At 37.8% G+C, this 207021-nt stretch carries 180 protein-coding genes, 4 tRNA genes and 4 pseudogenes (1 of these 188 cut by a window edge); 90 read left to right on the forward strand and 98 right to left on the reverse strand.

The features are described 5' to 3' along the window. Positions 1-615: the 3' portion of an ATP-binding protein gene (locus tag WBW42_RS06245; protein ID WP_032052273.1), read on the forward strand. Its footprint begins 267 nt before the window's first position; 615 of the gene's 882 nt are visible here — the last part of the coding sequence; its start codon lies off the left edge, out of view; the stop codon is at positions 613-615. Positions 616-718: 103 nt separating this feature from the next. Continuing rightward, entirely contained in the window at positions 719-1822 is a 1104-nt protein-coding gene (locus WBW42_RS06250) for a DUF6670 family protein (RefSeq protein WP_032055528.1), read from the forward strand. Positions 1823-1824: 2 nt separating this feature from the next. On the opposite strand, the gene tsaD is transcribed toward WBW42_RS06250, so the two are convergent. Next, positions 1825-2835: a tRNA (adenosine(37)-N6)-threonylcarbamoyltransferase complex transferase subunit TsaD gene (tsaD, locus tag WBW42_RS06255; RefSeq protein WP_032055527.1), complete on the reverse strand. Its 1011-nt coding sequence runs from the start codon at positions 2833-2835 to the stop codon at positions 1825-1827. A gap of 145 nt (positions 2836-2980) precedes the next feature. On the opposite strand from tsaD, the gene rpsU reads away from it, so the two are divergent. Together rpsU and WBW42_RS06265 are read left to right on the forward strand one after the other, a co-directional pair. Beyond that, positions 2981-3196, forward strand: a complete 216-nt coding sequence (gene rpsU, locus WBW42_RS06260) for a 30S ribosomal protein S21 (RefSeq protein WP_001136722.1) — start codon at positions 2981-2983, stop codon at positions 3194-3196. Between the two features lie 25 nt (positions 3197-3221). Beyond that, entirely contained in the window at positions 3222-3668 is a 447-nt protein-coding gene (locus WBW42_RS06265) for a GatB/YqeY domain-containing protein (RefSeq protein WP_002115302.1), read from the forward strand. A gap of 89 nt (positions 3669-3757) precedes the next feature. On the opposite strand, the gene WBW42_RS06270 is transcribed toward WBW42_RS06265, so the two are convergent. From WBW42_RS06270 to WBW42_RS06325, 12 genes are all read right to left on the reverse strand, one after another. Beyond that, a complete protein-coding gene (locus WBW42_RS06270; RefSeq protein ID WP_080632642.1) occupies positions 3758-5185 on the reverse strand; it encodes a M48 family metalloprotease in 1428 nt (475 codons plus the stop codon). Between the two features lie 143 nt (positions 5186-5328). Next, complete coding sequence (locus WBW42_RS06275; RefSeq protein ID WP_002115253.1) at positions 5329-6294, reverse strand: 2-hydroxyacid dehydrogenase; 966 nt, start codon at positions 6292-6294, stop codon at positions 5329-5331. 11 nt (positions 6295-6305) lie between these two features. Further along, entirely contained in the window at positions 6306-6953 is a 648-nt protein-coding gene (locus tag WBW42_RS06280) for a hypothetical protein (RefSeq protein ID WP_032055520.1), read from the reverse strand. Positions 6954-7053: 100 nt separating this feature from the next. Then, positions 7054-8943, reverse strand: a complete 1890-nt coding sequence (locus WBW42_RS06285) for a M48 family metalloprotease (protein WP_032055518.1) — start codon at positions 8941-8943, stop codon at positions 7054-7056. Positions 8944-9021: 78 nt separating this feature from the next. After that, positions 9022-10563 carry an amidophosphoribosyltransferase gene (purF, locus tag WBW42_RS06290; protein ID WP_005068333.1) on the reverse strand — a complete coding sequence of 514 codons (1542 nt, stop codon included), beginning with the start codon at positions 10561-10563 and terminating at the stop codon, positions 9022-9024. A 25-nt stretch (positions 10564-10588) separates the two neighbouring features. Next, positions 10589-11176, reverse strand: a complete 588-nt coding sequence (locus WBW42_RS06295) for a CvpA family protein (protein WP_002115251.1) — start codon at positions 11174-11176, stop codon at positions 10589-10591. Positions 11177-11182: 6 nt separating this feature from the next. After that, positions 11183-12187 (reverse strand): quinone-dependent dihydroorotate dehydrogenase, encoded by a 1005-nt coding sequence (locus tag WBW42_RS06300; RefSeq protein ID WP_032055514.1) that lies wholly within the window; start codon positions 12185-12187, stop codon positions 11183-11185. Positions 12188-12276: 89 nt separating this feature from the next. After that, positions 12277-12756, reverse strand: coding sequence for a type II secretion system protein M (locus WBW42_RS06305; protein WP_032053427.1), 480 nt, complete (start codon positions 12754-12756; stop codon positions 12277-12279). After that, on the reverse strand, positions 12756-13895 hold the full coding sequence (gene gspL, locus WBW42_RS06310) for a type II secretion system protein GspL (RefSeq protein WP_032070459.1): 1140 nt from the start codon (positions 13893-13895) through the stop codon (positions 12756-12758). Before gspL ends, WBW42_RS06305 begins: the two co-directional genes overlap by 1 nt. 23 nt (positions 13896-13918) lie before the next feature. Then, positions 13919-14374, reverse strand: coding sequence for a SixA phosphatase family protein (locus WBW42_RS06315; RefSeq protein ID WP_005068324.1), 456 nt, complete (start codon positions 14372-14374; stop codon positions 13919-13921). 56 nt (positions 14375-14430) lie between these two features. Next, a complete protein-coding gene (locus WBW42_RS06320) occupies positions 14431-15504 on the reverse strand; it encodes an NAD(P)H-dependent glycerol-3-phosphate dehydrogenase (protein ID WP_002115297.1) in 1074 nt (357 codons plus the stop codon). A 34-nt stretch (positions 15505-15538) separates the two neighbouring features. Next, positions 15539-16114: a nitroreductase family protein gene (locus tag WBW42_RS06325; protein WP_032055511.1), complete on the reverse strand. Its 576-nt coding sequence runs from the start codon at positions 16112-16114 to the stop codon at positions 15539-15541. Between the two features lie 204 nt (positions 16115-16318). Between WBW42_RS06325 and WBW42_RS06330 the strand changes: the two genes are divergently transcribed. After that, positions 16319-16699, forward strand: a complete 381-nt coding sequence (locus WBW42_RS06330) for a putative periplasmic lipoprotein (protein ID WP_005068317.1) — start codon at positions 16319-16321, stop codon at positions 16697-16699. A gap of 37 nt (positions 16700-16736) precedes the next feature. Here the strand turns inward: WBW42_RS06330 and rhlB are convergent, their stop codons facing one another. After that, positions 16737-17888: an ATP-dependent RNA helicase RhlB gene (gene rhlB / locus WBW42_RS06335; protein WP_002115257.1), complete on the reverse strand. Its 1152-nt coding sequence runs from the start codon at positions 17886-17888 to the stop codon at positions 16737-16739. A gap of 109 nt (positions 17889-17997) precedes the next feature. Beyond that, positions 17998-18210: a cold-shock protein gene (locus WBW42_RS06340; RefSeq protein ID WP_000126912.1), complete on the reverse strand. Its 213-nt coding sequence runs from the start codon at positions 18208-18210 to the stop codon at positions 17998-18000. 372 nt (positions 18211-18582) lie between these two features. Between WBW42_RS06340 and WBW42_RS06345 the strand changes: the two genes are divergently transcribed. The 5 genes from WBW42_RS06345 (at position 18583) to WBW42_RS06365 (ending at position 21315) form a co-directional block, all read left to right on the forward strand. Continuing rightward, entirely contained in the window at positions 18583-18828 is a 246-nt protein-coding gene (locus WBW42_RS06345; protein ID WP_005068314.1) for a sulfurtransferase TusA family protein, read from the forward strand. A gap of 133 nt (positions 18829-18961) precedes the next feature. Next, positions 18962-19828 (forward strand): RNA polymerase sigma factor RpoH, encoded by an 867-nt coding sequence (rpoH, locus tag WBW42_RS06350; RefSeq protein ID WP_002115267.1) that lies wholly within the window; start codon positions 18962-18964, stop codon positions 19826-19828. A gap of 111 nt (positions 19829-19939) precedes the next feature. After that, positions 19940-20305 (forward strand): DUF423 domain-containing protein, encoded by a 366-nt coding sequence (locus tag WBW42_RS06355; RefSeq protein WP_002115263.1) that lies wholly within the window; start codon positions 19940-19942, stop codon positions 20303-20305. 13 nt (positions 20306-20318) lie between these two features. Beyond that, the gene (thiS, locus tag WBW42_RS06360; RefSeq protein ID WP_002115323.1) at positions 20319-20516 is read left to right on the forward strand and encodes a sulfur carrier protein ThiS; all 198 of its coding nucleotides are present in this window, start codon (positions 20319-20321) and stop codon (positions 20514-20516) included. A gap of 13 nt (positions 20517-20529) precedes the next feature. After that, positions 20530-21315 (forward strand): thiazole synthase, encoded by a 786-nt coding sequence (locus tag WBW42_RS06365; RefSeq protein WP_163114314.1) that lies wholly within the window; start codon positions 20530-20532, stop codon positions 21313-21315. Between the two features lie 101 nt (positions 21316-21416). Here the strand turns inward: WBW42_RS06365 and WBW42_RS06370 are convergent, their stop codons facing one another. Further along, positions 21417-22040: an HD domain-containing protein gene (locus WBW42_RS06370; RefSeq protein WP_032055494.1), complete on the reverse strand. Its 624-nt coding sequence runs from the start codon at positions 22038-22040 to the stop codon at positions 21417-21419. Positions 22041-22056: 16 nt separating this feature from the next. Further along, entirely contained in the window at positions 22057-22830 is a 774-nt protein-coding gene (gene yaaA, locus WBW42_RS06375; RefSeq protein WP_032055491.1) for a peroxide stress protein YaaA, read from the reverse strand. Between the two features lie 125 nt (positions 22831-22955). On the opposite strand from yaaA, the gene WBW42_RS06380 reads away from it, so the two are divergent. Beyond that, the gene (locus tag WBW42_RS06380; RefSeq protein WP_032055488.1) at positions 22956-23588 is read left to right on the forward strand and encodes an alpha/beta hydrolase; all 633 of its coding nucleotides are present in this window, start codon (positions 22956-22958) and stop codon (positions 23586-23588) included. Between the two features lie 56 nt (positions 23589-23644). Here WBW42_RS06380 and rtcR read toward each other — a convergent pair whose 3' ends face one another. Further along, entirely contained in the window at positions 23645-25246 is a 1602-nt protein-coding gene (gene rtcR, locus WBW42_RS06385; RefSeq protein ID WP_032055485.1) for an RNA repair transcriptional activator RtcR, read from the reverse strand. A 67-nt stretch (positions 25247-25313) separates the two neighbouring features. Between rtcR and WBW42_RS06390 the strand changes: the two genes are divergently transcribed. From WBW42_RS06390 to rtcA, 5 genes are all read left to right on the forward strand, one after another. Then, positions 25314-26288 carry a ribonuclease Z gene (locus WBW42_RS06390; RefSeq protein ID WP_005073498.1) on the forward strand — a complete coding sequence of 325 codons (975 nt, stop codon included), beginning with the start codon at positions 25314-25316 and terminating at the stop codon, positions 26286-26288. Positions 26289-26543: 255 nt separating this feature from the next. Further along, a complete protein-coding gene (locus tag WBW42_RS06395; protein ID WP_032055480.1) occupies positions 26544-27812 on the forward strand; it encodes an RtcB family protein in 1269 nt (422 codons plus the stop codon). A gap of 7 nt (positions 27813-27819) precedes the next feature. Continuing rightward, positions 27820-28476, forward strand: coding sequence for a metal-sensitive transcriptional regulator (locus tag WBW42_RS06400; protein ID WP_032055478.1), 657 nt, complete (start codon positions 27820-27822; stop codon positions 28474-28476). 10 nt (positions 28477-28486) lie between these two features. Next, complete coding sequence (locus WBW42_RS06405) at positions 28487-28945, forward strand: DIP1984 family protein (RefSeq protein WP_032055476.1); 459 nt, start codon at positions 28487-28489, stop codon at positions 28943-28945. Between the two features lie 259 nt (positions 28946-29204). Further along, on the forward strand, positions 29205-30251 hold the full coding sequence (gene rtcA / locus WBW42_RS06410; RefSeq protein ID WP_032055473.1) for an RNA 3'-terminal phosphate cyclase: 1047 nt from the start codon (positions 29205-29207) through the stop codon (positions 30249-30251). A gap of 33 nt (positions 30252-30284) precedes the next feature. Here rtcA and WBW42_RS06415 read toward each other — a convergent pair whose 3' ends face one another. From WBW42_RS06415 to pheA, 4 genes are all read right to left on the reverse strand, one after another. Beyond that, entirely contained in the window at positions 30285-31745 is a 1461-nt protein-coding gene (locus WBW42_RS06415; RefSeq protein WP_032055471.1) for an aminoacyl-histidine dipeptidase, read from the reverse strand. 169 nt (positions 31746-31914) lie between these two features. Next, the gene (locus WBW42_RS06420) at positions 31915-32298 is read right to left on the reverse strand and encodes a hypothetical protein (RefSeq protein WP_005068294.1); all 384 of its coding nucleotides are present in this window, start codon (positions 32296-32298) and stop codon (positions 31915-31917) included. Between the two features lie 127 nt (positions 32299-32425). After that, a complete protein-coding gene (locus tag WBW42_RS06425) occupies positions 32426-34672 on the reverse strand; it encodes a bifunctional prephenate dehydrogenase/3-phosphoshikimate 1-carboxyvinyltransferase (RefSeq protein ID WP_032062831.1) in 2247 nt (748 codons plus the stop codon). A 107-nt stretch (positions 34673-34779) separates the two neighbouring features. After that, positions 34780-35889 carry a prephenate dehydratase gene (gene pheA / locus WBW42_RS06430; protein ID WP_002049199.1) on the reverse strand — a complete coding sequence of 370 codons (1110 nt, stop codon included), beginning with the start codon at positions 35887-35889 and terminating at the stop codon, positions 34780-34782. A 183-nt stretch (positions 35890-36072) separates the two neighbouring features. Between pheA and WBW42_RS06435 the strand changes: the two genes are divergently transcribed. Beyond that, positions 36073-37017 carry an alpha/beta hydrolase gene (locus tag WBW42_RS06435; RefSeq protein WP_032055465.1) on the forward strand — a complete coding sequence of 315 codons (945 nt, stop codon included), beginning with the start codon at positions 36073-36075 and terminating at the stop codon, positions 37015-37017. 41 nt (positions 37018-37058) lie between these two features. Here the strand turns inward: WBW42_RS06435 and WBW42_RS06440 are convergent, their stop codons facing one another. Then, positions 37059-38204, reverse strand: a complete 1146-nt coding sequence (locus WBW42_RS06440) for an acyl-CoA dehydrogenase family protein (protein ID WP_032055463.1) — start codon at positions 38202-38204, stop codon at positions 37059-37061. A 163-nt stretch (positions 38205-38367) separates the two neighbouring features. Then, positions 38368-39726: a dicarboxylate/amino acid:cation symporter gene (locus WBW42_RS06445; RefSeq protein WP_002118145.1), complete on the reverse strand. Its 1359-nt coding sequence runs from the start codon at positions 39724-39726 to the stop codon at positions 38368-38370. 503 nt (positions 39727-40229) lie between these two features. On the opposite strand from WBW42_RS06445, the gene WBW42_RS06450 reads away from it, so the two are divergent. Further along, positions 40230-41243 carry a glycosyl transferase family protein gene (locus WBW42_RS06450; protein WP_017398584.1) on the forward strand — a complete coding sequence of 338 codons (1014 nt, stop codon included), beginning with the start codon at positions 40230-40232 and terminating at the stop codon, positions 41241-41243. A 200-nt stretch (positions 41244-41443) separates the two neighbouring features. On the opposite strand, the gene WBW42_RS06455 is transcribed toward WBW42_RS06450, so the two are convergent. Then, positions 41444-41716, reverse strand: coding sequence for a YeaC family protein (locus WBW42_RS06455; RefSeq protein ID WP_002118245.1), 273 nt, complete (start codon positions 41714-41716; stop codon positions 41444-41446). Beyond that, positions 41713-42621, reverse strand: coding sequence for an NAD(+) kinase (locus WBW42_RS06460; RefSeq protein WP_016145893.1), 909 nt, complete (start codon positions 42619-42621; stop codon positions 41713-41715). The genes WBW42_RS06455 and WBW42_RS06460 overlap by 4 nt, the downstream gene beginning before the upstream one ends. A 185-nt stretch (positions 42622-42806) precedes the next feature. Here WBW42_RS06460 and mrcB point away from each other — a divergent pair, with 185 nt between their 5' ends. Together mrcB and WBW42_RS06470 are read left to right on the forward strand one after the other, a co-directional pair. After that, the gene (gene mrcB, locus WBW42_RS06465) at positions 42807-45203 is read left to right on the forward strand and encodes a penicillin-binding protein 1B (RefSeq protein ID WP_017398585.1); all 2397 of its coding nucleotides are present in this window, start codon (positions 42807-42809) and stop codon (positions 45201-45203) included. Positions 45204-45224: 21 nt separating this feature from the next. Beyond that, positions 45225-45773: a tetratricopeptide repeat protein gene (locus WBW42_RS06470; protein WP_002118198.1), complete on the forward strand. Its 549-nt coding sequence runs from the start codon at positions 45225-45227 to the stop codon at positions 45771-45773. Between the two features lie 25 nt (positions 45774-45798). Here the strand turns inward: WBW42_RS06470 and WBW42_RS06475 are convergent, their stop codons facing one another. Beyond that, on the reverse strand, positions 45799-46695 hold the full coding sequence (locus WBW42_RS06475) for an NUDIX domain-containing protein (protein WP_032055461.1): 897 nt from the start codon (positions 46693-46695) through the stop codon (positions 45799-45801). Between the two features lie 136 nt (positions 46696-46831). Here WBW42_RS06475 and hemP point away from each other — a divergent pair, with 136 nt between their 5' ends. Next, positions 46832-47002, forward strand: coding sequence for a hemin uptake protein HemP (hemP, locus tag WBW42_RS06480; protein WP_002118129.1), 171 nt, complete (start codon positions 46832-46834; stop codon positions 47000-47002). A gap of 72 nt (positions 47003-47074) precedes the next feature. Here hemP and WBW42_RS06485 read toward each other — a convergent pair whose 3' ends face one another. The 4 genes from WBW42_RS06485 to tfpB all read right to left on the reverse strand — a co-directional run bounded on the left by WBW42_RS06485 (position 47075) and on the right by tfpB (position 51380). Continuing rightward, positions 47075-48415, reverse strand: coding sequence for a sensor histidine kinase (locus WBW42_RS06485; protein WP_032055460.1), 1341 nt, complete (start codon positions 48413-48415; stop codon positions 47075-47077). Continuing rightward, entirely contained in the window at positions 48412-49074 is a 663-nt protein-coding gene (locus WBW42_RS06490; RefSeq protein WP_284105546.1) for a response regulator transcription factor, read from the reverse strand. Before WBW42_RS06490 ends, WBW42_RS06485 begins: the two co-directional genes overlap by 4 nt. Positions 49075-49181: 107 nt before the next feature. Beyond that, positions 49182-49541, reverse strand: a complete 360-nt coding sequence (locus WBW42_RS06495; protein ID WP_000783090.1) for a NirD/YgiW/YdeI family stress tolerance protein — start codon at positions 49539-49541, stop codon at positions 49182-49184. An 81-nt stretch (positions 49542-49622) separates the two neighbouring features. Beyond that, positions 49623-51380 (reverse strand): type IV pilus assembly ATPase TfpB, encoded by a 1758-nt coding sequence (gene tfpB / locus WBW42_RS06500; protein ID WP_032055452.1) that lies wholly within the window; start codon positions 51378-51380, stop codon positions 49623-49625. 255 nt (positions 51381-51635) lie between these two features. Here tfpB and WBW42_RS06505 point away from each other — a divergent pair, with 255 nt between their 5' ends. After that, positions 51636-52907 (forward strand): MgtC/SapB family protein, encoded by a 1272-nt coding sequence (locus WBW42_RS06505; RefSeq protein ID WP_032055451.1) that lies wholly within the window; start codon positions 51636-51638, stop codon positions 52905-52907. A gap of 5 nt (positions 52908-52912) precedes the next feature. Here WBW42_RS06505 and tsaA read toward each other — a convergent pair whose 3' ends face one another. After that, entirely contained in the window at positions 52913-53647 is a 735-nt protein-coding gene (gene tsaA / locus WBW42_RS06510) for a tRNA (N6-threonylcarbamoyladenosine(37)-N6)-methyltransferase TrmO (RefSeq protein WP_068791278.1), read from the reverse strand. 101 nt (positions 53648-53748) lie between these two features. Between tsaA and WBW42_RS06515 the strand changes: the two genes are divergently transcribed. Beyond that, positions 53749-54528 carry a ferredoxin--NADP reductase gene (locus WBW42_RS06515; protein WP_002118187.1) on the forward strand — a complete coding sequence of 260 codons (780 nt, stop codon included), beginning with the start codon at positions 53749-53751 and terminating at the stop codon, positions 54526-54528. A 56-nt stretch (positions 54529-54584) separates the two neighbouring features. Here the strand turns inward: WBW42_RS06515 and WBW42_RS06520 are convergent, their stop codons facing one another. After that, the gene (locus WBW42_RS06520; protein WP_005068260.1) at positions 54585-55454 is read right to left on the reverse strand and encodes a PhzF family phenazine biosynthesis protein; all 870 of its coding nucleotides are present in this window, start codon (positions 55452-55454) and stop codon (positions 54585-54587) included. 229 nt (positions 55455-55683) lie between these two features. Here WBW42_RS06520 and WBW42_RS06525 point away from each other — a divergent pair, with 229 nt between their 5' ends. The 4 genes from WBW42_RS06525 to abeS all read left to right on the forward strand — a co-directional run bounded on the left by WBW42_RS06525 (position 55684) and on the right by abeS (position 59409). After that, a complete protein-coding gene (locus tag WBW42_RS06525) occupies positions 55684-57150 on the forward strand; it encodes an aminotransferase-like domain-containing protein (protein ID WP_080776755.1) in 1467 nt (488 codons plus the stop codon). Between the two features lie 56 nt (positions 57151-57206). Beyond that, positions 57207-58577: a prephenate-dependent tRNA uridine(34) hydroxylase TrhP gene (gene trhP / locus WBW42_RS06530; RefSeq protein ID WP_032055448.1), complete on the forward strand. Its 1371-nt coding sequence runs from the start codon at positions 57207-57209 to the stop codon at positions 58575-58577. Positions 58578-58579: 2 nt separating this feature from the next. Next, positions 58580-58843: a YfhL family 4Fe-4S dicluster ferredoxin gene (locus WBW42_RS06535; protein ID WP_002118193.1), complete on the forward strand. Its 264-nt coding sequence runs from the start codon at positions 58580-58582 to the stop codon at positions 58841-58843. A 236-nt stretch (positions 58844-59079) separates the two neighbouring features. Continuing rightward, a complete protein-coding gene (abeS, locus tag WBW42_RS06540) occupies positions 59080-59409 on the forward strand; it encodes a multidrug efflux SMR transporter AbeS (RefSeq protein ID WP_004700493.1) in 330 nt (109 codons plus the stop codon). A gap of 72 nt (positions 59410-59481) precedes the next feature. On the opposite strand, the gene WBW42_RS06545 is transcribed toward abeS, so the two are convergent. The 5 genes from WBW42_RS06545 to WBW42_RS06565 form a co-directional block, all read right to left on the reverse strand. After that, on the reverse strand, positions 59482-60258 hold the full coding sequence (locus WBW42_RS06545) for an ABC transporter ATP-binding protein (RefSeq protein ID WP_032055447.1): 777 nt from the start codon (positions 60256-60258) through the stop codon (positions 59482-59484). Positions 60259-60267: 9 nt separating this feature from the next. After that, positions 60268-60981: an ABC transporter permease gene (locus WBW42_RS06550; RefSeq protein WP_032055446.1), complete on the reverse strand. Its 714-nt coding sequence runs from the start codon at positions 60979-60981 to the stop codon at positions 60268-60270. Beyond that, a complete protein-coding gene (locus WBW42_RS06555; RefSeq protein ID WP_032055444.1) occupies positions 60978-61667 on the reverse strand; it encodes an ABC transporter permease in 690 nt (229 codons plus the stop codon). The genes WBW42_RS06550 and WBW42_RS06555 overlap by 4 nt, the downstream gene beginning before the upstream one ends. A 91-nt stretch (positions 61668-61758) precedes the next feature. Continuing rightward, entirely contained in the window at positions 61759-62544 is a 786-nt protein-coding gene (locus WBW42_RS06560) for an ABC transporter substrate-binding protein (protein ID WP_014207231.1), read from the reverse strand. Positions 62545-62719: 175 nt separating this feature from the next. Next, positions 62720-63748 (reverse strand): LysR family transcriptional regulator, encoded by a 1029-nt coding sequence (locus tag WBW42_RS06565; RefSeq protein WP_032055442.1) that lies wholly within the window; start codon positions 63746-63748, stop codon positions 62720-62722. 200 nt (positions 63749-63948) lie between these two features. On the opposite strand from WBW42_RS06565, the gene adeF reads away from it, so the two are divergent. The 3 genes from adeF to WBW42_RS06580 are packed head-to-tail and all read left to right on the forward strand — an operon-like array spanning position 63949 to position 69840. After that, entirely contained in the window at positions 63949-65169 is a 1221-nt protein-coding gene (gene adeF / locus WBW42_RS06570) for a multidrug efflux RND transporter periplasmic adaptor subunit AdeF (RefSeq protein WP_032055441.1), read from the forward strand. A gap of 6 nt (positions 65170-65175) precedes the next feature. Continuing rightward, the gene (gene adeG, locus WBW42_RS06575) at positions 65176-68355 is read left to right on the forward strand and encodes a multidrug efflux RND transporter permease subunit AdeG (RefSeq protein WP_032055439.1); all 3180 of its coding nucleotides are present in this window, start codon (positions 65176-65178) and stop codon (positions 68353-68355) included. Between the two features lie 12 nt (positions 68356-68367). Then, positions 68368-69840, forward strand: a complete 1473-nt coding sequence (locus WBW42_RS06580) for an efflux transporter outer membrane subunit (protein ID WP_032055438.1) — start codon at positions 68368-68370, stop codon at positions 69838-69840. Between the two features lie 60 nt (positions 69841-69900). Here WBW42_RS06580 and glyA read toward each other — a convergent pair whose 3' ends face one another. After that, entirely contained in the window at positions 69901-71154 is a 1254-nt protein-coding gene (gene glyA, locus WBW42_RS06585) for a serine hydroxymethyltransferase (RefSeq protein ID WP_002118126.1), read from the reverse strand. A gap of 60 nt (positions 71155-71214) precedes the next feature. On the opposite strand from glyA, the gene WBW42_RS06590 reads away from it, so the two are divergent. Next, positions 71215-71370, forward strand: a complete 156-nt coding sequence (locus tag WBW42_RS06590; protein WP_078225145.1) for a hypothetical protein — start codon at positions 71215-71217, stop codon at positions 71368-71370. 29 nt (positions 71371-71399) lie between these two features. On the opposite strand, the gene WBW42_RS06595 is transcribed toward WBW42_RS06590, so the two are convergent. After that, on the reverse strand, positions 71400-72629 hold the full coding sequence (locus WBW42_RS06595) for an alpha/beta hydrolase (RefSeq protein WP_032055435.1): 1230 nt from the start codon (positions 72627-72629) through the stop codon (positions 71400-71402). 249 nt (positions 72630-72878) lie between these two features. Here WBW42_RS06595 and WBW42_RS06600 point away from each other — a divergent pair, with 249 nt between their 5' ends. The 11 genes from WBW42_RS06600 (at position 72879) to WBW42_RS06650 (ending at position 82039) form a co-directional block, all read left to right on the forward strand. Further along, entirely contained in the window at positions 72879-73565 is a 687-nt protein-coding gene (locus WBW42_RS06600) for a putative quorum-sensing-regulated virulence factor (RefSeq protein ID WP_032055433.1), read from the forward strand. 144 nt (positions 73566-73709) lie between these two features. Continuing rightward, positions 73710-74339, forward strand: coding sequence for a hypothetical protein (locus WBW42_RS06605; protein WP_078225148.1), 630 nt, complete (start codon positions 73710-73712; stop codon positions 74337-74339). A gap of 103 nt (positions 74340-74442) precedes the next feature. Beyond that, positions 74443-74519: transfer RNA gene (locus WBW42_RS06610), tRNA-Arg, on the forward strand. A gap of 117 nt (positions 74520-74636) precedes the next feature. After that, positions 74637-75572: an ABC transporter ATP-binding protein gene (locus tag WBW42_RS06615; RefSeq protein ID WP_002118101.1), complete on the forward strand. Its 936-nt coding sequence runs from the start codon at positions 74637-74639 to the stop codon at positions 75570-75572. Next, complete coding sequence (locus tag WBW42_RS06620) at positions 75569-76342, forward strand: ABC transporter permease (protein ID WP_002118099.1); 774 nt, start codon at positions 75569-75571, stop codon at positions 76340-76342. The genes WBW42_RS06615 and WBW42_RS06620 overlap by 4 nt, the downstream gene beginning before the upstream one ends. Further along, positions 76339-77151, forward strand: coding sequence for an NADPH-dependent 7-cyano-7-deazaguanine reductase QueF (gene queF / locus WBW42_RS06625; RefSeq protein ID WP_014207239.1), 813 nt, complete (start codon positions 76339-76341; stop codon positions 77149-77151). The genes WBW42_RS06620 and queF overlap by 4 nt, the downstream gene beginning before the upstream one ends. A gap of 23 nt (positions 77152-77174) precedes the next feature. Beyond that, entirely contained in the window at positions 77175-77825 is a 651-nt protein-coding gene (locus WBW42_RS06630; protein ID WP_002118229.1) for a hypothetical protein, read from the forward strand. A gap of 126 nt (positions 77826-77951) precedes the next feature. Beyond that, positions 77952-79094 carry a rod shape-determining protein RodA gene (gene rodA, locus WBW42_RS06635; protein ID WP_032055424.1) on the forward strand — a complete coding sequence of 381 codons (1143 nt, stop codon included), beginning with the start codon at positions 77952-77954 and terminating at the stop codon, positions 79092-79094. 19 nt (positions 79095-79113) lie between these two features. After that, the gene (gene mltB / locus WBW42_RS06640) at positions 79114-80115 is read left to right on the forward strand and encodes a lytic murein transglycosylase B (protein ID WP_005068218.1); all 1002 of its coding nucleotides are present in this window, start codon (positions 79114-79116) and stop codon (positions 80113-80115) included. Between the two features lie 289 nt (positions 80116-80404). Then, positions 80405-81016, forward strand: coding sequence for a septal ring lytic transglycosylase RlpA family protein (locus tag WBW42_RS06645; protein ID WP_002118141.1), 612 nt, complete (start codon positions 80405-80407; stop codon positions 81014-81016). Between the two features lie 573 nt (positions 81017-81589). Further along, positions 81590-82039: an Mpo1 family 2-hydroxy fatty acid dioxygenase gene (locus WBW42_RS06650; protein ID WP_002118194.1), complete on the forward strand. Its 450-nt coding sequence runs from the start codon at positions 81590-81592 to the stop codon at positions 82037-82039. Between the two features lie 43 nt (positions 82040-82082). Here the strand turns inward: WBW42_RS06650 and WBW42_RS06655 are convergent, their stop codons facing one another. The 6 genes from WBW42_RS06655 to rpsB form a co-directional block, all read right to left on the reverse strand. Then, positions 82083-82400, reverse strand: coding sequence for an AzlD domain-containing protein (locus WBW42_RS06655; protein ID WP_017386543.1), 318 nt, complete (start codon positions 82398-82400; stop codon positions 82083-82085). A 1-nt stretch (position 82401) separates the two neighbouring features. Beyond that, positions 82402-83118 carry an AzlC family ABC transporter permease gene (locus WBW42_RS06660; protein ID WP_032055420.1) on the reverse strand — a complete coding sequence of 239 codons (717 nt, stop codon included), beginning with the start codon at positions 83116-83118 and terminating at the stop codon, positions 82402-82404. 88 nt (positions 83119-83206) lie between these two features. After that, positions 83207-84031, reverse strand: coding sequence for an AraC family transcriptional regulator (locus WBW42_RS06665; RefSeq protein WP_032055419.1), 825 nt, complete (start codon positions 84029-84031; stop codon positions 83207-83209). Between the two features lie 105 nt (positions 84032-84136). Then, positions 84137-84622, reverse strand: coding sequence for a DUF3465 domain-containing protein (locus tag WBW42_RS06670; RefSeq protein WP_032055414.1), 486 nt, complete (start codon positions 84620-84622; stop codon positions 84137-84139). A 65-nt stretch (positions 84623-84687) separates the two neighbouring features. Beyond that, positions 84688-85563: a translation elongation factor Ts gene (gene tsf / locus WBW42_RS06675; RefSeq protein WP_002118238.1), complete on the reverse strand. Its 876-nt coding sequence runs from the start codon at positions 85561-85563 to the stop codon at positions 84688-84690. 137 nt (positions 85564-85700) lie between these two features. Continuing rightward, a complete protein-coding gene (rpsB, locus tag WBW42_RS06680) occupies positions 85701-86453 on the reverse strand; it encodes a 30S ribosomal protein S2 (RefSeq protein ID WP_002118204.1) in 753 nt (250 codons plus the stop codon). A 210-nt stretch (positions 86454-86663) separates the two neighbouring features. On the opposite strand from rpsB, the gene map reads away from it, so the two are divergent. The 4 genes from map to WBW42_RS06700 all read left to right on the forward strand — a co-directional run bounded on the left by map (position 86664) and on the right by WBW42_RS06700 (position 91949). Next, on the forward strand, positions 86664-87491 hold the full coding sequence (gene map / locus WBW42_RS06685) for a type I methionyl aminopeptidase (RefSeq protein ID WP_002118165.1): 828 nt from the start codon (positions 86664-86666) through the stop codon (positions 87489-87491). Positions 87492-87694: 203 nt separating this feature from the next. Then, a complete protein-coding gene (locus WBW42_RS06690) occupies positions 87695-88813 on the forward strand; it encodes an OmpW/AlkL family protein (protein WP_032055410.1) in 1119 nt (372 codons plus the stop codon). Between the two features lie 404 nt (positions 88814-89217). Then, a complete protein-coding gene (locus tag WBW42_RS06695) occupies positions 89218-90564 on the forward strand; it encodes an MFS transporter (protein ID WP_284105561.1) in 1347 nt (448 codons plus the stop codon). A gap of 170 nt (positions 90565-90734) precedes the next feature. Then, positions 90735-91949, forward strand: coding sequence for an MFS transporter (locus WBW42_RS06700; protein ID WP_032055406.1), 1215 nt, complete (start codon positions 90735-90737; stop codon positions 91947-91949). Positions 91950-92192: 243 nt separating this feature from the next. Here the strand turns inward: WBW42_RS06700 and sthA are convergent, their stop codons facing one another. Further along, positions 92193-93605 carry a Si-specific NAD(P)(+) transhydrogenase gene (gene sthA / locus WBW42_RS06705; RefSeq protein WP_002118117.1) on the reverse strand — a complete coding sequence of 471 codons (1413 nt, stop codon included), beginning with the start codon at positions 93603-93605 and terminating at the stop codon, positions 92193-92195. Positions 93606-93801: 196 nt separating this feature from the next. Between sthA and lipA the strand changes: the two genes are divergently transcribed. The 3 genes from lipA (at position 93802) to WBW42_RS06720 (ending at position 98047) form a co-directional block, all read left to right on the forward strand. After that, complete coding sequence (lipA, locus tag WBW42_RS06710; protein WP_002118167.1) at positions 93802-94815, forward strand: lipoyl synthase; 1014 nt, start codon at positions 93802-93804, stop codon at positions 94813-94815. Positions 94816-95094: 279 nt separating this feature from the next. Then, on the forward strand, positions 95095-97557 hold the full coding sequence (locus WBW42_RS06715) for an acyl-CoA dehydrogenase (RefSeq protein ID WP_032055399.1): 2463 nt from the start codon (positions 95095-95097) through the stop codon (positions 97555-97557). A 106-nt stretch (positions 97558-97663) separates the two neighbouring features. Next, a complete protein-coding gene (locus WBW42_RS06720; RefSeq protein ID WP_032055395.1) occupies positions 97664-98047 on the forward strand; it encodes a carboxymuconolactone decarboxylase family protein in 384 nt (127 codons plus the stop codon). A 36-nt stretch (positions 98048-98083) separates the two neighbouring features. Here the strand turns inward: WBW42_RS06720 and WBW42_RS06725 are convergent, their stop codons facing one another. Next, entirely contained in the window at positions 98084-98620 is a 537-nt protein-coding gene (locus WBW42_RS06725; protein ID WP_032055393.1) for a cysteine peptidase family C39 domain-containing protein, read from the reverse strand. A gap of 221 nt (positions 98621-98841) precedes the next feature. Here WBW42_RS06725 and ahcY point away from each other — a divergent pair, with 221 nt between their 5' ends. The 6 genes from ahcY (at position 98842) to WBW42_RS06755 (ending at position 108697) form a co-directional block, all read left to right on the forward strand. After that, a complete protein-coding gene (ahcY, locus tag WBW42_RS06730) occupies positions 98842-100224 on the forward strand; it encodes an adenosylhomocysteinase (RefSeq protein ID WP_032055391.1) in 1383 nt (460 codons plus the stop codon). Between the two features lie 71 nt (positions 100225-100295). Further along, positions 100296-101132 carry a methylenetetrahydrofolate reductase [NAD(P)H] gene (gene metF / locus WBW42_RS06735; protein ID WP_000167014.1) on the forward strand — a complete coding sequence of 279 codons (837 nt, stop codon included), beginning with the start codon at positions 100296-100298 and terminating at the stop codon, positions 101130-101132. A gap of 18 nt (positions 101133-101150) precedes the next feature. After that, a complete protein-coding gene (locus tag WBW42_RS06740; RefSeq protein ID WP_014207254.1) occupies positions 101151-101873 on the forward strand; it encodes a 16S rRNA (uracil(1498)-N(3))-methyltransferase in 723 nt (240 codons plus the stop codon). Positions 101874-102007: 134 nt separating this feature from the next. Beyond that, a complete protein-coding gene (locus WBW42_RS06745) occupies positions 102008-104860 on the forward strand; it encodes a putative bifunctional diguanylate cyclase/phosphodiesterase (RefSeq protein ID WP_032055386.1) in 2853 nt (950 codons plus the stop codon). Positions 104861-105096: 236 nt separating this feature from the next. Further along, positions 105097-107367: an NADP-dependent malic enzyme gene (locus tag WBW42_RS06750; protein WP_002118176.1), complete on the forward strand. Its 2271-nt coding sequence runs from the start codon at positions 105097-105099 to the stop codon at positions 107365-107367. 91 nt (positions 107368-107458) lie between these two features. Then, positions 107459-108697, forward strand: coding sequence for a multifunctional CCA addition/repair protein (locus WBW42_RS06755; RefSeq protein WP_017398614.1), 1239 nt, complete (start codon positions 107459-107461; stop codon positions 108695-108697). Positions 108698-108739: 42 nt separating this feature from the next. On the opposite strand, the gene WBW42_RS06760 is transcribed toward WBW42_RS06755, so the two are convergent. Next, a complete protein-coding gene (locus WBW42_RS06760) occupies positions 108740-109915 on the reverse strand; it encodes a S1C family serine protease (RefSeq protein WP_032055385.1) in 1176 nt (391 codons plus the stop codon). A gap of 194 nt (positions 109916-110109) precedes the next feature. On the opposite strand from WBW42_RS06760, the gene WBW42_RS06765 reads away from it, so the two are divergent. The 10 genes and pseudogenes from WBW42_RS06765 (at position 110110) to WBW42_RS06810 (ending at position 119120) form a co-directional block, all read left to right on the forward strand. Continuing rightward, positions 110110-110868, forward strand: coding sequence for a Nif3-like dinuclear metal center hexameric protein (locus WBW42_RS06765; RefSeq protein WP_498478582.1), 759 nt, complete (start codon positions 110110-110112; stop codon positions 110866-110868). A gap of 145 nt (positions 110869-111013) precedes the next feature. Next, entirely contained in the window at positions 111014-111640 is a 627-nt protein-coding gene (gene sodB, locus WBW42_RS06770; protein ID WP_000208083.1) for a superoxide dismutase SodB, read from the forward strand. A gap of 146 nt (positions 111641-111786) precedes the next feature. Then, a tRNA-Asn gene (locus WBW42_RS06775) sits at positions 111787-111862 on the forward strand. Between the two features lie 8 nt (positions 111863-111870). Next, positions 111871-111946, forward strand: a tRNA-Asn gene (locus WBW42_RS06780). Between the two features lie 181 nt (positions 111947-112127). Next, a tRNA-Asn gene (locus WBW42_RS06785) sits at positions 112128-112203 on the forward strand. A gap of 56 nt (positions 112204-112259) precedes the next feature. Next, positions 112260-112577: pseudogene (locus tag WBW42_RS06790) on the forward strand (DUF2726 domain-containing protein); the annotation flags it as partial. Positions 112578-112693: 116 nt separating this feature from the next. After that, positions 112694-115063, forward strand: coding sequence for a hypothetical protein (locus WBW42_RS06795; RefSeq protein ID WP_031959471.1), 2370 nt, complete (start codon positions 112694-112696; stop codon positions 115061-115063). Beyond that, positions 115050-117275: a hypothetical protein gene (locus tag WBW42_RS06800; RefSeq protein ID WP_498478584.1), complete on the forward strand. Its 2226-nt coding sequence runs from the start codon at positions 115050-115052 to the stop codon at positions 117273-117275. The genes WBW42_RS06795 and WBW42_RS06800 overlap by 14 nt, the downstream gene beginning before the upstream one ends. After that, the gene (locus WBW42_RS06805) at positions 117272-117775 is read left to right on the forward strand and encodes a hypothetical protein (protein ID WP_002120105.1); all 504 of its coding nucleotides are present in this window, start codon (positions 117272-117274) and stop codon (positions 117773-117775) included. The genes WBW42_RS06800 and WBW42_RS06805 overlap by 4 nt, the downstream gene beginning before the upstream one ends. After that, positions 117765-119120, forward strand: coding sequence for a tyrosine-type recombinase/integrase (locus WBW42_RS06810; RefSeq protein WP_348961735.1), 1356 nt, complete (start codon positions 117765-117767; stop codon positions 119118-119120). Before WBW42_RS06805 ends, WBW42_RS06810 begins: the two co-directional genes overlap by 11 nt. A 54-nt stretch (positions 119121-119174) precedes the next feature. Here the strand turns inward: WBW42_RS06810 and WBW42_RS06815 are convergent, their stop codons facing one another. From WBW42_RS06815 to WBW42_RS06855, 9 genes are all read right to left on the reverse strand, one after another. Next, positions 119175-119915: a M48 family metallopeptidase gene (locus tag WBW42_RS06815; RefSeq protein ID WP_348961736.1), complete on the reverse strand. Its 741-nt coding sequence runs from the start codon at positions 119913-119915 to the stop codon at positions 119175-119177. Between the two features lies 1 nt (position 119916). Next, on the reverse strand, positions 119917-123201 hold the full coding sequence (locus tag WBW42_RS06820) for a type I restriction endonuclease subunit R (protein ID WP_498478587.1): 3285 nt from the start codon (positions 123199-123201) through the stop codon (positions 119917-119919). Between the two features lie 65 nt (positions 123202-123266). Next, on the reverse strand, positions 123267-124616 hold the full coding sequence (locus tag WBW42_RS06825; protein WP_009391543.1) for an anti-phage deoxyguanosine triphosphatase: 1350 nt from the start codon (positions 124614-124616) through the stop codon (positions 123267-123269). An 88-nt stretch (positions 124617-124704) separates the two neighbouring features. After that, on the reverse strand, positions 124705-125061 hold the full coding sequence (locus WBW42_RS06830; protein WP_498478589.1) for a hypothetical protein: 357 nt from the start codon (positions 125059-125061) through the stop codon (positions 124705-124707). Beyond that, on the reverse strand, positions 125061-126281 hold the full coding sequence (locus tag WBW42_RS06835) for a restriction endonuclease subunit S (protein WP_498478591.1): 1221 nt from the start codon (positions 126279-126281) through the stop codon (positions 125061-125063). The genes WBW42_RS06830 and WBW42_RS06835 overlap by 1 nt, the downstream gene beginning before the upstream one ends. Beyond that, entirely contained in the window at positions 126271-127794 is a 1524-nt protein-coding gene (locus tag WBW42_RS06840; protein WP_498478593.1) for a type I restriction-modification system subunit M, read from the reverse strand. The genes WBW42_RS06835 and WBW42_RS06840 overlap by 11 nt, the downstream gene beginning before the upstream one ends. Then, the gene (locus WBW42_RS06845; RefSeq protein ID WP_498478595.1) at positions 127794-128414 is read right to left on the reverse strand and encodes a restriction endonuclease subunit S; all 621 of its coding nucleotides are present in this window, start codon (positions 128412-128414) and stop codon (positions 127794-127796) included. The genes WBW42_RS06840 and WBW42_RS06845 overlap by 1 nt, the downstream gene beginning before the upstream one ends. 46 nt (positions 128415-128460) lie before the next feature. Further along, entirely contained in the window at positions 128461-128751 is a 291-nt protein-coding gene (locus tag WBW42_RS06850) for a hypothetical protein (protein WP_498478597.1), read from the reverse strand. Positions 128752-129016: 265 nt separating this feature from the next. Continuing rightward, the gene (locus WBW42_RS06855) at positions 129017-129223 is read right to left on the reverse strand and encodes a helix-turn-helix domain-containing protein (RefSeq protein ID WP_002119846.1); all 207 of its coding nucleotides are present in this window, start codon (positions 129221-129223) and stop codon (positions 129017-129019) included. 96 nt (positions 129224-129319) lie between these two features. Between WBW42_RS06855 and WBW42_RS06860 the strand changes: the two genes are divergently transcribed. The 4 genes and pseudogenes from WBW42_RS06860 to WBW42_RS06875 form a co-directional block, all read left to right on the forward strand. Further along, positions 129320-129799, forward strand: coding sequence for a hypothetical protein (locus WBW42_RS06860; RefSeq protein ID WP_335950402.1), 480 nt, complete (start codon positions 129320-129322; stop codon positions 129797-129799). 141 nt (positions 129800-129940) lie between these two features. Further along, a pseudogene (locus WBW42_RS06865) lies at positions 129941-130471 on the forward strand (transposase); the annotation flags it as partial. A gap of 117 nt (positions 130472-130588) precedes the next feature. Then, the gene (locus WBW42_RS06870; protein ID WP_420198348.1) at positions 130589-130837 is read left to right on the forward strand and encodes a hypothetical protein; all 249 of its coding nucleotides are present in this window, start codon (positions 130589-130591) and stop codon (positions 130835-130837) included. Between the two features lie 279 nt (positions 130838-131116). Further along, positions 131117-131239: pseudogene (locus WBW42_RS06875) on the forward strand (DUF2726 domain-containing protein); the annotation flags it as partial. 4 nt (positions 131240-131243) lie between these two features. Here the strand turns inward: WBW42_RS06875 and WBW42_RS06880 are convergent. The 5 genes from WBW42_RS06880 to glnA all read right to left on the reverse strand — a co-directional run bounded on the left by WBW42_RS06880 (position 131244) and on the right by glnA (position 135890). Beyond that, positions 131244-131444, reverse strand: coding sequence for a hypothetical protein (locus tag WBW42_RS06880; protein ID WP_000082753.1), 201 nt, complete (start codon positions 131442-131444; stop codon positions 131244-131246). Between the two features lie 103 nt (positions 131445-131547). Then, entirely contained in the window at positions 131548-132855 is a 1308-nt protein-coding gene (locus WBW42_RS06885) for an alpha/beta hydrolase family protein (RefSeq protein ID WP_002119060.1), read from the reverse strand. A gap of 109 nt (positions 132856-132964) precedes the next feature. Beyond that, positions 132965-133843 (reverse strand): 4-hydroxybenzoate octaprenyltransferase, encoded by an 879-nt coding sequence (ubiA, locus tag WBW42_RS06890; protein WP_002119072.1) that lies wholly within the window; start codon positions 133841-133843, stop codon positions 132965-132967. Continuing rightward, complete coding sequence (locus tag WBW42_RS06895; RefSeq protein ID WP_001231788.1) at positions 133840-134349, reverse strand: chorismate--pyruvate lyase family protein; 510 nt, start codon at positions 134347-134349, stop codon at positions 133840-133842. The genes ubiA and WBW42_RS06895 overlap by 4 nt, the downstream gene beginning before the upstream one ends. Before the next feature lie 125 nt (positions 134350-134474). Then, on the reverse strand, positions 134475-135890 hold the full coding sequence (gene glnA, locus WBW42_RS06900) for a type I glutamate--ammonia ligase (protein WP_002052696.1): 1416 nt from the start codon (positions 135888-135890) through the stop codon (positions 134475-134477). 762 nt (positions 135891-136652) lie between these two features. Between glnA and WBW42_RS06905 the strand changes: the two genes are divergently transcribed. From WBW42_RS06905 to WBW42_RS06915, 3 genes are all read left to right on the forward strand, one after another. Further along, the gene (locus tag WBW42_RS06905) at positions 136653-138212 is read left to right on the forward strand and encodes a peptide MFS transporter (RefSeq protein WP_498478602.1); all 1560 of its coding nucleotides are present in this window, start codon (positions 136653-136655) and stop codon (positions 138210-138212) included. After that, positions 138209-140011 carry an aminopeptidase P family protein gene (locus tag WBW42_RS06910; RefSeq protein ID WP_032055374.1) on the forward strand — a complete coding sequence of 601 codons (1803 nt, stop codon included), beginning with the start codon at positions 138209-138211 and terminating at the stop codon, positions 140009-140011. The genes WBW42_RS06905 and WBW42_RS06910 overlap by 4 nt, the downstream gene beginning before the upstream one ends. A 294-nt stretch (positions 140012-140305) precedes the next feature. Beyond that, a complete protein-coding gene (locus WBW42_RS06915) occupies positions 140306-140890 on the forward strand; it encodes an anthranilate synthase component II (protein ID WP_000925676.1) in 585 nt (194 codons plus the stop codon). 101 nt (positions 140891-140991) lie between these two features. Here WBW42_RS06915 and WBW42_RS06920 read toward each other — a convergent pair whose 3' ends face one another. Beyond that, on the reverse strand, positions 140992-143763 hold the full coding sequence (locus WBW42_RS06920; protein WP_163114433.1) for a M1 family metallopeptidase: 2772 nt from the start codon (positions 143761-143763) through the stop codon (positions 140992-140994). A 7-nt stretch (positions 143764-143770) separates the two neighbouring features. Continuing rightward, positions 143771-146502, reverse strand: a pseudogene (locus tag WBW42_RS06925) (TonB-dependent receptor plug domain-containing protein). Positions 146503-146859: 357 nt separating this feature from the next. Here WBW42_RS06925 and trpD point away from each other — a divergent pair. From trpD to WBW42_RS06940, 3 genes are read left to right on the forward strand one after another with little or no spacing between them, the layout of a single operon-like run. Continuing rightward, positions 146860-147909 (forward strand): anthranilate phosphoribosyltransferase, encoded by a 1050-nt coding sequence (gene trpD, locus WBW42_RS06930; protein ID WP_080776779.1) that lies wholly within the window; start codon positions 146860-146862, stop codon positions 147907-147909. A gap of 9 nt (positions 147910-147918) precedes the next feature. Further along, positions 147919-148725 carry an indole-3-glycerol phosphate synthase TrpC gene (gene trpC / locus WBW42_RS06935; RefSeq protein ID WP_032035720.1) on the forward strand — a complete coding sequence of 269 codons (807 nt, stop codon included), beginning with the start codon at positions 147919-147921 and terminating at the stop codon, positions 148723-148725. Between the two features lie 9 nt (positions 148726-148734). After that, the gene (locus WBW42_RS06940) at positions 148735-149430 is read left to right on the forward strand and encodes a Smr/MutS family protein (protein WP_017398622.1); all 696 of its coding nucleotides are present in this window, start codon (positions 148735-148737) and stop codon (positions 149428-149430) included. Between the two features lie 10 nt (positions 149431-149440). On the opposite strand, the gene xdhC is transcribed toward WBW42_RS06940, so the two are convergent. Genes xdhC through xdhA form a run of 3 tightly spaced genes read right to left on the reverse strand, consistent with a single transcriptional unit; the run spans position 149441 to position 154307 of the window. After that, positions 149441-150424 carry a xanthine dehydrogenase accessory protein XdhC gene (xdhC, locus tag WBW42_RS06945; RefSeq protein ID WP_032055363.1) on the reverse strand — a complete coding sequence of 328 codons (984 nt, stop codon included), beginning with the start codon at positions 150422-150424 and terminating at the stop codon, positions 149441-149443. Positions 150425-150430: 6 nt separating this feature from the next. Next, positions 150431-152806 carry a xanthine dehydrogenase molybdopterin binding subunit gene (gene xdhB / locus WBW42_RS06950; protein WP_032055362.1) on the reverse strand — a complete coding sequence of 792 codons (2376 nt, stop codon included), beginning with the start codon at positions 152804-152806 and terminating at the stop codon, positions 150431-150433. Position 152807: 1 nt separating this feature from the next. Continuing rightward, positions 152808-154307 (reverse strand): xanthine dehydrogenase small subunit, encoded by a 1500-nt coding sequence (gene xdhA / locus WBW42_RS06955; RefSeq protein WP_032055359.1) that lies wholly within the window; start codon positions 154305-154307, stop codon positions 152808-152810. A gap of 261 nt (positions 154308-154568) precedes the next feature. Between xdhA and folE the strand changes: the two genes are divergently transcribed. Beyond that, complete coding sequence (gene folE / locus WBW42_RS06960; RefSeq protein ID WP_002118643.1) at positions 154569-155117, forward strand: GTP cyclohydrolase I FolE; 549 nt, start codon at positions 154569-154571, stop codon at positions 155115-155117. 149 nt (positions 155118-155266) lie between these two features. Beyond that, positions 155267-156418 carry an extended-spectrum class C beta-lactamase ADC-43 gene (locus WBW42_RS06965; RefSeq protein WP_032055358.1) on the forward strand — a complete coding sequence of 384 codons (1152 nt, stop codon included), beginning with the start codon at positions 155267-155269 and terminating at the stop codon, positions 156416-156418. Positions 156419-156486: 68 nt separating this feature from the next. On the opposite strand, the gene WBW42_RS06970 is transcribed toward WBW42_RS06965, so the two are convergent. The 4 genes from WBW42_RS06970 to hemE all read right to left on the reverse strand — a co-directional run bounded on the left by WBW42_RS06970 (position 156487) and on the right by hemE (position 160930). Next, on the reverse strand, positions 156487-158370 hold the full coding sequence (locus tag WBW42_RS06970) for an Lnb N-terminal periplasmic domain-containing protein (RefSeq protein WP_068791390.1): 1884 nt from the start codon (positions 158368-158370) through the stop codon (positions 156487-156489). A gap of 70 nt (positions 158371-158440) precedes the next feature. Next, positions 158441-158911, reverse strand: coding sequence for a DUF3015 family protein (locus tag WBW42_RS06975; RefSeq protein ID WP_002118800.1), 471 nt, complete (start codon positions 158909-158911; stop codon positions 158441-158443). A 145-nt stretch (positions 158912-159056) separates the two neighbouring features. Then, a complete protein-coding gene (locus tag WBW42_RS06980; protein ID WP_017398629.1) occupies positions 159057-159851 on the reverse strand; it encodes a DUF817 domain-containing protein in 795 nt (264 codons plus the stop codon). A gap of 5 nt (positions 159852-159856) precedes the next feature. Next, entirely contained in the window at positions 159857-160930 is a 1074-nt protein-coding gene (gene hemE / locus WBW42_RS06985) for a uroporphyrinogen decarboxylase (protein ID WP_017398630.1), read from the reverse strand. A 301-nt stretch (positions 160931-161231) separates the two neighbouring features. On the opposite strand from hemE, the gene WBW42_RS06990 reads away from it, so the two are divergent. After that, positions 161232-162473 (forward strand): L,D-transpeptidase family protein, encoded by a 1242-nt coding sequence (locus WBW42_RS06990; protein ID WP_284105562.1) that lies wholly within the window; start codon positions 161232-161234, stop codon positions 162471-162473. Positions 162474-162591: 118 nt separating this feature from the next. On the opposite strand, the gene basJ is transcribed toward WBW42_RS06990, so the two are convergent. The 8 genes from basJ to basE all read right to left on the reverse strand — a co-directional run bounded on the left by basJ (position 162592) and on the right by basE (position 172688). Then, positions 162592-163761, reverse strand: a complete 1170-nt coding sequence (basJ, locus tag WBW42_RS06995; RefSeq protein WP_032055351.1) for an acinetobactin biosynthesis isochorismate synthase BasJ — start codon at positions 163759-163761, stop codon at positions 162592-162594. 124 nt (positions 163762-163885) lie between these two features. Next, entirely contained in the window at positions 163886-164641 is a 756-nt protein-coding gene (locus tag WBW42_RS07000; protein ID WP_032055350.1) for a 4'-phosphopantetheinyl transferase family protein, read from the reverse strand. 10 nt (positions 164642-164651) lie between these two features. Next, complete coding sequence (gene basH / locus WBW42_RS07005) at positions 164652-165386, reverse strand: acinetobactin biosynthesis thioesterase BasH (RefSeq protein ID WP_032055348.1); 735 nt, start codon at positions 165384-165386, stop codon at positions 164652-164654. 71 nt (positions 165387-165457) lie between these two features. Next, the gene (gene barB / locus WBW42_RS07010) at positions 165458-167053 is read right to left on the reverse strand and encodes an acinetobactin export ABC transporter permease/ATP-binding subunit BarB (RefSeq protein WP_032055347.1); all 1596 of its coding nucleotides are present in this window, start codon (positions 167051-167053) and stop codon (positions 165458-165460) included. Then, positions 167050-168660 (reverse strand): acinetobactin export ABC transporter permease/ATP-binding subunit BarA, encoded by a 1611-nt coding sequence (gene barA, locus WBW42_RS07015; protein WP_032055345.1) that lies wholly within the window; start codon positions 168658-168660, stop codon positions 167050-167052. The genes barB and barA overlap by 4 nt, the downstream gene beginning before the upstream one ends. A 245-nt stretch (positions 168661-168905) precedes the next feature. Continuing rightward, positions 168906-170057 carry an acinetobactin biosynthesis histidine decarboxylase BasG gene (gene basG / locus WBW42_RS07020; RefSeq protein WP_032055342.1) on the reverse strand — a complete coding sequence of 384 codons (1152 nt, stop codon included), beginning with the start codon at positions 170055-170057 and terminating at the stop codon, positions 168906-168908. Positions 170058-170172: 115 nt separating this feature from the next. After that, a complete protein-coding gene (basF, locus tag WBW42_RS07025; protein WP_001018273.1) occupies positions 170173-171042 on the reverse strand; it encodes an acinetobactin biosynthesis bifunctional isochorismatase/aryl carrier protein BasF in 870 nt (289 codons plus the stop codon). A 17-nt stretch (positions 171043-171059) separates the two neighbouring features. Then, positions 171060-172688 (reverse strand): (2,3-dihydroxybenzoyl)adenylate synthase BasE, encoded by a 1629-nt coding sequence (basE, locus tag WBW42_RS07030; protein ID WP_032055338.1) that lies wholly within the window; start codon positions 172686-172688, stop codon positions 171060-171062. Positions 172689-172849: 161 nt separating this feature from the next. Between basE and basD the strand changes: the two genes are divergently transcribed. After that, positions 172850-175792: an acinetobactin non-ribosomal peptide synthetase subunit BasD gene (basD, locus tag WBW42_RS07035; protein WP_284105563.1), complete on the forward strand. Its 2943-nt coding sequence runs from the start codon at positions 172850-172852 to the stop codon at positions 175790-175792. A gap of 47 nt (positions 175793-175839) precedes the next feature. Next, a complete protein-coding gene (basC, locus tag WBW42_RS07040) occupies positions 175840-177150 on the forward strand; it encodes a putative histamine N-monooxygenase (RefSeq protein WP_045126470.1) in 1311 nt (436 codons plus the stop codon). 67 nt (positions 177151-177217) lie between these two features. Here basC and WBW42_RS07045 read toward each other — a convergent pair whose 3' ends face one another. The 5 genes from WBW42_RS07045 to bauD form a co-directional block, all read right to left on the reverse strand. Next, positions 177218-179542, reverse strand: coding sequence for a TonB-dependent receptor (locus WBW42_RS07045; RefSeq protein ID WP_032055330.1), 2325 nt, complete (start codon positions 179540-179542; stop codon positions 177218-177220). An 85-nt stretch (positions 179543-179627) separates the two neighbouring features. Next, positions 179628-180596, reverse strand: coding sequence for a siderophore-binding periplasmic lipoprotein BauB (gene bauB, locus WBW42_RS07050; protein WP_032055327.1), 969 nt, complete (start codon positions 180594-180596; stop codon positions 179628-179630). Positions 180597-180602: 6 nt separating this feature from the next. Beyond that, positions 180603-181373 carry a ferric acinetobactin ABC transporter ATP-binding protein BauE gene (gene bauE, locus WBW42_RS07055; protein WP_032004524.1) on the reverse strand — a complete coding sequence of 257 codons (771 nt, stop codon included), beginning with the start codon at positions 181371-181373 and terminating at the stop codon, positions 180603-180605. Continuing rightward, positions 181370-182317, reverse strand: coding sequence for a ferric acinetobactin ABC transporter permease subunit BauC (bauC, locus tag WBW42_RS07060; RefSeq protein WP_002118596.1), 948 nt, complete (start codon positions 182315-182317; stop codon positions 181370-181372). Before bauC ends, bauE begins: the two co-directional genes overlap by 4 nt. Then, positions 182317-183258, reverse strand: a complete 942-nt coding sequence (gene bauD / locus WBW42_RS07065; protein ID WP_005068019.1) for a ferric acinetobactin ABC transporter permease subunit BauD — start codon at positions 183256-183258, stop codon at positions 182317-182319. The genes bauC and bauD overlap by 1 nt, the downstream gene beginning before the upstream one ends. Positions 183259-183888: 630 nt before the next feature. On the opposite strand from bauD, the gene basB reads away from it, so the two are divergent. Continuing rightward, entirely contained in the window at positions 183889-185919 is a 2031-nt protein-coding gene (gene basB / locus WBW42_RS07070) for an acinetobactin non-ribosomal peptide synthetase subunit BasB (RefSeq protein ID WP_080776949.1), read from the forward strand. Positions 185920-185989: 70 nt separating this feature from the next. On the opposite strand, the gene WBW42_RS07075 is transcribed toward basB, so the two are convergent. Then, positions 185990-187837 (reverse strand): AMP-binding protein, encoded by a 1848-nt coding sequence (locus WBW42_RS07075; RefSeq protein ID WP_032055324.1) that lies wholly within the window; start codon positions 187835-187837, stop codon positions 185990-185992. Positions 187838-188230: 393 nt separating this feature from the next. Here WBW42_RS07075 and WBW42_RS07080 point away from each other — a divergent pair, with 393 nt between their 5' ends. After that, entirely contained in the window at positions 188231-189091 is an 861-nt protein-coding gene (locus tag WBW42_RS07080) for a siderophore-interacting protein (RefSeq protein WP_032055323.1), read from the forward strand. 188 nt (positions 189092-189279) lie between these two features. Beyond that, positions 189280-189966 carry a pirin family protein gene (locus WBW42_RS07085; protein WP_005068005.1) on the forward strand — a complete coding sequence of 229 codons (687 nt, stop codon included), beginning with the start codon at positions 189280-189282 and terminating at the stop codon, positions 189964-189966. Between the two features lie 35 nt (positions 189967-190001). On the opposite strand, the gene WBW42_RS07090 is transcribed toward WBW42_RS07085, so the two are convergent. The 5 genes from WBW42_RS07090 to WBW42_RS07110 all read right to left on the reverse strand — a co-directional run bounded on the left by WBW42_RS07090 (position 190002) and on the right by WBW42_RS07110 (position 193925). Further along, the gene (locus WBW42_RS07090; RefSeq protein ID WP_080776951.1) at positions 190002-190247 is read right to left on the reverse strand and encodes a hypothetical protein; all 246 of its coding nucleotides are present in this window, start codon (positions 190245-190247) and stop codon (positions 190002-190004) included. Between the two features lie 101 nt (positions 190248-190348). Then, a complete protein-coding gene (locus WBW42_RS07095; RefSeq protein WP_032055318.1) occupies positions 190349-190960 on the reverse strand; it encodes a M17 family peptidase N-terminal domain-containing protein in 612 nt (203 codons plus the stop codon). Positions 190961-190978: 18 nt separating this feature from the next. After that, positions 190979-192439 carry an alginate export family protein gene (locus WBW42_RS07100; protein ID WP_032055317.1) on the reverse strand — a complete coding sequence of 487 codons (1461 nt, stop codon included), beginning with the start codon at positions 192437-192439 and terminating at the stop codon, positions 190979-190981. Positions 192440-192546: 107 nt separating this feature from the next. Then, on the reverse strand, positions 192547-193461 hold the full coding sequence (locus WBW42_RS07105; RefSeq protein ID WP_032055314.1) for a hypothetical protein: 915 nt from the start codon (positions 193459-193461) through the stop codon (positions 192547-192549). 32 nt (positions 193462-193493) lie between these two features. Then, entirely contained in the window at positions 193494-193925 is a 432-nt protein-coding gene (locus WBW42_RS07110) for a DoxX family protein (protein WP_032055313.1), read from the reverse strand. A gap of 328 nt (positions 193926-194253) precedes the next feature. On the opposite strand from WBW42_RS07110, the gene WBW42_RS07115 reads away from it, so the two are divergent. Further along, positions 194254-195120 carry a LysR family transcriptional regulator gene (locus tag WBW42_RS07115; RefSeq protein ID WP_032055310.1) on the forward strand — a complete coding sequence of 289 codons (867 nt, stop codon included), beginning with the start codon at positions 194254-194256 and terminating at the stop codon, positions 195118-195120. Positions 195121-195158: 38 nt separating this feature from the next. On the opposite strand, the gene WBW42_RS07120 is transcribed toward WBW42_RS07115, so the two are convergent. Further along, positions 195159-195719, reverse strand: a complete 561-nt coding sequence (locus tag WBW42_RS07120) for a TetR/AcrR family transcriptional regulator (protein WP_032055309.1) — start codon at positions 195717-195719, stop codon at positions 195159-195161. Positions 195720-195765: 46 nt separating this feature from the next. Between WBW42_RS07120 and WBW42_RS07125 the strand changes: the two genes are divergently transcribed. Next, positions 195766-195906, forward strand: coding sequence for a hypothetical protein (locus WBW42_RS07125; protein ID WP_165381684.1), 141 nt, complete (start codon positions 195766-195768; stop codon positions 195904-195906). A gap of 524 nt (positions 195907-196430) precedes the next feature. On the opposite strand, the gene WBW42_RS07130 is transcribed toward WBW42_RS07125, so the two are convergent. The 3 genes from WBW42_RS07130 to WBW42_RS07140 all read right to left on the reverse strand — a co-directional run bounded on the left by WBW42_RS07130 (position 196431) and on the right by WBW42_RS07140 (position 199790). Further along, positions 196431-197837, reverse strand: coding sequence for a molybdopterin-binding domain-containing protein (locus tag WBW42_RS07130; protein WP_032055305.1), 1407 nt, complete (start codon positions 197835-197837; stop codon positions 196431-196433). A gap of 54 nt (positions 197838-197891) precedes the next feature. Further along, positions 197892-198953 carry a NucA/NucB deoxyribonuclease domain-containing protein gene (locus tag WBW42_RS07135; RefSeq protein ID WP_032055303.1) on the reverse strand — a complete coding sequence of 354 codons (1062 nt, stop codon included), beginning with the start codon at positions 198951-198953 and terminating at the stop codon, positions 197892-197894. Between the two features lie 588 nt (positions 198954-199541). After that, a complete protein-coding gene (locus WBW42_RS07140; protein WP_119030518.1) occupies positions 199542-199790 on the reverse strand; it encodes a helix-turn-helix domain-containing protein in 249 nt (82 codons plus the stop codon). Between the two features lie 178 nt (positions 199791-199968). Between WBW42_RS07140 and WBW42_RS07145 the strand changes: the two genes are divergently transcribed. Beyond that, entirely contained in the window at positions 199969-200601 is a 633-nt protein-coding gene (locus tag WBW42_RS07145; RefSeq protein WP_119030520.1) for a zinc ribbon domain-containing protein, read from the forward strand. Between the two features lie 72 nt (positions 200602-200673). Here the strand turns inward: WBW42_RS07145 and WBW42_RS07150 are convergent, their stop codons facing one another. Together WBW42_RS07150 and WBW42_RS07155 are read right to left on the reverse strand one after the other, a co-directional pair. Next, positions 200674-201327, reverse strand: coding sequence for a Cap15 family cyclic dinucleotide receptor domain-containing protein (locus WBW42_RS07150; RefSeq protein WP_119030523.1), 654 nt, complete (start codon positions 201325-201327; stop codon positions 200674-200676). Beyond that, positions 201324-201785, reverse strand: a complete 462-nt coding sequence (locus WBW42_RS07155; RefSeq protein ID WP_119030525.1) for a hypothetical protein — start codon at positions 201783-201785, stop codon at positions 201324-201326. Before WBW42_RS07155 ends, WBW42_RS07150 begins: the two co-directional genes overlap by 4 nt. A 287-nt stretch (positions 201786-202072) precedes the next feature. On the opposite strand from WBW42_RS07155, the gene WBW42_RS07160 reads away from it, so the two are divergent. From WBW42_RS07160 to WBW42_RS07175, 4 genes are read left to right on the forward strand one after another with little or no spacing between them, the layout of a single operon-like run. Continuing rightward, the gene (locus WBW42_RS07160) at positions 202073-203083 is read left to right on the forward strand and encodes a CBASS cGAMP-activated phospholipase (protein ID WP_119030528.1); all 1011 of its coding nucleotides are present in this window, start codon (positions 202073-202075) and stop codon (positions 203081-203083) included. Position 203084: 1 nt separating this feature from the next. Next, on the forward strand, positions 203085-204269 hold the full coding sequence (locus tag WBW42_RS07165) for a CBASS cGAMP synthase (RefSeq protein ID WP_119030530.1): 1185 nt from the start codon (positions 203085-203087) through the stop codon (positions 204267-204269). A 2-nt stretch (positions 204270-204271) separates the two neighbouring features. Further along, a complete protein-coding gene (locus tag WBW42_RS07170; RefSeq protein ID WP_162899352.1) occupies positions 204272-204751 on the forward strand; it encodes a Mov34/MPN/PAD-1 family protein in 480 nt (159 codons plus the stop codon). Between the two features lie 10 nt (positions 204752-204761). Continuing rightward, positions 204762-206519 (forward strand): ThiF family adenylyltransferase, encoded by a 1758-nt coding sequence (locus WBW42_RS07175; protein WP_119030534.1) that lies wholly within the window; start codon positions 204762-204764, stop codon positions 206517-206519. An 86-nt stretch (positions 206520-206605) separates the two neighbouring features. Here the strand turns inward: WBW42_RS07175 and WBW42_RS07180 are convergent, their stop codons facing one another. Beyond that, positions 206606-206854 (reverse strand): helix-turn-helix transcriptional regulator, encoded by a 249-nt coding sequence (locus tag WBW42_RS07180; protein WP_119030536.1) that lies wholly within the window; start codon positions 206852-206854, stop codon positions 206606-206608. Positions 206855-207021 lie beyond the last annotated feature (167 nt).

Consider the following 207021-nt stretch of genomic DNA (forward strand, 5'->3'; position numbering starts at 1 on the left):
GGCTCACGTGGTACAGGAAAATCATCTATTGTTCGTGCTTTACTCACTGAGTATGCCCCTCAGGGATTACGTTTAATTGAAATTGAACGTGATGATTTATCAGACTTACCTAAAATTCAAAAACTCATTCAAAATCGTCCTGAAAAATATATCGTCTATTGTGATGACTTGGCTTTTAATGCCGAAGATGAAAATTACCGTAGTCTAAAAAGTGTATTAGATGGTTCATTACAGTCAGGTTCAAGTAATTTTATTATTTATGCAACCAGTAACCGTCGCCACCTGTTACCAGAATTCATGCATGAAAATACCCCTGTAACTAAGGTGGATGTCCCCCAATATACTGAATTACATCCACAAGAAGCGATTGAAGAAAAGATCTCTTTGTCGGATCGTTTTGGTCTATGGTTATCTTTTTATCCAATGGATCAAAACCTATATTTAGAAATCGTTGAGCATTATCTTGATAAAGCAAACATGCCTTTCAATGATGAAGTTCGTGCTGAAAGTTTACGTTGGTGTCAGATGCGGGGTCAGCGCTCTGGTCGAGCTGCTTATCAGTTTTCTAAGCATTGGATTGGTTTAAACGCATTAAAAGATTTGTCTAACAATTAAATAAAATGTCCCGCAAAGCCTTAGCTTTGGCCTATAAACCGCTTAGCTTTGGCAGTTGTTTTTCATAACCTAAAACAAAGATAGCCCTTCTTTAGGTTTATATATGAAAAAACAATTGCCAAAAATTTCTACAACAAGTAAAGCGCTTGGTAAAAGTTTATTACTTGCACAAGGCGTTTTAGACCAAGCAAAAAAATATTCAACTCTTCCTTTTACTCAAGCTCATATCATCCGTCCACGAGTTGACGAAAAATATTATAGCTGGACACATTACGGTATCTTTTTCCCGCTTTTACCAGAGCCGCATCGTTACTTAAATATTATGATTTTAATCGGTACGCCCGGTGCACTTGCTTTTGACCATGATGATATCATCACTGAAAATCCTAGAAAAACAGCTACATTCTTTTCAAGCACAGCTGCTCTGGAACAAGCTTTATTGAAGGCCTATGTCATTCCCGAAGATACAAAAATTAATAAAGATGGGAGCTTAATAGAACTAGGTCAGGAAATTTCAATTCAAGGAAAATTTCCACACATCCATATTAATGGACATTATGATGGGTTTGATTTCGTCTTTGATATCGGTATCACTTCACATGTTTCATGGTTTATAAAAACACCAATCTATGATCACTTTAGTTTATTGGCAAAGTTTAAAGGTTTTTTAAACTATCAAGCAGAACGCATTGAAACCCAAGGACTTTGCACTTACGAATATGCTCGAGCAGTTGGTCCTCACTCCATCACAAATAAACTTATTCCTGATGTATATAAACTACCACTTGATTTTTTCACTTATCAAATCATCAATTTAAACGAAACCACCCAACTTCTTCTTACCAAAGCCGATATTGCAGGACAAACAGCTGCATACACCCTGCATATTCGACATCTAGACCAGCCAGCTGAAATCTACACAGATGTAAGCTTTGATATTATTTCGCATCAAGTTGATGACTTCATTTCACCTACTGGGCAAAAAATGCGACTTCCAAAATATTTTTCTTGGATCGCTCGAAATGATGCAAAGCAAATTATCTTAAACATTCAGGCAGAAATTGACTGCCCATTCCGTTATGGTCATGGGCGAGGTTATGCGAGTAGCTATATATTTACAGGTCATTATTTTGGTAATGAAGTTCAAGGCCGTGGTTATATCGAATACATTGATATCGAAAACCAAAAAGCCTTTGAAGAGGAATAATCTTACTCAGGAATAGTAAGTTCAGTCATCGGCCAGCGCGGCGTGGTTGTTACAGCTAAACCATCATGCTGACCTGCTTTTAAACGCTGATAACCAGCAAAAGCAATCATTGCCCCATTATCCGTACATAAAGCAGGCTCGGCATAATAAACTTGCGCTTTAATTTTCGCCAAAGAAGTTTCTAATTGCTCGCGTAGTCTTAAATTTGCGCTAACTCCACCTGCAATCACTAAACGTTTAAGTCCAGTTTGCTTTAAAGCTTTTACTGATTTTTTTACTAAGGTATCTACAATTGCTTCTTGGAATGAAGCAGCAATATCAGCGTCACGATTTTCACCATTCAATTTTTTCAATTGAACAGAAACAGCTGTTTTTAAACCACTAAAAGAAAAATCTAAGCCTTGATGAAGCATAGGTCTTGGAAACTCAAAAGCTAATGGATTTCCAGACAATGCAAGTTTTGCGATATTTGGCCCACCTGGATATGGCAAGCTCATCATTTTTGCAACTTTATCAAAAGCTTCGCCCGCAGCATCATCAATAGACTCGCCCAATAGTTCATATTGACCAATAGCATGGGCTGCCATCAATTGTGTATGCCCACCTGAAACCAACAATGCTACAAACGGAAATTCAGGTGGTTGACTTGAAAGTAATGGGGCCAACATGTGACCTTCCATATGATGAACACCTATAGCAGGCTTATTTAAAGAAAAAGCTAAAGTTCGTCCAAATAAGGCGCCTGTCATTAATGCTCCCATTAAGCCAGGACCACGCGTATAAGCAACCGCATCAATCTCTTGTTTTTTTACACCACTTTGTTCAAGCAATTGATTCATTAAAGGAATTAATTTACGAACATGGTCACGAGAAGCAAGTTCAGGTACTACGCCACCATATTCGGCATGAAGTTTAATCTGGCTATAAAGAACCTGTCCCCGTAAGCCGAGTTCGCTATCATAAAGTGCCAACCCTGTTTCATCACAAGAAGTTTCCAAGCCTAAAACAATCATCAAAACTGCCTTTTATATGAGTCAAAATATTGCAATCGCTATTATAGACTTGTGATATGAGTTGTAAATGAGTAAAATACTGACCTTCACTTGTGATCCGGCGCAATGGTGTGCCTGATCTTATCCATAATCTAGAGGATTTTACATGCCACAAGTTAAGTTGAAAGAAGGCGAACCAGTTGACGTAGCTATCCGTCGTTTCAAACGTTCATGCGAAAAAGCTGGTGTTTTAGCTGACGTTCGTAAACGCGAATTCTACGAAAAACCAACTCAAGAACGTAAGCGCAAAAAAGCTGCAGCAGTTAAACGCTACCAAAAGAAATTGGCTCGCGAATCTGTACGTACTACTCGCCTTTACTAATTAATTTGTGATTGACTGCTGAATTATGACTACTTTAAAAAACCAAATTACTGATGCATTAAAAACTTCTATGCGTGCCAAAGATATGGCAACAGTGACGGTTTTGCGTAGTCTACAAGCGGCAATTAAGCAAATCGAAGTCGATGAGCGCAAAGAGCTTGACGACGCTCAGGTTCTTGCGGTCATTGAAAAGCAAATTAAACAACGTAAAGAATCGATCAAAGCCTTTGAAGGTGCTGGTCGTAATGATTTAGCTAGTAAAGAACAAGCCGAAGCTGAGATTATCTCTCAGTTTCTACCAGAAGCTATGACTGAGGAAGAGCTTGATTCTATCATTGAGCAAACGATTGCTGCTCAAGAAGCAACTAGCATGAAAGATATGGGTAAGGTGATGAATTCTCTACGTCCGATCATAGCCGGGCGTGCCGATCCTGCTCAAGTTTCAGCAAAAATTAAAGCTAAGTTAGCTTAATTCCCCTTTTAAAATTTTATATTTCTTCCAATCAAGCTTCTTTAGTTTGTATATATTTTCACATCTGCAAATTAAGTAAGATATAACTCTTAAATCTTCATTCTTCGCTCATCTTGCATTTGTTTCAAACGACTGTCTATTCTTGCCGACATTGCTTGATTGTCTTTTGCTAATCGCTGAGCATGCAACATTGATTTAATTGCATTTTCTTCACTACCTGACCAATATTCTGCTTCAGCCCGATAGCGTAGAACATTAACCGCTCTTAAAGGTCCATTCTTATCCAAATTCGCAGCTTGCTGTAAAAATTGCCAACCTTGTATATCTCTTGGATTCTTATTAATAAATCTTTGAACCAAAGTTTGAACTTGCGCAAACTTACCTTGGCGTAGCAGCACCTCAGCCAACTTATAACTAAAAGCTTTATTTTCAGGCATCGTCATTTGTGTAGAAGCAATTGTTGTATAAGCTTGATCTAGCTTGTTTTGGCCAAGATAAATATCTGTCTGCAATAATGTGACAAGAGGCTTTCCACTAGATTTCGCTTGATCTAAAGTAGACTGCGCTTGCACATAATCACCTTGTCTTGTGTAAAATGCTGCTAAAGCAATCAGACCAGCAATATTTTTTTGGGACGCCAAACTTTGTAGTTGGTTTTCAGTTGCCTGATTGGCAATCACCATGGTGTACCATTTTAAAATCTCAAAATCTGCATCATATATACGGTTTTTAACTCGAGGCATCTGGTTTGCACGCAGCCGCGCTTCACTCATACGCTCAGTCGTCAATGGATGAGTCAACCAGAAATCCGGTAAAAAACTTACTCGACTTGTAGCTCTATGCATTGTTTCAAAGTAATCAGCCATACTTTGAGGGTTATAACCCGCCGCATACATATATTGCATACCAATACGGTCTGCTTCACGCTCTTGATTTCGACTATATGTTAATTGCTTATCCATGAGTGCAGCTTGGGTTCCAAGCATCACTGCTGCACCCGCATCGCCACCACCCTGCGCAGCTATAGCCACCCCCGCTAAAAGTCCTGCTAGACTTAGCAATGTTTGACCTTTAAAAGCTTCTTCAGAGCGACTAAAATGTCTTTGCGATACATGCGCAATTTCGTGAGCCATAACCCCAGCAATTTCATCAATATTTCGTGCTGAGGCAATAAGCCCTGTATTGAGCGCAAATAAGCCACCTGGAACAGCAAAAGCATTAATTTGTGGATCTTTAATCACGACTAGACCAATCGGCTGCCCAAGCTGAGTTTCACTTAAAATACTCGAAAATACCTGAAAAAATTGATCTTCTAGCCAGACGTCTTGAATAACGGGCATTTGTTTGTGAACTTCACGAAAAACTTTTTCGCCAATAAATTTTTCTTTTTGTTGATCAAGCAAACCAATCCCACTTCCAATATTTGGAATTTCTACTTGATTTGCAGAAGGCTGAGGGTCGAAAGGCTGCGCGTACGAAGCATTTGTTATAAAAGCCGTACTTAAAATAATTGGCAAAAATCTCAAATGTTTTTCTCTAGTAAAATTAAACCATCAAAAAAAGTCTACTGATATAAAACATAAAAAATTATGTTCAATCAATAGACTTTTAATATATCACTCGAGATCGCTTAGTTTTGCAATGAAGTGTTATTAATCATTTATGCAAAGTTTGGGTTTACCAAATATCTAGGAGTTTTATCCTCTAAAGCTTCAACTAGATTTTTATAAGCAAGATTTGCCATTTTTTTACGGGTCTCTGCAGTCGCAGATCCTACGTGAGGCAAAGTAACAACATTTGACAGCTTAAAAAGCTCCGAATCTTGTAAAGGTTCTTTTTCATATACATCCAAACCAGCTCCAAAGATTTCCCCGCTTTGTAAGGCTTCAATCAGAGCTTGCTCATCAACTACTGAACCACGCGCAATATTTATAAAAATAGCGTGCTTTTGCATAAGCTCAAATTGAGTTTTCCCCATCAAAGCTTTCGATTCATTATTTAAATCAACTGCGGTTACTACAAAATCAGACTGTTGCAATAACTCATCTAAACCAAGATATTGTGCTTTTAAAGGCTCTGCCAATTCAGGCTTTTCACGTCGGTTATGGTAAACAATATTCATGTTAAATCCATAAAAACCACGGCGTGCAATTGCGGCACCAATATTACCAAGCCCAATAATTCCTAGCGTCTTTCCAAAAACATCTAAACCAAATTGCTGAGGCCCAACAGTTCTTTTCCATTCACCTTGTTTAGTCCAATGATCAAGAAAAGGAACTTTTCTAGCAGCACTAAGCAATAACGTAAAAGCAAGATCAGCCGTTGTTTCAGTTAAAACATGAGGTGTATTTGATAACCAGATTTTTCTTTGGTTTAGATAAGCCACATCATAATTGTCATAGCCAACTGTTACAGATGAAATAATTTTGAGTTTTTGAGCAGGCGCAAGATTACTTTCATTAAGAAGTCGACCAGCACCGATCATCCCATCAGCATCTACAACTTGTTGGCGAATTTGCTCATTAATATCACCCAGTTTTGGATTGAGAACCACAACATGATAATCCTGTTGTAATCGAGACAAAATTTCTTCATCAATTTGGCTAAAAACTACAACTTTTTTCATGTAAATCCCTACTACTCGTTGTTATCTTGCATTAATTGCCATAACCTTTTTTTAAGGAGTGGTTTCTCCAACATCTCTTTTAAACTCGCCAAATGAATAATATTGGCATGCTGAATATAAGAACATTCACCAAGGCACAAGATCTTCTTGCCTGCTGCGACAGCATCTAAAAATCCTTGAATATATGAACCTGCACCACGTTGGTCTTGATAGTTAGCTAAAGGAAACGGCCATTTTAGTTCAGCATATTGCCCTATTTTTGCTTTTTGGATGTTATTCCAAAGCTGCTTTTCTTCTTCACTTAAATTAGTAACATCTAAAAAAATAACGCATTTTTCAAGCGCAAAAGCTTGCAAATCAAATGAAGCAATCGTAACCACTGGAGCTTGTACTTCATTACGAGGTACTACAACAGGCGGAACTTCTACTGGAAGTGGTACCGCAATTTCAGGTTCAACTTTTGGAACTTCGTTGACTTGTGGTTTTGTCGGTTGCTCAACAACTGGATTGTTCTTAGAAGGCAATATAATTGGTTCACCTTCTGGTGCAGCTTGATCTCGCCAGAGACTTTGAGCATTATTTTTTTGGCACACCTGTGTCTTAGGAATCCATACATCAATCCCCAAAGTTGCCAATATATTTCTTTGCTGCCCAATCATCTGTAAATCAATACCTCTACTCTATCTACATTCTAACGGGCTTGAGTTTTTTTTTCAGTGTTTTATTTCATTCAGATGTTTTTATAATCGTAGATGTCTTTTAAATAATCATCACACTATTTCTCTTTTGCATTTGATCCACAATTTCTTCTGTCTCAAAGCCAAAACGCCAATAAAGCAATTCAAGCACATCGAGTTCATCTTGCGTGATAATACGGTCGCTCCACAAACACATTTCTGAAATAGCTAGAATACTTAGACGGTCACGTAATAATAAACCAGCAATATCATTTAAAATTTCAGCTAGATCTAATGGCTCATCTGAAATTTCATCATAGGTATACATTTCATCGGGATTGAGCAGCGAACGTAAAATACGCTCACGTACTTCTAATTGATTTGGGCTATTAATTTGCTGAACATGAAGCAAAGCATCAATCAAACGAACAATTTGAGGTTTCACTTCTTCAAATGCAGTCGGTAAATGTAATGGCATCAAGTTCAACTCATGTTTAACCCGCTCCAGTAAAAGTGCATCTAACAACCCAATCTCACCATCTTCTTGGATAATAAGCGCTAGCTTAGTAAGAAATTGCCGAGCAATACTTGCGGGTATATGCCCAATATTTTTACAAGCATCATGAAATATTTGAATATGGATACGCCCATCCAGATTCAATAATGCATCGATAATGGCATGACTCACAGGTGCATCTTTTGGAATGAATTCCCGATATTGGCGAATCATCAAAATAGCGACCATCACTTCACGTGAACCTGTAGCAGTTTGTAATGCTCGCTGAATTAATTCAGGACGCTTTTTATTTCGACGTACATCACTACTCAGGGGCTTAATGGCATCATTTAATGCAAAACTAATTGGTGACAACCTTAATAAAGGTAAAGGCTGTGGAGATGACCACGGAATATAAATTTCTTTCTCAGATTCTTCTAAGAAATGAAATAAGCTAAACAACGGACGGTTGCGAAGTTTCTTTAAATTTTCTAATTGTAAATCTTGTAGCAAAGTAGGATTTAACTCATAAATACGTTCACGAATACTCGGATGAATATTCATCCAACTTTGTGGACTCAGTGAGTTAGCAAAACACATATGTGCGATTGATTCGGAATAAGCACTATGAATTTGCGAACCAGAATGGTGAACATAAATACGCAACAAGGTTTGGGTATTCGCATTATTTTTTAATAGTCGCACTGTTTTTTGGTCATTACGAAAGGTACGTCCACTCAAAGTCAAATATTTGATAAAACGAGTAATCAGTACACCGAGGCTTCCAGCCAACCAAATGACTCCACCTACCGCAACAAAAACTGTTTCAAATTTATGTTTATAGCCCGGGCTATAGCGCTTAAAACCTTGCTTGGCTAATTTACTGCCCCACTGACTAAAAGTTGTTAAACCACTATATAAAATCTTTAATTTAGTATTCTCAACAGCTTCACCCGATAAAATCTGATTAAACTCATGGCCCAATAAACCATATAACTCAAGCTTATCCAGATTCTGTAAAGCACCCCATGTCAGAATAATTACAATATCTTTGGGATGAAAACCTGCCGTAAGTGCATTTACACCAACTTCATCAGGTAATACATATACTGTTGGAACTTTTAGTGAAAAATTTTGGGCTAAGTGTTCTGTAATTTTTAATGCCGCGAGTTCTTCGGGAGTACTCTCCTCTTTCACCAAACGACGTGCTTTAAGTTGTTTTGCTAAAGAGTGCCCACCTTTACGCAGAATATAAAGTTCGGTAACTACCGACCAAACCATAATAAAAAGTAATAGCGCAACGAAGTAAGGACTTAAGGTGTGCCACCAAATTGGCTGGCTATAATCAAAAAAATGAACGAGTAAACCTAAAATTAAATTTAAGATAAAAATAGTAAGCAGCACAGCAACCAAACACATAGTGATGGACCATGCCATATTTTTATTTTCGATGAGATAGTGGCTTACTTCTTTCAATGTAAATATTCCCAATTACATTGTTAGGTTTCATCATAAAAGAAAAAAGCGGGAAATACCCGCTTTTTTCGGCTATTTCTATTCTTCTTTGATGCCTGTTAAATCTACAGAAGCAGCATCGACATTAACGTCAATATAACCATCTTTTTTCTTCTTAGCAGAGTCATTACGCTTCTGCTCCAAATTATTTAGATAGTTACCATCAATATCACCTGTTACGTAGATTCCATCAAATACTGAGCAATCGAACTCAGTTAAGTCAGGCACTTTGCTGGTACGTACAGCATTTTTCAAGTCTTCCAATTCTTGGAAAATCAAACGATCAGCACCAATAATTTCTTGGATCTCTTCCACGCTGCGTTCTGAAGCAATAAGCTCAGCTTTAGCAGGCATATCAATACCGTAAACGTTTGGATACATTACTTTCGGTGCTGCTGACGCAAAGTATACTTTTTTTGCACCAGAATCACGTGCCATCTGAATAATCTCATTACACGTTGTACCACGTACAATAGAGTCATCCACCAATAGAACGTTCTTACCTTTGAATTCTAACTCAACAGGGTTTAATTTCTGACGTACAGATTTTTTACGTTGCTGTTGACCCGGCATAATAAAGGTACGGCCGATATAACGGTTTTTCATAAAACCTTCACGGAACTTCACACCTAGAATATTTGCAAGTTCTAAAGCTGAAGTACGGCTCGTATCTGGAATTGGAATCACCACATCAATATCATGGTCTTCGCCCCAGTCACGTAAAATTTTATGAGCAAGCTTTTCACCCATTTTTAAACGTGCTTTATAAACCGAGATTCCATCAATAATCGCATCAGGACGAGCAAAATAAACGTATTCAAAAATACATGGACGGTATTTAGGATTAGCAGCACATTGTTTAGAGAACAACTCGCCATTTGCATTGATGAAAATTGCTTCACCTGGTTCAATATCACGCTCAATTTTGAAACCAAGAGCAGTAATAGCAACCGATTCAGAAGCAATGATGTATTCCATCTCACCTTGTTCAGTTACACGCGAACCGTAAATAAGTGGGCGAATACCATTCGGATCACGGAAACCTACTAAACCATGACCAGTAATCATCGCCACTACACCATACGCACCTTGGCAACGCTCATGCACACGAGAAACCGTGTGAAAAATATCGTCAGGAGTAGGATTTAAAGTGCCTTTTTTCTGTAATTCATGCGCAAACACGTTTAAAAGAACTTCTGAGTCAGAATCTGTATTCATATGACGTAAATCTGTTTTAAACAGGTCATCATGAATTTCTTCTGCATTGGTCAAGTTACCATTATGTGCAAGCGTAATACCGTAAGGTGAGTTTACATAAAATGGTTGTGCTTCAGCACTGCTCGCAGAACCAGCAGTTGGGTAACGTACATGGCCAATACCATAATTACCAAGTAATGCTCTCATATGACGAGTATGAAAGACATCACGTACCATACCGTTATCCTTACGAAGGAAAAGACGGCCTTCATGGCAGGTTACTATTCCAGCTGCATCTTGCCCACGATGTTGCAACATCGTTAAAGCATCAAACAACATTTGGTTCACTGGCGATTTACCGGCTATACCAACAACTCCACACATAGCAACCTCGCAGACAAGCTAGGAATTAATAAAAAGGATTCTTTGTCGAATGGTCGGATCGGTTTTCTAAGTCTTCCGATTCGTCCATTGGTTTTGAAGGAGTGCCTGATGCACTACCTCCAGATGTTATTTGATGAAATGCCTCACTTGCAGCATCTTTAGACAACTCGGTAGCCAAAGGCGCATAAGGCAATAAAAACTGTATAAATTTGGACTGTTTCCAGTGCGGTGAACTTTCAACCCAAGGTCCTACACCCTGCATTGTAATTAGTACAACCAACAAGCCCTTTAAAGAACCAAAAGCACCACCTGCTAAACGATTTAATGGCCCCAATTTCAGACTTTTCAAGAGGCCATTTAAAAATGCAGAGACGATCCATGTTAAAACAATGATTAAAAGCGCTATAAATGCAAAAGCTGCAATTTTCTGGACAACTGGATCATGACTTAAACCCGACATAGACGGAGCAAGAAGGACAGCATATTTTGCACCCATAATTAATGCAATGACCCATCCTACCAAGTTCGCAAAGGCTTTAATAAATCCTTGTCGCAAACCGTTTAGCCCCCCAATGAGCAAAAGTATCAGAATAATGATATCAATTGTGTTCATATTCACTTAAGACATAGCTGCAACACATTGTTTCACTAAAATAGGACCTGTATAAATTAGCCCACTATAGATCTGTACTAATGTTGCTCCAGCTTGCTGTTTGACTGCTGCTTGGTCACCCGACAAAATTCCACCCACGCCAATTAACGGGATTTGTCCTTTTAATGTTTGGGCAAACAAACGTAAGCATTCTGTACTTTTTTCAAAAACAGGTGCGCCTGATAAACCGCCCGACTCATTACCATAAGGAAGATTTTCTACACCTTCTCTTGATAAGGTCGTATTAGTAACGATCAAGCCATCAATTTTAAACTGCACTAACTGCGCTGCAATAAATTCAACATCTTCAGCTGTTAAATCAGGTGCAACTTTCAGAACCAAAGGAACATAGTGATTATTTTGTTCAGCTAGCTCAAGTTGTCTTTCTTTTAAGGTTTGCAATAGTTCAGTTAATGCATCGCCACTTTGTAAACTTCTTAAGTTCTTAGTATTTGGAGATGAAATATTAACGGTAATATAAGAAGCGTAGTTATACACTTTCTCAAGGCAAATCAGGTAGTCATCAACAGCTTTTTCTACAGGCGTATCAGCATTCTTACCAATATTAATGCCTAAAATTCCTTTAAACTTTGAAGCTTTGACATTTTCAATCAGCTTATCAACACCATCATTATTAAACCCCATACGGTTAATAATGGCTTGAGCTTCTGGAATACGGAATAAGCGCGGCTGCGGATTACCCGATTGAGGACGAGGTGTAATGGTTCCAATTTCAATAAAACCGAACCCTAACCCAGCTAAAGCATCAATGTGTGCACCATTTTTATCAAGACCGGCTGCTAAACCTACTGGGTTTGGAAATTCAATTCCCATACAAGTCGTCGGTTTCGCCTCTACGCTCTGACGGAGTAGGCCGAACTTATGTGCTTTATCAAGCATAGATAATGTTAATTCATGGGCACGCTCTGGTGCTAAACTAAACAACATCGGGCGAGCAAGTGAATATAACATACCAATCACAATCTACTGATTTTAGGTAGGCATATTATAGGCACAGGGAGCACAAAACACCATGCTTAAGACCAGCATATTTTAATATGTTATTGAACCGTCGCTGTTAATTTAATCTGACCTTCACTTGAAACCATTTCCATTTTTTCAATACTTAAGCCCATTTGCGCCAGTTGGGTTAAAAAGTTCGCTAAAATTGCGTAATTCTGATGAGTAACAATAATTTGTAACTGCTCACCATTTTGTTGAGAAGTGACAGTTAACCCTTGTTGTTGAGCTACACGTTGTATTTTTTCTGCCTGCCCCAGCTCAAGCTCACTCGCAGGTTTCATAGTGACTGCATTACTTTGCATCCACACCATTAAATCTTTTAAATCATTTAGGCGCTGTTGCTGCTGTTCAGCTAAGGAATGCATTTTCCAAAGTGAAGCTCCAATAATAGCCACTACAACAAAAATTGTAGTAAAGATCACCATGATACGTTCACGGACAGTTAAACGATCTAAATATTGATTGATTTGTTCAATCCACTGATCAAAGCGGTTTTGCAATTGAGCTAACATTTTCATTATTGTATTTTCACCACCCCAATTGCCCCACCACCATCGGCTTGAACATTACCTAACTCTGCCTTGAAGCCTTGCTGATTAAGCTGCTGTGTTAAAGCTTGCAAATCATCTCCCGATTTTGCTTTTAAGGCCATAGTTAGTGTAGAAGCATCATAATTTAACTGCTGAGCTAAAATTTGTCTTTGCATTAAAATAGGTCCAACACGGCTCAATAAAGAAAGTGCTTGTGTATCGCCTTGTTTACTCATTCTTAAATGACTTTCAAATTGGCTTTTTATATTTTGTTCGTTTACACGACTAGAAGGACCAAACCAATATTTATATTGTTCAATCGTCTGCTCAGCTGTTTGATTCGCTACATTTCTTAATTTTACCCAACGCAACAAATCATAGCTAAACTGAACCACAATTATTGCTAAAACAATAACAGCACATGCTTTCCAGTAACCTGAGACAGTTTGCTCTTGTCCTTTGGCTTTCGGTAAAACATTAAAAGGATGCTGTTTAGGTTTATCTAAACTCTGAAATTGATAAAAAAATTCTGAACGTTGCTCAACACTAGAAGCTGCTTCTAAGCTTTCTAACTGTTCTACCGTTAACCCACTATATTGATAGTTTGTTTCAACTGGCTGGAATTCCAAAAACAATCCCAAATCATCTAGTGAATTACCGACCCATTTACTTTCACGCGCCAATAATTTTTGGTCAATATTACACAGGATAACTTGGTGCTCTTGCGGTTCCGGCAAAATCAAAAAGTCTGGCAATAAAGCAACCAACTTGATTGGCAACAAATTCATCGCATGTTGCCATGTTTCCACAGTAGTTTTTGCAACGCCCAATATTGTTAATTGATCAGCATGAAAATGATGAACTACTTTCATGTAATCAATAGGCAAAGTTACAAACTCTTCAAGCAAATATTTAACACCATCTGCTCCGAGTTGCTTGTAATGAGACTTTGCTATTTGTTGCTGGAATACCTGAGCATGACGACTAGGAAAAAAGACAACAGCCTCTTTTCCTTGGTGCAATTGTAGGTCTTGTATTAATTGATCAAGGCTTTCAGCCTGCAACCAGTTTTCTCCGTTAGACCAATGCCATATTCCATTGGTTTCAGGCATCCATAAATACAGCATAATGGGCTAAATAACCTTTTTATTTATATTGTGGGTATAAAACTATTTTTTTGTGTTGATAAACCAGTTGCAATCACAGCCTGATCATAAATTCGAGCTTCAGCCAACGCAAATGGATTAAAGTTTTCATGGGTCAGCAGTTCAGCAATATGCCCTACTACATTCATATGACACACGACCACAATTGACTCATAAGGAATCTGAGACAACCACTCAACTGCCTCTTTGGCGTTATCATCCGGTTTAATTTTATCGCATAACAACACAGGCACATCTTTAAAGTACGCTTGAATATGTGCCAATGTCTCTTGAGCACGTAACAAAGGACTAACTACAAAAATATCAGGCTTAACAATATCTTTTAAAAATGTTGCTGTCTGTTCTGCTTGAGCATGTCCACGAGCAGTAAGAGGGCGTTTAGTGTCGTTACCATTTACAGGTGGAGCGGCTTCCCCATGGCGAACCAATGTCAGTTGCATAAATTTTCCTTGTTAATAATTCCTGCATTATAACCACAATTTATGACATTTCTTCTTCAGACTTCGTGATGAGGTAAAACAAATTCAACATCACTACGGTGTCCGTTTTTCATAAGAGATAATGCAATATTTAAAGGAGGCGCCCCTTCAAAAATAACTTCATATAAAGCATTAGTAATAGGCATATAAACATCTAATTCTTCTGCTTTACCACGCACCTGAACAATTGTATTGATGCCTTCTGCTGTCTGCCCCAACTCTTTACTTGCCTGATCCAGCGTTTTACCCGAACCTAAAGCATAACCAATCTGATAATTACGGCTTAAAGGACTATTACAAGTCGCGAATAAATCACCAACACCTGACAACCCCAAGAATGTAAGCGGATTTGCACCTTGTTTTACTGCAAAACGGCTCATCTCAGCCAAAGCACGCGTTAAAATCATACTCTTGGTGTTTTCACCAATTTTGTAAGCGGCACCAATTCCCATTGCAACCGCATAAATATTTTTAAGCGCACCACCTAACTCCACTCCATGTACATCATCACTACCAAAAACACGGAATAAAGCACTATGCAGAGCATGTTGCACAGCATAACGAACTAACTCAGAATCACTGGCAATAACAGTACCAGATGGCATACCTGCCATAATTTCTTTTGCAAGGTTTGGACCTGATAGCACACCATAGGGAACTTCAGGTAATTCTTCACGAATAATATCGCTCATGAAGCTGAAAGTTTTAGCTTCAACGCCTTTAGTTAAAGACACAACCGCTTGTGCAGTAATATAAGGAGCGATTTGTTTTAAAACATCACGGAATGAGTGACTTGGAATTGCGACTAAAATAATATCTCGGTCACATACAGCTTGCTCAAGATCAGATACAGCGCGTAATGATGACTCTAAAATAAAATCTGGCAAATAACGTTTATTAATGTGTGTTTTATTAATTTCCTCAGCTGTTTCGGCGTCACGAATCCAGATCATGGTATCGCAACCGTTACGTGCAGCTAAATTTGCCATAGCCGTTCCAAAGCTTCCTCCCCCTAGAACGGTAATACGTAAAGCAGTTTTTTTATCAACCGCAACAGGTTCCACCAAATCTGTAAACTTAAATTCAGCCATCTTTTATTATCCTATTTCTTACTTCTACAGACGTTTAAGCCTGCCAAACTTTTACGAATTCTTTACTTTCAATATCTGCACGCGGTGCAATTACTTTAGCTGCTGTGCCGACGTAAATAATACCTGAAATTAAATCACGAGGTTGCAGACCTAAATGCTGTTTTAACCAATTTGATTCGACAACTGCACCACTACGCCACATGGACGAAAAACCTTGAGCTTGTAGAGATAATAAAAGATTTTGTACTGCGGCACCCGTACTTAAGATTTGTTCGAAATGCGGTACTTTCGGATGATCTTGTAGTTGTGTAAGCGCCAAAATGAGTAATGGTGCGCGAAAAGGATGTTGTTTAACACGTTCGAGTTGAGCGGGATCAGTTTCACCTAAATCTGCTAGAGCCTTTGCTAAAACTTCACCAAAAGCACCACGTTGTTCGCCTGAAACAACCACAAAACGCGTTGGCTTAAGTCTATGATGATCTGGAGCAGTCAAAGCTGCTTGGAAAGCTAACTCTAATTGCTCTGTACTTGGAGCTGGCTCAACTAATTGGCCAATAGACTGACGCTGATGAATATTTTGGTGAATTATTTGTATTGCTGATTCCGTCATTAATATTGATCTAACTCAAAAATTCAAAATAGATTAGCATAATCTACCGTTAATCCACCATTGAATCTAGCTTATAAAATTAGCGAACTCTCACTTTGACATTTTTTAATACAAAACATCAAAACTCATACAACGTCTTCAAAATCAACTAGAAAACTTATGTTCAAATAGCTATGTCTTTTAGCGATTAACTTTAGGTGCATTATGAAAAAAATAATTTTAGCGAGCGCAATGAGCGGTGTTGTTTTATTACTTGGTGCTTGCGCAACTACTCCTAAAAATACTTTAGCAGTTCAAAAAGAAAATAATCAGTTTGAAGTTACAGGTATTGGCAAAACCAATTTAATTGCGAAAAATAATGCGATTACTGCAGCTCAAAAAACTTGCTCAAAAAGCACTACACCAGTCGTTGTAGATGAAAAAACAACATATAACGGTGTATTAAAAGATGTTGTAAGTGAAAAAACCGGTCAAATGGTTGAAGCAGCAGCAGGTGTTATTGGTACATTAACTGGTAAAAATGCATCTTTAGCAAAAGATGATGACTACCAAACAACGCTTACCTTCTATTGTAAAATTAACTAATCAAAAAAATCCCAATCATTTGATTGGGATTTTTTTATTAGCAGTAACCATCTAATCTGGTCAGTGGTAATTTTTTACCAATTGCTTTTTCAATTTCGGGTAAATAAAAGGCATCATCTTCAGATAAGAAACTAATACTTACCCCTTGTGAGCCAGCACGACCTGTACGACCAATACGGTGTACATAATCATCAGACTGCTCAGGCAATGTAAAGTTGATGACATGCGACACGCCATCAACATGAATACCACGACCAGCAACATCCGTCGCGATCATAATATTATGTTTACCTTGCTTAAATTGCTCTAACATTTTTAAACGTTTATCTTGAGCAATCTCACCAGAAAGCATACCGACTCTATATCCATCTTTCTTTAAATGATCATAAAGACGGCGGACTTGGTCACGTCGATTAGCAAAAATCATGACCTTATCGATTGGCTCTTCACGCAAGATATCTTGCAGTAAACGATATTTGTCTTGTTTAGCAACAACATAAACACGTTGCTCTACATCGTTATTGGTCTTTTGTTCAGGCTCAATTTCAACAGTTACAGGTTCAAACAACCATTGTCTTGCCAAATTCAAAACGTCATAACTAAACGTCGCTGAGAACATGAGGGTCTGACGTTGTTCCTTGCGTGGTGAATAACGAACAATACGTTTTACCGAAGGAATAAAGCCCATGTCTAATAAACGGTCAGCTTCATCAATCACTAAAAATTCAATTTGATCGAGCCAGACTTCTTTTTGTTCTACAAAATCGATTAAACGCCCAGGTGTAGCTACCATGATATCGACAAAATTAGCATCAAGTTGCTTCTTCTGCTTATCGAAATCAACACCACCTAATAGGGTCACTAAATGTAAATTAGAGAATTTTGTGAGAAATTTCGCATCACTTTCAATTTGCAATGCCAACTCACGAGTAGGCGCCAAGATTAAAGCACGAGGCTCGCCACGGAAGCGTTGCTCTTGAATCGGATTATTGAGTAAATCATTAATTACACTAATCAGAAAGGCAGCTGTCTTACCTGTTCCTGTTTGTGCTCGCCCAATTGCATCATGCCCGGCTAATGTATATTTTAAAACCTTTTGCTGAATTGGGGTCATTTGCGTAAACCCTAAAGCATCAATCGCCTTTTTAAGTTGCGGATGTAAATTCAAGGTTTCAAAACCAGATGTCATAAATACGCGCTCTAACAAACAATCTCTCGAATGAGAAGATCATTATAAACAAAAACGCCCCAATTCAAAAATTGGAGCGTCCATCATTCATCAAAAAGATGAATTAGTCTTAGTCTAAAGGCTGAACATTTTCAGCTTGAAAACCTTTTTGACCTTGTACAACGCTAAACTCTACGCGTTGACCATCACGTAGAGAACGGTGACCGTCACCTACGATTGCACGGAAGTGAACGAATACATCATCGCCGCCGTTACGTTGAATAAAACCAAAGCCTTTAGTGTCATTAAACCACTTTACTACGCCTTGTTCACGAGCTGTCATAAGTCAATCCTCAGATGTTGAAAAAAGGACCTTCCGGTGTTGCAAACAGCAGAGCAAACAAGGTTTTAAAATATTTATAATCTTAAAGCTTGTAATCATTCTGTAAAACTATCAACAATTTCCGGTTACATCCATTTGTTATAGGGTTATTAAATCAATTTGATTGTGTGGTAAATCCTAAAACGGTTCGAGCTTAACACGGGTTTATGACAATTAATAGAATTTTTTTCAAATATTTCCCCTATTTTTAGTTCTTTTTTTAAACAGCTTATTACAATATTTTTTATAGAAATTCCTGCATCTTCTTTCATAAAATATGCTGTATTTATTAAAAATTTGTTAGAATATTTTTTTTAGTTGTTTTGATGATGAATGAGCAATACTTCTTCTAATACAGCACCCATTGAAATTAATGCCCTTGGGCAACCCTGCCCAATGCCATTGTTAATGCTAAAACGTGAACTTAAAAAAGCGTCAGGCAAACAACAATTTTTATTAAAATCTTCAGATCCTCATAGTGAAATTGATGTAACTCGTTACTGTGGTTTACATCATTTTACGTGTCAAACTACACACATATCAGAAAGAGAATTTCACTATTTAATTGAAACTCAATAATTCTTTGCTAAACTAAAAGTTTAGAAATTGCATAAAATTTTACATTTCTCTACCCAATTTTCCTTAATTATGAAGCTGATTCAAATTAAGATGAATTTATTGGTTATCCCATTCGATCCTATAAGGAGAACTCATGAGTGACAGCAGCAATCAATTGATGCCCCTGTCATTGTCTGCGCCCGGTGTAAACCTTGGTGCATATATCAGTACTGTCAATCAGATTCCTATTTTAACGGCCGAGCAAGAAAAAGAACTTGCTGAACGTTATTATTATGACCAAGATCTTGATGCCGCAAAAATGCTGGTAATGTCGCATTTACGTTTTGTCGTTCATATTGCGCGCAGCTATGCAGGTTATGGCCTACCACAAGGCGACCTTATTCAAGAAGGTAATTTAGGCTTAATGAAAGCCGTGAAACGTTTCGACCCAAATATGGGCGTGCGTCTAGTATCTTTTGCCGTCCACTGGATTAAGGCAGAAATTCATGAATATGTTATTCGCAACTGGCGCATCGTCAAAATTGCAACGACAAAAGCTCAGCGTAAATTATTTTTCAATTTACGTAGTTTAAAAAAATCGAGTAAAAAGTTAACGCTCGAAGAAGCTCAATCGATTGCGAATGACTTAAATGTAACTCCAGAACAAGTTCTGGAAATGGAAGGTCGTTTAACTGCTTATGATGCTGCTTTTGAAGCACAAGGCGATGACGACGACGATACTCCACACACAGCACCTGCGTTGTATCTTGAAGATAACCGCTACGACCCTGCCCGTTTAGTCGAGAACGAAGACTGGGAAGAGCAAAGCACTTCAGCCTTGCATGATGCAATGGACCAGTTAGATGACCGTTCGCGTAATATTTTACAACGCCGCTGGTTAGATGATGACAAATCTACTCTTCACGAGTTAGCAGCTGAATATAATGTTTCGGCAGAACGTATTCGTCAGCTTGAAAAAAATGCGATGGAAAAGATTAAAACTGCCATGTCAGCAAGCTAAAATAAATGAAAAAAATAAAAGGGCGAATCGCCCTTTTGTTTTATCTGGCTATGTTTAGCCAACCCAATCTATGTTAACGTTGCCTTTCATTATTCAGTTGCGTTTTTTGTTATGTGGATCGCCATTTCAGCCCTTAATCTTGCTTTTGCAGTCATGTTGGGTGCTTTTGGAGCACATGGTCTTAAAGCTCACGCGGGTCCTGAGCAACTTGCTTGGTGGCAGACTGCAACCGACTACTTTTTTTATCATGCGCTTGGCCTATTAGCTCTTGGTATTTTAAGTAAGGTTCTTCCTCATTTCCCAATCAAGTTATCTTTCTTGCTTATCCAAATTGGTATTCTATTTTTTTGTGGTTCGCTTTACATCATGGCGCTAGGTTTACCACGAATATTAGGCGCAATTACGCCAATCGGTGGAGCCTTAATGATTGCGGGATGGCTAGTCTTGGCTTGGAATGCTTTCAAATACGCAAAATAATCGGAATGTGATCATGCAAATTTATTTAAATGGCGAATTAACGGACACGCCTAGCCAAAACCTGTTGCAACTCATTCAGGAGTTGGCACTTGAAGGAAAACGTTTTGCTGTTGAGCACAATCAGCAAATCGTTTCTAAAAGCAAATTAGAGCAAATTTCTATTGCTCAACATGACCGTATCGAAATTATTCACGCTGTTGGCGGCGGCTAAGTCGGAGTTATCCATGCAAGACACCCCTCTCATTATTGGTTCACGTTCTTTTCAATCTCGCTTATTGGTCGGAACTGGCAAATATAAAGACTTAAATGAAACGGATTTAGCTATTCAAGCCAGTGGTGCAGAAATCGTAACTGTCGCAATCCGCCGTGTGAATATTGGACAAAATCCAGATCAACCGAATTTACTGTCTGTCATTCCACCAGAAAAATATACAATTTTGCCAAATACCGCAGGTTGTTTTGATGCTGATAGCGCAGTACGTACCTGCATGTTAGCGCGTGAGTTACTTGATGGTCATAACCTAGTAAAACTTGAAATATTGGGTGATGAAAAAACCTTATATCCAAATGTAACCGAGACTTTAAAAGCCGCGCGCACTTTGATTGATGACGGTTTTGAGATTATGGTCTATACCTCTGATGATCCGATCATTGCACAAGAACTTGAAAGTATGGGCTGTGTTGCGATTATGCCTTTAGGTAGTCTAATTGGTTCAGGTTTAGGTATTTTAAATCCACATACCATTTCAATTATTAAAGAAAATGCGAAAGTTCCAGTTTTAGTCGATGCAGGCGTTGGTACAGCAAGTGATGCTGCTATTGCGATGGAACTTGGTTGTGATGGTGTATTGATGAATACAGCGATTGCAGCTGCTCAAAACCCTATTTTGATGGCTTCCGCAATGAAAAAAGCTGTTGAAGCAGGACGTGAAGCATTTTTAGCAGGTCGTATGCCACGTAAACGCATGGCAAATGCAAGCTCACCAGAAACAGGTTATTTCTTTAAATAATTTATTTCCAAGGAATCACTGCTTTTTCCAGTGATTCCTTTCTCCTATCGTATAACCATTTTACCTTTTAAAAAATATCGCTTTATTCCAATATACTTAGGCTATTCCAATATTTGTCTTAAATTATCCTTGCCGTTTAACTCAAAATTCTTTTGGAAATATCCAGTTTGATAAAGTGGTTCAGACTGATAAAAATGTATTAAAACTTGTTTTCTCTTAACTGAATATACTTCTGGATCAACCCAAGAATACTCCCGCTGAATTTGCTGTTCATACTGGATAAAACGTTCAGGTGTTGCTGCCAAAATAGCTAAATCAATATCCAACAAAAATTGCATATCTATTTCATCGGTTAATGCATGCTTTTGAGTCGCAAGTATCCAACGCTTTATTTTCTCTAGGGTATCGAACGATAAATCTTGCGCCATCAATTGTTCAAATAACTCAGCACTCTTAAGTTCATTGTCTTTAGCTTCTGGATCATAGACCGCATCATGAAACCAGAGAGCCAATGCAACAGCATACGGATCATTTAATTCGTATTGAACCGCCTCCATTAAACTCAAACATTCATATAAATGTTGGATGGTATGGTAGGCTCGCTGCTTTTCACTATAAGCCGCAATAAGTTCATCATAGATTTTCTGCGGTTCAGAAAAATCATAATGCTGATGCAGCTCAAACCAAACATGCTTTAGTTTTGATAAATAAAGCTGCATCATCAATTAACCACGCTTAAGATTATTGCTCATCACGTTTAAACACCAACTCTTTTGCCGATGAGTTATCAGCATCAAAGTAATAACCCTCGGTATTAAACGCTTTGATGTCTTCAGCTTTATTTAATTGGTTTTCAACAATAAAACGAGCCATTAAACCGCGTGCTTTTTTCGCATAGAAACTAATGACTTTATATTTGCCATTTTTCTGGTCAAGAAAAACAGGCTTCACTATTTCAGCCTTAATTTTCTTTTCATTGACAGACTTGTAATATTCATCTGAAGCTAGATTTACCAGCAATTCAGATTTAATTGCTGCCAAGTCTTCATTAATTTGGTTAGTGATGATATCACCCCAGAATTCATACAAATTATGACCGCGAGTATTTTTTAATTTAGTACCCATCTCTAAACGATAAGGCATCATTAAATCCAAAGGACGCAATAAACCATATAGACCAGAGAGCATACGCAAATGCTGCTGTGCAAAATTAATATCTTTGTCTTTTAAACGATAAGCATCTAAACCGGTGTAAACATCCCCTTTAAATGCATAGATTGCTTGGCGAGCATTTGAGAAATTAAATTCGGGATTCCAATCTCTAAATCGATCTGCATTTAGTGTGGCAATTTTTTCACTGACACTCATTAAACTCGCAATTTCCGAAGCAGAAAGTTTGCGACAAACATCAATTAATTGTGCTGAGTTTTCTAACAAGCGAGGCTGAGTAAACTCATCTGTAGGTAACGCTGATTCATAATCTAAAGTTTTTGCAGGAGAAATTAAAGCAAGCATAGACAACCTGAAAAAATTATTCTTAATACCAACTATAACAGTAGATATTTTTTAATGCTAACTCGTGTTTTCAATGACGACTATCGGTAAAATAGCATCACGTATTGTTATTTAGCGGTTCTTATATGTCTGAGCAAACTTTCATCCAGGGTCCAGTAGGTAAAATTGAACTTTTCGTTGACCGCCCTGAAGGTGAAATCAAAGGCTTTGCGGTTGTTTGCCATCCGCACCCATTGCAAGGTGGAACCCCTCAACATAAAGTCCCTGCCCTTTTAACCCAAATTTTTAATGAATATGGTTGCATTGTTTACCGTCCTAGTTTCCGTGGTTTAGGTGGTAGTGAAGGCATTCATGATGAAGGCCATGGTGAAACTGAAGATATCTTAGCTGTAATTGAGCACGTTCGTAAGCTTCATGAAGGCCTACCATTTTATGCAGGCGGTTTTAGCTTTGGCTCACATGTTTTAGCAAAATGCTTTGCACAGCTTGCACCTGAATTACGACCTATACAGTTAATTTTATGTGGTTTACCAACAGCTACTGTAGTAGGTTTACGTCACTATAAAACTCCTGAAATTCAAGGTGATATTCTACTCATTCATGGTGAGCAAGATGATATTACTTTACTTTCAGATGCAATTGCATGGGCAAAACCGCAGAAGCATCCAATTACGATTTTACCGGGCGCTAACCACTTCTTTACAGGCTATTTAAAGCAGCTTCGCCAAATCATTACACGTTTTATTATCATGAAATAAACGGTAACTTGATGGGCATAACTTAAGAGTATGTCCATCATTTTTAAGCCATGTCCTTATTGAAAATTATTCCAACTTAACCCAAAACGGGCTAAATATTTTTTCACTCGGTCACTATCGTTCGTTGTATTACGTTGTTGACGAGATACTGAAAAGAGTTGTCTTCCCGCCTCTGCCATGGATTTTGAATTTTCGCAGATCTTGAGCACACCTCGTAATTGAATCTGATCAAATTCATCTATTTGTTCTAGCTGCTCAGGACTTAAATAGTTCAACAAAATATCTGTATTTTTATCATTGTAAGATTCATCCTGAATAAGCCAAAGCTGCTTTAGACGTTGAATTTCTTTTTCTACAGCTTCACGGCGAATTAACTCACCTTGCGATAAAGTTGCCAAACGAGTTACGCTCGCTGCTAAATCTCTAAAATTTCCTTGCCATGATGCATCTACTGATTTAGCAAACTTTAAATATGTTTCTAAAGCATCACGTTGAAAGCGTAATTGTCTTTGATGAATTGCAGCAAAACGCTGTAGCTCAAAATCAATATTGGGTGCAATATCTTCTACACGGTCTTTTAAATTTGGTAAGAAGAACGTCCACGTATTCAAACGAGCCCATAAATCTTCACGAAAACGACCAGCTTGAACCTCATTGCGCAAATCACGGTTAGTACCTGCAATCAACTGAAAATCGACTTGAATTTCTTTATCACTTCCAACGGGAAAAAAGCTTTTGTCTTCTAGCGCTTTTAGCAGCATAGCTTGTTCATCAAGTCCCAATTCACCAATTTCATCTAAAAATAAAATACCTTGGTCAGCACTTTTTAATAAACCAGCACGAGAAGCTGCTGCTCCTGTAAATGCACCTTTTATATGACCAAATAAAGTTGACATGGCACTATCACCACGCAAGGTTGCACAGTTAACATCAATAAAACGACCGCTTAATTGAAATTTATCTTTCTTTAACTGAAAAATTTGTTTTGCTAAATGAGACTTACCAACCCCTGTTGCCCCCATAATCAAAATAGGTGCACTAGAGCGGGTTGCAACTAATTCAACTTCCTCAATAAGCTGATTAAACGCTTTATTATGAGTAGAAATATTTGCTTTAAGTTGTTGCCAATTTTGTTTTTGTTCATCATCGAAGCGCTGTTTTAAAACATCGTATCGAGACAGGTCCAGATCAATAATTCTATATTCACCTTTTGGGGTCTTTGGTTGATTAGGTGAGCTTTGGATAAGCTGAGCAGGTAAATAATGTGCATCTACCAATAAATACCAACAAATTTGGGCAACATGTGTTCCCGTTGTGATATGCAATAAATAGTTATTTTTTTCGACATCAAACGGATAGGTTTTTACAAAATCATAAAGTGCCCCATAAACTTCAGCAAAATCCCAAGGATCTTTTATACTGACCTTATGTCCAGAAACCTGTGTTTGTGGAGAAATCTCTTTAGCATCTGCTGCTATAGATTTAACTAAATTATGATGTTGTCGATCATGTAAAAGTACCAATTCATCTACAAGCAAATCTTCATGCATTAACAGGCTAATCGTAGGACGCCAACGTTGCCATCGATCCGGCCTTCTCCCCTGATCAAGCGTAGAACCGACAAAGCCAATAACGACTGTTTTCTTTGCATCCGCCATAATTTCTATAAAATTTTATAAGTGTCTATAATATACAATACGCATTTGACCAAAAAATTCCAAGAATATGCTTCATTTTACTTTTTTAGGCACATCTTCAGGTGTACCAACCCTAACACGTAATGTTTCAGGATTAGCAGTTCGCAACAGCAAAAATAAGGACTGGATTTTAATTGATGCTGGCGAAGGTACACAGCACCGCATTCAACAAGCTAAACTTTCACTACAAAATCTAGTTGCCATTTGTATTACACATGTTCACGGCGATCATTGTTATGGTCTAGTTGGTTTATTGGCAAGTGCAGGCATGAATGCCCGTAGCAAGCCCTTAATCGTGATTGCACCGAAAGAAATTCAGCAATGGTTTGAAATCACTGCCCAGCTTACAGACTTACATTTGCCCTATTCCCTTCAATTTATTGATGTAAATGAAGCAACACAGCCACAACAGATCACTGACGAATTCATTGTTCAAGCACACCCTCTAAGCCATCGTGTTCCAAGTTTTGCTTTTAGCATTTATATCAAATCTATTCAGAAGAAGTTAGATACCCAAGCTCTAACTCAGCTTGGCGTACCTCAAGGCGATATGTGGGGCCATTTAAAACGAGGCTACAATGTTGAATTTGAGGGGCAAACTTTAAAAGCTCAAGACTTTATCAAAGTTCAAAATCAACAAGTTCATGCAATTATAGGTGGTGATAATGACCAACCTGAACTATTAGCTGATGCTTGCAAAGATGCTCAACTCCTTATTCACGAATCGACTTACTTGCAAACGGTTTTAGATAAAGTCGGCAAAGGTCCAATGCATAGCTCAGCAAAAATGGTGGCTGAATTTGCAGAACAGCAATCTTTAAGTAATTTAATTCTGACGCATTTTAGCCCTAGACATCAGGATAAAGCTGGGCAGCAAGCTATTACTGAAGAAGTTCGCCAGTTTTATAAAGGTCATTTTTATTTAGCAAATGATTTTGATGAATTTACTTTAAATGAAGCTGGACAGCTTTTAAAAGTCGATAAAAACGGGAAGCCCAATTAAACACATATATCCAAAAAGATATTTAAATATATTTTTAGATATATTTTTAATATTAAAAACCGCCAATAAAATTTATCCGACAGAAGATAAAATTATTTTTATTTATTATTTTCAATAATTTATACTTAAATTAAATGCTTTTTTAAAAAGTTGGCACACTCAGTGCAATAGTACAAAGCACACAACATCATTGGGATCTTGTGAATAACACCTGCCTGCAAACGCTTGGCAGGCAGGCTTTGAAAGGAAAAGAAAATGTCTGTCATTGAAGAAATTAACCAACAAGCTCAGTTTGAACAAAAGCAGCAACAACGTTCTTATGAAGTTCTGCAAAATGAAAAAAGTATGCCAGTCAAAATGTGGACTAAAGGCGTGCTTGTTGATGACAACTCAAAACAACAATTATTACAAACAGCTCAAATGCCTTTTATTTATAAATGGATGGCTGTTATGCCAGATGTACACTTCGGTTTAGGAGCAACTATTGGTAGCGTGATTCCAACTAAAGGGGCAATTATTCCTGCTGCTGTGGGTGTAGATATTGGTTGTGGAATGATGGCAACTCGTACAAGCTTAACTGCTTCGGATTTACCAGATAACTTACATGCACTACGTACTGAACTTGAACGTTTAATCCCACATGGAATGACTAAGCGCGGACGTGATCGTGGCTCATGGGAAACTCCACCAGAAATGGTAGATCAAGCTTGGTCCGATCTAGTGGCAGATTTTGAATACATTTGTACAAAACATCCACGTTTAAAAAACACCAACAACCGCAAACATTTGGGAACTTTAGGTACGGGAAACCACTTTGTCGAAATCTGTTTAGATGAGCATGATCATGTTTGGATTATGTTGCACTCAGGTTCTCGTGGTGTAGGAAATGCTATCGGTAATCATTTTATCGAACTTGCCCGTAAAGACATGGAGAAGCATTTCATTAATTTGCCAAATAAAGATTTAGCATACCTAGTAGAAGGAACTGAACACTTTGATGATTACTGGTTTGCTGTAGGTTGGGCTCAACGCTTTGCAATGAAGAACCGAGAAATCATGATGCAATCTGCGATTAAAGCCTTGGCGACTATTGTACCAAAGCCTTTTCAGGCACGTTTGGAAGCAGTGAACTGTCACCATAACTATGTGGAAAAGGAAGAACACTACGGTGAAGAAGTGATGGTCACTCGTAAAGGTGCAGTTCGTGCGCGTTTAGGTGAATATGGAATTATTCCAGGCTCAATGGGAGCGAAGTCGTTTATTGTCCGTGGGCTTGGAAATCAGGAATCTTTCTGTTCATGTTCGCATGGTGCAGGTCGTGTTATGAGCCGTACTGAAGCAAAAAGACGTTTTACTGTTGAAGATCAGATTGCACAAACTGAAGGTGTGGAATGCCGTAAAGATGCTGCTGTTATTGATGAAATTCCATCGGCATATAAACCAATTGAAGATGTTATGAAAGCACAAAGTGATTTGGTTGAAGTGGTTTATACATTAAGACAAGTAGTGTGTGTTAAAGGGTAAGAAAAAAATGTTTCACAAAATACTTAAACCTGAATATTTAAAATATTATGAAGGAGTTACTACTTGTACGACTCATAAACTTGAAGATACTCCGCATTGCGCAACTTTTATAGAGTTTGCAAGAAATGACTTAAGCACCTCACAGAACTTACATGCTATTTATAATGCTGTATCAAATGCTAAACGTGCCCTTCATAGAAGGGTAGATATTTTATGTTCATTAGCAGGATATGAAACTTATATTGCTAAAAGAAATAATTTTCCTAGTAAGTTAGATTTCTTAGAGAAATGTGGATTCTTCACCCCTCAAATAATTAGGCGTTTAAATTACATCAGAAATAAACTAGAACATGATTATGAAGCACCCAACTATACTGAAGCAGAAAATTATGTAGATATAATTGAACTTTTTCTAGTTGCGACTAGTGTTTTTATCAAAAACTATCCGACCATTTATGAGTTTTTTATAGTTGAAAGTGAAAGTGTTGATAATACTGAACTTTATAAAACTCTTCCAAGATGGATTTCTATAGAGGTAGAACTTGAAAAGGGGAACTTGGATATGCGTTTTCCCGGCCAAGATGAACATTTAATTAAATCAATAAAAGATACAGATTACTTTGATTGGCTTAAACCTATTATGCATGGGTATTTCTGGTACTAAAGGAATAAAAATGAAACTCGCAGAAGCACTTTTACTTCGAAGCGATCAACAAAAAAAGCTTGCTTCGTTAAAACAACGAATTAATGCCAATGTATTGGTACAAGAAGGTGATGAACTTAGTGAAGATCCAAATGAACTCATCAAACAAGTATTTGCTTTAACTCAGGAAAGCAATCAATTGATTTGTCGTATTCATTTGACCAATGCACAAGCAAAACTGGAAGATGGCAAAGTATTGTTGTCCCTATTAAGCTTGCGCGATAGTTATGCTGAACAGCATAAGATTTTAATCGATGCGATTGCCAATACGCATCGAGAACCTGATCGTTATAGCTCACGTGAAATTAAGTGGAAGAAAGTCATTCCGGTTTCTAGCTTACAAAAACAGGCGGATGATATCAGTGCGGAACTCCGTGACTTAAACATAAAAATTCAGGCTGCTAATTGGCAAATTGATCTAATCAATTAAACAATAGATTTTGTGAAATCATTTTCACAATCAAAGTTTGGGCATACTGGGCGAGTACAAGATCCTGCATTACTCCGATCTGAGGGATTGAAAATAATTCAGGCGGCTATGGCAGCATGTGAGCCGTGCATCGATATTCACTTATCAGGCTCAGCACTATGCACCTAGTAAACCTTTATCAAAAGCAAAGTCACGCGTTACTTCGCATTACCATGTACTGACAGTATGTTCATTAAATTAGAAAATAAGGAAAATATAAGTGAAGACAGTTTTGGCAAATATGCCAAAAGCCATTCAAATTGATGGCTCACAAGGTGAAGGTGGTGGACAGATTTTAAGAACCGCCCTTGCCCTTTCAATGATTACAGGCCAGCCGTTTGAATTAATTAATATACGTGCTGGGCGTAAAAAACCAGGTTTAATGCGTCAACATTTGGTTTGTGTACAAGCATCTCAACAAATTAGCCAAGCTTATGTAGAGGGTGCTGAATTACATAGCCAACGTTTATATTTCACACCTCAGCATGTTCAAAGTGGTAAATATCAATTTCAAATCGGTTCAGCGGGTAGTACAACACTGGTTTTACAAACGCTTCTACCTGTTTTGTTATTACAAAATGAAGCTACCGAACTCACCATTTCAGGGGGTACACATAACCCACTTGCACCAACAGCAGATTTTATTGAACACTGCTTTTTACCTGCTCTAACAAAGATTGGAATTAACGTCGATTTTAGATTAAATAAAGCTGGCTTTTTTCCAATTGGTGCGGGTGAAATTCAAGTTACCATTCAGCCATGGCAACATCGAAACAGCTTAAAGTTATTAGATCGTGGTGCTTTGCAATGCAATGAAGCTTTTGCAGCAGTATTAAATCTTTCAGAAGAAGCACAGATAGCACAACGTGAATTAACTACATTAAGTAAAGAACTAAACTTAAGCTCTCAGCAACAATTTCATTTAAATGGAATTAGTCAAGGCAATACAGTCTATGTGAAAGTTACTCATCAATATCACACTCAACTGTTTACAGCTTTAGGTGAGATGCGCAAAAGTGCAGAGCAAATAGCTGATCATTTAGCAAAAGATGTAAATCTATATTTATCTTCGCAGGCTGTTGTAGATGAGTATTTGGCAGATCAATTGCTTCTACCTTTAGCTCTAGGTCAAGGTGGTGAATTCACCGCACAATATATTAGCGAACACACTCGTACTCAAGCAGCCATGATTGAAAAATTTATTGATTGTGAAATCGAATTTGTCGAGTTAAATCCACATCATTTTCATGTAAAAGTTAAAGTTTAAGAAGCTCACAATTGAGCTTCTTATTTGTACAAACTACTCTACAGATGCTAAAGCTGTTACCAACAGCTTCCAGCATTTCTCTACAGTATCAACTTTCACTCGCTCACCCGGTGCATGTGCTCCCTGAATATCAGGTCCAAAAGAAACCATTTGTAAATGTGGGTAATGTTCAGCAATAATCCCACACTCTAAACCCGCATGAATCACTTTTAGATTTGGCTCAATGTTAAATGCATTTTGATAGGCTTGTTGTAAACACTTTAAAGCCGCCGAGTCAGGGTTTGGTGTCCAACCCGATACTAAGGGTGTGAGTGAAGAAGTAATATTAAATTGACTAAAATGCGTTTGAATTTTTTCTGCAAAGTCTTGAGCTTCTTGGTTCACCATTGAACGAACCATTAAGACAGCTTTTCCACCTTCTCGATTTAGCTTTACCACCCCAATATTGTTTGAGGTTTCAACTACATCTGGTAGAACTTGACTCATACTTGCAACACCATAAGGACTTGTTGCTAAAGCTTGCAACCATTCATTTTGCTGTTGTTGAGCAATCACTTCGGTCACTTCAGCACTATTAGGCTGAATAGTTAATTGCAGATTGTCATCAATACCTTGTAGCTGTTTTTTCCATGCTGTTTGATATTCAGCGAGTAATTGTTCTAATTCAGGCAATTGGCTAGATGAAATGGCAATGGTTGCTACAGCTTCGCGAGGTAAGGCATTACGAGCTGTACCACCTATAAACTCAACAAGCCGTCCACCAAGTTTCGCTAAATGCTGATTTAAAAAACGGGCCAGAATAACGTTGGCATTACCACGTCCTAAATGGATATCTACGCCAGAGTGGCCACCTTTAAGACCAGCCACCTGAATATTAACAATATTCAAATTTTTAGGAATTGGTTCATAATTAAGCGGTTGCTCAACTTCAACATCAATACTACCAGCACATCCGAGATACAACTCGCCCCACTCTTCTGTATCAATATTAAATAGCCACTTCCCTTTCAGTACACCTGCCTGTAAAAGCCGTGCACCACTCATACCTGCTTCTTCATCAACTGTTAAAAGAACTTCAATTGGCCCATGAACAATATCATTTGAATCTAAAACAGCTAAAGCCAAAGCCACCCCAATGCCATTATCAGCACCTAAAGTAGTGTCTTTGGCAATTAACCAGCCATCCTCAAGAACTGGGCGGATCGGGTCTTTAAAGAAGTCATGTACTGTGCCTGTGTTAGCCTGCGTGACCATATCTAGATGACCTTGCAGAATAACGCCAGACACATGTTCTTTACCTGCAGTCGCAATCTTACGGATAATTAAATTACCAACTTCATCTACGTAAGTTTCTAAATTTCGACTTTCGGCCCAGTTTCTTAAAAACTCACGAAGTTGCTGTTCATGCTTCGATGGGCGAGGAATAGTGCAAAGTGTTTGAAAATGCTGCCAAACCACTTGAGGAGATAACGCTGCAATATCAACTTGTGTCATGAAAACCACACTCTAATTATGTAAATATCTTAATAATTTCAATATACACAATGCATTAAAGATAGGTAGGGATTTCGGGAAAGATTTTGTATTTTTATATTTAATCTAAAGAGATTGTACGACTTTTCTAAAAGCCGTACTTCATGAATAACTCTTAACAGCCGTGCGCTTAGTTTTTCCATTCAAATGCTGAAAAGCTATGATCAGCTTTCAAACTATTTTCAACGGCCTGCGCAAGCTGACGAATAATGCTTTGTGTTTCGATTTTCTCAAACCAATCTTGTTCTTCATCAGGATTGGCAGAGATTTCACACATCAAATGCCCTTCATGGTCTGTTTTCTGGCAAGTAATAGACAAAGGTAAAAGATGATTATCAATACTCACTTCTACCTTTTCATGCTCATGCACAATATGCTGTGCATCAAAGCCATAATGCCCCAATTGTTTAAACAGTAAAGCCGCTACATATTCTTGAGTGATATGGCATTCATTTGGCGGATGATCAAGCACCCCATGCTGTGGGCAACTGGCAATAAATTGTAATTTTTTCATCCTTTGTCCTAACACTTTTATCATTATCTGCGCTTAGCATAAGCAATAAACAAACAGCAGCCAAGCCTTTAGCCCGCTGCTGCCGTTGCTATTGTGTTAGCAATTATAAAATGTGTCAGGTCAAAAGTTATTGGCTAACTTCGATTGTTAAGCCTGCACGATTCGCCAACTCAGTGAAAGTCGGGAAGCTTGTCGCCACAGTTTCAGTACCATGAATTGTAATCGGACCAGAATTACGAAGACCTGCCATACTAAAACTCATAGCAATACGGTGGTCATGATGTGACTCGATTTCACCGCCAGCAAAGATTGGTGACCAATCGCCAGACTTGCCTTTACCTTCGATAATGATGCCATCATCAGTTGGCGTACAGTCAATACCCATGATTTTTAAGCCATCAGCCATAACCTGAATACGGTCAGACTCTTTCACACGAAGTTCTGCCGCACCAGTTAATACTGTTTGGCCTTCGGCACAAGCTGCTGCAATAAATAAAGCTGGGAATTCATCAATTGCTAAAGGAACTTGGTCTTCCGGCATATGAATGCCTTTAAGTGTGCGTGAACCTTTAATATGAATATCAGCAATAGGCTCGCCACCGGCAATACGTTCATTTTCAACAGTCAGGTCAGCACCCATCTGTTTTAAAATTTCAATTACGCCAGTACGTGTTGGATTAATACCTACAGCTTCCAGAACAACATCGGAACCTTCAGTAATTGCAGCACCCACCATAAAGAAAGCAGCAGATGAAATATCAGATGGAACCTGAATATCAGTACCTACTAATTTTCCGCCACCAACAAGAGAGATCTTATTGCCTTCAGTTTTAACATCATAACCAAATGCACGAAGCATGCGCTCTGTGTGGTCACGAGTTGGTTCTGGCTCAGTTACCGAAGTTTCACCTTCAGCCCATAGACCCGCAAGTAAAATACCCGACTTCACCTGAGCAGATGCCATTGGCAAGTCGTATTGAATGCCTTTTAATTGCTGGCTACCCGTAATGCTTACAGGTGGTGTACCTTTCTCACCTGTTGTCTGGATTTGCGCACCCATTAAACGTAATGGCTTAGCAATACGCTCCATTGGACGTTTAGAAAGTGATGCATCACCTGTCATCACTGAATCAAATTTTTGTGCTGATAACATGCCTGAAAGCAAACGCATGCTGGTTCCAGAGTTACCCATATACAAGGCACTCGCTGGTGCTTTTAAACCATGCATGCCCACGCCATGAATGGTCACTTCCCCATTCTTAGGGCCTTCAATGCTTACACCCATATCACGGAAAGCTTGCAAAGTTGCCAAAGCATCTTCACCTTCAAGGAAACCAGTGACATGAGTCGTGCCTTCGGCAATAGCACCAAACATAATAGAGCGATGTGACACAGATTTGTCACCCGGTACGGTAAATTTACCTTTAAATGCCTTATTTCCCGGTAAGATACTGAATTGCTGTGTCACCTTATTTTTCTCCATTAAAGGTTTTTTGGCTAACATATGATTGAAATGCTGACGGGCTGCCTGAGCATGGCCGAGTAAACCCATTAATGCATGAGAGTCTTCGTTTTCAATCAATTTTCTAAGTACGGTAAGTTGCTTTTCGAAGCCATCTACAGCATTTAATATGGCTGTTTTATTGGCAAAGAAAATGTCATGCCACATTTGGGGATCACTAGCCGCAATCCGTGAGAAATCACGGAAACCACCTGCTGCATAACGGAAAATATCAAGATTATCTTCACGGTTTGCAAGTTGCTCAACCAAATTAAATGCCATCAAGTGCGGTAAATGACTGGTATGCGCCAAAACTTCATCATGCTTGGCAACAGCCATACATATCACTTCAGCTTTAGCAGCTGACCAAAGTTGAATCAGTTTCTCAACTGCCCATTCTGCACTTGTTGGTAATGGAGTCAAAATCACTTTGTGATTTGCAAAGAGATCGACCTTACCTGCGTGAACACCCGTGTGTTCACTTCCCGCAATAGGATGCCCGGGAACAAAACCTGCTGGTAAATCTTCACCAAATACAGCTTTTGCTGCATCTACGACATTACCCTTTGTACTTCCCACATCAGTTACAATTGTGGTTTCTGACAAATAAGGTTTAATTTGCTCAAGCACTTTTTGTGTTGCACGTACTGGCAAGGCTAAAACAACTAAATCTGCCCCTTTCACGGCTTCAACAGGATCAGAAAATCCTTCTTGTATTAAGCCAAGTGATTTTGCATCTTCTAAAGTTTTTTGTGAGCGTGTAGATGCCACAATAGTTGTCGCCAACTTTTCGGCAACAATAACCCGTGCCAAACTCGACCCGATGAGTCCTAAACCAATAAATGCAACTTTTTTAAATAGGGGTTGTGACATAACTTCAACTTTGCTTTTGCTCAAAGTGATTTAAACCTTTGAGCAATTTGTTTTTAAGCATAATGACATGACCATCTTGATGCATGTCATTATTCCAACATGAGTAATTAGAGAACGGCAGCAGGATATGAACCTAAAATACGAAGCTCTTTCACCATTGGACGAATATCATTGATTGCAGCAGCAACATTTTCTTGATCGATATGGCCTTCTAAATCGATAAAGAATACATATGCCCATTTTTCAGGTAATGCTGGACGGGTCTCAATACTCGTTAAGCTAATATTATGTTTTGCAAACGGCGCTAAAATTTCTAATAAAGCACCAGCACGGTCATGTGCTGAAATTAATAACGATGTTTTGTCATTGCCACTTTGTGGAATTTTTTCACGGCCAATGACTAAGAAACGAGTGGTATTTTCCGGATTATCTTCAATATTGCTATGTAAAATTTCAAGGTTATACATACCTGCTGCAATATCAGATGCAATTGCTGCTGAGTGCCATTCGTTGCGAATACGGCGTGCAGCTTCCGCATTTGAGTTTAAAGCAACACGTTCAACACCCGGATAATGTGCGTCTAACCACTGACGGCATTGAGCCAAAGTTTGCTGATGAGCATAAATCTGTTTAATACTGTCTTTACGTGTATTTTCAGATACTAGGAATTGATGATGAATACGCAATTCAACTTCACCAATTACATTTAAATTCGATGTTTTAAAGCAGTCTAAAGTATGGTTCACAATACCTTCAGATGAATTTTCAACCGGAACTACACCGTAATGTGCGCTACCCGCTTCCACTTCACGGAACACTTCATCAATTGTTGGTAGTGGACGAACAACTGCATCTTTACCAAAATGCTTAAGCACAGCAGATTGAGTAAAAGTACCTTCTGGTCCTAAAAATGCAATACTTTGTGGCGCTTCTAAAGCAAGGCAAGCAGACATAATTTCACGGAACAAACGCGCCATGGTGACATCAGACAAAGGACCTTGGTTACGCTCCATAACTTTACGTAAGACCTGCGCTTCACGTTCAGGACGATAAAACAAAGGATTCTCTTCGGAAGCAAATTTAGCTTTAGCAACAGCTTCAGCAAGGCTTGCGCGGCGATTTAATAATTCTTGAATCTGTTGATCTACACTATCAATATCTTCACGAATTTGTTCTAAACTAAGAGAAGTCGTTTTGTTTTGATCATCGTTGATCATTAGAATGCAGCCTCAGTAAAATCATCTTTTAAACGAGAGTATAACAATAGTCTGCTTTGATTTGTTAGGCAATATAGCTGTAAGGGCTTTTTTCATTAACCTTTTTACTTCCATTTCTTGATTACTTTATTTGATAATGATTTTCATTTATTATTTGTATAATAAATTTTATTATCGCCCATTATGCAAAGATCATTTTTCCTTTTATCTACTAGTTTTTTATTAAATACTTTAATAAGCTGTTCTGCCCTCGCCCAAACGCCTATACAAAATCAACCAAAAATCTTTTTTCAAAATAATCAGGCACAATTTCAAATTAAATCTAAAAATACAGGCCATGATTATCTTATTCAAATTTATAAACCACCTGTCGCCCCGCCCCAACATGGGTATCCAGTACTTTATATATTAGATGGAAATGCTACATTTCCAAGTGCTGCCAATATTGCTCAGTCGATTGGCGCTGGTTCTACCAAATTAGGACTAGATCCACTCATGATAGTAGCGGTTGGTTACCCTCAGCAAAAAACCTTTGATGTGCAAAAGCGTGCTTATGATTACACTCCAAAACCTTCTGCCCAATTTCAAGCACAAGGTAAATATAAATATGGGGGTGCTGATCAGTTTATTGCTTTTTTAAATAGCGAACTCAAGCCTACAATTGCAAAACAATTTCCGATTAATAGCCAACAGCAAAGTCTTTATGGACATTCTTTTGGAGGTTTATTTGTGCTTTATCATTTTTTTCAAAAGCCAAATGCATTTCAGCGTTACTTTGCTGCAAGCCCTTCTCTCTGGTTTGACCAAGGCATGTTATTTCAGCAGTTAAATCATTGGCAAAGTCAGAAACCAAATCATTCCCCTTTACTCATGACCACAGTCGGTACACATGAGCAAGGTGGCCCTCGCACTCAACTTAACAATAAATTAAATGAAGCAAATTTCTTTAAAGCTTTAGAAAATAAACGTTCAAACCAATTTAGTTATTGGCATTTTTATAACCCTGCTGAACAACACATTACAAATTTGTATGCGAGCTTGCCTAAAGCACTTATGTTTGCTTCATGTCAAAATTTAGAAAGCTGTAAATCTTTATTCGATGAACCATCGCAGAAAACAGCTAAATAATAAAAAAGCCTACTCAAAGGTAGGCTTTTTTGAAGCTATTATTAAGCTTTACCGATTAATCCACGCGCCACGATTTCTTTCATAATTTCATTTGTACCACCGTAAATACGTTGAATACGAGCATCTACAAAGAAACGTGAAATTGGATATTCACTCATATAGCCATACCCACCAAAGAGTTGCAGCAAGTTATCTGCGACTTTCATTTGCATGTCAGTGCTGAAACTTTTAAGCGCTGCTGCTGTTTCAACATCAAGTTTACCTTCTTGATATAGAGCAACGTTTCTCTCGTAAAAAGCAGCTGTAGCAAGCTCATCAATTTTTGCTTGTGCTAAAACAAAACGCGTATTTTGGAACTGTGAAATAGGTTGACCAAATGCATGACGCTCTTTTACATAAGCAGTTGCCAAATCAATTGCACCACGAATAGCGCCAATTGCGGTAGATGCAATAGCGGTACGTTCACGTGGTAACTCTTGCATTAAATAAGCAAAGCCTTGTCCAGCTTGACCGAGTAACTGGTTTTTAGGAACTTTAACATTGTCAAAAAATAGCTCAGATGTGTCTTGAGAATGTAGACCGATTTTGTCGAGGTTGGTACCTTTCTTAAAGCCTTCCAGATGAGTATCTGCCAATAATAACGACACCCCTTTCGCACGCGCTTGAGGATCAGTTTTTACTGCAAGCACCACAAGGTCAGCATGTTGTCCATTTGAAATAAATGTTTTTGAGCCATTTAATAAATAATGGTCATCTTGCAAAATGGCACTGGTACGCATTGATTGTAAATCCGAGCCTGCTCCAGGTTCAGTCATACCAATTGCACCAACCACTTCACCTGTCACCATTTTCGGCAACCAATATTGTTTTTGCTCTTCTGTCCCGATGTGTAAAATATATGGTGCAGCAATTTCAGAGTGGCAAGAAATCGCTGTTGATAATGCACAGAATCCAGCACGTGCCGATTCTTCAACCAACATTAATGAATAATAGGTTGGTACGCCGTAACCACCGTATTCTTCTGGAACATCCACACACAAAAAGCCATTTTCGCCCAGTTGATTCCAGACAGCACGTGGCATGATTCCTTCGCGTTCCCATTGATCGTATTGCGGTGCAATATGCTCATTCATAAAACGTTTAAAATTATCACGGAATAATTCTAAATCTGCATCGTATGCCAACATAATATTTTCCTTCGGCTTTATTGTTTTATCTAATCTGATTGTTGTGCATGCTAATCATTTTTTAAGCTACTGTCATGACATAGCTGCTCATTAAAACTGTACTTTTCAGTCAGCCAATAAAAAAGGAAGCCAAAGCTTCCTTTTTTATATAGGTTTATTTGAATTAATCTAAACCTTCAGCGACTTGAGGAGTTTTTTGCTCCATCATTTTTCTGTCGACTTCATCTGGATTGTTTAAAGCATCATTTAGCTTATCTTTATCTAAAGCACCGACCCATTTTGCAACAACAATCGTTGCTAATGAGTTACCAACGAGGTTAGTTAAAGCACGTGCTTCTGACATGAAACGGTCAATACCTAAAATCAATGCCAAACCTGCTACTGGAATATGTCCAACAGCAGACAAAGTTGCAGCCATAACAATAAAGCCAGAGCCTGTTACACCCGCCGCACCCTTAGATGAGATTAAGAGTACTAATAGCAAAGTAATCTGATGTTGAATATCAAGCTGTGTATTTGTTGCCTGAGCAATAAAGATTGCAGCCATAGTCAAATAAATTGACGTACCATCAAGGTTAAATGAATAACCTGTTGGGATAACCAAACCAACTACAGATTTTTCACAACCTGCAATTTCAAGTTTACGTAACATGCGAGGCAAAACAGATTCAGAAGAAGATGTACCAAGTACAATTAATAACTCTTCACGAATCAGGCGAATCATCTTAAGAATACTGAATCCACTAATACGGCTGATTGTACCCAAAATTAAGAAGATAAAGAGTAAGCACGTAATATAGAAGCAGATAATGAGCTGCCCTAATTGTACGAGTGAACCAACGCCATATTTACCGATAGTGAATGCCATTGCACCGAATGCACCAATCGGAGCCAATTTCATGACCATATTCACAATGTTAAAGAACACATGTGCAACTTGATCAATAAATTTTAAAACTGGACGTCCTGCATCACCTAACTTATGTAAAGCAAAACCAAAGAGGATTGCAAAAAGAAGGACTTGTAAGATTTCACCATTTGCAAATGCACCAACCACCGTATCAGGGATGATGTGCATTAAGAAATCAATGGTAGATTGTGACTCACCAGAACTGACGTATTTTTGAATGCCCGAAGTATCGAGAGTGGTAGGGTCAACATTCATCCCTACACCCGGTTTAGCAATGTTAATTACAACAAGGCCAATTAGAAGTGCAATTGTTGAAACGATTTCAAAGTATAACAACGCAACGCCGCCAGTTTTTCCGACTGACTTCATGCTTTCCATGCCAGCAATACCGCTTACCACGGTACAGAAAATAACTGGAGCAATGATCATCTTGATCAAACGAATAAAGGCATCACCTAATGGCTTGAGTTTTTCACCTAACCCCGGAATATGCTGTTCGACACCATTGACAATTTGCGTTGAGCTTGGGGAAAAATGCCCTACCAAGATACCCGCAATAATCGCAATAATCACCTGAAAATAAAGTGATTTATAAATCGGTTTTTTAGCCATAACTTTACTTCAATCTATATTTCCAAGTCCGTTGGAAATACCAAAATGAAACGTCTATTCTTTACGAATACACAGCCCTAACCTTTCACATTAACACCGCAAAAGGGAAATGGTTTTTTGTGAACAAAAAACCTTCCTACTACCTCAATGAAAACAAAATCAATGTTTTCTAAAACAGGAGAATACCTGAAGTTTCTAACCACTTTGAGTAGCTCGAAATAACCTCTTACTTTTTCAATAAAAAGCTGAAGATATAGGAGAATCACATAAAATTATGATATGAGTGCTCAAAAAAGCACGGGAAAGTGTACTCGAATTAAATAACGATTCGATTAATTTTTTAGCTAATACGCATAAAAAACACTCAGGTAGCCTTAAGACTTTAGTATAAGAAACACTTTTGATATTTTTTCAGCAGCTTTTTATGTCATATTGATTAAATACCTGTGGACATTTCATTTTGAGCTGCCTACATCCCATCATTTTTATTGTTTTGAACTACGATGAATACTAAACGCAATATCTATAAAGATGCTGAACATCCCTTTGCTCAATATGTCCGTATTTTAGGTAAGGGGAAAACCGGATCTCGCTCTTTAAGCTATGAAGAAGCCTATCAAGCATTTACCATGATTTTAAAAGGTGAAGTGTTAGATGTGCAGCTAGGTGCATTTTTAATGCTACTTCGGGTTAAAGAAGAATCGATTGATGAACTTGCAGGGTTTGTGCAAGCGACCAAAGATCAGCTTCATTTTGAACATTTAGATGTTGATTTAGATTGGTCATCTTATGCAGGTAAGCGAAAACACTATCCATGGTTTTTGTTAGCCGCTCTTACACTTGCCCAGCATGGCCATAAAATTGTTATGCATGGTGCGTCAGGTCACACGCTTAATCGTGTTTATACTGAGCAAGTCTTAGAATATCTTGGTTATCAAATTTGTCATTCTGAACAAGAAGTTCGTACACAATTAGCAGAGCAAAATTTTGCTTACTTACCGTTAGATGTGATTTCACCAGTTTTAAGCGAATTGATATCTCTAAGAAATGTCATGGGATTGCGTTCACCCATTCATACTTTGGCCCGTTTAATTAATCCTTTTAACGCTAAGGCTACCTTACAAGCAATATTCCACCCTGCTTACAGAACTTCTCACCAACATAGCGCATTACGCTTAGGCTATCAAAATAGTGCCGTTATTAAAGGCGAAGGTGGTGAATTTGAACGAAACCCAGATGCTAAAACGCTCATTTGCGGTATTAAAAATGGTGAGCTCTATGAACATGAGTTGCCAAAGCTCACACCTGAACGAAGCCCAATTGAAGAGGAATTAGATTTAGCAACGTTTAAAGCAGTATGGCTTGGTCAACAGCACCATGAATATGGAGAAATAGCCATAACAGAAACCATCGGAATCGCGCTATATACGATGGGCGTTGTTGCTAGTTTTGAAGAAGCGATGCAAAAAGCAAAAGTGTTATGGGATACACGAAATTTAAGCAATCTTAATTCGTAGTTAACAAATGCTATCGTGAAGGTCGACATGGATGTCGACCGTATCACTGCGATACAGGAAGTATCGTCAGTGATACAAAGGATTTTTGGTTACTTTTGATCCTTCAAAAGTAATAAAAGCCTATATGCTATAACTTATGAAAAACATGCTATATAAGGCTGTATGGAATAACCAGAAATAATTTTCTGTCTTATTAAGTTTTAAACAAAACGAATAGGTTTAAACTCTGGCTCATGCTTGTGATGATCATCATCACACTCTTCGCCTTCTTCTTTTGTACCACGGTCAATATAACCGCTACGCTGATCTTCTGGTAAGTTCTTTAACTCCCAAGCGATTACAGCTTGCATACAAGTTTCACGCTGCTCTTTAGTTAAAACAACGCCGTTTGGCCATTTACCAATTTCTACTGCTGTTTTTAAACGCTCTACAATTTCAGGGTTTAAAACAGATAGCATTTGTTCAATATTCATGATTCATCTCTTTGAAAAGATTCAAAATCTTGGTTCCAACCAAGTTTGGTACGGCAGGCCATATAGAAATCATAACCTGGTGGATGCAATAAACTTAGTTTAAATGGGTGTTTACGGATGTGTAAACTGTCTCCAACATTGAGCGAGACACTATGTTGTCCATCTGCACTCACCATTGGTAACACCCGATTTTCGCGAATAACGATTTTAATTTCGCTTTGACCACCGACTACGATGGGACGTGATGACAATGTATGGGGATGCATTGGAACTAATGCAATAGCATCCATACTTGGATGTAAAATTGGGCCACCACCTGACAATGCATAAGCCGTTGATCCGGTTGGCGTCGAAACAATTAAACCATCACTATGTTGGCGGTAAACATATTGACCATCAATATTAAGTTCGAAGTCAATCATGTGTACCGATTTACCCGAGTGCAAAACCACATCATTTAAAGCAATGGCGTCATAAATGACTTCACCATTTGTTCGTACTTCCATTTCAAGTAAGAAACGACGGTCAAGCTGGAAATGACCTTGAAGTACTTGGTCAAGTTTGAAAATGGCTTCTGAAGGTTTGATATCAGTTAAAAAACCTAAACGCCCGCGGTTGATACCAATAACAGGCGTATTGTAGCGTACTAAAGCTCTAGCAGCATGGAGTAAAGAACCATCACCTCCAACGACTATGACTAAATCAGCAACTTCACCCAATAAATGACGACTCACTACCTGTGCATGGTCATAAGGCACTAATTCAGCAGTTTCCTGATCAAAAATGGGGTTTAAGCCTAGGTTCAACAAATGATCATGAATTAAACATAGTGTTTCTACTACTGATGATTTATCTGGTCGACCGATTAACCCGACGTTTCTGAAGGACTTATGTGAAATTTGCACGAATGAGTAAGCTCCGCTGCGATACTTGCCTATAATAACATTAACCTGATTAATTTAAAAAAACATAACAACAAGATGCTGTAAAATTCAATCTAAGTTTTCCAATTATTCACAGTTTTATCATTGCAAATTGATGACAAGCTATCGCATCATTACAGGCATTGTTAGGGTTTTATCTCATTTTTATGAAGTTTGAACGTGGTATCGGTTTCTTTGCACTAATCTTTTCCATTTTGGTCATTGGTGCTTTTATTGCTCTTAGTATCTATCTGATTCGTTTAGATAATATTATCCGTGAAAAATTTGAAGGACAACGGTGGGATATTCCCGCCAAAGTGTTCGCACGACCTTTGGAAATTTATAATAACGCACCTATTACCCAAGCAAATTTCACTCAAGAATTAAAACTCTTGGGTTACAAAACTTCAAGTAATTATGACAAGTCTGGAACCTATGTTGCTCAGGGTAGCAATATGTATATCCATACACGTGGTTTTGATTACGGCGACAGTGTTGAACCCGAACAAGTATTAGAGTTAAGTTTTGCAAATGATCAAGTTGCTGAAGTTCGAAGTACAAAACCTTCTTCAACGGGTGTTGCGCGACTAGAGCCACTTCTGATTGGAGGGATTTACCCTCAACATAATGAAGACCGTGTTCTCATTAAACTGAATAATGTCCCTAAACCTCTTATTGAAGCTTTAATTTCAACAGAAGACCGTAATTTCTATCATCATCACGGGGTTTCAATTCGTGGTACTGCTCGTGCATTGGTGAGTAATATTACAGGCGGAAAGCGTCAAGGTGGTTCAACCCTAACTCAACAATTAGTTAAAAACTTCTACCTTACACCTGAACGCACCTTAAAACGTAAAGTTAATGAAGCATTAATGGCTTTACTCATTGAGCTGCATTACAGCAAAGATGAAATTTTAGAAGCTTACTTAAATGAAGTAAATCTAGGCCAAAATGGTAGCTACTCAATTAATGGCTATGGTTTGGCTTCTCAATTTTATTTTGGTTTACCGTTACGTGAGCTAAGTGTCGCACAGCAAGCTTATTTAGTTGGTTTAGTGCAAGGCCCTTCTTTGTATAACCCTTGGAAAAATCCTGAAGGTGCAAAAAAACGCCGCGATACGGTGTTAAATAACATGCGTGTAATGGGTTATTTAACTCAAGCAGAATATGAAGATGAAATTGCACGTCCTTTAAATGTGTTAAATAAACCAAGTTTAGGCCCTGCAAAATTCCCGGACTTTTTAGATATTGTGCGTCGTCAATTACGCACAGAATATCAAGAAAGTGATTTAACTAATCAGGGCTTACGTATTTTTACGACTTTAGACCCAATTACTCAAACTCAAGTTCAAAATGCGTTTAAAGCTTCAGTAGAACGCTTAGCAAACAGCAATCCATCACGTTTGAAAAACTTACAGGGTGCTGTACTGATTGCACATCCAGAAAACGGCGAGCTTGTTGCTGCTGTTGGTTCTACACAAGACTTTACTGGTTTTAACCGTGCTGTAGATGCAAAACGTCAAGTCGGTTCTTTATTAAAACCTGTGATTTATTTAAGTGCTATTGAATCTGGGCGTTACAACTGGGCAACCCAAATTGAAGATGCGCCGATTAGTGTCCCTGTAGATGGTGGCAAAAGTTGGACACCTAAAAACTACAGTGGTGGCGGACATGGTGTAGTCAGCTTGAGTGAAGCTTTGGCAAATTCATATAACCTATCTGCTGTGCGCTTGGGTCAAGAGTTTGGTTTATCTACATTTACAAACAACTTAAGAAAGTTTGGTGTTGAGTCGACCATTCCTGCCTACCCATCTATTTTCCTTGGGGCAGTCAATATGTCACCAATGGAGGTTCTGGGAATTTATGAGAACTTTGCTACAGGTGGCTTTAAATATCCGACTCGTGCGATTCGATCTGTCGTAGATGCAAATGGTCGCCTGCTTGACCGTTATGGCCTGAATGTTCAACAAACCATTGATCCATCTGTTGGTTATATCATGAATTATGGTCTACAACAGGTCATGTCTTCGGGTACTGGTCGCGCAGCTTATAATAGCTTGTCTCCTGCTTTAAAATTGGCAGGTAAATCAGGTACGACTAACGATACACGTGACTCATGGTTTGCGGGCTACTCAGGTAACCACGTTGCTGTAGTTTGGTTAGGTTTAGATGACAACAAAGTAACAGGATTAACAGGTTCATCGGGTGCATTGCCAGTATGGATTAATGTGATGAAACAATTACGTCAAACGCCTGTAAATCTACGTCAACCAGACACAGTACAGTGGCAGTGGATTGACCGTGCAACGGGTGATTTATCTGCTCAGGCATGTGATGGCGCAATGTATATTCCGATGCTAACGCATACGGTTCCGCACCGTGCTACGCCATGTGGAGCACCTTATTATCAAGTTGATCCAACATATACGCCACAAAGTGATAACACAATTCCTGACTCTCAGGATGATAATACCGACAGTTATATTCGTGAAAGTGAAAACCAGATGGAACAAGATCTGTCAAACAACTCACGTGTAATTTCAAGTGGTAGTTATAACAACTAAGCGTTAACAGGAAATTAGGATATGTTAAAGAAAGGTGTTTTTTATATTGGTGCTGTTCTTATGGTCGGCTGTACAACTCTGCCCGATCATTCTGACTCCAAAGAGAAAACACCTACTCCTCCAGTCAAAAAGACGGAAACTCCATCAGGTGTAAAAATTACACCTTATGATCACCCAGAAATTCAACGTAAAAATTTACAGGTGATTGTTCCTCAGCAAAAAAAGCCTCAACATTTTAGTGATGATGGTAGCCAGTTACCTGCATTTAAAGTTTTAATGCAAAAAACACAGCAGGCTTATAAAAATCAGCAGTGGTCAGAGGCTGAGCGCTATGCGCTTCAAGCACAGCGTTTAGCGCCACAAGCGGCTGAGACTTATTTATTTCTTGCGCTTACGGCAAATCATAAACAGCAATATTCTAATGCTGAGTCTTTAGCAAGACGTGGTTTGAGTTTTGCCCAAAGTCAGCCAATGAAAAAGCAGCTATGGTTAGTCATCTTAAAAGCTGGGCAACAACGCAACAATCAAAAAACTGTTCAAGAAGCACAACAAGCATTAAAAGCCCTCTAGCTTTTAATGCTTTTTTATTTTCTTATTAGAAATTACGAATACCCGCTAAGCCATATGCACCATGCTGCTGTGCAGTGGCTAAATCATCCGGATGTACTCCTCCTAATGCAAAAACTGGAATCTGGCTATTTTGAGCGAGATCACTAAAACGTTCCCAACCTAATGCCACAGCTTCTGGATGAGTCATTGTTGGTTTTACAGGACTAATAAAAATGGCATCGCAACCAATCTGCTGAGCTTGCTTTAAAGAAACAGCATCATGACAAGCAGCAATATAACGTACGCCCACTCTTAAATCGCCTTTATGCAAATTCATGAGTTGAGATTGTTTTAAATGAACGGTCTTTATTTGTTTTTGTAATTCAGGGCTTAATTGCCGCCAAATATCGACATTTATAATTAAACTTGATCGTTGCCCTTCATCTAAAGCAGTTAATTGCTCTATATACTGCGGCTCAAATTCTTCGATACGCCAGTACAATAAAGCATCACTACTTTCTACCGTTGAAAGCGTATTGCTAATTTTGATGAGATGAGGCCAATAGAGTCGTTTTATGATGTTTTTATTGGCTTTTGGAAAGTTTAAATGAAGTAGCTGATCACGTGTGTACCATGCCCATGGCTGGTGAATAAGATTTAATAACTCATCAGGTACATAACTATGGAACAAATGAAGGTTGACGATAATGTCATCATATTCATGGTGAATATAATCAAACTGATGCCAATCTTTTAAACCAATACCCACTTCTTCATAGATTTCACGGCGGCAGGCTTCTTCTGGTGTTTCACCCTGCTCAACCTTCCCTCCAGGGAACTCATGCTTTCCACCTTGATGTTGCTGCTCTTCGCGCCATCCAACTAATATTTTTCCACGATGGATCAAGATTGCTATAGCGACATCGACTATTGGTTTGGGCATCTTTTTACTCTCTAAAACTTTTCTCAAGTGTAAGCAAATTTTATCATTTTATAAAATCTTAAAAATCTCATTGACAGATCTATTCGATAATGATTATCATTTAAATCGTTCAAGAACATACCACGGAGCACAACAAATGAACGCACCTTTTAGCTTATTTACCCGTAACAATGACACAGCTCACGCCTTACCAATGTTACATTCTAATAACCTCTTTGCATTAGGCCGTGAAATTCGCATTATGCATGCTGGCGAGGAATATCGTTTACGCCTCACTCGCAACAATCGCCTAATTTTAACTAAATAAAAAACATACTCGCGTTTCAATAATATTCGTGGGAAAACAAAAAATGGATAGCATGGGTAACCATGCTATTTTTTATGAAGGAAGAATAATCTCTGCTCTCAGCCCACCTTGTTCAGCATGCATAAAACGTAACTTGCCATTATGCAATTCAATAATTTTTCGAGTAATTGAAATTCCTAAGCCAGAACCTTGCTGCTGAGTACCAAGTACCCGAAAAAAACGCTGCCCTAACCGTAATAGCACTTCATCATCTACTCCATTTCCCGTGTCTTCAATAGACACCTTAATTTGCTGTTCATATTGACTAATCTCAACATGAATAGAGCCTAGTGTCGGGCTATAACGAATAGCGTTATCAAATAAATTTCTAAAAGCAATAAACAGTAATTCTTCATTCGCATATGTTTTAGTTTCTGTCGATAAAGTATTGGTCTCTATCAACATCTGTTTAGCTTTCGCGTCTAAATCTACAGTTTCAATCACTCTAGCCAGTAAGTAATTTAAATCGATAACTGTCTTAGGAAGTTCAGGCTGTTCAGCTTCATTAGGTTCTAAGCGGGCCAGAAGAAGTAAATTCTCAAGTATTTTTGTACTTCTAGAAACGTCTTCTTGTATGCGTTCAAAATCTTGATGAAGTTCTGGAAGATGTTGGTATTTACGCTGTAAAACTTGAAGACGCATTTGTATGGCAGATAAAGGTGAACGTAATTCATGTGAAGCATCTGCAGTAAAACGCTGTTCAGCAACCAGTGCCCTTTGTAGCCTTGCAAGTAGCTGATTTAAAGCATCAATCACAGGCTGAATCTCTGTAATAATATCTGGTTCTTGAATTGGCTCTAAGTTTGAGGCAGTTTTTTGGGCAATACGTTTAGAAAGTAAATTCAGTGCAGCCAATTGTTGCTCGGTACGCCAACTTACAATAACCCACTGTAGTAACCAGAACAGCACCATAAGGCCACTATATCCAGCAAGTGCTTTTAATACTTCTTCAATACGTGTACTAATGGGCTGAAAAACTTCAACTTGTAGCTGAGAATCTTCTTGTTGTGCTGCCAGACTACGCCATAACTGACCATCAAACCAAAAATATGAAAAACCTTCTGATAAGTTACCTTTTTCAAAAAGTTCATGCTGATAGGTATGAGAATGGGTAAGCACCTGACCTGTATCTAATAACTCATATTGAATATCAAATTCATCACTCAGCTCGTCAAACTGCTTCATCGAGTGTTTAGAAAGGTCAGAAACCAGTAAGGTATCTGAAATTTCATCCATGATTTCATCTTGTACTGACATGTTGTGATAAATCGAAAATATGGTGAGTAAACTTAATGCCAGTAGCCCCACCACAATACTGCTCCACATGGTGGTTTTAACCAGTTGTGACTGCAAGGATGATCGATTCGATTTCATTTTAAATCTCCCATACGGTAGCCGAGCCCCCGTATGGTTTTAATACTGCTGCTTCCGATTTTCTTTCGAAGCTGATAAATAAAAACTTCGATTGCGTTACTCTCGATTTCCTCGCCCCATGCATAAAGTGCTTCTTCTAATTGATCACGGGTAATAATATGCTCAGGATGAACCATAAGTTTACGTAATATTTGAAATTCTTTTGCTGTTAAATCGATAGTCTTACCAGCAGATAATACAACTTTCGCTTGTGTATCAAGTTGCAAATCACCCCACGTTAAAATCGATTGCTGACTCAGAGTTTGTTTACGTAATTGGGCACGAATTCGGGCAGATAATTCTTCTAGGCTAAATGGTTTAACCAAATAATCATTTGCACCTAAATCAAGCCCTTCTACGCGGTTATGAATACTGTCACGTGCAGTAATAAAAATCACGGGAACGTTTTTTTGTTTGTGGCGGATGGTTGTTAAAACTTTTTCACCAGCCAGTTGGGGCAAGCCCCGATCAAGCAAAATGCAGTCATAATCATGCTGCTCAATTGCTGTAAGGGCATAATCACCACGTTCTACCCAGTCTACTTGATAACCGTCTAATTCTAACCATGATTGAATACTTTCAGCTTGAGAGCGATCATCTTCTGCAAGCAAAATTCTCATCTGTTTTTCCTGTTATATCCTGATTGGATGTTGCCAAGTCTTTATAAAAAAAGCAAAGCCGCATGATTTAAATGCGGCTAAAAGGAATAAATGTAGAAATTAATTTATTAGAACTGGACCTGATCTACATCAATTTCTACACGTTTTAAAGGCTTATAATCTATGTCTACTTCACCAATTAAAGTCACATTTGTATTGGCTGAAACAGGACGTCCTTGCCAAAGCTCATCATCTACATCAATTGTAATGCTACCGCTCTTATCGCGGAATTGATATTTTTCATCGCCTAAAGATTTCACGACCTGACCATGTAATTTTACAGGTGTATTATCTTTTGATGCTAAAGCTTGTTTCACTGTAGTAACTGTCGCTGGAGCAATAGCTGCCTGATTCACAGGTGTATTTGCTACAACCACACCCGCAGTTGCCATACCCGCAGTCATCAAAATTACTTTAAGCATTTTCATAAAATTACCCTCTGTTATTTGGTTTACCCTTGGAATAAAACAATTACACCATCGATAGATGAGGTGAATCTTAAGAAAAATTTAATTTAATGGAACAACCCGCAGCACCTCTTCCAAGGTGGTCAAACCTTCAATAACTTTGCGAGCTCCTGCAATTCTTAAAGGCTCTACACTTTCTTTTTTAGTTTGGCTTCTTAATTCATTTAATGTCGCATGACTGCTAATAAGATGCTTAAGCTCAAGACTAACTGGCATAAACTCATAAATGCCGATTCGACCTTTATAACCCGTATGCCGGCACTCTTCACAACCTACTGCCCGATAAACTTTTTCTGGCATTTCCATAATGTAGTCAAATGTTAGGTGCTGCCATTCATCTTCATTAATATGAGTTTGTTGTTTGCAGTTTGGGCAAAGCTTACGCACTAAGCGCTGTGCCAATACACCTAAAATAGTCGCGGCTGTTAAAAATGGTTGTACACCTAAATCATGTAAACGAGTCAAACTAGACGGTGCATCATTGGTATGTAAAGTTGATAAAACCAAATGACCTGTTAATGCTGCCTGAATAGCCATATTCGCTGTATCTTGATCACGAATTTCCCCAATCATAATAATGTCAGGGTCTTGACGCATCAGTGCACGTACACCGTCTGCAAAGCCTAATTCAATTGCATTATTGACCTGCATTTGATTAAAACTAGGCTCTAGCATTTCAATCGGATCTTCAATGGTACAGACATTGACCTGCTCGGTTGCAAGCTGCTTTAAAGATGAATATAGCGTAGTTGTTTTACCGGAGCCTGTAGGACCCGTGACTAAAATAATACCGTGGCTATTTTTTGTTAATTGTTGCCACTGTTGTAATAAACGCTCTTCAAAACCCAATTGCTGAAAAGAACGCACCAGCACATCAGGATCAAAAATTCGCATGACCAGTTTCTCACCAAATGCTGTTGGTAAGGTTGATAAACGTAATTCGGTTTCTTGCCCTTTAGGTGTCCGTGTTTTTAACCGGCCATCTTGTGGTTTACGTTTTTCCGCTACATTCAAACGTCCTAAAATTTTAATCCGAGAAATCACGGCGGTCAGTGTATTTGAAGGCATGTTATAAATAGTGTGTAAAACGCCATCAATCCTAAACCTGACTTTACCATTATCTTTACGCGGTTCCATGTGAATGTCACTGGCACTCTGCTCAAATGCAAACTGTAAAATCCAGTCGACTAATTTCACAATATGCTGATCATTAGCATCTGGGTTTTGACTATCGCCAAGCTGCAAAAGTGCTTCAACATTTTTACTGTCACGGTCATGAGCTGCATCTTTTTGAGCAGAGTTTACCGCGCGACTCACCTGATAATATTCGCGCAAATAGCGTTGTAACTGTTCGGGATTAAGCAGTACCCGTTCAATTTTTTTAGGCGCTAGACTACGTTCAAGGTTATTAAGCCAATCTGTTTGAAATGGTTGATCTGTTCCAATCACGATTCGGTCAGCATGAATTTCAACAGCTAAAATATGGTTACGAATGGCAAACTCTTGTGACATGACCTGCGTTAAAGCGCTGACATCTGCCTTTAAAGGATCGATCACAAATAGAGGTAGCTGAACCCGATCTGCAAACCATAAACATAAGCGGTTTAAACTCAAATGCGCATGTGTGTGTTGCTGATCTTTTAAATTAAAATGTGCTATCCACTGTAATGGATGCCACTTTAACTGGTCTTTTTGGCGGTGACTTGTCTGTACCAGTAATTTATCTCGTTCTGTTATACGGCCTTCTTGTAATAGTTGTTCTAGACACCAATACGTATCTATTTCTACATGTGCATTCATGCGTTATCCCCAATATATTTTTATAATATAGCAGAGATGTTTTATATTTAAATATCCTTTAACATCAGTTAATTAAACCAATTCTCATCTTAATATTTTTTTGTGTCACAGGTCATATTTATAGAAATATTTTCTACATAGTTTTGTCTAAAAAAGACACTATGCTCACTATAATAAAAAGAATAAACTGAACATGAATACATGATTTTAAAATGATTCAAATCTACATATAACAATAAGCAAAGAGGAAGTAATATGGAACTTCCAATGACAATGTCATTACAAACAGCATCATTTGAAGAATTCATTACAGTCATTGCTGCGGCGCTTGGTTGTGGCTTATTAATTGGCTTAGAACGAGAACGAAGTAAGCTTAAACATGAATATAAAACCTTTGCGGGATTTCGATCTTTTGCCATTAGTGCATTATTAGGAGCAATCTGTTTTTTATTTGGCATTGAAATTGGAATTGTGGGTGCCTTACTCATTGGTGCTATTAGTATTGTTTCGCTCAAAAATCAACCCAATGACCCGGGCGTGACCACCGAACTCGCCTTTATTATGACTTACTTCATCGGGGCACTTTGCATTTGGAATATTTCGCTCGCTGCCGGCCTAGCTGTGATCATGACAACTATCTTAATAGCTAAGCAGTCTATGCATGGTATTGCCAGTCAGTGGATTACTGAATCGGAATTACGTGATGGTATTTTTCTACTTGCCTTACTGTTAATTGCTCTGCCTTTAGTCCCCAATAAACCTTTTTGGGGACCAGTTTTAAATCCACATGTGATTTTAAAATTACTGACTTTAATTTTATTTGTACAAGCCCTTGCCCATATAGCAAAGCGACTTTTGTCATCTAAAAATGCTTTATTGCTTTCTTCTTTAGCTTCCGGATTTGTTTCTAGTACAGCAACTATTGCCAGTTTAGGTTTAGAAGTACGCTCTGGCAAAGCCAACGCAACAACAAATGCAGGTTCTGCATTGATGTCTTGCGTTTCAACACTGATTCAAACCTTAATTATTGTGATCGGTATTAGCTTTGCTTGGTTCAAGCTGATTATATTTCCTACACTTATTGCCTTACTAGTTTTAGCAGTATGGGCTTTTATTTTATTACGTAAATCCGAACCTAGTACGGCTTCGCCCGAGCTTGACTCAAGAATGTTCAGCTTAAAAGAAGCCATTATTATTGCGGGTACACTTACCCTTATTCAGGCAGGTGTTTATGGTTTAAGTCTATCTTTAGGCGATGCGGGATTAATCGCGGGGACCTTACTTGCTTCTTTATTTGAAATACATGCAGCTATAGCGGCGGTCATTGTGCAAGGTGAACCTGATAGCGCACATATGACACCTTTATTAATTGCCTTTTTAGGAGGTTTTGCAGTTCACGCTCTTGCTAAAAGTGTGAACTCTGCAATTTCGGGCGGACTACGCTATGCCCTTGCTTTCGTTCCCGCCCAGCTCATTCATATGGCTATTTTTATTACTTTACTTTGGCTCAACATCCACTGGTTTTAAAATATCTATTGTGCAAGCGCAGAAGTCTTCACCACATCAATGACGGTAACTACAAATTGATCGACCTTAAAATGAATATCAAAGTCTGAAAATTTCATTTTATAGATTCTTTCAGGGTCTTCTTGGTAGGCAGGCCGAGGATCTAAAGCTAACACTTGCTCAAGCTCATCAATGTACTGCGAATCTATTTCTTTATTTTGAAGAAAATATTTTTGAGCTGTTAACGCAGTTTCATTCCAAATAACTGCCTTTCGTTCTGGTTCTGCATGCGCATAACCACTTTGAGCCTCCGCAATTGCATCAGAATATTGAATATAAGGTTTGATATCTAAAATTGGGGTGCCATTTAATAAATCACTTCCAGTGACATAGACACGCACAGACTTCCCCACTTTTTCGACTTTATTAAGTTTTACGACTGAAAGCCCGATTGGAGAAGGTCTATACATACTTCGTGTAGCAAATACTCCAATTTTTTCATTACCACCTAAACGTGGCGGACGAACCTGTGGACGGAACTTAGCTGCATTGCCTTGATTTTTATTGTCATGAAACTGCCAAACTAACCAGAGATGACTAAATTGCTCAATTCCCTCAAATGCTAACAAGTCGTTATATGGTTCTACCATATCAATATAAGACTCGATATTGACCAAATTAGGCTGGCGTGGAATACCGAATTTTTCACGATAGGGAGAGCACATGTGGCCAATGATGGGGAAGGTGACAGAATTGATCATCACTTTTTCTTATAAACACAATTAAATATATTCAGTTTATCGGGAATGAAATTAGATTAGAATAGCAATCTGTTTTCTTTTAATCGTGATCGAGACCTTTAATGGCTGCTTTTAACGTTGAACGCATTACTCATGTTCACCACTGGAATGACACTCTTTTCAGTTTTAAAACTACACGCGATACCAGCTTACGTTTTAAAAATGGTCAGTTCGTAATGATCGGACTTGAAGTGAATGGCAAACCGTTAATGCGTGCGTATTCGATTGCAAGTGCAAACTACGAAGAAGAGTTAGAATTCTTCTCAATTAAAGTACAAGACGGTCCTTTAACTTCGATTTTGCAAAAAGTACAAGTTGGTGATGAAATCTTAGTTTCTAAAAAACCAACAGGTACTTTGGTTCATGATGACCTTTTACCAGGTAAAAACTTATACCTTTTATCTTCTGGTACTGGTCTTGCACCATTCTTATCAATTATTCGTGATCCAGAAACTTACGAACGCTTTGAAAAAGTCATCGTTGTTCACGGTACACGCTATATTTCTGAATTAGCTTATCAAGACCTTATCTTGAACGAATTACCAAACCATGAATTCTTTGAAGAATTAGGTATTAAAGACAAACTTGTTTACTACCCTACTGTTACTCGTGAACCTTTCCACACTCAAGGCCGTGTAACAACTGCAATTGAAACTGGCGCTTTATTTGAAAAAATCGGTTTACCACGCTTCAACCGTGAAACTGACCGTGCAATGCTTTGCGGTAGCCCTGCATTCTTAAAAGATGTGGCTGCATTACTTGACCAACACGGTTTAGTTGAATCACCTCGTATGGGTGAAATGGGCGACTACGTCATTGAACGTGCGTTTGTAGAAAAATAATTTTTTCTAGAAATAAAAAAACCGAGGCAAAGTCCTCGGTTTTTTTATTTCTGTTTTTATAACTTAATGGTGCCATCGATACAGGTGACAGCGGTTCCACCCACTAAAATTTTATCTTGATACAATTCAAGTTGAAGTTGTCCATCTCGACCTACCGCCCCACCTTGTGAAGAAAGTACGACATCATTTTGTGCAGGAAGAATCCCATAATAACGAATAAATGAAGCTACGCTACCATTACCACTACCACAAACGGGATCTTCATTTATTCCACATGAAGGGGCAAATGAACGAACTTCTATGTGTTTTTGTTCATCATTATTTTCATGAAAACCAAAAACTGTCGCACCCGTAACTTTCATTTCTAAATCATGTTCTTTTAAAGCGGCAAAGTCTGGTTGGCTATCTAGAACAGCCTCAGCATTAACAGCTTGCAATACAATCCAGCGCGCCCCTACATCTACCAATGCAGCGTTCCATTGAGTATTAATTTCACATTTTAAAATTTCTGCTAATTTCTCAGTATGCATAGCATCTAGTGGAGTAATTTTAGGCTTAGGTAGTTCAAATGAAATATGACTTGACTCACTCACGGTCAGAGTCACTAAACCAGCACCGCACTGCTGTACCAGCTTACCTTCTTTCGATTTAATTAGACCCGCCTCAAGCAAAGCATAGGCAGTACCAATTGTAGGATGGCCTGCAAATGGCAACTCACTTTGCGGAGTAAAAATTCGAACCTGATAATCAGCTTGAGAATCGGTCGCAGGGAGCACAAATGTCGTTTCAGAAAGATTGGTCCAGTTCGCAATGGCTTGCATCTGCTCAGACGTTAAAGTGCTGGCGTCCATAATGACCGCAACAGGATTTCCTTTAAATGCTTGTGAAGTAAAAACATCAACTTGTTTAAATGCAACAACAGACATAGACCTCTCCTACTGATTTTGTAATTTAAAATATGGTTTTTAAGTCCTCACCATTTCTTGATCTTACTGATTTATTTTTAATGGTCACAGTATCAGTTAATATGAAAAATAATAGACACAGTTATTAAAACTATATCCCTATTAAATGGATTAATCTAAATGCATAACAATATTTGAGATAAATCAGGGATCGCTATAAAGTGTATCCATTGCTTTGGCTTTTTAATGAATGGATATGTACAAATATAAAAAAGTGAGTGATGACCTCACCCTGCAAATTCAAAATGGCAGGCAGCCTATTGGTTCTCGGTTGCCATCAATTCGAGATTGTGCCCAGCATTATCAGGTCAGTATTAATACCGTAAAAGAAGCTTATCGCCAGCTTGAAGATCAAGGTTTAATTTCAGTTCGCCCACAGTCTGGCTACTATGTTTGTCATGCGCCTTCAAACTTATTAGAACTCGAAGAGCGTTATGTCAGTGAAGAAAAAGTATCTCTTTCAGGAATTAGCTGTTTTCTAGCACAAATTGTTAAAAAGCAGATGGACCCTGACTATGTCAATTTGGCCCTAGCTTGCCCTTCTGGGGAAAATTTCTATCCAATTGAACGCTTAAAACGCTTAACTGCTCAGGTGTTGCGCTCTCAATCAGATATTTTTAAAAGCTATACCTTGCCGCCCGGTTCTATACGTTTACGTACTCAAATTGCTAGACGAAGCTTACAGTTAGGTATGTTTCTTTCAGCAGATGATATTGTGCTGACTCATGGCACGATGGAGGCTTTAAGTCTCGCGATTATGGCAACAACTCAAGCGGGTGACAGCATAGCTCTTGAGATTCCTACATTTCACAACCTGTACCCACTCCTTCATAATTTAGGTCGAAAAATTGTAGAAGTGCCGACCTCACCACATACAGGTATGTGTCTGGATGCACTTGAAGAACTCTTAAAATCTCAAAGTGTACAAGTCATTTTAACCATTCCGACAGGACACAATCCTCTCGGTTTTAGCATGCCTGAGAGCAGCCGCCGTCGCTTGGCAGAGTTAGCTAATCAGTTTCAGATTCCTGTTATTGAAGATGCGATGTATGCCGAATTGCAACTCACCGAGCCTCTCTTGCCCAACATCAAAGCGTTTGACCAAAACGGATGGGTTTTGGTATGTGGGAGCTATACCAAGACTGTAGCACCTGATTATCGGATTGGTTGGTTAGAAGCTGGGCGCTTTCGTAATATTGTGCAGCAGCTTAAATTTACAACCACTGTTGCCGAGCCAGCTTTACTCACAGAAACGTTAGGCCTTTTCTTAGAAAATGGTGGTTATGACCTGCATTTACGTCAACTCAAAAAACGCTATCAACAACAAATTGACACTATCAAATCTTATATTTGCCGCTATTTCCCACTCGGTACCCGAGTCAGTCGTCCGCAAGCGGGATTTATTTTATGGTTAGAGCTCCCCGAATCAATTGACACACTAGAACTGTTCCATCAGGCCATGGATGAAAAAATCTTATGTATGCCGGGAATTTTGTGTTCAGCTGATAAACGTTTTAGTCATTGTTTACGTATTGCAGCTTGTTTTGAGTTAAATCCCAAAATGTTAAATGCTTTGATGCGCTTAGGAGAGCTAGCAAAAAATATGATGCCCGTACAAAAAGATATTGGTCAAATCCCTACTAATTCAGTAGGTTGAATCCCAAATGCGGAGTTAATAAAATAAAACCATATATTTTTTATGCCTTTTATTTTATGAAAACTGAGCTTCTCTCTCCCGCAGGTTCACTTAAAAACATGCGCTATGCATTTGCCTATGGTGCAGATGCAGTATATGCAGGCCAACCACGTTATAGCTTACGTGTTCGTAATAATGCTTTTGATCATGACAACCTAAAAATCGGAATTGATGAAGCCCACGCTTTGGGCAAAAAGTTTTATGTTGTGGTGAACATTCAACCGCATAACAGCAAATTAAAAAACTTTATTCGTGATCTTGAACCAATTATAGCCATGCAGCCGGACGCACTCATTATGTCTGACCCGGGCTTAATCATGATGGTGAGAGAGCATTTTCCTGATGTGCAAATTCACCTATCAGTTCAAGCCAACGCTATTAATTGGGCCACTGTTAAGTTTTGGAAAGATTACGGTCTAAGCCGTGTGATTTTATCGCGTGAGTTATCTTTAGAAGAAATAGAAGAAATCCAGCAATACGTACCCGATATTGAACTTGAAGTTTTTGTACATGGTGCTCTATGCATGGCCTACTCAGGCCGCTGCTTACTTTCTGGATATATGAATAAACGTGATGCCAACCAAGGTGCTTGTACCAATGCTTGCCGTTGGGACTATAAGTTGTATGAAGCCCAAGAAGATGCAAATGGAGATGTGATTCCAGTTACTCAGCTCAATGAGTCAGAAAAGTCTTGCTGCTCATCAGCACAATCAGAGACAACTTCATCTCAAACTTTGCTTGTACAACGTAATGATGAAGAAATGTTTGCTGCCGAAGAAGATGAACACGGCACCTATTTTATGAACTCTAAAGATTTACGTGCGGTACAACATGTAGATCGTTTAACCAAAATGGGGATTGCCTCACTAAAAATTGAAGGCCGTACTAAATCCTATTTTTACTGTGCCCGTACCGCCCAAATTTATCGAAAAGCTATTGATGATGCTTTAGCAGGCAAACCATTTGACCCAAGCTTAATGAACCAACTCGAAGGTTTGGCAAACCGTGGTTATACCGAAGGCTTTTTGAGACGTCATGTACATAGCGAATATCAAAACTATGCTGATGGTTCATCGCATTTCGACTACCAACAATTTTGTGGAGAGGTTTTAGAACGTCACGGCGATTATATTCGCATTGAAGTTAAAAACCGTTTTGTGGTGGGCGACTCACTTGAGCTGATGACGCCTCAAGGCAATATCACCTTTACCTTAACCGAAATGCGCGATTTAAAAGGTAACCTAATTACAGATGCTAAAGGTTCGGGGTATTTTGTTGAGATTCCACTTTCACAAGCTGTTGATATTAGATATGCCCTACTCATACGAAATTTGCCGCATGCTAAGGAAAACATTACTGCCTCAACATTAGCTTATTCAGCGAGTTAAACATGGCACTTTTGATTACGAATGACTGTATCAATTGTGATATGTGCTTACCGGAATGCCCCAATACAGCTATTTTTGAAGGCAACAAAGTTTATGAAATTGATCCACTTCGTTGTACAGAATGTGTAGGCTTTTATGATGCACCCACATGTAAGGCGGTTTGCCCTATCGATTGCATAAAACCAGACCCTGCACATATTGAAAATAAAGAGCAACTGCTAGAGAAATTTAAGGATTTAAATATACTCGGCGAATCTATCTCTTAAAAAGTCTATCGAGGATCAGGCTAAGGTTTCTGATCCTCTTAAATGACTATACAGATCAATGATTAAATAAATGAATAAATAGCTTAAGCCACTTTGCTAATGATAAAATCAAATGATCAGTTCAGTTTGTTTTACTGGTATTTTTGTACCCCAAAAATTGCACAATCGTTAAAACTGGTCTAACCATTTCAACATTTCATATAGATTGATTAAAACTCTTTCTGGCGTAGCTCCCCATGTCTTATCTTTATTTAGCAATTGCGATTGCTTGTGAAGTCATTGCAACTTCAGCCTTAAAAGCATCTCAAGGTTTTACTGTTCCCATTCCGTCCATCGTTACGGTGGTGGGCTATGCAATTGCTTTTTATTTATTATCCCTGACGCTAAAAACAATTCCGATCGGGATTGCATATGCCATTTGGTCGGGTGCGGGTATTATTTTAATTTCTGCAATTGGCTGGATATTTTACAAACAGCATTTAGACTTGGCGGCCTGTATTGGTCTTACTTTAATGATTGCAGGTATTATCATTATTAATGTGTTTTCTAAAAATACTCATCTATAAAATATAATTTAAAAGCAACCGAGTAAGATGCGAATTCTTTTATAAAATTTCACCTTACTCGGTAGGAACAACTTATTTCAAACTGCCCGTCAAAAATTGCTTTAAACGCTCACTTTTCGGGTTATTGAGTACTTCATTAGGATGGCCCTGCTCCTCAATTTTTCCTTGATGCAAAAAAATCACTTGATTAGATACATGACGCGCGAAGCCCATTTCATGTGTCACCACAATCATAGTACGTCCTTCTTCAGCCAAGCCCTGCATTACTTTTAGTACTTCACCCACCAGCTCTGGATCAAGCGCGCTGGTTGGTTCGTCAAACAACATAACTTCTGGTTCCATAGCCAAAGCACGAGCAATCGCTACACGTTGCTGCTGACCACCAGATAAAAATGCCGGATGTTTACTTTCAACACTTTCAGGTAGCCCAACTTTACGCAGATATTTCCTTGCACGCTCTTCAGCTTCAGCACGTTTTACCCCAAGTACGTGAATCGGCCCTTCAATGACATTTTCCAGCACTGTCATGTGAGACCACAAATTAAAATGCTGAAATACCATCATGAGCTGCGTACGCATTTTTTGTAGTTGCTTTGGTTCAACTACTTTTAAATTGCCTTTTTTATCAAAGACTGTGCGTAGTTTTTCACCATTGAGCTTAATCGTGCCATTGCTCGGTTGTTCCAAAAAGTTAATGCAGCGGAGTAAAGTACTTTTACCTGAACCCGATGAACCAATAATACTAATCACATCACCGGCATTTGCATCAAGTGATATTCCTTTAAGCACTTCATGATCGCCGAATTTCTTATGTAAATCGCGAATCACTAGTTTTGCAACTTGTTCCATTTATGTCTCCTAATGATTCGATGGCTTTAAAAATGCCAACCAACGTTTTTCAAGCTTACGAAATAGCCCAATCAAAATAAAAGCCAGCATTGCATACAACACCGCGGCAATTCCAAAAGCATTGAAAGTGTCATAGGTTGCCGCATTCACATCACGCGCAATTTTTAAAATGTCAGGAACAGTTGCTGTAAATGCAATGGTTGTCGCGTGCAACATTAAAATGACTTCATTGCCGTAAAACGGTAAAGCACGGCGTAACATCGATGGAATGATAATGCGAGTGTAGAGTTTCCATTTTGACATACCGAAAGCTTGTGCAGCTTCAATCTCGCCATGGGGAATAGAATGAATCGCCCCAGCGAAGATTTCAGTTGTATATGCACCAGTATTGAGCGCGAATGCCAAAATGGTGCAATTTATGCCCTCTCGAAAAAAAGCATCAAGAGTCTGGTGTTCATGGATATAATCAAAGCTGTAAATACCTGAGTAAATAATCAGCAATTGAATGTAAAGTGGAGTGCCACGAAAAACATAGGTATATAACCAAACTGGGCCACGCAACCAAAGATTTTCTGATACTCGTGCAAGTGATAAAGGCACAGCAAGCACAAATCCAATACCAATAGAAAGCACCAATAACCAAGCAGTCATCGCTACGCCAGTCATTTGCAAACCATCGGTCCAAAGGTATGCCTGCCAATATTGTTGAAGGATTTCAATCATAATTGCCCCTTCCTCACACCAGCAGAATAACGACGTTCAAGCCACATTAAGATCAGGTTCGACACGGTGGTAATCGCTAAATAAATGGCAGCAGCCACGATGCTGAAAAAGAACAACTGCATGGTACTTCTACCCGCATCTTGTGTAATTTTTACAATGTCAGTCAGGCCAATAATAGAAACTAGTGCGGTCGCCTTAATCAAAACTTGCCAGTTATTACCAATACCAGGCAAAGCGAAACGCATCATTTGAGGGAATAATACACGGTGAAAAACCTGCCACGGAGTCATTCCATAGGCCATTGCTGCTTCAATTTGGCCTTTAGGAACCGATTGAAATGCACCACGAAAGGTCTCGGTAAAATATGCACCATAAATGAACGCTAAAGTAATCACACCCGCCACAAATGGGTTGATATCAATTTGGTCCATTTGCAGTGCTTCAGTAATTTGGTTGAGACCCAACTGCAAGCTATAAAATAACAGCAGCATAATGACCAAATCAGGCACACTTCGAATGAGCGTGGTGTAAGCTGTCGCTATATAACGTAAAATTTTAATGCCAGAGAGTTTTGAGCTCGCACCAATTAAGCCAATAATCACAGAAAGTAAAAGTGATAACAACGCAAGCTGTATGGTCATCCATGTCCCGCTGAGCAGGAGTGGCCCAAAGCCAGAAAAAAACATGACTCATCTTCTCCTTAAAAACAATATCTAATATTGATGAGATGAGAATAGATCTAAAAATGTCGGCTTTAAGCCGACATTTTTCACATCATTAGTAAATGCTAAAGGAGAAATATTTTTTCTCGAGTTTTTTGTATGTACCATCTGCAATGATTGCAGCGAGTGCTTTATTAATATTGGCTTTTAAATCCGCATCTTCTTTGCGTAAACCAATAGCTGCGCCTACACCTAGTGTTTTTGCATCAACCACATTACCACCAGCAAAACTGAAGTTTTTACCTTTTGGTTGTTTTAAGAAAGCTCCGTCAACCATAATTGCATCTTGTAAAGTTGCATCCAAGCGACCTGACATCATGTCTTGATAAATCAAATCTTGGACTGGATAAGGTACAACCGTTACACCTTTTGGCGCCCAATAGGTTTTAGCATAAGTTTCTTGAATTGTGCCCTGCTGTACACCGACACGTTTACCTTTCAAAGAGGCAGCGGTAGGCAATAACGGCGAGCCTTTTTTTGCAACCATACGGGTTGGTGTATTGTAGATTTTGCTACTAAATGCAATTTGTTTTGCACGCTCATCAGTGACTGTCATTGATGAAAGAATGCCATCAAATTTTTTCGCTTTAAGTGCTGGAATCATCCCATCAAAAGAGTTTTCAACCCAAACACATTTGGCTTTGAGTTTTGCACAAATCGCATTACCCAAATCAACATCAAAACCAGTTAACTTGCCATCTGGTGTTTTATATTCAAACGGCGCATAAGACGACTCAGTACCAAAACGAATCACCTTCCAATCCTTTGCTTGAACATTCGTTGCAACAGCAGCCAAAACTAAGGTTGTTGAAACGAACATTTTTTTCATAAAGCTTGCCATCTTGAAGCTTCTCCTTAAAATCCTAATAAGGTGATAAAAACTTGAGCAATTTCTAAATTACTCTTCTGCCGAAATAATTGCAATTTCTATACCAGTAAATTAAGGATTTATGAAGGTGTTCTAACAATGGATTGTATTAACTGTTTAAATGTTGAAAAATCACTCAAATTTTAAATTAGTTTTTAAGTGTATAAGCTTCCGCCATATTTTCATTTTCAACCAATGTCCGAATGGTGTATTCATGGTTATGTTCTTTAGCACTGGCAAATTCACATTTTTGATCCAATGACATTGAACAACCACTCAATAGAGGACAACCTGCAAATAATTCAGCCACCCAATCTACGAAGACTCGAACTTTAGGTGATAAATGACGATTTTGTAGGTAAACGACTGATATTGGCATAGGTGCAGGCAACCATTCAGTCAGTACTTCCCTAAGCGCTCCAGATTCCAAATGTTTGGCTACCATGTAATATGGGCATTGAATTAAGCCAAAACCTTGCACTGCCAAATCAATATATGAATCGCTATCATTGACAGAAACACGCCCTTTCACACCAACGCTATGAATCTCACCGTTCACCATGAAATCCCAGTCGATATTGCGTCCTGTACGGCTATTAAAGTAATGCACGACCTGATGTTTTTGTAAATCCTCAATGGTTTTAGGTTCCCCATGCTTCATCAAATAACGTGGTGCAGCTACAGTCACACACTGAATTGTTCCGATACGACGTGCAACCAAACTTGAATCTTTCAATTGACCAATACGAATGACACAGTCCACCGCATCTTGAACTAAATCGACCGGACGATCACTCATTCCTATGACCAAATCAATGTCAGGATATTTGGCATGAAAATCACAAAGCATCGGAATCAGAATCAGCCGCCCGATTGAAGCTTTAACATCAATGCGCAGTCTTCCTCGTGGTCCACGCTCCGAATCATGAAAAGTTGATTCTACATCTTCGACATCAGCTAAAATTCGCGAAGTACGCTCATAATAAACCGCTCCATCCGGTGTCAAACTAAGTTTACGGGTTGTTCGGTTAAGCAATCGAACCTGTAAATGTTTCTCTAAACCCTGAATGGTTGTCGTCACTGAAGCACGCGGTAGGCCTAAGCTGTCAGCCGCTAAACTGAAACTATTTGTTTCGACAACTTTGTTAAATACTTTCATGGCATGAAATAGATCCACACGCACACTCCTATCAATCAATGCATTTTTTAATCAAACACATCAATTGTTATAAAAATACGAATAGTGTTATCGAATTTAATATATTTATTCGTGATTGACAAACTTTTATGCTCCGTCCATCCCATAAACCCTGTTTCTCCCATACGGACCAAAACTAAAAGTCTGAAAACAGGTATCCAAATAACTAGGAGCACCTCATGTCATTTTCCCGCAAACAGTTCGCACTGTCTGCCATCTTTGTTGCCCTCTTAGCAACAGGAGGCAGTTTTATGTTTTTACATGAAAATGCCGATGCAAAAGCTGCACCGACCTCTGCCCAACAAGCTGCAACTGTTGATATTTCTAATGTCATCAGCAAAACCATTACTGACTGGCAAGAATACTCCGGTCGTTTAGAAGCCATTGATCAAGTCGATATTCGACCCCAAGTTTCCGGCAAACTCATTGCCGTTCACTTCAAAGATGGCAGTCTCGTAAAAAAAGGCGACTTACTTTTTACCATTGATCCACGGCCTTTCGAGGCAGAACTGAATCGTGCCCAAGCTCAACTCGCTTCAGCTGAAGCACAAGTCACTTATACGGGTTCTAATCTTTCTCGTATTCAACGTTTAATTCAAAGTAATGCTGTCTCACGTCAAGAGCTAGATTTAGCTCAAAATGATGCACGCTCAGCCAGTGCCAACCTACAAGCAGCTAGAGCAGCAGTTCAATCTGCCCGCTTAAATCTAGAGTACACCCGTATTACTGCGCCTGTCAGCGGTCGAATTTCCCGTGCCGAGGTGACCGTCGGCAATGTAGTTTCTGCAGGTAACGGAGCACAGGTTTTAACAAGTTTAGTATCTGTATCTCGCCTTTATGCATCTTTCGATGTTGATGAACAAACCTACCTGAAATACATCAGTAACCAGCGTAATTCTGCACAAGTTCCTGTTTATATGGGACTTGCCAACGAAACTGGTTTCTCTCGTGAAGGTACCATCAACTCAATTGACAATAACCTAGATGCAACCTCAGGCACGATTCGTGTTCGTGCGACTTTTGATAATCCAAACGGAGTTTTATTACCGGGCCTATATGCACGAATCCGTTTAGGCGGTGGTCAACCTCGTTCAGCAATTCTGATTAGCCCAACCGCAGTTGGGGTCGATCAAGATAAACGCTTTGTCGTAGTAGTTGATGCTAAAAATCAGACAGCCTACCGTGAAGTAAAACTCGGTGCGCAACAAGATGGTTTGCAAATCGTGAATAGCGGATTACAAGCGGGTGATCGTATTGTAGTGAACGGTTTACAACGGATTCGTCCGGGTGACCCTGTGACCCCACACCTCGTTCCTATGCCAAATGCACAAATCACTGCTAGCAGTACTACCTCTCAACCTCAGCCAACAGATAAAACATCAACTCCGGCAAAAGGTTAATCAAATATGAATATTTCTAAATTTTTTATTGATCGGCCGATCTTTGCTGGTGTGTTATCAGTACTGATTTTACTCGCCGGTCTGCTTTCGGTATTCCAGTTACCGATTTCTGAATACCCAGAAGTTGTTCCGCCATCTGTGGTGGTACGTGCTCAATATCCGGGTGCAAACCCAAAAGTGATTGCTGAAACCGTTGCCTCTCCGCTTGAAGAATCAATCAACGGCGTTGAAGACATGCTGTACATGCAATCTCAAGCAAACAGCGACGGTAACCTAACCATTACGGTGAACTTTAAACTAGGTATTGACCCAGACAAAGCGCAACAACTGGTTCAAAACCGTGTGTCTCAGGCCATGCCTCGTTTACCTGAAGACGTACAGCGTTTAGGTGTTACTACCTTAAAAAGCTCACCGACTTTAACCATGGTAGTGCATCTGACCTCACCAGATAGTCGCTATGACATGACCTACTTACGTAACTATGCGGTACTCAACGTGAAAGACCGTTTAGCGCGTTTACAAGGAGTTGGTGAAGTCGGATTATTTGGTTCTGGTGACTACGCGATGCGCGTATGGCTCGACCCGCAAAAAGTAGCACAGCGTAACCTCACCGCGACCGAAATTGTGAATGCAATCCGTGAACAAAATATTCAGGTTGCAGCGGGTACAATCGGTGCATCACCAAGTAATTCACCTTTACAGCTTTCAGTCAATGCTCAAGGCCGCTTAACGACTGAACAAGAATTCGCAGATATCATTTTAAAAACTGCACCAGATGGTGCGGTTACCCGATTGGGTGATGTTGCTCGTGTTGAACTCGCAGCTTCACAATACGGCTTACGTTCATTACTCGACAACAAACAAGCAGTCGCGATTCCAATTTTCCAAGCACCGGGTGCTAATGCTTTACAAGTTTCCGATCAAGTGCGTAGCACGATGAAGGAGCTTTCAAAAGATTTCCCATCTTCAATTAAATACGACATTGTGTACGACCCGACTCAGTTCGTACGTGCCAGTATTAAAGCGGTTGTTCATACTTTACTTGAAGCGATTGCACTGGTTGTTGTGGTTGTTATTTTATTCTTACAAACATGGCGTGCCTCAATCATTCCATTGCTTGCTGTACCAGTTTCAATTATTGGTACATTCGCGCTCATGCTCGCTTTTGGTTACTCAATCAATGCGCTATCACTGTTCGGGATGGTACTTGCCATCGGCATTGTGGTCGATGACGCGATTGTCGTCGTCGAAAACGTCGAGAGGAATATTGAAGCAGGCTTAAGCCCAAGAGATGCAACTTATCGCGCGATGCGAGAAGTGAGCGGACCGATTATTGCCATTGCCTTAACGCTCGTTGCCGTGTTCGTACCTCTTGCCTTTATGACAGGCTTAACGGGACAATTTTATAAACAATTTGCCATGACCATTGCCATTTCAACGGTCATTTCGGCATTTAACTCCCTTACCCTATCTCCTGCTTTGGCAGCCATGTTACTAAAAGGACATGATGCTAAACCTGATGCATTAACACGCATTATGAACCGTCTATTTGGACGTTTCTTTGCGCTGTTTAACCGTGTATTTACACGTGCGTCAGACAACTATGGTAAAGGTGTAAGTCGTGTCATTTCCCATAAAGCATCAGCAATGGGTGTCTATGCAGCACTGTTAGGCTTAACCGTTGGGATTTCTTATATTGTTCCGGGTGGCTTCGTGCCCGCTCAAGACAAGCAATACTTGATTAGCTTTGCTCAACTACCAAATGGCGCTTCATTAGATCGTACTGAAGCGGTGATTCGTAAAATGAGTGACACTGCACTTAAACAGCCTGGTGTAGAAAGTGCCGTTGCCTTCCCTGGCCTCTCAATTAATGGTTTCACTAATAGCTCTAGCGCAGGTATTGTCTTTGTGACTTTAAAGCCATTCGACGAACGTAAGGCTAAAGACTTATCTGCCAATGCAATTGCTGGTGCTCTTAACCAGAAATATTCAGCTATTCAAGATGCATATATTGCAGTTTTCCCACCACCACCAGTGATGGGTTTAGGGACCATGGGCGGCTTTAAACTACAACTTGAAGACCGAGGTGCCTTAGGCTATTCAGCCTTGAATGATGCTGCACAAAACTTTATGAAAGCAGCACAATCAGCCCCTGAACTTGGTCCAATGTTCTCAAGTTATCAAATTAACGTACCTCAACTAAATGTAGATCTGGACCGTGTGAAAGCCAAGCAACAAGGTGTTGCCGTGACAGATGTTTTCAACACCATGCAGATTTATTTAGGCTCTCAGTACGTTAACGACTTTAACCGCTTTGGACGTGTTTATCAGGTTAGAGCACAAGCAGATGCTCCTTTCCGTGCTAACCCTGAAGATATTTTGCAGCTTAAAACCCGAAACAGTGCGGGACAAATGGTGCCGTTATCTTCATTGGTAAATGTAACTCAAACCTATGGTCCTGAAATGGTCGTTCGTTATAACGGCTATACCTCAGCAGATATTAACGGTGGCCCTGCCCCAGGTTATTCATCTAGCCAAGCTGAAGCTGCGGTTGAACGTATTGCTGCTCAAACTCTACCACGTGGTATCAAGTTTGAATGGACAGATTTAACTTACCAAAAAATCTTGGCTGGTAATGCAGGACTCTGGGTATTCCCAATTAGCGTATTACTTGTGTTCTTGGTTTTAGCTGCTCAATATGAAAGTCTAACTTTGCCTTTAGCAGTCATTTTAATTGTACCGATGGGAATCTTGGCGGCTCTAACAGGTGTTTGGCTAACAGGCGGAGATAACAACATCTTTACCCAAATTGGTCTGATGGTGCTTGTCGGGCTGGCTTGTAAAAATGCCATCTTAATTGTTGAGTTTGCACGGGAACTCGAAATGCAAGGTGCGACTGCATTCAAAGCGGCAGTTGAAGCAAGTCGTCTACGTTTACGCCCAATTTTAATGACTTCTATTGCATTCATTATGGGTGTCGTACCACTGGTTACTTCAACTGGTGCAGGTTCTGAAATGCGTCATGCGATGGGTATTGCAGTGTTCTTCGGCATGATCGGTGTAACGCTGTTTGGTTTGTTCCTAACCCCTGCCTTTTATGTCCTGATTCGCACATTGAACAGCAAACATAAATTGCATTCGGCAGCAATTCATGAAGCACCTTTATCTACCCCACATGATCATTAAGGAGGACATTTAATGGCTACAGCAAAACAAAGCTTATTATTGTCCTCACTCATGGGAAGCCTGCTTGCAGGCTGCTCTTTGGCACCGGAATATCAACCTGCAAAGGTCATAGTTCCCGTCAAATTTAAAGAGTCTGACCCTAAACTTGAAGACAATAACTGGAAGATTGCCCAACCTGCCGATCAGCAGGTTCGAGGTGAATGGTGGCGTGTTTTTAATGATGCTCAATTGAATGAGCTCGAACAACAAGCCATTTCTGGAAACCAGAGCCTTAAAGCGGCAGCGGCTAATATTCAAGCTTCACGTGCGTTACGTTCAGCAGCACAAGCTGAACGCTTGCCAAGTATTGGTGCTGGCTTTGGACCGACTCGTCAAAAACCTTCTCCCGCTTCATTGGGTCTAGATGACAATGCTCATACGTCTGCACAGACCTTATGGCGTGCTCAAGCCAATGTTTCATATGAGCTCGATTTATTTGGCCGTATTGCCAGTAGTGTCAATGCAGCAACAGCTGATGTACAGCAACAAGAAGCTCTATATCAATCGGCGCTTTTAGCCTTACAAGCAGATGTTGCCCAAGGCTACTTTCTCATTCGTCAGCTTGATGCTGAACAAGCAATTTATAATCGCACTATTAAACTGCTTGGCGAGACACGCGACTTAGCTCAAACACGTTTTAGAAATGGTTTAGTCAGTGAATTAGATGTTTCTCGCGCACAGACCGAACTTGCTACAGCACAAACCAATGCATTAAATATTGCTCGTAACAGAGCCAATGCAGAGCATGCTCTTGCAGTATTATTAGGCAAAACACCTGCTGAGTTTAGCTTGGCAGTTCAACCTTTAACTGCAAACAGCATTCGTCTGCCAGCAGGTTTACCTTCGGCTTTACTTGAAAGACGACCTGACATTGCGGCTGCCGAGCATGCTATGGCAGCAGATAATGCGCGTATTGGAATTGCACGTGCTGCTTTCTTCCCAAAACTGGACCTAACAGGTGCACTCGGTTATGAATCATCAAGTTTAGGTGAGTTGGGTAAATGGTCGAGCCGTACATTCTTACTTGGTCCAGTGGCAGGTACTATTTTATCTTTGCCATTATTTGACGGTGGACAACGTAAGGCTGGAGTTGCTCAAGCACGAGCTGCCTATGAAGAAAGCGTGGCAAACTATCGCCAAACTGTGTTGAATGCATTTCGCGAAGTTGAAAATGGTTTATCAGATCAAAGAATACTTGATCAGCAAATTCAAGCTCAAAATCAAGCACTCTCCTCTTCTCGTCATGCAAATCAACTGTCTCATTTACGTTATCGAGAAGGTGCTATTAGCTATCTTGATGTGATTGATTCGGATCGGACTATTTTGCAACAAGAACAACTTTCTGCACAGCTTAACGGCACTAGAATGATGGCTAGTGTAAATTTAATCCGTGCATTAGGTGGTGGCTGGCATAATGCCGAGTCATCGGTAAAATCTAAAAGTTAATTCTTATCTAATTAACTTGATAAAAAAAGCGCCATACGGCGCTTTTTTTATATTTACAACTTATTGTGCGTATACAGGGAATTTTGCACAAACAGTTTCAACTTTCGCTTTTACGTCAGCAATAACTTTTTCGTCACCTTTGCTGTCAATCACGTCAGCGATCCAACCAGCAAGTTCACGAACTTCAGCTTCACCGAAACCACGAGTTGTTACTGCTGGAGTACCGATACGGATACCAGAAGTCACGAATGGAGAACGTGGGTCATTTGGAACTGAGTTTTTGTTCACAGTAATGTGAGCAGCACCTAACCAAGCATCTGCATCTTTACCAGTTACATCTTGCTTGATTAAAGATAACAAGAACAAGTGGTTGTCTGTACCGCCAGAAACAACATCATAACCACGAGCGATGAATACTTCAGCCATAGCTTGAGCATTTTTCACAACTTGTTGTTGGTAAGCTTTGAAGTCATCAGACATAGCTTCTTTGAAGCAGATTGCTTTAGCAGCAATCGCATGCATTAATGGACCACCTTGGTTACCAGGGAATACAGCTGATTGAAGTTTTTTCTCAATTTCTTCATTCGCTTTCGCAAGGATTAAACCAGAACGTGGACCACGAAGTGTTTTGTGAGTCGTCGTTGTTGTTACGTCAGCAATTTGAACTGGGTTTGGATATACACCAGCAGCAACAAGACCTGCAACGTGAGCCATATCGACGAAAAGGTAAGCGCCAACTTTGTCCGCGATGTCACGGAAACGTTGCCAATCTACAACACGGCTATAAGCAGAGAAACCAGCAACGATCATACGTGGCTTGTGCTCTAACGCTAAACGTTCAACTTCTTCGTAATCGATCTCGCCAGTTTCAGCGTTTAGCCCGTATTGAACTGCATTATAAGTTTTACCAGAGAAGCTTACTTTTGCACCGTGAGTCAAGTGACCACCGTGAGCTAAGCTCATACCTAAAACTGTATCGCCCGGGTTAAGAAGCGCTAAATAAACAGCAGAGTTAGCTTGTGAACCAGCGTGTGGTTGAACGTTTGCGTAATCTGCACCAAAAAGTTCTTTAGCACGATCAATCGCCATTTGCTCAATGATATCCACATACTCGCAACCGCCATAATAGCGTTTGCCTGGATAACCTTCTGCATATTTGTTCGTAAGTTTTGATCCTTGCGCTTCCATCACAGCAGGAGAGCAATAGTTTTCAGATGCAATTAACTCGATATGTGCTTCTTGACGCTCACCTTCAGAAGCAATTGCTTGAGCTAATTCTGGATCAAATTCAGAAATGGAAATATTGGCAAACATTAGCGGGGGTCCTATAAATTAGGGCTTTTAAGCCGTGCTAAGATTGCGGCATATTGTAGCATGAACTTTATAATTAAACAGAATGAAGTTAGCTCAGTTTTAAATAAAAATGGCTCAAGTTTTATAAAAAATGAGCCATTGTTTATAAATCAATTAAAAAGCTCGTTTAAAGCTTATATTTTAAATTTCTCTATCATTAATTTTAGCTCTCGCTAATACTAAAAAAGTATTAAATATCAATGACTCTATTGAGCTGCCAGTAAAGACTGAACATTTCCAACAATATTATCTACATTATTACTCATCACCGTGCCATGGTCCCAGTTACCCGTCACATAACTATTAATTTTAGTGCCTAAGGTAGTGGCATTAAATATCAATAGATCAGTTGCTAATTTAGGTACTGTAGGATCAGCTATCCCTTGATAAATGATGATTGGAGTAGTGACTTTTACTTGTAACGGCTGCGAATCTTTTTCCAAAAACGTTTTAACTAACGGCACAGCCATAAAATTAGGTTGTGTACGTGTAAAGCCATCTAGTGTGCCATTATGGTCTTTAGCATAATTACTCATACCCTCATAAAAGGCTCCATACAATGGTCCTGAACAAAGGTTTTCTGCTTGTGCGGCAATACTTGAAATTTGTGAAGTAAAGACTTGTGAATAATTAAAGGCAGGTTGTGTGTTGCGAATGCCAGCTGTAACCAAAGCTGTATATGTATCAAGCTGTGCATAGGTTGCAATTTTAATATCTATCGGTGCATTCGCAACTTGCGCCTCTCCATCTACTAAAATACCCCCTAGATTAGAAGCAGGTGCTACCGCTACTGTACCTTTATAGTCTAGTTGTGCACGGCTCGCATATTGTGCAGCACCTAATGCAGCATGCCCACCCTGAGAATGTCCTACTGTTAACCATTTTTTTGAGGTTAATAAATTACGTTGTGATAAATAATTACGTGCCGCAACCACGGCATCTGTAATTGAAAAAGCCTCACTTTTAATATTTAAAAATGGATGTATGCCTGGGGTACCCAAACCTTCGTAGTCAGGTGCGACCACAACATAACCTGCAGCTAGTAATTTACTAATTAAATCTTTTGTACTATCTGCTAAAGCTGCCTTACTTGGTGCGCAAGTATCTGCCACACCCGTAGTGCCATGTGCCCAAACCACAATTGGCCAACCGCCTACTGGTGGTGGAGTGTTTGGTGTAAATACCAAACTGGTTGCCTGCACTTCTTGACCACTTTGACCCAACATTTTATAAGTCAAAATACTACTTTCTGCGGCAACTGATCCTAAGTTGGTGCTTGTGTAAGCCTCGACTTTAACGACTGGATTTTGAATATTATTGGTTGGAGTCCCAGATGGATTAGTAGGAGCTGGGCCATCATCACTACTCCCTCCTCCACAAGCGACTAAAAATAAACTCGTGCTAAGAACGCTCGTTATTAATAGGTTCATTTTCATTGGTATATCTTCCCTTAAATTCCATTTTTGTTTTGCTTTAGTTTTTTAATCAACATTTCCTAATGTCTTAAAAATATTTACGCCTAATCTTTATTTTCCGCAAGTTCTATTGGATGAAATTAATCTCTGAAAACTTTATTTTTAATATAAATTAACGTTCTCGCTACTCTCAGACCTCACTTCATGTTTTAAAGTGGGTAGCCAACTGTTAACATTCTTGATTACTCGTGATTGATTAAAGGGCCAGTTATGCAAACCATTATTTTAGATACAGAAACACATACACTAAATGGTTTGCCTATTGAAATTGCGTATGCCCCAATTGAAATTAATGAAGGCAAGCTCACCTTAGATAAGAGCAAATTGTTTGATCAACTTTATCAGGTTAGTGCACCTATCTCTTACGCGGCTATGGCAGTACACCATATATTAGAGTCAGATTTAGAAAACCAGCCCCACTATAAAACTTTTAAATTGCCAGAGACTACAACTTATATTATTGGTCACAATATTGATTACGATATTGCCGCGATTGCTCGTTGTGGCGTGGATGTCTCTCATATCAAACCGATTTGTACTCTAGCTTTAGCGCGTAAAACTTGGCCTGATGCAGAAGCGCATAATATTTCTGCACTCATCTATATGATTTCTCAAGGCAGCGTTAAAGCGCGAGAATTGCTCAAAGGCGCGCACCGAGCCGATGCAGATATTATTTTGACTGCTAATATTTTGATGCATATTGTCTATCATTTAAATATTCAAGACATTGAAGAGCTTTACCGAGTTTCTGAAGAAGCACGTATCCCTACGACTATTAATTTTGGTAAGCATAAAGGCACAGCAATTGCTGAACTTCCTAAAGACTATATTCAATGGTTATTACGTCAAGATGAACTTGACGTCTATTTACGTAAAGCGTTAGAAGGCGCATTTTAAAGACTTAAATAGATGATATTCATCAATTCTTCATCATATTGTCATTTTTGAGTTTTATCGTTAACCCCATTTATATTTTATTAAAAACAGTACTGTTCAACCAAGAAAATTGGACAGTCTGATTTATTTTTTATTTGGGGAAGAATGATGGCTGGTTTTTATCGAACCAATTTAGGAAGAGTCGCGCTTCAACAACGCAACATTACTTTAAATGCAAAACAAAGACGTTTACTACTATTAATAGATCACGAAGATTTTCAAAATTTAAATAGCGAATTTAAAAAACGTATTGCATCTCCAGAGCTTATTCAACAGCTTATCGACTTAAAACTCATTGCTCCTTCTGGCGAAAATTATTCAGAATTAAATGAACAAATATATTTCCCACCATCATCCGTAACTACAATAGAAGCTCATCAAAAAAATATTATAGATGAGAATAAAAGTGACAATATAGTTAGTGAAATTCAGGTTACTCAATTACCATCTTTGCAATCTACAAATACTGAAAATACCCAGCCACCAATTCCAGTTCAACAGCTCTCTTTTGAAGAAATACAACAGTTGATGAAGCAAAGCTTGAGTCAATATTGTGGGCTTATGGCAAAACCACTTATTCAGAAAATAGAACAAATAAAAACGCTTCAAGAGCTTAAAATGTGCCAAATGCAATGGATTACCAGCTTACAGGAGTCGCGTATTCCGCCTAATGAGCTAGCACATACGCTCCATTCTATTAATTATTCAATTCAACTTATTCAACAACGCATCTAAAAAAAACAACAAGTTGCTGTTTAATTAAGCATTAAACCCACTTGTTACCTATTTCGTGCTTTACCTATTGGTGTTTTTTTCCTATGATGTGGCCCACACATGTGCGCTCGTAGCTCAGTTGGATAGAGTACAGGTTTCCGAAGCCTGGGGTCGTGGGTTCGATTCCCGCCGGGCGCACCAGTTTATATATAATAACTTCATAAATTTATCTCAATTTTATAAAATTCCGACTATTTTACTTGGTTTATTAATCATTATCGCTCAAAATATACCCCTCTTTCATAATGTGAGAATTTCATGACTGATGCTTTGGTTTTAAGAGATTTGTCCAAAACATATCGTAATGGTTTTCAGGCGTTAAAAGGTATTAACCTCACTGTGCCTGAAGGTGAATTTTATGCGTTGTTAGGCCCAAATGGTGCCGGCAAATCAACAACCATTGGTATTATCAGTTCCCTCACGAAAAAAACCGAAGGAACAGTTGAGATTTTTGGACACAATCTCGACACTCACCCATCCTTGGCAAAACAACAACTTGGCGTTGTCCCTCAAGAATTTAACTTTGGACAGTTTGAAAAAGCGTTCGATATTTTAGTCACCCAAGCTGGCTATTACGGCATTCATAAAAAGATTGCAGAAAAACGTGCCGAGCATTATTTAGAAAAGCTAGGCCTCTGGGAAAAACGCAATATACAAGCACGTATGCTATCAGGTGGTATGAAGCGCCGACTCATGATTGCACGTGCCATGATGCATGAACCTAAACTTCTTATTTTAGATGAGCCTACTGCGGGTGTTGATATTGAATTACGCCGCTCTATGTGGGATTTTCTAACCGAAATGAACGAAAGCGGTACTTCTATTATTTTGACTACACATTATCTCGAAGAAGCAGAAATGTTGTGTCGTCAAATTGCTATCATTGACCGCGGTGTCATTAAAGAAGACACCAGCATGAAAAGTTTCTTAAACCAGCTGAGTGAAGAGTCTTTTATTTTTGATTTGGCAGAACCCATTGCCCCACTCCAGTTAAATATTATTGGTGTGAAGTTCAACTTAATTGATAGCAGCACTTTAGAAGTGACAATGGATAAAGCACATACATTAAATGACTTATTCCAACTTTTAGAATCACAAGGTATTCGTGTTCGTAGTATGCGTAACAAATCGAACCGTCTAGAAGAGCTATTCGTCAAAATGGTCGAGAAAAATCTTGAAGGAGAGGCAAAATGAATTTTAGCCAACTGCAAATTGCCCTCTGGACTCTAGTTCGTAAAGAAGTACGCCGATTTCTACGTATTTGGCCGCAAACCTTGTTACCACCTGCGATCACGATGAGTTTGTACTTTGTCATTTTTGGTAATTTGGTTGGTTCGCGCATTGGACAAATGGGCGGCGTGAGCTACATGCAGTTTATCGTACCCGGCCTCATCATGATGGCGGTTATTACCAACAGTTATGCTAACGTATCTTCAAGTTTCTTTAGTGTGAAATTCCAAAAGAGCATTGAAGAACTGATTATGAGTCCCGTACCACTACATATTATTTTGTGGGGCTATGTCATTGGTGGTATTTGCCGTGGTGTATTGGTCGGAGCAATTGTGACGACAATGAGCATGTTCTTTACAGACCTCTTTATACATAACTGGTTCGTAACTATATATACAGTCTTAATTACCTCGGTTCTTTTCTCATTAGGTGGTTTTATTAATGCAGTTTATGCAAAATCATTTGATGATATTTCTATTATTCCAACATTTGTCCTTACACCTTTAACCTATTTAGGTGGTGTATTCTATGCTATTAGTGCACTTGGCCCTTTTTGGCAAAAACTTTCTTTAATTAATCCTATTGTGTATATGGTTAACGCTTTCCGTTTCGGCATTTTAGGTCATAGTGACGTGAACGTTACGTTCTCTTTAATCATTGTGACATTATGCTGTGCTGTACTTTACGGAATTGCCTACTATTTACTTGCTCGTGGTTCAGGAATGCGTGAATGAGTGTCGAACAGTCTTTATTGGGTAAAGAAACTCAATATCCAACTAACTATCAACCTGATGTTTTATTTCCAATTGCTCGTGCTCAGTCTCGTGAAGCCTATTCGCATATTGAAGGTATTACACAAGGTAAAGATTGGTGGCATGTTTTTGAAATTTCATGGTTAAACGCTCATGCTATCCCGCAAGTTGCTATTGGCAGAATTACACTGCCAGCTTCTTCACCAAATTTGATTGAATCAAAGTCATTAAAGCTTTACTTCAATAGCCTTAACTTCACACAGTTTGACTCTAAACAATCATTTATTGAAACAGTTGAAAAAGACTTATCGGCTGCGGCCGGTGCAAAAGTTGAGTTAACCTTATTTCAAGTAGATGATTTAGAGATTTCTAAACCTCAAGGCATTTGTATTGATGACTTAGATCCAGAGCGTTTAGAGCAACATCCAGATGCGACTCTTTTAAAACGAGATGCGTCTGATGAAGAAGTCGAAATTGAACTATATTCTCATCTTTTAAGAAGTAACTGCCCAGTCACGGGACAACCAGATTGGGGTACAGTTTTTATCCGTTTTAAGGGCAAAAAACCTTGTTATCGTAGTGTTTTAGCTTATATTATCTCGTACCGTCAGCATAACGGCTTTCACGAACAATGTGTCGAGCAGATTTTTGCGGATATTTGGCAAAATTTGCAGCCTGAAAAGCTGATGGTTTATGCAACTTATACTCGTCGCGGCGGACTTGATATTAACCCTTGCCGAGTATCGGATCTTTCATGGATGCCAAAACCGATTCGATTGGCACGACAATAAAACGAATAATTTGAGGATACACCATGCCGTTTTTTGGTTTTACCCCTTCTGAAGGCTTATTGAACGATATACAAACTGGAATTGCGAACAAAAATTCTAGTGAGCCTTTATACCCACTTCGCGATAAGATTGCTTTACAACTTAATGAAGAGATTATTGATAATGTCTTAATTCAGTTAGTTCAGCACTTCCCTGCAAGTGAAAAGCGCGATACTGCCGAAAAACTAGCAGGCTATGTCAAATCAACAGTCGCTGTTCTTTTAAAACAATTGTTAAGCAAAGCGCCAAACGATGTTGTTAAACAGTCAGTAGAGTTCTCTGAAAAAAGCTTATTTAAAGATCCACAAGGTCAATATAAAGTAGGTGTAACTCTAGATCCTAGCTTAGTCACTAATCTTCAGCATAACTTCACTGAGCTTAAGGCGGGTAACGATATCAATAAAGCTGCATTGGCTGAACTGTATAAACAGTTTGGAGATGCTATGGTTAAACATTTTATGTCTGATTTTAATAAGACATTAGACCTTGGCATGATCAAGCGTAAAGCAGCTGATATTGGTGCGGCAGCTGTAACAAAAGCAGTTCATATTGCGATCGACAAACTCATCCCTAGCTTAAATCGCACTGAACTAAAAGCGATGGCTGAATATCACGAAAGTCTATTCTTTAACTAATAAGAAATAGCCTATCGGAAACCTAGCGAGAGCTAGGTTTTTTTATTGCAAAATATTGATATACATTGCCATTAATCAGGTTTATGTTAGCATGCGCCAAGCACTGATTGACCTAGTTAACGCCGCATGTCTCCTAGCCCACAATATAAGTTTTTACGCCAAGCTCCTCGAGATGGTCTTAGCACCGCTATGCAACCATCAAGGTGGCAACAACTCCACATTGACCCGTGGTTATGTCTATTTTTGCTGTTAAATGCGCTATTAGGCTTAACGGTACTATATAGTGCTTCGGCGCAGGATGTAGGGCTGGTCAGTAAACAAGCCATGAGTTTTGGTATTGGCTTTTTAGTGATGTTTGGTCTAGCCCAAATTCCGCCTAAGGTCTATCAAGCGTTTTCCCCCTACTTTTATTTGTTTGGCCTATTTTCGCTTGTGGCAGTTATGGTATTCGGTGAAGTCCGAATGGGTGCTCAGCGTTGGATTGATATTCCCGGTTTCGGAAGTGTCCAACCCAGTGAGTTCATGAAAATCGGCATGCCGATGATGATTGCATGGTTTTTAGCACGAAAACCTCTTCCCCCTAGTTTTTCACAAGTTATTTTATCTTTAATGTTAATTGGTATTCCCTTTTTACTGATTGCAGAACAACCTGATTTAGGGACATCACTTTTAGTATTAGCAAGCGGTATATTTGTCTTATTTTTAAGTGGACTATCGTGGCGAATGATTGGTGCAGCTGCCGCATGTGCAGCAATTGTAATTCCAATTGCGTGGGAATTTCTTTTACACGACTATCAACGCCAAAGGGTTTTAACTTTACTTGACCCCGAGGCAGACGCACTCGGTACGGGTTGGAATATTATTCAATCTAAAACTGCAATTGGTTCTGGTGGTTTTTCAGGTAAAGGCTTCCTTGAAGGTACCCAATCACATTTACACTTTTTACCCGAAGGACATACTGACTTTATTATTGCTGCATATTCCGAAGAATTTGGACTCATCGGTGTACTTATTTTAGTAGTCCTTTATTTTGCCATTATTTTTAGAACATTCCAGATCGGTTTACAAAGCTTCCATAACTATGGACGTTTAGTTGCTGGCGCCTTTGGTTTGTCTTTTTTTGTTTATGTATTTGTAAATGCGGGAATGGTCAGTGGTATTTTACCTGTAGTAGGTGTTCCTTTACCTTTTATGAGTTATGGCGGAACAGCTATTATTACTTTAATGGCCACCTTTGGTTTAGTCATGTCCATTCATACACATCGATAATCTGGAATTTTAAAACGATATGTTGTCTCAACACTTAAATAAAACTTTAAAAATGCTCGCTTTGTGTACTGGCTTAATCAGTACAAGTCATTTCGCTCAGGCCAACGATTTTGCAACACATCCTGATTATTTGAATTTTAAACAAAAAACGATGAATGCTTATGGCTTAAGTAGCGATCAAGTCGATGCAGCCATGAGTGGCGCAAAAAATTTACCAAACATTCTAAATATTATGACTCGTCCGGGTGAAAGTAAGCCTTGGTATGATTATCGCTCTATGTTCTTGGTTGAAGGCACAATTCAACGTGGTGTCCGTTTTAAAAATCAATATGCAGATGCGTTAAATCGCGCAGAACAACAATATGGCGTATCTCAAGCTGTCATTTTAGGTATTTTGGGCGTTGAAACAGGTTATGGCGCAAATAAAGGTTCTTTTATTACACGTGATGCTTTAGCTACCCTTGCTTTTGGCTACCCTCGCCGTGCTGAATATTTTGGTGATGAGCTAGCTGCTCTTATTGCTTGGACTTATAAAGAAGGCTACCCAACAAATAGTATTGTTGGTTCCTATGCAGGTGCGATTGGCTATCCACAATTTATGCCAAGCAATATTAGTAAATATGGGGTGGATTATGACGGTAATGGACATATCGACTTAAGAAACTCAGCAGAAGATGCTATTGGATCAATTGCAAACTACTTAGCAAAACAAGGTTGGCAACGCGACCAACCGATCGGGTTTATGGCTCGTTACACTGGGTCAAATCCAGAAAGTATTATTGCTAAAGATTTAACGCAACCTTTCCCATATGGTGCATTAAAGACACTCGGTATTTCTCCATTGAATCCTTTAGTTAAAATTGATGATCTCGATATGGTGAATGTTATTCAATTACAAGACTATAATGGACCAATTTACTATTTAACTTACCCGAATTTTCAAGTGATTACGACTTATAACAAGAGCCGCATGTACGCTACTGCTGTATGGTTATTAGGCACCGAAGTAGCTAGCCGATAGGCTAGCTTTTTTATACTTTATGTAAAAGTCAATAAATATTTTTGTTAAATAGATCACAATACATACATTTTTAATAACTTGTTACATTATTGATTATTTTTCAACCTAAAACTGTAAGTTTTTGCCCTTTTTGTAAAGATTTCTCGTTAAAGACTAGACACTCTCCGTAACCGATGAATATTATCCACCCCAATATAGCAATTGCAAAAGTGAATAATAAGGCATGTTCACTTTAAATTTCAGTCAATGGCTGAAAGAAAAAAGTACATGTTCTCAGGAGTTTATACAAATGCAGTTATCGCTGAAATACGTTCTTGCACTGACGGCTAGTTTAAGTATGGCCCCACTGCACGCTGAAATGGTGCAGTCATCATCATTAAACAGTGATGTAGATGGTCCTAATCTAGCAGCACGTGTATTGAGTAAAGATACTCAAAACTTTAATTCTCGTTTTTCTAACATTAACAGTCTTTCAATCACTGAACGTTCTGGCGATCAAATCCGTCGTCAAGCTATCGCAGCAAAAATTGAAATCCCTGAAGATGAGCCTTCAGTGATTGAAAAACTTAACACAGTAGCTTCAAACACTGTTCGTAAGTTTAGCCAAACTGGTATGGCGTCTTGGTATGGCCGCCAATTCCATGGTCGTAAAACTGCAAGTGGTGAAACATTCGACATGAATGCTTTAACTGCTGCTCACCGTAGCCTACCGTTGAACTGTTACATTCGAGTAACGAATAAAGACAATGGTAAAAGTGTGGTTGTAAAAGTAAATGACCGTGGTCCTTTCCATGGCAACCGTGTACTTGACCTATCATACGGTGCAGCTAAACGTCTTGGTATTACCAATGCTGGTACAGCTAAAGTAAATATTGAGCGTGTTGATGGCCCAACTTCATAAGTTATAGCCTCTCGAGTTCATGTAAAAAGCCGCAATTTTTTCTGCGGCTTTTTTATATTTTAAGTTATCAAAATAATTCCTAACGTAAAGTTAAAAAATCCTCTTTTTTTGACCCTTATCCAGCTCTGAATTTGAATATTTTTTAAACAAAAAACTATGTTTATTTAATACCAGTTAATTTTACGTCTAATTTACGTTTAGAGCGTCTTTTTTAAATTTGCGCTACCCTAGTACCATTTTTCCAAAATAAAGGCTATTTATGGCGTTTTTAGAGTAGATGAGTAGAGCTTTTTCATACAATTTTCCCATCAATCTCAAAATTACGCTTTTTTAGATGATTTCATCATCTAGCAACACAGAAAAAATATTATGAAAAATCGCCCCATTCTTGTGGTCGAATTGTCCACCTTGTCAATTACACTCGCATTATTTTTTCATTTGCCCTTTCTTAGTTTTTTTAATACAACGCTCCCTATAGTTGAATAGTGTTAGTTTCTTGTCGAGATCCTCAAGAACAGGCTAAAATATACTCACAAAAAATAAATCAAAGTTAAAACAAGGAGTGTGCTACTAATGAAATCCATTACTGAATGGTTTGATGAATATAGCGAAAGTCATCAAAATCCAACCAATAAACAAATTCACTGGCTTTGCGTTCCCGCCATTTTATTTTCTATTATTGGAATCATTGCACATTTCAGCACATTGCTTACTGCTTTATTACTTGTGTTGACCTTAGTATTTTATGCACGTTTAGATCTTGTACTTGCTGTGGCAATGGCTGCTTTACTTGTTGTTATGGCATGGCTCATTTATACCCTACCTGTAGGAGTCGGGTTTTATATCGCTATTTTTGTGATTGCTTGGGTTGGACAATTTTATGGACATAAAGTGGAAGGCAAAAAGCCCTCGTTCTTTAAAGATTTACAATTTTTACTCATTGGACCAGTTTGGTGTATGGATGCTTATCTCTCAAAAATCTTACCAAAATGGAAAAGCAGACAAAAACAAGCTCTTGCTTAAAGATGAATTTAAAGCTGAATCCTTCCGATTCAGCTTTTGCATGTTAGTAATTTATTAGAAAATTTATAAAATAAAAAAATCCTAAACTTGCTATCACACTTAAAAGAACTTTTTTTAGGTACATAGCAATCACAATACAAAAAATTGCTGCATAAATATAAGGATTATTTATCACGCCTCTTAAATGATTACCATCGAAAAAAATAACTGGAATACAAATTGCAGTTAACAAACAAGGTGCAGAATAGTTAAGCATCTTATTCAGAATAAGCGGCAATTTAATTTTTACGTGAGGTTCTAAAAAATAATAGCGATTAAAAAAGACGATTGCTGCCAAGCCTAAAATCATAAACCAAGACATATTATTGCTCCTTACCTATTTCTTCAGTTAAAACAGCAATCAACATTCCCATCAATCCTGAAAGTAAAATCGCACCCTCAATTTGATAAAATTTAAATAAAAACCCACTTAAACAAGTTGTTAGCACCCCAGCTATGACCGAAAATCCTTTACATAACGGCACAATCATAGCAATAAAAATAGCAACGATCGAAAAATCCAAATGGTAATTTAAAAGATCAGGTATCACTGTCGCCAGCAGTATTCCCACCAAACTAAAAGCAACCCAAAATAAATAAAAACACAGTCCAGCTCCGAGCAGATATTCCGAACTTCTTTTTTCAAATGGAGCACTCACCGCAAACAATTCATCTGTTAATAAAAAACCTAAACTCAATCGTTTAGGTAGAGATAAGATAGAAATGTCATTTCTTAAAGTTAATGCATAAATAAAATGTTGAGCCGTTAAAAAGAAAATAGTCAAATAAATTGTAAAAACAGATGCACCTTCCATAGCCATGCTTAAGCTAACCAACTGAGCAGCTCCAGCAAAGACGAGCCCAGACATTGCTAGTGCTTTATAGAAAGATAATCCTGCATGAATTGCCATAGATCCCGCTAAGATTGCCCACGGAATAACAGAAATTGATAAGGGCAAAATATCCATTGCGCCACGTAAAAATAAATAGGATGGCTTATTTTTTGAAAACCCAACTGGCTGATTAAGCTGAATATTCATATATAAAATCCAATATAAGAAACATCTCTATACCATGCTTGATGAGTGCCGACTTATATTGGATAAAATTGCTTTAAAACTAATTTATTTATATGTTCAAACTTACTACATATTGAGTGGGTGTGACGCCCATTGCTTTTTTAAAGTGACGGTTAAAATGGCTTTGGTCAGAAAAACCACATTGTTGTGCCACTATGGCAATTTGGTCCCCCTGTTTTAATAACTGTCTTGCTTTTTGTAAACGTGCTTGTACAAGCCAAGCATGAGGTGGCAAACCAACATATTTTTTAAATTGCCTTAAGAAATGCCAAGCGCTCAAGCCGACCATGTCAGCCAAATCTTGTAAAGAAAAGTTTGTTTCAGGCATTTCTACAAGTAATTCTTTAACTCTTAATATTTTTGAATATGCTTCTGGTAACTCACAAAAAGTATGATTTGATTTACCATGTCTCTTCATAAGACAAGCTAAAGTTGTTAAATACATCGTTTCTTTGAGCAGGAAATTATCTTTTTGTTCTAATAAATCAAAAAGTAAGCAAAGCTGTTGAGCCAAACCTAGGTCGCGAATCACGGCTTGAGGAAACCATGGTGCTCCATGTGAATTTTCAAAAAAATCCTGGCTAACTTCTGCTAACATTTCAGGTGTTGGATAGATCGCTCGATAACGCCACCCTGACTCAACAGCCGATGAACCAGTATGAATCTCGTCAGCATTGACTAGAATAATATCGCCTTTAGGAGCTACATGTAGCTGTCCCGTCCTAAAAAAAGACTGTGCTCCCTCTTCAATCACACCAATACAGTACCCTTCATGAGTATGCTTTGAAAACTGTGTTTGGTGATAATGTGCTTTTAATAACTCTAAACCGCCCAACTCTCGCACATGCAGATAATCGGCTTGCTCCCGCTGCATAAATACGTCTCATCTATTCAATAAAAAAACCATAGCATGTTTTAATAAACTGAATAGAACAAAATTGCTCTATGAAAATAATCTGATTAAACGTTCACGTGAGCTTTATTGATAGATCTGTCCGTCATGTTTAAGCCAACCACTTTCATGACGACCTTGTGAATCGTGATGAGTCCAATGTAGTACACCACCTTTCGGGTTGTATTCATATTCGCCATAAAACTCAACGATGTCACCTTTATTTAGATTAGAAATTTTAGGTGCCAAATCGATATTATGTGCAACCAAAATTGAAAGACCATTTTTTAATACTAGAATGAATTTCTGGTGTCTTGACCCATCATTATCATCTCTTAAAATTGCTTTGACTCGACCACTTCCCTGCACTTGAACATTACTTTGTCTCTGCTCATAAGCAGCTTTTACAGTGTCCACCCCATTATTTGAAAGTGTAGTTTCATTACGCTGAGCTGCGGGTATAGTTGATGATGGTGATTGATTTTGCTTATGCCCAGATAAATCTAGACCAAAATACGCAGCAATCAATAAAATAATCACACCAGCAATACTGAGATTTTTTTTATTTGTCATTGTATACCCTTATTTTAACTGAGATAAAAAAAGCCCCAATGGGGCTTTTTTTATTGTGATACGAATTACTTCGCAGCAGCTTGAGCAGCAGCAACTTCTTCAGCGAAGCTAAGTTCTGCTTTCTTCTCAATACCTTCACCAACTTCGAAACGTACGAATTCAGCAACAGTAGTACCAGTTGCTTTTAATACATCAGCAACTTTCTTGTCGTTGTCGATTACATACATTTGACGATCAAGAGCAACTTCGTTCAAGTATTTATCAACTGAACCAGTTACCATTTTCTCAACGATGTTAGCTGGCTTACCAGATTCTAACGCTTTCGCTTCAGCAATTTCTTTTTCTTTAGCGATAAGGTCAGCAGGAACAGCTTCAGCATTTACAGCTACTGGGTTGAATGCAGCAACGTGCATTGCAATACCTTTACCAGTATCAGCATCACCAGTATAAGAAACTACAACACCGATTTTTAAACCGTGTTTGTAGATAGCCAAGTTTTCGCCTTCAACGATTTTCGCGCGACGAACTTGGATGTTTTCACCGATTTTTTGAACAAGTGCAATACGAGCTTCTTCAACTGATTGACCGTCTGCTAATTTTAATTCAGCGATTTTAGCAGCATCAGTTTCACCAGCAGCTAAAGCAGCAGTAGCAACAGCTTTAGAGAAGTTAGAGAAGTTTTCGTCTTTAGCAACGAAGTCAGTTTGACAGTTAACTTCAACTAAAATTGCTTTGTTGCCTTCTTGAACGATTGTGATTGCACCGTCAGCAGCAATGTTACCAGCTTTTTTAGCAGCTTTAGCTTGACCAGATTTACGAAGGTTATCAATAGCAAGCTCGATGTCACCGTTCGCTTCTGTTAATGCTTTTTTGCATTCCATCATTGCAAGACCAGTACGGTCACGTAATTCTTTTACCATGCTTGCAGTAATTGCAGTCATGTTGATCTCCTAAAATCGGTAGAAAATAAATCTTTTCAACAAAAACGGCCCAAAGAAACTCTGGGCCGTTTGCACTCTCGACGCTTAATTTGCCACCATTACATGTCGCAAAAATGACAAGCCTGCGTCAAAACGCATTAAGCCTCAGAAGCGTCTTTCGCAGCGTCATCGCCTTTTGCTTGAGCGTTCGCTTGAGATTGAGCGTATTCTTTACCAGCAAGAATTGCGTCAGCCATAGCTGAAGCATATAGAGTTACTGCACGGATCGCATCATCGTTACCAGGAATAACGTAATCAACGTTGTCTGGGTTAGAGTTTGTATCAACGATACCGATAACAGGAATACCTAAGTTCTTAGCTTCTTTGATTGCAATCGCTTCGTGATCAACGTCGATTACAAATAATGCGTCAGGTAAACCACCCATGTTTTTAACGCCGCCTAAAGAGCGCTCAAGTTTTTCCATCTCACGAGCACGTTCTAAAGCTTCACGTTTAGTAAGCTTAGCAAAAGTACCATCTTGAGATTGAGTTTGAAGATCTTTTAAACGGTTGATAGATTGGCGAAGTGTTTTCCAGTTCGTCAACATACCACCTAACCAACGGTGATCTACATATGGTTGACCAGCGCGTTGAGCTTGTTCACGGATGATGTTAGAAGCAGCACGTTTTGTACCAACGAACAAAACTTTGTTCTTTTTGCTTGCTAATTGGTTAGCGAAGTTCAAAGCATCATTTAACGCAGGAACAGTGTGCTCAAGGTTGATGATGTGAATTTTGTTGCGCGCGCCAAAAATGTATTGACGCATTTTTGGGTTCCAGAAACGAGTTTGGTGACCAAAGTGCGCACCTGCTTGAAGAAGGTCGCGCATGCTTACGTTGTAATCTGCCATTTTCTTTACCTTAAAAGTTGGGTTAGGCCTCCATATATCCGCATTCTCCACCTTTTTACAGGCACCCAGAGTAATGTGACGATATATGTGCGGATTTTTTACTCCATCTATCAAAATTGTTCGTAAAAGATATTCACGAAAAGCATTTGATAAAATGGGCGGCTATTTATACCATAGACACTTGTAAATTACCAAAAGTTTTTAGAGATCATGAACAGTACTTATACAGCTCCACGTCGATTAATCAAAACTCCAGATGAAATTGAAAAAATGCGCATTGCAGGACGACTGGCGGCTGAAGTTCTAGAGATGATCAAGCCCCATATTAAGGCAGGTGTGAGTACACTTGAACTTGATACCATTTGTCGCAATCACATTGAAAATGTGCAGCATGCTATTCCTGCATGTGTAGGCTATGGTGGAGCTCCTGGGCGCCCTGCTTTTCAACACTCTATTTGTACTTCGGTTAACCATGTTGTCTGTCATGGTATTCCCTCTGAAAATAAAATTTTAAAAAATGGTGACATCCTTAATATTGACGTTACTGTCATTAAAGATGGTTATCACGGCGATACCAACATGATGTATGTCGTTGGTGGTGAAACTTCTATTTTAGCCAACCGTCTATGCAAAGTTGCTCAAGAAGCGATGTATCGTGGGATGGCAACTGTTAGAGACGGTTCATATTTAGGTGATATCGGCCATGCAATCCAAAAGTATGTCGAATCAGAACGTTTTAGTGTAGTACGCGAATATTGTGGTCACGGTATTGGAACTGTTTTCCATGATGAACCTCAAGTACTCCATTATGGTCAAGCTGGTACAGGTATGCGTCTGGAAGCAGGTATGACTTTTACAATTGAACCTATGGTAAATGCTGGCGTATGGCAAACTAAATTGCTAGGTGACAAATGGACTGTCGTAACGAAAGACCATAAACTTTCAGCTCAATATGAACATACTATTTTAGTTACCCAAACAGGCATTGAAGTCTTAACTGCTCGTCCTGAAGAAGACCTATCTCGCTTCAACCAATAATTTAAAAATCTTAAATAAAAGGCTACTTTATGTAGCCTTTTATTATTTATTATGTATTTTTTATTAATAAATCTTTCTAAATATAAACAAATATTTCAAAAAAATTACAATTATTAATTTTTAATACACAATCTATTCAATAAAACAAGGTATGGTGGGCTCAATAAAAATCAGTAAACAAATGTCGGACATGGAGTCCTTTTATGATGAAAAAGTCATTATTTTGTATGACAGCTGCCTTTTTTGCTCTGCCAACATTCACTTATGCCGCTTCACCATATTTTAGTTTTAAAGATGGCGATGGCTTCAAACGTTTTTCTGTCTCTGCTGGTTGGCTCCATGCGATGCCTCAAGGCTCAGGAAACCCTGTCAATATCAATACTAGCGTTGCAGAAGGTACAACATCTAAAGTTGGAGATGTATCTACAAAAGCCGTTTTAGATGCAATCGACCAAAGTAAAACTTCAGGAAAATTCTGGTATAGCACTATTAGCCTTCTTGATAAGTTTACAGACACTCTTCCCTCATCACTTGCAGGTACAGCAGAAGTTAATGGTCTCTCTCAATGGCAACAACAAGGTTCTGGCTTAGAAGCTGCTGATGTTGATACTGTTGGTCTTATGTTTAATTACAACTTTACGGACAATTTATCTTTAGAAATTAAAGGTGGTATTCCTCCTAAAGTAGATATTAATGGAAAAGGTAATATTTACGCTCCCCTTTCTGGAAAAGCGACTCCACTAAAAGATGGATCTTTAATAGGAGGAATCATAGGAGATGGAATTTCCGAGGCGGGTGGAGATATTCCTTTAAAACAAGACCTGCATATTACTGATCTTTCTCAGGGAGGTAAGGCTGCGACTGCTCGTGCATGGTTACCAGCCGTTGAACTACATTATCAATTTGGTAAATCAGGGGTAAATAAGTTCCGTCCTTATATCGGAGCTGGCGTGATGTATGCATACTTTAATGATTTAAAAATGAATCCCGGTATTGAGGCCGATTTAATTCAAGCGGGTCACATGATCCAGAATATCCATGATGGTAAAGCTGGTGCAGCATTAGATCGCAAAACATCATCAGCAAATCCTATCGTTAAACTAGAAGCAACCGATACTTTTGCCCCTATTGTGACTTTAGGTGCATCTTATGACTTCAACCCGAACTGGTTTGCTGTTGGTTCAGTTTCATATTCCAAAATGAATAGTGAAGCAAAAATCTATGTGACTGACCAAAATACAGGTAAAGAGCTAATTAAAGCGAATACCAAAATTGATATTGATCCACTCATTACATATGTTGGTGTCGGTTACCGCTTCTAATTTTTGTGTCACCCAAAGCTATAAAAACTTATGCACGTTTTTATAGCTTTCTTTTTTCCAAATTTTGCTTCTTTTTAAATCAAAATGCTAAAAAAATGAGCACTTTTATAAAGCCGATTGAAAAAATCTACCGCCTTCCTCTCTTATGAGCATTTACTGATTTATTTCAATTTTTTAATTAATTTTATTTTTAATAAACTAACTCAATAGAATTAGAAAGTAATTTTTCCTTTTTAGTAAAATTAATTTTTTGGCACAAGCTTTGCTTTATTCATAGCAAGATGAGTCAACGATGATTCAATGAATAAACCAAGACGGCCAACGATGTCCGCTCTGATCGGTCTGCAGATAGGCAATAAATTGCCATGCAAATTAAAATTTCGTTCAGTTCAGAGGGACGGCGTATGTCTTCAAATATCAATCTAGATGCAAAAAAAGCAACTGAAATAAAATTATTTAGCTTTTCTACTCCTGCAATGCGCGCTTTCCACATGACATGGCTCGCATTCTTTGTGTGCTTCTTCGCATGGTTTGCTTGTGCACCATTAATGCCTGTTATTAAAGGTGAGTTCGGCTTAACCAAAGACCAAATTGCCAATATCAATATTGCCGCCGTTGCAATTACGATTTTAGTACGACTTGCTGTCGGTCCACTTTGTGATAAATATGGCCCGAGGATTACCTATACAGCCCTTCTTTTACTTGGCAGTATTCCTGTATTTGGAGTTGCTGCTGCTAACAGTTATGAGTCTTTTTTATTCTTCCGCTTACTGATCGGTGCAATTGGCGCAAGCTTTGTTATTACGCAATATCATACAAGCGTTATGTTTGCACCTAATGTTGTAGGTACAGCAAATGCGGCAGCAGCTGGTTGGGGTAATGCTGGTGGCGGTGCAACCCAAGCTCTAATGCCTTTATTACTTGGTGCAATTGTCATGTTCGGGGTCGAACAAACTATGGGCTGGCGTGTTGCACTAATTGTACCAGGCGTAATGATGGTCATTGTTGGTATTCTTTACTGGAAACTCACCCAAGACTGTCCTCAAGGAAACTTCAAAGAAGTCCGCGCACAAGGTATTGAAGTTGGCAGTGGTAAAAAAGGTGGCATGGCAATTTTGATGCAAGCTGCTCGTAACTACCGTGTCTGGATTTTATTTGTGGCTTACGGTGCATGTTTCGGTATTGAAATTTTTATCCATAACGTTGCAGCAATGTACTATGTTGATCACTTCAAAATGGATTTAAAAACTGCTGGTTTAACCGCGGGGATATTTGGTCTTCTTGCACTCTTTGCTCGTGCACTTGGCGGTATTATTTCCGATAAAGTCGCACTCAAAAAAGGTTTAGATGGTCGTACTAAAGTACTAGTACTCATGATTTTAGGTGAAGGTTTATTCTTAATTCTTTTCTCTCAAATGAATGTGATAGCTCTTGCAATTATTTCTATGACGATTTTTGCCCTGTTTACTCACATGGCTTGTGGCGCGACATATGCTCTTGTACCATTTATTGATCGTAATGCATTAGGTGGTGTTGCAGGCATTATTGGTGCAGGTGGTAATGTTGGTGCAGTTGCAGCTGGTTTCTTATTAAAAGGTGTACTCGATATTCAAACTTGTCTATTTATTTTAGGTGGGTTGGTTATAGTCGCTGGCAGTAGCGTAATTCTAATTCGCTTCACGACTGAACATAAAGAAAAAGAACAAGTACTTTTTGAACAAGCATTACTTGAACGTAATTCCGCAGCATAATTTCTACAAGAAGCAGAGATCAAAATGGTGTCTGCTTCTTTAATTTCCTTCTCATAAAATACGATCCTTAAGAACTTTTTAATTCTTCTTAAATATTCCCTCCAACTATATCGATATTTTTCGATATATCTTCTACAATAAATCATCATTATTATAATTTTCCATTAATCATGACTAAAACTGGCAACCAATTTTCTCAGTCCCTCATCTATATGCTGATTGGCAGTGCAATTATTCTAGCCCTTTCATTAGGTGTCCGTCATGGTTTCGGTCTCTACCTTGTACCCATGAGCCATGAATTTGGCTGGGGACAGCATGTTTTTAGTCTTGCGATAGCCATGCAGAATCTGATCTGGGGAGCTGTTCAGCCTTTTACCGGTGCAATTGCAGATAAATATGGCAGTAAAGTTGTAGTTGCTGTTGGTGGCTTACTTTATACCCTAGGCCTACTTTTAATGGCTTTTAGTTCAAGTGTACTCATTTTGAATTTAAGCTTAGGTCTTATTATTGGTTTAGCTTTATCAGCAACCTCTTTTACGGTTTTACTGAGTGCAGTAGGCAGAGCTGCCCCTCCAGAAAAAAGAAGTATGGCAATGGGTATTGCCAGTGCAGCAGGCTCTTTTGGTCAGTTTATTATGCTACCTTCCACCCTTCTCTTGCTTAAAACGGTAGGATGGTCGTCAGCTTTAATGGTGAGTGCGCTGTTAATTGCGCTTATCATTCCCCTAGCGTGGATGCTAAAAGGATCAAGCAATCAAACACCAAAAGCAATTGCTCAACCTCAGCTCACATTTAAACAAGTACTGAATATTGCTAAAAAACATAAGCCATTCTGGTGGTTAGCTTTAGGCTTTTTAGTCTGTGGGTTTCAGGTGGTCTTTTTAGGCGTTCATCTGCCGGGCTATTTAATCGATCACGGCTTTGATGCAGCTACAGGCACTGTGTTTCTGGCACTAGTTGGACTATTTAATATTGTGGGAACTTATGGGGCGGGTTGGCTGGGAGATCGATTCTCAAAACCTAAATTATTAATGGCACTTTACGGTAGCCGTGGCATCGCAATCATCGCTTTTTTATTATTACCTCTAAGCACTTATACGGTATATGCTTTTGGCGTCATTATGGGACTTTTATGGCTCTCTACAGTTCCACTTACCAACGGCATTGTAGCGAATATGTTCGGTGTTAAATACCTTTCAATGTTAAGTGGTATTGTGTTTTTCACCCATCAAGTCGGTTCTTTCTTTGGCGGCTGGCTTGGCGGTGTTAACCATGACTTAACAGGTAATTACAATGCAATTTGGCTATGTTCAATAGCTTTGAGTATATTAGGGGTAATCGTACATTTTTTTGTAAATGAGGAGGCTGTTATCCATGACGCATAATGCCTTACTTTTGAAAACAATTATGACTTTGCTCGTGATTACTCTGCTGGCCTCTTCAATCATTTTATGGAAACAAACTCCTGATTTATTTGTATATTTTAATCAAGCATTTTGTGCCCACTAGAGATATAGACAGCCAGACGCATACTGCAAATTGTCATAAAAATATAAAAAACCTATGGTCTAATGAAAATAAAAAAGCCCGCAAGTTTGCGGGCTTTTTTATGAAAAACTTATTTAAAATCAAAATAAACGATTCATACCATTAAGCGCAGCTACACGATATGCTTCTGCCATTGTTGGATAGTTAAACGTTGTTTCAACAAAATATTTCAAGGTATTGTTTGGGCTGTGCATAACTGCTTGCCCAATGTGGATAATTTCGGCAGCGTTATTACCAAAACAATGAATACCTAAAATTTCCATAGTGTCGCGATGGAAAAGAATTTTTAACTCACCCACTGTATCACCGGTAATTTGCGCACGAGCCAAATGACGGAAAGAAGCTTGACCTACTTCATACGGAATTTTCTCTTCCGTTAGTTCCTGTTCATTTTTACCAATTGATGAGATTTCTGGAATAGTATAAATACCTGTTGGGATATCACGTACTGGCTTCGCATCTTCACCACTCATGTTTGCGCCAGCACAACGCCCTTGGTCATAAGCAGCAGAAGCAAGTGATGGCCAACCAATCACGTCACCAGCAGCATAAATATTTTCAACTTCAGTTTGATATTGATCATTTACTGAAAGTTGACCACGGTTATTTGGTACTAAGCCAACATTTTCAAGACCTAAGCCTTCAGTGTTTCCTGAACGACCGTTACACCAAAGAATCGCATCGGCTTTAATCTTTTTACCACTTTGTAAATGTAGTACAACATGGTCATCAAACGTTTCTAGGTGATCCATTTGCTCATTATGACGAATCAATACACCTTGTTCACGCAAGTGATAAGACAATGCATCAGCAATTTCATCATCTAGATAACTTAATAATTTTTGCTGAGTATTAATCAAGTCAACTTTATGATCTAGACCAATAAAGATTGAGGCATATTCACAGCCAATAACACCTGCGCCGTAAATAATGATTTTTTGAATTGAATAATCAAGATCAAGGATTTTGTCCGAATCGAATACGCGAGGATGATCAAAGTCTAAACCTTGCGGATGATAAGGACGACTACCTGTAGCAATCACGATTTGCTTACAGATAATTGTTTCTTTAATGCCTTCATGGCTAAAAACTAAAACTGTATTTTTATCTTGAATATATGCACGGCCGTGGAATACACCGATTTTATTGCGATCGTAAAAACGTGTATGCGTATCAACCTGTTGTTGAATTACTTTGTGTGCATTACGCAAAACCTGTTTCATGGTGAACTGTTTCCATTCACCTACTTTTTGAAACATTGGATCGCGCTGATAGCGAATAATACTAGAAACTGTTTGACGTAATGCTTTACTTGGAATGGTACCTACGTGTGCACAGTTACCACCCAGTTGATCACGCACATCTACAATTGCAACACGCTTACCCGCTTTTGCAAGCTTCATTGCCGCGCCTTCACCTGCAGGTCCAGAACCGAGAACTACCGCATCGTATTTAACGAAATTCCCACTAACGACCTCTTTTTTACGTGGCATTGAAAGCTCCTTCCTCACTTGAATGACTATATTTTATAATAAATTATGGCTAATATGCGGTGAATTTATGTATTTCTCAACCCTATATTTCTGAATAACCACATTTATTATATGAATAGTTATTTTCCGCTATTAACTGCAGAAGTTCGCTATAATACAATGTCAATGTCTCTATAAACGAGTGGAAAAGTTAAATATGTCAGAACACCGTAAACCTGAACAGGGTGTAAAACTTCGTGGCGCAGAAAAAGTCGCAAGAATTCCTGTAAAAGTTGTACCTACGGTTGAAGTGCCGCGTAAACCTGACTGGATTCGTGTCAAGATGACGGCACCAGAAGAAGTTCAGCGTATTAAAACCACTTTACGTGCTCAAAAACTCCATACCGTTTGTGAAGAAGCTGCTTGTCCAAACCTACCAGAATGTTTTGGTGGTGGTACAGCAACATTCATGATCATGGGTGATATTTGTACACGTCGTTGCCCTTTCTGTGATGTAGCACATGGTCGTCCAAATGCACTCGATGCAGATGAACCTCGTCACATGGCAGAGACAATTGCTAATCTTAAGCTCAAATATGCAGTAATTACTTCGGTTGACCGTGATGACTTACTTGACGGCGGTGCACAACACTTTGTGGACTGTATCAAAGAAGCTCGTGCACTAAGCCCAAATACATTGCTTGAGATTTTAGTACCAGATTTCCGCGGACGTATGGATATTGCTTTACGCATTATGACTGAATGTCCGCCAGACGTATTTAACCACAACATCGAAACTGTGCCACGTCTATATAAAGCAATGCGCCCAGGTTCAGACTATCAACATTCTTTAAACTTATTAAAAATGTTTAAAGAATATTGCCCTGATATCCCAACAAAATGTGGTTTGATGGTGGGTATCGGTGAAACTGAAGAAGAAGTTATTGCTTTGCTTGATGACTTGCGTGCTCATGATGTTGACTATGTGACTATTGGTCAATACTTACAACCTTCTAAACAACACGCGCCAATTGACCGCTTTGTAACGCCAGAAGAGTTCGAACGTTATGCAGAGCATGGCCGTAAACTTGGTTTTAGAAATATTTGGTCTGCACCAATGGTTCGTTCAAGTTACTTTGCTGATCGTCAATACCACGGTGAACCAGTGCCGGAAGTTCGTCGCAAAGTAGATCCAGCTAAAAAAATCGCTGTTCAAGTTGTCGAAGCTTAAAAATTAAATATCTATAAAAGCCCTCTACGTTAGAGGGCTTTTTATTTGTATAAGAAAATCAATAACATTTCTTGACAAATCGATAAAACAACCCATTACACTTTCACTTAAAAATATCTTATATCTAAAAGTACGATATATCCCTGCTCTAGCATATACATCAATTGCGACATAAAAAATTAAATTTAAACAGCATTAAAAATTAGCTAGTTAAGCCTTAAATCTCTCCTCGCTTTTTTGTAACTTCTAACTTGAGGGCTTATCTAGCAAGGAGCAAGTATGATTTTCCTACTCTTTGTTTTAAGCGTTGTCATTCAGCTTTTTGCAATATGGGCAATTTTCTTTTTTAATCTAAACAGAACCATTGGTAGTGTTATTACGATTGCTGTAGCCATACTTACTGCACTCATACTAACGCCATGGGCTCTCCTTTTAGGTATTCCCCTTATTGTCCTTAGTATCATTATTTTATTTGCACCATTACGCTTTAATCTGATTACTCAACCTGCATATAAAACTTTAGCAAACTCAATGCCGAGCATCAGTACGACTGAACAAGAAGCTTTAGAGGCAGGTACCAGTTGGTGGGAAAAAGAATTATTTATGGGGGCACCCGATTGGTCACAATTTGAAAATTACCCCTACCCAACTTTGTCAGCAGAAGAACAAAGTTTTATCGACAATGAAGTTGAGCTCCTTTGTAGCATGCTAGATGAATGGGAGATCCATCATCACTTAAAAGATCTACCACCAGAAGTTTGGCAATTTATTAAAGATAAAGGTTTTTTAGGCCTCATTATTCCAAAGTCCTTTGGTGGCAAAGAATTTAGCTCATTTGCCCAAAGCCGTATTATGAGCAAAATTGCTTCCCGCTCACTCACCACAGCTGTGAGTTGTATGGTTCCAAACTCGTTAGGACCAGGTGAGCTACTCATGCACTACGGTACCGATGCACAAAAACAGCAATATTTACCGGGCCTTGCTAAAGGTGAAGAGATCCCATGCTTTGGTTTAACCAGCCCAGAAGCAGGTTCAGATGCAGGCGCCATTCCAGATTCAGGTGTTGTTTGCTACGGTGAATATGAAGGTGCTCAAGTCCTTGGACTTCGCATGAATTTCTCTAAACGCTGGATTACGCTTGCGCCAATTGCCACCGTTGTTGGTCTAGCCTTTAAACTTTATGACCCAGAAGGCCTACTGGGAGATAAAAACAAAACAGAATACGGTATTACTTGTGCCTTAATTCCTGCAAGTCATACGGGTGTAAAAATAGGAGCACGCCATTATCCTGGTTCACCATTTATGAATGGAACAGTAGAAGGAGAAGATATTTTTATTCCTATTGACTGGATTATTGGTGGTCAAGAAAATGCCGGAAAAGGCTGGCGAATGCTCATGGAATGTTTAGGTGTAGGCCGTGGTATTTCCCTTCCAGCTCTAGCAACAGCCGCAGGTGAAATGAGTTATTTAACCGTTGGTGCTTTTGCGAAAATTCGCCAGCAATTTAATATTTCTGTCGGTAAATTTGAAGGCGTACAAGAAGCAACCAGTGAAATTGCCAGCGATGCCTATATGCTTGAAGCATTTCGTTATTTAGTGACATGTGGCCTAAACCAAGGTGGAACACCTGCCGTGATGACTGCTATGGCAAAATATTATGCAACTGAAACGATGCGTAAAGTCGTAAATCACGGAATGGATATTGCTGGAGGACGTGCTATTCAACTTGGACCACGTAATTTCCTTGCCCTTACCTATCAAGCAATTCCAATTGCTATTACGGTAGAAGGTGCAAATATTTTGACCCGTTCATTGATGATTTTTGGTCAGGGCTCAATGCGTTGTCATCCTTATCTATTTGAAGAGTTACAACTCCTTCAATCTGAAGATAAAAATAACTCAGTCAAAAAATTCGATGATTTGTTATTTAAACATTTAGCCTATACCTTTAACCGCGGTGCTAGATCATTTGCCTACGGTTGGACAGGTGGCTCAAGCGATGCGCCTCAGTCAGCAGATCAATTCACTGCAAGTTACTATAAAACGATTAATCGTTTTAGTGCCAACTTCGCACTTGTTTCAGATATGTCACTTGGCCTACTTGCAGGCGACTTAAAACGCAAAGAAATGTTATCAGGTCGCTTGGCAGATATTCACGCGCACCTCTTTATTTCTACTGCGATATTAAAATTTTATGAAGCTGGACAAAAAACTGAAGCTGAACAACTTCACGCTAAATTAGCGCTACAAAAAGCGCTCTTGAATATTCAGGAAGCATTTTGGGGATTATTTGAAAACTTCCCAGCTAAACTTCCAGCAGCATTTGTAAAATGGATCTGTTTCCCTCTTGGACGTGTCATTTCAAAACCTGACGATGAGTTAAAACAGCAAGTCGCTGAACTTATGATGCAGGAGCATCCTTTTAGAGAGCAGCTTAAACATCATGTATTTTATTCAACCAAAGCCGATGATGTAACTGGTCGTTTAGAGCATACTTTCCAAATCCTGCGAACGCTTGAACCACTTTGGGATAAGTTTAAAAAAGCTGAATCTAAAGGCAAATTTACGGGACTTACTTTCGAAGAGAATATTGCACAAGCGATAAAAGAAGGCTTTATTTCTGAAAGCGAAGCTCAACAATTATTGCAATACAACGCAATTCGATTCGATAGCATGCTTACAGATGTGTTTGATGAAGATTTAAATAAAGATCTTCCTTTGTCGAACCCTCATCAAATTTAGTGACTGATGCCTCCACTAATTCACTATTGCAATCACACTTGATTCGCATTAATTAATAAACAGCCATAAAAGCGTCAATCGACGCTTTTATTTTTAGGAGAAATTAATGTCTAAGCAAGATTACGAAAATGGATTAAAAGTTCGCACAGAAGTGATGGGAGAAGCTTTTGTAAAGCGTGCACAAGAAAATACCGTACCCTTTACCCAGCCTGTGCAAGACTGGATTAACGAGCATGCATGGGGATCGACTTGGCAACGTGAAGGTGTGCTACCTCGTAAATATCGCTCATTAATTACTTTGGCAATGCTCACGGCACTAAAATCACCAACTGAACTCAAAGGCCATGTTCGTGGTGCACTCAACAATGGTTGTACAGTTGAAGAGATTCAAGAAACTTTATTACACAGCCTGCCATATTGCGGCGCCCCTGCTACACAAGAAGCTTTTCGCGCTGCTTTAGAAGTGATTCAAGAATATCAACAAAAATAACTTCAATTGAGCCAGCACTCTACTGGCTCTTTTTATCTAATTCAATTTGGATGAATGCATCTGAAACTTACAATCATCAATCACAATAGCCTGACGGCAAATCCCCTCTACTTGACGCTGCTTTTCAAAAACTGCCGCTGACATAGGTTCAAAACTATCAAAAAAGCAGATTTCATTTTGATCTATAGAATAAATGAGCGACTGATTTCCAACACCTGCTAAAGTATCGTAATAGACAATCACCATTTTTCCATTTTCAATTGCAGCTTGAATATCTTGATAGCTTAGTGCTGGTCCAGTTGGAATTTTTAATACCTTTGCTTCTTTATAGCTCATTCGTTCGCTTTGGCTAATGCTAGGATCCTCATCTGAATGAAATGACACTTCAAATCCTAGTTTCTTTAAAGCAACAGCTAAGGCAATAGTATAGGTGCCTCCTTCATCGTGTCGGCAAACATTAATCAGCTCAACCACATCAATTTGTACTCCATGATGCTGAAGCACCATCCAAACTGCAAAAACGCCACAGTTTGACTCTAGGCTTGCCAACGACTCGGGAATATTTAATGCCATAATTAGAATCTAAAGTGATAATTACGCAGATAATAAACAAAACTGGATTGGCACTAAAAGCTTTTCCAAGTACAATGTTTCGCTAGTCGAGGGATGCTGCGACAATTGATCGGCACTAAAGATCAATTTGCCAGGCTCGACGATCGGTTAAACGCTCGTTTTAACCAACAACGGCATCCGCGAACAGAATGATCAATACTATTTTTTCCTAGGAGATCCTGATGAACGCGGTTAATGCTTCATTTACAGATTACAAAGTTGCTGACATCTCTCTTGCTGATTACGGCCGTAAAGAAATTAAACTTGCTGAAGCAGAAATGCCAGCTTTGATCGGCTTACGTAAACGCTATGCAGCTTCAAAACCACTTGCTGGTGCAAAAATTCTTGGTTGTATTCACATGACTATTCAAACAGCGGTTCTTATTGAAACGCTTGTTGAATTAGGTGCTGAAGTACGCTGGACATCATGTAACATTTTCTCAACTCAAGACCATGCTGCTGCAGCAATTGCTGCTCGCGGTATTCCAGTTTTTGCTTGGAAAGGTGAAACTGAAGAAGAATATGTATGGTGTTTAGAGCAACAGATTAATGTAAATGGCCAACCTTGGGATGCCAACATGATCTTGGACGATGGCGGTGATTTAACTGCTCTTGTTCATGAAAAATACCCTGCGCTTTTAGAACGTATTCACGGTATTACCGAAGAAACCACAACAGGTGTTCAACGTCTTATCGAAATGTGGAAAGACGGTTCTTTGAAAGTTCCTGCGATCAACGTAAACGACTCAGTTACCAAGTCTAAAAACGACAACAAATATGGTTGCCGTCATTCATTAAATGACGCAATCAAACGTGCAACTGACATGCTTTTATCTGGCCGTCGCGCACTTGTGATCGGTTATGGCGACGTAGGTAAAGGTTCTGCTCAATCTTTACGCCAAGAAGGCATGATCGTTCGTGTAACCGAAGTTGACCCGATTTGTGCAATGCAAGCATGTATGGACGGCTATGAAGTTGTATCTCCATACAAAAACGGCGTACAAACAGGCAAAAAAGAAGATATTAACCACGACTTACTTGGAAATACTGACCTTGTTGTAACCACTACTGGTAACTACCACGTGTGCGATGCAGCAATGTTAGACAGCTTAAAAGCTGGTGCAGTTGTATGTAACATCGGTCACTTCGATACAGAAATTGACACGGCTTATTTACGTGGTTACAAGTGGGTTGAAGTTAAGCCACAAGTTCACCAAGTTTATCGTTCAGAAGACGAAAACGATTACCTTATCCTTCTTTCTGAAGGCCGCCTTGTAAACTTAGGTAATGCAACTGGTCACCCATCACGTGTAATGGACGGTTCTTTTGCTAACCAAGTTTTAGGTCAAATTCACTTATTCCAAGAGAAATTTGCCGACCTACCTGCAAGTGAAAAAGCTGCAAAAATTCGCGTAGAAGTTCTTCCTAAGAAACTTGACGAAGAAGTTGCTGCTGCAATGGTTGCAGGTTTCGGTGGTGTACTTACTCAGTTAACTCAAGAGCAAGCTGATTATTTAGGCGTTGCTGTTGAGGGGCCATTCAAATCTGACGCTTACAAATACTAAGAACATAAGGGCAGACGGTGAACCGACTGCCCTTTTTTCTAAAAATGTTTCGCTGTTTACAAGGATTTGACATGACTAAACGTACACCTATTTCTTTTGAGTTTTTTCCGCCAAAAACTGATGCCGGTGCTGAAAAACTTCGTATTGTTCACCAAGAATTACAGCAATTAAATCCAGAGTTTTTCTCGATTACTTATGGTGCTGGTGGTTCTACTCGTGAACGCACACTTGCTGCTATTGAAGATTTCAATGGTAAAGGCACTCCTGTTGCCCCTCACCTTTCTTGTATTGGTGATGATAAGACGCGTATTGCTGAACTACTCGATTTATACAAAGCTCAAGGCATTGACCGTATTGTCGCTTTACGTGGTGACTTACCATCTGGACAGGTTGGTCTTGGCGAACTTCCTTATGCTCAAGATTTAGTACGTTTTATTCGTGAGCACTCAGGCGACCATTTTCATATTGAGGTTGCGGCTTATCCAGAAATGCATCCTCAAGCCGAAAGCCTTGACTCAGATATCCAACGTTTTATTGAAAAAGTACAAGCTGGTGCCAATGCAGGAATTACTCAATTCTTCTTTAATCCAGACTCATACTTTTATTTTATAGAGCGTTTGGAAAAAGCTGGAATTAACATTCCAGTCGCTCCTGGTATCATGCCTATTACCAATGCAAGTAATTTAATTCGCTTTGCAGATGGTACTGGTGCTGAAATTCCTCGCTGGATTCGTAAGCAATTACAAGCCTATGGCGATGACAGTGAAAGTATTAAAGCTTTTGGTCATGAAGTTGTTGTTAAGCTATGCGAACGCCTCATTGCAGGTGGTGCACCAAGCTTACACTTCTACTCAATGAACCAAGTCGAACCAACTCGTCAGCTTGTTGTTGACCTTGGTTTAAATTAATTTTGTAAGGCGTACCCAATGAATCGTTTTTTTATCGAAACTGAACTTACAGTTGGCTCAACAATTCAACTGACAGAATCAGTATTCCATCATTGGGTGCGTGTTTTACGTGCACAACTACAAGAACAAGCGACTCTATTTAATGGACAAGGTGGTGAATATCTCGCGACTTTGTCCGAAATTAATAAAAAAAATGCGTTTGTCACCATTGAGAATTTTAACCCTGCAAACCGTGATGCCCCTTTTAAAGCTGTTTTAGGTCAAGTCATGAGTAAAGGCGATCGAATGGATTATGCCATTCAGAAAGCCACTGAATTGGGTGTAAGTCAGATTCAATTGCTAACAAGTGAGCGTTGTGAAATGCGCTTAAAATACGACCGCGATCAAAAAAAATTAGATCATTGGCAAGCTGTTGCAATTGCAGCATGTGAACAATGTGGCTTGAACTTAGTTCCAGAAGTATTAGCGCCTATTTCTCTTCATGAATGGTTAAGTTCTTCTGAGCTTCCTCAATCTAAATTTGTTTTAGCACCAGAAAAAGAACAAAAAGATGTATTGGCGGGAATACAGCCTGAACTTGCCTTATTGATTGGCCCAGAAGGTGGCCTAAGTGAAAATGAAATTACCCAAGCCAATCAAGCTGGATTTATGAACTGGTGCATTGGTGACCGAGTTTTGCGTACAGAAACTGCCCCTGTTGTTGCCTTGTCTATTTTAAATTATCGATTTTTATCCACCTAAGTTCTCTGCACATTGATTAAATCATTATTTAAAGTTAACTTACTTTTATTGTATGAATAAAATTTCAAATTCTTTTTCACTGATAAATCAGATTCTTTCTGTATATATGTAAAAAAATAGGATAGAAAAATCTTATGTCTGGGCTTCAGGAAGAATATCTACAGCATCAAACAAAAATTGAACAGCTGAAACTTTCAACTCAATATATCCGCTGGTATTTAATTAGCCTGATATTACTGTGCCTCATTTCATATGGTATTTTTTCTTACTATTTTTCATCTACAATAACAATATTTAGCTGGTCTATTGGCCTTACCGTCGTCGCTCTTGTCTGCTTATTATTTATTCCAAATATTTTAACCCACTATCGCACGATTGATTTTACAAAAAAAGCTGATCGTGTCTTACAAAGTATTTGTTTATTATCAGGAATTTTAATTGGAATAAATGTCACAATTATTCATTTTTATCTACCTCCTGACTTAATTGCACTACCAGATGCTCATATTTTAATTGCTTTATTTATTACTTCGGCTCATATCATTGGCCTTACTTTTTTAACACAGCAACCCCGATATTTTTATCTCTTATTTATTCCTAGTACCCTCCCTCTATTAATTGCTCAATTCACACATAATCCCATAACTCAGCTACCTTTTTATTTCGCCTATAACCTCACCTTTGTAGCAACTGTGCTTTGTGCATATGCAACTCAACGCAATTACCAAAAGATCTCTCAATTATTATTAAAAAATAAACAGCTTGTTCAAATTTCAGACCAGCATACCCAATGGGCTGAAGAATTATGTGTACAACTCCAACAAGAAGTGAATAAGTCCAAAGATATTGAAGCCCAGCTTCAATTTAATAATCATTTACTTGAGCAAAAAGTACGTGAACGTACCTATGACCTCACCAAAATGAATGAGCAACTCGAAAGCCATCACTATAATTTAGCTTTTGCACATGAAACTGCGGGTATTCGACCTTGGGATTGGGATATTGAAAGTCAAAGATTGGAAATTACATTTTTCGATCAACAAAAACAAACTCAAACCGCCGTTATTCATCTCAATACCATATTAGATCGTATACACCCAAGCGATAAAAAACTTTTTGACGAACGTTTAAAACAACATTTGGAAGGCGTTACAGATCATTTTAATATCACCTTTCGAATTTTACGTCGAGATGGTTCTTGGAGATGGATTCATGATGTAGGCCGTGTCATCACTAGAGATCCAAAGACACAAAAAGCGCTTCGTATGGTAGGAATGACCCGCGATATACATCAAGAGAAAAAGGACCAAGAACATCTAAGACTATCTGCAATTGTGCTCGAGCAAGCTGCGGAAGGAATATTTATTTTAGATGAGCACCTAAACTATATTGATAGTAATCCCTACTACGAAAAATTAACCGGATTTTCTAAGTCAGAACTTCTGAATAAAGAACTATTTAGCATTACAATTAATCAAAAAGAACTACAACAACAGTTTCATACATCAATAACGCAACAACTTCTGGAGACAGGAGAATATATGGGCCAGTTTGATGAAAAGTTTAGTTCTGGTAAAAGCGTATATTTATGGTTGCATATCAATGTGGTCAAAGATGAATTCAATCAAATTACCAATTATATTGGATTTGCACGCGACCTCACTGAGCAAAAGCGCCAAGAGCAGCACCTATCTTACTTAAAAAACTACGATAGCCTCACCCATCTGCCTAATCGTCTTTACTACTACAATCAATTACATCAATATCTTGTAAACCCTTCATATAACATTAAAAATCTAGCATTAATACGGGTAAATATTGACCGCTTCCGAGCTTTCAATGAATTTTTAAATAATGATAGTGGTGATGAGTTACTTAAACAGTTCGCACAAAGATTACGCTTAATCAATATCAATGCGATTTTAGTCGCCTATTTAAATAGTGATGATTTTGCAATCATTTATGAAATTTCGCCAATTCATCCAAATGTTGAGCAATATTGCCAAAACATTTTACAAGCACTCAATGCACCTTTTTACATTGATAATCACGAATATTTTATTACCGCATCTATCGGTGTTGCATGTTTTCCTGAACATGGCAGACAAATTGATCATCTCAACAATCATGCAGAGCAAGCTCTTTCCGAGGCAAAACGTTTAGGTGGTAATACAATTTGCTATTACTGCAATAAAACAAATCACTCATATAAAACTGCCGATTTAGAGCAAGAGCTACGTAAAGCCATCCAAAATGATGAATTTGTCATTTATTACCAGCCCAAAATTAATCTACACGATCAATCAATTATTGGTTTTGAAGCACTCATTCGTTGGCAGCATCCTGAAAAAGGATTAATCCTGCCAAATATGTTTATACCTTTTGCTGAGCGTAGTAGCCTGATCTCAGATATTGGGAAAGTTGTTTTAGATAAAGTTGGAAAGCAACTCCAAGAGTGGAAAAATGCTGGTTATATCAATATTCAAGTCTCTGTAAATATTGTCGCTCAACAAATACATCGAGGCTTATTACTCAACGACTTAGATGAGGTTTTGCAAAAATATAATATTCAAGGTTCAGATCTCGAACTTGAAATTACAGAGTCAGCCCTTCTAGACAATACTGCCAATGTAAAAACGCTATTACATGCGATAAAACAACGAGATATCTCCATTGCCTTAGATGACTTTGGTACGGGTTATTCATCTTTAGCCTATCTGACAGAGTACCCAATTGACGTATTAAAAATTGATCGTGCTTTTATTTCTAAAATTGGTGATCACAAACAAGAAGCAATAGTAAATGCAATGATCGCGATGGGTAAAAGTATGGGACTTAAACTGGTTGCTGAAGGTGTAGAAACAAAAGAACAAGTCACCTATCTACAAAAACAGCAATGTGATTTTTTACAAGGCTATTTCTTTAGTCGCCCTATTCCTGCCGAGCAGATTATTCCTTATCTACAAACAAATCCGCATATTTCTTAATTGTTCTAATCATCTATTTTACCTATGCTGCTTTTTCCAAAAATGAGCGTTTTTGACTGTGAGAAATAAAGAAGTAGTGTTATATTCTTTAGCATTTAGCTCACCACGGGGCTATTGGCAATTCGTCTACTATTCTCTTAATTGGTAAAAATTAAAGCATAGTTAAAGAAGCGAGTTGCCTCTCCCTAAATGAGCAATTTGACTAGTTTGCTTTTTTGTATCAAATAGAGACTCAGATGGACGATCAATCTTTAAAACAGGCCGCTTTAAATTACCATGAATATCCAAACCCAGGGAAAATCAGCGTCACCCCAAGTAAGCAACTTGTCAACCAACGAGATTTGGCTCTAGCCTACTCACCAGGAGTTGCTGCGCCATGTTTAGAGATTGAACGTGATCCATCTGCTGCTGCTAAATATACAGCTCGCGGAAACTTGGTTGCCGTAGTCAGTAACGGTACAGCTGTTCTTGGTTTAGGTAATATTGGACCATTAGCGTCTAAACCTGTAATGGAAGGTAAAGGCGTACTTTTCAAGAAGTTTGCTGGTGTTGACGTATTTGACATCGAAATTGCAGAAAACGATCCAGATAAAATTGTAGATATTGTTGCCTCTCTTGAGCCAACTTTCGGTGGTATCAACCTCGAAGATATTAAAGCGCCAGAATGTTTCTATATCGAAAAGAAACTTCGCGAACGCATGAAAATTCCTGTATTCCATGACGATCAACACGGTACAAGTATCATTGTAGGTTCAGCTTTGCTTAATGCATTGCAACTTGTAAATAAGAAAATTGATGAAATCAAAATTGTAGCTTCAGGTGCAGGCGCTGCTGCCCTTTCTTGTTTAGATTTACTTTGTGCTTTAGGCGTAAATAAAGAAAATATCATTGTTGCCGATTCTCGCGGTCTACTCACTACTTCACGTGAAGGCTTGGATGAATCGAAAAAACGTTATGTTCAAGACATTAAAGCGACTCAGTTACATGAAGTAATGGCTGGTGCTGATATGTTCTTGGGTCTTTCTGCTGCTGGTATTCTCACCAAAGAAATGGTGAAACAGATGGCTGAGAACCCTATTATTTTTGCTTTGGCAAACCCAGATCCAGAAATTTTACCTGAACATGCACATGAAGTACGTCCTGATGTAATCATGGCAACTGGTCGTTCTGACTATCCAAACCAAGTAAACAACGCATTATGTTTCCCTTACATTTTCCGTGGTGCGCTTGACGTTGGTGCAACAACGATTAATGAAGACATGAAAATTGCATGTGTACATGCAATTGCACGTATGGCACACGTAGAAGCAGATGCAGCAACTTATGGCGAAAAATCTGCTTCATTTGGCCGTGACTACTTAATTCCACGTCCACTTGATCAACGTTTAATTTTAGAAATTGCCCCTGCTGTTGCTAAAGCTGCAATGGATTCAGGTGTTGCAACTCGTCCGATCGAAGATTTCTCTGCATACCGTCAAAAATTATCTGAGTTTGTTTATAACTCTGCATTCTTGATGAAACCGATTTTTGCTCAAGCAAAAACTGATCCTAAACGCATCGCATATGCTGAAGGTGAAGATGAGCGCGTATTACGTGCAGTGCAAATCGCAGTTGATGAAGATTTAGCTAAACCAATTTTAGTAGGTCGTACTGCTGTAATTGAAGCTAATATCAAAAAATTAGGCTTACGTTTACAACATGGCGTAAACATTGAGATTGTAGATCAAGAACAAAACCCGATGTATGAAGAGTTTTGGAAAGACTACTATCAAACTATGCAACGCAAAGGTATTACTGTTGAATATGCTCAACGTGAAGCACGTCGCCGTTCAACATTAATTGCATCTCTACTGGTTAAATTCGGTAAAGCAGACGGTATGTTATGTGGTACTTACAGTAGCTATAACATTCACCTTGACTTTGTACGCAATGTCATCGGTCTAAAAGAAGGTATGAATAACTTCTTCACCTTAAATGCATTAATGCTTGAAGATCGTAACTTGTTTATTGCTGATACATACGTAAATACAAACCCGACTGCTGAACAACTTGCTGAAATGACTATTTTAGCAGCTGAAGAAGTACGTCGTTTTGGTATTACTCCGCGTGTAGCCCTGCTTTCTCATTCAAGTTTTGGTAGTGACCAGACTGACTCAAGTGCTCAAAAAATGCGTGAAGTTTATCGTATTTTATCTGAGCAAGCTCCTGAGCTTGAAGTTGAAGGTGAAATGCACGGTGATGCAGCATTAGACGAAAACATTCGTCAATTTGCATTCCCTGGCTCACGTTTCAAAGGTTCGGCAAACTTGCTCATTATGCCAAACCTAGATGCAGCAAATATTTCATTTAACTTGTTGAAAGCAACTTCTGGTAACAACGTTACTATTGGTCCAATTTTACTTGGTGCAGCAAAACCTGTTCATATTTTGACACCTACAGCAACAACTCGTCGTCTTATCAATATGACTGCTTTAACTGTTGCTGAAATCCAACAACAAGAAAAGTAATTTAGAAACTGCTTTTTACGAAAAGCATCTCTAATGACTTGAGAAAACCTCTATTCTGTAGCATGATTGCTTGAAGAATAGAGGTTTTTTCATGCAAGTGTATTTAGTAGGCGGTGCCGTCCGTGATTTTTTACTTGGGCATCCCTATCAAGAAAAAGATTATGTTGTTGTCGGTGCAACGCCGGAACACATGCTCGCCCAAGGTTTTCAACCTGTAGGCAAAGATTTTCCTGTGTTTCTTCATCCCGAAACGAAAGAAGAATATGCACTTGCACGTACTGAAAGAAAATCTGGTAAAGGCTACCACGGCTTTCAATTTTTTACCGATACCACAGTAAGTTTAGAAGAAGATTTAATTCGCCGTGATTTAACCATCAATGCCATAGCAATGGATCAAGATGGCAAATTATACGATCCATATGGTGGTCAAACCGATTTAGAAAATAAAACTTTGCGTCATGTTTCAGAAGCTTTTGCTGAAGACCCTTTACGTGTTTTACGTGTTGCACGCTTTGCGGCTCGCTATTCTTCATATGGTTTTCAGATTGCGCCAGAGACAATGCAGCTTATGCAAACCATGGCCGAATCAGGTGAGCTTGATGCCTTAACACCAGAACGTGTATGGAAAGAGACTTCTCGCGCACTTTTAGAAGATCATGCGGATGTTTATTTTCAGACATTACGTGACTGTGGGGCGTTGAAACATCTTTTCCCTGAAATTGACGCATTATTTGGTGTACCACAGCGCCCTGAATATCATCCAGAAGTGGACTGCGGCATACATACCTTAATGTCATTACAGCAAGCTTGTAAATCAAACTATTCACTTGATGTTCGATTTGCTGTTTTAGTACATGATTTGGGTAAAGCATTGACTCCAGCTAACGAACTTCCTCGCCATATCATGCATGAAGAACGTGGAGTAAAACCTGTTACCGAGTTATGTGAACGTTTAAAAGTTCCAACTCAAACTAGACAGTTGGCATTATCAGTGTGTAAAGAACACCTAAAATGTCATCAAATTATGTCGTTAAAACCGGGAACAGTATGGCGTCTATTACAGCGTCTAGATGTATTACGTCGTCCTGAGAGAGTTGAAGCTTTTGTACAAGCATGTGAATGTGATGCTAAAGGAAGATTAGGTTTAGAAGACCGACCTTATCCACAAGCTCAGTACATGTTGGATGCGATGCAAATCGTTCGCTCTATTAAAGTTCAGGATTTACCTGAAAACATTAAAGGTGCTGAGATTGGTGAAATGCTCATTCAGTACCGTATTGATGCTTTAACTGAGTTCAAACATCAGCATCAAGCACTATCTCATACTTAATTAACACCAAGAAAAAAGCCTCATTACGAGGCTTTTTTATCTTTACTGTTTAGGCAGCGGTATAAATTGCGATTGAGTATTTTGGTTTTTTCTTTCCCCTACTGTCACCACAAAGTTTTGTTGCTTCCCATCTCGCTCGACCATTACATTAATTTCGCTGTTAGGCGCTTGTAATGCAACATAATTAATCAAATGAGATGCTGAAGTGATTTGTTGGTTATTCACCTGAATAATTTTATCACCAATCTTAATACCTGCTGATGCAGCTGGACCATTTTTCAAGACATCTGCAACCACAACACCAATTTGCTGTTTAGGTGTTAATACGTCTTCTTGTGTAGGCGGTACTAAACTAATACCTAACCATCCACGGACTACACGGCCATCTTTCAAAATCGAGTTTAAAACTTGTTGGCAAACTTTAGCAGGAATTGCAAAACCAATTCCTAAAGAACCACCTGACTGAGAGAAAATAGCAGTATTTACCCCGATTAAATTCCCAGCCACATCAATTAATGCTCCACCAGAGTTACCTGGGTTAATTGCGGCATCTGTTTGAATAAAGTCTTCATAGGTATTAATGCCTAAATCAGAGCGTTCAGTCGCAGAAATAATACCTTGAGTTACCGTTTGGCCTACGCCAAATGGGTTACCAATTGCTAAGACCACATCACCTACTTCATTACCACTCAACTTAAATGGCAATACAGGTAATTTATCTAAATCGATTTTAATTACAGCTAAATCAGTATCAGGGTCTGTTCCAACAATCGTTGCTTCTGCACGACGGCCGTCATGTAATGCAACTACAATCTGATCAGCTTGAGCAATCACATGATTATTCGTCAGAATATAACCATCAGCTCGTACAATAACCCCAGAGCCTAAGCTATTTTCATTTTGCTGTTGTTGTTCAGGAACCTGATTTCCAAAAAACTCACGGAAGACCGGATCACTTAATAATGGATGATTTTGTTTAACTTTCTGGGTCGTAAAAATATTAACAACTGCTGGCGCTGCAACTTTTACTGCAGCGCTATAAGATACCACCCCGCCCGCTCGCGAAGTATCAACGAGTGGTTCAACTTTCTCAGCAGGCATTTGCACCCCATCAACTGCAACAGTTGGTTTCGGCTGATGGTATTTTTGCCATGCAATAAAACTGGCAATTACAATAATAAGTAACACCCAAGGTAACCATGTAAAGGTGCGGCGCACGTTCATATCCTCTACGCAAAGAAGTTTTTAATTAAATTAATATATTGAACAAAAAGAGTTTTCAGTTAAGCATTTTAAATTAAATATGTCGATATACATAAAAAAGTCAAAAAAGATTTGTCTAGCTTTAGTTACACAACAAAATATGTTTCTATAGCTTTAGCAATTATTTACTACTCAATTCAGGAAATATCATGGCAAATTTGCATGAAATTATTCAGTGGTGCGACCAAACCTTAAAAGCGGCAGAATTTAAAGATTACGCACCAAATGGCCTGCAAATTGAAGGTTCAACTGAAGTAAAACGTATCATTTGTGCGGTTACTGCTTCCGAAGATGCGATTGATGCAGCAATTGCTCAAAATGCAGATTTATTACTCGTACATCATGGTTATTTTTGGAAGGGTGAACCGTATCCAATTACTGGAATGCGAGGCAACCGCATTAAAAAACTCATTCAAAATAATATTTCATTAGTCGCTTATCATCTACCTTTAGATGCACACCCAACTTTGGGCAACAATGTAGCGATTGCAGAAAAACTAAACTTGAAGAATTTAGAACCACTCGATTTAACCGAGAAACATCCGATTGGTAATATTGGTTATTTAGAGCAAGCAGTTTCTGTAGATGAGTTTAAAGCACAGCTTCAAAACAGTTTTGATTTTAAAGTGATTCATTTGCCAGCAGAAAAGCAAAGCATTCAAAAAGTAGGCTTCTGTACAGGCGGCGCTCAAGATTTTATTGCTAAAGCTGCTTTGCAAAATTGTGATGCTTATATTTCAGGTGAAGTCAGTGAACGAACTTTTTATGAAGCAAAAGAATTAGGGGTTCACTATTTCGCCTGTGGTCACCATGCTACTGAGCGTTATGGAGTTCAGCGTTTGGCACAAGCGATCTCAAAACAGTTTTCAATTGAAGCTGAATATTTTGAATTGAATAATCCGATTTAATTAAGTCTTTTTTTCAATCTGTGTTATGCGTATTAATTAGATCTTTATTGTGTATAGTTCTTTAAAACGATGCCCTATTGTTACCAGAATCATTTACAATAGAGCCACTTAATTGTATAACCCAGCAAATGCAAGGAATAGGAACATGACAACCATTACTTTACCTGCACTTCCATATGGCTATGATGATTTAGCGCCACATATTAGTAAAGAAACTTTAGAATACCATCACGATAAACACCACAATACCTATGTTGTTAACTTAAACAACTTAATCAAAGGGACTGACCTTGAAGGTAAAACTTTAGAAGAAATCATTAAAGCGACTGCTGGTGATGCATCTAAAGCTGGTATTTTCAACAATGCTGCTCAAGTTTGGAACCACACTTTCTACTGGAACAGCATGAAGCCAAATGGTGGTGGTAAGCCTACTGGCGCAATCGCTGCTAAAATTGACGAAGCTTTTGGTAGCTACGAAAAGTTTGCAGAAGAATTTACTGCTGCTGCAACAACTCAATTCGGTTCAGGTTGGGCTTGGTTAGTTGCTGATGAAGTAAACGGTAAATTATCTATTACTAAAACTTCTAATGCAGACACTCCACTTGCACATGGCCAAATTGCTGTATTAACAATTGACGTATGGGAACATGCTTACTACATCGATTTCCGTAACTTACGTCCTAAATACATCGCAACTTTCCTAGAAAGCCTTGTGAACTGGGACTATGCAAATGCAAAACTTGCAGGTCAACCAGCTGGTGTAGAGAAATAATTTTATTTCTTTATGAAAAACCACCCTATTTGGGGTGGTTTTTTTATTTTTAATACAGCAAAAGCATATTAATCAAGCAAACGATTCATTTTCTTTAATATTCTTATTGACGCTTTTAGATTTCATCCATAAAATGCGCATCAGATTCTCCAATAGCTCAGTCGGTAGAGCGACGGACTGTTAATCCGCAGGTCCCTGGTTCGAGCCCAGGTTGGAGAGCCATCTACTAATCTCCCATAGCTCAGTCGGTAGAGCGACGGACTGTTAATCCGCAGGTCCCTGGTTCGAGCCCAGGTGGGAGAGCCAAGATTCTAAAAGCCCGCATTTATTGCGGGTTTTTTCTTTTCTAATGATTTAATAATTTTTCATTATTTTGAATAAAATCAATGTTTCGAGTATTTTTAAACCAAACGATTAGATATTCACTCTAATTCTGTTATTAAGGCTTGACCCAGCCCTCTTTCCTGCCTAAAATCCTTTTCCAGATTCTCCCATAGCTCAGTCGGTAGAGCGACGGACTGTTAATCCGCAGGTCCCTGGTTCGAGCCCAGGTGGGAGAGCCAAGATTCTTAAAAACCCACTCATCATGAGTGGGTTTTTATTTGTATGATGCCTTCACATGTTCGAATCGAGTCACTTATTTTTTATTGTTTTAGGTTGCGTAAGCACCTGTATTTTTCTTCTTGTTTGTTTACGCCCTTATTTATTTCCAAAACAAAAATTCTTTGCTCGCCCTGTCATTACAAACTTTGAAACTCAAATGTTTATACGTTTAAAACAAAGTTTTCCAAATTATCATGTGTTAGCACAAGTGGCGTTTAGCGCATTAATTACCAGTAATGACTATAAAATTCGTAGTCAGTTCAATCGTAAAGTTACTGACTTTGTTGTGCTCAACGACAAGATGGAAGTCATGGCCATCATTGAACTAGATGACCATTCACTTTTCCTAATTAAATAAAGTTATCAAATAGTTTCTTTATATATTTTTCATTGACATAGTGCATTTTTTGATCTTCAATTATTTGACAATCGTCATGGATACATCATCCTATGAAAGTTAGATATCTTAAAGATTATGAACACTCAAAAACATTAGATGCAGATAGCTATAACTGGCTAAAACAGGAAGAAAAGAAACTTAATAAACTTACATCAATGGTAGCGCTTTATTGCACGTATATCGAATGTTTGAAACAGACATCAACTCAACACTCAATATTCGATTTAAAATCGTCTGAAGCACTGGAGAGCCATCTACAATGCTTTATAGGATTTATCTATACTGAATTGGACACAACTAATTACAATAAATATCATTATAGCTATGAGGTACAATCGGTATTCAATAAGCTAGCTTTGTTGCTAAAAATAAGTGTAACTACAACTTTACTTTCACTTAATTCGATAAGTGAGGATGTAGAAGAGTGTATCTTTCTATATAAAAAAAACAAAAAAAATATAGAAAAGATTGAATATTATCGAGGTTGGAATATCTTCAGTAGTGATAATAAATTACTAAATCTCAATATCAGCATTATTTACGACACCTATGGAAAAGAGTTCACAAGTAAACTGCATCATGTAATGATCATTTATGGAAAAAAAGTCATATCAACCACATTGTCAAAAAAGATTGGTTTTCTAATTAGTTTATTTAGAGTTTTAGTTATAGTCTATCCAAATATTAAAGAAATACAGAAGGCAATGTCTTCAGAATATGCATTTGAAAGCATGCTTATTGTTTATAATTTATGCTTAATAGATGCAAAAATAAAAAACTATAATATTGGTCATTTTCACAAGAGATGGAGTTCTATGGTTGATATGTACAACGTATTAGTCAACTATGGAATATGGCAAGAACCTATTACAGAAATACTCAGGCCAATCTATAAAAGATGTACACATAAGAACACAACAACAAACTTAGTAAAAAATGAAAATAAACAATTAATACACAATAAATTAGTTACACAGATTCCAATAAGTTATACTGATAGTGAAGCTAAAGAACTAATTTTTGTTAAAATTATTAATGAAATTGACCATATAATCTACTGTTCAGAAGTACTCACACAAAAAACAAATGATAAATATAATTTTTTTATTGAATGTCTTAGCAAAGGAATAGTTAAAGTAAGCCAAAACAATAATTTAAAAAATAATGTACCAATTGGAGTTCTAAATAAAAATAATACATTTCGAACTTATTATGAAAACCCTTTTAAGCACAAAACCCTTAAGAATTATCCTCATTTTTTAGGTATATCTGGTTCAGATAAGGAAAAGGATATTATTAAGGATGAAATTTTTTATTCAAGCTACAATACCTTATACCCTTTTCTTATACTATTAATCAATCAACATCCTGCAATTACTGAATCTTGGTTAATAAATTGGAAACTATATGACAATAAAAACAATGTAGGCCTTTTTAAAATTGGGGAATCTTGGTATAGCAAGTCTTTTAAAAAGAGAAGAGGAGTAAATTATGCTGAACAATTAATTAAATTAAACCCTCAATCAGTAAAAATAATTAAAGACATCATAAAAATTACTAGCATTGCAAGAAATTATTTGAAATCTGAAAATAATCTAGATCATGAATACATGTTATTAACTTCAAGAACCGCATTCACAGAACCACGAAAAGTAAAAAAATTTGAGAATGGCACTAATATCACCCTCATCAATAATCTAAAAAAATCATATGAAATAACAAGTTATAAAAACGGTGATATATTACTTAACGATAATGAATGTAGCCATATTTTTCAAAATTTAACATTAACAAGATTTAGAGCAAGCTGTGGAGTACGTGTTTACTATGAAACTATGTCTGTAAATAAAATGAGTCTAGCACTAGGCCATAAGGAATATAACCCTGCATTGATTGATTCATATCTACCAGATACTCTATGGAAATTTTATACGAACAGATGGTTACGAATATTTCAAAATGCTCTTATTTACGAATCGATGAAAGATTCAGTTTACTTATTCGAATCTGTAGATTTCACTAAAGAAGAACTTGATAAATTTATAAATAATCATGCATTCAAAGATATACCTCATCATATTGAAAAAGGATTTCATGAAATAAATATTGAGAAAAAAAACAATGAAGATAAAAATAGTTATATAGGTATTTATTTAATAACAGTCCCTCTTCTACAAATTTTTCTTTCAATTAAATACTTTTTTGAAGAGACATCTTACAATCAAAAAAACATAAAAAAACATTTAAAATGGTGGTATACAAGTGCAAATTATGTAATATCACAGATTGAAGCATTTCAAAATAACTTACAACAATGCTTATATTTAACTAAAGATATTATAGAAATGTATGAAATAGCAAAAAAAAACCCAATCAAATATAAAATAATCGAAGGAATATTTATAAATGATAGTAAATAATCAATTAAAAGATATTTTATCTGACCCTAATAAAAATATAGAAAATATGTCAAAGAAAGAACTCATCTTATTAAAGAATGAGATAATAGGCAATCCCAACAATTATGGACTAATTGAAAAATCTTTTGAAAAAACATCCACCATACACAACTTAAAACTATCAGATGTAAGAAATCCTGCTTGGTTTTATAATAATACAAAATTTGAATCAAATATATGGATGATTAAATTAAATAAATTAATAATAACAATCAACTTCAATAAAATAAAAATTGATAACAATATTTTACTAACAGAAAGACCAAACATACTAAACACTTTCAAATACTGGCTTTGCATTCAAAGCCACCCTATTTACAATGAAGGATTATTATTAAAAACTCAAACCATAAGTATTAATTTAAAAAATATAATTTACTTTATTAATTCTATTTTGGTTAATTCTAATATTTTAGAATTAAGCAAATATGGTTTAAATAGGATTAATGAAGACTATATAGTCGATTATCTAGTCAATATTTCAAACAATGGAAAAATCAATGCATCAATAAATTATAATATATTTGTTACAGATTTTCTAAAAGAAAAAATTAAAGAAATAGATATAAATGATGTAATTAAATTTGAAGAGGAATATCCTTTTTTCATCAATAATAACAATAATGATGAACTTGACCTAACATTAGAAGAGCTAAGAAAATCTAAATACTGGATTTATTGTAATGAGGGTTACTCTACATATAATCCCAATAAAGTAAAAAAAAATTTTTTCATTAAATCTCTTGAAGATCGCATCATCGTATTTAACCAACAACCTTTTACTTTAAATCAATTAAACTTAATCGAAGACACAGCTAAAACAGAATACTTATGTCTTCCTTACACGACTAGTGATGAAGAACACTTTTCATACCAAGAACTTCAATCTCAAATAAAGAACTTAAAAAAAATTTTATTTGTCCACTCTCAAAATGATTGTGCTCAAATCAATATTTCTAACTTTAATACTATTGGAGTGAAAAGAATAAATAAAATAACCCCTTTAAAAGATTTGGGGAGGTTTGCAACACTTCCTGCTGATGTAACTTTTAAAGCTATACGTGATTCTTTTGAATTTATTCATAAACATTTAGATATATTGCTTGATACAATTATTAAATATTCTTTATTCATCAAAAACAAAGAAGGTAATTTTGATGATTTTTATAACAGTTCAAAATTTCCAAGCACATTAAAAAAAATAGGTATTAAAGAGTTAAAAATACCTAAAGATGAAAATTATTTTATAAATTTACGTAACAATCATGGATTTATAGATTTTTACAATATTCTATTAGCATCTATATTAGTTGCATTAGGAGCGATCACTGCTAGACGCAACTCAGAAATTATTGATTTACACCCATTAGATTGTTTATTACCTCAGAATTTTGATCCATTAATAACAGAATTCAAAGAATTTGAAGTTATATTTGATAATCGAAAAAGCGGTGTTGGTGGCATTAATTTTCATCGTGAAAAGATGTCAAGACCTATACCAAGCATCATAGCAAAAATCATTTATAAACTTAAAAATTTTAATGAAATCATATTAGAAAATGATTTTTCTACACTTTCAGATATTAATTTGATAAATAACTATTCTTATAGTAGAAATACATGGAAAAAGTTATCGCCTGGAAACTATAGCAACTTATTAAATTTATTTTGTGATTATTTTCAAACAAAAAAAATAGAATACTCACCAAATGAATATAGGAGATATTATATACGCCAACATCAATTAAGACGTTTTTTTGCAATGATATTTTTCTGGTCAAAAAGCTTTGATGGCTTAGATACATTACGTCACTTCCTCGGTCATACTGATATTGAACATTTATATCATTATATTACTGAACCATTAACAGGCAGCGTTCTTAATGGCGTAAAATCTCACACAATTACTGAAGCCTATTTAGGAATATCCGGCCCAATTGTTAAAAATATTGAAGACTTACGCACAGTATTATTAAATCATTTTAATGTTAATGACTTAGAAATAACTAGCATGAAAAATTTCAACTTTACAAATAAGCTATCAAGCAAAATACACTATCTTATTGATGAACATATAATTGACCTTCAACCTAGATTTTTTACTACCAAAGATAAAAACAATAATATCATTCAAGAATTTGAGCTAATATTGATAGTTAAGGATGAAATATGAAAAAATTTGATAATTATGAAGTTGAAAAATCAATTCAATCTGAAATTGATTTACTTCAACTTATAATAAATAAGCCCAATAATTATATCAATGACAATGATATAAAAACCGCTATTTCATCTCAAAAAAATATAGCGAAATACTCCAATAGCGAATATGGAATTATTTCACTATCGCTCAATACACATAAATTATACGTAAATAAATATTCAAATATGACATATACTCAATTTAATGATTTGAGAATAAAAGCTTTATCTTCAATCACCATAACTCTAGCTAGTAAAAAAAATAAAATTGAAGAATTAAAGTCAGAGAATAATTATCTTAAAATTAATAACTTAATACTCATCAAAATCATATATGATCTAAAGTCAACAATTTCCAATTTAGCTTTAGGCACAAACAACCAATATGTTATTGATGAAACCAACAACAAATTAAAATATTTTGAAAAATTATTAAACCATGCTAATGAGGTGGTTTATAATGAAAAATAAAAAACTATATTCAATGGTTAGTAATTTATCATTACCAAATTACCTCTCCACATCCAAACAAGATATAAAATTTTTCAATATTGATGCCTTACCTTTTTTAATATACCCTAATGGTGTTCCATGCTATGAAGCAAATTCATATCTTATTTATAAATTAAAATTTGGTTATTCTCAAAAATATAATGGTGGCACATACAGAATATTTGCCAATCATTTAACTCACTTTATTAGATTTACTTTTTATTGCAAGAAAATAGAAAATTTTTCACAATTTGACAATAATTTATTTTCCGATTTTATGGATTATTTACAAGATGACCCTGATGTTCGATCCAATAACCAAATTATACGTATTGCTTATCAAGCTATTAATTTTCTTTTTTTTATTGCAGAGCTTTATAATCTTAATAATTTTATTGGGATTGGTAAAAATAATAAAATATCTTTAAGTAGTAAAAATAAAAAAGTCTCTAGAGAAAATAACAAACTAAGGTCTCCCCCGAGTTATTATCATTATTCGTTCCCTCCACCTTCACCTCAACGCAAACGCTATCCTGTTTCACTCGATGATTATAATAAACTTTTGAATCATATAAATTACTCAGTGAATGAGCCTTTAAGACTTAGAAACTTGTGTCTTATTCAGGCACTTGAAAATACAGGTGGTAGAAGAACAGAAGTCTGCTCTCTATCCATGAAATCCCTAAGATCAGCGTTAAAGAGTGAATCAGCCTCACCTTTACTAGAAATTATAAATTTAAAAAATAATCGTTTAACTAAGACACGGGAAATTCCTGTTTCAAGAACTTTTTTACTCAATTTACGCTTTTATGTTCATTACTATAGAAATCCGATACTGCAAAAAAAGGGCATTAATCATGATTATATTTTTATTTCCCACACATCAGGCCATCCATTACAACCCGATACTTTGACTACTTATATGAATAATTGGTCCAAAGAGGCAAATCTTTCCTCCCAAGTCTGTGCTCACATGTTTCGCCATCGATTTATCACAGAAAAATTTAAATCTCTAATTTTAGAACATGAATTAACGAATAGTGATGAATTTCGAAAAATGCTATTAAATACATATCGATTAAAACAAATTATGCTTGAATGGACTGGCCACAGATCTATCACATCTCTTGATACATATATAAATTTAGCATTTGATGAGCTTTCTGAAATCGATAAATTAAAAGAAAGAATATTTGCAACCCCCTCCAATCATGTCGTCAACTCACACATTAATTTTTTAGAAAACTCTTTAAATAATAATCTTCCAATTGATCCTATTATATTACGTGAACTTCTTAATCAGCTTAAAAATAAAACAGAATAAATTCTTAAATATAGCTGGTTAAATAATCAGTGGCTATTCAGAACACATTAAATTCTATTCAAAAAATTTCACAGCCATATTATCTAATCGCTCTTTTATTATTTCCCAATCAGGCATCACTTGAGTGAGAAGCTGGTAAAAACGATCACTGTGATTATGCTCAGCTAAATGGCACAACTCATGCAAAATAACATAATCAATGCAGATTGTAGGCGCTTTAACTAGATGAGGATTGAGCGTAAGTACACCTGATGGAGAGCAGTTTCCCCACTGTGTTCGCATGGTCATCAAACGAATATCAGGCTGAGTTTCAACCCATAAGGCTTTTTCAAGAATCTGCCTCAATCGTACTTCAAATATGACTTTTGCTCGAGATCTGTACCATTCATTTAAATGAGATTTAATATTTTCAATATCCGTATCTAAGGTGTTTACCTCCAATCGTCCCCTCAGAAGTTTTACACCTTTTGGCTTGGTATCATCATGAATCACTTTTAATTGATACTGTTTACCCAAATAAAAGTGGCTTTCACCACTTTTATATTGGCGAGGCGTGATAAATTTACTTTGTTCACGAAACCCTCTTAATTGCTTATAGATCCAACGACTACGCTGCTTGACCGCATCAATAATTGTTTTATCATCTGCATTTAACGGTGCCGATACAACTACCCGACAATCAGCATAGACTTTAATCAGTATCTTTTCAGTACGGCTAGGACTTTCAAGCACCTCAAAATCAACAACTTCATCACCATAAATGATGCTTAACTTTCTCTCTGGCAGCGTATTCATCCTAGAGCCCATTCAAACCGACCCGTGTGATTTGTACGATCATTTCCACAATTTTTTTGGCTTGATCCATACCACTACCAATGGATTTACATTCACGGAACATCTGCGGTAATAGTTTTTTACGGATATCTGCTTCAATATTTTGTGGATTAATTGAGTTTTCAGCTACAGAGCTCATGACAGAACGATCAACCTCGAAAGCGAGTTCAATCCACTTATCTTGATTCTGTTGATCTGTTATCGAGAATGCTTCAGGTAATAGTTTCTTGAATACACCATAATAAGCTTGAGCATGCTTATTACCACTGAACACATCAGGAATTTCATCTAAACGACGAGCCTCAACTTGCTCTTCAAACTCTTTAAACAGCATGTGTTGCTTCAATGGATGATCAAATTCTTTCTCTGCTTCTTCAATGACTTGACGTAACAGTTTAGAGAAAGCCTCCTGAGCATAGGGATCATCACGTAATTGCTGTTCAATCATCTTCGTTACACGAGTTTTGATGATATCCGTTTCATTACGTGTTTTCTCTTCACTCCAATCTTCGGGTTGCGCCATTTTGCCCATCTTGCCAACTTCATAGACTCCATCAGGGTCTTTTACCTCAATACCCACAACATGCTTATCAAGAAGTTTTTTGACTTGCTCAGCATATTGATCATAGTCAATAGTCTCTCCAGCATCTCGTTTCACAATCTGACGCAAGCTTGTAAATAGTTTGACTGTTTCTTTGTAGTGCTGACGATCTGCATCAGAAAAGCTTTTATCTTCAAAGAAGGTTGCTGACTGCAATGCAACTTTTAAACAACTAGCAAATTCTGTAAGTGCTTCATAAAAATCATCACGTACTTTCAAGTGAATATCAACCAACTCACCCTCACGCTCTTCAATGCGTGGGACTAAAACTTGGCGCAACTGCTCTGGATCATTTTTATTTTTGACATCAGCAAAAATTGCCCATAGCGCTTTATACAAACGAGGTAAACGTTTGTATTCAGAGCTCATTTGCGTATACAAGCCTGTAAGATCATTGATATCATAGCCACCTTGGGTACGAGCAGCGAGATCTTGGTAATCAAGAATTGTGGAATCTAATTCTTTTAAAATACCTCGATAGTCAATCAATAAACCAAACTTTTTCATTGGATGAAGTCGGTTTACACGCGCAATTGCTTGGATCAGATTGTGCTGTTTTAAATTTTTATCAATATAAAGAACAGCATTTTTAGGTTCATCAAAACCTGTTAAGAGCTTATCCACCACTATCAGCAATTTAAGCGAATCATCTTTTTCAAAACGCTCAATTACTTGTTTGGTATAAGTTTGCTCATCCTGAGTGCCGACATTGTCTTTCCACCATTGGGTCACTTCAGGGGTAGTCGATTCATCAACATCAGTATTTCCTTCACGACTATCAGGTGGGCTCATCACCACAGCAGACTCAAACAAGCCTGCTTCATCCAAGTACTTTTTATACTTAATCGCTGAAGCCTTGCTATCGCAAGCAAGCTGTCCTTTTAAACCATCATCAATATTTTTCACAAAGTGATTGGCAATATCTAACGCAATCAGGCGAATACGATCATCAGCAGTATAAATTTCACCTTTTCTCGCAAATTTACGTTTTAAATCTGCTTTTTGCTGATCATTTAAACCTTCTGTTATCCGTTCAAACCACGTATCAATCGCTCGTTCATTGACATCTAAATCAGGAATTCTTTCTTCATAGAGCAAAGGCGTTACGGTTTTATCTTCTACCGCTCTTTGCATCGTATACGCATGAACAATAGGACCAAACTTATTAACGGTCTTTTCATCTTTAAGCAATGGCGTACCAGTGAATGCCACGAATGCAGCATTTGGAAGTGCTAGTTTCATACGCACATGGTTTTCACCACCTTGGCTTCGATGCCCTTCATCAATCAAGACAATGAAGTCAGAACTTGTGTTAACACATTCAGGAAGTTTCGTTGCAGAGTTAAATTTCTGAATCAAAGAAAACATGATTCGCTCTGTACCCTTACCAATTTGTTCAGCCAAGCGTTTGCCTGAAGTCGCCATGGCATTTTGCTTGTCTTTTTTTCCTGCCAACTCACCACCTGACACAAAGGTTTTACTGAGTTGATCTTCTAAATCAACACGGTCAGTAACAACCAAGATACGGCATTGTTTTAAAGCCTCATGCAAGATCAAAGCTTTACTAAGAAAGACCATGGTAAAAGATTTACCTGAGCCCGTTGTATGCCAAATGACACCACCTTCGCGTCCACCTTTGCTGTTCTTTGTACTAATACGCTCAATGAGGCGTTTGATACCAAAGATTTGCTGATATCGAGCAACAATTTTTCCTGCTTTCTTATCGAAAAGCGTATATAGGCGAACCATTTCGAGGAGTCGTTCAGGCTTTAATAGACTAATCAGCAGTTGATCTTGACCTGTAACAGCTAAGTCTCCACCTGCGATTAGGTTTTCATACCAATTTAAGTCATCGACTGGACGATAAGAAAATAGGCTCTGTTTTTGTGAAACAGTTAATTTCTTATTTTTAAGCGCATACATCTCTGCATCAGAAGTATCTTCTTCTCGCCACGCTGCCCAAAACTTAGCAGGGGTATTACATGTGCCGTAACGCCCTTCATGTCCATTTATAGAAAGCAGAAGTTGGCTATAGGCAAACAGATGTGGAATTTCATCAGGTCGCTGATTACGAAGCGTTTGAGAAATCCCTTCATTAATCGTTGGACCTTTCTTTGCCTGACTATCGGGGCGTTTTGCTTCTATCACCACTAAAGGAATACCATTTACAAAGCAAATGATATCGGGTCTTCGTGTATCTACACCACCTGAGCGTGTGACAGCAAATTCTTCAGTATATGAAAAGTCGTTGTTATGAATGTTATGCCAATCAATCAATGGAATCGTAGGGCTAACTTTTTTTCCATTCACAAATTCAGTGACAGGAATACCGTAGAACAAATGGTCATACATTTTTTCGTTTGCAGTCAGTAGCCCTTCATTCAAAGCAGGGCTACAGATTTCGGCAATTAAGTTATCTACTGATTTTGCAGAGAGTGGATATTCTTGACCCGCAAATGGAAAAGTTCGTTTAGAGAGTTCTTTACGCAGGATTTGACGTAAGACAACTTGGTCTTGTTTTCCATCACGGGCAACGAGTGCCTGTGATGGGGAAAAGAATGACCACCCCAAATTACTCAGTAGAGTCAAAGCTGGAAGCTTTGCACTGTATTCTTCTTGAAATTTTGGCGTGTAAAGTTGATTCATTCTTTTGCTCTTGCTTTAGTTTCACATGTACTGTGATAGTTAAATATGTTTCAAAACTCTAAAAATCAAAGTCTATCGAATATTGATCCTTTATATGGAGAATGTAACTTCTCATACAAACGAGTCGCATAATCATCTGTCATTCCAGAAACATAATCACAAATAACTCTCATTCTTTTAGAATCTGAATCTTGTCGCTCATAACGAGATAATGTTGAACTTGGCAGAAGTCTTTTGGGATCAGAAGCCAGTGTATCAAACAACTCCATAACTAATTTTTGCCCTTTAAACTCAAGCTGTTGAACATTGGTACTTTTAATTACTTTGTTTTCCACTAATTCAAAAATATGATCTAAAAGTAATCTGTGCTCTTTATTTAACACTGCATTCCATTTAATCAAATTACAAGATGCAGATGAAATAGCCGAAGTTTTCACCTCAATATTTGTAATAAAGAAATTGACTAAATCCCCGATTTGATCCTTACGTTGATAGCTTTCTTTTGAAAACAGCTTCTCGGCTATAGTAATGCTATTAAATCCACAACTATTAAAACGTTCTTCTTTAAGAACATTACTATCCTTTTCTTGAGCTTGATTATGATCTTCCCAATCTGTACGAGTGATCATTCCTAAAGAAATAGCATCTTCCAAGTCATGTAAGCTGTATGAAATATCATCAGCAAGCTCCATAATAGATGTATCCAAAGCTTTGTTGGCTGGTTTCAAATGACCTGATTTATGTGGTTCTAATTTAGTAAACTCAATTATGTTTGAATTTAGAGGTTCAAGAATCCAATCTACAACTTTATCTTCGGTATCTAAATAACATTTAGGAGGTTTCTGTTTTTTAGACTCAGATAACCAACGTGGAGATTTGAGCTCCCCATAGGCACTTTCTTGTACTGTTGCTGTATAAGAGGATGGATATTTTAGTACCCCTAATAGCAAACGACGGGTTGGATTTAAGCCATAATTCTCAGTGTACTTGTCTAATTGCGTGAGAATTCTTAATGTTTGCCCATTTCCTTCAAAACCACCATGTTCACGCATACGAATGTTTAGAGCGACTTCACCACCGTGACCAAAAGGTGGATGACCAATATCATGAGCTAAGCAAATCGCATTCATTAAAGCTTCATCTGGCAAAACATCATAAATTTCCTGATCTTGATTTTTATATTTTGCTTTTAAACTTCGCAAAATACCTGTTCCAATTTGAGCAACTTCCATTGAATGGGTCAGGCGGGTACGATAAAAGTCACTCTCTCCCAATCCTAGAACCTGAGTTTTTGATTGCAAGCGTCTAAAGGCTGCTGAATGAATTAAACGAGCATAATCTCGCTCCCACTCCGTACGCTTATCATTGTCTCTACGTTTATTTTCTTCACGACGACTTTCCCATACATCTAACATTAACAACCCTCTGATTTAATTAAAATTTAATATTACATATCCAGCATCTAACTACAGGTTTATTTAATAAAATAATCAAGCACCTGATTTAATTATTAATATTTCCACCCTTGATCAGCCTAAAACTCAACTGATAACGATAAAACTCAATATTCTGAGCCACACTCAAAGCACGACGAATTCTTAAATCATCTTCAAGTGCAATGATGACCCCTTTCACCTGTTGATCTGCCTCAGCCAACTCATCTTTGACATAGCCCATATAGCGTTGGATTTGCCCAACAAAACGATGATTAAACTCACGCCAATCATCAGGTAAGTCATGGGTTAGGTCTTGGTCAATGTTCCAGTTGGCGGCTATAAAGCCGCCTTCTAGAAACTCTTGAGCAAATACAGACTTCGCACCCGCCATAATGCGGTAATAGCTAGGCATCATTTGCATCATTAGGCAGCCACCTTGACACGTTTTTTACCTGTCAAAAGTTGTTGCATGAGTGCTTTTTTCTCTTGCTTTAAGCAATCAAGTTTTTTCTGCAAAGTATCAATTTTTTGATTTGCTAAAGAAATTACTTTAGCAATTTTCCGTTGCTCTTCGATGCAAGGAATAAACACAAATACATTGAGTAATTCACGAACACTGACTTCTTTTTGCCCTGTACCACCAGTTAAATTATCAATTACATACCTAAAGTGACTTGTACTCATAATTGATAAAATAAAATTAATGTCACAGTCCTTCAAAACTTCAAAGCTTGAAATTGCATTGGATGCAATTAACCCATTACAATCAGAAGGTACAATCGCAACTCCACCGTTATGCAAGTTTTGGCGACCTATAATAAGTTCTCCCGCAAATCTTTTATAATAGGGTCTACCTCCTTCTGTAGAATTGGGAAACTTTCCAGAAGCTACAGCCCCTTTATTGTGAAGCTTTACTGTCAAAAGCTCGATGTTATTTGGATTTTGCTCTTTATCCCTTTTAATTTCCTTGATTAAACTTCGTAGTTTTATATGTTTCCACGCCCCACTAAACCTCTTTCCATTCTCATCAAGCAAACGCTTCTTACCAGTTAGCAGTTGCTGCATCAATGCTTTTTTCTGCTGTTGGCTATTTTCAAGCAGTTTTTCAGTAGCCAAAATTGCTTGATCCCAAGTAGAGAGGATTTGGGAAATTTTGTATTGTTCCTCTAATGGGGCAATTAAGACCGAAAGCTCTTTCACTTGATCAGCCGATAAATTAGCTTGTTTTGTACCACCAGGGAAAGAATACAATTTATTTAACAGTACTTCGCTACGCAGCACATACTTCAAATAACTAGAATTAATACCTTTCTTAGCAATAAACTTCATTACCCGTTGATTTAATAAAGAGATAGGAGCATCTTCTGGAATTTGTACTGTAAAACCATAATCACGCTTACCCATAGTTCCAGTCATCGACATAACCAAGTCGTTAGGTTTTACTAGAAAATTGTCATAATCTTTTTCATATGAAAAAGGCAGAAAAACTGGATTTCGACTAAAATCTAAAGAATTTTGGTATAAATTTCCCATTCTGAGCAAAGGTATACCAAAAGAAACGAAATCACTGCTCTTAAATGCATACCCCATTTTGGTATTAGCAAGATCAGATATTTTCCCTAATTTCCAACCATTAGGCACCATAACCCAACTCCTCTAAGTACTTCGCCATTTCAACTTCAAGCTCAGCAAGTTGAGTTTTTAACTGCTCACGCTCAGCACGTACAGCAACCAAATCAATCTCAGCTTCCTCTTCAAAGGTATCCACATAACGAGGAATATTCAGGTTGTAATCGTTGTCTTTCACTTCCTGCAAAGTCGCCAAATACGCATATTTATCTGCGCTTTCGCGCGCACGGTAGGTTTCAACAATCTTAGCAATATTCTCTTCTGTTAAGTTATTTTGGTTTTTACCTGACTTAAACTCACCGCTTGCATCAATAAACAAAACCGAATCATCAGTTTTTTGCTTTTTAAAAATTAAAATGGCAGCAGGAATACCCGTACCGTAGAACAGCTTTTCAGGTAAACCAATCACCGCATCTAATAAGTTTTCATTAATCAACTTCTCACGAATCTTACCTTCAGATGAGCCACGGAATAACACGCCATGTGGAACCACAACGCCCATACGACCTGTAACAGGTTTTAGCGTCTCAATCATGTGTGAGATAAAGGCATAATCACCTTTGGTCTTTGGTGGTACACCACGACGGAAACGATCAAACTTATCATTTTCAGCTGTATCATGCCCCCATTTATCCAATGAAAATGGTGGGTTTGCTGTCACAATATCAAATAGCATCAAGTCGCCATTTTTATCCAATAACTTTGGATTACGAATGGTATCGCCCCACTCAATTTTGTGGTTGTCTTCGCCATGCAAGAACATGTTCATCTTGGCTAATGACCACGTTGAACCAATCGCTTCTTGCCCATACAACGCATATTCTTTGCTGTTGTGATTTGATACAACTTTACGACCACACTTCATTAACAGTGAGCCAGAACCACAGGCAGGGTCACAAATACTGTCACCTTTTTGTGGATCAAGTAACTCAGCAATTAAGTCCGATACTTCAGGTGGTGTATAGAATTCACCCGCCTTTTGACCACCACTCGCAGCAAAGTTTTTAATCAAAAACTCATACCCGTTGCCAATCACATCAAGTGAACCGACACGGCTTGGCTTTAGATCCAATTCAGGAACAGCAAAAACTTCAAGAAGGTCTTTTAAAATGGTGTTTTTTTGCTTTTCTTCACCCAATTTATCCGTATTAAACGAGATATCTTGGAAAACGCTTTTGCCTACATCTTTGAGCTTTGTACCATTCGCTTCTTCAAGCGCATGTAAAGCCATATCAATACGTTCACCATTGCCGGGCTCAAAGCGACGCTCATGCAAGGTATAGAAATTAGATTCACGAGGCAGTACAAAACGCTCGTTTTTCATCATTTCTTCAATCAGTTCAGGTTCATCACCATATTCGTTTTTATAATTGTCGTAGTGGTCTTGCCATACATCAGAGATGTACTTTAAGAACAGCATTGTCAAAATATAGTCTTTATAGGTATCTGCACTCACCGTGCCACGGAATACATCACATGCCGACCAAAGGGCTTTATTGACGGTATCTTGATTAATTTGAGTAACCATTATTTGTTTCCTTGGAGCAGTTGTTTAAACATGCCCATCATCATTTGTTCACGATTTTTAAGTAATTGTTGGGTCAAGATCTGCTCTTGCTCCCAAATACGGTTTAATTCGATTATGCGTTGCTGAATGTCCAAACTAGGGACTTCAACCTCAAACTGGCTGACTGTTGATACGCTCAGCATTGGCATCTTAGAACCCTGACTTTCTTTGCGTAACTCGTATTGCACATGAGGTTGGTTTAAGTACCAGCATAAGTATTCAGGTAGTACATTTTGATTTGGCATCAAAATCAAAAATTGACTGCTCACAATGAGTGGTCGTGCTTTTGATTGATCTTGATGACCTACAAAATAATGTGCTTTGAGATACTCTCCACGACAAGGCAATAATACAGAGTCAGGCGATACGATTGCGTTATCCTTACCCTGCCAATCAATTTGAGGTAACGAATCCGCAAACAGCGTATAGCCACATGTATCCGTTGCAATGTTACGAATATCCTTGATCTGCAATACGTGGGCATTGCCTGACTCGACTTCTTCAACCTTTTCACGGAATGTAAAACCTGTGCGGACCTCTGCAAGATCACTCAGTTTTAGGAATCCTTTTAACTTTGCCATAAATATTTACTCTGAAAGAGAATGAGCCATCCTTGGCTCAGTCCATTTATGATGCTTTACTCAAATTTTCTTGAAGCCAATTACTGACTTCTTTAGTTCCTTTTGAATCAAGGTTGTACCAAGCAGCTTCATTTTGTAAGCGAGTTACTAATAAACCATCATCACTATCCATGACTTTGAATAATTCCCCTGCAATTTGTGACGCTGTTTTTTCAGAGGCAATTAACCAACATGACTCCAAAGGATGGCACCAATTACCAAGAGACATAATTTTTTTATAAAGCTCGTCATAGTTACGTTGTTTACGCAGGTCATAATTGATCTGATATACTTTCATTTGTTCTTAACTCCTAATGTTTAGTCGCGTTAATAGTTTTGAATTCGATGACAGGCGGCCACCTGTCATCACAAATTAAATACAGTAGGTAGACTATGCAACCCGTGTTACATCAGGATAATGGGGCGTTTTTTACTCAATGTCAATTATTTTTTTGCAGTAGAACACCTACTAAAATGAAAAACCCCTAAACAAATACTACCATTTTCATTGCAAAATATTGTTTTTAAAAATAATTTTTATTAAAACCAAGCTAAATATATTTCTATTCAAAAAAATTAATGATTTGAATATTTAAAGCTTTTGATATTTCATAAAGCTTGAGCACAGTAATGTTAACCTCACCTCTCTCTATCCGCCCCATATAACTACGATCTAAACCACACATAAGGGCTAACTTTTCTTGAGAAAGGCCTTTTTCTTTTCTAGCCTTACGAATTTTTTGACCTAGTAAACTTGCTAATTCTGTCATTTGATTTAAATGCTCAAAAAACAGAACTATCATCATTTACGGATTAAACATCCACGGACTATAATCCTCTTTTTAATAAGTGAAAATTGTTCAGCTATGGCAAGAAATACTCATTTACCACTGTATGATGATTTTTTAGATTTATTCATAAATCACGAAGTCAATAATTGGCAAGCTAAAGATTTTTGGGAGAAAATGCTGACATCTAGACCAAACATGCCAAAAACTGCTAAAAGACGTATGTACTCAGGCCTAAAAATCCTTCTAAATTTTAAATACTTGGAAGCAGATCCCACTACATCTTCAAAAAATTCCTTTCGTTACAAGGAAACACCAAGATTAAATGATTTAAGAAATAAATATAAAAAACAAAAACTTCAAGATATTTTTATGTCAAAAAAAAGTGATTTATTGACAGAGTTAGAAGAAAAAGAGAACAATATCGAATTCTTAAATAATTTATTATCTAATGATGCTACGCTAGAAAAATATTTCATTACCCATAAACATGAGATTGAGAAAGATATAAAAAAAATAAATTCCAATATTAAGTTAATGGAGGAAATATTAAGCTAGAGAAAAATTAACTAACCTGAATTACAGATAAGAAAACTACTTGAAAAAAAGATGGTTACAGCCTTAGAAGAGACTGTAAATTAAATTGTGTAATTGCCTGAATTTGCTATGTTCATATTCACATCGGAGTCAGGCAATATGATGAACGAACGAAAACTAAAAGACCTTGCAGCAAAATTTGCTAAAGGAATAAAAACAGGAGAAGATCTCAATCAATTCGCTCATTTTTGACCAAAATCACTGTTGAAACGGCTCTCAATGCCAAACTTACCGAACATCTCGGACATAAAAAAAATGCCCGTAAATCTGGTTGAAATTCACGCAATGGTTATTCTAGTAAGATTGTACTTAGTGATGATAGGGAGATAGAGATCACCACGTGATCGTAATGGCACTTTCAAACCTCAGTTGATTAAGAAAAATCGAACCCGTATCACTTAAATGGATAACCAGATTCTAGCCCTTTATGCCAAAGGCATGACTATCCGTGAAATCGTTGCCACCATCAAGGAAATGTACGATGCCGATGTATCTCCAATGCTCATTTCTAAAGTTACCGATGCATGCTGAATGGCAAAACCGTCTTCTGCGATCTATACCATCGTTTATATGGACTGTATTGTGGTTAAAGCCCATCATAATGGTGGCAGTCTAGATAGCCAGAGCATTTTTTCCAAATAGTCTCTCTAGACGTTTGACTACTTTTAATAATTCATTTCTCTCTTGGATCAAATATCTATTCTGTTATCCTTCAACTTAAACAAATTTAATCAAAATGAGGTTTTAGACATGAAAATTGAAGACTTAGAGGATGAAAGTGATATAGCCGATGCTGCGGCAAAAATACTTCGTGAAACTTTTATTAAAGTTTCACGTACCGAAATAGTACTTTATGTAGAGAATGATGCTGTATGGAGCAAAGCTCCAAATGGTACTCCCATCCTAATTAAACAATTGTCTGGACGAAGCCCCGATCTCACTAAAAAATTTTCTAGTCGAGGAACTTATAAAATTAAAAAAAGAAATATTAACACCTAAAACAAATAGTTCACTCTAAGCAGAGCTCTATAAGTCTTAAGCTCTCCACGCTCAATACGGCCGAGATAGCTACGATCAATACCTTACTGTAAACCCAAAGCTTCTTAGATAATTTTTTCTTAGTTCTTTTTTGCGTATTAATTGACCAATTTCGATAAATAATTTTGACATTTGAAATAAATTGTTCAAAAACAGAAATATCACCAATTCAAGATTAAATAAATTAGTAGTTACAATTTCTGTTCTTATTTGACAATCGTTTTATTAATTAGGAAAACTACCCATCTTGAAAAAGTAGAAGAAGACCGTATTCGTGATCAAATGCTTACTGAAGCAGGCTACCTTGTAAAGCGTTACACAAATATTCCTACTGTACGCCAATTACAAAAGGATATTCATTAACAAGCTATTTCGATTCAGAATTTGCAGCTTCTTTCTCAGCTATTCTTTTTGCCATCTCTAAACGCTGTTGTTCATATTGTTTTTTATTCTTAGCATCGCTTTTTGCAGCCAAGAAAAGTATTCCAATAATTAGAAAAGGAATAAGTAAACCTAATCCCATTAATAACCAAGGAACAGATTTTTTTTCAACAGGTTGCTGGCTCATAAGTTCTTCAAACTCAAATAGTATCAAATCAAACTGTGTAACAATATAACAAAAAAGGCCCTTTTCAGGACCTTTTTAATTTGAAGATTTTAAATACAAAAAATTATTGTGCTATTCCAGTACATTCAACATTCTTACTAGCATCTATTACTGATGGATCAAGCACTATATTTGTTTTAGCTGGCATCTTAGATTGAACAAATTGATAAATTTCAGCATTTCTACATACAATCGCCTGAGTATGGGCAGCTCCAACAACAGGTACAAATGTCACATCAGTTCCCATTTTTTTAAGTCCCTCTTGTAAGGCATTAGTAACAGGATATGGTACAGCCATATCCGCAGTACCTTGAACAATCATGACTGGTGAATTAATTTTTTTGGTAGCAGGTTGATTATCTACCAAGAATTTTTGTACCGTTGGATTCTCCTGGAAATTACCAGCTAGGCCTGGATAATCTAGAACTGTTTTACCAGTATTAGTCGCAAGAAAATCTCGAATATCATCTGCAAATTTATTATGCAAATCAGTTAAACAGACTCCATTTTCACCCGTAGTGCCTTCTGCAAACTCAGCTATACTTTGAGAACGTTGTTGAAAGATTGCACGATAATTAAATTTAGGTTCATAAGCAGTAATACCCACTGTGGTATATGCAGCATATGCAAGTAGCTCGGCATACACTTCCACAGCCGTACCAACAGGTGCGGTACCAGCCTGCTCTTTCTGAAGAATGTCTCTAATTGCTTGCGGAGCAATTTTAGAAATAATATCGCCAAGGCTAGAAGCTGGTGCTGTTGCAACAGCTCCTTTGTAGTTAGTGTCGTTATTAGCAAATTCAGCTGTTCCTAATGAAGCATGGCCTCCTTGAGACTGCCCAATTGACATCCATGAACTATTTAACTGACTACCGTAATGATCTTTAGCAGCTTTAACTGCTGCAATTGCAGATTTAGCCTCACTTCCTAAATTAAGGTATGGATGCATGCCTCTAGTACCTAAACCTTCATAGTCAGGTGCCACAATCACATAACCAGCAGCTAATAAAGTATCCGCTAGAATTTTAAAACGTGGATTAATCGTATTGTTGCTTGGTGCACAACTATCCCCTACACCTACTGTGCCGTGCTCCCATACCACTACGCGATAACCATCTTTTGGTTGAGCAACTTTAGGGAACATTACCAAAGCAGTTGCTTCAGCTGTTTTCCCTTGTACATTCACCATGTTATATGTCATCACTTTTATAGATGAAGCACCACTTAAGGTATCCTTAGAATAGGATTTTTCAGAAACATAAGTTTTATCAGGATTTACACCAATATAGTCATCATCATCGTCATTACACGCTGTAAGAAATAGTGCTGAAGTTGATAATGTTATAGCTAAAGCAATTTTTGACCGTTTCATAGAATATCCTTTTTATGTGTTATTTATTCCGCATATTTTTATGCACAAATATTAAGACATAAAAAAAGTGCTCTGCATAGAACACTTTTCAACCTCACGGTCATTTTTACTATATGAAATTTAAAAATATTCCTAGAAAAATGATTAATCCCACCCAACGATTGTGACGAAATGCCCAAAAACAAACTTGAGGGTTGCGGTCTTTGGTTTTAACTGTTTGATATACAAAATCAAAGGCCACTACAACTAAAGCAATAATTGCCCAGGGGAATAAAATATTTTCTAAATATAGTGCAGTACCAATCAAAACAAGACTAGTTGCTTGTAAAAGAGCAATAATCTGGATGTCATATCGGCCAAAAAGAATAGCTGTAGATTTCACGCCAATCTTTAAATCATATTCACGATCTGTAATTGCATATTGAGTGTCAAAAGCCACTGTCCATGCCAAATTACCAAAATAAATTAGCCAACACGTTATATCTAAAGGCTTACCCATTGCAGTAAATGACATTGGAATCCCCCAAGAAAATGCCATACCTAACACTACTTGCGGTAAATGGGTATAACGTTTCATAAAAGGATATATAAATGCTAACGCCAAGCCCCCTAATGCACAGTAGAACGTCGCGATAGGTAAAAAGAACAGCGTACAAGCACTGGCAAATACTAATGCTAAAAATACATATACCGCTTCTCTTGGACTAATTACCCCTGTTGCCAAAGGGCGCGTTTTTGTACGCTCTACATGTCCATCTACTTTACGATCAGCAAAATCATTAATCGCACAGCCAGCGGCACGCATAAAAATTGTACCGAATACCATCGCCAAAAGAATATGTAGAGGTGGCATTCCCTCTGCTGCAATCCAAAGTGCCCACATGGTTGGCCAAAACACCAGTTCTGTTCCAACAGGCTTATCAAATCGACATAGATAATAATAAGCTTCTAAACGCTGACGCCATGTTGTGCCTGTTGCAGTCGTCATAGTAATTCCTTGTCGTGCTGCTGATTTAAAAAAGCTTCAAAAGCCGGTAAGAATGTTTCTTGGACGATAAATTTACATCCATGCCAAGTATAGCAACTTTGTCGCGTCCAGCCTTCTGGCAAACGAATGACACGACGGTCACAAAGCGGAGTTGTTCTTTGAAATAGAAAAAAGCCAATCGGTTTAGAACCGATGTGCTGAAATATACGCGCTTTTTTTTGTAAACTTTGAATTGGAAAAATACTTTTTGCTTTCACCCACGGCTCTGCTTCACAGCCATATAAGTAGGTTTCCCTTACCCATGAAGTATGAGCATGAGACATGTTCATCCATTGGCTATCTACAAACGTTAAACGCTGAAAGTGTTCTTTAAAGGGCCTCACACTAAACTGGCCGCCACCGAGCTCAGTTAATTGTTGAGTCAGAGAACCAGAAGCATACAACCATGTTTTCAACTCAGGATTTAAAGCCTTTTCCTGTTTAAGTACTGGTTGTCGTTTACGCATAATCTGCTCACATGAAAACTCGCACTTAGTTTACTCCAATTTTTTGATAAAAAACGTAGAGAATTCAATCAACATTCCAAGCAATAAAAAAGCCTGCATATGCAGGCTTTTTTACGAAATACGTATTACAAGCTGTAGTACATATCGAATTCAACTGGATGAGTAGTCGTGTTAAGACGACGTACATCTTCAGTTTTAAGTTCGATGTATGCATCAAGCATTTCTTTAGTGAATACGCCGCCTTTTAACAAGAATTCGTGATCTGCTTGAAGTGCTTCAAGAGCCATATCTAAGCTATGAGCAACTGTTGGGATTTTTGCTTCTTCTTCTGGAGGAAGATCATACAAGTTCTTATCAGCAGCTTCGCCCGGATGGATCTTGTTTTGGATACCGTCGATACCAGCCATTAACAATGCAGCGAAACCTAAGTACGGGTTCATCATTGGGTCTGGGAAACGAGCTTCGATACGCTTACCTTTAGGGCTAGAAACGTATGGAATACGGATAGAAGCAGAACGGTTACGTGCTGAGTAAGCAAGCATAATTGGTGCTTCGAAGTGAGGAACCAAACGCTTGTATGAGTTTGTAGATGGGTTTGTGATTGCATTCAATGCACGAGCGTGCTTGATGATACCACCGATGAAATACAATGCCATTTCCGAAAGGCCTGCATATTCATCACCAGCAAATAAGTTCTTGCCATCTTTAGAGATAGACATATGAACGTGCATACCAGAACCGTTATCACCTACCATTGGTTTAGGCATAAAGGTTGCAGTTTTTGCATATTGATGTGCAACGTTCCAAACAGCATATTTGAACTGTTGAACTTCGTCAGCTTTACGAACAAGAGTATTGAAGCTCACACCAATTTCTAACTGGCAAGAAGCAACTTCGTGGTGATGTACTTCTACACGACCTGGACCCATGATGTCTTCGATTTTTGCACACATTTCTGCACGCATATCTTGTGAAGAATCAACTGGAGGAACTGGGAAGTAACCGCCTTTAACACGTGGACGGTGACCAGAGTTACCAGACTCGTAATCTTTACCAGTAGACCAAGCAGCTTCTTCAGCGATTAATGTATGACGAGCGCCAGACATATCGATGTCCCACTTCACTTCGTCAAATACAAAGAATTCTGGTTCTGGACCAAAGAATGCAGTATCACCGATACCTGTAGATTTTAAGTATTCTTCTGCACGGCGAGCAATCGAACGTGGGTCACGCTCATAACCTTGACCAGTTGAAGGTTCAATAACGTCACAAGTCACAACTACAGTTGGTTCAGCAAAGAACGGGTCGATAAAACCAGTTTCCGCATCTGGACGTAAAATCATGTCAGATGCTTCAATGCCTTTCCAACCAGCGATTGAAGAACCATCAAACATTTTACCGTCTTCAAAAGTATCTTCATCAATAGAATCAGCTGGGTAAGTTACGTGCTGTTCTTTACCCTTAGTATCAGTAAAGCGAAAATCGACCCATTTTGCGCCACTTTCTTGTATGAGTTGAAGGACCTTGTTCGCCATGCTCATTTTGCTCCAATGAAATTTTGTTGCACTTGTTAAGTGCGTGTTAGTTGCTGGTATTTATATAGCAATTCTCATACCAACTTTATAAGACTTACCTAAAACATTGAATTGCTTATAACTATCCATGATTTAGGCCCCTTGTCTTGAACCCATTATACTGTTTGCATAGTTAAATGCACCATATTCAGACATTTTCAAATTATGGCATACAAGAATAGCTCGCAATCGCCCTAATTTAGTGCAAAATTGTTGCGCTAATATGAACCACCGCATCAATATCTAACAGTAATTTGTGATCATAATACTTTCTTATATAGAAATCTGACTTTCTTACTGTAATCCTTAAAAATAATAATCTATTCCCGATAGAACTATTAATCTCTAAATTAGACGATAGTATCTACAATATGCCTTTGCCAAAAAAGTTTGAACATAAATACGATTTCTAAGTAACTCTACACAATTTTTTTAAATAACATCAATTACCACTCTTCACTGCCCATCCATAGAAAGGTTGAGGTTTTAAAGTGCTAATTTAATTTTTCTTATCGTAGTTTTACGCTAGGGCTGGTCTGATCAGCTTTGGTGCACCAAGAGGAATCTTTTCGACTGATAATTTCAACTTTCTAATTTTTTACCATTTGTTATATACCTTTTTTATACATGACCAACTTGCTTTTTCATTTTAAAAAATCTAAAAAATAAAACATAACTTTTTTTTATAATTAAACAAACTAAAAGTTTTGTTTTATCTAAACTACAAATATGTTCAAAGGATTTGAAATGAAGCATGAACTCGAACAATATGACAGAGCTTTTTTCGGCCATCCAAAACCATTAAAAACTTTATTTTTTACAGAGCTTTGGGAAAGATTTTCTTATTATGGTATTCGGCCTTTACTCGTTCTTTATATGATTGCAATGGTTAATGACGGTGGTTTAGGTCTTGACCGTCCAACTGCAGCCGCAATTGTTGGGTTATTCGCTGGATCTATGTATTTAATGACCGTTTTTGGTGGCTGGATTGCCGATAACTGGTTAGGTCAGGCACGATCGGTCTGGTATGGTTCTATTATTATTGCATTGGGCCATTTATCTATTGCTCTAACCGCACTCTTTGATCAATTCTTTTTTTATTTCGGTTTAGTGCTTATTGTTATTGGCTCAGGATTATTTAAAACCTGTATTTCAGTGATTGTCGGAACATTATATAAAGCTCAAGATAGTAGGCGCGATGCTGGTTTTTCCATTTTTTACATGGGGATTAATATGGGGTCGTTTATTGCCCCGCTTATTACAGGTATATTGGCTCGCGATCATGGCTGGCATCTAGGTTTTGGGATTGGCGGCCTTGGAATGTTGATTGCTTTACTCATCTTCCGTGCATTAGCCATTCCTCAACTACAATCATGCAACCAATTGCGTCAGCAAACTGACAATTGGAATAAACCTGTCGTAGAAAATAGAAATGCGCCAAAAATTGCTTTCTCATTTTTACTATCTGTTGCAGTCGTTATTGCTCTTACTTTCTTTGGCGTTATTCATATCAATCCAGTCGCGGTAGCAACTTATTTAACAGTTGGAATAGGATTTGGAATTATCGCTTATTTTATCTATTTATTATTTTTCCTTGGTTTAGAAAAACATGAAAAATTTAAAATTATTATCTGCTTTGTCTTATTAGCAACATCAGCTCTTTTCTGGTCTGCCTTTGACCAAAAACCAACATCTTTTAACCTATTTGCGCAAGATTACACAGACCGTAATTTTTTCGGATTTGAGATTCCAGCAGTATGGTTTCAATCAATTAACGCACTCTTTATTATTATTTTTGCCCCAATTGCAGCATGGCTTTGGGCTAAACTTGGTAAGTCAAATAAAGACCCAAGTTATATCAGTAAATTTATTATTGCACTTTTACTAGCAGCAGGTGGGTTCTTGTTGATGTCATTTGCAAGCCGTTTCGCAATTGCTGGCGGCTTAGTTTCACCATTTTGGTTAGTAGGTACTTTATTTCTACTTACTATCGGAGAATTGTGTTTAAGCCCGATTGGCCTATCTACCATGACTAAACTTGCACCTGATGTTATACGTGGTCAAATTATGGGTCTATGGTTCACAGGTTCAGCTTTAGGTAATCTTATCGCTGGTCTTATTGGCGGGCACGTATCGGCAGATGGCATTAATCATTTACCAACCTTATTTATGCGATGTGTTTTAGCGTTAGTGATTGGTGCAATCGTGTTATTTTTATTAAAGAAACCTATCAATAGATTAATGAACAAAAGTACCAGTAAAGTTCAACCTGAGTTGGAAACTATATGAGCGTTTTAACTGTTCCAGAAAAACTTGAGAAACTTCGTCAACTCATGCGCAATCAGCATATTGATGCTTTGATTGTGATGAGTGCCGATCCCCATATGTCAGAATATTTACCAGACTACTGGAAAGCAAGGCAGTGGTTAAGCGGTTTTAGTGGTTCTGTTGGTACGCTTGTTGTGACCCAAAAGTTTGCAGGTCTATGGGCGGATGGTCGCTATTGGGTACAAGCAGAACAACAACTCGCTGGAACTGGCTTTCAATTACAAAAACTGACCAGTGATGAAACTTCTACACATCTCGCGTGGATTGAGAAAAATCTACCAACTGGTTCGGTCATTTCAGTAAATGGCCAAACATTATCCATTCAACAATTTAAGGCGCTCGAACATACTGCACGAGTTAACAATTATAAACTTGAAACCCAGCAAGATTTAGTCGGAGAGATTTGGGTAGACCGCTCAGAACTTCCATCAGAAAAAATCCATTTGATGCCTGAAGGATTAAATGCCCTCTCTCGTAAAGAAAAAATTCAGGCAATTCGCGAGAGCTTAGCTAACAAGAATATTGCGGGTCATTTTATTTCATCTTTAGATGATATTGCTTGGGTCTTAAATGCACGTGGACAAGATGTAGAGTATAACCCTGTATTCCTTTCACATTTGTATATCAGTACTCAACAGGCTGTTTTATTCATTGATAGCAACAAAGTTGATTCAACCTCTCAACAAGCTTTCAAAGCTGATGACATTGAGATTCGTGACTACGAAGATACAGCTAAGTTTTTATCGAATATTTCTGATACCTCGGTACTTTTAGATCCAGCCAAAGTCTCGATTTTTTATGAACAAGCCATCGCAAAAGATATTCAGGTTGTCTACGACATCAACCCAAGTACACTTTTTAAATCGCGTAAGCATGAAAGCGAAATTGCGCATATCCGTCACGCAATGGTTAAAGATGGAGTCGCGCTTTGCCACTTTTTCCACTGGTTAGAGAAAGCACTTCATCATGGTGAAAGTATTTCAGAACTCACTATTGATGAAAAGATTACAGCTTTCCGTGCGCAGCAAGATGGATTTATAGGGCCAAGTTTTTCAACGATTGCTGGCTTTAATGCTAATGGTGCTTTACCTCACTACCGTGCAACTGAAGAGCACTATTCATTTATTGAAGGCGATGGACTATTACTGATTGACTCTGGCGGGCAGTATGTTGATGGAACAACGGATATTACCCGTGTTGTTCCTGTAGGAACGCCAACAGGGCAACAAAAACGTGACTATACTCTGGTTTTAAAATGTCACATTGCTTTGGCAAAAACGATTTATCCAGAAGGTTTAGCTGCACCGCTACTCGATTCAATTTGTCGCCATACTTTATGGCAACATGGTTTAGATTATCGACATGGAACAGGCCACGGCGTAGGCTTTGCACTTAACGTTCATGAAGGTCCGCTAGTTCTTTCTTATTACGCGCCTATACATGCCTATAGTAAGTTGCGTGAAGGAATGATTCTCTCTAATGAACCAGGTCTATACCATGAAGGTCAATACGGCATTCGTATTGAGAATCTGGTTGCAAATAAACTTCACTCTGGGTTTGAAAAAACTTACGGTGAATTCTTAGAGTTTGAAACGCTAACCCTTTGCCCGATTCATTTAGATTGTATCGTTGTTGATATGCTAACGAATGAAGAGAAAGACTGGTTAAATCGTTACCATCAAACTGTTCAAGAAAGGCTCGCTGAACACTTGTCTGGCGATGTTTTAGATTGGCTGATCTATAACACACGTAAGATTTAATCTTCTTGTATGACCAAGGCAGAATAGTTTTTTTATTTTTAAGAAAAGCTTATTCTGCCTTAATTGTACTTATATATCATTTCAAAAGACTCACTTCTTAAAGCCGTTTTTCTGCAAATTTCTAACGAATGAAATAGTTAAACTGGTTACTTCTTTTTTTGCTATATTAGCCCATTAGAAAGCGGCTTCTTATTTTAAAACCTAAAAAGCCTTTTCTGAAAACGGGTATCAATATGGGTAACTATTTTAGTCACTTATTAAATATATTTTAATTATCATGAGGTTAAGTTCATCATGCTTCTAATGATCGACAATTACGACTCTTTTACCTACAACATCGTCCAGTATTTTGGCGAGTTGAATCAGGAAGTAAAAGTAGTTCGCAATGATCAAGTCACATTAGAGGATATTGAACGATGGCAACCAAAATATCTAGTTATTGGTCCTGGCCCTTGCTCTCCAAGCGAAGCTGGTATTTCAATTCCTGCAATTAACCACTTTGCCGGAAAAATTCCTCTACTTGGCGTGTGTTTAGGGCATCAAAGTATTGGGCAGGCTTTTGGCGGAAAAATTGTAAGAGCCAAAACAGTGATGCACGGACGTTTATCTGATATGTACCATAGCAATAAAGGTATTTTCAGTAATCTTCCTAGCCCATTCTCGGCAACGCGTTATCACTCTTTGGTGATCGATCAGCAAACACTGCCTGATTGCCTTGAAGTAACGTGCTGGACCAATGAAGCAGATGGCTCAATGGAAGAAATTATGGGTGTTAAACATAAGACATTGCCTGTTGAAGGCGTGCAGTTCCATCCTGAATCAATCTTGAGTCAACATGGCCATCAAATCTTTAAAAACTTTTTAGATATTTATGCATAATTCAGCTTCGAATAAGTCATTTTAAAAATGACTGGATTTGATAAGTAACCTGAATAAAAAAGCCAACTAAGATCAGTTGGCTTTTTTCATGGCTGGAACAATTACAACTTTAACTGTTGCACAATTGATCCATCTTGTTTTGCCACCAAAGATTCGCAGAGTTGAATACGTTCTTTGGTTTGTTTCAATCCTCTTTCTACCCCAACCAACTCTTTAGTTCGTGGTGCAAAAAAGTTATTTAACTGTGCCGCTTGTTGTTGGGTACATGCTGCCCCACTAAACATTGCAGGGAAACGCCCAGCCGAAGATTTACCTAAACGGTCAAACACGGCGTCATGATTTACTTTAAACCAAGACCATAAGCCACCTTGCTCATCTCCATAATTATTGATTGAGTTGACCACGGTACGAACTTCACCGACTTTAACACGTGGGTTTAAAATCAACTGACGGGCTTGTTGGCGCGTTGCTTCTTGGTTTGCTGAACCCAAAGCTGTAAGTATTGCAAGACGTTGTGTCGGTTGAGTCACGCGTTGTAACTCTCCAGATAAACGATCAAAAGCTGGTTGACCTTTTTCTTGTACACGTACAGCTAAAATGGTTGGCAATAATTCAGGTGTTACTTGCGCAAAATTAAGCTGCTTTTGAGCAAATAGAGTATCTGACTGTTTTAAGAGTTGGGTACGAACTTCTGAAACTTGAATATCTAAAGCAAGAAATCTAACCAACTCACTACGCCATAAACTGTCTTCAGCTGGTTCACCTGTTTTGTTTACATAACCTAACTGATTTAATTTTGGTAAATATAAATTAGCTAAGACTTTTCTAAAATGTTCACGTTCAGCTTCTGTTTTCAATACATGACGATGAATGGTACTTAACTGGGAAAACAGCGCTGTACTAATTTGTCGGCTATTTGAATTGGCAAATTTCTTCGCAGCATCTACGACAGCCAACAAATTAATATCACCGTGGTTAAATGCAGCTGAAATTGCATAGGCATAAGCCAACTGTTCAGTGTTAGAAAGCTTTTCTGTAGCGGCAGTCAGACGAGTAAATTCTTTTTGTGGCAAACTAAAGTGGTAGTTTCCTGCCGCGTCTGCATTTGGTATATACCAACTGCCAAGGCTGGCACCTTTGAGTTCAATCTTGGCTTCTGCTTGGTCTACCAATTCACATTGCACTTTACTACCTGCATTTGGAACATCATAACGTACACATAATGGTACACCCCACAGGCTTCTTGCATCACCATTTGAACCCACAGGTAAGTAACGGCTTTGCTTCACATTTAAAAAGACTTTATTGCCTTCTTGCTGTAATGCGGTGTTAATTAAAGGCACACCTGGTTGATCAAGGAAACTTTTCATCGCTCTGGCAAAACGCTCACCTTGCCCAGACTGCTCTGCTAAAGCGCTAATTAAATCATTGGCTGTCGCATTACCATATTGGTGCTTATTAATATAATTGCGTACCCCTTGTTTGAATTTTTCTTCGCCTAAGTAGCTTTCAAACATATTTAAAACAGCAGCACCTTTTTGGTAAGTAATACCATCAAAAGCAGTTTGAATATCGGCATTGCTTAAAATAGGCTGGCGAATACGGCGTACACTCACCAAACTATCACTTTTCATCGCATCGGCAGTATCTGCAATACGTTCTAGGTCAGCATTAAATTCGGGATGTAATTTTTGAGTGATTTTACTTTGCATCCATGTCGCAAAAGATTCATTTAGCCATAAATCATCCCACCACGGCATCGTGACGACATCACCAAACCATTGATGCGCCAGCTCATGTGCATTGACATTAAATGAATTCTGTACAAAAGAGACTGGCGAGTCCTTATCTAGCAACATCAAGTAATCTCTAAAAGTAATTAGCCCTGGGTTTTCCATTGCACCAGCGGCAAAGTCTGGTGCTGCCAGTAAATCTAGCTTGTCAAATGGATAACCAAAGGCAAAATAATCTTCTAAAGTTTTTAAAATGGCTGGCGTTTCAGATAAGGCATGCTGCATTTTTTCAGCTTTTGCATCGGGTGCAATACCACGTAACTGGATTGGCTGCTTACGCCATGAAGTTGCACCAATATCAGGCCCTTTTTGTAATTGCCAAGGTCCGACAGCCAATGCAAGTAAATAAGTTGGTAGTGGTTTTGTCTGTGCAAAACTGAGCGTTTTCCAACCTGACTTATCTGCTTGCTCAGATGTTTGTTGGGTATTGGCAAACCCTGAATATTTGCTTGGAATCGTCAAACGAATATTAAACGGCGTTTTAAAACGTGGCTCATCAAATGATGGGAATGACTGGCGTGCACTAATTGCTTCCATTTGAGTCATCACATAAGGTTTACCTTCAAACTCGATTTTATAAATACCGTCGAGCTGTTGGTCATACGCCGCATTAAAATCTAGAACGAGTTGATACTGGCCTGCTGGCAAGGTCTTGGCAAATTTAATTTTACTCACCCCATCCACCTCGGAGGCTTGCTCATATTTTGCTTTGGTTTTGGCGCCCTCTGCCGATGTGATATTCACATCTTTCACCGTTAAGGATTTACCGTGAATCCAGATGTGATCTGTGGCTTGAGCCAGTTTTAGATGAATCGTAGTTTTACCGGTATAGCCTTTTTGTGCGGGATCAATCTTAAAATCTAAATCATAAGATTCTGGTACAACCCATTCAGGTAATTTACCAATCGGGATTTGTTCACTGTTATTCGATGCGAAAATCTGTGTTGCCGATAAAGATAATAATGTTGTAAGTAGCAATCTTTTTTTAAATGAAGGCTTGACCAACATAAGGGGTTTTATCCTTTGTAGTTTTAAATAAAAATATGCAGCAAATGCTGTACCACTTCGCTGCATCCACACATCATTCTTAGAATTTATAGTTAAACTCCAACCAACCTTGACGGCCGAATGGTGAATATGATCCTACTGGATAATACGGCCAACCGCCCGTGTCATCTCGTTTCACTTTGTCAAACAGGTTATTAATAATGATTGAAGCAGAAGCTTTTGGAGAGATTTGATAAGTACCGCTCCAGTTCACTAAATACGTTGGGCTTAGATAGGCAGTCTGGTCGCCGTTTGGAATTTTGCCATAACGATTAACTAATACTGTTGATGCCCAATCACCAAAGCTCCAGCTGAGACTGGTATTAAAACGGTCACGCCAATCAGGAATGGTTAAATCTTTTAAATAGTCATCTTTCTCGCCATCTTTTGATTGTTGATATTCATGTTCTAGTACTCGGCTATAATTGATCGTCCAGAGAAAGTTACCAAAGCTGTCTGTTTTCCAGCGCCATCTGCTAGTGAAGTCAATCCCGCGAGTATGGTCTGATGCAGCATTAATCGGAACGATATTTATATTCTTAATCACATTTGGGTCGACAACTGCATTTGCAGGGTTACGCTCCACACGTGCTAATGCATCAATACAGGCTGCAGAGTTAATATCTTGGTTGCCTAAACGACAATCTGCTTCTAAACGTAGAATTTTGTCCTCACTTAAGTTGGTCACAAGATTATCAATTTTGATATCCCAGTAATCGATGCTGATATCAAATTTATTGGTTGGTGACCAAACAAAACCTGCACCATAAGATTTACCCTCTTCAGGTTTCAATTCCTTGTTTCCGGTTAAAGTATAGTTTGCCCCAGGCGAGTAATCTTTAAAGCTACATTTATCTAAAGGTTGTCCCATTTGGCTACAACGTAAATAATCGGTCGTACTTGCGAAATAACCTTTTTGCTTATTTAAGAACAGATAGTTCATATCTGGTGCACGAAAGCTAGTCGCGTAGTTACCGCGCACCAATAAAGTCGAATGTGGTCTAAACTCGAGACCCGAACCGAAAGTTAACTTATCAATGCTGTTATCTGACAAAGCATAACGGTCATAACGTCCAGACAGCGTTAAATTTAATGGTTTCGCTAAAGGCAAGAATAATTCTGCACCAAGTGCTTGGCGTGTACGAGTGCCACTATATTCGCCACTAGAACTCGCATTATAAAACTCCCCATTTTCAAGTGCCTGATCCGGCTTAATCGAAAAACCTTGACGTCCAATTTCAGCCACAGCCGCAAGTTTGGCAGTTCCTGCAGGTAACTTAAGTACGTCACCATTCGCGCTTAAGGTCAAACTTTGTGCCCATGACTTATCTTTTTCTTTTGTTGTTCCCGAAATACTCTCAAATTCACTTGCTGTTAGTGGTCGACTTAAACGATCTAAATGAGGTGAATAAATAGGAATACCATCTGCATCTGTGCCAAGTTGCTGACCTAAGAAGTACTCATCAACATTCGAACGTAATAAGCCTTGGCGGCGTAGCTGACTGGTATAGATGGAACCATTATAGGCCGCCTCATAACTCCAGCTCGTCTCCCCAATATCGCCTCGAATTCCAAAATTTAAGTTTGAAGAAAGTTCTTTCCATTTTTTATTTACGCGTTCTACCCCGCCTAATTCTTCAGGTGCAAAACGGCGATTCCAAATTTCATAATTTCCCGAATCTTGATTGAGGAAATAACCACTCGTTGCGGCTAAAGAAGTCCATGTCGGACCACGCGTATTGTTTTCAATTTGATTGGCGCCAATTAAAAAATCGGCAAACAATTGAGTTTTTCATTTAACTCATAGTCTAAACCGAGATAACCATTTTGACTGCGGTTTTGGGTTTGGACCGTCCAATAGGTTGGTCGTGCCAAACCACTAGCACAATTGTCTGCACCAGCTTGTCCTATATTACTGACTGAACCTTTGAATAAACCATTAAAGGCCTGACACCCACCAATGGAAAGATATTTTCCAGTATTGGCATTTTTACGACCTACAACCGTATCTGGTTTTTCTCCCAAACGAGTTCGGCCCGACATAAAATCTCGATCGGCTGCCCAAATCGGTTCACGGCCACTGAGTTCAACCCCATAAACAAGGCTGAGCTTGTCTAAAGTTTTACTACCACTCAGTTGTAAACGTAAGTTTTCACCCCCTTCTTTTGTTCCGCCTGCCTTGATATTAAATTGTGTGCCGTCTGTTTTCTTTTTCAGAATAATATTCACGACACCTGCAATTGCATCTGAACCATAAATTGCAGAGGCACCACCATTTAATATTTCAATACGATCAATAATGGCAGTTGGAATATTGGCTAAATTTACGAAATTGACAGAGCCATCATAAGGTACAGGATAGTCTGCAACCCGATGTCCATTAATCAAAGTTAAAGTATGATTAGGTCCTAAGCCTCGTAAGCTAATAGCGTTAGCCGCAGGTGTAAAAGTATTTCCATAATCGGCACCTTGTACAAAACCCGTGTTCTGCGTCAGGTTATTAAGCGCATCAAATGCATTACTAAACCCTTGTTTTTCAATATCGGCTGCGGTAATTATGGTCACACTAGTAGGGCCATCTTTTTGTGCTTTTGAAATCCGAGACCCTGTCACAGCAACACGGACTACTTTATCTGTTTTAGCTTGCTTTTGTGGTTGCTCTATAGCTTCTTGCGCATAACTTTCTAGTGGATGAAACAGTGCAACAAATACAAAAATAAATGAGCGCTTATTTTTTAAAGCTCCTACATATTTCAAGTTATTTAAATACATATTTATTAATAGACAAAATAAAGATCGCCCTACTATATCCACTTTTATTTGACGGATTTATACGCATTTTTCCTAGATATATTTATGTTTAAGATATACCAAATGGTTAATTATTTATCATAAAAACTCACAACAAACTAAAACCTTTTTCAATGAATAAATTCTGTTTATTAATCAAACTAAAGTAATAAACCAGCAAATTTTTTAAAACTCGTATCGAACAACAAAAATCTTTGGTTATTTTCTGCTAACATAGCTCCCCGTAGCTAGTGAAACATGGAACGCAACAAGCTGAACATCCCACTCTTGATCAACTTCACCTAAAAATTTTAATCATTAATGCTGTAAATCATGACTATGAATATCCAACAGGCGCTCAACCACATTACCAAGAACATTCATTTGACCCAGCCTCAAATGGAAGAAATTATGCGCAGCATCATGCAAGGTGAGGCAACCGAAGCACAAATTGGTGCTTTGATGATGGGCCTACGCATGAAAGGTGAAAGCATTGACGAAATGACAGCTGCTGCACGTGTCATGCGCGAATTTGCGATCAAGATCGATGTTAGTGATATCAAACATTTAGTTGATATTGTGGGTACTGGTGGTGATGGCCAAAATTTATTTAACGTCTCTACAGCGTCAAGCTTTGTCATTGCAGCAGCAGGCGCAACCATTGCAAAACATGGTAACCGTGGCGTTTCAAGTAAATCAGGTTCATCAGACCTACTTGAACAAGCAGGTATTCATCTTGATTTAGATATGCAACAAACCGAGCGCTGTATCCGTGAAATGGGTGTAGGTTTCTTGTTTGCACCGAACCATCACAAAGCCATGAAATATGCTGCTGGTCCACGTCGTGAACTTGGTATTCGAAGTATTTTTAATTTACTTGGCCCACTGACCAACCCGGCTGGTGTAAAACGCTTTGTGATTGGGGTATTTTCAGATGAACTTTGTCGTCCAATTGCCGAAGTGATGAAGCAGCTTGGTGCTGAACATGTCATGGTTGTCCATTCAAAAGATGGGCTTGATGAAATCAGTCTTGCAGCTCCTACTGCTATTGCCGAACTCAAAGATGGCGAAATTACTGAGTGGACACTTAATCCTGAAGATGTAGGAATTGAGTCGCAAACTTTAAATGGTTTGGTTGTCGCTGATGCAACAGCAAGTCTAAAGTTAATTAAAGATGCTTTAAGCAAAAATAAATCCGATATTGGTGAAAAAGCAGCAAACATGATTGCGCTTAATGCAGGTGCAGGCATCTATGTGGCGGGCATTACCAAAACTTATGCTCAGGCTGTTACATTCGCTCAAGATATTATCTATGGCGGACAGGCTTTAGAAAAAATGAGTGTTTTGGCTGAATTTACCAAAACATTAAAGCAATCTCAGGCAGATTAAGGATTTCTCATGATTAATATTCAAAATACCATTTTAGGTAAAATTGTTGACCGTAAACATGAGGAACTTGCTGCGCGTTTAAAACAACGTAATTTGCAAGATGTTGAAGAACTAGCAAAAGCTGCGACTCCAGTTCGAGGCTTTGCAAATGCTTTAAAACATAAACGCCCTGGTGTGATTGCTGAAATTAAAAAAGCGTCTCCATCAAAAGGAATCATTCGCGCAGACTTTAATCCTGCCGAAATTGCCCAGCAATATGAACAAGCTGGAGCAGCATGTCTATCGGTACTGACCGATGTTGATTTCTTTCAGGGAGCAGATGAAAATATTGCGATTGCTCGCAATCATTGTGCCCTCCCTGCTTTACGTAAAGACTTTCTGATTGACCCATATAATGTAGTTGAAGCTCGTGCTTTGCATGCTGACTGTATTTTATTAATTGTTGCTTGTTTGTCTGACCAGCAACTTGAAGAAATGTCTAAAACTGCGTTTGAACATCAACTTGATGTATTGGTTGAAGTTCATGACGAAGAAGAAATGGAACGCGCTTTAAAGCTTTCTGAGCAATGTTTATTAGGAGTGAATAACCGTAATTTAAAAACGTTTGATGTAGATTTAAATACATCCATTCGATTGAAAAAATTACTTCCGACCTCACGTTTATTAATTACTGAAAGCGGTATTGCGACACCAGATGATGTACATATGATGCAAGAGCATGATATTCACAGCTTCTTGGTGGGCGAAAGTTTTATGAAACAACCTCGTCCAGATCAAGCTTTTACTGCCCTTTTTGGACAACCCCAAACGGTTTAATGAAGATATATGAGTAATAAAGATTCATCGCTTTCTAAAGAGCAACAGAAGTTATTGAAGCAATTTAAAAAGCAAATCTCCAATCCTCATTCAAGCAAAATCACAAATCAGCCTGAGACTAAAAAATCTCAGGCTGAGTCTGAAGAATTGGAAGATACCCATCTGTTTCAACAGGCTGTTGCAGGTGTAAAACGCATCAACAATAGCAATGTTGCCGATGTAAAAACACCTCGTACCAGAAAAGTCGACGCACAAACGCTAGCGAAACGTGCAGCTGCCGAAGGTGGTCCTGACACCGAACATGCTGAGTTATCCGATACTCAAGCTGCTTTAAATCCGGTCGCAAGCCAAGCAACGCTAAGCTATCGCATTGCGACTCTTCAACATAAAGTTTTTGAAGATTTAAAAGCAGGCAAGATGCGTTGGTTTGAAGCTGTAGATTTACACGGCTGCACGATTGAGCAAGCACGTGACGCAGTTTTACAAATTATCCAGATGGCAAAAGATGAAAATCAAAATGTCATCAAAATTGTGCATGGTAAAGGCCCAGAAGCAGTCTTAAAAACCTATGTCAACGGATGGTTACGTCAACACCGCGATGTTTTGGCTTTTGTAAGTGCCCCTGAAAATCAAGGTGGTACAGGTGCCGTTCTCGTACTGCTTAAACGTGCAGAAAAAAATCCTAAGTTCGAACAAAAAAAATGATCCTTTGGGATCATTTTTTTACATCAAATACTTGTAATAATTGAGCAACTACTGCAATGGCAATCATTGCAGGTTGTTTCGATGAAATTCCTTCTACCCCGATCGGGCAAACCAAACGTTGTAATGTTTCCTGAGTATAACCACGTATTTGCATACGCTTTTCAAAAATAGCCCTTTTACTTTTTGAGCCAATCATCCCAACATAAGCAAATGGTTTTGCCGCAGGTTTCAAGGCTGAAAAACATAGTTGCAAATCTAATTGATGGTCATGAGTTAATATTAAAATTGCGCCTAAACGGTCAAAATGCTCGATCTCGGCGTCTAAGGTATCAGTCGTTAAGCATTGCACCTGTTGCAGTAAATCTGGTGGAAAAATATCATCACGTGGATCAATCCATTTCACCCGAACACCAATAGGTAATAAACAACGGACAATTGCTTCACCCACATGCCCCGCGCCACAAATCAGCACTTGCATGACATTTGGTTGAATCTGCTGGCCAAATTGCCATTCTTCACTGCTGCCAGAATGAAACTCGAAACTTGGTTGTTGTTCCATATCCATAGTCTGCCAAGTGGATGCATATTGATGTGAGACGTTACGCCATATATGCTTTCCAGCTCGCCATGCTTGCAAACTCCCAGATAAATCCGACGCAATTTCAGCGGGTGATATTTTTTCAAACAATAACCACATTACTCCGCCACAACACTGCCCTAACCGAGCACTGAGGTTAAAGCGTTCAATACGCCTCACACTAGTTTCCGTTTCTTTTAACATTGCTTTAGCGATATCAATCGCCTGAAACTCTAAATGCCCGCCACCGATCGTATCTGACTGCTGCCATTGCTGTTGTAAATTAAACCGCAATAACATGGTTGCACCAACTTCTCGTGGTGTTGAACCATCAGCGCGAACTACTGTGACCAATACCATAGGCACAGCATCGACTTGCCACGCTACAAAATCAGCCCACCATTGTAAATGTTGCATAATCTTCTACATTTTAGCTTGTAGACGGTTAGCCAAAGCCTGTCCTCGTCCAATCGCAATTGCACGTAAAATTTCCTCGGCAGTTGCTGGAGCATTGAGCACGAGCGGAGCTTTTTCGGGAATAGCCGCCTGTACCGCCTGACGAATTGCAGAGAAAACAGATAATGCCAACATAAATGGCGGTTCACCTACAGCTTTGGAGCGGTAAATGGTGTCTGCCTGATTTTGATTATTGAACAGTTTGACATTAAAAATATGAGGAATATCTACACTGGTCGGGATTTTATAAGTTGAAGGCGCATGGGTAAACAAACGGCCTGCGTGTGGTCCCTGCGGCTGCCAATACAGCTCTTCTGTCGTAAGCCATCCCATCCCTTGCACAAAACCGCCTTCAATTTGTCCAATATCAATTGCAGGGTTAATTGACCGCCCGACGTCATGCAAAATATCAGCGCGCAATACTTTCATTTCCCCAGTTAAGGTATCTATTGCGACCTCACTGACCGCTGCACCATAGGCATAATAGAAAAATGGACGCCCCAAATGGTTGACCTGATCATAGTGAATTTCTGGAGTTTTATAAAAACCACTGTCCCATAGTTGTACACGTGCCATATATGCTCGTTGAACCAAGTCAGGAAATGTCCATGAATGACCATTCGCTGTTGAAACCATACTATCTTCAAACTGGACTTGTTCAGCTTCACTTTGACTTATTTCGGCTGCAAGTTTAGCCAGACGCTCACGAATTTTAATACAGGCATTTTGAACAGCTTTACCGTTTAGATCTGCGCCACTTGATGCTGCAGTTGCCGAAGTATTTGGTACACGAGAAGTATCGGTTGCAATTAAACGAACGCTATCGATTGGTAAACCCAACTCATGTGCAGCGATCTGCCGTACTTTGGTATATAGCCCTTGTCCCATTTCTGTACCACCGTGCGTAATCGCGACAGTGCCATCCATGTACACATACACCAGTGCACCTGCCTGATTGTAATGTACGGCATTAAACGAAATACCAAACATTAATGGGGTTAACGCAATACCACGCTTAATGATGTGATTGTTCTGATTAAAGGCATGAATGTCTTGTTTGCGTTTCGCATAATCGCTAGTCTGCAATAATTCAGCTACCAATTTTGGCGCAACATTATCACGGACTTCTGCCCCATAGTGCATACGGTCACGTCCGGCACCGGGCTGTTCAGCAAAGAAATTACGTTGACGAATTTCAACCGGGTCACAACCTAAATAACGAGCAATGTCATCAATAATATTTTCGATGACAAACATGCCTTGCGGTCCACCAAAACCACGGTATGCGGTATTAGAAACAGTATTGGTTTTACAACGTAAGTTACGTAGCTCAACTGCATTTAGATAATAGGCATTGCCAATATGGCAAATCGCACGTTCATTCACTGGCCCAGAAAGATCAGCCGAAAAACCGCAGTTTGAAGCCAGTTGTACCTTTAAGCCTTGCAGAACACCACTGTCATCAAAAGCTACAGACCACTCATAAGCAAAACCGTGACGTTTGCCTGTAGCACTCATGTCATCATCACGATCTAAGCGTAATTTACACGGACGGCCTGTTTTTTGTGCTGCCAAAGATGCAATGCATGCCCACTGTGCCGACTGCGACTCTTTACCACCAAAACCACCGCCCATACGGCGGCTTTCCACACTCACCTGATGCATATTCATGCCTAGTGCATGACAAATCAGCAGCTGCATTTCGGTTGGATGTTGCGTTGAGCAATAGACTTTTAAGCTCTGATTTTCTTGTGGAATCGCATAAGAAATCTGTCCTTCAAGATAAAAATGCTCTTGCCCACCCAGCTCAATAGCACCTGAAAGTTGATGTGCTGCGTTTTGAAATGCCTGCTCAACTTCACCATGGCTAAATTCAACAGGCGGTAACACCCACGATTCTTTTTTAATTGCATCTTGAATCGTTAAAATTGGGGTTTCGGGCACATACTCAATTTTTGCTAAGCGAACTGCCTGACGGGCTTGCTGATAACTCTCAGCAACAACCACGAACAAGGCTTGTCCATAAAACTCAACCTGCTCTTCGGCAAAAATTGGGTCATCTTTTACAATTGGTCCCCAATTATTTTCAACATCAATATCCTTTGCCGAAAAAACTGCACGAACACCGTCAGCCTGACGCACGGCATCCAAATCAAATTTAATAATTTTGCCTTTGGCACAATTTGAAAATCCGACTGCCAAATGCATGGTATTTTCAAGCTCGGGTAAATCATCAATATAGGTTGCCTGCCCAGTTACATGTAAATGTGCACTTTCGTGTGGAATCGAGTCGCCTGCTTTAGCGGATTTTTTAGAAACACTTAAGTCAATGGTTTGATTCATGTTAGATCTCCACCATAGTAATCAAATCATTCACACGAGTAATCGTTTGAGACAGGACTTTTTCTATATAAAACCGCTGTAAACAGTTTTTCGCGACGTGTAAACGATATGCCGAGCTAGCACGTCCATCATCTAAAGGTTGATAGTCTTGCGACAATGCTTCTTGTGCATGAACGATCAATTCTGTTGCAAGTTGTTGGCCTTCCAATATGGCTTCTGCATATTTTGCACGTTTGGGAATAGCAGCCATGCCACCAAAAGCAATTCTTACATTGTGAGCGACACCATCATTATCTAGCTCACATGAAATGGCTGCACATACCGCAGAAATATCTTGCTCAAATCGTTTGGCAATTTTATAGCTGGCAAATTTAAAACGCGTCTGCCCTTCACGAAGTGGAATAACAATCGTCTCAACAAACTCACCGAGCTGTAATGCTGTTTTTTGATAATCTAAATAAAAGTCTTCCAAAGCAATTTCACGGGTCTGCACACCTACACGCAAAATCAATCGTGTAGCTAGCGTAATTAATGCCGGCATTGAATCACCAATAGGCGAACCATTAGCAATATTTCCACCTAGTGTTCCTGCATTTTTAATCGGCATGGAAGCAAAACGGCGCTGTAATTCTTGAAAGTCGGGATAAAAATCTGAAATTTTAATGAGTGCATCACTCAAACTTACATTTGCCCCAATCGTTAAAGCATGGTCTGTGACTACAATCTTTTTCAGCTCTTCAACTTGACCGATATAAAGCATATCGCCCAAATCACGGCCTTGCTTTGTTACCCACAAACCTACATCTGTGCTACCTGCAACAATACGTGCTTGCGGCAACTGTAAACGTAAAGTAGAGAAATCCTGCAAGGTCTTTGGTGCAAAAAATTGCTGACCATGATTATTTAAATACAATGCAGGTAATGCTTTGATTTCTTTTAATACATCAATTACTTTTTGACGTTCTAATACAACACGTGGATAGTCATAAGCTTTTTGTGCTGCATCTAAAATAGGGCGATAGCCTGTACAGCGACATAAGTTTCCAGAAAGATAATCACTGATTTTATCTTTGCTTGGAGAATGTTGTTCATTTTCATACATTGACCATAACGACATGATAAAACCGGGTGTACAAAAACCGCATTGCGAACCATGCATATCGACCATCGCCTGTTGAACTGGATGAAGTGTCCCATCTTGTACAGGCAATAAGCTATGAAGGTCTTCTACTGTAAATAGAGCTTTACCATCTAAAGTGGGTAAAAACTGAATACACGCATTCACACTACGTAATTGCAGGTTGTCATTGACCAGCTCACCAATCACTACCGTACATGCACCACAATCGCCCTCAGCACAGCCCTCTTTTGTACCAGTCTGTCTGGTTTTACCATTTTGAGTATATTCTCGTAGAAACTGTAAAATCGTCATTGTGGGTAGGACATTTTCTACTTGATGCTGACCGCCACGAAAAAAGAAGGTGATTGGACGTTCTGACATGTCTTATCCTTGTGTTTTATAATAATGCTTTTGTGCAAATATGATGCCATGAAGCGATCATTTAGAACTTACCCATATTAAACGCACATTTCATGTCCAACCACTTGACTATTAACGATAAAAAACATGAAATTTATTCATCTTTTATTAAGCCTGCGCAAAACCAAAATAAATATAGTGCGAGGATTTATGAACATCAGGTCATGTTTCTGATACAATGCCGAGCTTGTCTAATAGAGTAAATTTATACGTCTTATGTCAATGCAGCAATCGTACGCAAATATCCTGACTGCCGTCGGTGAAGATCTTGATCGTCCCGGCCTTAAAGATACGCCTGTGCGTGCGGCTAAAGCTTTTTCATATTTAACTTCTGGCTATAGTAAAACTTTAGAAGAAGTCACCAATAATGCTGTTTTCCCATCAGATAACCATGAAATGGTATTGGTGAAGAATATTGAATTCTATTCGCTTTGCGAACATCATCTCCTCCCATTCTACGGCCGTGTTCATGTTGCCTATTTACCGGAAGGCAAAGTTCTTGGTCTATCTAAATTTGCACGTATTACCGAGATGTTTGCTCGCCGTTTGCAAATTCAGGAAAATCTGACTCAACAAATCGCAGAAGCTGTCGCAGAAGTGACTGGTGCTCGCGGTGTTGCTGTAGTCATCGATTCAGCACATATGTGTATGATGATGCGTGGTGTAGGCAAACAAGAATCTACCACCCGTACAGTTTCATTTGTCGGAGATTTTAAAACCGATAAAGAAGCACGTCGTGAATTTTTAAGTGCAGTACCAGAAAGCTATTAATCTGGTTTTACTACCAAAATAAAAGCCCGCCGAAGTTGGGCTTTTTTATATCTATTTAAAGCACTTAACCAATAAAACATAACAATCAAATTAGGTGATTTTTGTTATAAAAGTACGCATCTTTATTTTTAAACGATTTAGAGTTAATCATGCGATTTAAAAAAATTTCTTGCTTACTTTTACCCCCTCTTTTTATTTTTAGTACCTCAATTTATGCGGGCAATACACCAAAAGACCAAGAAATTAAAAAACTGGTAGATCAAAATTTTAAACCTTTATTAGATAAATATGATGTGCCAGGTATGGCTGTGGGTGTTATTCAAAATAATAAAAAGTATGAAATGTATTATGGTCTTCAATCTGTTCAAGATAAAAAAGCCGTAAATAGCAGTACCATTTTTGAGCTCGGTTCAGTCAGTAAATTATTTACCGCGACAGCAGGTGGATATGCAAAAAATAAAGGAAAAATCTCTTTTGACGATACGCCTGGTAAATATTGGAAAGAATTAAAAAACACACCGATTGACCAAGTTAACTTACTTCAACTCGCAACGTATACAAGTGGTAACCTTGCCTTGCAATTCCCAGATGAAGTACAAACAGACCAACAAGTTTTAACTTTTTTCAAAGACTGGAAACCTAAAAACCCAATCGGTGAATACAGACAATATTCAAATCCAAGTATTGGCCTATTTGGAAAAGTTGTTGCTTTGTCTATGAATAAACCTTTCGACCAAGTCTTAGAAAAAACAATTTTTCCGGGCCTTGGCTTAAAACATAGCTATGTAAATGTTCCTAAAACTCAGATGCAAAACTATGCTTTTGGCTATAACCAAGAAAATCAGCCAATTCGTGTTAACCCTGGTCCGCTAGATGCTCCTGCATACGGCGTTAAATCGACACTACCAGACATGCTGAGTTTTATTAATGCCAACCTCAACCCACTGAAATATCCGAAAGATATTCAACGTGCAATTAATGAAACACATAAAGGTTTCTATCAAGTCGGCACCATGTATCAAGCCTTGGGTTGGGAAGAATTTTCTTATCCAGCGCCTTTACAAACTTTATTAGACAGTAATTCAGAGCAAATCGTGATGAAGCCTAATAAAGTGACTGCCATTTCCAAAGAACCTTCAGTTAAGATGTTCCACAAAACTGGCTCAACAAATGGCTTTGGAACTTATGTGGTGTTTATTCCAAAAGAAAATATTGGTTTAGTCATGTTAACCAATAAACGTATTCCAAATGAAGAACGCATTAAGGCAGCGTATGCAGTATTAAATGCAATAAAGAAATAATCGTCTTGTCTAAAAACAAAAAAAGAGAAATGAATAAACTCATTTCTCTTTTTTTATACATTTATTCTTTAAAAGAACCAAACATATCCTAGACTTGATTTCATCCAGTCTTGATGGTTTTGTTGCTCATAGTCCCAATTCAATCGAACGGCATTATTGCGATTAATCACATATTGCCACTGAGTATTTACTCTCAAATTCCATTGGTTTTGATCTTCCCAATATGGCAATTCAATTTGCACCACAGAGTTGAAACGCTCAAACCATTGATTCATACAACCTAAAGTTGGCCCCATTCCTACGCGCCACCCTTTATCTAGATTTGAACCTGTTTGTACATAGGTTTGTACTTGTCCATAGCAAATATGCTTTCGCCCATAGTCTGCAAGACTGTAACCGACCTGAGCATTAAAGCTTGCTACGCCGTGTTGTTTGTCTTCACTAAAGCTTCCATCATGAATGGCTTCTTGACGCCAACCTAAATTAAAACCCCAACTCAGCGGTGTTTTAAATGGTTGAATTGGGTTATAAGAGTTCACTTCTAACAGATCAAGACGTTCTAGTTTTAAATGGTCATTTCGCCACTGCGCGTTACCATTTAAAAATAGTAATTGAGTACCGGCACGATATCCGCCTTGAGGGTCTATTAAGTCATGGTAGGCTTGCCGATGACCAAGTTCAATAAACTTATCTCCTTGAACCTCACCAGCTTTCACTGAAAGATTACGCGCGTTATGACCTTGAGTTGGTTCCTTTGCTGGTCTTTTTGGTTCTTGACGTTGCTTATCTAAATCAATCTGACTTCTGAGTGCTAAAAGCTGACGTAACTGCGGCTGAGCAATGCTTTCTTCAACTTTACGACCAATAAACTGTAGATATAAATCATCGTAAGCCATCTCGAGGATTTTAGCCTGATCCTGCTCAGTAAATGATTTTAAAATCTGAGAAGAATGCTGTATAGGCAGCATCGCAATTTGATGAGCGACCTTCGCCAGTGAGGCACCATGCTGATGAGCTTGGGACAATAATTGGGTTTCTAAAGCAGGTCGATATACAGGAGCTTTGGTGAGTCCCTGCTGCTGCATCGATTTAATGGTTTCCATTGGAATGGATGCATAAGTAAATTTTTCTTGTAATTTAGATTCAGGTTTTACTAAATCCACTAATCCCAACAATCGATAGGCACAGTTATCACTCACAAAGTAATAAGGGAAACTCACATGTTGCATTTCCCAAATGTGAGACACCAAGAAACGTGTTTCCTCAGGAGTTAAATTTAGCTCATATTCCCATAAATCACGGCTTTCAAAATCGCCATATTCTTTTACTTTACGGTAATAAGGCATTAGTGAATATTCACCCGGATACTGCCCTGTTAAACCTTTCCATGCATATGACCAGTTGTCGTTGCCTGCCACCGTTGCTGCATAATTTACAGCATAGGAAACTAAATTTAATTGTTGCTGATCTTTTGGGTCTAAACGCAATAAAGTATGGCCAAACATCGAGCTCGGATTGCCCATAAAATCGGTCGCATAAATTAATGTCGCTTTGTAGGGCTTAATTTGCCCAATCCAATTTTCAAATTCGGTACACTTTACTTGAGGCAATTCATTTTCTTGAATGCCGACTTTTTGCATGAGCCATTGGCTACGCGCAGGGAACTTACAACGAATCGACTGATTATCTTGAGCAGGCATAAATAATGCCGAGATATCCGCTTTCAGCTCTTCTTTTAGATTATTTTTTCCATTTTTTGATAGGAAATAGCCACCGTAAGTGACCTCACTTTTCTGGTTTTTATTGGCATACATGAGCCTTTGCCATGTAATGTCTTGATCTAGATTTTGTTGTTCTGCAATTGACCAATATTTTTGAATAGATGGATTTATATCTGCTGAATAAGCAATATTCACTGCCAAAGAGGCAAAAACTAAAACAACTGACTTCATTAAGCTCATCAATTTTTATCATTAAATATAAGAAAAACCCTGCCATACGACAGGGTTTTCAGTTTCAAACTTATACGTAAGCTTTTAAAACGTCATCTTTAGCCATTACTGTTTGTAATGATGCTAAAACTTGAAGCGTATTTTGATTATTTGCAGAATAGATTTCACCAAAGTTTGCTTTTGAAACTTTAAAGAAACGATCTTTGTCTTGAGGTTTAATTTGCATTAACTCAGCAAGTACGTTCAGGCTTTCACCTTGGCCTACTGCCATATCACGTGCTAAAGCTTCAGCATTTTCATTTGTGAATGTAACCACTTGCGCAGTTACTGTTCCGCCTTGACGGCAGCCTAAAGTACCAAAAGTAATCCCTAGTAATTGGTTAGTAAAAATACCATTTGTTGTTGCAGCAAGAATTTTAGGCACCACTCCTTTTTGGCCAGCCCATACTTGCGTACCCACACCACAACCTACATCGTTATCAGCCATAGCAACACTTGAACCAGCTGCTAACAAAGCAGCTAAAGCTAATTTTTTTAACATAGATGTATATCTCCAAAATCATTATTGATTGTTTCTTATGTATTGTTATGTGTAATTCTTATTACACGATATTAAAGATAGCGAGAAGGCTGTGATTTAGCAATTAAAAAATAAATAATATGATGAAAAGTGCTAACGAAAAAATTTACCTTAGATTCCAGTTACCTTGATTATCTCGATGACCTAATATTTTAAGCACGAGAACCAAACTTAAAAGTAATAATAAATACCATGACCCCAGTTTACCCCAACCTACCATATGCCAAGCATCTACCTGACTTGGATAGAGCCAGATTTTATAAAAAGTACTAATATTTTCAGCAATCCAGATTAGAAAAGCGAGGGTCAACAATACAGGTAACATCGGGATTTTAAATTTATGCTCGTTGAGCTGAAAATAAAGTTTGGTCTTCCAAAAAATAAAAATACTGATCGCAAATAAAATATAGCGAATATCAGGTACAAAAAATTTACTCATAAAGTTTATATATGAGAAAAATGCCAGTAAAAGCATCGTTCCAAAACTTGGGAGTTTTTCAAAAGAAACTTGAAACAGTCGAATTGACCGTGCAAAAAAACTACCTACAGCCGAATACATAAAGCCTGCAAATAAAGGCACAGTTAAAATTTTAAATACCGCAGGCTGAGGATATTGCCATGACGCAATCGCGGGATGCGTTAAAAATATTTCCATGACCATCGCCATGACATGAAATAAAGCAATAACTTTGGCTTCTGCCCATGATTCAAGTTTTAAATATAAAAGACAGATCTGAATCAGCACTGCATAGATAAGTAAATAATCATAGCGATAAAAACCCATATATTCATGGCTTCCCATCGGCGCTGTTAAAGCAAAAGCAATTAAAAGCAGAATACCAAACAAGGCTGCCGAAACAGCCTTGCCGATAAAATGAATGGGTAAAATCAGATGGCGCACAAAAACTATCCTAGATATTTAGCACTATACTCATGCACTGTATCTACAAAGATTTTTGGTTGCGCAGGGTCTACCCACTGGGTAATACCGTGGCCTAAGTTAGCAACGTAACCTGTTTTTTCACCGTTTGCGTAAGCATCGTCTAACATTGCTTTTACTGCTTTTTCAATTGAAGCAGCAGAGCCATATAAAACAGCAGGGTCAAGATTACCTTGTAGCGCTACACGTCCCGACACAATATTACGAGCTGTATTAAGTGGAGTAGTCCAATCTAAACCTAATGCATCTGCACCAGTCGTAATCATTGGCTCTAACCATTGACCGCCACCTTTGGTGAACACAATAACAGGAATACGTCGGCCGTCTTTCTCACGCTGTAAACCTGCAATGATTTTATTCATGTAGTTTAAAGAGAATTCGACGTATTCACGGTGTGCCAATGCCCCGCCCCAGCTATCAAAAATCTGGATCGCCTGAGCACCTGCATCAATTTGAGCATTTAAATAATCAATAACTGAATCTGCTAAATGATCAAGTAAGGCATGCAAAACTTCTGGCTGCGCATACATCATTTGCTTGGTGAAACGGAACTCTTTACTTGAACCACCTTCAACCATATAAGTTGCAAGCGTCCAAGGACTACCAGAAAAACCAATCAGTGGAACTTGTCCACCTAAAGCTGAGCGAATTGTACTTACCGCATTCATTACATAATCGAGGTCTGATTTTGCATTTAACTTGGGTAAATTCGCCACATCTTGTTCAGTACGTACCGTTTTTTGAAACTTAGGACCTTCTCCTGTTTCAAAATAAAGCCCTAAACCTAATGCGTCAGGAATTGTTAAAATATCTGAAAATAAAATCGCTGCGTCTAAGTCGTAACGGCGTAAAGGCTGCAAAGTCACTTCACAAGCAAATTCTGTATTTTTACATAGAGATAGAAAGTCGCCTGCTTTTGAACGTGTTTCACGATATTCAGGCAAATAACGTCCCGCTTGACGCATCATCCATACCGGTGTGGTATCTACAGGTTCGCGTAACAAAGCTCGTAGGAAACGATCATTTTTCAAAGTCGTCATTACCAATCTCTATATTCTTTATGTGGCAGCATCATATCAAAAACATAAAGATTTTTATAATTTCAATTTCACACAAAAAACTCGTCAATCTACTAAAAAATGCATATTTACACAAAAGTCTACTGCAAGCAGCAAGGTTTTCTGCAATACTTGCAACATGTTACATCGGGTCTATTGATATTCTTTTAACCACTAAACTGCCAATCTTGGGCTCATAGAGATGAGTTATTGGTAGTTTTATGCACTTTTAGATTAGATCATGCCCCTATTGCTTATATGAAAATTCTTAAGGTTGAATTACATGTTTGTTCGCTCATTACTCGCTATGAGTTTAAGTTGTATTATTGCTAATGTTGCTTTTGCTGCTTCAACAACTGAGCAACCCCTGAACCCTAAAAAGGTATCAGCTCCTGTAGAAGATCCGATTGATCCTTTAGCAGTAGATGCAGCTTCAACTGTAAAAGCTCAAGCTTCGACACAAATTACCGCTCAAGAACAAAGTGACTTAAATCGAGCGTCAACAACATTACAAAATTTGCAAAAAACTGAAGACCAAAATGCTGATTCAGGTATTGCCGCTTCAGCACCGGTAGCCGTAGCTAAAACGACCACAACAACTGCAAAGACTTCAGCTCCAGCAGTTTCTTGGACATTAGATAGCTTAAATTCGGCTGAATGGTATGAAAATATTGGTAAAGGCCAGTTTCCAGTTTACGCTCGTGCTCACGTCATGCTAAATAATGCACATGCATCACCAGGTGCAATTGACGGTATGAGTGGCAAAAACACTTTAAAAGCAATCTCTTCATTCCAGCAAATGAATGGTTTATCACCTACTGGTGAACTGACTAAAGAAACTTGGGATGCACTAGTTACTAAGCAAATAAAACCTTCATTTATTGAATACACCATTACTGATGCCGATTTAAAAGGCCCATATGCACAATCAATTCCTTCTGATTATGCTTTACAGGCTAAAATGAAAGGTTTGTATTACACTCGTGTTAGCGAAATGTTGGGCGAAAAGTTTCATATCGATGAAGCTTTCTTAAAAACAATCAATCCAACAGCAACATTCAAAAAAGCGGGTGAAAAAATCATTGTTCCAAACGTACGCAATGATTTACCAGAAGACATTCATTTGATTATTGCGCATAAAGGTGCAAAACAATTGTATCTCTTCAATAGCCGTAACCAAATGATTGCGTCATTTCCTGCAACAATTGGCAGTACTGATACGCCTTCTCCGACCGGTACTTACAAGGTAGTTGGTGTGGCTCGTAATCCTTGGTATAGCTACTCACCATCAAACTTTATTCAAGGTAAAAACTTGAAACCTCTTTCTTTACCACCTGGTCCAAATGCACCTGTAGGTAATATCTGGATTGGTTTAAGTAAAAAATCTTTTGGTATTCACGGGACACCAAACCCGTCTTTAATTTCTAAAACAGCTTCTCACGGTTGTATCCGTTTAACGAACTGGGATGCTAATGATTTAGGTAATAAAGTACGTTCAGGCGTAACTGTTAAATTCCTTGAGTAATCCATCTAAAAAGAAAGCCTGCTTTACGCAGGCTTTTTTATTAAATTTTTACTATATCTCACTAGAATACTTAGTTATTGTTTTGATTATAAAAATAAAACCAGCCTAGGTTTACTAATTACACAGCAATTTTTGTATTTAGAATATTCAACATGGTTTGCATTTTAGCTTCTGTTTCTAACCATTCAGCTTCAGCATCTGATCCTTCCACAATCCCCGCACCAGCATATAAGCGCATTTTATTTTCACTGAGTAGACCACATCGAATCGTGACTACCCATTCTCCATTACCCTCGGCATCCATCCAGCCTACTAACCCCGTGTAATAATGTCGGTCATAACCTTCATGATCTAAAATAAACTGCTTAGCAACATGAGTTGGTGAACCACAAACCGCTGGTGTTGGATGTAATTCTAATGCAAGGTTTAATGCATTCGGTGCCTGTTGTTTGAGCATACCTTGGAATTCTGATGATAAATGCAGCATTGTTGATGTTTCTAAAATATCTGGAAATTCAGAAACCTTAAGCTCTACACAATGAGTGGCTAAATTTCTAATAATATTTTCAACCACAATTCGATGTTCATGTTGGTCTTTCTCAGAATGATTTAATTCTTGTTGGCTGACGAAATTTTTTTCAGAAATCGGTGATTTGGGCCTAGAACCGGCCAAAGGATTACTGGTTACAATACGACCTTGTTTTGATAAAAGCAGTTCTGGGCTTGCGCCTAGAATATAATCATTATGTTCTACTGGAATCACAAAATTATAAGCATTTGGATTTTGTTTTAATAAAGCAGCCAATAAATTTTCTGGCTCTTGATGATGGTTAAACTCATATTCAACAGCCTGAGAAAGAACAACTTTTTCTACCTTCTTTTTTTCAAAAGCATCTAAAGCTAACTGTACTGTACCTTCAAATTTTTGGCGTTGAATGAGTAATGATTTATTAATTACCTCAATGTTATTACGTTTTTTTAATGAGTTAATCGTAGAAGATGCTTGTGTTATTTTTTTATGATCAGCATAAAAATTTAAGCTACTTTTCTTTGTAATATCAAAAGGTATAGCACCAATTAAAACTGGATTTTGATGGCCTTGCTTTTTAATTTCTTCAAAACATTTTGCAATCCCCTCATTAAATAGTGCGGTATTTGCTGCAGGTGTATTTAGCGTTTTAACGAATTCGTTCACTTCGAGATAATAATTTTTCGTAGAGAAACATGAAAATTTCTTTTGACCGATATGATCTAAATTTTGCTCTACTGATATTTGAGTCTGCATCATCTGTATATCACCTCTCACATTGATTTTTTTCAAGCAAATTCTGTAGTACTTCTTTTTAAATATAGGAGTATAAAAATACTGAAACACACATTAATGCAAATGATTATTATTATCAATAATAAAATTAGTTTTCAATACAAGAAATTGTAATTATCTCGTTATTTGTATAAAAAAATTGAACTTTAATCTCTAGATTTATCCCGATTGAACTTTCTTGACTAAGGTAAAAATAAAGAAACTCGCCATCTAGTTTTTTAAAATTTATATTTTTAAAATCAATAATTTGCTTATATTTTAAATAAATTACTTTAATGATACTTTCTTTAGCAGAGAATATTACCAAATATAAATATGCATGACTTTTTTGCAGCTTTTCAATTTCTGCTTGTTCGTTTTTATTTAGAAAAACATCATAAAATTCATCTTTCTTTTGAAAAAAAATATAATATTTTTGAGACTCTATATCGATCCCAAATATTTTTTCTTGAACCGTGTTATTTCTAGCATATGCGATGGCATGACATGATTTTTTTGATCCAACATGGCTAATCCCACCTATCACTCCTTCGGGCCATAGGGGTTCCCCATGTTTACCTTGATGAACAACAAAATCTTGTAAATTAATGTTTTGTAATGCATATTTTGCTGCTAAGCGTCCCGTCAAGAACTCTAATTGACGAATGAAGCGTGAGCTTTTTATATTCGGTGGAAGAAATATATTCAGCTCCTGATAGATATGATCAAGCTGAGGTATTTCTTTGATTTGGTTGAGCTGGACTTTATGTATATCTAACCCGAAAGCTGTTAGCTTTTCATATTGAATATTTATTTCATCCAGACATGAATTAGCCCCTCTACTTAACTGCTTCTCCGTATTCATAGCCTGTACTTTATTCAATATTCACGGTCAATGTTTCAACGATGGCAGCAATGTTTTTAAGCATCTTTACTCGGGTCTCGGGATTGAGAAAGTAGAAATGGTCCCCTTCAAACTCAATACTTCCTAACCAATTTTCTGTGTGTTGTTGCCATGCATCCATCATTCTCTTATTAGGAATATCAGGGTCCTGTTTGCCATAAAATGCAACGATCGGAACCTCAGTCTTGTGTATGTTCTCGCTAAGCAATTGATCACTAAGATAGAAGTCATTACGAATGATTTTGAGAAAGAATGTGAGTGCATCCTGATTATTTAAAATTTCGTCAGGAAAATTATTGTATCGTTTTAATTCATCAATAATTTTTTCATCAGTTAGCTCATGCTTGTACCGCATATGTTGAATATAGTGATGCTCAGGTCGGCTACTTATAACGATTAATCTCAACTGATCAATTATGGGTTTTTCATTCAAATAATTGAGTACTTTCCAAATCAAGCCACCTCCCACACTATGTCCAAATAAAATAAACGGCTTGTCTGAGTAAGCTTGTATTTCATTGGCAATTTGCATAGCCAATAGATCAGGTTCATCAATCAATGGTTCATTTATTTTTATACCATGACCCGAATATTCAATAGGAATAATACGAATATTGTCAGAGATCTGCTTTTTCCATAGATGATAAATACTTGCGCTACTCCCCGCAGGCGGTAAACAGAACATATTATATTGATGTTTATTCACTTAAGAATTCTCCAAATATTAAGCATTTTTCTTTTATAAAAAATGCTTAAATCAGGTTTCTGCTCTATTTTTTAAACAGAAGTTGAAGCTAAATTGATAGTTTGAGTCGGTTGCCAAATGGCTGAGTCACGATGTGTGACAAAAATAACCGTAGAAGAAAGAGCACGTATCGTTGTAACAATTTCCTGCTCAGTCTCTTCATCCAAGGCAGAGGTTGCTTCATCAAGTATTAAAATCGGCGCATTTTTGAGTAATGCTCGGGCAATTGCGACCCGCTGACGTTCACCACCAGACAATGCGGTGCCTTGTTTACCAACCGATTGATTAATTCCTTCTGAACTACGGTCAATCATTGCTCCTAATGCGGCATCTCTTGCAGCCTTTTCTATTTCATCATCAGTTGCATCAGGTTTACCTAAACGGATATTTTCAGCCAGTGTACTTGTGAACAAAATAGGTTCTTGTGTGACATAAGCAATATTCGAGACCAAATCTTCATATTTCATTTGATCAAGAGCTATGTCACCTAGGGTAATTTTTCCTCTTTGTGGATCATCAAACCGTGTAAGCAATTCAAGTAAAGTACTCTTACCACTACCGCTTGGTCCGGTAACCCATACTCTGCTCCCCAATGCGATGTCGAGAGTCATATTTTCAAGTGCTGGCGCATAGCTAACGCCTTGTACCGAAATATGATGGCCAGTAGGAATTTGAGGGTGTAATGGCTCAGGCAACTCAGGTGGATGGGTGATCTGATTAAAATTGCGCAGTGCAGCAAACAAATCATTGATATGCAACCCTGCGGTAGCAAGTTCACCTAACGGCGCTGCTGCACGTCCAATTAAGACGAGTAATGCCAACACCAAAGCAGCATGATTGACACCAGCAAGTACCAGATAAGTTGCCATCCCAGCAATCGGTAAAACACTTGCCAAGGTTGCAACAAAACTTGCAAATGCAGCAGCACGGTTGATCCGTACTAATGTCTCTTCTTGCTCTTCCCAACGATGTTCTAGCCTTTGGACCGCACGTTCTGGTCCCGCGGCTGTGCGTAATAACTCAACATGATCAACCAATTCCAACGTTGCTTGTGAAGCAGCTAAATCGGCAGTATTACGTTTTTTATCAATATGCATGAGTGCACGTTGTGCTAGGAATTGAGCAAATAAAGAGAGTAAAAGTAAGCCTAAAGCGACAAATGCTACGCCTGCTCCGGCAAGCATGCCTATTCCTATTGTTAGAAACAAAGGCATAAAAGGCGCATGTAAAAAGGTTTGCAATTGATGAGCAGGGATACTCATAAACCCAGGAATTCCCTGTCCAGCAATTGTCTTAATCTGAGCACGCTGTTCATTGGTAAACCAAGAGAGCTTGGCACGAGCTAAAGATTTGCCTAACTCAGCAAATAGGTCACCTGCTAAACGCACACCAGTAAGGAAGCCAGCACGAGTGACTATAACTGTCACTAATATTGCTGCAATTGCACTGATGAGAACCCAACTTGGAGACCATTGATTGACAATTGCAAATGCCAATACGGTATATGCGATTGCTTCAATTGCTGCAACAATGATCCATCCGATACCAACAATAATTAATTTTTGTTTGGCTGAACGAGGAAGCATCGAAAAAATCTGATCTTTATTTAATTTAGCAGCAGTATTCATAAAGATTTCCCTGAGTCAGTTGGGCCGTTAAGCACTAACCTGCTGTCGGCATAAGCAGCTAAGGCAAGATCATGAGTGACCATAACGATGGTTTTATTCTGGTTTTTAGCTAAGTGGCTTAATTCCAATATTATTTTTGTCGCATTGGTCTGGTCGAGTGCGCTCGTTGGCTCATCTAATAAAATAATAGGAGCTGAAGATAAAAACGCACGCGCTATTCCTAGGCGCTGTTTTTCACCGCCTGAAAGTAAAGTTGCATCTGCCTTTAAATCTACTTTTAGTTGGGCCTTGAGTAATGCCTGCTCAAGTTGTTCATCATTTGCATTAATGACAGATAAGGACAAGTTTTCTCTTACTGTGGTCGGTAATACATCTCCACCTTGTGGAATAAACAAAACCTTTTCATGTCTTAGTTTTTCATGTAATTGCAAAATATCTGTTTTTGCTAATTGAACGACACCTTCTTGCAATACAGCGAACCCAGCAAGTGCTCGCAGTAAGGTTGTTTTTCCAACTCCACTTGGCCCTGTAATTGCAGTCATTGAATTTTTTGGAAATGAATAACTTAATCGATCCAATACTTTTTGATTTTCAATTGCAAAGCTTGCATTCACTATTTCAAGTGTTACATCTTGCTCAATCTGTTGTAGATTGCCCGATGAGAGTACTGGCTCTTTTAAGAATGCAGATAAACGACTAGCTGCAGCTCGCCCAGCAGCGACATAATCAAGACCATGCCCTAAACGTAGTGAAGGTGTCACGATGGCCAAACTAAAGAAAAGTGTTGCAGCCAAGGTCATGCTGTCGTATTGATAAGCTACAAAATAGGCTATGGCAAAGGTTGCAACAGCTTGTAGTAATGCAGTGGCAACAGCAGCAAGTGTTGCCACTTTACTCACCCAAGACACCATATTTTGAGTGAAATTTTGTGCTGCTTGAGTATAGGCTGTTAAAGCGCCAGATTGTTGCCCATATATTCGGTTATCACGAATGCCGCGCGCATAGTCATCAGCAGAACCAATAATATCTAACATGACCTGCATACGCGCAGCGCCATCCCGTTTTGATACATGGGGAACAATAATTAAATAATAGAGTGAAGCTATTGCACCAGGTAATAATACCCAAAGGGCCATCGGGCCAACCAACACAACTAATAAAACAATAGAAACTAAAGGGATTACAGCAAAAATCGCAATTTCCGACGGTAAATGCGCCACCATATGGTGTAAGGTTGCGATATCGTCGGAAACCAATCGTTTTAAGCTTTGGTCACCCTGTTTTGATAGGGTTGTGGTCGGTAACCGAATTAAATGATGAGCAATTTGACGACGTAATCGTGCCGAAAATCCAGCCTCTGCATCATGCACTAACCATGAAGCTAGTGCTGCCAATGCTGCCCCAACTATCCAAAAAACCGCTGAAAAGATCACCCAATAAGAAGATAAATAACCAATCAACTGAATCATACCCCACAGGGCAGTTAAGATGGCTAAACCTGAAAATACGGCAGCAAGCGTACCTGCAAATAATTTAGGAAATGCTGGCTTGAGTGCAGGTGCCAAGGAAGAGTCTGTCATCAGATGAGATAACTTTAAATCAGACATGCTTATCTCTCTTTATATTCATAGAAAAAGCGGTACTTAAAATAAAATTTCGCTTCAATTGACCAGCAAGAATTGCTGTTTTCGGCTTTAAAAAAGCATGAATAAGAAAATCATATAAAAAGTATTTTTTTAAAAACTTTAATTGCATCAAAAACTTCCTAACCACCCTATCAAAATATTTTTAGATCATTTTCTAGACTGTAAAAATTAATATGGATTTGTCTAAATCATTTTGGTTGATATGACTAAAAACCAACTGTACGTTTAGAGGCACCTTGTAGATCAAAAATAACGTCGTCAATTAAGCTATCAATCTGACGTGTATCTCGGTGATGTGCCGTAGTAATTAAATGAGCCATATTTCCAGAGGTTGCCAGATAATGCTTTTTCCAGATGTGCTCTGAAGGACACGGAAATACCACAGTGATTGAATTCGGATTCCGCCAAGCAGGAATGTCCACTGCTTGAAAGCGATCAACTGCGTACTGGGCCATTTTTAGACAATGTTGAATTCTCTGCCGTCTTTGTAAATTAGTTTGGCTACGTATTGCTGCCCACATCAACAAGACGGTATGACCATTACGAGAACCACTAATGGTTTGATCACGTGTAGAGATATAGTCAACATCTACCGATATACGTTCTACATTTTGGCGTTTGGCCACAACAATGCCACACGGAATTGGTGAACCAATCATTTTATGACCAGACACACAAATCGAGTCGATGCCATGAGCAAAGGAAAACGCTTGAGGATGATCAACAAAAGGTAAAATCATGCCACTTAAGGCAGCGTCGGCATGAATATAATAATCTCGGCGCATGATTCCGATTTGCGCTAAGCGCTCTTGAATCATTTCAATATCATCAATTGCGCCGGTCATGGTCGTACCAATATTTGCAAAAATAATGGGGTGACTTTCTTTATTGGTTTTTATTTTATCGATTAAATCATCATAGTCGATTTCACCATTATCCAATGATTCGATCACACAAGATTTCATCTGCAATAATTTGGCGATTTTTCCAACCGAATAATGCGTATCTTTTGAGTAATATAATGTGGAATCTGGAAATAGCTCACGCGCCAGATAGCAGCCAAACATATTACCTTCTGTGCCACCATTGGTTACGTATCCCCAGCTTTCCTCAAAAGGAATTTGAAAAATTTCAGCAAAATACGCCATCACATCTTTTTCAAAATCAAAAGAATTCAATGCGTAATTGCTATAGTCTTTCCAATCACCACAATTATTAATAGAGAATTTGAAAAAACGAAATAAAGCGGAATAATCAAAATCTGCAGATTCAGGATACCCAATATTGAAGTATTGATGTTTTAAACAGTAATTCCAGAATGTCTCTATTTTCTCTTGATCAGCAGGCGATAAAATCATTTTTTGCTCCGTTAATATGACGATTACAAGTCGTCTAAGGAGTCGCTATCAAAGATATAAATTTTATGTAAAATTTAGCGACCAGGATTTGTCGTATGCCTTATGAGGCAACCCTCTACCCTGCAATCCTTTGCCGCGCATCAACCAATGACCACCAATTTGATAAAGTGGGTGTGCGTCCTAATTCTTCAAAACTAATATTGATTCCCTGTGCTTTAAGTTCCGAAGAAAACTGCATAATTCGTAATGAATCCAATCCATAAAGAATCAGGTTTTCTTCGGGGTCTAATTCATCTTCTTCAATAAGCTGCTGGACCTTTTGCTCTAACCAAGGTCGTGTAATGCCTGTTGCCACCTGTCCCACTACAGATTCGGTATCCACAACTTGACCACAACGTGAAGACACATATTTCAAAGCTAAGCGATGTTCTTCTTCTGAAAAATCGGCAACTGCATCTCCAACAAGAAAGGGTTGTATGTCACTCATAAAGGCTTCAATTGCCGTAACCATACACCCGATATGAGCATAGACACCGCCAATAATGAGCTGATCACGATTCCAGTTTTGCATTCTTTCAAGCAAATCCGAACGTTTAAACGCGCTATAACGCCATTTCGTTAAGACAATGTCATGTTCAGCAGGAGAAAGTTGATCAATAATTTTTTGCTGATCGATTGTTGAGGCTGGCAAACCCGGCCCCCACATGGCATTCAGTAATGCACGATCTGCCGCTGGCTGTTCATAAGGCTGTGCTGTATAGACAACAGGAACATTGTTCTGATGTGCCCAAGTTCTTAGTTGAACTAAATGATTTACAACCGTTTTAATTAATTCACTTTCAGCATCGTAAAAATTTAAAAAGTAGCGTTGCATATCATGAATTAATAAAACTGCTCGAGAAGGATCTAACTGCCAATCTGTTTTGTTATTTGGATAACTCTCTCGTTTGGGCATGAGATAAGTAGAAATTTTTGAAATAGCCATATGCTGCTCAATATTTATTAAGATGTTGTAGATGTATTTAAAATGCTGCGAAGTTGTTTTTTGTCCACCTTACCGACTGCAGTCAGTGGCAAACTTTCGATTAATTTGATCTGGTCTGGAAGTTTGTATTGTGCAATACCCAACTCCATGAGATGGCGTCTGAGCACAACAGCTTTAAGTTCAGGATTCCGAGAAACAATAAAGGCACAACTTTTTTCACCGAATTGGTCATCAACAATTGCGACCAAAGCTGCGTGCATAACTTCCGGATGTAGAAGAATAAGTTTTTCTATTTCTTCCGAAGCAATCTTTTCACCACCACGGTTAATCTGATCTTTAATTCTTCCTACTACACGTAAATTGCCATCCGAAGTACGCTGCACGAGATCGCCCGAATAGTAATAGTTGTCCTTATCAAAGACCTGTGAATTATGTTCAGGGCTTTGGTAATAACCACAGAAGGTATAAGGTCCCCGAGTCGCAAGCATTCCTATTTCACCTTCTGGAACCTCTTTATACTGTTCATCCACAATTTTGATTTCATCATCAGAACTGATAGGACGCCCTTGTGTCGTAAATATTTGCTCATCGGAGTCATCTAGTCTGGTGTAATTGACCAAGCCTTCGGCCATTCCAAATACTTGTTGTAATTTACAATTGAGGACTTCAGGAACTTGACGGGCTAAAGATTCAGGGAAACTTGCTCCTCCCACTTGAAGCAACTTTAAAGATTGAATTTGATCTTTATATTGCGCGGCTTTTTCTAGCCACATAATGACAGCACTCGGCACTAAAGATGCCATATTGACTTGATGTCTTTGAATAATAGAAAAACAATTGAGCGGTTCAGGATTTGGTGCCATCACAACACATCCACCTGCATGTAAAACACCTAATGCACCGGGTGAACTCAACATAAAATTATGCGGAGCTGGCAGAGCACACAATAACCGGGTATTTGAGTTTAAACCGCAAATCTCGGCACTGGCCCGCACACTGTAGTCGTAGTCATTATGCGTTCGTGGAATAAGTTTTGGTGTTCCCGTACTTCCACCTGACAACTGAAAGAAAGCAACTTCATCAGCAGGTGTAGATGAAAAATCGACAAAGGTCTCTGCTGATGTTTCAATCCAGTCTAATAGTCCGAAATCGGTAGCTTGATGATTGAGCATCAAAATAATTTCAGGACTTAAATTTACTTCATGAAGTGAGTCAATAAATTGATTATTGTTAAAGACTTCATGCTGACGCGAACCAATTAAAAGCTTAGGTTGAATCTGTTTAATAAAGGCATTTAGTTCATATTGACGATGACTATATAGCGCATTGAGCACAACCACGCCTGCCTTAAGCAAGGCAAAAAAGACAATATAAAACTCTGCAACATTGGGAAGCTGTACTAAAGCTGTATCACCCTTGCCCAAGCCTTTTTCAGCTAGTCGAGAAGCTAAATTTGTTGATAGCTGGTCCAGCTCGATATAACTCAACTGACGCTCACCACAAATAATTGCTGGCGAATGCGGGTGCAATTGAACCCCTACCGTTAAAATGCGCGTCAAAGGTTGGTCAATCCAATAACCTTTATTTCGATAGTGTTGCGCTCTCTCTGGAGACCAGCGAACAAACTCAATCAACTGTTTTTTCATGACATTCTAAATATTCAATTTAATTTAATGGTTATCAAGCTATTGATTCTTCGTAAATTTTCTTACATATCGGCATAAATATTTAATTTGAATACCGACAAAAGAAAATTCTTAAGACGGACAAGCTATATATTCACAGCAAAATTGGAAATGATTAACAAATGCAACTGGTAATCATTTTCATTTGTTTGTATGATGCTGAAACAAGATTAATTTGTCAACCGAGTTATCGTTCAATGTGTGAATTAACTTCGATGCAAGCGGCCTGCTGGTTTGGTCGCTCTGGCAACGCAACTTTAGGTGGGGTTGCTGCCCACCTCTATGCAGAATTTGACGGTCAATTTATTGATCTACAAAAATTACATTTAGCACTTCAACGACTTTATAAAGAACACTCTATTTTGAGATTAAGTTTGAGTGCCGATGGCATCGCAAACATCATAGCTGAGAAGACTCAACAGATATTAGAAGTCGATGATTTTTCAAAGCTTAGCGATCATCAAATTGAGCAAATGCTCATGCAAAAACGCGAGCAATGGACCCATCAAAAACTTGATTTAAGTCAGGGTCAAACTGCAAGATTTTCTGTAAGTGTTCTTAAAAATAATATTTTCCGTTTTCATGTAGATACGGACATGATTGCTATAGATCCGTCCAGTTTTTTGAACTTGATGGAAGATCTTTCTTTGTTTTATGAAGACCCAGAAATATCAATCTCCCGTCCGCCTAATTTTTTTGACTGGTATCAAAAAAAACGGACAGACCCTGACCTAAAAAAATTAAACCAACGAGACCGCTTATGGTGGAAACAACGTCTGCCTCATATTAGCCCTGCTCCGTCTCTACCTTTCATTCATCAAGAATTCAAAACAGCAAAAAGTGATCGTTTAAGTACGTGGTTATCGCCGGAAGAACGAAAAGCATTACAACAACTTGCTAGAGAACAACACATTACCGTGACCAACCTGATATTAGGTTTATTTGCATATACGCTTGGTCATGCAACCAAAGATCACAGCTTCCGATTAAATATTCCTACTTTTTGGCGTGAGCCGATTTTAAAAAATGTCGAAGGCACTATTGGTGATTTTGCTAATTTAGTCATCCTTGATGTCGATATGAATGAGACGACTACCTTAGCCGCATTCTGCAAACAAATAGCAAATCAAATGCTTGAGTTATTAGAGCATTCACATTATTCGGGTGTTAATGTTCTACGTGACCTATCCCGTTATCATGGTAGTGCACAGATTGCTCCCGTGGTATTTACAGCGGCACTTGATTTAGAAAATGATAATTTACTTTCCGAACGTGTCCGCCGTGTTTTTGGCTCAATGAATTGGGTCATTTCACAAGGACCGCAAGTTGCACTTGATGCACAAGTTGCTCATGTAGATGACGGTATTTTAGTTAATTGGGACATCCGTTTAGATGCTCTACCCAAAGAATGGATCACGAATTTATTTGAATCTTTCATAAATTTACTTAAAAATCTTGCAGCACACCCTGAGCAACTTAATACACAAATTATAAGCTCAGCACAAAATACTCTATCAGATCGTACGTCCCAAAAACCATTAAATGCGTTACAGCAAGCCTACCTATTAGGTCGAACTCAAGCCCTTCCTTTAGGTGGTGTTGCCATGCAAGATTTTAGGCAGTATCACGGCAAGATGGATCTTGTTTTATTAAAACAACGATTGACAGAAATGGTACGGCGGCATGACAGCTTACGAACTTATATTGATAAAAATAGGTTAGTACAATATGTAAGCAATCAAGTGATTGTCAATTTAAAAGAAATAGACCTAACTACATGGGAACCTGAACGTGCATCTCACCACATCGAGTCCTATAAAAATAGTTATACGCATGAGCTATTTGATTTAAATCAGTCGCCTTGGAATATCACCGTCTTTTTATTAAAAAATAATCTACTAACGATTTTTGTCCGCTTTGATGCATTAATTTTAGATGGCCGATCTATAGCTTCACTTATGTTAGAGCTATTCGATGGACAACAACATGATATCCAAACGCAAATAGAAGAAAATGAAGTGGAAAATAGCTTATCTGTTCATCAGACAGATATGGCTTACTGGGAAAGAAAATTTTCTAAATTATCGGCTATTCCTACGCTTCCGTGGAAAACACCCTTACAGCATTTACCGACTTCACGTTACCAACGTAACAGTTTGGTTATAGAAAAAGATCAATTTAAACAGTTGTCTAAAATTGGCGTAAAACATTCACTGTTTAAAAACTCAATCATCATGGCGCTTATTTTGGAAGTGCTATCTCATTGGAGCACGGATAAATCTCTATGCGTTGCTGTTCCTACACTTCCCCTCTATGCCGGACCATTTTCAAATAGCTCTACGTTTATTGCAGTTGAGTGGAAAGCTTTAGATCAATTTGCTGAACAAGCAAACCGCTTGCAAACTGAAGTTTTAGAGGGTTTACAGCATCTTTCCTTTTCAGGCGTTGATCTCGCTCGACTATTATTTGAAAAAGTTGGCACTGCTCCAGTATTGCCGATTGTAATTACAAATGGTTTGTCATGGCCTGTATTATCTGAATCTCACCCTATTCAGCAACTAGATGGACTGACCCAAACCCCTCAAGTTGCAATTGATATTCGCTTTAGCACAAGAAATGACGGCGCTTTAATTTTCGATATTGATTATGCCCAAGAAGCATTCCCACCCAACATGATTGACGATTTCTTGGATGCACTACAATTGGCAATCAAGCAAATTATTGACTCAGAAATATTCAGTTTTGATCTCAGCAATTTTTTCTGTGAGCTTCAAAATAAACGACTATATTTTAAAAATAATGAGTCCGATCATTCATCTATACCACTTGAAAATAATGCTAAACAGCAAAATCAACTACTCGACATTTACTTAGAAGTGATAGGCCACACGCCAAATATGGAAGTGGACAACTCAACTCATTTTACTCATCTCGGGCTACGTCCACATCATTTAAAGGCCGTTTCAATACGTATTAATGAAACATACGCGATTCAGCTCTCACCTGTTCAACTTATTCAATGTCGCAATATTGCTGATGTAGAGAAACTACTAACACCACATTAATTCGTATTTTGAACTTTCATCATTTTGGAAACAGATAAAGTATAAACATGAAAAAAATAGATATTACCGGAATTGGTATTGGGCCATTCAACTTAGGTTTAGCTGCTCTTTTGTCTCATCATCCCGAAATCAAAAGCGTATTTTTAGAACGCAAACCAGAATTTCGATGGCATGAAGGGTTGCTATTGCAAGGTACGACATTACAAGTTCCTTTCTTTGCCGACTTGGTTACTATGGCCAATCCTTGCCATCCCTTAGGCTATATTAATTATTTACATCAACATGATCGCTTGCATCAGTTTTATTATTACGACAGTTTTTTAATTCCACGCCGTGAATATGACCATTATTGCCGTTGGGCTTCAAAACAATTACCCGATTGTCAATTTGGAGAAAACGTAAGTCATGTTGAATATGACGCCAAGCTCGATAAATTTATTATAGAAAGTGAATCAGCTTCGGGCGAAAAACAAAAATATATAAGCCAAAATCTGGCAATTGGTATTGGAACTAAACCTCGAATTCCTACGTGGCTTGAAACATGCAAACACCCTTTGGTAAAACATTCTGCGGAGTTTGCGAAAATTCAGGAACAACTCAATCAATGTAAACAAGTAACAGTTATTGGCTCGGGCCAGAGTGCAGCAGAATGTGTACTTGCTTTATTTAATTCACTTACACCAGAACAAGTAAAAGCAGGTGCATCTATTCGTTGGATCACACGTTCTGCCGGCTTTCACCCAATGGAATATTCTAAACTTGGGCAAGAATGTTTTACCCCTGCATATATGCAATATTTCCAAAGCCTGCCTAGAGATAAACGCCGCGATATTGCTGCTAGTCAGGGCCTGATCTATAAAGGGATTAGCTTCTCAACCATTGGCGATATATATGATGTACTTTATGAGCGTTCAGTGGCTGGTGAAAAAACCGGTTTAAGCCTATACACAAGCTGTGAAGTTGAATCGGTTGAAGAACTTGAATCGGGTTCTCTGCGTTTAACCTGTTTGCATACTCAACTCGATCAACGTTGCGAATTAGAAACTGATGCCCTTGTCGCAGCTACAGGCTATGTTCATGATTGGCCTGAATGGTTCCAAAATATGAAAGGTTCTATTTTAGCGGTTGATGATAAAAATGATTGTATTGTTCAAGAAGACTTTACGGCTTTACGTTGTGATAAAGGACAAGGTCGAATTTTCATTCAAAATGCCGAGATTTTTCAGCAAGGTGTAGGTTCTCCAGACTTAGGGATCGGAGCAACCCGAAACTCAGTCATTATTAATCAATTACTGGGGCGTAATGCTTATCGAATTCCTAAACAGTCTTCTTTCCAGCACTATGGTTTACCAAAATAAAAACGCTTAATAAAAAAACTGCCAAATCAAATTTGGCAGTTTTTTTATATGTTCTTTTTAGATCAAATTAAAAATCAATTGTGGCAGATAATAAATAAGTACGTGGTGCACCAAGCATTAAATTTGTAAATTGAGGCATTGACCAATATGACTTATTGGTGAGGTTATCAATATTCCCGCGAATAGTGACAGGAAATTGAGCTATTTTCGTATTATAACGTGCGCCAATTCCGTACACTTCACGTCCAGGTACTGAAGTTGAGTTATCATTATAAATATATTGTTTAGACGCAGCTGTCGCATTGGCAGTCAAAGTTAAGCCAGGGATATACGACACATCACCTTCAATACCAAGCTTAGCTTGCACTTTTGGAACACCGGCAACAACATTTCCTAACTCGCTTTCAATTCTGGTTTTTGTAATTTTAGGATCAATATAAGTTAATCCTCCCATTACACGAATACTGTCAACAGGTGAACCATAAAAGCCCCATTCAATTCCGCGATTACGTTGTTCTCCATCAGCGCCATAAATAGATTTGATTTTTTCATCGGTACTTTTAATTACATACGAATTTCTAGATTTGATCTGAAATACACTAAACGTATTGGTGAATTTACCGCTGTCAATTTTAATTCCGGTTTCCATCTGTTTAGTTTTAAAAGGAGAAAATATTTGCCCCTCATTTTCGTAGTTTTGTCCTGTAGGTACGGTTCCCCCTGAGCTTAATCCTTCAATATAGTTTGCATATAATGAAACATGATCATTTGCTTTTACCAAAATTGCAGCTGCAGGTGTAATAGCATTTTTATCATAACGACCGTTAATATTTCGGACGCCCTGCCCATTTAAACTTTCTGTGACAATATTTTGATAACGCAGTCCTAAGGTTAATTGGACTTGACCTTGAAGAACCGACATCGTATCGGCTAAGCCAACACTTGTTAAATTTTCTTTATTACTAAAAATAGGTGCAATAGGAACGCGATTCGGTTTACTGCCCCAATTCGGATTATAAATATTAGTTATACGATCTCCCTCAGGAAATCCTTGTCTAATACCAGATTCGTCATCCGTTTCGCGGTAATGTGTTGCATTGAATGCCAGAGCATGTTTTACAGTACCTGTATCAAATTTACCACGTAAACCCACTTCAGCAGATTTACGTTCATATTTGAAACCTAAATGTGCAATATTAAACTTTATATCTCCCGCTTCGTTTTGTATTTCAGTTTTAGCAGCACCTAAAGTGTTATATTCTGTTTTACTCATACCTGCCGTTGCATACGCCATCCACTTATCATTTAAGTCATACTCGCCTCGGATCATACCTCCCGTATCACGCGTGTTATAGACCGTCCACGTTGGGTTCAATAAAGTATCGGGATTTGGCGCTTTGGGTAAATTAACACCCGGTAAAATGGTTAAACCACGATTTATACCGTCAGCATGGTCACGGCTAGTATATAAATCGGCTGAAAGTCGTGCATTGTCGCCTTTCCAATCTAAACCAAGTGAAAATAGATGAGTGGTTTTTTCCTGCTCTTTAATCGGTCCTTCACCATCTCGATATACGCTATTGAACCGCACACCAAACTCTTTGTTTTCACCAAAACGGCGCCCAATATCCAGATGGCCTCCGAATTGTGAATCCGACATATACGTCGTTGTAAAACGAGTTAAGGGATCATCTCCTGCACGTTTCGGAACCAAATTAACTGTTCCCCCTAAAGTTGAACCTGGAGGCATTCCGTTTAACATTGCTGAAGGGCCTTTTAACACGTCAATACGTTCAAACATTTCCGGTGAGGCGCGATATAAAGGAGCAATACCATATAATCCGCCCATAGAAGTATCGCGGCCAGCAGCCACAGAACTTGATCTAAATCCACGAATAGCATAACTTTCTGCAATTACGCCGTAAGCGCCAGTTGAAAAAATAGATGGATCCGTTTTTGCAATCACATCAGTGATATCTTTCGCTTGCTGATCTGCAATATATTTTTCTGTATACGCAATGGTATTAAACGGGGTTTCCATAGCGGTTTTATTACCTAAAAAGCCAACTGAGCTTTTCGACGAAACCTGCCCTCCCGCATAAGTATCATCTTGTTCAGCTTTTACGGTAATTGCTGGTAAAGCTGCTACATTTGTTTGAGCAGTTTGTTGTTCTAGAGTTTTTACTGAATTATCAATAACAGCAGCATAGGTGTTTGATGCACATAGAACAAATACGGTGCCTAATGCATAGCCTAATCGAAGGGCCATTTGTGCAGATGCAACACCATTTAATACAAAAGAACGGTGATTAATTCTTTGATCATTCCCAGTTTTAAAATTACGGTTATAGCTAACGTTGTTCATTGAAAGACCTTTAATGTTTTGATTCATTTTTTATTAACTATCTGCTTAAAATTCATAGCAAAATAGTGAAAATTTATGCTGTAAAACTTAACTAAGTGATGTGCCCAAAAATTTATTGATAGCCCTTTTTCACATCTTCCATCACTATTTTGAGTGAGGTTGGGCTTGCAGCCGTGGTGTACCACGCATCGGCATCGACAAAAATGACACGACCGTTTTTCCATGCTTTGGTTTGACGTAATAATGGATTTTCAACACTGGCAGCATTAATGTTTGAGCGATGTTCCATCACAGCAGTTCGGTCCACGATATAAAGAATATCGGGATCCGCTTTTTTGATGAATTCACTCGAAATAGGTTGCCCATGTAGACTTGTATCCACCACACCACTTGCAGGCTTTACCCCAAAGGCATTAAAAATAAAGCCATAGCGTGACTGAATACCAAAATTACTAAATGCCCCATTGTTATGAAGAACAACTAATGCTCTTTCCAGGCGATTGGCCGTTACGGCTTGTACTTGCTTCACTTGTTCATCAAGTTCAGAAACTTTCTGGCGGGCTAAATCTTCTTTATTAAATATTTTTCCCAAAGTCATCATATGGTCTTTAACCAGACCAATATGATTACTCTCGCTGTTGTTGAAGTTAATATCGTAATGAATGGTCGGGGCAATTTTTGACAGTTCCTGATACTGATTAACGTGTAATGGCGTCATCAAAATCAGGTCTGGTTTTAATGCATATATCCTTTCCATATTGGGCTGTACAATTGCACCCAAATCCTGAATTTGTGCATCTTTTTTATATTTTTCCAAAAAGTGTGGAACATAATCTTTTGGCATTCCCATAATCGGGACATTGAGTTGATCTAGAAAGTCAGCTTCATTCATATCAAGTACGGCAACGCGTTGCGGTAAATGATCTATCACCGTAGTTCCAAGCGCATGTTTCACCGTAATCGGTTCTGCTAGCTTCTGAGAAGCCTGAGTGGTATCTGCAACTTTTTGATCACATGCTTGTAGAGTGACAGCTGCCGCTATGATGAGGGCTACTCCCCCATACTTTTTCTTCCAGTTCATATGTATTCAAGCTCCAGATGAGTTGAAGTAATTACACATACAGCCACGCTCACTGTATGTAATTTCAAAATCAAGCTCGTACAGATCATTTAATTGCGCCTCTGTAATCACTTGTTCGGTTAACCCACTGAAATGAAGCTTGCCGTTCTTCAGCGCGACAATATGGTCCGAATAATTCGTGGCAAAATTGATGTCATGAATAACTAAAATCACAGTGCGCCCTTGTTCATCACATAAGCGCCTGAGTGCGCGCATAATTTGAACGGCATGTTTCATATCAAGGTTATTTAAAGGTTCATCTAATAAAAGTACGTCTGTTTGCTGTGCGATCGTCATCGCCAAAAAGGCCATTTGCCTTTGACCACCACTAATTTCATCTATGTAAGATTTGCGCAGCGGCTCTAAAGAAAGAAACTCAATCGCCTCATCAACCACCTGACGATCTTGCTCGGTTAAAACACCACGGCTATAGGGAAAGCGTCCAAATGAAACCAGCTCTTCTACGGTTAAACGCAAATTAAAGCCGGGTGCTTGACGTAAAGTCGCGACATGCTTGGCGTAAACAGCGGTTTTAATATCCGCAATATTTTGATGATTAAGAAAAATCTCGCCTTTATCTGGCTCAATTAAACGTGCCATCATCATGAGCAAAGTCGATTTTCCAGCTCCATTTGGACCAATGAGTGATGTCACCTGACCTGTAGGAAATTCAACATTTACGTCAGTCAGTACTGGCTTATTTCCATATGACTTATTGATATTCTTGACATGAATCATGCAACACCTCGGGTACGAACCGTCAGCGCAAGGAAATAAATGCCACATACCAGATTGACCAAAATGCTGACGGTCGTTTTGTAATTAAAAACGTGCTCAACTAAAATTTGAGCAGCAATAAATATGGCAATCGTGATGGCACAGCCCATGGGCAGCGTTAATTTATGCTTATAACTTCTTGCTAGTGCATAAGTAATGTTGGCAATGAATACGCCCATAAATACTGTCGGGCCAATGAGACTGGTAGATACCGCAACCAAAATAGCGATTAGAGCTAAATAGAAACTGACATAACGGTGATGATGAATGCCTAATGAAATGGCTTGCTCACGCCCTAAAACCAGAACATCCAAAACAGGGAGTGCTTTTCTACCGAGGAATAGAACAATGACTACGGCTACACTGGCATAAAATAAAGTTTCTGGTTGAGAGCGATTAAACGAAGCATAGCTAAGGCCTTGGAAAACAGAAAATTCACCAGGATTAATTTTGAGTTGAATAAATTGAGTAACCGTCCCGACGACCATCGTAAGGACTAAACCTAAAAGCAACAGGAGAAACACATCATTTCTGCCATATGGCAATAACCACTTATGGATTACCCACGAATAAAGCAGCATTAAAACGATTGAGATAAAGAAATTACCATTTACCCCTAACTGGCTTAATCCATGCGTTCCCCAAAAAAACAACAACAAAACTTGCCATAAGAGATAAATCGCTTCATAGCCCATAATGGAAGGGGTCAAAATACGATTACCGACCAGTGTTTGAAAAACAATCGAGGAAAAAGCAACACAAATACCGGCTATCACAATCGTGGCAAGACGCAGAAGTCGATTAGGAATGACGTAATCAAAATCTAACCCTGAGTTTAAAAATAAAAAACTTATTGCTAGGCAGATGACAATTAGATAAATCGTCCATAGCTTTGTAATACGCATTATCTGAACTCCCTCAAAATGAGGATGAGGAAAATAATTCCCCCCACACCACCTGCGGTAAGTCCGATTGGCACTTCAAATGGATAAATAATCGAGCGACCAAGAATGTCGCAAACCAGTAATAGAGACGCCCCACCTAAAGCCACAATGGGCAAGGTTTTAGCTAAGTTTTCTCCGTATTTCAGTGCGACTAAATTGGGAACCACGAGCCCGACAAAAGGAATAGCACCAACCGTAATTACTGTGGTCGAAACTGTAATGGCAACCAGTATTAAACCAATCGCGGCTATAGCTGCATAACTGAGCCCTAAGCTAGAAGCCATCTCTTCACCCATACCAATCACGGTAAAGCGGTGTGCAAAAAGATAAGTCAGGACAACTATCGGAAAAATAATGTAAATAACTTCATAGTGGCCTTGGACAATTTTTGAAAAATCTCCTAAAAGCCACCCTTGCATACTTTGTAAAATATTAAAGCGATAGGCATAAAACTCAGCTAAGGCACTCAGTACACTGCCGTACATCAAACCAATAACCGGTACTAAAACCGTATTTCTAAAACGGATCCGGCGGATAATTGCGATATAAATTAAGCTGGCAATAAAACAAAAAATGATCGCAAATATCATTTTACTCAGCGTGCTGGTTACCGGAACTAAAGTTAACGACACTAAAATTCCCAGTTTGGCAGCATCTAAACCACCCGAAGTTTCCGGTTCAACAAACTTGTTACGCACAATATGCTGCAAGATGACACCACAGACCGCCAACCCGATTCCGGTGAGCACAATGGTAATCAAACGAGGGATACGGCTGGCTGTAAGAGTGAGCCAACTCTCATGAGAAAAAGAGAATAAGTTAGACCACTGTATTGGCTCAGCCCCGAGCAATAACGAGCAAATACATAAAATGATAAAAATACAGAATAAGCTAAATCGCATCAGTGGCGTGCCCCACTTGAGCGTAATAAAGCCGATGCAAATTGCAAATTTAGTCCCATCCAAACAAAGCGAGGGAAAATTTGTTCAATATTTGATGGGCTTATTAACCTTTCATGATTGAATATTCTCATGAAAATTCCTCAATTTTATCGAGACAACAAAATAAGTTCCTTTTGAATAGGCAAAATCACAGCCCTATTCTTAGGATCGTTTTTTTCATCTTTAAATTATTTTTGCCGAACCAATTTCGAATTAAATAAATATTAATCAATTACTTATTATTTATTTTCTATTTTAAAAATTCGTCATTCTCAATTGGCACCATCTTCTTGCAAATAATAATCTTGATGTAAATGAGAATCAATTATAGTATGTTTAAAGGTAAAATGTAACCCTACTGTTACATCAGTACAGTTCATGTGGACATCAACTCATTAGAAAAAGGTCAATTTTTGCAAACAAGCAAATCTATAACATTATGAATTATATGAAATTTAATCTAATGTAAAAATTTGCGAAATAAAAATTGATGAAAATAGCCATTTGATAAACCAGGATTCATTTATGTTGGAACAATTTTCCAAATCGCCCTCTCTCCTTTCGGTTACTGATTACGAAGAACATATCTGGATGTTGCAATTACAGCAGCCTGAACAAGTTAATCGACGTTTTAATCTGTGGAAAGTTAATCAAGGTTTAGACATTCAATTGCTGATTAAAGCAATTCAAGACATTATTAAAACTACACCTGACTTAAATGTCCGTTATATATTTAGTGACGAAGGCGATTTATACAAATATCCATTTGATGACCATTCAGCTTGCCTAGAATTAAAAAAGAGCAATACAGAACAAGTATTTGAACAGGTAGCTACCTTAAAAGCGCAATCATGGAATGCAGAATTTCATCCACCTTTTTTTACAAGTCTCGTAGAAACTGAACAAGACTATTTTCTTATTTTAGCGCTCCATCCTATTCTTGATGAAAGCTATCAAAAGTCAGATTTCATTCAGGCCATACAAAATCGATATCAACAATATTCACCCAATAATATGCCATTGGTAATGACGGAAATTGATATCTCACATCATCTAGATACAAGTTTCGCAAAAGCGCCACAACAACCTAACCAAACCTATGTTTCAGAAATTATTTTAGAAGAGTTCCGAAATACTCTCGCTGAACCAGAAATGAGCCAACATGATGACTTTTTTGATTTTGGCGGCCATTCACTCTTAGCAACACGAATTATTGGAAACCTACTCAATAAACATGGAATTGAGATTCAATTTAATGATTTCTTTAAATCTCCATCTGCTGCTGACTTAGCCCAATATGCTTTCGTTAAATCTGCAAAAAATGAAAAAACCACCTTACAAAGTGTCGATAAAGCCCCGCTTACTTTAGCTCAAGATTTCCTGTGGCAAGCTTATTCTGCGTTCGATTTTAGCCCAATTTATAACTTGCCATTTGCCGTAGAATTTCTTGAAGAAATTAATGAAGATATTTTCTTTCAAGCCTTTACAGATATTGTTGAGCGCCATGCAGGTTTACGCACAATTTTTAATAGCGCCAATGGTCAAACCTATCAGCAGGTTGTTCCTACATCTGAACTTAAACACTTCAAATGGTTTTGGAACAGTGCCGAAAGTCACGATGCAACGCTTGCCAGTGAAGCTTCATATAAATTTGATTTAACCCGTGAACTTCCCTTAAGAATTCGTTTAATTCGAAATGCTAAAGGCCGCCAAACTCTATCGTTCTTAGTTCACCACATGGTGATTGATGAATGGTCTTTAAATACGATTATGGCTGACCTTGCGCATGCTTATCTTGCTCGCTCAAATACTCAAGCACCAAACTGGAAGGCACCCGCTCAATCTATTCTTGATTTTTCTTTACTTCAGCAAAAGCAAGGCATCAACCAAGACCATCTAAATTATTGGACTAACCTGCTAACAGGAGCAACCAAAGGTCTAAGTCTCCCTGTTTCAGAAAATGAATTAAATGCTGAAAAGGAAAAACCTCCAGTCCAATGGCTCGAACTTAAATTTGCACCAGAAATGCATGACAAGCTCCTCGCATTTTCGAGACAACACGGCTCTTCTATTTTCGCAGTTCTCTATACTGCTATCGCCAATGCGTTACAGCAACAAGGCGATTTAAAAGATATTGTGATTGGTACTTCTGCTTCTGGACGAACTGATCCCGAGTTTTTTGATACGGTGGGTTACTTTACGACCATGGTGGCGCATCGCACACAATTTAGCCCTGCAGATTCATTCCAATCATTGCTCCACAATATCAGCACAATGATTAATACCTCGATGGCCTATGCAGATATTCCAATCAACCATATTCAAAATGCATTAGGAATGAGTGCAGCTGAAGGACTGTTATTTGATGTGTTTATTCATATCCATTCAAATAACGCTTTAAACGGCGCGCTCAAAACACCTCAGGGACAAGATCTTCCTTATCGTCAGATCTTGCCAGAACGTGATGAATCGATGTTCGGATTACATTTTGAAATTATGGAAAATGTGATTGATGGACAACATCAGTTAAGCATGATCATTACGTATCAAGCCCACCGCTTCCCGACAGCAACAGTGCAAAGTATCTGTGAAAAAATTAAGGCAACCTTAGCTCAAATCTAGTTGCCCTAAAACCCACCATGTGCTTAAAAGCAAACATCTCGACTCTGCTTTTAAGCACATTTCAATTTTTCTATTTTATTTGCTGCTCTACTTTATTCACCACATCCTGAATTGTTTTGCAGCTAATGAGTGTATAAAAATCAATTTCTGTATTGAGCTTTTGAGAGAGTTTCTGAGCAATACTCATGAGTTGTTTGGGACGAATTCCTATCGCTAATATTTCACTTCTATAAAAAATATCCATTTTTTCAGCTTGGCTGTCAGCTATGCATTCACGGAAAACCGATAAGACCGAATCTCCTACCCTAGCGACTGATGGCTGTGTTTTAGAAGAGTTTGTAGACAACGTAGAAGATACATAAATTTTCCCCTGAGCGATTTCTTGCACAGCTTTACGATCAATTTTTCCATTTCGGGTCAAAGGTATGGTTTCGACGGCCAAATATTTCGAAGGAATATGTGAACTCGGCAAATGCACTTTTAAAAAGTTCTTTAATTCTGGGCTATTTAAGCGAGTAGTTTTGTATTTATTTTCTAGGGTATAAACGGCGACTAACTCTTGAGTTTCAGCCGTTGGATGTACACAACTTACCACCACACAATTATGAATATACGGGTTCTTCGTTAAAGCATTTTCAACCTCGGCCGCAGAGATTCTCACGCCTTTTATCTTTAAATAACCTTCCTCACGTCCAGCAAAAATAACATTTCCATCTTCCCTAAAATATCCTTGATCACTCATGCGAAAAGCAGTTTGAGTTTCATTTTCACTCACTTGAATTTCAACGAAATCTTTATAATAAATTTCCCCATCAAGTAAATAACCATTTGATAAATTCAAACCAGTCATATACATCGTACCGACCTCGCCCATTTGGCAAGGCTTCAGATTTTCATCCAAAATAAAATAATGGTTATTTTCTAAAGCTTTTCCATACGGAATAATTTCCTGATCTTCCTCATTTATTTCATGCCATATACTCCAAATTGTGGTCTCGGTAGGTCCACCTAATGAAAATAAACGAGCGTTAGGCAATTGTTTTCTTAACTTCGAGATGAGTGAAGGTTTGATATAGTCGCCGCCTTGGGCAATTAAACGCAAAGACTGTAGTTGTTCTTTTTGAGCTACACTGAACAGCATATCGACAATAGCAGGCACACTGCTCCAAAGCGTAACCTTGTAACGATCTACTAAATTGGCCCAGGCAACAGCATTTTTACTTTGCTCAAAGGATGGCACCACCAAAGTTGCGCCCACTGCCATTGAAGCAAATACATCAAATACCGACATATCATGATGAAACGGTGTTACCGCCATAATCACATCGTCAGCAGTAATTCCCCATTCCGAGATCGTTTGTTGTAGCGTGTTTTCAGTGGCTTGATTATTTAGGACCACACATTTCGGAGTCCCTGTACTTCCCGAAGTATATAAATAATATGCCGGAAGTCGGTTAATTTCGGCATTAAAGCTCGGTTTATACTCAGTTGTAGCCGATAAAATTTCATTAATATTTAGGTTTTGAACACCAGCAATGGATAAGTCACTTACCACAACATCTGCCCGACTATTCGTCAATAAATAGTTCAGTCTCGACGGCGGAGAATCCATATCTACAGGTAACCAAATGATGCCTGTGAGCGCACATGCCAAAGCGGTATAAATATGCTCAGGACTTTTTCTCAAACAAATTGCAACCACTGACCCTGTCGCCAAATCTTGCTTTTTTAGCGCATACATAACTTTGGCGACCTGAGTCCCTACCTCAGCATAACTAATGCTACGGTCTTCAAAAATAAGTGCTGTTCGATTGGAATTTTGATCAAAAATATTTTCATAAATTTGCTTTAAGAAATTTTCTACGTTGTTATTTTTATCATTCATTTGCCCTAAATTTTGACTCAAATCTTTTAGCATTTATCTTGGTCCTCACCCTATTCTTTATGCAATACCACCCAACCTAATATTCAAAACAAAGTTATAAAAATGTCGTCTTTATCGCTGTTTGTTCGAATAATAGATATCCCAGCACAATAATACAAATGATAATCATTTACAATTAATATTAAGAGAAATATCAATTTTCTCGTTTTAAAAGTCATTTATGAAAAATCATAAATATCAAAACAATAAGATAATTTTTAACCTTAGGTCTAATCGTTTAGAGGTCTATATTTATGAACTAAAAACCACAATTAATAATGATTATTATTTACATTTAGGGCTAACTTAGTTATCGTAATGAATAGAGAGACTACATCTATATCAATTATTACGCTCTATAGTAATCATGAAGCTTGGGTTATATGTATGACAAAAATTGCAGAAAAATCGAAACAAGAATATGGCGAGTTACTAAAAGAAAAAGACCATTTACAAGATATGGAACAGCTTGAGATGACTATCGTCTCGATCCATACGCCGTATCCGTCCATTGTCAGAATTCAAGGAAAAATCAACACATTACAGCCAGAGCTTTGGCAAGCTCCCAATTTGGCAATTCGGTTAATTGTGAGTAATCCGCCAGATGGACAACCCATCTCACGCGTCTATACGGTCCGTTCGTTCAATCCTGTAAACACTCAAATCGAAATTGATTTTGTTAAACATGAAGATTTAAGCCCAGCAATGGAATGGCTTAATTCAGCTCAAGTGGGTACAAAAATCGGGCTTATTGGCCCCCGTCCTCATTTCATTCCCAATTTCATACATAAAAAACATGTGGTCATGTTTGCCGACGATACGGCTGTACCTGCGTTATATTCAATATTGAATGAATGGGAAAATGGCGTAAGTGCTGATATTTTCATTGAGAGTTTTGAAAAAGATATTGCTAGCCAATTACCCCGTCATGACCACGTCAAAATTCATTCGTTCCATAAAGAACATCACACGCCACAAAAAGGTCTTCTTTTAAAAGCAGCATTTGCGCTAAAAACTTATGACAATATTACGATTTGGGCGGCTTGCGAACGCAAAGAAGCCAGAGCTTTACGCCAGTTTTTTCTAGAAGACAAACAGTTTAATAAAAATGACGTGCGTATTGCTGGGTATTGGAGAGATGGCGTATCAAGTTCAGAACTAGACATACTCCGTGCTCAACATTATCAAAAACATATTCAGCAAGGTAAGACCTTGAATGAATATGATGACCTTGATTTAGCGAATTAAGATCAGCAATCATTTGAATAAAACCTGCCTTGTGCAGGTTTTTTTATGAGTCAACATAGATCTATAAATATAAAACTATACGACCATATCAATTATGCAACGACATGTTGCAGTTAACCTATTTTTTAGCCCACATAGAACATTACTATATTTCTCAAGAGATAAATAAAAATTTGGGAGATTAGATCATGAATGCTTATCTACATCGTAGTGAAGATCGAGGTCATGTAAAAGCAGGCTGGTTAGAGTCTTATCACAGCTTTTCATTTGGTAGTTGGTACGACCCTAAATATATGGGTGTAAGCGCTCTACGTGTAATTAATGACGACCAGATTGATGCGCATAATGGTTTTGGTACGCACTCCCATGACAACATGGAAATCTTAACTTGTGTGCTAGATGGTGCAATTTCACATCGCGACACCATGGGAAATGAAGGCCAGATTAAAGCAGGTGAATGGCAACTTATGAGTGCCGGCACAGGTGTTGCCCACAGTGAAATCAACAACACTGATACGCCTGTACATTTACTACAAATCTGGATTATTCCTGATGAAAGAGATGCAGAGCCTAATTACCAGCAAATTAATCTTGACCCACGTAAAGATCCAAACAAATGGCATTTAATTGCAGGACCTGATGCAAATGCACCAATGCATATTCGCCAAAATGCAGAAGTAAAATCTGCAGTATTGGAAAAAGGACATGAGTTAACGGTTGATACGGTTAAAAAAGTGAACTATGTGCATGTGATTTCGGGTGTAGTTCGCATTGGCGATCAAGAAGTTAAAGCAGGTGATGCTTTAGTTTTTGAAGATAAAGCGACAATTCACGCAACTGAAGACAGTCAATTTATCTGGTTCGATTTACCTTAAATCATAAAAAAGCCCTTTGCATAAAAGGGCTTTTTTTAATCTCCCCCGCCACCACCGCCATCACATCCGCCTGAATCTGAAGATGATGATGAACAGTCATTTGAATAACTAGAGCTATGATGATGACTCGGACTATTATCGTGAAAATGATGTGTTGAAGTAGATGAATGATCATGCTCACCAGATGGTGAATAATTTTTTAAATTTCTGAGTAGTGCGATTAAACAAATGAGCCCAATACTAGAAAAAATGACTATGAATATAATAATAAATAACTTCAAATAACGACCTCCTAGATCAAGCTATAGAGATGCTTGTTGTGTTCCCATTTATTATATGAGTCATGTTTAATAAACAAGTTGTTTATTGATAAGTTGAAATATTAGCTATAAAAAATTTTAGAAAAAGACTTTATATATTGCTCGGCCTTCGCCTCATAATTTTGAAAACCCGCATCAAAAACCCATCTTTCAATTTCAGATTTTTTGACTAAATTTTGCAAATGAAGCTGATGATGTCGGTCTAGTTCCTCTTTGAGAGCTTGCAGCATTACTTCATTTAAACCAGAGGGAGGATTCAGACCTGTATCTAAAATACTAGGGGCAAATGCCACACTTTTCAGTTCCAGTTGATGCGTTGTCTTTACAACAGTTTTTATCGCGGTCTTGATTCTCTCTAACGTAAACTCTTCTGGAGCGCCCATTCCTATCAGTAAAACTTTAGAGGCTTGTATGGTCGATGGCGTTTGATTTATTAAAAGAGTATGGTTCAATTTCGCACTGAACCAATTATTTTTCCGTATTTCATTTAACCTTCCATTTAGTGCTTCATCTAAATGTGCTAAACCGCCAGAAAAAGAACGGTTATTCATTTCATGTTCAAAAATACAAGCACAGGAAAGTTCAACCTCAGCCGAGGTGCAGTCCCAAGTCACCAGTTCAATATCTAGATTTTGATAATAGCCAATTTTTGTTTGCTTTAAATCTGTGCCCATATTTTTTCTCTTCTCGATTTACCATCCATATTTAAGTTCAACACCCAGATAATTTGAGTCTTTACCTCCAGCTCTCTTAATCGTGTCTCCGACTTCAAAGTGTACTCCTTCGGCAGCAACAGACAGATTAGAATTTATTTTTTGATCTGCTCTTAGTTGAATATATGCTCCCGTCCAGCTTAAACCTTGTCCTGCTGTGTTCGCCATGCTGTTATTGCCTTGGAAATAAACTGCATCATTGGTGGTTTCACGCCATTGAAAACCTAATGCGGTTAATAGGGTGAGTTTATCGGAAGGCTTAAGTGTAAGAGATGGTTTGATGTGAATGATATTGCTGTAGCCACTATAACCCGCCAAAGTAAAGTATGAGCCATTTGCAAAGAGTTGGTTAAAGGTATTGAGCTCATTATCATTGGCGCTTTTATCGCCTGTGGCTATATCAAACTGGACGCCTAAACGTGGTGACCAAGCTTGTTCAGCAAATGTGTACCCTGTAATGCTACTGAGTCCCCATGCCTGAATAGTTTGTCCACCAATCTTTCCATGTTGCAGCATGCCTTCAACATCCCAATCAATATTATTCTTTTTACCCATATGACGAGCATCATATAAGTCTCGAATCTCATTTCCCTTAACGCTTGTAAAAGATGCGTTATCGCGTTCATAACGTGAGTAATAACCAGATAACTCACCGCCCCATACATTTTGTTTATCTACACGAAAGCCGCTAAAACTTAAATCGCTTTTCGAGTGGTCATTAAAAGTTGAATCTTTTTCAATCTGAACAGGTCTAGTGAGATAACCTAAAACTCTCCAATCGCCATATTCATAACCAGACCAAATGCCATCAAAAGCTTGTCTAACGTTTGGCCCTTCGCGATTCGAAATAAAGCGCTGCAAGTCAAAAGCCATCTCTTGACGCCCAACTCTAAACTTAAAAGTTCCATTATTTAAAGGACTCACCCACGCAATAAAGGCTTGTTCTACATCAAGTCTATTTTGATCGGTACTGCTAATATTCTTTTTATCAAACGCTCGCGCATCACTGAGCTGAGTAAATAATTGTAAATGATCACCTATACGTGCATCGGCATGAACTTGTAATCTTTGAATTAAATAGCGATCGGCTTGATTATTTCCGCTACCAAATCTCGCATTATTATTGACTTCAAAACGCTCGCGAATATTTGCCCCTAGTGATAAATAATTATTATCACCAAAAGGTATATATTTAAAATCATCACCTATTTTCTTTGGCACACATGGATTTTTTAAAACATCCCAATTTTCCTGCCAGCGATTCGTTGAGATTTTTGGACGAGTTGGACATGCATTTGTATTTGAAGCTTCATTTTCCGCATGAGTAACTTCATAAAAAAATAAACTCCCCGTCAGCAATAAACTTATTTTAATTATTTTACGGTAAGTTTCTGAGCACTTAATTCGATATTTTCTATCTTTAGAAATATGCTGGGCCATCTAGTTTTCCACGGTAATCAATAGGTCATTGCAAAGACTTAGTCGTTTACACCCACATTGCCCTTAAGCAATATGAGTGTTGTTTTATCAATCATTAAGGCAATAAATTACTTTGTAGCGGCATGAATTTCAGCAATATAACCACCCGGGAACTGTACCATCGCGGCCTCGCGACCATCTGTTTTATAGGCATTCACCAAGACTGTCGCACCAGATTTTGTCGCTTTATCTAAAGTCTCAGATAAGTTTTTGACTTCATAACCCGTCATATCATGCCCATATGGGTAAGGAAGATGACCATCGGTAACCAACACTGTCATTTTGCCGAAATCAGATTCCACGCGAATACGTCTATAGGTTTCATTTGGGCGTCCAATTTCTACACCAGCCGCTTTAGGATTGTCTGAAACCACTTTACCGTGTGAGAAATTGACGAATTTTTTAACAAAAGAATCCGCACTTTGTTTTGAAATATAAATACGATTTTCTGGCACAGTTTCTAGTTTGTTATAGCTCGGTTTAGTGGTGTGCCAATAAAGTTGCATATTCACGCCACCCGGCCATTGAATGACTGCATCACGCCCGATCGGATCTGGAAATGTCTCAACAATGACATCGGCGCCATTCGCTTTAGCAGACTGCACTGCCGCATCCATATCTTTGACTAAATAGCCTGTTCTTTCCAAGCCAAAAGGATGTGGAACTGGTGTTTTAAAGCCGAATACAGACAATGTTCCTACTGGGGTCAATACAAGTTGGGAAATGGTCTGGCTTGGTGTTGGAGTGACCTGAAAAACGCCTTGTTTAGATTTAGTTCCCCCAAATGTTGCTACTAAGCTATCGGTAAATTTATCGAAGTCTTCGGGGTTAACATACACATGTGTTGTATCGTATTGAGGAGCTACGCCGGGTGCTTCACTTTTTACACTCGTTGTTGTCTTGGCTAAAACCTGAGGAACAATGGCAACATTGGCGCCCACTAGCATTGTGCTTAAAAGCAAAGCTGATAATGATTTACGCATAAAAGACTCCTATTAGAATTAGATGCTGTAGCTTATTGTTTGTTTGGTTGTTGATTAGAAAGAATAGTGACCATCACCAGAGCAGCGATAAGACCGAGGTGTTCGAAAAAACTATTAAACGTACTAAAAAATGCAGGACCTGTATGATTCCAAAAGTCGTTGGCAACTAGCATCGCTATTGCGGTTAAGCAGCCTAAAGCCCCTGCTCCTAACCAGACAAAACGATTAAAAATAACCAAGAGCGAACCCACAATTTCAATCACAATCGCTGCGGCTGCCCAGAGCCAAGCCGGTTGCAAACCAAAACTTGCTTGCTCCTCAATAGCCGCATGAAAACCGATGAACTTATTAATTCCACCAACCAAATAGGCTGAAACTAATGCAACTCGAAGAAGTGGAAGCAATCCATGAATTGATAAAATCTTTTTAACCCATACTGGATTATTATTAATCAAGTCACTCATTTCTTTACCTCATTGATATTCTTTATTTCTAATCATTTATAAAAATCCACCCCAGTATTAATAAAACGATGTATTTAATATAAAACCAGTCTCTTAAAAATAATTTTTTAAAACCAGATAAAATTTTTTAATTTTAAAATACCACCTATATATTTTTATAAACCACCAAGTAATCCAAATAAAAGACAATATATATAAAATCAAAAATAAACGTAAACTACTAGATACCTATTTAAATACAAACTGTATCCTCAAAAGATACAATGATTGATAAGTAAAAGATCATAATATAGTTTAGCGACACGCCAAGTTAGCCTTTCAAAATTTAATGGATAAACTAGACTGTATTTATACTTTCATTAGTGTCGTAGAGAATGGAAATTTTAGTAATGCCTCTAGAAATTTAGGTATTACTCGAGATCAAGTCTCTAAAAGAATTTTTTATCTAGAAAGTTTATTCAGTACATCATTGTTTACGCGTAACACCCGAAAGATGGACCTCACCCGCTCAGGAGAGAAGTTTTATCAGCGTTGTAAAGTTATTGTTAAAGAGTTAGATTTGGCTGCCAATGACTTCATCTATGACCAAAAGTACCCAGAGGGTATATTAAAAGTTAGTGCTCCACATGCTTTTATTCAAACTTGCTTTTCAGATATTATTTCTAATTTCTTAATTCAATATCCTAATATCGAGATTGATTTATTATTTTCCGAAAAAGCACTAGGTATAAATGAACATAAATTTGACATTATTTTAAAAATTGAAGAGGAAGTTAGAGAAGAAAATATTTTTATTCTAAATAGCTATAAAAGAAACTTCTATGCAACAGCTGCCTTTTTAAAAAAATATGGAAAACCTAAAAGTATAGAAGAATTAAGAAAACATAATATATTTTTATATTCAAGAACAGACTTAGAAAATAAAATCATTAATTCGACGCCTCAACTAATCTGCAATAATATAGAAATACTTTTGGATCTATGTAAGAAAAATAAAGGTATTTTATATATTCCGGATTTTTTGGCTAAAAAATATGAAGATGAGGGAGTGATAATTAATTGCTCTCAAGACATTTTTTCTACAAAACTTCATTTTTATGCAACCACGCCCTATGGATCAAAAATTCCAAAAAAGGTTCAGCTTTTCTTAAACACGTTAAAACAACATTTTCAGTCTATTACTGAAGCTTTATAGCTTAGAACTTTTCGATCTCATAGAGCTATTGGTTTTCATTAGCTAAAAACCAACCCCGCCAAAAAACAATCCAGCACCTTTTCCCGTTCAATTGCCGCCTCCGAGCTTAAAAGCTGAATGATTGCGCCTTCGATCATATATAAAAATAATTTGGCATCCTGAAAAGTCGCATCATTTTTAAATGTTCTAAGCTGGCTATAAATTTCATTGATGAGCCACGTTCTATACCTCACTGCGGTGATATAGGCTTTTGGGTAGCTGAGTTTCGTTTCAAAAATTGCTTTAAATATCAAATAGTACGGCCCTTCTACATCGCTATGTAAGAAATAAAGTTTCTTAAGTTTATCCTTCACGTTTGTACTTTGATCGTACTCAACCATTGAGACTACTTTTCCTTTTAAGCGTTCTTTTTGCACGATCAAACAGATTTCAATAAAACGCTCTTTAGAATGAAAGTAGTTATAAAAAGTTGCTTTGGGAGTGTGAGACTCTTTCACGATTCGGTCGACCCCAACCTTATGAAATCCGTGATGGTGAAATAAATGAATCGATGTATTAATGATTTGGATCGCACGTGTTGAGAGAACTAAATTTCGCATATTTTTACCGTTATAAATTCTTGTTGTTTCTAAACGAGATACTTTTTTGGGAGAAAAAAAGGCACAGCAAAGCCGTAAAGACTGTGCGTGGCACATCTCAAGTTTTATTGTTAATGCAAGTTTTTTGAGCCGTAATGACTTAAAGCCTGAAAACCCTAAAGGTCATCAAGCTGCTTTAAATTTTTAAGTTGTGTCGTTATAGCTTTTGGCAAAGGCTGCCAAGAAATTATGAATGTGCAAAGCCAACTCCTTTTTATTGGGAGTTCTGCCAGACATTTATAGAATTATGGTGGGAGAACGGAAGAAGGTTGACAGACTAGTAATAACTCAAACTAGCACACCCGAAGGTGTCCCTCTCCCGTCCTACCGCTACGGGAAAGGAACGAGTAGCTACCACACAAGACTATTCCTCAGAAGGAATGACTCTGATGCGGGAGTTATTATTCAGCCTGTCAAAGCCGGCTGGCAATGTGGCCAGCAGGCAAAGGATAGTGCTCTACCCTTTACCAGTCAAGCACACAAAATGACATTTGTTTTAAATTAGATCATTAAAAAGTAAGGATAAATAATGAGATAGTTATTGTTAAAGAAGGGTTTATAAAGATGGGGATTTTAGGGAATTACAATTTTTTAGAGTAAAGTTTTGATGGCGTAACCATTTAAAAATTTAATAGTTACACCGCTCAATTAAGTTATAAATAGAAACTAGACTTAATCTATTTTCATAAAATATAAATCAGTGCCTTTTGCAATTGTCTGCTCTTGAAAAGGTACTATCACAATACAATTCGCTTTAACAAATGGCTCTATCTGATATGACTGTTGTTGCTCAATAATTTCTAATACATATTCCCCATTTTCTTGAAGCTTATAGTGCCCCCATAACAACTTTCTATTTGTCACATCAGGAATAATCTCTATGTCAGTTTTACCTTTAAAGTAAGCATGATCAAAAAAGTTTGAGATGTGCTTATTCAAAATATATTTCACAAAAGCATGCATCAGAATCGTAATATCTTGGAGGTCACCTGGTAAATTAATGATGGTCGATTTGTCTTCTGTAATGACTACACGCATACCTTTATGATTACCGCTTTCATCATATATCTGCACAGTCTCACGGCTAGGTGGAGTCCTATCTTGGCCTTTCAGAATTTTAATTTCATTAGCTGGCATACAACGTGTATTCAAGGCTGATGACATGCTGCTTTGATCAAAGATTGGAAGTTTTTCAAGCTGGAATAAAGAAGAACGATTATTTCGATATGTGCAGCAAATAATGACATCAAAGTTTGAAGTTTGTTGTTCAAAGAATTTTATATAATCGTCCCTGCTCGTCGTTAATGAGTCATCTAAAGCTGGGTCATTATCTTTTTTAAGATTATTAAATGCAGCATCAAAACGTTCAGGTTTGAGTGATTTGATTTCTACTTGCTCATAGCCCCATGTTTTCAAGACATCTTTAACATACAAACTTTCCTCACTCATTTCTTCTTTATCAAAAGAATGCATACTTACAATGAGAATTCTGGGATTTTTATATATAGATAATTCTTTGATTCCAGCTCGTCTTAAAACAATTAATTTTTCAGGAGTCAGTTTCTCATCTTTTTTTAAAATCACATCGCCTTGTTTAAATATACTGCCCTTTGGGATAACACCATGCATGGCAGGAATAGAACCAGTAATCTTTTTAGCATCGGTATCAGAAAGATCTAATCTTTCATCTTGTTCAGCAACCACTGAATCTAAAGACTCTGGTAATTTTGTATAGGCAGGAATTTCTAACAAACTTGGAGCTTTTAGATCTAATTTATACGGATTAATAGATCTATAAAGCTGTTGTCCCCAATAGTACCAATGAGTAATTAATAAAGGACTATCTTTACTTGCAGATTGAGTTGTTTCTGAGTTAAGAGCCCAACCCGCATATTCAGATAAATTATGCAGAGGATAATCCTGTAAAGCATATACATCACTTGCGTTAACTTGATTTATTGCTTTATCCAGCTCTACAGTTTCTTTTAAATCACCTTTAGGCAAATTTATATTGATATGATAAAAAATGTCCGTTAAATGATTTGGTAAGTTATCTGGTATTGGAAGTTTTTTTTGCATAAATATAGATCCTAGAAGTACCTCAAATAGGAGGTACTTCGCTAATTTTAATTATTAATCAACATTAATAAAGAACTTATCACCATCTAAAACGCGTTCGGTATTAAAGAAAGACCCTAAGCGGCTACCTGCTCTACGGTTATCAGATGCATCAATTTTTTTCACTGAGGCACCTGTGCCGCCTTGATGAGTAGCTGCAAACGGGAACTCATCACAATCGCAATCAGTTGCAACTTCATCAGAATCACCTGTAAAGAAACATTTTGAACCGACCGTTGGTCCATATTTGACTTTGCACATTTTTACAGATTCGGCACGATTATCTTTACGAGTTTGAGCATCTCGTAACCGAGTTAAGGCAGATGCACTTGAACTAGGAAAAACTGAATTGGTTGAACCTGCAATAAATTTACCTGGCTGTCCAGCCGCAAATGCTTCTTTAATATGCTTTGCAGACTCATCTACATCTGGATCAGTAATTTTAATTGTAGTAAGAACAGGAGGTACATCTGGATATACACATCCTTTCGTATTTGCCTTAGCTTTACCTATGTCACAGCGAACACCTGGACTATAAATCCCTGGTTCATAACTTGCCGCATCATTAAATGAAGCGTTCGCTTTGACAACTTGAAAAGATATACTTGGAGATAAAAATAAGGGATTTGAAGAAGCCAATTCAGTGCTAGATGGGGTGAAAGTAGTGGTAGATTCTAAAGATAAACCATTTACTAAATTAATTGGATTGCCGTAGACAGTCTTTGTTGTACAGTTATAACAGTACAACTCAGGTCGTACTTTTAGAGAATCACCAATTTGCCCTATAATTTTTGTGCGCAGTTTATACTTGAATGTCCAAGTTAATGCATTTTTTGGATTATCAGAATAAACATATGCAACTACTTTCGCAGTACCTACATTTAATCCTTTTGCATCAGTCAATGGAATTTCAAATGGTTCTGACTCTAAACAATGCGCCCCTCTATTTATATAGCTATCTAGATCTTTACCAACTTTTTTACAAATTGGCGATACATCCAAAGCACTAGCAGCATAACTAGTTGTTACCATGAATATTGAAGCTAAAACTATTATATATTTAGTTATATTTAACATGAAGTTTCCAATTTTATAAATTTAAAAAATCATTCTAATAAGCCATTTCGGCTTACCAAAATGAGGGCGCATAATAACATAATTAAAAAATAAGTAAATTTATTGATTATAATTGATAGCTTACATTTACCAATTGGTATTTTTTAAATTATGACCAATAAAAAATTTAAAATACTATTCACGTAATTACTGGTCAAAAATTTTACTAAAACATTTTATTTCAACTATTTTATTAAGCTTTATTTCAATGTATTCAAATAAGAAATTATATTCAAAAGCTTAGATATCATTATTTTTAACTCCCTTAGCTTGGTCTTACAAAAAGAAGGATTTACTTTTTAATTATTATTTTTTTAGAAGCGATCTCGGTTAAGAAATTTATTAAACCAATAAAAAAAGCCCTAAACCATTATAGTTTAGGGCTTTTTAAGTCATATAAAGCTATCGAGTTTATATGACTTTAAATCTTGGTAGGTATATCCAATACCGAAATAAAATATAAGTCACTAATTTTTAAATAAATAATTTAAATATAAAAAATTATGATACACCATGTGATACAAGTCAAAATCTCTTAAAAGGATAAATTTATTGATCTTTTACTATTGCCAAGACAAGTTGCACACCAATATGAGGATCAATCTTTAGAGCTGTACAGTACCAAATATATTCTACGACATCTAAACGCCGTTCGCCTTGCTCAACTTTTTGTACATATGAATGAGGCTTATCTAGGCGTTCTGATAATTCCCGCATAGTTAATTTTTGTGTAATACGTTGCTCTTTAAGCCAATCACACAAAGCACTCATCTCATTGGTATGGATACTATTTGTCATTGTACCTTTTTATGGTACAAATTAAATTTACCCAAAATAGGTACAAGTATATTAAAATACTATCCTTTATGTTTAATTCTTAGGCTATCTACTAGTTTTCCAAACGATCAAAACAATTAGATAACCTAATGAACATTTTCATAAACATAGCTATACCTAAACTATTACGGGGAAAATTATGGCTTTAATATTGTGCCCAGAGTGCAAAAGAGAAATAAGTGATAAAGCAAAAACGTGCCCTCAATGCGGTTTCCCTATAGAGAGAAGTTTTAAAGTTATATCCTCAAGTTGGCCTCCAACTGTTACTCCTCCACCTCTACCAAACCTAAATCATAATAATAAAAATGATACTATTTCAAACTCAAGAACCCAAAAGAGCTTTAACTTTTTTAATTTGTTTTGGATTTTTCTTTTAATATTTATTATCTCAATATTCTTCTTTAATAGTAGTTTCCAAGATAACTCTACCAATGATTCATATAGCGCTCATAGTACTTCAGATGAAAAAACAGATTCTTCTCCTCCAAATAACAATAAAGATATTCAAAATGATAAAAATTTAACAAAAGAAAATAGTAATAAAAATGAGAACTTAATTGAAAAAGATGCACTAATTGACGATCAACTCAATGAAGATCAAGTAAAGGTTGTAATCGCATTTATAAGGCTTAATGATTATAAATGTGATAGTGTCAGCTCAATGGCACAAACTAGGGATGAAAAGACAATTCGAGTAAATTGCAATAATTATAAATACAAATACTATATAAATGATGAAGGTGGTAAATGGGTTATATCAATAGGAAAGTAACCTTCTAAGAATAATTAAATTAGAAAAAGGTAATCATCTTCTTGATTACCATTTTCTCATCTTATCATCTATCTAAGGGCTTACTTTTTTATGATGAAAAACCGCTGATTCAAATGAGTCAATATTTTCACATTTTCTGTTTACCAATTTTAAGTCAATCTCACCACATGTATCAGCACTAGTCCAGTATATTCCAACCAATTCTTTATCATTATTGATTAACTTTAGATCGCCACTACCAAAAGTAACTTTATTTTCACTATTTTTAACTCGATAAAATTTATAAGTGTATATAAATTTTTTATCGTCATTAGATGGATCAATAGATAAAGCTGTGATTATTGAACTAGAAGTTTGATTTATAGTAAAAGACTTTATTGTAGTAGTTAAAAAGGTTTGCTTTATATAGAAGTATATCTCTATAGGAGCTATTCTTTTTCCATCAACTAGATAGTTACTTTCGAGTTTGCCTTTCCACAGACCATGAATTATTGGTTTACCAATAATCTTAGAGATAAATTCATGCTTAAGAGTAAAAGATTTTAACAACCAACCTAATATAAAAAAAGAGAATGTTATTGAAGGTGTCAAAATCTGAGTAACCATCAAATTATACGAAAAAAATTCTGTAGTTATTTTTATAAGAAGAAATAAGAGCACTACTAATAATAAAAATAAATAAATTACTTTCTTCAGCTCTTTAAAAGTTAAAACAATAAAACTCATATTGCCTCACTTTGAAAAGTAATAAGTCCATTTTTAAAGATTTTAACGCTCTTATTAGCACTAATTAAACCAACACAAAAAATACCGTCAACCATTGATGCCAAAAAAGCTGTCATTTCACGTGCACCACAAGGCAAAATATCTTGAACTTTACTAGAATCATTTTTTGTCAATAAAGGAGATATATATTGAGAAATATGTGTTAATTCAGAATTTTCAATATTATAAAAATGAAATCCATCATGAAAATTTGATATTATTTTAGATATTTCTAATATTAAATCATTAAATTGAGTAAATTTAAAATCTTCAGGTAAATTATCTTTATGCAAACTAATAAAAGGTAAGTTATTTAAATTTTTATAATATACAATACCCGTACCTGTAAAATCATCAGTACTACTTCGACATATCTCTAGCAGAGATTCCGATATTAAATTTTCAAATGATAATGGCATTAGATTTCCCAAGACAATTCCTACTATTTATGTTGTAGATTTTTTGAAGGCAGTTTCATCAAGAATCCACACACTTCATTAACTATATCATTTTAAAAAATAAATTTCTAATTACAATCAATCTACTCTTTGTTAAATGCAGTTATTTAATTAGTTTTTTTAAACAAATTTATTAGATAAATTAAACAAAATACGGGATGCATTAACTTTTCAAAGATAATTTTTTATTCTCTTGAATTCCTAAAAACTAACCCTATATAAAAATTTAAATTCTGAGAAATAATAAAATGAGTAGATTTCAAATTCTAGCCTTATCAGGCGGTGGGTATCGTGGTTTATATACTGCAAGTGTTCTGAAAGAATTAGAAGATAAAGCAAAGGATCAGGGACATGAGTCTCTGGCTGATTGTTTTGATCTTATAACAGGTACTTCTGTTGGTGGGATTGTAGCTCTAGCAATTGCTTATGGTATCAGTGTATCCGATATTGTGGATTTATTTAGAGAACATGGAAATAAAATTTTTGAACCAAAACCCTTTTATAAGTTTACGGGTTCTAAATATTCAAATGAATCTTTGAAATCTATCCTAGAGACATGGTTTGGGAGTTCCATTTTAGGCACACTAAAATGTCCAGTCGTTATTCCTTCCATCGATTTTACTAAAGGTAGTCCGATAACCTTTAAAACTCCACATCATGAAAACTTAACAACGGATTGGAAAACAAAGATAGTTGATATTGCTTTGGCGACTTCAGCAGCGCCCACCTATTTCCCTCGACATACAATTGGAAAAAATGAGTATGTTGATGGAGGACTCTTTGCAAATGATCCAAGTTTAATTGGTTTACATGAAGCTGATTATATGTTCAAAAAAAATCTAAATGATGTTCATATATTATCAATTGGAACTTTATCATCTAAAAAACAATTAAATCCAAGTACGAAAAAAAATGGTGGTTATTTAGATTGGGGAGAAGGATCTATTTTTGATGCCGCTCCAAATATTATTGATCTAGTACTTAGTAGCCAACAACAGTTTATGGAACAGATGGTTAAACACAGAATGGAACCTTTCCCTAATCATTTCTATAAAATTGATGAACAGATAGTACAGTCCTCTGCTCAATTTATTGGTCTAGATGAAACTACTGAAGAAGCCCGTCAAGTTTTAGAAGGTAATGGATTTCAATCGGCTAAAGTCGCTTTAGGTAAAGATTTTATACGTGAGTATTTTAAACAACCTAAAAAACAAAGAGAGTGGTATTACGGTCCACAACAAAACATGGGGAAAATTTAACATGCCAAGTAATTTACATCGAACTTTTCGAGCAAAAGAGGATGGTTTTATTACAAAAATAAAACCTACATTATCTCAAAGAGATTATTTAAACGATTGTAGACAGAAAGTAAGATCAACTCTTAAAGAAGGGATGAGAGATTTTATTATCGATAATGCTGGTGATCCAACTATTATTAAACCTAAATTTCGACTTCAAGGCTCATGGGCATACGGAACCTGTAATCAACCAGCTCATCCTAATCAAGAAATGGATATTGATTATGGAATATATTTACCATCCTCCCTATTAACATTTGGTCGATCCGATAAAGTTGCAAAAGCCTATTTTAAAGCTGTTGAAAGCTTGCTAGCTCCATTAGCTCTAAAAGAGGGTTGGAAATTATGCGATGATAAAAATACTTGTTGTCGTTTAATCTTAAATAGCAATGCCCATATGGATGTTCCACTATATATTGTTCCTGACAGAATGTTTGATAGTTTAGTGGAACAAAATTTTATGGCTCTTGATTCAGCCAAATCAGCTAATATCGGTGATAAGTACATTTTTAAAGGTTATCAATATGCTGCCGAAGGTCTTGAAAACGAATCTAAGTTAATTAGACTTGATGAAATCACTAAAATCCATATGGCATTAAGAGATGGTAGTTGGAAAGATAGTGACTGTGAATTAATTCGAAAATGGTATGCTGATCAATTAGCAACTCAACCTGATAATGGAAGACAATTACGATATATTGCTCGTTATTTAAAAGCATGGAGAGATTTTGAATATAATGAAGGCGGTGGCCCTAGCTCAATATTACTAATGATTATTGCTAATAAATATTATCAGTTTTTCGATAAACGAGATGATCTTGCTTTATTAAGTGTGTTGGAATACTTACCTAAAGCACTATTAGGAGAAGTAAAGGAACCATCAATTCCTCAACATACAAATGAAGATTTTAATAGAATTCCTGAAAATGATAGGCAAATGGCATACAGTCTTGCTTTAGAACTCTATCAAACTGTATCTACTGCTAAAGAAATTGAGAGACCAAAAACATCTATCTCATTTTTGAAAACAAAATTTGGTAATAGGATTCCTTCAGACGAAAGTTATATTGAGATTGATAATCCTGATCCTAATCCTCCTTTAAGGACTTCTACACCTGCTGATATTCAACCGATAAGAGGCGGATAAGTTTGAGTTTAGATTTATATTCAGAAGAGTTAGATTATGAGGTGCATTTGACGGAAAGTGCACTTCACACTATCAGTTTACATAGACAATTATTACAAGAGCACAAACCTGAATCTTGTGGAATAATCATTGGTGAAATTCGTGAAAAATCTCTAACTGTAATTGATATTAGTACTCCTGCTCATGATGATATTAGAACGCGTGTCAGTTTCCATAGAAAGTCTTCCCATCACCAATTATATTTAAATAAAATACATGAGATTTCGGATGGGCAATTGCAATATATTGGTGAATGGCATACACACCCAGAGCCCACTCCTACTCCATCTTTTGCAGACTATCAAGGATGGAACAAATTAATTCACAATCCAGAATTCAATTTATTTCCTAAATTAATTTGGATAGCGGGCAATAATAACGCTACAGCAGATTGGTTTTGTTTAATAAACAATAAGAAGTATTACATACTTCAAAATAGTTAGGAATTGGTACTTGATAACTCTAAAAAATGCACAGAGTCTTTCTAAATTAGGTTATGTACTCGTTGATCCTTTTAATATTAATTTTAAAAAAAAATTTAATCAAAATTTATGGATAAAAGAAATAAAAATAGATGAGTTTAGAATAAAATTAGCTATTTTTTTTAGTGACTGGGATTTTATCATCTCACCTAGTGTGTATTTATTTGAAGATGATCTAAAATTAATAGGTCAAAAATATAAGCACTTTAAATTACCTTTGCCTCATTTCCTAATAGAACCCAGCTTCACTTATGATGAAAAAAAAGCATATAATTTTTGTTATGCCTTACATGATAAAGTAGAAATAAATAGAAAAGATTTAACACAAATCATTTTTTTTATTGAAAAACAGATTAAAGCTAATTTATCAAAGTTAATAAACTTAAAAACACTAATTAATGAAATAAATCAAGAAATTGCACCAACTTGGATGATACTTTCCGAGAAATATGAAGATCGATTTAAAGCCGACGACTTATTTATAGATTTCAAGAATGAAAAAGGAGTTAATCAGACGACCTTAAATTACAAAAGCACTAGAGAGGATAACATTCAAAAAACTGTAAAAATAAATTTTATTGGTATCACAATTAATCATTTAAATTTTCCGCTTTTATCTAAGTATTTTGATGAGAATGGAAAAATTACTTTTGGAAAGATGCTAAATCTTATTAATCACTTAGATCCCAGACATCTAAGAACTCTTAAATACTATCTATCACAGGAGTTCAAAAATAAGCGGATTCATATTTCCTTAGTTTACCAGAAACATATATTTTCATTTTGTGTAGAATGGAAGAAAAATTATAGGAAAGTTCTTCAGGGCAATATTGATATTATTTCCTCACTTTTAAATGAAGAAGTTCTACCCATCTATATACAAAACTATAAAATTAAAGATATTGTTGAAAGAAATTTAGAAGGAATTAAAGCTAAAAACTTAAGTAGTTTACGTATTCTTCAAGTAGGAGCTGGTGCTATTGGAGGGTATGTAGCCGATGCATTAACCAAAATTGGTGCTGGAACTAGCAATAATGAATATTATATTGTTGATAAAGATTGTTATGGCATTGAAAACATTGGAAGACATCTATTAGGGAAAAAACATATTGGTTCAAATAAAGCTTCTGCTATAGTTTCTCATTTAAAAGAAAACTTAAATCTTGAAGAGGATTCTAATATAAAATCTCTACCCATAAGTATTAATAAAATAGAGAATGGAGATATCAGTGACTTTAGTAATTACGATTTAGTAATTGACGCGACTGGTCAAATTGAAGTTGCAGAATATTTAAATGAAAGAATCATTATTTTACCCGTAGATACGAGACCAAATCTCTTACATTTATGGATTTATGGAAATGGTGAATGTGTTCAAGCTTTATGGAATCAACCTGACTTTTATGAAAAAAATGGAGGTTGTATAAGCTGCATTCATCAATCAGGAATAAATGATTATGATATCAATCTAGATCCTTTGAATGATCCTAACTATAGAAAGATTCTAGGATTAGGTGCATGTGCAGCCTATACACCTTATGCGATATCTTCTAGCTTACTTATAGCAAGCTTAACTGTAGACATATTACTTGAGTGGTTAAATACAGGAATACTAAGAAACAATTATTTCACACGCTATAGTATAAGTTATAAGGGGGATAAAATAGAAGATCAGCAAATATTTGCTAAAAACTCTTGTCCACATTGTAAAATTAAAAGTATTTCTTAATGCGATTTTTAGTTAGCTAGATAGTAAGATTATTAATACCCTTCTTAGAATCTAAAGGGTATTCATAATTTTCCTATCAACTAAATTTATAATCTTTGTGCTTGATTTAACTTACTTATCCACCACAATTCAATTTGTTTCATATCAAAATAAACTGGTGCTTGTCTTGTTGTACCTTCTTTTATTGGAATAGGAAAAGAAGGATCATTTTTTATTAACTTTCCTAACTTATCTCTTTTTATCGATAAAAGTTCACAAACTTCATTTGTTGTTATACGTAACTTACGATTTAATACACTACTTAATTGTCCTCCATTGATTTCAACTTGATTCATTTTGTATATTTTCCTCCTTAATTTTTAGTTAATAATTTTTGCCAATGCGCTTAAAAAGAGGTGGTCCCACATGTTTGAACAACTAAAAGCTTATTTATAAGTGATACTCTGCTCTAGTTAAGCTACCTTATTTTGTTGTGGTAGCTGGTCATAGTAAAACTCATCTG

Source organism: Acinetobacter sp. LT1, assembly GCF_059800965.1.

Excerpts from the sequence above, each read along its gene's own strand:
- WBW42_RS06850 (WP_498478597.1), bottom strand. The coding sequence starts at position 128,751 with ATGAAAGTATATCAGATCAATTATGACCTGCGTAAACAACGTAACTAT.
- WBW42_RS06450 (WP_017398584.1), top strand. The coding sequence starts at position 40,230 with ATGAATACTAAACGCAATATCTATAAAGATGCTGAACATCCCTTTGCT.
- WBW42_RS06860 (WP_335950402.1), top strand. The coding sequence starts at position 129,320 with ATGGCAAGAAATACTCATTTACCACTGTATGATGATTTTTTAGATTTA.
- WBW42_RS06320 (WP_002115297.1), bottom strand. The coding sequence starts at position 15,504 with ATGGCTGAATTTAAGTTTACAGATTTGGTGGAACCTGTTGCGGTTGAT.
- WBW42_RS06525 (WP_080776755.1), top strand. The coding sequence starts at position 55,684 with ATGGATATGTACAAATATAAAAAAGTGAGTGATGACCTCACCCTGCAA.
- mltB (WP_005068218.1), top strand. The coding sequence starts at position 79,114 with ATGTTGTCTCAACACTTAAATAAAACTTTAAAAATGCTCGCTTTGTGT.
- WBW42_RS07045 (WP_032055330.1), bottom strand. The coding sequence starts at position 179,542 with ATGAATCAAAACATTAAAGGTCTTTCAATGAACAACGTTAGCTATAAC.
- WBW42_RS07095 (WP_032055318.1), bottom strand. The coding sequence starts at position 190,960 with ATGGGCACAGATTTAAAGCAAACAAAAATTGGCTATTATCAAAATCTA.
- WBW42_RS06440 (WP_032055463.1), bottom strand. The coding sequence starts at position 38,204 with ATGTTGGCATACGATGCAGATTTAGAATTATTCCGTGATAATTTTAAA.
- WBW42_RS06250 (WP_032055528.1), top strand. The coding sequence starts at position 719 with ATGAAAAAACAATTGCCAAAAATTTCTACAACAAGTAAAGCGCTTGGT.
- WBW42_RS07135 (WP_032055303.1), bottom strand. The coding sequence starts at position 198,953 with ATGTTAAATATAACTAAATATATAATAGTTTTAGCTTCAATATTCATG.
- WBW42_RS07110 (WP_032055313.1), bottom strand. The coding sequence starts at position 193,925 with ATGAGTGACTTGATTAATAATAATCCAGTATGGGTTAAAAAGATTTTA.
- WBW42_RS06515 (WP_002118187.1), top strand. The coding sequence starts at position 53,749 with ATGGCTGCTTTTAACGTTGAACGCATTACTCATGTTCACCACTGGAAT.
- barB (WP_032055347.1), bottom strand. The coding sequence starts at position 167,053 with ATGAATACTGCTGCTAAATTAAATAAAGATCAGATTTTTTCGATGCTT.
- yaaA (WP_032055491.1), bottom strand. The coding sequence starts at position 22,830 with ATGCTTGCTTTAATTTCTCCTGCAAAAACTTTAGATTATGAATCAGCG.
- xdhC (WP_032055363.1), bottom strand. The coding sequence starts at position 150,424 with ATGCAACATTTACAATGGTGGGCTGATTTTGTAGCGTGGCAAGTCGAT.
- WBW42_RS06415 (WP_032055471.1), bottom strand. The coding sequence starts at position 31,745 with ATGACACAAGTTGATATTGCAGCGTTATCTCCTCAAGTGGTTTGGCAG.
- map (WP_002118165.1), top strand. The coding sequence starts at position 86,664 with ATGAACAGTACTTATACAGCTCCACGTCGATTAATCAAAACTCCAGAT.
- basB (WP_080776949.1), top strand. The coding sequence starts at position 183,889 with ATGTTGCAATTACAGCAGCCTGAACAAGTTAATCGACGTTTTAATCTG.
- sodB (WP_000208083.1), top strand. The coding sequence starts at position 111,014 with ATGACAACCATTACTTTACCTGCACTTCCATATGGCTATGATGATTTA.
- WBW42_RS06425 (WP_032062831.1), bottom strand. The coding sequence starts at position 34,672 with ATGTCACAACCCCTATTTAAAAAAGTTGCATTTATTGGTTTAGGACTC.
- WBW42_RS06595 (WP_032055435.1), bottom strand. The coding sequence starts at position 72,629 with ATGAAAATGAACCTATTAATAACGAGCGTTCTTAGCACGAGTTTATTT.
- sthA (WP_002118117.1), bottom strand. The coding sequence starts at position 93,605 with ATGCCACGTAAAAAAGAGGTCGTTAGTGGGAATTTCGTTAAATACGAT.
- WBW42_RS06520 (WP_005068260.1), bottom strand. The coding sequence starts at position 55,454 with ATGTCTGTTGTTGCATTTAAACAAGTTGATGTTTTTACTTCACAAGCA.
- WBW42_RS06840 (WP_498478593.1), bottom strand. The coding sequence starts at position 127,794 with ATGGTTACTCAAATTAATCAAGATACCGTCAATAAAGCCCTTTGGTCG.
- purF (WP_005068333.1), bottom strand. The coding sequence starts at position 10,563 with ATGTGTGGAGTTGTTGGTATAGCCGGTAAATCGCCAGTGAACCAAATG.
- barA (WP_032055345.1), bottom strand. The coding sequence starts at position 168,660 with ATGTCTGATTTAAAGTTATCTCATCTGATGACAGACTCTTCCTTGGCA.
- WBW42_RS06420 (WP_005068294.1), bottom strand. The coding sequence starts at position 32,298 with ATGAAAAAATTACAATTTATTGCCAGTTGCCCACAGCATGGGGTGCTT.
- WBW42_RS06275 (WP_002115253.1), bottom strand. The coding sequence starts at position 6,294 with ATGAAAAAAGTTGTAGTTTTTAGCCAAATTGATGAAGAAATTTTGTCT.
- WBW42_RS06315 (WP_005068324.1), bottom strand. The coding sequence starts at position 14,374 with ATGCAACTGACATTGGTTCGCCATGGGGAAGCCGCTCCACCTGTAAAT.
- WBW42_RS06435 (WP_032055465.1), top strand. The coding sequence starts at position 36,073 with ATGCAAAGATCATTTTTCCTTTTATCTACTAGTTTTTTATTAAATACT.
- WBW42_RS06265 (WP_002115302.1), top strand. The coding sequence starts at position 3,222 with ATGACTACTTTAAAAAACCAAATTACTGATGCATTAAAAACTTCTATG.
- WBW42_RS06990 (WP_284105562.1), top strand. The coding sequence starts at position 161,232 with ATGTTTGTTCGCTCATTACTCGCTATGAGTTTAAGTTGTATTATTGCT.
- WBW42_RS06870 (WP_420198348.1), top strand. The coding sequence starts at position 130,589 with ATGAAAATTGAAGACTTAGAGGATGAAAGTGATATAGCCGATGCTGCG.
- trhP (WP_032055448.1), top strand. The coding sequence starts at position 57,207 with ATGAAAACTGAGCTTCTCTCTCCCGCAGGTTCACTTAAAAACATGCGC.
- WBW42_RS06830 (WP_498478589.1), bottom strand. The coding sequence starts at position 125,061 with ATGATGCAAATGATGCCTAGCTATTACCGCATTATGGCGGGTGCGAAG.
- basD (WP_284105563.1), top strand. The coding sequence starts at position 172,850 with ATGCAACTGGTAATCATTTTCATTTGTTTGTATGATGCTGAAACAAGA.
- adeF (WP_032055441.1), top strand. The coding sequence starts at position 63,949 with ATGTCATTTTCCCGCAAACAGTTCGCACTGTCTGCCATCTTTGTTGCC.
- WBW42_RS06330 (WP_005068317.1), top strand. The coding sequence starts at position 16,319 with ATGAAAAAAATAATTTTAGCGAGCGCAATGAGCGGTGTTGTTTTATTA.
- WBW42_RS06650 (WP_002118194.1), top strand. The coding sequence starts at position 81,590 with ATGAAATCCATTACTGAATGGTTTGATGAATATAGCGAAAGTCATCAA.
- ubiA (WP_002119072.1), bottom strand. The coding sequence starts at position 133,843 with ATGACGACTGCAACAGGCACAACATGGCGTCAGCGTTTAGAAGCTTAT.
- WBW42_RS06665 (WP_032055419.1), bottom strand. The coding sequence starts at position 84,031 with ATGCAGCGGGAGCAAGCCGATTATCTGCATGTGCGAGAGTTGGGCGGT.
- WBW42_RS06715 (WP_032055399.1), top strand. The coding sequence starts at position 95,095 with ATGATTTTCCTACTCTTTGTTTTAAGCGTTGTCATTCAGCTTTTTGCA.
- abeS (WP_004700493.1), top strand. The coding sequence starts at position 59,080 with ATGTCTTATCTTTATTTAGCAATTGCGATTGCTTGTGAAGTCATTGCA.
- WBW42_RS06795 (WP_031959471.1), top strand. The coding sequence starts at position 112,694 with ATGAAAGTTAGATATCTTAAAGATTATGAACACTCAAAAACATTAGAT.
- WBW42_RS06695 (WP_284105561.1), top strand. The coding sequence starts at position 89,218 with ATGTCTTCAAATATCAATCTAGATGCAAAAAAAGCAACTGAAATAAAA.
- WBW42_RS06470 (WP_002118198.1), top strand. The coding sequence starts at position 45,225 with ATGTTAAAGAAAGGTGTTTTTTATATTGGTGCTGTTCTTATGGTCGGC.
- tsaA (WP_068791278.1), bottom strand. The coding sequence starts at position 53,647 with ATGATCAATTCTGTCACCTTCCCCATCATTGGCCACATGTGCTCTCCC.
- WBW42_RS06905 (WP_498478602.1), top strand. The coding sequence starts at position 136,653 with ATGTTCAAAGGATTTGAAATGAAGCATGAACTCGAACAATATGACAGA.
- WBW42_RS06580 (WP_032055438.1), top strand. The coding sequence starts at position 68,368 with ATGGCTACAGCAAAACAAAGCTTATTATTGTCCTCACTCATGGGAAGC.
- folE (WP_002118643.1), top strand. The coding sequence starts at position 154,569 with ATGCAGCAATCGTACGCAAATATCCTGACTGCCGTCGGTGAAGATCTT.
- WBW42_RS06560 (WP_014207231.1), bottom strand. The coding sequence starts at position 62,544 with ATGGCAAGCTTTATGAAAAAAATGTTCGTTTCAACAACCTTAGTTTTG.
- WBW42_RS07130 (WP_032055305.1), bottom strand. The coding sequence starts at position 197,837 with ATGCAAAAAAAACTTCCAATACCAGATAACTTACCAAATCATTTAACG.
- WBW42_RS07075 (WP_032055324.1), bottom strand. The coding sequence starts at position 187,837 with ATGCTAAAAGATTTGAGTCAAAATTTAGGGCAAATGAATGATAAAAAT.
- lipA (WP_002118167.1), top strand. The coding sequence starts at position 93,802 with ATGTCAGAACACCGTAAACCTGAACAGGGTGTAAAACTTCGTGGCGCA.
- WBW42_RS06915 (WP_000925676.1), top strand. The coding sequence starts at position 140,306 with ATGCTTCTAATGATCGACAATTACGACTCTTTTACCTACAACATCGTC.
- WBW42_RS06605 (WP_078225148.1), top strand. The coding sequence starts at position 73,710 with ATGATGGCTGGTTTTTATCGAACCAATTTAGGAAGAGTCGCGCTTCAA.
- rpsB (WP_002118204.1), bottom strand. The coding sequence starts at position 86,453 with ATGGCAGATTACAACGTAAGCATGCGCGACCTTCTTCAAGCAGGTGCG.
- WBW42_RS06590 (WP_078225145.1), top strand. The coding sequence starts at position 71,215 with ATGAACTTTATAATTAAACAGAATGAAGTTAGCTCAGTTTTAAATAAA.
- WBW42_RS06550 (WP_032055446.1), bottom strand. The coding sequence starts at position 60,981 with ATGATTGAAATCCTTCAACAATATTGGCAGGCATACCTTTGGACCGAT.
- WBW42_RS07100 (WP_032055317.1), bottom strand. The coding sequence starts at position 192,439 with ATGGCCCAGCATATTTCTAAAGATAGAAAATATCGAATTAAGTGCTCA.
- WBW42_RS06725 (WP_032055393.1), bottom strand. The coding sequence starts at position 98,620 with ATGGCATTAAATATTCCCGAGTCGTTGGCAAGCCTAGAGTCAAACTGT.
- WBW42_RS06390 (WP_005073498.1), top strand. The coding sequence starts at position 25,314 with ATGCTTCATTTTACTTTTTTAGGCACATCTTCAGGTGTACCAACCCTA.
- WBW42_RS07145 (WP_119030520.1), top strand. The coding sequence starts at position 199,969 with ATGGCTTTAATATTGTGCCCAGAGTGCAAAAGAGAAATAAGTGATAAA.
- WBW42_RS06745 (WP_032055386.1), top strand. The coding sequence starts at position 102,008 with ATGTCTGGGCTTCAGGAAGAATATCTACAGCATCAAACAAAAATTGAA.
- WBW42_RS07165 (WP_119030530.1), top strand. The coding sequence starts at position 203,085 with ATGCCAAGTAATTTACATCGAACTTTTCGAGCAAAAGAGGATGGTTTT.
- rhlB (WP_002115257.1), bottom strand. The coding sequence starts at position 17,888 with ATGACATCTGGTTTTGAAACCTTGAATTTACATCCGCAACTTAAAAAG.
- tsf (WP_002118238.1), bottom strand. The coding sequence starts at position 85,563 with ATGACTGCAATTACTGCAAGCATGGTAAAAGAATTACGTGACCGTACT.
- rtcR (WP_032055485.1), bottom strand. The coding sequence starts at position 25,246 with ATGGCGGATGCAAAGAAAACAGTCGTTATTGGCTTTGTCGGTTCTACG.
- basG (WP_032055342.1), bottom strand. The coding sequence starts at position 170,057 with ATGATTTTATCGCCTGCTGATCAAGAGAAAATAGAGACATTCTGGAAT.
- WBW42_RS06975 (WP_002118800.1), bottom strand. The coding sequence starts at position 158,911 with ATGTTAAAAAAATTAGCTTTAGCTGCTTTGTTAGCAGCTGGTTCAAGT.
- WBW42_RS06600 (WP_032055433.1), top strand. The coding sequence starts at position 72,879 with ATGCAAACCATTATTTTAGATACAGAAACACATACACTAAATGGTTTG.
- WBW42_RS06720 (WP_032055395.1), top strand. The coding sequence starts at position 97,664 with ATGTCTAAGCAAGATTACGAAAATGGATTAAAAGTTCGCACAGAAGTG.
- WBW42_RS06645 (WP_002118141.1), top strand. The coding sequence starts at position 80,405 with ATGCAGTTATCGCTGAAATACGTTCTTGCACTGACGGCTAGTTTAAGT.
- basF (WP_001018273.1), bottom strand. The coding sequence starts at position 171,042 with ATGGCTATTTCAAAAATTTCTACTTATCTCATGCCCAAACGAGAGAGT.
- WBW42_RS06295 (WP_002115251.1), bottom strand. The coding sequence starts at position 11,176 with ATGAACACAATTGATATCATTATTCTGATACTTTTGCTCATTGGGGGG.
- WBW42_RS06750 (WP_002118176.1), top strand. The coding sequence starts at position 105,097 with ATGGACGATCAATCTTTAAAACAGGCCGCTTTAAATTACCATGAATAT.
- WBW42_RS06395 (WP_032055480.1), top strand. The coding sequence starts at position 26,544 with ATGTCTGTCATTGAAGAAATTAACCAACAAGCTCAGTTTGAACAAAAG.
- rpoH (WP_002115267.1), top strand. The coding sequence starts at position 18,962 with ATGAGTGACAGCAGCAATCAATTGATGCCCCTGTCATTGTCTGCGCCC.
- WBW42_RS07140 (WP_119030518.1), bottom strand. The coding sequence starts at position 199,790 with ATGACAAATAGTATCCATACCAATGAGATGAGTGCTTTGTGTGATTGG.
- bauE (WP_032004524.1), bottom strand. The coding sequence starts at position 181,373 with ATGATTCATGTCAAGAATATCAATAAGTCATATGGAAATAAGCCAGTA.
- WBW42_RS06555 (WP_032055444.1), bottom strand. The coding sequence starts at position 61,667 with ATGTTTTTTTCTGGCTTTGGGCCACTCCTGCTCAGCGGGACATGGATG.
- WBW42_RS06615 (WP_002118101.1), top strand. The coding sequence starts at position 74,637 with ATGACTGATGCTTTGGTTTTAAGAGATTTGTCCAAAACATATCGTAAT.
- WBW42_RS06400 (WP_032055478.1), top strand. The coding sequence starts at position 27,820 with ATGTTTCACAAAATACTTAAACCTGAATATTTAAAATATTATGAAGGA.
- WBW42_RS06700 (WP_032055406.1), top strand. The coding sequence starts at position 90,735 with ATGACTAAAACTGGCAACCAATTTTCTCAGTCCCTCATCTATATGCTG.
- glnA (WP_002052696.1), bottom strand. The coding sequence starts at position 135,890 with ATGAGCATGGCGAACAAGGTCCTTCAACTCATACAAGAAAGTGGCGCA.
- WBW42_RS06895 (WP_001231788.1), bottom strand. The coding sequence starts at position 134,349 with ATGCGTAAACGACAACCAGTACTTAAACAGGAAAAGGCTTTAAATCCT.
- WBW42_RS06345 (WP_005068314.1), top strand. The coding sequence starts at position 18,583 with ATGAGCAATACTTCTTCTAATACAGCACCCATTGAAATTAATGCCCTT.
- WBW42_RS06475 (WP_032055461.1), bottom strand. The coding sequence starts at position 46,695 with ATGCCCAAACCAATAGTCGATGTCGCTATAGCAATCTTGATCCATCGT.
- thiS (WP_002115323.1), top strand. The coding sequence starts at position 20,319 with ATGCAAATTTATTTAAATGGCGAATTAACGGACACGCCTAGCCAAAAC.
- bauB (WP_032055327.1), bottom strand. The coding sequence starts at position 180,596 with ATGAACTGGAAGAAAAAGTATGGGGGAGTAGCCCTCATCATAGCGGCA.
- WBW42_RS06545 (WP_032055447.1), bottom strand. The coding sequence starts at position 60,258 with ATGGAACAAGTTGCAAAACTAGTGATTCGCGATTTACATAAGAAATTC.
- WBW42_RS06755 (WP_017398614.1), top strand. The coding sequence starts at position 107,459 with ATGCAAGTGTATTTAGTAGGCGGTGCCGTCCGTGATTTTTTACTTGGG.
- WBW42_RS07000 (WP_032055350.1), bottom strand. The coding sequence starts at position 164,641 with ATGAATACGGAGAAGCAGTTAAGTAGAGGGGCTAATTCATGTCTGGAT.
- WBW42_RS06820 (WP_498478587.1), bottom strand. The coding sequence starts at position 123,201 with ATGAATCAACTTTACACGCCAAAATTTCAAGAAGAATACAGTGCAAAG.
- WBW42_RS07180 (WP_119030536.1), bottom strand. The coding sequence starts at position 206,854 with ATGAATCAAGTTGAAATCAATGGAGGACAATTAAGTAGTGTATTAAAT.
- WBW42_RS06380 (WP_032055488.1), top strand. The coding sequence starts at position 22,956 with ATGTCTGAGCAAACTTTCATCCAGGGTCCAGTAGGTAAAATTGAACTT.
- WBW42_RS06690 (WP_032055410.1), top strand. The coding sequence starts at position 87,695 with ATGATGAAAAAGTCATTATTTTGTATGACAGCTGCCTTTTTTGCTCTG.
- adeG (WP_032055439.1), top strand. The coding sequence starts at position 65,176 with ATGAATATTTCTAAATTTTTTATTGATCGGCCGATCTTTGCTGGTGTG.
- WBW42_RS06405 (WP_032055476.1), top strand. The coding sequence starts at position 28,487 with ATGAAACTCGCAGAAGCACTTTTACTTCGAAGCGATCAACAAAAAAAG.
- WBW42_RS06505 (WP_032055451.1), top strand. The coding sequence starts at position 51,636 with ATGGAACTTCCAATGACAATGTCATTACAAACAGCATCATTTGAAGAA.
- tsaD (WP_032055527.1), bottom strand. The coding sequence starts at position 2,835 with ATGATTGTTTTAGGCTTGGAAACTTCTTGTGATGAAACAGGGTTGGCA.
- bauD (WP_005068019.1), bottom strand. The coding sequence starts at position 183,258 with ATGCGATTTAGCTTATTCTGTATTTTTATCATTTTATGTATTTGCTCG.
- WBW42_RS06485 (WP_032055460.1), bottom strand. The coding sequence starts at position 48,415 with ATGAAATCGAATCGATCATCCTTGCAGTCACAACTGGTTAAAACCACC.
- WBW42_RS07080 (WP_032055323.1), top strand. The coding sequence starts at position 188,231 with ATGACAAAAATTGCAGAAAAATCGAAACAAGAATATGGCGAGTTACTA.
- WBW42_RS06655 (WP_017386543.1), bottom strand. The coding sequence starts at position 82,400 with ATGTCTTGGTTTATGATTTTAGGCTTGGCAGCAATCGTCTTTTTTAAT.
- WBW42_RS07155 (WP_119030525.1), bottom strand. The coding sequence starts at position 201,785 with ATGCCATTATCATTTGAAAATTTAATATCGGAATCTCTGCTAGAGATA.
- metF (WP_000167014.1), top strand. The coding sequence starts at position 100,296 with ATGACTAAACGTACACCTATTTCTTTTGAGTTTTTTCCGCCAAAAACT.
- xdhA (WP_032055359.1), bottom strand. The coding sequence starts at position 154,307 with ATGTCAGAACGTCCAATCACCTTCTTTTTTCGTGGCGGTCAGCATCAA.
- tfpB (WP_032055452.1), bottom strand. The coding sequence starts at position 51,380 with ATGAATGCACATGTAGAAATAGATACGTATTGGTGTCTAGAACAACTA.
- WBW42_RS07105 (WP_032055314.1), bottom strand. The coding sequence starts at position 193,461 with ATGCGTAAATCATTATCAGCTTTGCTTTTAAGCACAATGCTAGTGGGC.
- WBW42_RS06740 (WP_014207254.1), top strand. The coding sequence starts at position 101,151 with ATGAATCGTTTTTTTATCGAAACTGAACTTACAGTTGGCTCAACAATT.
- WBW42_RS06670 (WP_032055414.1), bottom strand. The coding sequence starts at position 84,622 with ATGACAAATAAAAAAAATCTCAGTATTGCTGGTGTGATTATTTTATTG.
- WBW42_RS06805 (WP_002120105.1), top strand. The coding sequence starts at position 117,272 with ATGAAAAAATTTGATAATTATGAAGTTGAAAAATCAATTCAATCTGAA.
- pheA (WP_002049199.1), bottom strand. The coding sequence starts at position 35,889 with ATGATCAACGATGATCAAAACAAAACGACTTCTCTTAGTTTAGAACAA.
- WBW42_RS06940 (WP_017398622.1), top strand. The coding sequence starts at position 148,735 with ATGAGTAATAAAGATTCATCGCTTTCTAAAGAGCAACAGAAGTTATTG.
- WBW42_RS06880 (WP_000082753.1), bottom strand. The coding sequence starts at position 131,444 with ATGAGCCAGCAACCTGTTGAAAAAAAATCTGTTCCTTGGTTATTAATG.
- WBW42_RS06495 (WP_000783090.1), bottom strand. The coding sequence starts at position 49,541 with ATGAAAATGCTTAAAGTAATTTTGATGACTGCGGGTATGGCAACTGCG.
- WBW42_RS06965 (WP_032055358.1), top strand. The coding sequence starts at position 155,267 with ATGCGATTTAAAAAAATTTCTTGCTTACTTTTACCCCCTCTTTTTATT.
- hemE (WP_017398630.1), bottom strand. The coding sequence starts at position 160,930 with ATGACGACTTTGAAAAATGATCGTTTCCTACGAGCTTTGTTACGCGAA.
- gspL (WP_032070459.1), bottom strand. The coding sequence starts at position 13,895 with ATGCTGTATTTATGGATGCCTGAAACCAATGGAATATGGCATTGGTCT.
- hemP (WP_002118129.1), top strand. The coding sequence starts at position 46,832 with ATGAACGCACCTTTTAGCTTATTTACCCGTAACAATGACACAGCTCAC.
- WBW42_RS06825 (WP_009391543.1), bottom strand. The coding sequence starts at position 124,616 with ATGTTAGATGTATGGGAAAGTCGTCGTGAAGAAAATAAACGTAGAGAC.
- xdhB (WP_032055362.1), bottom strand. The coding sequence starts at position 152,806 with ATGAATCAAACCATTGACTTAAGTGTTTCTAAAAAATCCGCTAAAGCA.
- WBW42_RS06765 (WP_498478582.1), top strand. The coding sequence starts at position 110,110 with ATGGCAAATTTGCATGAAATTATTCAGTGGTGCGACCAAACCTTAAAA.
- WBW42_RS06855 (WP_002119846.1), bottom strand. The coding sequence starts at position 129,223 with ATGACAGAATTAGCAAGTTTACTAGGTCAAAAAATTCGTAAGGCTAGA.
- WBW42_RS07115 (WP_032055310.1), top strand. The coding sequence starts at position 194,254 with ATGGATAAACTAGACTGTATTTATACTTTCATTAGTGTCGTAGAGAAT.
- WBW42_RS06300 (WP_032055514.1), bottom strand. The coding sequence starts at position 12,187 with ATGTTATATTCACTTGCTCGCCCGATGTTGTTTAGTTTAGCACCAGAG.
- WBW42_RS06660 (WP_032055420.1), bottom strand. The coding sequence starts at position 83,118 with ATGAATATTCAGCTTAATCAGCCAGTTGGGTTTTCAAAAAATAAGCCA.
- bauC (WP_002118596.1), bottom strand. The coding sequence starts at position 182,317 with ATGCGTATTACAAAGCTATGGACGATTTATCTAATTGTCATCTGCCTA.
- WBW42_RS06630 (WP_002118229.1), top strand. The coding sequence starts at position 77,175 with ATGCCGTTTTTTGGTTTTACCCCTTCTGAAGGCTTATTGAACGATATA.
- WBW42_RS06445 (WP_002118145.1), bottom strand. The coding sequence starts at position 39,726 with ATGGCTAAAAAACCGATTTATAAATCACTTTATTTTCAGGTGATTATT.
- WBW42_RS06885 (WP_002119060.1), bottom strand. The coding sequence starts at position 132,855 with ATGAAACGGTCAAAAATTGCTTTAGCTATAACATTATCAACTTCAGCA.
- WBW42_RS06340 (WP_000126912.1), bottom strand. The coding sequence starts at position 18,210 with ATGACAGCTCGTGAACAAGGCGTAGTAAAGTGGTTTAATGACACTAAA.
- basE (WP_032055338.1), bottom strand. The coding sequence starts at position 172,688 with ATGAAAAAACAGTTGATTGAGTTTGTTCGCTGGTCTCCAGAGAGAGCG.
- WBW42_RS06845 (WP_498478595.1), bottom strand. The coding sequence starts at position 128,414 with ATGGCAAAGTTAAAAGGATTCCTAAAACTGAGTGATCTTGCAGAGGTC.
- WBW42_RS07085 (WP_005068005.1), top strand. The coding sequence starts at position 189,280 with ATGAATGCTTATCTACATCGTAGTGAAGATCGAGGTCATGTAAAAGCA.
- WBW42_RS06810 (WP_348961735.1), top strand. The coding sequence starts at position 117,765 with ATGAAAAATAAAAAACTATATTCAATGGTTAGTAATTTATCATTACCA.
- WBW42_RS07160 (WP_119030528.1), top strand. The coding sequence starts at position 202,073 with ATGAGTAGATTTCAAATTCTAGCCTTATCAGGCGGTGGGTATCGTGGT.
- WBW42_RS06280 (WP_032055520.1), bottom strand. The coding sequence starts at position 6,953 with ATGATTGGGCAGCAAAGAAATATATTGGCAACTTTGGGGATTGATGTA.
- rpsU (WP_001136722.1), top strand. The coding sequence starts at position 2,981 with ATGCCACAAGTTAAGTTGAAAGAAGGCGAACCAGTTGACGTAGCTATC.
- WBW42_RS06365 (WP_163114314.1), top strand. The coding sequence starts at position 20,530 with ATGCAAGACACCCCTCTCATTATTGGTTCACGTTCTTTTCAATCTCGC.
- WBW42_RS06455 (WP_002118245.1), bottom strand. The coding sequence starts at position 41,716 with ATGAATATTGAACAAATGCTATCTGTTTTAAACCCTGAAATTGTAGAG.
- WBW42_RS06305 (WP_032053427.1), bottom strand. The coding sequence starts at position 12,756 with ATGAAAATGTTAGCTCAATTGCAAAACCGCTTTGATCAGTGGATTGAA.
- rodA (WP_032055424.1), top strand. The coding sequence starts at position 77,952 with ATGTCTCCTAGCCCACAATATAAGTTTTTACGCCAAGCTCCTCGAGAT.
- WBW42_RS06325 (WP_032055511.1), bottom strand. The coding sequence starts at position 16,114 with ATGACGGAATCAGCAATACAAATAATTCACCAAAATATTCATCAGCGT.
- basC (WP_045126470.1), top strand. The coding sequence starts at position 175,840 with ATGAAAAAAATAGATATTACCGGAATTGGTATTGGGCCATTCAACTTA.
- queF (WP_014207239.1), top strand. The coding sequence starts at position 76,339 with ATGAGTGTCGAACAGTCTTTATTGGGTAAAGAAACTCAATATCCAACT.
- WBW42_RS06800 (WP_498478584.1), top strand. The coding sequence starts at position 115,050 with ATGATAGTAAATAATCAATTAAAAGATATTTTATCTGACCCTAATAAA.
- WBW42_RS06620 (WP_002118099.1), top strand. The coding sequence starts at position 75,569 with ATGAATTTTAGCCAACTGCAAATTGCCCTCTGGACTCTAGTTCGTAAA.
- WBW42_RS06535 (WP_002118193.1), top strand. The coding sequence starts at position 58,580 with ATGGCACTTTTGATTACGAATGACTGTATCAATTGTGATATGTGCTTA.
- mrcB (WP_017398585.1), top strand. The coding sequence starts at position 42,807 with ATGAAGTTTGAACGTGGTATCGGTTTCTTTGCACTAATCTTTTCCATT.
- WBW42_RS06490 (WP_284105546.1), bottom strand. The coding sequence starts at position 49,074 with ATGAGAATTTTGCTTGCAGAAGATGATCGCTCTCAAGCTGAAAGTATT.
- WBW42_RS06970 (WP_068791390.1), bottom strand. The coding sequence starts at position 158,370 with ATGAAGTCAGTTGTTTTAGTTTTTGCCTCTTTGGCAGTGAATATTGCT.
- ahcY (WP_032055391.1), top strand. The coding sequence starts at position 98,842 with ATGAACGCGGTTAATGCTTCATTTACAGATTACAAAGTTGCTGACATC.
- WBW42_RS06815 (WP_348961736.1), bottom strand. The coding sequence starts at position 119,915 with ATGAATACGCTGCCAGAGAGAAAGTTAAGCATCATTTATGGTGATGAA.
- WBW42_RS06910 (WP_032055374.1), top strand. The coding sequence starts at position 138,209 with ATGAGCGTTTTAACTGTTCCAGAAAAACTTGAGAAACTTCGTCAACTC.
- trpD (WP_080776779.1), top strand. The coding sequence starts at position 146,860 with ATGAATATCCAACAGGCGCTCAACCACATTACCAAGAACATTCATTTG.
- WBW42_RS07150 (WP_119030523.1), bottom strand. The coding sequence starts at position 201,327 with ATGAGTTTTATTGTTTTAACTTTTAAAGAGCTGAAGAAAGTAATTTAT.
- WBW42_RS06835 (WP_498478591.1), bottom strand. The coding sequence starts at position 126,281 with ATGGTGCCTAATGGTTGGAAATTAGGGAAAATATCTGATCTTGCTAAT.
- WBW42_RS06355 (WP_002115263.1), top strand. The coding sequence starts at position 19,940 with ATGTGGATCGCCATTTCAGCCCTTAATCTTGCTTTTGCAGTCATGTTG.
- WBW42_RS07120 (WP_032055309.1), bottom strand. The coding sequence starts at position 195,719 with ATGCGAAATTTAGTTCTCTCAACACGTGCGATCCAAATCATTAATACA.
- trpC (WP_032035720.1), top strand. The coding sequence starts at position 147,919 with ATGATTAATATTCAAAATACCATTTTAGGTAAAATTGTTGACCGTAAA.
- glyA (WP_002118126.1), bottom strand. The coding sequence starts at position 71,154 with ATGTTTGCCAATATTTCCATTTCTGAATTTGATCCAGAATTAGCTCAA.
- basJ (WP_032055351.1), bottom strand. The coding sequence starts at position 163,761 with ATGATGCAGACTCAAATATCAGTAGAGCAAAATTTAGATCATATCGGT.